Below are 215,308 nucleotides of genomic sequence, written 5' to 3'. Positions count from 1 at the left end.
CCAAAACCCCCTGATAGACGGGAACCCTCCCCCCCCCCCCCCCCCCCCCCCCCCCCCCCCCCCCCTTCCTCCCCCCCCCCCCCCCCCCCCCCCCCCCCCCCCCCCCCCCCCCCCCCCCCCCCCCCCCCCCCCCCCCCCCCCCCCCCCCCCCCCCCCCCGCGGCCGTTCGAAGCCGGGGGAGATCACTCCCACTCGATGGTGCCCGGCGGCTTGCTGGTGCAATCCAGCACGACCCGGTTCACGTCGCGGACCTCGTTGGTGATCCGGGTGGAGATCCGGGCCAGCACCTCGTACGGCAGGCGCGACCAGTCGGCGGTCATGGCGTCCTCGGAGGAGACCGGGCGCAGCACGATCGGGTGGCCGTAGGTGCGGCCGTCGCCCTGGACGCCGACGCTGCGGACGTCCGCGAGCAGCACCACCGGGCACTGCCAGATCTCGCGGTCCAGACCGGCCGCGGTCAGTTCCTCGCGGGCGATGGCGTCGGCCTCGCGGAGCAGGTCCAGGCGCTCCTTGGTGACCTCGCCGACGATCCGGATGCCCAGGCCCGGGCCCGGGAACGGCTGGCGGTGGACGATCTCGTCCGGCAGGCCGAGCTCCTGGCCGACCATCCGGACCTCGTCCTTGAACAGCTTGCGCAGCGGCTCGACCAGCTTGAACTCGAGGTCCTCGGGCAGGCCGCCGACGTTGTGGTGCGACTTGATGTTCGCGGTGCCGGTACCGCCGCCGGACTCCACCACGTCCGGGTAGAGGGTGCCCTGCACCAGGAACTCGACCGGCTGGCCCGAGGCGCCGGCCTCGGCGATGATCTCCGCCTGGGCCTGCTCGAAGACCCGGATGAACTCCCGGCCGATGATCTTGCGCTTCTCCTCGGGGTCGCTGACCCCGGCGAGCGCGGTCAGGAAGCGCTCCTGCGCGTCCACGACCTTCAGTTGGACGCCAGTCGCGGCGACGAAGTCCTTCTCGACCTGCTCGGTCTCGCCCTTGCGCATCAGACCGTGGTCGACGTAGACGCAGGTGAGCTGATCGCCGATGGCCTTCTGCACCAGCGCGGCCGCGACGGCGGAGTCCACACCGCCGGACAGGCCGCAGATGGCACGCTTGGTGCCGACCTGCTCGCGGATCAGCGCGACCTGCTCGTCCACCACGTTGCTGGTGGTCCAGGTCGGGGCGATCCCGGCGCCGCGGTACAGGAAGTGCTCCAGCACCTGCTGGCCGTGGTCGGAGTGCAGCACCTCGGGGTGGTACTGGACGCCGTACAGCTTCCTCTCGTCGTTCTCGAAGGCGGCGACCGGCACCACGTCGGTGGACGCGGTGACGGTGAAGCCCTCGGGGGCGGCGGAGCAGGCGTCGCCGTGCGACATCCAGACCGACTGCCGCTCGGGGGTGCCCTCGAACAGGGTGGAGCCGGGCTTGACGACGGTCAGCGGGGTCCGGCCGTACTCGCGCGCACCGGTGTTGTCCACGGTGCCGCCGAGGGTGATGGCCATCAGCTGGAAGCCGTAGCACATGCCGAAGACCGGGACGCCGGCCTCGAAGATGGCGCGGTCCAGGCGCGGCGCGCCCTCCTCGTAGACCGAGGACGGGCCGCCGGAGAGGATGATCGCCTTGGGGTTCTTGGCGAGCATCTCGGCAACCGGCATGGTGCTCGGCACGATCTCGCTGTAAACCCGGGCCTCACGCACCCGACGGGCGATGAGCTGGGCGTACTGGGCACCGAAGTCGACGACCAGGACGGTGTCGAGCTCGTGTGCGGACTGGTCGGGAATAGCAGAGGACACAGACGGCCTTCCGGCAGCGGTATCGAGAGGTATCGCACGCGGCACGCCCCTGGCAGGGTGGCGGGCGATTGTGGGGGTGTCTGCCCTTGAGTCTACCGGGCGGCCGGAAGACTGTGGCTTCACCCAGTTGCCAAGGCTCCGCACCGTGACCCCGGGGTGCGGCGATTCGTTGCACCCCACGACCGTACGAGCGCTCGCACCCCCCAGGTTCGGGCCGCCCGGTACGGGCACCGAACCACGCGTGGATCTCACCTCAGTCCACCCGTGAGCGTGGCGCTGCCGTCCTCGGGCCAGACCGGGCGCGGCCCGCCGTGGGACCGCGCACGGGTGCAGTGGCCGGATGGCAGGGGACAGCCTCCGGTCACGACTGACCAAGGAAGGTGCGGCGGCCGGTGCCGGGGACGCCCGGTTCCGTCCGCCGCACCATCCGGGGTCGGCACCGCCCGCGCCGACCGCCCCCGGCGCACTCCCGTACGCCGCCGCCCCACCGGCTACTACGGAACGTAGTCGGCCTGCGTCTGCCGTCCGGCACGGCCCGTCGTGCGGCGGGCAGGGTACGGCAGGCCGGGCCCGGAAAATTGGACTGTACCGAACTGCGTCGAATCGGTTGCACAGTAAGGGCTCCGTCCACCACGATGCTGGAGCGGGGGTCGGCCGGGCCCTCGTACTTCACACCTCCCCGGCGCCGGGCGGCCGCCCTGAGCGCCGAAAGAAAACGGTTGTCACCTCACGCTCCGTGAGGGCTGATCCGGCCCGTTCCCCGGTGCCGCGCCTCGGCCCACCCCTGCCGGACGTCCGGCGCGACCCACGACCAACCGTCCGGACGGCGCTCCTCCCCCGGCGCCGTCACCCCAGCACCGGTGCTGCCCTGACACCGTGTGCTGAGCGACAAAGGGCCCCGTTCCCCCGCGGGGCCCTTTGCCCTGCGCCCTCCACGCCGCACGGCAACCGGACGCACGGCTTCCAGCAACCCGACCTAGCCGCGCCGCACCAGCGGCAGCAGCCGCAGCGCGCCGAAGGCCCCCGCCGGCACCGCCGGCCGCACCGGCGCCACCGGTGCCACCTGCCGGTACTCCTCGCCCTGGGTGGGCCTCAAGTCGACCTCACCCCGGTTCGGCCACATCGACATGGCCCGCTCGGCCTGGGCCGTGATGGTCAGCGAGGGGTTGACCCCGAGGTTGGCGGAGATCGCGGAGCCGTCCACCACGCTGATCCCGGGGTAGCCGTGAACGCGGTGGTACGGGTCGATGACCCCCTTCTCCGGTCGGTCGGAGATCGGGCAGCCGCCGATGAAGTGGGCGGTCATCGGGATGTCGAAGATCTCTCCGACGGTGCTGCCGGCGAAACCGTTGATCGACTCGGCCAGTGCCTTGGCGCCCTCCTCCGCCGCCGGGATCCAGGTCGGGTTCGGCGCGCCGTGCCCCTGGCGGGAGGTGAGCCTGCCCTTCCCCAGGCCGGTCTTCTTCAACGACACCGTCAGCGAGTTGTCCAGCGACTGCATCACCAGGCCGATGATGGTCTTCTCCGACCAGCGGTGCTGGTTCCGCGACTGCGCGAAGATCACCGGATGCCTGAGCGCCGTGACGGCGAACCGCAGCCAGCGCGGCCCGCGTCCGGCCCCGGGCACCTGCTGGACGCTCAGCGCCCCCATCGCGTTCGACCCCTTGCCGTACCGCACCGGCTCGATGTGGGTGTTCTCGTTCGGGTGGATCGAGGAGGTGATGGCCACCCCCTTGGTGAAGTCGACGCGCGAGCCGTAGCGCCGGTCGGTGGTCGAAGCACCCACCAGCGCCTCGGAGTTGGTGCGGGTGAGCTCACCGAGGCGGGCGGAGAGCGCGGGCAGGTGGCCCCGGTCGCGCATCCGGTGCAGCAGCGTCTGCGTCCCGTACGTCCCGGCGGCGACCACCACCTGCGCGGCGGTGACAGTCCGCGCCCCGGCCCTGGCCCGGTCCCTGGTGCGCGCGGGCGAGTTGGTGCGCCGCACGTCCACCGCGAAGCCGCCCGCCGCCAGCGGCCGGATCCGCTCCACCGTGGTGAGCGGATGGATCTCGGCGCCGTTCCGTTCGGCGAGGAACAGGTAGTTCTCGGTGAGCGTGTTCTTGGCGCCGTGCCGGCAGCCGGTCATGCACTCGCCGCACTCGACGCACGCCTTCCGGCGCGGGCCCGCGCCCCCGAAGTACGGATCCTCGACCTCCTCGCCGGGCGCGGCCTTCGCGCAGCCGTCCGAGTCCTTGCCGTCGCCGAAGAAGACCCCGACCGGGGCGAGGTGGAAGGTGTGCCCGACGCCCATCTTCTCCGCGGCGTCCTTGAGGTGGACGTCGGACGGGGTCACGGTCGGGTTGGTGCGCACCCCGAGCATCCGCTGCGCCTGGTCGTAGAAGGGGCTGAGCTCCTCCTGCCAGTCGGTGATGTGCCGCCACTGGCGGTCCTCGAAGAACTGCTTCGGCGGGACGTACAGGGTGTTGGCGTAGTTGAGCGAGCCGCCGCCGACGCCCGCGCCGCCGAGCACCAGGACGTTGGCGAGCAGGTGGATCCGCTGGATGCCGTACAGGCCGAGCGCGGGTGCCCACAGGTAGTTCCTGATGTCCCAGGAGTTCCTGGGCAGTTCGTCCGGTCCGAACCTGCGCCCGGCCTCCAGGACGGCGACCTTGTAACCCTTCTCGGTCAGCCGCAGGGCCGCGACCGAGCCGCCGAACCCCGAACCGATCACCACCACGTCGTAGTCGTGCGCACCCTCGACCGCCATACCGCTTTCCCTTCGAAGTGACGTACCGGACAACCGGGTTCGGCTACTTCAGCCGGAAGGCCTTCATGGCCTTCAGCCCGGTGGTGAAGAGCGCGGCGAAGCGCTCGTCGTCCAGTCCGAAGGACGGCGCGAGCGGCACCAGCCGCTGGGTGGCGACGGTCTGCGCCTCGGTGTAGCGCAGGATGCCCTCGGCGCCGTGCCGGCGGCCGAGCCCGGAGTCCCCCATGCCGCCCATCGGCGAGGCGACCGAGCCGTACGCCGCCGCGTACGCCTCGTTGACGTTGACCGTGCCGGTGTGCAGCCGGGCGGCAACGGCCCTGCCACGGCGCGAATCCCTGGTCCAGACACTGGAGTTGAGGCCGTAGGGGGTGGCGTTGGCGGCGGCGACGGCCTCCTCCTCGGTGTCGAAGCGGTAGATCGACACCACCGGGCCGAAGGTCTCCTCGGCGCAGACCGCCATCTCGGGGGTGACCCCGTCCAGGACGGTCGGCTCGTAGAACAGCGGGCCGAGGTCGGGGCGGGCCCGGCCGCCGGTGAGCACGGTGGCCCCGGCCTTGACGGCCTCCTCGACGTGCCGGGTGACGGTCTCCAACTGCCGCTCGGAGACCAGCGAACCCATGTCCGCCCCGTACGTCAGGCCGCCGCCGAGCCGCAGCGCGGCGGTCCGGGCGACGAAGCGGGCGAGGAAGTCGTCGGCCACCGAGCGGTGCACGAAGAGCCGCTCGATCGAGATGCACAGCTGGCCGGCCGAGGAGAAGCAGGCGCGGACGGCCCCCTCGGCCGCGCGGTCAAGATCGGCGTCGGCGAGCACCACCATGGCGTTCTTGCCGCCGAGTTCGAGCGAGGCACCGACCAGCCGGGCAGCGGCCTGCTGGGCGACCTGGCGGCCGGTGCGGGTGGAGCCGGTGAAGGAGACGTAGTCGGCGTGCTCGATCACGGCGGGGCCGATCACCGGTCCGTCGCCGATCACGATCTGCCACAGGTCGGCGGGCAGTCCGGCCTCCACCAGCAGCTCGCGGGCCCACAGGGCGGTCAGCGCGGTCTGCGTGTCGGGCTTGTTGACCACGGCGTTACCGGCCGCGAAGGCGGGCAGGGCGTCGCCGACGGAGAGTTCCAGCGGGTAGTTCCACGGGGAGATCTGGCCGATCACCCCCTTGGCGCGGCGGGACTCCACGGCGTGGGTGAGCACCGGGATCGCCCCGGAGCGGCGCCGGTCGCGCAGATAGCCCTCCGCCCGGCGGCCGTAGTGCCGGGCGGCCATCGCCACCGCCAGCACCTCCTCGAAGGCGTGCAGCCTGGCCTTGCCGGTCTCGGCCTGGATCAGGTCGAGCACCTCGTCCTGCCGCTTGAGCAGCAGGTCGTGGAAGCGCAGCAGCACCGCGGCACGGCGGCGGACGGGCAGCGCGGCCCAGCTGCGCTGCGCCCGCCGCGCCAGCTGGTAGGCCACCTCGACGTCGGCCGGGGTGGACTGCGGCAGCGCGGCGAGCCGCTCCCCGGTGAGCGGGGTGGTGGTGTGCACCAGCTCCGGTTCACCGGCCGCGGTGATGCCCCGGGCCAGCCGGGCCACCAGCGAGGCCGGCACGGCCGCGGCGACCGTACGCGCGCCGCCGCCGGCCGCCGGGTTGCGCCGCTCGCCCCGGACGGGGGCCTGACCGTCTGCCGTGATGTCCGTCATGAGCGCAGCCTAGGCGCTCGGCGCCCACTGCGGTACCCGTCGGTAACAGGCGATCGCGACCGAACGTCCCGTCCCGGTGGGCGGTTTCAGTGCGTGCTGAAGTTGTTGAGCACCGTGGTGAACCGCCGCTGCCCGGTGAGCCAGTCCTTCTCCGGGGTGCACACGTAGATGCCGTACGAGGTGCCCTTGTCGTCCAGGTACTCCACCTCCTTGGCGTGGCGCCGGATCCCGTCCTTGTTGCCGACGAAGGTGAAGTCCCAGGACGCGGCCTCGTGCCCGTTCACCTTGGCGTCGACCAGGCTGACCCGGTGGTAGTCCTTCAGCTTCTTGGTCAGGTCGCGCTCCATGTCGAGGAAGTGCTCGCGCGGCCTGAGCGACTGAGCGACGGTCTTCGAGAACTGCACGAAGTGCATCCCGCCGTCGGGGCTGTAGATGATCTGCTCGACGCCCTGCGTCGAGCGCACCCAGCGCGCGCCGTCGCTCGGAACCGGGAAGCGGAAGCCCGCCGGATCGTCCACCCAGGTGTAGCCGGTGGGGGCCGGGCCGCTGGCGGGCGCCGCGGAGATGGTCACGGTGGGGCCCGGGTCCGGCGCCGTGGGTGCGGGCGAGGGCGGGGGCGTGGGGTTGTCGTCGCGCAGCAGCTCGGGCACCGCGAACGCGGCACCGGCGGCCAGCGCGGCGGCGACGGCCAGCGCCACCGCGATCCACAGGCCCCTGCGGCGCCTGGGCCGGGCCGCGGTGGGCGGCTCGGTGTCCGCGGACGCGGGCATCGCCGTCTGGGTGGGCGCCGACTCGACAGCGGGAGCGGGGGCGACGGCGGGGACGGCCAGGTCGGCCGGCCGGTCCGCCTCCTCGACGGCCGCCTCGGCCAGCTCGGCCTGCTCGGTCGGCTCGGCCCGGTCCACCACCGGGACGGTCTGGGTCGGCATCCGCGGCTCGCTCTTCGGTACCGCCCTGATGCCGATGGTGTGCCCGGCGGTCACCTCGGTGAGCATCCGGGTGGCCTCGTCCGCGCTCGGCCGGTCCGCCGGGTCCTTGGCCATCAGCGCGGCCAGCACCGGACCGAGCGCCCCGGCCCGGCGCGGCTCCGGCAGCGGGTCGCCGACCACCGCCGCCAGGGTGGTGATCGGCGAGGTGCGGCGGAACGGCGACTGGCCCTCCACGGCGGCGTACAGCGTCGCGCCGAGGCCCCACAGGTCCGAGGCCGGGCCGGGGCGCTCACCCTGTGCCCGCTCGGGCGCGAGGTAGTCGGGCGAGCCGACCAGGTCGCCGGGCCGGGTCAGCTCGGTGGAGCCCTCGAAGGTGGCGATGCCGAAGTCCAGCAGCACCACCCGGCCGGTGTTGTGCTCCAGCAGCACGTTGGCGGGCTTCACGTCGCGGTGCAGCACACCCAGCTGGTGGCCCCGGTGCAGCGCCGCCAGCACCTGCAGGCCGACCTCGGCGGCCTCCCTGGGCTGCAGGGTGCCGTCCTGGCTGATCACGTCGGCCAGCGAGCGGCCGTCGATCAGCTCCATCACGATCCACGGCCGGCCGTCCTGCTCCACCACGTCATGGATGGTGATCACACCCGGGTGCTTGATCCGCGCGGCAGCCCTGGCCTCGCGCTTCATCCGGGACTGGAGGATCTCCAGCTCCTCCTCGGGGAGGTGGTTGACGGTGAGCTCCTTGACCGCCACCTCGCGGTCCAGCATCTCGTCCCGCGCCCGCCAGACCGTTCCCATGCCGCCGCGGCCCAGCCGCTCGCCCAGCGTGTATCGCCCGACCAGCACTCGCTGCGCTTCTCTGGCCTGCGCCGACTGGTCCTGCACGCCCATGGCGACCGTTCCCCCTCATCAGCCCACCGTCACCTTGACGGAGGTGGTTCCGGTGCACCGTTGACTCACCGATAGGACAACTTCCATGCACAGGTTAGGCGCCTGACTCCGCGCCCGGAATTCCGACCCGGCCGGCTGACCCGGGTGTGACCTAGACCTCACGTCGTCCCGTACCGCCCCGTCGGGCGGTACGCATGCCCACGAGCCGCTCAGCCCGCCAGCGAAACCACCAGCATCAGTGCCACCACCAGCAACACCAGCACCCCGGCCACCAGCAGCGGCCCGAGCAGCGCGGGCGGCAGGGCCGACGGCCGGCGTGCCACCACCCGCTCCGGTCTGCTCCGCCGGATGGCCGGACCGTTCGGGTGGCGCACCAGCGGCCCGCGCGGACGGCGCACCGGCAGCTCCTGCGCACCCTGCGGCCGCGGCCCGTACGGCTCCGGAGCCGCGCCGATCAGCGCGGCCAGCTCCCGCCGGACCTCCGCGATCCCGGGCCGGGCGGCCGCCTCGGACCGCAGCAGCCGCTCGACCAGCGGCGCCAGCGGCCCGCAGCCGTCCATCGGCCCCGGGTGCCCGGCCCGGATCGCGGCCAGCAGGGTGGGCAGGTCGTCCTCCGGGTACGGGGCGCGGCCGGTCAGCAGCCGGTGCAGCAGGACGCCCAGCGCCCAGCAGTCCGCGGCGGGGCCGGTCTCCAGCGCCCAGCGCTCGGCCCTGGGGCCCAGCAGCAGGGATCTGGCGTCCAGGATCCGTCTGGCCTGCAGCGGGGTCGGCGCGGCGTCGCCGGGGCCTCCCAGGGCCGCGCACAGCTCCTCCTCGGCGGCCCCGAGCAGCAGGCCGCCGAGCAGCGCGGCGCCGTCCTCGCAGACCACCACGCTCTCCGGCGAAACGTTTCCGTGTGCCAGCCCGGCCCGGTGCAGCTCGTGCAGCCCGGCCGCCAGGTCGGCGGCGATCTCCGCGGCCCGGTACGGCGGGAGCGGCCCCGCACCGGCGAGAGCGGCCAGCGAGTGGCCCGGCGGACACTCCTCGGCCACCCAGAGCAGATCCTCCTCCGCCACGGCCTCGACGGGCCGCAGCAGCCTCGGGTGCTCCGGCGCGCACTCGGCCGCGGCCGCCGCCCGCCGGGCGATCCGCTCGCCGTGCGCGGGGTCCGGACCGGCCGCCGCCCGCCCGGGCACCAGCAACCCGGGCAGGTCGAGCGCGTACAGCAGCACCTGGTCACCGGTCTGCTGGTCCTGCGCGAGCATGCCGCGGCCGTCCGGATGGTCCGTCAACCGGTACCGTCCGGCCACCACTTGGCCAAGAGCCGCTCGCATGGGCCTTCCTCGCTGGACTGGGAATCAGGTCGGGCCGCTCGTCCCTCCCGTCGCCGTCAAGGACGGCCGGCCGCCGCCACCGGTTGCAGGACGCCTCAGGACGCGGGCTGGAAGGTGTCGAACCCGACCTGCCTGGCCTGCGCGTTGGCGGTCGAGTTCCAGTCGGCGTCCGGGGTGATCCAGTAGAGCGCGTAGCCGTACTTGCCGGTGACGAGACCCCGGTTGAGCGAGTGCAGCACGGGGTTGCTGCTGCTGGTCCACTCCCAGTCGGCGGCGTTGGTCCACTGCCGGTAGGTGATCTGCTCGACCCGGATGCGGTGGTAGTTGCTCATAGTGCTGCTCTTGTCGCCCTCCTGCCAGTCCGCGAGCGCGCTCTTGCCGGGCGGAGTCTTCCAGTCCACCACCAGCTTCACGCCGTTGCCGGTGAACTTGCGGCTGGTGTCGTGGTAGTCCGGCCCCTGGTCCTTCAGCCAGTCCGGCAGGACGATGGAGAAGCCCGAGCCGTCCTGGTACCGGTAGAACCCCTCCGGGACCTGGGAGCCGCCGGTGGACGGGCCGGGCGAGGACGACGCGGGTGCGCTGCCGGGCGAGTCCGAGGCACTGGCGGAGACACTGGCGGAGGCAGCGGCGGAGGCAGTGGCGGAGCCGCTGAAGCCGGCGGCGGGCGCCGGGGCGGCGGCCCCGGCGGCGGTCGGCGCGGCGGACGCGGACGCGCGCTGGACACCGGCGTTCCCGGAGCTCGCGCTCGCGCTGCCGTGGCCCTTCCCCCGCAGCACCACGAACAGCACCGCGACCACCACCAGGACGACCACCAGCGCGGCCCCCGCGAGCACCGCCGGGCGGCGGATCAGCCCGGGCACCCCGGCCTGCGGCCTCGTCCCCGAGGGCACCATCGTGGTCTCGAATCCGCTGATCGGCGCGGGCGCGGGCGCGGGTATGGGCGCCGCCGCGGGCTGCTCCGCCGCCCGGCTGCCGACCCGGACCGTCCCCAGCAGCCCGCTCACGCCGCGCCTGGGGGCCTCGGCCTCCTCCGGCTGCTCCGCCTTGGCGGCCTGCTCGGACTTCGAGCCGGCCTGCTCCGCCCCGGCCGCGGCCTGCTCCGCCTTCGCGGCGGCCTTGGCCGACTTCTTCGGCGCGGCCGCCGACACGTCGGCGGCGGGGGCGGGCACGGCCCGCTGGGTGGTGGACTCCGCCTCGGCGGTCGCGTCGGCGACGATCCGCTTGAGCATCGAGCGGGTGGTGGAGGCGTCCAGCCGCTTGGCCGGGTCCTTCTCCAGCAGGCCCTCGATGACGGGCTGCAGCGGCCCGGCCTTCTCCGACTTCGGCAGCGACTCGGTCATCACCGCGGTGAGGGTGGCCAGTGCCGCCCCCCGGTCGTACGGCGGCTTGCCCTCGATCATCGCGTACAGCGTGCCGCCGAGCGACCAGAGATCGGCGGGCGGTCCGGGCTTCTGCCCGCGCGCCCGCTCGGGCGAGATGTACGAGGGCGCGCCCACCAGCATGCCGGTGGAGGTGATCGAGACGTCGCCCTCGACGCTGGCTATGCCGAAGTCGGTGAGCACGACCCGGCCGTCCTCGCCGATCAGGACGTTCGACGGCTTGACGTCACGGTGCAGGATGCCCTGGCTGTGCGCCGCGCCGAGCACGCCCAGCACCTCGAGCGCGATCTCGGCGGCGCGGGCCGGGCTCAGCGTGCCGTCCTCCTTGATGACCTCGGCCAGTGAGCGCGACTCGACCAGTTCCATCACGATCCACGGCCGCTCGTCCTCCTCGACCACGTCGAAGACGGTGACGGCGGCGGTGTGCCTGATCCGCGCGGTCGCCTTGGCCTCGCGCAGCGTACGGACGATCAGACGGTGCTTCTCCTCCTCATCCGTACCGCCCTGCATGCGCAGTTCCTTGACGGCGACGATCCGGCCGAGCAGTTCGTCCTCGGCCCGCCACACGGTGCCCATCCCGCCCCGGCCGAGCACCTCGTTCAGCCGGTAGCGGCCGGCGAGGAGACGTCCGGTGGAACCCTGCGGCTGGGTCATTGGTGCCTCTTCCCCCTTGTGCGGCGGCGTTCGGGATGACGGCGCGTCGGCAGGAGCCGTGGGCAGACCGGCCGGGGCCGTGGACTGCGCCCGGCGGCGGGGCTCCGAACGCCAAGCCTCCATCATCCCCTGTCCCGGGCGCGCCTCACCACCCGCCCCGGGTCTGATCGTCGGGTTCCGGCCGGTAGGACGATGCTACGTGCTCGACCGGCCATCAGAAATGGCCGCGGACCCGCTCATTGCTTTCGCCGCCGGCCGCAGCCTTCACCGAATCTCCCGGCGAGTACACCGGGATCACCACACACCGGAACGCGGCAGGGCCCCCGCCGAAGCGGGGGCCCTGCCGCGTTCCTACGGTCCGTCAGCGCCGCGGCGCCGGCGCTTACCGGTGGTTGAGCGCCGGGTTGACGGTGACCTCGACCCGCTGGAACTCCTTGAGCTCCGAGTAGCCGGTGGTGGCCATCGCACGGCGCAGCGCGCCGAAGAGGTTCATGGTGCCGTCGGAGGTGTGCGACGGGCCGGTGAGGATCTCCTGGGTGGTGCCGACCGTGCCCAGGTCCACCCGCTTGCCGCGCGGCAGCTCGGCGTGGACGGCCTCCATGCCCCAGTGGAATCCCTTGCCCGGGGCGTCGGTGGCGCGGGCCAGCGCGGCACCGATCATCACCGCGTCAGCGCCGCAGGCGACGGCCTTGGCGATGTCGCCGCTGTAGCCGACGCCGCCGTCCGCGATGACGTGCACGTAGCGGCCGCCGGACTCGTCCATGTAGTCGCGGCGGGCGGCGGCCACGTCGGCCACGGCGGTCGCCATCGGGACCTGGATGCCCAGGACGCCGCGGGTGGTGTGCGCGGCACCGCCGCCGAAGCCGACCAGCACACCGGCCGCGCCGGTCCGCATCAGGTGCAGCGCGGCGGTGTAGGTGGCGCAGCCGCCGACGATCACCGGGACGTCCAGCTCGTAGATGAACTGCTTCAGGTTCAGCGGCTCGGCGGCGCCCGAGACGTGCTCGGCCGAGACCGTGGTGCCGCGGATCACGAAGACGTCCACACCGGCGTCCACGACGGCCTTGGAGAACTCGGCGGTGCGCTGCGGCGAGAGCGCGGCAGCGGTCACCACACCGGACTCGCGCACCTCCTTGATCCGCTTGCCGATCAGGTCGGCCTGGATCGGGGCCGCGTAGACCTCCTGCAGGCGCCGGGTCGCGGCGGCCTCGTCCTCGATCGCGGCGATCTCGTCCAGCAGCGGCTGCGGGTCCTCGTACCGGGTCCACAGGCCTTCGAGGTTCAGCACTCCGAGACCGCCGAGCTGGCCGATCGCGATGGCCTGCGCGGGCGAGACCACGCTGTCCATCGGGGCTGCCAGGAACGGCAGCTCGAAGCGGTAGGCGTCGATCTGCCAGGCGATCGAGACCTCCTTCGGGTCCCGGGTGCGACGGCTGGGGACGACGGCGATGTCGTCGAAGGAGTACGCCCGGCGCCCGCGCTTGCCTCGCCCGATCTCGATCTCAGTCACTTCGAGCCCTTCTGCTGCTTGCTTAACTCGCGCCGGGTCACCCCGACCGCACCCCAGTATCCCGCACCGGCATCCCTGGGCGCTCGGTGCAGGCCCCGGTGGCGGCGGACCGCCCGTCCGGGGACGCCGGGCCCGCTCGACCGGCTTCCCGGCCGCAAACCGAAGGCCCGCCGCCGTCCCTCACGGACGGCAGCGGGCCTTCGGCGTCGACTCAGTGCCGGGCCACCGCTCAGCGGCTGTTGTAGTTGGGCGCCTCGACGGTCATCTGGATGTCGTGCGGGTGGCTCTCCTTGAGACCAGCCGAGGTGATCCGGACGAAGCGGCCCTTGGTCTGCATCTCCTGGATGGTGGCCGCACCCACGTAGCCCATGGTCTGCCGCAGCCCGCCGACCAGCTGGTGCAGCACCGCGCCCAGCGGCCCGCGGTAGGGCACCTGGCCCTCGATGCCCTCGGGCACGAGCTTGTCGTCCGAGGCCACCTCGGCCTGGAAGTACCGGTCCTTGGAGTACGAGCGGCCCTGGCCGCGCGACTGCATGGCGCCCAGCGAGCCCATGCCGCGGTACGACTTGAACTGCTTGCCGTTGATGAACAGCAGCTCACCCGGCGACTCCTCGCAGCCGGCCAGCAGCGAGCCGAGCATCACGGTGTCGGCACCGGCGCAGAGCGCCTTGCCGATGTCGCCCGAGTACTGCAGGCCACCGTCGCCGATGATCGGCACGCCGGCGTCCTGGCAGGCCTGCGCGGCCTCGTAGATCGCGGTCACCTGCGGCACGCCGACGCCGGCCACCACCCGGGTGGTGCAGATCGAGCCCGGGCCCACGCCGACCTTCACACCGTCCACGCCGGCGTCGATCAGCGCCTGGGCACCGTCCCGGGTGGCGACGTTGCCGCCGATGACGTCCACGTTCACGGCCGCCTTGATCTTGGCGATCCAGGCCAGCGCGTTGTGGCTGTGGCCGTGCGAGGTGTCCACGACCAGGAAGTCGACACCGGCGCCGACCAGGGCCTGGGCGCGGTCGAACGCCTCTGCGGAAGCGCCGACGGCGGCACCGACCAGCAGCCGGCCCTCGGCGTCCTTGGCGGCGTTGGGGTACTGCTCGGCCTTGACGAAGTCCTTGACGGTGATCAGGCCCTTGATCCGGCCCTCGTCGTCGACCAGCGGCAGCTTCTCGATCTTGTGGCGACGGAGCAGGCCGATGGCCTCCTCGCCGGAGATGCCGACCTTGCCGGTGATCAGCGGCATCGGGGTCATGATCTCGCGGACCTGCCGGCTGCGGTCCGTCTCGAAGGCCATGTCGCGGTTGGTGACGATGCCGAGCAGCTTGCCCTCGGGGTCGGCGACCGGCACACCGCTGATCCGGAACTTGGCGCAGAGCGCGTCCGCCTCGGCCAGGGTGGCCTCCGGGCCGACCGTGATCGGGTCGGCGACCATGCCGGACTCGGAACGCTTCACCAGGTCGACCTGGCTGACCTGGTCCTCCACGGACAGGTTGCGGTGCAGCACGCCGACGCCGCCCTGGCGGGCCATCGCGATGGCCATCCGGGACTCGGTGACCTTGTCCATGGCCGCCGAGAGCAGCGGGATGTTCAGCCTGACGTTGCGGGAGACCCGCGAGGAGGTGTCGACCTGGTTCGGCAGCACCTCGGAGGCCCCGGGCAGCAGCAGGACGTCGTCGTACGTGAGCCCGAGCATGGCGAACTTCTCGGGTACGCCTGCGGCGTTGTAAGACATGTGAGGGGACCTTCCGTGGCGGGGCCGTCGATCTGAATCACGTCCGGTGAGGGGTTCCGGGCGCGTCGCTCTCAGCTGGGCGGAGGAGCGGCCGAGAGAACCGGCCTCATCCACCCGCGCGCACCAGCGCAGGGCCCAGGCCACCAGAACGCTTCGGCGTTTGGAGGATCCTCCGAGAGGACCCCGCGCACACCCACGAAACTTTGGGCAACCCGACCAGGCGCCGATACCCCATGGTACTGGTGTCCGGGGTAATGGAACGCGCCCCTTGACAGCACCCGAACTACGAGGACTCTTCCGCCAGCGCCCGCAGCCGGCTCAGCGCCCGGTGCTGGGCGACCCGGACGGCGCCCGGGGACATCCCGAGCACCTCGCCGGTCTCCTCCGCCGACAGCCCGGCGGCCACCCGCAGCAACACGAGTTCGCGCTGCCTGGCGGGCAGGTTGGAGAGCAGTTCCTTGGCCCAGGCGGCGTCGCTGCTGAGCAGCGCCCGCTCCTCCGGGCCGAGCGCCTCGTCCGGGAGCTCGGGCAGGTCGTCGGGCGGGATCACGGTGGAGCCGGGGCCGCGCATGGCAGCCCGCTGCAGGTCCGCGATCTTGTGCGCGGCGATCCCGTACACGAACGCCTCGAAGGGACGGCCCTCGTCCTTGTAGCGCGGCAGCGCGCAGAGCACCGCGACGCAGACCTCCTGGGCCACGTCGTCCACATGGTGCCGGGCACCGCCGGGCAGCCGGACCAGCCGGCCCCGGCAGTAGCGCAGGGCGAGCGGATGGACGTAGGCGAGCAGCGCGTCGATCGCGGGACCCTCGCCGCGCACGGCGGCCGCCACCAGCCCGGCGAGCTGCGCCGAGCCCCCGGCACCGAGCACCGGGGGACGCACCTCGCCCTCCTCCGGGTACGACCGATCCGCCTGATCCGCGATGGGAGCACCGCGCGGGTGCTCGTCGGACCGAGCCTCGTCGTCGTACATCGGTCCATGGTGCCTGGTCGAACCGGAAAACGCGGCACCGCGTCCGGAGTTGTGCATCGGAACGTTATGCACCGCACCACCGTGCGTCGCCGCCGTGCGCACCGCGCCGCCTCCCGCCCCGCCCTCCGAAGCCACTGCCGGCCCGGAGATGCCTTGTCCCGTTCCGATCGCCGAGCCTCCTGCGGCCGCACTCTTCGCCGCAGTTTCTGTCCGCCGGTCCCCGAGGTGCTCCACAACTCCATGGTGCAGCCTCGGGACCACAACGTCATACGTCTGAGCGATCGAAACGGCCGGGCAGCCCTCTCTCAGCGGACCAGACCCCAGCGGAAACCGAGGGCCACCGCGTGCGCGCGGTCCGACGCGCCCAGCTTCTTGAACAGGCGCCTGGCATGGGTTTTGACGGTGTCCTCGGACAGGAACAGCTCCCGGCCGATCTCCGCGTTGCTGCGCCCGTGGCTCATGCCTTCGAGCACCTGGATCTCACGTGCCGTCAGGGTGGGCGCCGCACCCATGTCGGGACTGCGCAGCCGGCGCGGGGCGAGCCGCCAGGTCGGGTCGGCCAGCGCCTGGGTGACGGTGGCCCGCAGTTCGGCGCGCGAGGCGTCCTTGTGCAGATAGCCCCGGGCGCCGGCGGCCACCGCGAGGGCGACGCCGTCCAGGTCCTCGGCGACGGTGAGCATGATGATGCGGGCGCCCGGGTCCGCCGACAGCAGCCGCCGGACGGTCTCCACACCGCCCAGGCCCGGCATCCGGACGTCCATCAGAACGAGATCGGAGCGGTCGGCCACCCAGCGGCGGAGTACCTCCTCACCATTGGTCGCAGTGGTCACCCGGTCGACGCCGGGCACCGTCGCCACCGCGCGGCGAAGCGCCTCCCGGGCGAGGGGGGAATCGTCGCAGACGAGTACGGATGTCATGACCGTCCTCCGCAGCTGATCCGCGTCACGTTGAGCCTCCTGGCTGGTTCGAACTCTCTCCGACACGGCCGATCGGCGACGGACTTCGTCTGGATCGTGGATGTCCCGCGACCGTTCCCGACGCCCGGCGCCCGCTAACCGCCTCCGCACAACCAACGACCGTCACTCGAATGAGTTACGGCCTTCGGAGCCTTCTCCACCACTGTACGTGGCCAACCCATTACGGATCAGCCACCTCGCGGTGCACACGCCGCACTTTTGTGCTGCTTGCGCGCGGTCCGCGCACCACGCGCGCACCGTGCGGCCCGCCCACGCCCCCCGATGCCACCCGGTTGCCGCAGTGGCACTGCCAAACACCATGCCCGAATTTGTCCGTTTTTATAGCTTCCGTACGGTCATTGACTGTTACGTAACTCTGTGGGTGACTTGTCCCAGTAGCTGCCGTAAGTCATATTTCCAGGTGTCCATACCGGTCCTGTCGCGACCTCGCCGAGCCGACGAGTCTCCCGGCGTCGAACCCTCGAAGGGAATGAGCCATGGCAGATTTCTCCCGCCTCCCCGGCCCCAACGCAGACCTCTGGGACTGGCAGCTCTCCGCCGCCTGCCGCGGCGTGGACAGTTCGCTCTTCTTTCACCCGGAGGGTGAGCGCGGGGCCGCGCGAAGCTCGCGTGAGGCGAGCGCCAAGGAGGTCTGCATGCGGTGCCCGGTGAGGGCAGAGTGCGCGGCACACGCACTGGCCGTACGCGAGCCCTACGGCGTCTGGGGCGGCCTGACCGAGGACGAGCGCGAGGAGCTGATGGGCCGCTCCCGCAACCGGCTGGCCGAGGTCCAGGTACCGCTCAGCATGCCCACGGCGGCAGGTCACTGACATTCCGATACCTCGTGAAGAAACGTTTCTTCACGAGGCTTCCGTGTGCCCCGGCCCTGCCCTACTCACCCGTACGGAGCAACGGTCAGCCGGCGAGCCCGGCACCCGAGAGCTGGTACAGGGAGGCCGAGAGCTGGTCCAGCATCAGCGCGACGGCCGGCACCTCGGCGAGGTCCGGCAGGGTCAGCGCCACCACCTGGCGGGCCGCCGCCTCACCACCCGCCGCCCGTACCGGCACCGCCGCGACGCCCGCCTGCCGCACCGAGCGCAGCGCGAGACCCGGCAGTACCGCCACCCCGAGACCGGCCGCGACCAGGCCGACCACCGCCGGGTAGTCGTCGGTGGCGAAGTCGATCCGGGGCTCAAAGCCTGCGGCGGCGCAGAGCTCCACCAGATGCCCCCGGCACTGCGGGCAGCCCGCGATCCACTGCTCGGCCGCCAGCTCGGCCAGGTCCACCGGCTTGCCCTCGTCCCGCCCGGCCAACGGGTGCCCCTCCGGAAGCAGCCCGACCAGCGGATCGTCCAGCAGCCGCCGGACCACCAGATCGGACCAGTCGTTGGCGGCCAGCGCGGCGGCCGCCTCCAGGGCCGCCTCGGCGCGGGCCTCGCGCGGCGTGGCGTGCGCACCGGCCGGGAAGATCCCGCCCTGGGACTCCGGGTAGCGGAAGGCCAGCGCGATCTCGCACTCGCCGCCGCGCAGCATCGCCAGCGCCTCCGGCGGCTCGGCCTCGACCAGGGACACCCGCACCCCCGGGTGCGTGCCCCGCAGCCGGGCCACCGCCGGCGGGACCAGGGTGGAGGAGGCCGTCGGGAAGGAGACCAGCCGCACCCGGCCGGCCCTCAGGCCGGCGATCGCCGCCACCTCTTCCTCGGCCGCGCAGAGGCCCGCCAGGATGCCGGTGGCGTGTTTGAGCAGCACCTGCCCCGCCTCGCTCAGCTGCATGCCCCGGCCCGAGCGGACCACCAGCGGGGTGGCGACGGACTTCTCCAGTGCCTTCATCTGCTGGCTCACGGCGGGCTGGGTGCAGCCTAGTTCGCGGGCTGCGGCGGAGAAGGAGCCGGTCTTGGCGACAGCGCGCAGGACACGCAGATGGCGGGCCTCGATCATGCCTTAGTTATAAGGCAGACTTTGGCTATTTCAAAATTCTACTGATAGCCAGCGGGGTTTCGGCGCTCCCAGGCCCTCAGCGTGCGGGCATGCGCGGCGCACCTCGGCCGGCGTAGCGCACCGGCATCCGCGGTGCGACGGGCCCGGCCTGCGAAGCGCCGCTCGCACGGGCCGGGAGGCCGTCCCCCGCACCGGCCGGGAAACGCCGGAGGTCCGGCTCGCACCCCACAGGGTACGGGCCGGACCTCCGGTCACCGGCAGCGAGTGTCAGTGGGCGTGACCGTGGCCGCCGTGCGAGTGACCGGCAGCCTCCTCCTCGACCTTCTTCTCCACCACGAGGGTCTCGGTGGTGAGCAGCAGGGAGGCGATGGAGGCGGCGTTCTCCAGGGCGGAGCGGGTGACCTTGACCGGGTCGATGACGCCGGCCTTGACCAGGTCGCCGTACTCACCGGTGGCGGCGTTGTAGCCCTGGCCGGCCTCCAGCTCGGCAACCTTGGAGGTGATGACGTAGCCCTCCAGGCCGGCGTTCTGGGCGATCCAGCGCAGCGGCTCGACCAGCGCGCGGCGGACGACGGCGACACCGGTCGCCTCGTCGCCGGTCAGGCCCAGGCCGTCCTCGAGCACCTTGGCGGCGTGGACCAGGGAGGCGCCACCACCGGCGACGATGCCCTCCTCGACCGCGGCGCGGGTCGCCGAGATGGCGTCCTCCAGGCGGTGCTTGCGCTCCTTGAGCTCCACCTCGGTGGCAGCGCCGACCTTGATGACGCAGACGCCGCCGGCCAGCTTGGCCAGGCGCTCCTGCAGCTTCTCGCGGTCCCAGTCCGAGTCGGTGACGGCGATCTCGGCCTTGATCTGGGCGACCCGGCCCGCGACGGCCTCGGCGTCGCCGGCACCGTCGACGACGGTGGTCTCGTCCTTGGTGATGGTCACGCGGCGGGCGCTGCCCAGCACGTCCAGACCGGCCTGCTCGAGCTTGAGGCCGACCTCCTCGGAGATGACGGTGGCGCCGGTCAGGACGGCCAGGTCGCCGAGGATCGCCTTGCGGCGGTCACCGAAGCCCGGGGCCTTGACGGCCACGGCGTTGAAGGTGCCACGGATCTTGTTCACCACGAGGGTGGAGAGCGCCTCGCCGTCCACGTCCTCGGCGATGATCAGCAGCGGCTTGGAGGCACCGCCCTGCAGGATCTTCTCGAGCAGCGGGAGCAGCTCCTGGATGGAGGAGATCTTGCTCTGGTTGATCAGGATGTACGGGTCCTCCAGGACCGCCTCCTGACGCTCTGCGTCGGTGACGAAGTACGGCGAGAGGTAGCCCTTGTCGAACTGCATGCCCTCGGTGAAGTCCAGCTCCACGCCGAAGGTGTTCGACTCCTCGACGGTGATGACACCGTCCTTGCCGACCTTGTCGATCGCCTCGGCGATCAGCTCGCCGACCTGGGTGTCCTGGGCGGAGAGCGAGGCGACGGCGGCGACGTCGTCCTTGCCCTCGATCTCGCGGGCGACGGAGAGCAGGTGCTCGGAAACGGCGGCGACGGCCTTGTCGATGCCCTTCTTCAGGGCGGCCGGGCCGGCACCGGCGGCGACGTTGCGCAGACCCTCGTTGACCAGGGCCTGGGCCAGCACGGTGGCGGTGGTGGTGCCGTCACCGGCGACGTCGTTGGTCTTGGTGGCGACCTCCTTCACCAGCTGGGCGCCGAGGTTCTCGTACGGGTCGTCCAGCTCGACCTCGCGGGCGATGGTCACACCGTCGTTGGTGATGGTCGGAGCGCCGAACTTCTTGTCGATGACGACGTTGCGGCCCTTGGGGCCGATGGTCACCTTGACGGTGTCGGCCAGCTTGTTGACACCGCGCTCCAGCGAGCGGCGGGCGTCCTCGTCGAACTGCAGGATCTTCGCCATGGTTCCGTTCCCTCGGGGTTTCTGCGTACGTGAGCCAACAACCGCGCCCCGGGCTCCTGTGTCTGTTCCGACACGGATCCGGGGCGGGTCGCTACGACTTACTTCTCGACGATCGCGAGGACGTCGCGGGCCGACAGGACGAGGTACTCCTCGTTGTTGTACTTGACCTCGGTGCCGCCGTACTTCGAGTACAGGACGACGTCACCGACCTTCACGTCGAGCGGGAGACGCTGGCCGTCCTCGAAGCGGCCCGGACCGACGGCCAGGACGACGCCCTCCTGGGGCTTCTCCTTGGCGGTGTCCGGGATAACCAGGCCGGAGGCCGTGGTGGTCTCGGCCTCGAGCGGCTGGACCACGATGCGGTCCTCGAGCGGCTTGATGGCAACCTTGCTGCTGACGGTGGTCACGTCCGAGCTCCCCTTCGGAGATTACGGGGTAGTCCTACAGGTTGGTGGCGATGCCTGCGGGCCTGCCGTCGCGGGGGTCAGACACGCTCGATCGCGTTAGCACTCTCCTGGTGGGGAGTGCCAGGAACGACCATAGGGGGCCGTTAGCACTCAGTCAACCAGAGTGCCAACGGCGTGGCTCGGTGTTCCGTGGAACCCGTTCGAAGCGGCCGATCAGTCGCACTCGTGCTCGAATCACCGGCCGCCGGAGCACCGTGAGCCGCGCCGGCGCCCGACGCGATCCGCCCCCGGGGAGCGGCGCGGCCCCGCCCCGGGTCGGCGGGACGACCGGCCGGTCCGTGCCGAGCGGGGAGAATGGCCCCGTGGAGATCGAATCGTTCCAGGCCCTGCTGACCGACGAGGGCCAGGCGCTGCTGGCCGAGCTGCGTGACTTCAAGGCCGGCGAGGAACTCGCGGTGGCCACCCGGCTGCGCCGCGGGCACCCGGCCGAGCTGGTGTCGGCAGCGCTCGCCCAGGCGCAGCTGCGGCAGCGGGCCAGGGCGAAGTTCGGCGATCTGGCGGACCGGCTGTACTTCACGCCCGACGGGGTCGAGCAGGCGACCCGCCGCAGCGTGGCCGAGTGGCGCGCGCGGCGCTTCGCCGAGCTGGGGGTGCGCCGGCTGGCCGACCTGTGCTGCGGGATCGGCGGCGACGCCATCGCGCTGGCCCGGCTGGGGATCTCCGTGCTGGCGGTCGACCGCTCCCCGCTGACCTGCGCGGTCGCCGAGGCGAACGCCGCCGCGCTGGGCCTGGCCGAGCTGATCGAGGTGCGCTGCGCGGACGTCACCGAGGTGGACGTGACCGGGTACGACGCGGTCTTCACCGACCCGGCGCGGCGCACCTCGCGCGGCCGGGTGTTCGACCCCGAGGCGTACTCACCGCCGCTCTCCTGGGCGATCGAGGCCGCCCGCCGTACGCCGTTCGGAGCGCTCAAGGTCGCGCCGGGCATCCCGCACGAGCTGGTCCCCGACGACGCCGAGGCCGAGTGGGTCTCCGACCACGGCGAGGTGAAGGAGGCCGCGCTCTGGTTCGGCACCCGGGCCGGACAGCCGCACCGCGCGACCCTGCTGCCCGGCCCCCACACGCTGACCGGCGGCCACCTGCCCGACCCCGGGGCCGGTCCGGTGGGCCGCTACCTGTACGAGCCGGACGGCGCGGTGATCCGGTCCCACCTGGTCGCCGAGGTGGCCGGGCAGGTGGACGGGCGGCTGATCGACCCGATGATCGCGTACGTGACCTCGGACCGGCTGGTGCCGACCCCCTACGCGCACGCCTACGAGATCAGCGACGTGCTGCCGTTCAACGTGAAGAAGCTGAAGGCGCTGCTGCGCGAGCGTGGGGTCGGCACCGTGGTGATCAAGAAGCGCGGCATCGGCATCACCCCGGAGGAGCTGCGCCGCCAGCTCAAGCCCAGTGGCCCGAACGAGCTGACGGTGATCCTCAGCCGCACCGACCACGGTCCGCTGATGATGCTGGCCAGGCCGGTGACGGCGGCCCGGCCGGTGGGTGCCTGAACTCAGCCGGCGGGCGCCTGGATGTAGTCCTCAAGCCGGGCGGCGGCGAAGCCCTGCTCCTGGATCCGGCTGAGCAGCTCGCCGAACATCTCGGTCATGGTCTCGCCGTGCAGCTCGGAGGGGCCGCGGAAGTGCGCCAGGATGATGTCGCCGGGCTTCAGCTTCTTGTCGCCGGTCTGGTACTGCATGTCGTGGACCTGCATCGACTCCTGCCAGAGCACCACCGCGCGCGGGCCGCACTCCTGGACCGCGGTGTTCAGCGCCGCGGTGTGCGCGCCGTCCCCGAACGGCGGGCGGAAGAGCAGCGGGGCCTTGCCGTACTGCTCGGTGAGCGTCGCCTGGTCCTCGCAGACCTCGGACTTCTGCCTGGCCGGCGAGATCTTGCTCATCTGCGGGTGGTCCACGGTGTGGTTCTGGATGTGGTTGCCAAGGGCCTGCAGCGGCTTGAAGTAGCCGTAGTCGTTCTTGATGATGTCCTTGGTCAGGAACATCGTGACCGGGACCTTGAGGTCGGTCAGCATCTCGACGAACTTGGGGTCCTTCTCGGCGCCGTCGTCGATGGTGATGAAGACGATCTTGTCCTTGGTCGGGACCTCGCTGAAGACCGGGACCTGACCCTTGGCGGTCAGCTTGATCGGCTTGTCGGCCGGGGCGGCGGGCGCCTCGGGCAGCGGCTTGAGCTTCCACTTCGCCCAGGCCGCGGCATCCGCCTGCGGCGCTGCCGAGGAGGCCGCGGCCTGCGGGGAGGCGGAGGCCTGCACCGAGGGGGCCGCCGGGGCCTGGGACGCCGCGCTCGTGCCGCCCCCGCTGCTGCCGCAGGCGGTCAGCGTCGATATGAGCACCGCCGCCCCGGCCGCGTACATCCTGTAGTTCTTCACCGCGCCGCGCTTCCCGTCGTCGTTCTTCGAACACTTGACGGGACGCCACGCTATTCCACGTGGTTGCTGGTGAAACTCCAGCGGTGGGCCGGACGGGCCAACAGCTCGGCCGGCGGGTCGGGGACCGGGACGGGTTCGGCCGTCCACCAGGTGATCAGCAGCACCCGGTCCCCGGCGGCGGTGAACACCTCGGTACGGACGAGCCCGGCGCTGCCGCGCAGCGCGGGCAGGGCGGCCTCGTGCACCCAGCGGTGCAGTTCGCCGCCCCGGCCCCCGGCCGCGCGGGCCTCCCACATCTGCGCGAGGGTCATCCCTTCAGCGCCTCGTGCGCGGCGGAGTGCAGGTCGCCGTGCCCGACCGCCGGTACGGAGACCTCGGTGACCGGCAGCGAGGAGTCCGCCGACAGGTCGAAGGCGGACGGCTCCCGGTTCCGCCAGACCATCTCGGCGCCGAGCGCGGCGACCATCGCGCCGTTGTCGGTGCACAGGCCCGGGCGCGGCACCCGCAGCACGATGCCCGCCTCGTCGCAGCGCTGCTGGGCCATCTCGCGCAACCGGGAGTTGGCCGCCACGCCGCCGCCGATCATCAGATGGTCGACGCCGTTGGCCTTGCACGCCTTGATCGCCTTGCGGGTGAGCACATCCGTGACGGCCTCCTGGAAGGACGCGGCGACATCGGCGACCGGCACCTCCTCCCCCGCCCGGCGCTTGGCTTCCACCCAGCGGGCCACGGCGGTCTTCAGGCCGGAGAAGGAGAAGTCGTACTCCGGGTCCTTGGCGCCGCTGAGGCCACGCGGGAAGGCGATCGCCTTCGGGTCGCCCTCGCGGGCCCTGCGGTCCACCACCGGGCCGCCGGGGAAGCCCAGGCCCAGCACCCGTGCGACCTTGTCGAAGGCCTCGCCCGCCGCGTCGTCGATGGTCGCGCCGAGCGGGCGGACGTCGGTGGTGATGTCCTCGCTGAGCAGCAGCGAGGAGTGCCCGCCGGAGACCAGCAGCGCCATCGTGGGCTGCGGCAGCCGACCGTGCTCCAGCTGGTCCACGCAGATGTGCGAGGCGAGGTGGTTGACCCCGTACAGCGGCTTGTCCAGCGCCCAGGCGTACGCCTTCGCGGCGCTCACCCCGACCAGCAGCGCGCCGGCCAGGCCGGGACCCGCGGTGACGGCGATGCCGTCCAGGTCGGACGCCTTGATCCCGGCGGTGTCCAGGGCGCGCTGGATGGTCGGGATCATCGCCTCCAGGTGCGCGCGGCTGGCGATCTCAGGCACCACACCGCCGAACCGGGCGTGGTCGTTGACGCTGGAGGCGACCGCGTCGGCCAGCAGGGTGGTGCCCCGGACGATGCCGACGCCGGTCTCGTCGCAGGAGGTCTCGATACCGAGGACGAGCGGTTCGTCAGCCATGATCGGGTTCCTTCACGTCGTACTGCTTCACGTCGTACTGGGCTTCTTGTCGTACCGGGGGACGTCCCGCTGCGGGGCGTCCTCCCTCGGGTGGTCGAGCCGCATGACCAGCGCGTCCACGTTGGCGGGCTGGTAGTAGCCGCGCCGGACGCCGACCGGTTCGAAACCGAAGCGCTCGTAGAGGTGCTGGGCGCGCAGGTTGTCCACCCGCACCTCCAGGAGCAGCTCGGCGCAGCCGCGCCGGGCGGCCTCGGCGACCAGGTCGGTCAGCAGCGCGGCACCGAGGCCCGCGCCCTGGTGACCCGGCTCGACCGCGATGGTCTGGACGTCGCCCTCGCCGGCCACCGTCATCAGCCCCGCGTAGCCGACCACGGCACCGTCCGGGGTGGTGGCGACGGTGTAGTGGCGGCTGCCGCCGGGGCGGGCCTCGGCCAGCTCGGACCAGAACATGCCGTGCGACCAGGCGTCGTCGGGGAAGAGCCGGAGTTCGAGCTCCATCACCGGCCCGATGTCCCACCAGCGCATCGGCCTCAGGGCCACCGCACCGCGGTGTCCCGCCGCGAGCTCGGTGCGCTCACTCATCACGCGGGGAGCACCGCCTTGTAGCCCGCGGGCACCTGGGCGTCCGGGCGACGCAGGTAGAGCGGGGCGTTCGGCAGCAGCTCGCGTCCGGCGGCCAGCTCGGTGACGGCGAAGTCGGCGAGCGCACCGGCCGAGACGTGCTCGGGCCCGTGCGCGCCGGGGAATGCCTCGGGGTAGAGCAGCGCACCGGCGCCGACCGAACGGGCCTCGGGGGTCAGCTCGGCCGGGCGGTCCACGGCCGGGCCCTGGGTACGGGCGCCGGAGGCGTCGTAGGAGGCCCAGTAGACCTCCTTGCGCCGCGCGTCGGTGGCGACCGTGAACGGCCCGGTAAGCCCCTCGGCGCGGGCCTGGTGGGCGACGGCGTCCAGGGTGCAGACGCCGTACACGGGCAGGCCGAGCGCGTGGCCCAGCGCGGCGGCGGTGACCAGGCCGACCCGCAGGCCGGTGTACGGGCCCGGGCCGACGCCCACCGCGATGGCGGTCAGCTGGTGCTTGTCGACGCCTGCGGCGCCCAGCACCTCGTCCACGGCGGGAAGCAGCAGCTCACCGTGCCGTCTGGCATCGACCTGGAAGGTCTCGGCGAGGACGGCCGTGCCGTCGTGGACGGCGGCGGTGACGGCGGGGGTTGCGGTGTCGAACGCGAGCAGCAGCACGGAGTCAAGGTTAGAGGGTCGCCCGGGTCGACATTTCGTACTGGTTCGGAACACACGTCCGGATCGAGCCTGCCCGGCCCGGCGGACCTGGCACGATGGGCTCGGACAGCACAAGGCGGCGATCGGAGCGCACGTGGCGAGCACGCGTCCTGGAGTGGTGGTCACCGGCCTGACCGTCGGCGCCCTGGCGGTGGTCGGACTGCTGGCCTTCCAGGCGGACGGCGCCCAGAGCCGGGCGCTCGCGGCGAAGCCCTCGACGAGCGCCGGCACCCCCACCGGTACCACGGCCGCCCCCTCCCCCGGCGAGAGCCAGGCCCCGCCCCTGCTGCCCGTCGCCTCCGGAACCGGCCGGCGGGTGGTCTACTCGCTCGGCAGCCGCGCGGTCTGGCTGGTGGACCCGAAGAAGACCCCGCCGGTACAGGCCACCTTCAAGGTCACCCCGGGCAGCGCCGACCCGACCGTCGGCAACTACGTCGTCTACAGCCGCACGGTGGCCACCACCGGCACCGACGGGCGCCGCGTCGAACACGTCGTCCGGTTCGCCCAGCAGAACGGGACGGTCTTCGGCTTCAGCGCCCTTGTCGACGCCCCGAGCGCCTCCCCGGCCCCGGCGCCCTCCGAGGCCGACCCGGCCAGGCCCAGGACCGGCGGCATCCGCTCCGCCCGGGCCGACGGGCAGATCCTGTGGGACTTCGCCCCGAGCGGCACCCGGGTCGTCGTCGTCCCGTGAGCCCCGGTTGGCGGGACCCGGGCTTCCTGGCCGCGGTCGTCTTCCGGGCAGTCGTCTTCCGGGCAGCGGCAGCAACGTGCCGGGAGTGACACGACCCCCGGCGTGGCGAAGCAGGCGGAGAAGCCGCGGCTCAGGCGGCCCGCGGTGGCGCGGCAGACGGCCGGCCACCGGGCTTGGGCGGGGTCGACACGGCGGCGGCAGCCGCGCAGGCGGCGAGCAGGGCACGCATCGGAACCGCCCGCTCTCCCTCGGCGGGTCGGGGCGCCTCGTCCCGCGGGCGCGGGGCGGGCTCGGCGGCGGGGGTGGTGCTCTGCATGGCGCCTCCCTAGTTAGGCAGACCTAACCGCGAGACCATCCCACCATGCCGGACCACCCGGCCGCAACATTTTGCCGACACCTTGTCGGAAAGCTCCCCCGGACGTGCGATGGGCTTCACTCGTTCCGGTGGTTGACCCGGGCGGATTACGCCGAACGGCCCAGTCCCAGGACGATTCGACGCGGACCGCCCGGCCCGCCGGCGCCGCCGGAGCAGCGGCCGGCAGGTCGGACCGCGAGCGCCCTCAGGCCACCAGCGCCGAGAGGTCGACCTCGGCCCAGCGCGCACCGATGCCGGTGAGCGTCACCTGGCGCGGGTCCGTGTCGTCCTCGGCCGCGGCCGCGCCGCCGATCGCCCGCTCGATCCGGACTTCGAGCCGGTCCTCCGTCAGCTGCTCGACCTTGCCCTCGCCCCACTCGACCACGACCACCGACTCGGGCAGCGAGACGTCCAGGTCGAGGTCCTCCATCTCCTCCAGACCACCGCCCAACCGGTAGGCGTCCACGTGCACCAGCGCGGGGCCACCGGTCAGCGAGGGGTGCACCCGGGCGATCACGAAGGTCGGCGAGGTGACCGCCCCCCGCACCCCCAGGCCCTCGCCGAGCCCCCGGGTCAGGGTGGTCTTCCCGGCACCCAGCTCGCCGGAGAGCAGCACCAGGTCACCCGCCCTGAGCAGGGAGGCGAGGTCCCGGCCGAGCCGGTTCATCCGCTCGGGCGAGGCAACGGTGATGGCGGTCTGCGGGCCCATCAAGGTCACGGTTTCCTTCCGGGGAGTGGGTCGTGCGTCAAGCCGGCCGCGTTCGGCCGGCCGGGTCGGAGCCGTCCGGACGGGGTCGAGCCGGTAGGGGCCGGCCGGCTCCGTCGGCTCCGGCCGCGGTCAGGCTTCGGGGCTGCCGTCCAGCGCGGCGAGGTCGTGGACGGACTGCGGCAGTGCCGCCGCGCCGACGTGCTCGACGGCCTGCCCGAGCAGCGCGGCGAGCCGCCGGCCCACCAGCTCGGGCCGTTCCAGCATCACCAGGTGACCGGCGTCCTGGACCAGCACCAGCTCCGCCCCGGGCAGCTCGCGGGCGATCGCCTCGCTGTGCTCGGGCGGCGTGAGCAGATCCTTGGTACCGGCCAGCACCAGGGTCGGGATGCCGCGCAGGGTGGCCAGCGCGGCGGTCTTCTCGTGGGCGCTGAAGGCCGGGTAGAACTCGGCGACCACGTCGATCGGGGTGGCGTCCAGCAGCTGCTCGGAGAACCGGACCACGGCCGGGTCCACGTCCTTGGTCCCGAAGGAGAACCTGCGGTACACCACGCTGGTCAGGTCCGCGCCGAGGCGGCGGGTGGCCTCCACCAGTTCGACCTGTCGGCCGAGCAGGCGCACCACTCCGGGGGCCAGGCGGCGCAGCAGCTTGGCCCCGGCCGCTGGCAGACCGAGCGTGACGGAGTCCCAGTCGCCGGCCAGGGTACCGATCAGGGCGACCGCGGCCACCCGCTCGCGGAACAGTTCGGGGTGCTGGTCGGCGAGGGCCATCACGGTCATGCCGCCCATCGAGTGGCCGACCAGGACGATCGGGCCCTCGGGGGCGACCGCGTCGATGACGGCCTTGAGGTCACCGCCCAGCTGGTCGATCGAGGCGTTCTCCCCGGCCAGGTAGGACCGGGAGCGCTCGGAGCGGCCGTGGCTGCGCTGGTCCCAGAAGACCAGCCGCATGCCCTCGCGCAGCGCGGCGCGCTGGAAGTGCCAGCTGTCCTGCGCGAGGCAGTAGCCGTGGCAGAAGACCACGGTCAGCGGGGGCCGCGGCTCATGGGTGGCCCCGAAGCTGCGGCGGCCCGCCGCCCCGGCCAGCGTGCCCGACCCCGCCAGCACGCCGGGCAGGCCCGTCCGGTCGACCTGGCCGTCGCCGCGCCTGCGGGTGAACCAGCCGCGCCCGGTCCGGCCGTCCTCGGGGGGCACCTGGACGGGGGCCGGCCAGCCCGTGCCGTCCAGCTCCACGTACAGCTCGGTGCCGTCCGGGGCGGGCACCGTGCGCGGGCGGCCGCGCAGCGAACCGTACGGCGCGGCGGCGTCCAACTCCTGGCGTGCCCGGCGACGCATGGTGCGGCCGACCGTCAGCCGCTCTATCGCCACTCCGGCGGCGGCACCGGCGGCGACCACACCGACCGAGATGCCGATCAGCCCGGCCCGGCTCACCCCGGCCGAGGCCGACTCGGCGGCCTTCGCGACCTTCGCCACGGCGGTCACCGGGTTGCTGCCGGTCGGCTCGCTCACGGCTGCCGCCCCCACGAGGCGCCCAGGTAGCGGCGGGGCACCCGGGAACCGATCCGGGTGACGATCTCGTACGCGATGGTGCCGGCGGCCAGCGCCCAGTCCTCGGCGGTCGGCTCGCCGCGCTCGCCGTTCCCGAACAGCAGCACCTCCTCGCCGGTCTCGGGCGTGTCACCGCCCAGGTCGACGACGAACTGGTCCATCGCGACCCGGCCGGCGACGGTCCGCCACTTGCCGCCCACCAGCACCGGTCCTGCGCTGCTCGCGTGGCGTGGGATCCCGTCGGCGTACCCGACCGGGACCAGGCCCAGGGTGGTCTCACCGGGGGTCGTGTAGTGGTGCCCGTAGCTGACCCCGTGGCCGCCGGGCACCGACTTCACCAGCGCCAGCCGGGTGGTCAGCGCCATCACCGGACGCAGCCCGAAGTCGGCGGGCGAGCCGACCTCGGGGACCGGCGAGACGCCGTACATGGCCAGGCCGGTACGGACCAGGTCGTAGTGCGACTGCGGGAGCAGCAGGGTCGCCGGGGAGTTGGCGATGTGCCGTACCTCCGGACGCAGCCCGCCGCCCTCCGCCTGTGCCAGGGCGGCGGCGAAGCCGTCCAGCTGCGCCTGGATGGACGGGTGGCCCGGCTCGTCCGCCGCCGCGAAGTGCGACCAGATGCCGACCACCTTCAGCAGGCCCTCGGTCTCGGCCCGCCGCGCCCGGGCGACCAGTTCCGGCCAGTCGTGCGGCTGGCAGCCGTTGCGGCCCAGGCCGGTGTCGGCCTTCAGGTGCACCCTGGCGCTGATGCCGGTCGCCCGGACCGCCGCCAGCAGCTCGTCCATCGCCCACTGGCCGCTCACCGAGACGTCCAGCTCGGCGCGGAGCGCCTGCTCCCAGGGGCCGCCCGGCGTCCACAGCCAGCACAGCACCCGGGCCTGGTCCGGGCCGATCCCGGCCGCGCGCAGCGCCAGCGCCTCCTCTGGCGTGGCGGTGCCCAGCCAGGTCACTCCTGCGGCGACCGCCTCGCGGGCGCACTGAACCGCGCCGTGGCCGTAGGCATCCGCCTTGACCACCGCCATCAGCGCAGGCCCTCCGGTGCGCTCCCGCAGCGAGGCCAGGTTCCCGCGCAGGGCGGCCAGATCGATGGTCGCCTCGACCCGGAACCCGTCGGTGAGAAGGGCCGGACCGGTCGTGTTCGCAGTTGTCATCGCACAACAGTCTCCCAGACCCGCTCGACGCCCCCGGCCATCCCCTGGATCGACGCGGCGGCAGGAACCACTCAAGACGCCTCGGGGACGCTTGGAGGTTCCCTCCCCGGGACCGTACGGGCGTCCCTCGGGGCAGCGCCCCCGGACGGCGCACCTTACGCGGTCCCCTCCGGCACGGCACCGCCGCCCCTCGCCGCGCGCCTGCCCGCGCCGCCGGGACGGTCAGTGGCGGACCGTACGGTCCGCCAGGCGGCCGGCAGCGCCGCGGCGACGTCCAGCGCGGTGACCGGGGCGCCGCCCCGGGCGGCCTCGCGACCTGCCAGGCCGTGCAGGTAGGCGGCGGCCGAGGCGGCGTCGAGCGGGCCGAGACCGGCGGCGAGGAGCGAGCCGGCCAGACCGGAGAGGACGTCGCCGCTGCCCGCCGTGGCCAGCCACGAGGTGCCGGTCGGGTTCACCCGGACGTCTCCACCGGGCGTGGCGATCACCGTCGTGGAGCCCTTGAGCAGCACCGTCGCCCCGTACGCCTCGGCCAGCCGCCGCACAGTGGCCAGCCGGGCCTCGGCCGGCTCCCTCGAGCCGCCGTCGCCGTCCCGCTGCCCCGCACCGGTCCCGGCAGGCTCGCCGGTGCCGTCTCCGGCGCCCAGCCCGGCCAGGAGGCGGGCGGCCTCACCGGTGTGCGGGGTGAGCACGGTGGGCGCGGTGCGTCCGGCCAGCGCGGTCGGGCCGAGGCGGGCCAGTTCGGTGAGGCCGTCGGCGTCGACCAGCACCGGGACCTGGCCCGCCAGGGCCTCCTGCAGGGCGCGGGCGGCGCCGTCCCCGGAGCCGGGCCCCACCACCCAGGCCTGCACCCGGCCGGCCCCGGCCGGGGACCCCTCGGTGACCAGGGTCTCGGGGAAGCGCCGGACCACCTCCTCGGCCGCCGTGCCCACGTACCGCACCGCCCCGGCCCCGCCCCGCAGCGCGCCCGCCACCGCCAGCAGCGCCGCCCCCGGGTACCGCGCCGACCCCGCCGCGACCCCGACCACGCCCCGCCGGTACTTGTCGCTCTCCGCCGACGGCACCGGGAGCAGTGCCGCCAGATCCGGGTGCTGCAGCACCGTCACCGCGGGCCGGGGCGGCTCCAGGCCGATGTCCACCAGCTGGAGCGCGCCCGCGTACGAGGCGCCGGGGTCGATCAGCAGCCCGGGCTTGTACGTGCCGAAGCAGACCGTCACGTCCGCCCGCAGCGCGACGCCCGCGACCTCGCCGGTGTCCGGGTCGACCCCGCTCGGTACGTCCACCGCGACGACCACGCCGCGCCGCTCGGCCCGGGCGAACGGCTGGGCCTCGGGCCGCAGCCCGCCCCGGGCGCCGATGCCGACGATCCCGTCGAGGACCAGGTCCGCCCGCTCGAAGGCGCCCAGGTCGGACGTCACGCGGCCGCCCGCCGCCCGCAGCGCGGCCAGGCCGCCCGCATGCGCCCTCTCGGGCGCGAGCAGGATCGCGCTGACCGCCGCGCCGCGGCCGGCCAGCCGGGCGGCCGCGTACAGGGCGTCACCGCCGTTGTCCCCGCTGCCCGCGAGCACCAGCACCCGGCTGCCGTACACCCGCCCGAGGAGCCGGGCGCAGGTCGCGGCCAATCCGGCGGCGGCCCGCTGCATCAGGGTGCCTCCGGGCAGCCGGGCCATCAGCTCGGCCTCCGCGGCGCGTACTTGTCCGACCGTGTGTGCGTGGCGCACGGCGCCCTCCCCGTACTCAGCCTTCGGCGATCACTACCGCCGACGCTACGCCCGCGTCATGGCTGAGCGACACGTGCCACGACGCCACACCCAGTTCCGCCGCCCGGGCCGCGACCGTACCGGTCACCCGCAGCACCGGCCGGCCGGAGGCCTCGGTGTGCACCTCGGCGTCGGTCCAGCGCAGTCCCGGCGGTGCGCCGAGTGCCTTGGCCAGCGCCTCCTTGGCGGCGAACCGCGCCGCCAGCGAGGCCGTCCCGCGCCGCTGCCCGGACGGCAGCCGCAGCTCAGCTGCGGTGAACAGGCGTTCGGCCAGGCCCGGTGTCCGGGCCAGCGAGGCCTCGAAGCGCTCGATCTCCGCGACGTCGATCCCGACTCCGATGATCATCTGTGCACCTCCCGGTGCGATCTGCCACATGGAACGCGGGCCACGGACAAGGACTGCAGTCACATCGGTACCAGGAGGAACACGGCGACGGCGAAGACCAAGGCCGGGTCACGTGGTTCGACGACGGTCCGGCTCCGTCACCCCACCGACGGCAGGGGCCCGTGGGCCGTCGACGTGGTCGCGCTCCGGAACGCGCGGCCCCCCCCCTCCCGGAGCGACGGGGGGGCCCGGGCCCATGGGGCGAGGACCGGTTACTCGACCGTGACCGACTTCGCCAGGTTGCGCGGCTGGTCCACCTCGTGGCCCTTGGCGGTCGCCAGCTCGCAGGCGAAAACCTGCAGCGGGACGGTCGACACCAGCGGCTGCAGCAGGGTCTGGGTGGCCGGGATGCGGATCAGGTGGTCGGCGTACGGGACGACGGCCTCGTCGCCCTCCTCGGCGATCACGATCGTGCGGGCACCACGGGCCCGGATCTCCTGGATGTTGGAGACGATCTTGTCGTGCAGGACCGAGCGGCCGCGCGGGGACGGCACGACCACGACGACCGGCAGGCCCTCCTCGATCAGCGCGATCGGGCCGTGCTTGAGCTCGCCCGCGGCGAAGCCCTCGGCGTGCATGTACGCCAGCTCCTTGAGCTTGAGCGCACCCTCCAGGGCCACCGGGAAGCCGACGTGGCGGCCGAGGAACAGCACCGAGCGGGCGTCGGCCAGCGAGCGGGCCAGCTCGCGCACCGGCTCCATGGTCTCCAGCACCTGCTCCACCTGCTTCGGCGCGTCGCCGAGCTCGCGGATGATGTCGAAGATCTCGTCGCCCCACTTGGTGCCGCGGACCTGACCGAGGTACAGCGCGACCAGGTAGCAGGCCACCAGCTGGGTCAGGAACGCCTTGGTGGACGCGACCGCGACCTCCGGGCCGGCGTGGGTGTACAGCACCGCGTCCGACTCGCGCGGGATGGTCGAGCCGTTGGTGTTGCAGATCGCCAGCACCTTGGCGCCCTGCTCGCGCGCGTGCCGCAGCGCCATCAGGGTGTCCATGGTCTCGCCGGACTGCGAGATGGCGATCACCAGGGTGCGGTCGTCCATGATCGGGTCGCGGTAGCGGAACTCCGAGGCGACCTCGACCTCGCAGGGGATGCGGGTCCAGTGCTCGATCGCGTACTTGGCGATCATGCCCGCGTGGTACGCGGTGCCGCAGGCGACGATCACGACCTTGTCGACCTCGCGCAGCACCGAGTCGGAGATGCGCAGCTCGTCCAGGGTCAGCCGGCCGTCGGTGCCGATCCGGCCGAGCAGGGTGTCGGCGACGGCCTTCGGCTGCTCGGCGATCTCCTTGAGCATGAAGTAGTCGTAGCCGCCCTTCTCGGCGGCGGAGGCGTCCCAGTCGACGTGGTACTCGCGCACCTCGGCCGGGGTGCCGTCGAAGTTGGTGATCGTGACACCCTCGCGGCGCAGCTCGACGACCTGGTCCTGGCCCAGCTCGATCGCCTCGCGGGTGTGCGCGATGAAGGCGGCGACGTCGGAGGCGAGGAAGTTCTCGCCCTCGCCGCGGCCGACCACCAGCGGCGAGTTGCGGCGGGCGCCGACCACCACGTCCGGGGCGTCCGCGTGCACCGCGACCAGGGTGAACGCGCCGTCCAGCTGGCGGCAGACCGCCCGCATGGCCTCGGCCAGGTCACCGTCGTACGCCTCGGCCAGCAGGTGGGCGACCACCTCGGTGTCGGTCTCCGAGCGCAGGGTGTGGCCGCGCTCGGCGATCTCCGCACGCAGCTGGGCGAAGTTCTCGATGATGCCGTTGTGGACGACGGCGACCTTGCGGTCGTCGTCCAGGTGAGGGTGGGCGTTGGCATCGGTCGGACCGCCGTGGGTGGCCCAGCGGGTGTGGCCGATACCGGTCGTGCCCGCGGGCAGCGGCGTCTCGGCGAGGGACTTCTCCAGGTTGGCGAGCTTCCCGGCCCGCTTGTCGGTGGCGAGGCTCCACTGCCCGTCGGCGCCCCGGGTCTGCACGGCCACACCGGCGGAGTCGTACCCTCGGTACTCCAGCCGCTGCAGGCCTGCGATCACTACGTCGAGGGCCGTCTGAGAGCCCACATATCCAACAATTCCGCACATGTGAGCCAGCATAAGCGTGCCAGGACCCGCCTTGTTCCAGCCAACCGGCCACAGCCCGTGACCGACACCACACCACCCAGGTGGTCCACGACGGCTCACAATGGAGCATGTGCTGACCGAACTCTGTACCCGGGGCGCCTCCACGCCGTCCCCTTCCCCGTACGTGGATCTGGACCGGGCCGAGTGGAGCGCCCTGCGCGAGCGCACGCCGCTGCCGCTGACCGCCGACGAGGTCGAACAGCTCCGGGGTCTCGGCACAGCACTCGACCTGGACGAGGTCAGGGACGTCTACCTGCCGCTCTCCCGGCTGCTCAACCTCTACATCCACGCCACCCACGAACTGCGCGGCACCCTGGGCACCTTCCTGGACACCCCGGACACCGAGCGCACCCGCACCCCCTTCGTGATCGGGGTGGCCGGCTCGGTCGCGGTCGGCAAGTCCACCACCGCCCGCCTGCTGCAGGCGCTGCTGGCCCGCTGGCCGGAACACCCCCGGGTCGAACTGGTCACCACCGACGGCTTCCTGCTCCCCAACGCCGAGCTGCGCCGCCGCGGTCTGATGGCCCGCAAGGGCTTCCCCGAGTCGTACGACCGCCGGGCGCTGATGCGTTTCGTGGCCGACGTGAAGGCGGGCAAGGAACGGGTCTCCGCGCCGGTGTACTCGCACCTGGTGTACGACATCGTGCCGGACGAGAAGCTCACCGTGGAGCGCCCGGACATCCTGATCGTCGAGGGCCTGAACGTGCTCCAGCCCGCCCTGCCGGGCACCGACGGCCGCACCCGCCTGGCGGTGGCCGACTACTTCGACTTCTCGATCTACGTGGACGCCCGCACCGACGACATCGAGACCTGGTACCTGGACCGCTTCAAGAAGCTGCGCGAGACCGCCTTCCAGGACCCCAACTCCTACTTCCGGCGCTTCACCGAAGTGCCGGAGGAGGAGGCGATGGAGTACGGCCGGCAGGTCTGGCGCACCATCAACAAGCCGAACCTGCTGGAGAACGTACTGCCCACCCGCGGCCGGGCCACCCTGGTGCTGCAGAAGGGCCCGGACCACAAGGTCCGCCGCGCACTGCTGCGCAAGCTCTGACGCACGCTCAGCAGCCCCCGGCCCAGTGGGCCGCGGGCTGCTGAGCGCTTGTCAGCGGGCGCTGGCGCCGGATCAGCCCAGGTGGGTGCGGACGGCCTCGGCCAGCCGCTCGGCGACCGCCTTGGCCTGCGCCGGGTCGGCCGCCTCGACCATCACCCGGACCAGCGGCTCGGTGCCCGAGGGGCGCAGCAGCACCCGGCCGCTGTCGCCGAGTTCGGCCTCCGCCTCCTTGACCGCCTGGGCGAGGTCCTCCGAGGTCTTCACCCGGGTCCGGTCCACGCCCTTGACGTTGATCAGGACCTGCGGCAGCCGGGTCATCACGGCGGCCAGGTCGGCCAGCGACTTCTTGGTGGCGGCCAGGCGGGCGCCCAGCATCAGGCCGGTCAGGGTGCCGTCACCGGTGGTGGCGTGGTCCAGCAGGATGACGTGGCCGGACTGCTCGCCTCCCAGCGCGTAGCCCTCGGCCTTCATCGCCTCCAGCACGTACCGGTCGCCGACCGCGGTCTCGGCCAGGTCGATGCCCTCGCGCTGCATCGCCTGCTTGAAGCCCAGGTTGGACATCACGGTGGCGACGGCGGTGTTGCGGCGCAGCGTACCGGCCTCCTTCATGGCCAGCGCGAGGATGGCGATGATCTGGTCGCCGTCGACCTCGTTGCCGTCGGAGTCGGCGGCCAGGCAGCGGTCGGCGTCGCCGTCCAGGGCGATACCGAGGTCGGCCCGGTGCTCCTTCATCGCGGCGCGCAGCTTGTCCAGGTGCGTGGAGCCGACGCCGTCGTTGATGTTGAGGCCGGTCGGCTCGGTGCCCAGGGTGTGCACGACCTCGGCGCCCGCGCGGGCGAAGGCCTCGGGGGCGACCCGGGCGGCCGCGCCGTGGGCACCGTCGATGACGACCCTGATCCCGTCAAGCCGGTTGGGCAGCACGCCGATCAGGTGGGCGACGTACCGGTCGAAGCCCTCGTTGTACGAGCGGACCCGGCCGACGGCCTCGCCCGTGGGGCGGGTCCAGTTCTCGTCGCCGACGCCGTAACGGGCGTAGTGCGCCTCGATGGCGTCCTCGATGGCGTCGTCCAGCTTGTGGCCGCCGCGGGCGAGGAACTTGATGCCGTTGTCGGGCATCGCGTTGTGGCTGGCGGAGAGCATCACGCCGAAGTCGGCGCCGAGCGCGCCGGTCAGGTAGGCCACGGCGGGCGTCGGCAGCACGCCGACCCGCAGCACGTCCACACCGGCGCTGGCCAGGCCGGCGATCACCGCGGCCTCCAGGAACTCACCGGACGCGCGCGGGTCGCGGCCCACCACCGCGACCGGGCGATGCCCCTCAAAAGCCCCCGCGTCGCCGAGCACGTGCGCCGCGGCCACCGACAGGCCGAGCGCCAGTTCGGCGGTCAGGCCCTCGTTGGCCACACCGCGCACACCATCCGTACCGAAGAGTCGTCCCACGTTCCTGGTCCTCCGTCGCCAAAGTCACTGGCCAATTTCTCGCGGCTCCCCAGCCTCCGCACAGGCGTGAAGGGGAGAAAAGCACGACGCCCCGGAGCACACGGGGTGCTCCAGGGCGTACGACTGCACCCAAGGGTGCGAACCATCGCAGATGGTACGCCCCCCGGCGGAGGTGCTTAGCGCTTGCTGTACTGCGGCGCCTTGCGGGCCTTCTTCAGACCGGCCTTCTTGCGCTCGACGGCGCGGGCGTCGCGGGTCAGGAAGCCGGCCTTCTTCAGCGGACCACGGTTGTTGTCCACGTCGGCCTCGTTCAGGGCACGGGCGACGCCGAGGCGCAGCGCGTAGGCCTGACCGGAGACGCCACCACCCGAGATGCGGGCGACGACGTCGTAACGGCCATCCAGCTCAAGCAGCTTGAAGGGCTCGTTGACGGTCTGCTGGTGCACCTTGTTGGGGAAGTAGTTCTCCAGGGTGCGACCGTTGATCTTCCACTGGCCGGTGCCCGGGACGATGCGCACGCGGGCGATCGCCTCCTTGCGGCGGCCGAGGCCGGCGCCCGGGGTGGCCTCGCCGAAACGGCCGGCCAGCGACTCAGAGGTGTACTCGGTCTCCGAGGTGTACTCCTCGACGTTCTCGTCGAAGTCGACCTCGAGGGTGTTCTCGATGGCAGTCTCGGCCACGGTGTTCCTCAGCTCCTGCTATTCAGTGATGGGGTTGGGTGGCCGGAATTACTGCGCGACCTGGGTGATCTCGAACGGCACCGGCTGCTGGGCAGCGTGCGGGTGCATCGGGCCCGAGTAGACCTTGAGCTTCGAGAGCATCTGGCGGCCCAGGCTGTTCTTGGGGATCATGCCCTTGATGGCCTTCTCGACGGCCTTCTCCGGGTTCTTGTCCAGGAGGTCGTCGTAGCGGACCGAACGGAGACCGCCCGGGAAGCCGCTGTGGCGGTAGGCCAGCTTCTGGGTCTTCTTGTTACCCGACAGGTGCACCTTGTCCGCGTTGATGATGATGACGAAGTCACCAGTGTCAACGTGCGGCGCGTAGATCGCCTTGTGCTTGCCCCGGAGGAGGTTGGCGGCCTGGGAGGCCAGGCGGCCGAGCACGACGTCGGTCGCGTCGATGACGTGCCACTGACGCTGGACGTCGCCGGGCTTGGGGCTGTACGTACGCACGGTCGTAGCCTTCGCTTTTCAGTGAGTGGGTCCTGACAGGAGCACCCGGACGAAGAGATCAGCCTGGTCCCGCTTGGACGCAATCAAGGGGAGCCGCTGGTCGTCGGCCTGGTTGTCTCCGGCGTACCGACCTCTCACGTGAGATGGAGCGAGCCAATACGCACAACAAGAACCCACGATACCGCCATTGGCCCGCGAGCCAAAATCAGCGCTCGCGCGTCACCCGGGTCTCGTCCCAGACCGGCTCCGGCGACTCGTACACCCGGCCGTCCGACCCGAAGACCAGGAAGCGGTCGAAGGTGCGGGCGAACCAGCGGTCGTGGGTGACGCAGAGCACCGTGCCGTCGAAGGCCTCCAGGCCCTCCTGCAGCGCCTCGGCGCTCTCCAGGTCGAGGTTGTCGGTCGGCTCGTCCAGCAGCAGGGCCGTCACACCGGACAGCTCCAGCTTGAGGATCATCAGCCTGGCCTGCTGGCCGCCGGAGAGCGACTCGAACTTCTGCTCCTCCTGGCGGTCCAGCTCGTAGCGGCGCAGCGCGCTCATCGCCGCCTTGCGGTCCAGCGCGTGCTCCTCCTCGATGATCGAGCGGACGGTGCGACCGAACAACTCCGGGTGGGCATGGGTCTGCCGGAAGTGACCGGGCACCACGCGGGCGCCGAGCTTCCAGCTGCCGGTGTGCGCCACCGACTCGTCGCCGGCCAGCAGGCGCAGGAAGTGCGACTTGCCCGAGCCGTTGGAGCCCAGCACCGCGACCCGCTCGCCGTAGTAGACCTCCAGGTCGAACGGCCGCATGAGGCCGGCGAGTTCGAGCTTCTCCAGGGTGACCGCGCGCACGCCCGTCCGACCGCCCTTGAGCCGCATGCTGATCTTCTGCTCGCGCGGCGGTGCCTCCGGGCGGCCCGCCTCCTCGAACTTCTTCAGCCTGGTCTGCGCGGCGGCGTACCGGGAGGCCATGTCATGGCTGACCGCGGCCGCCTGGCGCAGGGTGACCACCAGCTTCTTCAGCTTGGCGTGCTCCTCGTCCCAGCGCCGGCCGAGCTCCTCGATCCGCTCGAAGCGCTCCTTGCGGGCCTCGTGGAAGGAGTCGAAGCCGGACCCGTGAACCCAGACGCTGCTGCCCGCCGCACCCGCCTCGACGCTGACGATCTTGTCGGCGCTGCGCGAGAGCAGCTCGCGGTCGTGCGAGATGAACAGGACGGTCTTCGGGGTGGCCTTGAGCGCCTCCTCCAGCCAGCGCTTGCCCGGCACGTCCAGGTAGTTGTCCGGCTCGTCCAGCAGCAGCACCTCCTCGGGGCCGCGCAGCAGCGCCTCCAGGACCAGCCGCTTCTGCTCGCCGCCCGAGAGGGTGTTCAGACCGCGCCACTGGGCCTTGTCGAAGGGCATGCCGAGGGCCGCCATGGTGCAGACGTCCCAGTCGGTCTCGTAGTCGTAGCCGCCGACGTCCGCCCAGTCGGAGAGCGCCTGGGCGTAGGCCATCTGGGTCTTCTCGTCGTCCTGGGCCATCATCGCCAGCTCGGCGGCGTCCACGGCGCGGGCGGCGGTGGCGATCCGCCCGGGGGCGACGGACACCAGCAGGTCGCGCACGGAGGCGTCCGGGGGAAGCGCACCGGGCGTCGCCCGCTGGTCCTCGCGGCCGGTGGTCCCGATGAACTGGCGCATCACACCGAGGCCGCCGCTGACCGTGACCGAACCGCCGTGCGGCTGGATGTCCCCGGCGATCATGCGCAGCAGGGTGGTCTTGCCGGCGCCGTTCGCGCCCACCAGCGCGACGTTGGCCCCCTCCCCCACCCGGAAGGACGCGTCGTCGAACAGCACCCGCCCGTCCGGCAGGTAGTACTCAAGGTGCGAAATCTCGACGTGTCCCATAGGTCGGATTTTGCTATGCCACCCCGCCCCCACCCAAACGGATTTCGGTACCGATTCGGCACGCCCTCCGGGCGGCGACGGTGCCATGCCCTAAAATTCGCCCTTATGAGCGATGGGGCGGGAACCACAGCAGGACCGGGCGGGCAGTCGGGCGAACAGCAGCCGCCGAACCCTGCCGTGCCCGGGCAGGCGGCACCGCCGGCCTCGCCGTTCCCCGCCCATGTGCAGCCCCAGCAACAGCCGGCCGGGCAGCAGCCGGCGCCTCCGCAGCAGCCCGGCGGCTTCCCGCCGCAGGCCGCCCAGCAGCCGCCCGGCTACGGCTACCCCTCGGGGCAGCCCAGCTACGGCTACCCGCCCCAGGGCGGCGGCTACGGCTACCCCCCGCAGGGCGGTTACGGCTACCCCCCGCTCGCGCAACCGGGCGAGCCGGACTGGGCGGAGCTGGCCGAGCAGAACGAGACGGCCACCCGCCGCCGCAAGCGGCTGCTGATGATCAGCGGTGGCGTGCTGGCGGCCGCCGCGGTGGTCGGCATCGTGGTCACCACCCTGCTCATCTCCGGCAAGGACAAGAACGACAAGCCGGTCGCCGGCCCGACCGCCAGCACGAGCGCGACCGCCGCCCCCGACGACGACGCGCCGGGCCCCGCGCCGACCTCGCCCGAGGGCTTCCTGAACCGGCTCAAGACCGACAAGGCGCCGCTGACCCCGCAGACCCTGTTCGCCGACACCAAGGTCAGCGAGGGCAACCGCCAGTACGCCCTGGTCGCGACCGACGTCACCACCACGGCCAACGACTGCTCCGCCGGCCTCGACCCCGACCTCGCCAAGATCGCGAAGGTCTTCGGCTGCCTGCACGTCTTCCGGGCCACCTACCTCAACGGCGCGACCGCCGTGACACTGGCCATCGCCGACTTCCCGGACAGCGACAGCGCCGACAAGACCGCCAAGGCCGCCGCCTCGATGACGGTCGACGCGCTGGTGGACGGCGGGAACGCCCCGAAGTTCTGCCAGGGCGACACCGCCTGCCGCAGCAGCCGGACGTCCGTCGGCCGCTACTACATCGGCACGGTGGCCGGCCGGGCGGACGGCAAGTCGGCCACCGCCGCCGACAAGCTCGTCCCGGTGGCCGCCCGCGACCTGGCCAACTACGGGTCCAAGGTCCTCATCGCCCGCGGCAAGGCCGCGATGGCCGCAGCCGGCGGCGGCCAGGCTCCCGCGGCCGGCTCCCCGTCGCCGACGGCCTCGCCGACCGGCTGAGACAGCAGACGCCCGAGGGGTGAGGGGCCCGCGCGGGCGGAGCTCTCCTCACCCCGGGCCGGTGCACCGCCGGTCAGGCGCCGGCCGGCGTCCCCGGCAGGGTCCGCATCCGGCGGGCGGCCCGGTTGCGTTCGGCCAGCTGGTCGTCGGCGGGGTAGCCCACCTCCTCCAGGGTCAGCCCGTACGGCCGGACCACGTTCACGGCGCTGTTGCGCACCCGGCCCGCCAGCACCTCGCCGGGGAACTCCACCGGCCGGTGCCCGTCGCCGACCAGCAGCATCGCGCCGACCAGCGACCGCACCATGTTGTGGCAGAACGCGTCCGCCCGCACCGTGGCCACCGCCAGCGACCCCTCCTGCGCCGCGTAGGTGTCCACCGGCACCCGGTCCCAGTGCAGTTCGAGCAGCGTGCGGATCGTGGTCGCGCCCTCGCGCTTCTTGCAGTACGCCGCGAAGTCGTGCTCGCCGAGCAGCAGCCTCGCCGCCTCGTTCATCTTCTCGATGTCCAACGGCCGGTCGTGCCAGAGCACATGGCCGCGCAGCAGCGGATCCACCCCGCCCGGGTGGTCGGCGACCCGGTAGGCGTACCGCCGCCAGACCGCGGCGAACCGGGCGTCGAAGCCGCGCGGCGCCTCGCTCACCCGGTAGATCCGGATGTCCCCGGGCAGCCGCCCGGCCAGCCTGCGGAGCAGCTTCTCCCCGTGTTCGGCCCACAGCTCCACCGGCAGGTCGACGTGCGCCACCTGCCCGCGGGCGTGCACCCCGGCGTCGGTCCGCCCGGCCACCGTCAGCGGGTACGGCTCCTGGCTCCGGGTGACGACCTGCAGCGCGCTCTCGATCTCCTCCTGCACGGTGCGGCGCCCCCGCTGCCGTGCCCAGCCGGAGAACTCCGCCCCCTGGTACGCCAGATCGAGCCTGATCCGCACGCGCCCCTCGGCCGGACCGTCCTGCTGCGGCGCCGTCTGCTCGCAATCCTTCAGCACTGCTGCTCTCTCCAGATCAGAAAAGGAACGGGCCCGCTCCCCCATTCCTGGGAAAGCGGGCCCGTCACAACACCGGAAGGTGTCAGGCGTTCTCGCCCTCGGCAGCCTCGGTGGTCTCGGCGGCCACGACCTCGTCGGCCTCCTTGACGGCACGCTTGGTGGCGGCCTCGGCCTCGCCGACAGCGGTCTGCGCGACGGTCAGCGCCTCGACCAGCTCGATCACGGCCATCGGGGCGTTGTCGCCACGACGGGGACCGATCTTGGTGATGCGGGTGTAGCCACCCGGGCGGTTCTCGTAGCGCGGCGCGATCTCGGTGAAGAGGGTGTGCAGCACGGCGACGTCGGTGATGGTCTTGCGGACCAGACGACGGTTGTGCAGGTCACCCTTCTTGGCCTTGGTGATCAGCTTCTCCGCCAGCGGGCGCAGGCGACGGGCCTTGGCCTCGGTGGTGGTGATGCGGCCGTACTGGAACAGCTCACGGGCCAGACCGGCGAGCAGCAGCGGCTCGTGGTGCGGGCCGCCGCCGAGGCGGGCACCCTTGGTGGGACGCGGCATGGAATTTCTCCTCGAATCTCCGACTGCGGCCGTACCAGGTACCGCAGCGGGCGTACGGGCACCGTGCCCGTACGACTTCCATGAAGCAGGGGCGACTCACGGGGAGCCGCCCCCACGACAAACTCTTAGTACTGCTCGGTCTCCGCGTAGCCCTGGTCGTCCAGGTCGTCGGCGCCGAAGGCGTCGGCGGCAGCGGTCGGGTCGAACCCGGGCGGGCTGTCCTTGAGGGCCAGGCCCATGCCGGCCAGCTTCGCCTTGACCTCGTCGATCGACTTCGCACCGAAGTTGCGGATGTCGAGCAGGTCGGCCTCGGAGCGGGCGACGAGCTCACCCACGGTGTGGATGCCCTCACGCTTGAGGCAGTTGTAGGAGCGGACGGTGAGCTCCAGCTCCTCGATCGGCAGCGCCAGGTCGGCGGCCAGGGCGGCGTCCGTCGGGGACGGGCCCATGTCGATGCCCTCGGCGTCGATGTTCAGCTCGCGGGCGAGACCGAACAGCTCGACCAGGGTCTTACCGGCCGAGGCCATGGCGTCACGCGGGCGCATGGCGGGCTTGGTCTCGACGTCGACGATCAGCTTGTCGAAGTCGGTCCGCTGCTCGACACGGGTGGCCTCGACCTTGTAGGTGACCTTCAGCACCGGGCTGTAGATCGAGTCGACCGGGATGCGGCCGATCTCCTGGCCGGAAGCCTTGTTCTGCACGGCGGAGACGTAGCCGCGACCGCGCTCGACGGTCAGCTCCATCTCCAGCTTGCCCTTGCCGTTCAGGGTGGCGAGGACCAGCTCGGGGTTGTGCACCTCGACACCGGCCGGCGGCGCGATGTCGGCGGCGGTGACCACACCCGGACCCTGCTTGCGCAGGTACATCACGACCGGCTCGTCGTGCTCCGAGGAGACGACCAGCTGCTTGATGTTGAGGATGAGGTCGGTGACGTCCTCCTTGACACCCGGCACGGTGGTGAACTCGTGCAGGACACCGTCGATCCGGATGCTGGTGACGGCGGCACCGGGGATCGAGGAGAGGAGCGTGCGGCGGAGCGAGTTGCCGAGGGTGTAGCCGAAGCCCGGCTCCAGCGGCTCGATCACGAACCGCGAGCGGAATTCGTCGACGACCTCTTCGGTCAGCGAGGGACGCTGAGCGATCAGCATGAGAGGTGTTCCTCCAGTTGTCTTCGGCACCCACTATTTGATGCCGACAGGACCAAGAGTACGGGGTCCTGCGCGAGACAGGACCCCGTACCGGGTTCAGCGCGTGCCCGAAGGCGCTGCGTCAGACGCGGCGGCGCTTCGGCGGACGGCAGCCGTTGTGCGGGGTGGGGGTGACGTCCTGGATGGAGCCGACCTCCAGGCCGGTGGCCTGGAGCGAACGGATCGCGGTCTCGCGGCCGGAGCCCGGACCCTTGACGAAGACGTCAACCTTGCGCATGCCGTGCTCCTGCGCCCGACGGGCAGCGGCCTCGGCGGCCATCTGCGCGGCAAACGGGGTGGACTTGCGCGAGCCCTTGAAGCCGACGTGGCCGGCGGAGGCCCAGGAGATCACGTTGCCCGACGGGTCGGTGATCGAAACGATGGTGTTGTTGAACGTGCTCTTGATGTGCGCGTGGCCGTGAGCGACGTTCTTCTTTTCCTTGCGGCGGATCTTCTTCGCGCCGGCAGCCTGACGACCCTTGGGGGGCATAAGTCTGTTCTCCTACTGAGGTGGTCGGTCCGCTAACCCGCGGGCCGGAGGGATGTCCGGTTGACGGGCGGACTACTTCTTGCCCGGCTTCTTCTTGCCGGCAATCGCGCGACGCGGGCCCTTGCGGGTACGCGCGTTGGTGTGGGTGCGCTGACCGCGGACCGGCAGGCCGCGGCGGTGACGCAGACCCTCGTAGCAGCCGATCTCGACCTTGCGGCGGATGTCGGCGGCCACCGCACGGCGGAGGTCACCCTCGACCTCGAAGTTCGCGTCGATGAACTTCTGCAGCTTGACGAGGTCTTCCTCGGTGATGTCACGGACGCGGACGTCCGGGTTCACACCGGTCTCGACCAGCGTCTGCTGGGCGCGGGTGCGGCCGATGCCGTAGACGTAGGTGAGGGCGATCTCGATCCGCTTCTCGCGGGGGAGATCAACGCCGGAAAGGCGTGCCATTGATGGCTCCTGTGGTTCTTCAGAGGTCTGACGTGCCGCCTACTCCGACACCTCACGGTGAGGGAGCCCCGGCCTCTGACCGAGGGTGGCAGTCCAGCCTGCGACTGGATCGGACGGCCCGCTTATGACGTTTTCGCGTCGCGCGAAGTACTACGAGAAATGCTGGGGAGAGATCAGCCCTGGCGCTGCTTGTGGCGCAGGTTGTCGCAGATCACCATGACCCGACCGTGACGGCGGATCACCTTGCACTTGTCGCAGATCTTCTTGACGCTCGGCTTGACCTTCATGGTTCAGGTTCTCCGGGTCTAGATCTGACAGTTGCTTACTTGTACCGGTAGACGATCCGGCCGCGAGTCAGGTCGTAAGGGCTGAGCTCCACCACGACCCGGTCGTCCGGGAGGATGCGGATGTAGTGCATACGCATCTTGCCGCTGATGTGCGCGAGGACCTTGTGACCGTTCTGCAGCTCAACCTTGAACATGGCGTTCGGAAGAGACTCGATCACGGTGCCCTCGATCTCAATGGCGCCTTGCTTCTTTGCCATGAACTGCGAGATCCACCTTCCGGGGCCGACTACCGCATGCGGCACGCTCGTGCGAGCCTGGGTCCACCCCACCCCTGCCAGAGACTAGCCCTGAGGGAAGAGGGCGTGCCGAAGCACGCTACGAGTGAGCCGACGCACCATCGTAAACCAAGCACCGCACCAAGGCGAAATCAGCCCTGCCGGACGTAGGCCGGCGGCGCCACGGGCGCCGTACAGGCCGAGCAGCGGCGGGCCGCCTCGGGGATCTCGGTCAGGCACTCCGGGCAGGGACGCACGGCGGGCTTCGGCTTCTTGGGCAGGTAGCGGGCGGTCGCCTTGCTCACCGGGAGCACCACGAAGAAGTACAGCACCGCGGCCGTCATCAAGAAGGCGATCAGCACATTGAGGAACTGGCCGTACGGGAAGGTGACACCCGCCACGGTGAACCGGTAGCTGCTGAAGTCACCGGCCGCACCGACCACCACACCGACCAGCGGGGTGAGGAAGGCCGAGACGAAGCCGTTCACCACCGCGGTGAAGGCCGCACCGATCACGACACCGACCGCCATGTCGATCACGTTGCCGCGCATCATGAAGTCGCGGAAGCCCTTGAACACCGATCTCCCCTTCGTTCTGTTGTCCAGACCAAGCCTGGGAGCTTATCAGTGCCAAATAGGACAAAGGGCCCGGCGGTCGAAACCGCCGGGCCCTGACCGGGTCTCAGCTCAGCCGAGCGGGTCCGGAGCGGCGGTGACGCCGAGCTTCGCCAGGGCGGCCTTGCCGCCGTCGAAGGCGGTGAGGACCAGCGGCCCCTGCTCGGTGATCGCCACCGAGTGCTCCCAGTGCGCGGCCCAGGTGCCGTCGTTGGTGACGACCGTCCAGTCGTCCTCCAGCACCGAGGTGTGCGGGGTGCCGAGCGAGACCATCGGCTCGATCGCCAGCACCGTGCCCGGGACCAGCTTGACGCCCTTGCCCCGGCGGCCCTCGACGTAGTTCAGCACGTGCGGCTCCATGTGCATCGCGGAACCGATGCCGTGCCCGCCGTACCCCTCGGTGATGCCCCACTTGCCCTTCGGGGGCAGCGGCTGACGGCGGATGAAGCCCTCGATCGCCTTGGAGACGTCGACCAGGCGGTTGCCCTTCCTCATCTGGGCCACACCGGCCCACATCGAGCCCTCGGTGACCTGGCTGAGCATCGCGACCTCGGGACGGACCTCGCCGACCGGCACCGTGATCGCCGCGTCGCCGTGCCAGCCGTCCACGATCGCACCACAGTCGATCGAGATCAGGTCGCCCTCCATCAGCACCCGGTCACCGGGGATGCCGTGGACCACCTCGTCGTTGACCGAGGCGCAGATCACACCGGGGAACCAGAGACCGCCGTGGTGGGCGCGGAAGTTGGAGGTCGCACCGTGCGAGGTGATGACCTTGTCCGCGATGTCGTTGAGCTCGCCCGTGGTGATGCCGGGGGCGACCGCCTCCCGGCAGGCCTTGAGCGCCTCGGCGACGACCAGCCCGGCCGTCCGCATCTTCGCGATCTGCTCGGGGGTCTTGATCTCCACCATCTGGTCACGCCTTCCACTGTTCGTCGCGCGCCCGGTCCTTGCCGGGCGGCCGTGCACTCATACCACCGTACGACGCCGTACGGCCGCGGTTCCCCGCCAGGGGCTCCGCGGCCGTACGGACCGTTGCGAACGGTCAGCCGTTCTTCTTCTGCTCCAGGGCGGCGACCGCGCGCTCGGTCACCTCGTCGACCTTGCCCAGCGCCGAGATGGTCACCAGGAGGCCCTGGTCCGCGTAGTAGCCGATGATCGGCTCGGTCTTGGAGTGGTACTCCTCCAGGCGGACCCGGACGGCCTCCTCGGTGTCGTCCGAGCGCTGGTAGAGCTCGCCACCGCACTCGTCGCACACGCCCTCGACGGCCGGCGCGTTGTAGGCCACGTGGAACACGTGGGCGCCGTCCTTGCGGCACAGCCGGCGACCGGCGATCCGCTTGACGACCTCGTCCTCGGGGACCTCCAGGTCGAGCACGCCGTCCAGCCCGATGCCCTGCTCGGTCAGGAACTCGTCCAGCGCCTTGGCCTGGCCCAGGTTCCGCGGGAAGCCGTCCAGCAGGAAGCCGTCGGCGGCGTCCGGCTGCAGCATCCGGTCCTTGGCCATGCCGATGGTGACCTCGTCCGGCACGAGGCGGCCCTCGTCCATGTACGCCTTGGCCTCGAGCCCCAGCGGGGTGCCCTGGCTGATGTTGGCGCGGAACAGGTCACCAGTGGAGATGTGGGGGATGGACAGGGTCTTGGCGAGCACGTGCGCCTGAGTACCCTTCCCGGCCCCGGGAGGTCCGACGAGGACGATACGCATCAGCGGAGGAACCCTTCGTAATTACGCTGCTGGAGCTGGCTCTCGATCTGCTTGACAGTTTCGAGTCCGACGCCGACGACGATGAGGACGCTGGTGCCGCCGAACGGGAAGTTGGTCTGCTGTCCGAAGGCGACCAGGGCGATCATCGGGATCAACGCGATCAGGCCCAGGTAGAGCGCACCCGGCCACGTGATACGGGTCAGCACGTAGTTAAGGTACTCGGCCGTCGGACGGCCGGCCCGGATACCCGGGATGAACCCACCATACTTCTTCATGTTGTCGGCAACTTCTTCGGGGTTGAAGGAGATGGCGACGTAGAAGAAGGCGAAGAACACGATCAGTACGAAGTACGTGACCATGTAGATCGGGTGGTCACCCTTGACGAAGTTCGTCCGGATCCAGGTCGCCCAACTCGCCTGGCTGTTGGTCAGCTGGACCACCAGCGCCGGAATGTAGAGCAGCGACGAGGCGAAGATGACCGGGATGACACCAGCCTGGTTCACCTTCAACGGGATGTAGGTCGAGGTGCCGCCGAAAGCCCGGCGGCCGATCATGCGCTTGGCGTACTGAACCGGAATCCGGCGCTGGGCCTGCTCGACGAAGATCACCAGGACCACCACGACGATGCCCACGGCGATGACGCTGAAGAACTCGCCCCAGCCGCCGAACAGCTTGCCCGACTGCTTGATCGCCCACATCGAGCCCGGGAAACCGGCCGCGATGGAGGTGAAGATCAGGATGGACATGCCGTTGCCGATACCACGGTCGGTGATCAGCTCACCCAGCCACATGATCACGGTGGTGCCGGCGGCCATGGTGATGACCATGACGGCGATCCGGAAGACCGACTGGTCCGGCACGATCTGGTTGGCGAGCGGGCAGCCCGGGAAAAGCGCGCCGCTGGAGGCCGTCGCCACGATGCCGGTGCCCTGCAGCACGGCCAGCGCGATGGTCAGGTAGCGGGTGTACTGGGTGATCTTCGCGGTACCGGCCTGGCCCTCCTTCTTCAGCGCCTCGAGCCGCGGGATCACCACGGTGAGGAGCTGGAGGATGATGCTGGCCGTGATGTACGGCATGATGCCGAGCGCGAAGATCGTCAGCTGGAGCAGAGCTCCACCGCTGAAGAGGTTGACCAGGCCGAACAGACCCGAGGTGGTCTGCTTGTAGCACTGATTGACCGCGACGAAGTTGACGCCTGGTACGGGAATGTGTGCGCCCAGCCGGAACAGCACCATGATGCCCAGCGTGAACAGCAGCTTTTTGCGCAGGTCGGGCGTCTGGAACGCCCGCGCGAACGCACTGAGCACGGTGCCTCCTGCGCCTCCCGCGCGCTGTCGGCGGGAGGGTCGGTCCTGATTGGGGGAGATGAACAATCCCCTCGGCGGCTGGCGCAGGCAAACCTCGCTCCAGCGTACAAGGGAACTCCACGGACTCTACAGTGTGTGGCCACTCGGAAAAAGCAGATGCGGCCGCTCCCCTACTTATGGGGTACGGGATGCCCGGATTTGACACACAAAGAGAACGGGCCCGGCACCTCCCTTTCGGGAGGTACCGGGCCCGTGAGTCACCGCTCTCAGATGAGCTCGGTCACGGTGCCGCCCGCGGCGGCGATCTTCTCGGCGGCCGAGGCGGAGACGGCGTCGACCGTCACCTGCAGCGCCACGGAGACCTCGCCCTGGCCCAGGATCTTGACGAGCTCGTTCTTGCGAACGGCGCCCTTCTCGACCAGGCCGGCGATGGTGACCTCGCCACCCTGCGGGTAGAGCTCGGCCAGCTTGTCCAGGTTCACGACCTGGAACTGCTTGTGGGCCGGGTTCTTGAAGCCCTTCAGCTTCGGCAGGCGCATGTGGAGCGGCATCTGGCCACCCTCGAAGCGCTGCGGAACCTGGTAGCGGGCCTTGGTGCCCTTGGTACCACGACCGGCGGTCTTACCCTTGGAGCCCTCACCACGACCCACGCGGATCTTGTCGGTCTTGGCACCCGGGGCGGGACGCAGGTTGTGGATCTTGATCGGCTGGTCGGCCATGATCAGTCCACCTCCTCAACCGTCACCAGGTGACGGACCGTGTGGGCCATCCCGCGGATCTCGGGACGGTCCTCCTTCACCACGACGTCGTGCATCCGCTTGAGGCCAAGCGAGCGCAGGGTGTCACGGTGGTTCTGCTTGCTACCGATGTAGGACTTGGTCTGCGTGATCTTCAGGCGAGCCATCAGGCGCTCACCCCGGCAGCACGAGCCCGCAGCAGAGCGGCGGGAGCGACGTCCTCCAGCGGCAGGCCACGACGGGCGGCGATCTCCTCGGGGCGGACGAGGCCCTTCAGAGCAGCCACGGTGGCGTGCACGATGTTGATCGCGTTGTCCGAGCCGAGCGACTTCGACAGGATGTCGTGAACGCCGGCGCACTCCAGGACGGCACGCACCGGACCACCGGCGATAACACCGGTACCGGGCGACGCCGGCTTCAGCAGCACGACGCCGGCGGCCTTCTCGCCCTGGATGGGGTGCGGGATGGTGCCCTGGATGCGGGGAACCTTGAAGAAGTTCTTCTTGGCCTCCTCAACGCCCTTGGCGATGGCGGCCGGAACCTCCTTCGCCTTCCCGTAACCGACACCCACGGTGCCGTCACCGTCGCCCACCACGACCAGCGCGGTGAAGCTGAAGCGACGACCACCCTTGACAACCTTGGCGACACGGTTGATCGCGACGACGCGCTCGACGTAAGCGGTCTTCTCGACAACCTGGGCAGCGCCCCGGTCGTCACGCTTACGGTCACGCCGCTCGCCGCCGGTGCCGCCGCCGGCGCCGCTGCCGCGGCGCTGGGGTCCAGCCATTGGAATTACCTCTCTCGTTTACGTCCGTCGACAGAGCCGACGAGCGGCTTAGAAGTCGAGCCCGGCCTCACGGGCCGCGTCCGCCAGGGCGGCGATGCGGCCGGCGTACCGGTTGCCCGCGCGGTCGAAGACGACCGCCTCGATGCCGGCGGCCTTGGCGCGCTCGGCGACCAGGCTCCCGACCTTCTTGGCCAGCTCGGTCTTGTCGCCCTCGGTGCCCTTGATGGACACGTCGAGGGTGGACGCCGACGCCAGGGTGTGACCCTTGGCGTCGTCGATGACCTGGGCGACCATGTGGCGGTTCGAGCGCGTCACAACGAGGCGCGGACGCACCTCGGTGCCGACGACGCGCTTGCGAACGCGGATCGCGCGGCGCTTGCGAGCGGCGCTCTTGTAGGCGTTACCCTTGCCGATCTTGACAGAGACGCTCATCGCTTACTTACCACTCTTTCCGACCTTGCGGCGGATGACCTCGCCCGCGTACTTGACGCCCTTGGCCTTGTACGGGTCGGGCTTGCGCAGCTTGCGGATCTTGGCAGCGACCTCGCCGACCTTCTGCTTGTCGATACCGTCCACGTGGAACTTGGTGGGCGACTCGACGACGAAGGAGATGCCCTCCGGGGCCTCGACCAGGATCGGGTGGCTGTAGCCGAGCGAGAACTCCATGTTGGAGCCCTTCGCCGCGACACGGTAACCAACACCGCTGATCTCCAGCGACTTGCGGTAGCCCGCGGTCACGCCGGTGATCATGTTCGCCACCAGCGTGCGGGTCAGGCCGTGCAGGGCCTTCGACATACGCTCGTCGTTCGGGCGGGTGACGAGCAGAGTGCCGTCCTCGCCCTTGCCGATCTCGATCGGCGCGGCGACGACGTGGGTGAGGGAGCCCTTGGGGCCCTTCACCGAAACCGTCTGGCCATCGATGGTGACGTCCACGCCGGCGGGAACCGAGATGGGCAGCCGTCCAATGCGCGACATTGCTGTACCTCCGTTTCCCGAATTACCAGACGTAGGCGAGAACTTCTCCGCCTACGCCCTTCTTGGCAGCCTGCTTGTCGGTCAGGAGGCCGGACGACGTGGAGATGATCGCCACGCCCAGGCCGCCGAGAACCTTCGGCAGGTTGGTGGACTTTGCGTAAACACGCAGACCCGGCTTGCTGATGCGCTTGATGCCGGCGATGGAGCGCTCACGGTTGGGGCCGAACTTGAGCTCGATGGTCAGCTTCTTGCCGACCTCGCCCTCCGCGGGCTCCTCAACCTTGTAGGAGGAGATGTAACCCTCCTGCTGCAGGATCTCGGCGACGTGCGCCTTGATCTTGCTCGACGGCATCACGACCGAGTCGTGGTACGCCGAGTTCGCGTTACGCAGACGCGTGAGCATGTCTGCGATCGGGTCGGTCATGGTCATGGTGGCCTCAGGCCTCTCTCGCCGTGGTTTCTCCGCACCAGGTCCCCCTCCCGCACTCGGTGGGAGTGCGGGAGGGGCACAAGCGCAGGGGACCTGCGACGTAGTAAGACTGGGTTGCGAGCCCTCACAAGAGAGCCGCGAGCATCCATGGGGAATGCCGCGGCAGGGGGCCCGACCCCACCACCTTACGGGATCCCGAGGCGGGAGCCCAAACTCCCCCGGAAGGGAGAAGGGATGGGGCCGGGCACCTCTGCTTCGCCTAATGCCCAGAGCTAACGGCAGTTGATTACCAGGAGCTCTTGGTCACGCCCGGCAGCTCGCCGCGGTGGGCCATCTCACGGAGGCACACACGGCACAGGCCGAACTTGCGGTACACCGAGTGCGGGCGGCCGCAGCGCTGGCAGCGGGTGTAGGCCCGGACAGCGAACTTCGGCTTGCGCTCGGACTTAGCGATCAGGGACTTCTTCGCCATTGGCTCACGCCTCCTTGAACGGGAAGCCCAGAGCGCGCAGCAGCGCCCGGCCCTCGTCGTCGGTCTGAGCGGTGGTCACGACGGTGATGTCCATACCGCGCTGACGGTCGACCTTGTCCTGGTCGATCTCGTGGAACATAACCTGCTCGGTCAGACCGAAGGTGTAGTTGCCACGGCCGTCGAACTGCTTGGGGGAGAGACCACGGAAGTCACGGATACGCGGCAGAGCCAGCGAAACCAGACGGTCCAGGAACTCCCACATGCGGTCACCACGGAGGGTGACGTGGGTGCCGATCGGCTGGCCCTCGCGCAGCTTGAACTGCGCGATGGACTTGCGAGCCTTGGTCACGGCCGGCTTCTGACCGGTGATCGCGGTCAGGTCGCGGATCGCGCCCTCGATCAGCTTGCTGTCACGGGCAGCCTCGCCGACACCCATGTTGACCACGACCTTGACCAGGCCGGGGGTCAGCATGACGTTCTCGTACGAGAACTGCTCCTGCAGCTGACCCTTGATCTCGGAGTTGTAACGCTCCTTGAGACGCGGGGTCACCTTCTCAACAGTCGTCTCAGACATCAGATGTCCTCACCGGTTCGCTTGGCAACACGGATCTTGTTGCCCTCGTCGTCGAAGCGGTACCCAACACGGGTGACGACCTTCTTGCCGTCCTTCTCCACGACCAGCTGGACGTTGGAGACGTGCACCGGGGCCTCGACGGTGACGATGCCACCCTGAGTGCCCGGGCCCGGCTTGGTGTGCTTCTTGACCCGGTTCACACCCTCGACCAGGACCTTCTGCTCAGCCGGCATGGCCTTGATGACCTTGCCCTGCTTGCCCTTGTCCTTGCCGGTGATGACCTGAACCAGGTCACCCTTCTTGATCTTCATGCTGTTCGCCATGGGTTAGAGCACCTCCGGCGCCAGCGAGATGATCTTCATGAACTTCTTGTCACGCAGCTCGCGGCCCACGGGGCCGAAGATGCGGGTACCACGGGGGTCACCCTCGGTGTTCTTGAGGACGACGGCGGCGTTCTCGTCGAACCGGATGTAGGAACCGTCCGGACGACGGCGCTCCTTCACGGTGCGGACGACGACGCACTTGACGACGTCACCCTTCTTCACCGAACCACCGGGGATCGCGTCCTTGACGGTCGCGACGATGACGTCCCCGATACCGGCGTAGCGGCGACCGGAGCCACCGAGAACGCGGATGCAGAGGATCTCCTTGGCACCCGTGTTGTCGGCGACACGCAGTCGCGACTCCTGCTGGATCACAGTTACTCCTGATCGTCAACGAGAGTTGACGGGCCGGCCGCTGCTCACACCGGCGTCCCTGGGGACCCGTTGCACATACGGCCGTACCGCATCGACTTCGTTACTTGGCCTTCTCGAGGATCTCGACGACGCGCCAGCGCTTCGTCGCGGACAGCGGGCGGGTCTCCATCAGGAGGACCCGGTCGCCCACGCCGCACGCGTTCTGCTCGTCGTGCGCCTTCAGCTTGTTCGTACGGCGGATGACCTTGCCGTACAGAGCGTGCTTGACGCGGTCCTCGACGGCGACGACGACGGTCTTGTCCATCTTGTCGCTGACGACGAGACCCTCACGGGTCTTGCGGAAACCGCGCGTCTCGTTGGTGTTCTCAGTCATCAGGCGTTCTCCACCGTCTCGATGCCCAGCTCGCGCTCGCGCATCAGGGTGTAGATCCGCGCGATGTCCTTACGGACGAGCTTGAGCCGTCCGTGGTTGTCGAGCTGCCCGGTCGCCGCCTGGAAGCGGAGGTTGAACAGCTCCTCCTTGGCCTCGCGCAGCTTGGCAACGAGGGCCTCGTTGTCCAGCTCGCGCAGCTCAGCAGCCTTGGTGCCGGCCGACATCAGCTCTCACCGTCCTCGCGCCGGACGATCCGGCACTTCATCGGCAGCTTGTGCGCGGCGCGGGTGAGCGCCTCGCGAGCCACCTTCTCGTTCGGGTACGACAGCTCGAACATGACCCGACCCGGGTGCACGTTCGCGATCCACCACTCCGGCGAACCCTTACCGGAACCCATGCGGGTCTCGGCCGGCTTCTTGGTGAGCGGGCGGTCCGGGTAGATGTTGATCCAGACCTTGCCACCACGACGGATGTGACGGGTGATCGCGATACGAGCGGACTCGATCTGACGGTTCGTCACGTACGCCGGGGTCACGGCCTGGATGCCGTACTGGCCGAACGCCAGCTCGGTGCCACCCTTGGCGGCGCCACCACGCTTGGGGTGGTGCTGCTTGCGGTGCTTGACCCTACGAGGGATCAGCATGGGGTCAGGCCTCCGTTCCGGTGTTCTCGGCAGCCGGCGCCTCGGTCACCTGGGCCGGAGCCTCGGTGGCGGCGGGACGACGACCGCGGCCACCGCGCTCGCCACCACGGCGCTCGCCACCGCGGGCGGGACGACCACCCTCGGGACGGGCCGGGCGGTTGCCCGAGCGGGCAGCGGCGTTCTCAGCGCGGACCTCGGCGATGTTCTTGACGTCGCCCTTGTAGATCCAGACCTTCACGCCGATACGGCCGAAGGTGGTCTTGGCCTCGAAGAAGCCGTAGTCGACGTTCGCACGCAGGGTGTGCAGCGGCACGCGACCCTCGCGGTAGAACTCCGAACGGCTCATCTCGGCGCCGCCGAGACGACCGGAGCACTGGACCTTGATGCCCTTGGCGCCGGACTTCATGGTGCCCTGCATCGACTTGCGCATGGCACGACGGAAGGAGACGCGGGAGGACAGCTGCTCCGCGACGCCCTGAGCCACGAGCTGGGCGTCCAGCTCGGGGTTCTTGACCTCGAGGATGTTCAGCTGGACCTGCTTGCCGGTCAGCTTCTCGAGGTCGCCGCGGATGCGGTCGGCCTCGGTGCCACGGCGACCGATGACGATGCCGGGGCGGGCGGTGTGGATGTCAACGCGGACGCGGTCGCGGGTGCGCTCGATCTCGACCTTGGAGATGCCGGCGCGCTCCATGCCCTTCGTCATCATGCGACGAATGGCGACGTCTTCCTTGACGTAGTCCTTGTACAGCTTGTCGGCGTACCAGCGGGACTTGAAGTCCGTGCTGATGCCGAGGCGGAACCCGTGCGGGTTAACCTTCTGGCCCATTACCGGGTCCCTTCCTTGCTGCTGACGACCACGGTGATGTGGCTGGTCCGCTTGCGGATCCGGTAGGCACGGCCCTGGGCGCGCGGACGGAACCGCTTCAGGGTCGGGCCCTCGTCAACGTACGCCTCAGAGATGTAGAGGTCGTCCACGTTGGAGTGGTTGTAGTTGTGCGCGGCGTTGGCGATGGCGCTGTCCAGCACCTTGCCGACCGGCACGGTGGCGGCCTGCGGAGCGAAACGCAGGACGGCCTGGGCCTCCGTGGCGTTCAGGCCACGGATGAGGTCCACCACGCGGCGGGCCTTCATGGGCGTGACGCGGATGTACCGCGCCTGGGCCCTGGCTTCCATGGTTGTCCCCTTAATGGAGTAAGTCACTTAGTCGTTCTGGCGCTCAAGCTCGAAGCTTGAAGTGTCGGACTAGCGACGCTTCGACTTGCGGTCTTCCTTCACGTGCCCCTTGAAGGTGCGCGTGGGAGCGAACTCGCCGAGCTTGTGGCCGACCATCGACTCGGTGACGAACACCGGGACGTGCTTGCGGCCATCGTGAACCGCGATCGTGTGACCGAGCATGCTCGGGGAGATCACGGAACGACGGGACCAGGTCTTGATGACGTTCTGGGTACCGGCTTCGTTCTGAGCGTCCACCTTCTTGATGAGGTGGCCGTCGATGAAGGGGCCCTTCTTAAGACTGCGCGGCATCTGACCTGCTCCTAGCGCTTCTTGTTGGTCTTGCGGCGGCGCACGATGAGAGCGTCCGACGCCTTCTTCGGGCGACGGGTACGACCCTCCTTCTGGCCCCACGGCGAGACCGGGTGGCGACCACCAGAGGTCTTACCCTCACCACCACCGTGCGGGTGGTCGATCGGGTTCATGGCGACACCACGCACGGTCGGGCGGACGCCCTTCCAGCGCATACGGCCGGCCTTGCCCCAGTTGATGTTCGACTGCTCGGCGTTGCCGACCTCGCCGACGGTGGCGCGGCAGCGCGCGTCGACCAGGCGGATCTCACCGGAGGGCATGCGCAGGTGCGCCATGCGACCCTCACGGGCGAGCAGCTGGATGCCGGAACCGGCGGAGCGGGCCATCTTGGCACCGCCACCGGGACGCAGCTCCACCGCGTGGATGGTGGTACCGACCGGGATGTTGCGCAGCGGCAGGTTGTTGCCGGGCTTGATGTCGGCAGCCGGACCGTTCTCGATCCGGTCGCCCTGAGCAACACCGCGCGGGGCGATGATGTAGCGCTTCTCGCCGTCCGCGTAGTGCAGGAGCGCGATGCGCGCGGTGCGGTTCGGGTCGTACTCGATGTGAGCGACCTTCGCCGGCACGCCGTCCTTGTCGTGACGACGGAAGTCGATCACGCGGTAGGCGCGCTTGTGACCGCCACCCTGGTGGCGAACGGTGACACGACCGGTGTTGTTACGGCCGCCCTTGCTGTGCAGCGGGCGAACCAGCGACTTCTCCGGAGTGGACCGCGTGATTTCGACAAAGTCGGCCACGCTGGAGCCACGACGGCCCGGCGTAGTCGGCTTGTACTTGCGGATGCCCATTGGCTTCTCTCGTCCTCGTCCTTATCGACGATCACGTTCTCCGTCAGGCGGAGACCGGACCACCGAAGATGTCGATGCGGTTGCCCTCGGCCAGGGTCACGATGGCGCGCTTGGTGTCCTTGCGCTTGCCGAAACCGGTGCGCGAGCGCTTGCGCTTGCCCTGCCGGTTGATCGTGTTGACCGCCTCGACCTTGACCGAGAAGACCGCCTCGACGGCCTGCTTGATCTGGGTCTTGTTGGCGCCCGGCGACACGATGAACGTGTACTTGTTCTCGTCGAGGAGCGCGTAGCTCTTCTCGGAGATGACCGGCTTCACCAGGACGTCACGGGGGTCCGTGAACGTCTTGCTCGTAACGTCGCTCATCAGGCGGCGCTCCCTTCGAGCTCGCCCTCAGCGGCAACGGCCTTGGCGGACGCGGCCGGACCGGCCACGAAGCGCTCGAAGGCGGCCTGGGTGAAGACCACATCGTCGGAGACGAGCACGTCGTAGGTGTTCAGCTGACCGGCGTCCAGGATGTGGACGTTCGGCAGGTTGCGAGCGGACTTGAGGCCCAGCTCGTCCTCGCGCTCGACGACCAGGAGGACGTTCTTGCGCTCGGTGATCTTGCCGAACAGGCCCTTGGCGGCCTTGGTCGACGGCGCCTCGGTCGCGGTCACGGCGGTGATCACGTGGATGCGCTCGTGGCGGGCCCGGTCGGTGAGCGCACCGCGCAGAGCGGCGGCGATCATCTTCTTCGGGGTCCGCTGCGAGTAGTCACGCGGCACGGGACCGTGCACGACGCCACCACCGGCGAACTGCGGCGCGCGGGTCGAGCCCTGACGGGCGCGGCCGGTGCCCTTCTGGCGGTACGGCTTCTTGCCGCCACCACGGACCTCGCCACGGTTCTTGACCTTGTGAGTGCCCTGACGGGCCGCAGCGAGCTGCGCCACGACGACCTGGTGCATCAGCGGAACGCTGACCTTGGCGTCGAAGATCTCGGCGGGCAGCTCGATGCTGCCGGCCTTGTCGCCGTTCGGCGACAGGATGTCAATGGTGCTCATTTCCTCACAGCCCCTTCGCCGCGGTGCGGACGAGGACGAGGCCGCCGTTCGGACCCGGGATTGCGCCCTTGATGAGCAGCAGGCCCTTCTCCGCGTCGACCGCGTGCACGGTCAGGTTCTGGGTGGTCACACGCTCGTGGCCCATCCGACCAGCCATGCGCAGGCCCTTGAACACGCGGCCCGGGGTGGCGCAGCCACCGATGGAACCGGGCGAGCGGTGCTTGCGCTGGGTGCCGTGACCGGCGCCGAGGCCCTTGAAGTTGTGACGCTTCATGACACCGGCGAAGCCCTTGCCCTTGGAGGTGCCGGTCACGTCGACCTTGACACCCGCCTCGAACAGCTCAGCGGTGATCTCCTGGCCCAGGGTGTACTCGGAGGCGTCCGAGGTACGCAGCTCGACCAGGTGGCGGCGCGGGGTGACACCGGCCTTGGCGAAGTGGCCCGCGAGGGGCTTGTTCACCTTGCGGGGGTCGATCTCGCCGAAGCCGATCTGGACGGCGTCGTAGCCGGCCGGGCTGTCGGCGGTGTGGACCTGGGTCACGACATTCGGCCCGGCCTTGACGACGGTCACCGGGACAACCCGGTTGTTCTCGTCCCAGACCTGGGTCATGCCGAGCTTCTCGCCCAGGATGCCCTTAATCTGCTTAGCCATCTTCGGTGCGCCTCTCAGAGCTTGATCTCGATGTCGACGCCGGCCGGCAGGTCGAGACGCATCAGCGAGTCAACCGTCTTCGGCGTGGGGTCGAGGATGTCGATCAGACGCTTGTGAGTACGCATCTCGAAGTGCTCGCGCGAGTCCTTGTACTTGTGCGGCGAGCGGATGACGCAGTACACGTTCTTCTCAGTGGGCAGCGGCACCGGGCCCGCGACCTGCGCACCAGTACGGATCACCGTCTCGACGATCTTCTTCGCCGAGGAGTCGATGACCTCGTGGTCGTAGGCCTTGAGCCGGATGCGGATCTTCTGTCCCGCCATGGCTACTCAGTAGTCCTTCTGTCGTCTGCTGCTTCCACGACCGGATTCGTCCAGGTGGACTGGTCCGGCGACGCCTCTGGATGGTTACTCTCTCCGACCCACGCGGTCGGGCGTGTCGCCCCTCCGCTTGCAAAAAACCGGACAAGATGCTCTCTCGTTCGGATTTTCGCTCTCGATCGGTGAGGTCTTGCACCCACCAGGCGCCGGGTCGAGGCCCCGCCCACGCTTCCCGGAAGATTCCCGTACTTTCGCCCCGCAGCTGCCGCGGTGTCGCTTACACACCACTGCATTCACATACCGCACGTGAACACATGAACGGCCATCACGGGAACGACGAGTACATGGGACTCGCTTCCAGTCCTCCCGGCGGGAGGCGCGCAGCATCGGCACTCAACCGAGCAACTTGGACATACTGCCACAGGAGTGCACCGGAACGCCAATCGGGCCCGGAAGAGTACCCAGGCGGCACCGGCTGTCAAACCGCGTCGAGCGTCCGGGGGGCCTCACCGGCCCGCTCCGACGCCCCGGGCCGGCGCAGCAGGCCCAGCAGCATCCCGGCGACGGTGGCGGCCGTCCCGGCGGCGTACGCCAGGCAGACCAGGGTGGCCAGCCCGCCCGGGAGCACGGTGACGGCGACCAGGACGGCGGTGCCCAGGGTCCAGCAGGCGAGCTGGACGCGGTGCCGGTGCAGCACGATCAGGCCCTGGCCGAGCACCATCGCCAGCAGGTAGCAGAACGTGCCCAGCACCAGCCAGAGGAAATCCGCCCTGGTCAGCACGGGCGGGGCGGCGAACAGCAGCCGGATCAGCCAGGGGCCGAGCGCGAGCGCGGGCAGGCCCAGGGCGAGCGAGAGCAGGGCGACCGCCAGGGCGGCCCGGCGCAGCAGCGCGGTGAAGGCGGCGTGCCGCCCCTGCGCGGCGCAGGAGGCCAGCCCGGAGAGCAGGGAGGCCTGCAGCGCACCGAAGACGAAGATCGGGACCCGGGCCAGCACCAGGGCGCTGAGCAGGGCGGCGATCAGGTCGACGTCGGCCGCGTCCAGCAGCTGCACGCTGACCACCGCGGCGCTGACCATCCACTGCGCGAGCAGCGTCGAGCAGATCAACAGGCCGAGGCCGCCCAGGAGTCGGGACCAGTCGATCGGCGGCCCCGGCCGGGCCGCGCGGACGGTGACCGGCAGGGTCGCGAGCAGGGCGAGCAGCGGCGCGGCAGTCAGGACCAGGCTGAACGCGAGCGCGGAGTGCGGCCCGGCGAGGGCGAGGCCGAGGGCGAGCAGCACTCTCAGCGCCCCGTCGAGGCCGAGCTGGGTCCCGTACGCACCGAAGCGGCCGAGGCCGGCCAGGACGCCCCTGGTCAGGTAGCAGCAGGCCATCGCGGCGAAGGCGGCGCCGAGGGCGGCGAGCAGGGCACGGTCGCCGTGGAAGAGCAGGCCGGCCAGCGGCCGGGCGGCGGCGGCCATCAGACCGAGCACGGGGACGAGTACACCGGTGGTGAGCAGCGCGGCGCGGCGCAGCACCGGCCCCGCGCCCTGCCCGCGCACCGCGCGGGCGGCGACGATCCGGGTGAGCTCCTGCTCGATCGGGAAGAACAGGCCGATGCCGACCGTCATGAGAATGGTCCAGAGCACCGAGACGCCTGCCATGTCCCGGGTGGGCAGGCTGTGCCCGGCGAGGGCGAGGTGCAGGTAGGAAGCCCCGCCGAGCACCACCGTGCCGACGGCCACGGCCTGGGTTCCCGGCGGCAGCGCGCCGCGCAGCGCGACAGCCCGACTCATCCGCAACTCCACCGCAACTCCCTTGCTGTCAGCGGCTGTCGAGCAGATCCCGAACCGTCACCGGAAGGCGTGTCGGAGCAGCGCCGCCGCCCCCGGAGCGCCGGCGTGGCGGGTGGCGGCGGGAAGCAGGGTGAGGGCGTGCAGGCGGGAGGAGAGGTGGCGGCGGGAGACCCGGGCGGCGTGCGGCCAGCCGAAGGCGGTGAGCCGGTCGGCGGTCTCCCGGAAGAAGCGCTTGGCCTCCTCGAAGCGGCACCCGGTGTAGGCGGTGGCCGAGGACTCGCTGGCCGCGTGCCGCCGGTACTTGAAGCAGACCTCCGGGGTGACGGCCAGGCCCTCCCCCGCCACCAACAGGTCGATCACCAGCGCGAGGTCCTGGATCACCCCGAGGTCGGGGCGGAAGCCGAAGCGCCGCACGGCCTCGGTCCGCCAGCAGACGGACGGGAAGTAGAGCCAGTTGCCGCGCAGCAGGCTGACGGCCAGCCGCTCACCTGCGAGCAGGGCGCACTCGGGCCCCCTGGGGGCGTACAGCAGGCGCTTGGTGCGGTCGGCGAGGGTGTCGTACGGGAGTCCGTCGCCGCCGATCACCTGGACGCCCGGCTGGATCATCGCGGCCCCGGGCTGCCGCTCGGCGGCCCGGCGGATGACGGAGAGGTAGTCGGCGTGCATCAGGTCGTCGCTGCCCATCAGCACCAGGTACTCGTACTCGGCCAGCTCGACGCAGCGGTTGAAGTTGCCGGTGACGCCGAGGTTCCGCTCGTTCCGGTAGTACCGGACCCGGGGGTCGGCGAGGCGTTCGAACCACCCGGGGACATCCGGCTCCCGGCCGTCGTCCACCACGGTGAGCCGCCAGTCGTCGCCGTCCTGGGCGAGCACGCTGCGGACGGCGTCCTGCATCAGGGCGACGTCGCCGTAGTAGGGCAGGGTGATCTCGAAGCGCGGCACTCAGCCCTCCGTGGCCAGCGAACGGCGGGCCGACTGTTCCGCCAGGTAGGCCTCGTAGGCCGGGGAGCCGGGCGCCAGCTCCCTGAGCTCGGCGGGCATCCGCCGGATCACCGCGAGCAGCAGCACCAGACCCGCGCGGACCAGGTAGATCATCGCCTTCACCGGCGAAGCGCTCGGCCGTCCGGCGGTACGGGCCCGCATGGCCACCGGCACCTGGCAGACCGCGAAGCCGCAGCGGGCCGCGCCGACCAGGCTCTCCACGGTGTCGCCGAGGTACTCCACGGGGTACCAGCGCGCGAAGAACTCGATCATCGGTCGGTTGCAGGCGCGGAATCCGGAGGTGGTGTCGGTGAGACGGGTGCGGGTGAGCCTGGAGAGGATCAGCGAGAGCAGTGCCATCGCCCACCGCCTCGGGCCGTGCACCCGGTACTCGCCCTCGCCGCAGAACCGGGCGCCGATCACCAGGTCGGCCTCGTCGAGCCGGGCCAGCAGGGCGGGGACGTAGGACGGGTCGTGCTGGCCGTCCGCGTCCACCTGGACCGCGACGTCGTAGCCGTGCTCGCGGGCGTACCGGTAGCCGAGCCGCATCGCGCCGCCGACGCCGAGGTTGAACGGCAGCCGGGCGACCGCCGAGCCGGCCGCGGCGGCGACCTCGGCGGTCCGGTCGGTGGAGCCGTCGTCCACCACCAGGGTTTCCGCGTAGGGCAGTTGCTGCTTGATCTCGCCCAGCACGGCCAAGAGCGCGTCGGCCTCGTTCCAGGCCGGGAGGATGACCAGGACGCGCCGGCCGTCGGGGGTGGTCATCGGGTGTCCCCCTCACCGGAGGGCCCGGGGAGCCCGGGGAGCCCGGGGAGCCCGGGGATCTCGGGGATCTCGGTGAGCCCGGGGATCTCGGTGAGCCGGGAGCGGATCAGCGCGATGTCCTCGGCCAGCGTGCGGGTCCTGGCCTCCAACCGGCTGGCCTCCCAGCTGAGGTGGAGACTGACCAACAGCACCAGGACGAACCCGGCGAACAGCACCAGGCTCACCCCCGAGGCCACCCCGACACTGCGGGCGGTGGAGTCCAGCAGCGACGGGAAGAAGCCGAGCGGGGCCACCACCAGGCCGATGCAGAGCCAGATCGCCGCGTACTTCTCGCGCAGCTGCTGCCTGCGGAGGAGCTCCAGGATGTAGGCCAGCACCACGATGCCGGTGATCGAGGTGAGGGTCGAGAGTTGCACAGCCGTTGACGCCTTCCGTGGCCAGGGTGGTCCCTGCCAGGAGAACGGCGGCCGTCCCCGCGGGGTGACGCGGCGAACGGGTGAAACCGCCGGGAGCCCCGCGGAGGCACCCCGGTCCTTCGCAGTGGGCTCCCCGGGCCCCGGAGCCAACCCCTGAGCCAGCCCCCGGGCTAGCCCCTGAACGCCCCGAAGGCCGACCGCTCCATCGCCTCGGCCAGCGAGTCGCGCCAGTGCGGCAGCGGGGGCAGGCCGGCCCCGGACCAGCGGGCGTGACCGAGGACGCTGTAGCCCGGCCGGGCGGCCGGGCGGCGGAACGCGGCCGAGTCCGTCGGACGCACTCGCCCGGGATCCAGCCCGGCCAGTTCGAACGCGGCGCGCGCCAGCTCGAACCAGCTGGCCCGCCCCGAGGCGGTGCCGTGGTAAATCCCGGGCGGAGCGCTCCGTGAGCGCCCCAACTCGGCCAGCCGAAGTGCGAGTTGGTAGGACCAGGTGGGCTGCCCGTACTGGTCGTCGACCACCTGGACGGTCTCCTGCCGGGCGGCCAGCGAGAGCATCGTGGCGACGAAGTTCCGCCCGTGCTCCCCGTACAGCCAGGCGGTCCGCACGATGTACCCGGCCTCGGGCAGCAGTCGGGCGACCGCGTGCTCCCCCGCCAGCTTGCTGCGCCCGTACGCGTTGAGCGGCCCGGTCGCCGCGTCCTCGGCGTACGGCTGCGAGGCGTCACCCGGCAGCACGTAGTCCGTCGACACCTGCAGCAGCCTCGCCCCGGTCTCCGCGCAAGCCCGGGCCAGATGCCCGACCGCCGTACCGTTCACGGCGGTTGCCGCGTCCTCCGCGCCCTCGGCGCCGTCCACGTCCGTCCACGCGGCGCAGTTGACCACCACGTCGTGCTCGGCCACCGCGGCCCGGACCGCCTCGGCGTCGGTGATGTCGAGCGCGGCCCGGTCGGCCGCGGTGACCTGCTCCCCGGACAGCACGTCCAGCAGATCCCGGCCGAGCATCCCGCCCGCGCCGGTCACCAACCAGCGGGTCACGCCGTCACCGCGGGCCCCAGGCCCGCCTTGAGCGGCTCCCACCAGGCCCGGTTCTCCCGGTACCAGTCGATGGTCGCGGCCAGCCCGTCGGCGAAGGAGACCTGCGGCTCGTACCCCAGCTCAGCACGGATCTTGCTGATGTCCAGTGAGTAGCGCAGGTCGTGCCCCTTGCGGTCGGGCACCCGCTCGACCATGTCCCAGCCGCAGCCGACCGCCTCCAGCAGCAGGCCGGTCAGCTCCTTGTTGGTGACCTCGGTGCCGCCACCGATGTTGTAGACCTCGCCCGCCCGACCGCCGCGCAGGACCAGGTCGATGCCCCGGCAGTGGTCCGAAACGTGCAGCCAGTCACGGATGTTGGCGCCGTCGCCGTACAGCGGCACCTTCTGACCGTCGATCAGATTGGTGGTGAACAGCGGGATGACCTTCTCCGGGAACTGGTAGTGCCCGTAGTTGTTGGAGCAGCGGGTGACCACCACGTCCATGCCGTGGGTGCGGTGGTAGGCCAGCGCCAGCAGGTCACTGCCCGCCTTCGAGGCGGAATAGGGGGAGTTGGGGGCCAGCGGCCACTCCTCCGTCCAGGAGCCTTGGAGGATCGAGCCGTAGACCTCGTCGGTGGAGACGTGCACGAAACGGGCCACGCCGTGCTTGTGGGCGGCGTCCAGCAGTACTTGAGTTCCCGTCACATTGGTCCGCACGAACGGGCCGGCACCGGCGATCGACCGGTCCACATGGGACTCGGCGGCGAAGTGCACCACCGCGTCATGACCCGGCATCACCGAATCGACCAGCTCGGGGTCGCAGATGTCGCCCCTGACGAAGGTGTAGCCCGGGTGGCCGGCGACCGGGGCCAGATTGGCCTCCACGCCCGAGTAGGTGAGCTTGTCCAGGACGGTGATCCTGGCCCCGCCGTCCGCGCCGAGCTGCGACCGGACGAACTCCGAACCGATGAACCCGGCACCGCCGGTTACGAGGATGCGCATAGTGCGTGCAGCTTACCTCCCGGTACTGAGCGGCCCGAGGAAGATCGGCGAAATCAAGCCGGGACTCTTCGGCCCCGAACGCATAACCTGCCTCACATGCGAGGAATTCTCCTGGCGGGGGGCACCGGCTCACGGCTGTGGCCGCTCACCCGCGCGGTTTCGAAACAACTCCTGCCGGTGTTCGACAAGCCGATGATCTACTACCCGCTCTCCACCCTGGTGATGGCGGGGATCACCGAGATACTGATCGTCACCACCCCGCAGGACCAGGCCCAGTTCCGCCGACTGCTCGGCGACGGCTCCCAGTTCGGACTGAGACTGGAGTACGCAGTCCAGGAGCGCCCGGAGGGGATCGCCCAGGCCTTCGTCCTGGGTGCGGAGTTCATCGGCGACGAGTCGGTGGCCCTGATCCTGGGCGACAACATCTTTCACGGCACCGGGCTCGGCACCCGGCTGGCCGACCACACCGACCTCACCGGCGGGCTGGTCTTCGCCTACCCGGTCGCCGACCCGCGCGCCTACGGCGTGATCGAGTTCGACCAGGACGGGCAGGCGATCTCCATCGAGGAGAAGCCCGAGTTCCCCAAGTCCCGCTACGCCGTGCCAGGACTGTACTTCTACGACAACCGGGTGGTGGAGATCGCCCGGGGCCTGCACCCCAGCGCCCGCGGCGAGTTGGAGATCACCGCGGTCAACGAGGCCTATCTCAAGGCCGGCGAACTGCACGTCACCAAGCTCGACCGGGGCACCGCCTGGCTGGACACCGGCACCTTCGTCTCGCTGATGCAGGCCTCCGACTTCGTCCAGGTGATCGAGGAACGCCAGGGCATGAAGGTCGGCTGCCTGGAGGAGACCGCCTGGCGCGCCGGACTGATCGACGACGACCAGCTCCGCGCGCTGGCCGAGCCACTGCTCAAGAGCGGGTACGGCCAGTACCTGCTCGATCTGCTCGACGAGGAGAACTCCCAGTGAAATTCCGCGAGTTGGCCATCGAAGGCGCCTTCGAGGTCACTCCGCAGCTGCACGGCGACCCACGCGGCCTGTTCACCGAGTGGTACCGCTTCGACCGGCTGGCCGAGGTGGTCGGGCACCCGCTGCGGCTCGCCCAGGCCAACCTCTCGGTCTCGGCCCGCGGGGTGGTGCGCGGCGTCCACTTCGCCGACGTGCCGCCGGGGCAGGCCAAGTACGTGACCTGCGTCCGGGGCGCGGTGCTGGACGTGGTGGTGGACCTGCGGGTCGGCTCCCCCACCTTCGGCCGGTGGGAGGGGGTGCGGCTGGACGACGTGGACCGCCGCGCCGTCTACCTCTCCGAGGGACTCGGCCACGGCTTCTGTGCGCTGACCGACGACGCCACGCTCAGCTACCTCTGCTCCGAGACCTACAACCCGACCGGCGAGCACGGCGTCCATCCGCTCGACCCCGAGCTGGCGATCGAGTGGCCGGCCGAGGCGCCGCAGCTCTCCGCCAAGGACGAGACCGCGCCCGGCCTCGCCGAGGCGCTGGCGAGCGGGCTGCTCCCCTCGTACGAGCAGTGCAGGGCCTACACCCGAAGCCTCTAGAGCAGGCCCCGGGGGAAAGCGAGAGGGCCCTCCCCGTCCTGACGGACGGGGAGGGCCCTCTCGTGTGAGCCTGCGGTGCAGAGCTCAGGTCAGAGCATCAATTACTTGATGATCTTGGTGACCTGGCCGGCGCCGACGGTGCGGCCACCCTCGCGGATGGCGAACTTGAGGCCCTCCTCCATGGCGATCGGCTGGATCAGCTGAACCGTCATGGCGGTGTTGTCGCCCGGCATGACCATCTCGGTGCCCTCGGGGAGGGTCACAACGCCGGTCACGTCCGTGGTACGGAAGTAGAACTGCGGGCGGTAGTTGTTGAAGAACGGGGTGTGGCGGCCACCCTCGTCCTTCGACAGGATGTAGGCCTGGGCCTCGAACTCGGTGTGCGGGGTGACCGAACCCGGCTTGATGATGACCTGGCCGCGCTCGACGTCCTCGCGCTTGATGCCACGGAGCAGCAGACCGACGTTCTCACCGGCCTGGCCCTCGTCGAGCAGCTTGCGGAACATCTCGATGCCGGTGACCGTGGTGGTGGTCTTGGCTTCCTTGATGCCGATGATGTCGACGGTCTCGTTGACCTTCAGGACACCACGCTCGATGCGGCCGGTGACGACGGTGCCACGACCGGTGATCGTGAAGACGTCCTCGATCGGCATCAGGAAGGGCTGGTCGACGGCGCGCTCCGGCTCCGGGATGTTCTCGTCGACAGCCTTCATCAGGCCGAGGAGCTTCTCGCCCCACTCCTTGTCGCCCTCCAGCGCCTTCAGCGCGGAGACGCGGACGACCGGCAGGTCGTCGCCCGGGAACTCGTACTCGGAGAGCAGCTCGCGGACCTCGAGCTCGACGAGCTCCAGGATCTCCTCGTCGTCGACCATGTCGGCCTTGTTCAGGGCGACGACGATGTAGGGGACGCCGACCTGGCGGGCCAGGAGGACGTGCTCCTTGGTCTGCGGCATCGGGCCGTCGGTGGCGGCGACGACGAGGATCGCACCGTCCATCTGGGCCGCACCGGTGATCATGTTCTTGATGTAGTCCGCGTGACCCGGGCAGTCAACGTGGGCGTAGTGACGCGCCTCGGTCTGGTACTCGACGTGCGCGATCGAGATGGTGATACCGCGCTGACGCTCCTCCGGCGCCTTGTCGATCTGGTCGAACGGCGTGAAGGGGTTGATCTCCGGGTACGCGTCGTGCAGCACCTTGGTGATGGCCGCGGTCAGCGTGGTCTTGCCGTGGTCGATGTGACCGATGGTGCCGATGTTGACGTGCGGCTTCGTCCGCTCGAACTTCGCCTTCGCCACTTCAGTCCTCCTGAGGACAGTTCTGTACGCCGTACGACGTCAGTTGGTCTGGATTGGGTTTGGGAACGGGGCGCTGGTCGCGCCCCATGCCGTCCCGCGGGTGGGGTGCCGGAGGGCCTGGAGGGATCCGGGTAGATCCCTCCAGGTTTGCCTCCTAATAGCCTAAGGGGTCTGATTCATCCCGAAAGACGGGACCAGTCGGACCTTTGGCAGGGACTCGGCTCGTGCCGGTCCTTACTCGCCCTTGGCCTTGGCGATGATGTCGTCCGCCACGTTCCGCGGAACCTCGGCGTACGAGTCGAACTGCATCGAGTAGCTTGCGCGACCAGAGGTCTTGCTGCGCAGGTCACCGACGTAGCCGAACATCTCGGACAGCGGAACCAGCGCCGAAACGACGCGGGCACCGTGACGCTCGTCCATGGACCGGATCTGGCCACGACGAGAGTTGATGTCGCCGATCACGTCGCCCATGGACTCTTCGGGGGTGGTGACCTCGACGGCCATCATCGGCTCGAGCAGAACCGGGCTGGCCTTCTTGGCACCTTCCTTGAACGCCATGGAACCGGCGATCTTGAACGCGAGCTCGGAGGAGTCGACGTCGTGCGAGGCACCGTCGAGCAGGATCACGCGGACACCCTGGAGCGGGTAGCCGGCGAGAACACCGAACTCCATGGCCTCCTGGCAGCCGGCGTCGACCGAGGGGATGTACTCCTTCGGCACGCGGCCACCGGTGACCTTGTTCACGAACTCGTAGCCGTCAGCGGCCTCCAGCGGCTCGATCGCGATCTGGATCTTCGCGAACTGGCCGGAACCACCGGTCTGCTTCTTGTGCGTGTAGTCGATCCGCTCGACGGCCTTGCGGATCGTCTCGCGGTACGCGACCTGCGGCTTGCCGACGTTGGCCTCGACCTTGAACTCACGCTTCATACGGTCGACCAGCACCTCGAGGTGCAGCTCGCCCATACCCGCGATGATGGTCTGGCCGGTCTCCTCGTCCGTGTTGACCTGGAAGGACGGGTCCTCCTCGGCGAGACGCTGGATGGCGACACCCAGCTTCTCCTGGTCACCCTTGGACTTGGGCTCGATGGCGACGCGGATGACCGGGGCCGGGAAGTCCATGGACTCCAGGATGACCGGCTGCTTCTCGTCGGACAGCGTCTCACCGGTGGTGGTCTGCTTCAGGCCCATCACGGCGATGATGTCGCCGGCGCCCACCGAGTCGATCTCCTCACGCTTGTTCGCGTGCATGCGGTAGATCTTGCCGATGCGCTCCTTCTTGCCCTTGACCGAGTTCAGCACCGAGGTGCCGGACTCCAGGCGGCCCGAGTACACCCGGACGAAGGTGAGCTTGCCCAGGTGCGGGTCGGACATGATCTTGAACGCGAGCGCGGAGAGCGGCTCGTCGTCAGAGGCCTGACGGACGATCTTCTCGTCGGGGTTGCCCGGCTTGCTGCCCTCGATGCCCTCGATGTCGAGCGGCGACGGCAGGAACTTCACGACCGCGTCGAGCAGGGGCTGGACGCCCTTGTTCTTGAACGCGGAGCCGCAGAAGACCGGGGTGAAGTCCGAGTTCAGCGTGCCCTTGCGGATCGCGGCGATCAGCAGCTCCTCGGGGATGTCCTCGCCCTCGAGGGCGAGCTCCATCACCTCGTCGCTGATGTTCGACACGGTGTCGATCAGCGCCTCGCGGTACTCGGCGGCCTGCTCGGCCAGCTCGGCCGGGATGTCGACGACGTCGTACATCTCGCCCTTGGTGGCCTCGGGCGACCAGACCAGAGCCTTCATCTTCACCAGGTCGACGACACCGATGAAGTCGGACTCGGCACCGATCGGCAGCTGCATGACCAGCGGGGTCGCGCCGAGGCGGTCCTTGATGGTCTGCACGCAGAAGAAGAAGTTCGCGCCCGTGCGGTCCAGCTTGTTGACGAAGCAGATACGCGGGACGCCGTAGCGGTCAGCCTGCCGCCACACGGTCTCGGACTGGGGCTCGACACCGGCGACACCGTCGAAAACCGTCACGCCACCGTCGAGAACGCGCAGCGAACGCTCCACCTCGACGGTGAAGTCGACGTGGCCCGGGGTGTCGATGATGTTGATGGTGTGGTCGCTGTCGTCCAGCGTCCAGTGGCAGGTCGTCGCGGCCGACGTGATCGTGATGCCGCGCTCCTGCTCCTGCTCCATCCAGTCCATGGTGGCAGCGCCATCGTGGACCTCACCGATCTTGTACGAGACGCCGGTGTAGAACAGGATCCGCTCGGTGGTGGTGGTCTTGCCCGCGTCGATGTGCGCCATGATCCCGATGTTGCGGACCTTGGCGAGGTCAAGGGAGGTTGCAGCCATGGTGGCTCGTTCTCTCTCTGTCTAGTGACGGGGTACGGACTACCAGCGGTAGTGCGCGAAGGCCTTGTTGGACTCGGCCATCTTGTGGGTGTCCTCGCGACGCTTGACCGAGGCGCCCAGACCGTTGCTGGCGTCCAGGATCTCGTTCAGCAGACGCTCGGTCATGGTCTTCTCGCGACGGGCGCGCGAGTAGCCGACCAGCCAGCGCAGCGCCAGGGTGTTGGCGCGGCCCGGGCGGACCTCGACCGGCACCTGGTAGGTGGCGCCACCGACACGGCGGGACTTGACCTCGAGGGTCGGCTTGACGTTCTCCAGAGCGCGCTTCAGCGCGACCACCGGGTCGGCACCGGTCTTCTCGCGGACGCCCTCGAGGGCGCCGTACACGATCCGCTCGGCGGTGGAGCGCTTGCCGTGCAGCAGGATCTTGTTGACCAGCGAGGTCACCAGCGGGGAGCCGTAAACCGGGTCGACGATGACCGGGCGCTTCGGGGCGGGGCCCTTACGAGGCATTCTTACTTCTCCTTCTTGGCGCCGTAGCGGCTGCGGGCCTGCTTGCGGTTCTTGACACCCTGGGTGTCGAGGGAACCGCGGATGATCTTGTAGCGGACACCAGGAAGGTCCTTCACACGTCCACCGCGGACCAGCACGATGGAGTGCTCCTGCAGGTTGTGGCCCTCGCCCGGGATGTAAGCGGTGACCTCGATCCCGCTGGTGAGGCGCACACGGGCGACCTTACGGAGAGCCGAGTTCGGCTTCTTCGGGGTGGTCGTGTACACACGCGTGCAGACACCGCGGCGCTGAGGGGAGCCCTTCAGTGCGGGAGTCTTGTTCTTCTCGACCTTGTCCTGCCGGCCCTTTCGGACCAGCTGCTGGATCGTAGGCACCGTTTCTCCGTTTTCTGTGTGCCAAGGCTGCGTCAAACTAACCTGCGGTGATCCCAACCCGCCGACCCACGCGGTCGGGCGTGTTGAGCCTCTTTGATGGAGGAATCGCGGAATCCCATGATGCTGATGTGCAGCGACGGCGCTCGCGCGAACAGAGCGTGTTGCGACGCTCCCGTGTCGGCGCGGCGGCCGGTGTGCATGCACGCACAAGGACCCGGGGACACCCCAGGCACAGGGTCAGAGCGTACCTAGCGCATCGGCGCCGGTCAAAACAAATGCAACGCCGCAGCTCAGCCCTGAACGGGCCGATACGCCCGCTCGGCGTAACCTGGCTCTGCCGTCATACCACAGATGGGCGAAAGCCGCGAGCCGCCGCGCACGGCGACCTCTCGGACCTAGTGAGGGCCGCTCGAGCCGCTGCTCGCGGCGACCAGGATCGCGAGGATCATCGCCAGCCAGCCGGCCGTCACCAACCAGCCGAGCACCAGGCCGACCGTGGCCATCCCGTCGCCCTGCTCACCGCGGCGGCGCAGCTGCGCCCGGGCGACATGGCCGGTCACCACGGCCGGGACCGCGGTCGTCCCGATGGTCGGGATGGCGAGCAGCCCGAGCACCATCGAGGTGACCGCCAGCGGGTTGGCGCGCGGCTTGGGCGGTACCAGGTTCGGCGGTGCCAGGAAGGTGGGCGGCACGGCGGGGCCGGAGACCTGCGCCGGGGCCACGAACGGCCCGGACGGCAGGTCGGCCACCAGTCGGCTCAGCTCCCCGTACGTCTTCGCCCGGTTCGCCCCCTCGAAGCGCTGCGCGTACTCCTCGGCGTCCAGCCGCCCCTCCGCGTAGGCCGCCTTCAGCACGTCCACCGTGCGCTCGCGGTCGGTGTGCGCGGCACGCATCGCGGCCTGCGCGGTGCGCGCGGCCTGCGGTGCGTCCGGATACCCGGCGGGTGCGGGCGGTACGGCGGGCTGCCAGCCGTGGGAGAGCCCGGACGGGGGCCCGGCCGGCAAGGGCCGCTGCCCGGCGAAGGGCCCGTCGGCCGACTGCTCCATCTGCCACGGCTCCCCGGCCATCCGGCCACCTCCCGACACCCGGCGCGCTGTCACCGCGCGCTGCTCCGTCACTGAGCCAGACGAACCAGAGCGCGTACTAGTTGCCGATCTGTGGGCCCAATGTGGAGGAGGGTCGCGGAATGCCACTCATTCGGCCTAGAAACGCCCGATTCGCAGGCTCTCTGGGCCAGTTGCCCCGAAAGTGAGGGGCTGAACGGCACCCACCGGCATGCGCAAGGAGACCGTCGCCGGCCTCCGTCTGGCCGGGCCCCAGCTGCTCGCCCGCCTCCCGGAGATCCTCGCCACCGCCATCGAGCGCTGAGCACCCGCCGGAGTCCCGGGGCACGTGGCCCGCTCCGCCCCGCCGGCGGTCCGGCATCATGGGTCGGAGGTTCGGACTAGACGGAGGCAGGGACACCGTGGGCAGGCGCAAGGGCGAGCGGGGTCCCGGCATGGACGGCCTGGTGGAGCAGGCGGCCCACCAGGTGATCGGCGCCCCCGAGGAGGGGCTCGATCTGGCGCTGGACACCGGGGCCTCGCTGCTGGCGGCTTCGGCCGAGCACTGGCCCGAGGTCAGCCGGGCGGTACTGGTGTTCGCGGAGCGTACGGTCGCACGGGCCTGGGCCGGCGGCTGGCGTCCGGCGGATCTGGCCCGGGTGGTGCGGCGCCGGCTCGGCCCGGTGCACCAGGCGCTGGCGGTGGACCTGATCTCCGCCGAGGGGCGCCGGCACCCGGCCGCCACCCTGGACCGCCGTTGGCAGGAGCAGCTGCGCGAGCTGTCCACCGAAGTCTGGTGGGAGGAGGACGACCGCTTCCTGGCCGACTTCGCCCAGCACCACCGGCTGGACCGGTTCGCCCTGGCCACGGCCGTGCTGGAGCTGCTGCGGACCTGGAGCCACCTGCCGCCGATCGCGCCGGTCGGGCCCGTCCCGGGTGCCGAGCCGCAGCGAGGGGTCGGGGCGGGGCGGGATGAGCCGAGGATGCTCTCGCGGATCCGGGCGCTGCTGGCGAAGGCGGAGTCCACGGACTACCCCGAGGAGGCCGAGGCGCTGACCGCCAAGGCGCAGCAGCTGATGGCCCAGCACAGCATCGACGAGGCCCTGCTGGCGGCCGCGCGCCCGGCCGAGCACGCCCCGGCGGCGCTGCGGATCGGGGTGGACAACCCCTACGAGGGCCCCAAGACGATGCTGCTGGACGCCGTCGCGGCGGCGAACCGGTGCCGGGTGGTGTGGGCCAAGGAGTTCGGCTTCTGCACCGTCGTCGGCTTCGATCCGGACCTGGACTCGGTCGAGCTGCTGTACACCTCGCTCCTGGTGCAAGCGACCTCCGCCATGCAGCCCCGCCAGACCGGCCGCTCCCGCCACCCGGGCACGGCAGACGGCGGCCGGCGCCCGGAGAGCGCCTCCCGTACGAAGTCCTTCCGGCAGTCGTTCCTGGTCGCGTACGCCGCCCGGATCCGGGAGCGGCTGACGGCCGCGACCGAGCGGACCACCAACGACGCGGCCGCCGGCCGGCACCTGCGCGAGGACGGCAGCTGCGAGCAGCTGGTGCCGGACGAGCGGCTGCTGCCCGCACTCGCAGCTCGCGAGGAGGCGGTGGACGACACGGTGGGCCGGATGTTCCCCAAGCTGACCTCCCAGCGGGTACGGGTCAGCGACGGCGAGGGCTGGGCGGCCGGCCGCGCCGCCGCCGACCGCGCCTCGCTGCACGGCCGCGCGGGTGCCATCCCGCGCTGAGCCGCCACCTGGGCGCGGCCGGCCCGGCGGCTGCCGACCGGAGGCCCGTGCCCCGGCCCGCCTCGGCCGGGGCGGGCCAGGAGCGGGTCAGCAGCGGTCCCAGAGCGCCCCGAGGGCGAGCAGCTCGTCGCGGTACTCGATGCGCTCGGTCCACTCCGACGGCCAGGCCGGATCACCGTGGCGGGCACCGGCGAAGGCGCCGGTGAGACAGGCGATGGAGTCCGAGTCACCGGAGCTGTAGGCGGCCCGGCGGACTGCGACCACCGGGTCGTCGGGGAGGAGCAGGAAGCACAACAGGCCGGTGGCGAAGGCCTCTTCGGCGATCCAGCCCTCACCCGTGATCTCGCACGGATCGGTGTCGTACGACGGCCGGGCCAGCGCGGCGTCGAGGCGGTCGAGGACGAACAGGCACTCGTCCCAGCCGCGCGCCGTGAAGTGCTCCGGCGTGGGGTCATGGGCCAGCGCGGCGAGGTCGCCGAGCCCGATCGCGAGACCCAGCAGTGCTCCCGTCGCCCGGCCCGTGCCCGTCACCCCTCACACCTCGACGATCAGTTCCCGCAGCCCCCGGATGACGTACCCGGGGCGCCACTCGGGCTCGTGGACCAGCCGCAGCCCGGGCGCCCGGCGCAGCAGCGCACCGTAGGACTCGGTGAGCTCCAGTCTGGCGAGCGGGGCGCCGAGACAGAAATGAATTCCCGCGCCGAAGGTGATGTGCGGGTTGTCGGTGCGGCCCAGGTCGAGGCGGTCGGGGTCGGTGAAGCGGGCCGGGTCGCGGTTGGCCGAGCCGAACAGCAGGGCTACCTCGGCACCGCGCGGAACCCTCACCCCGGCGACCTCGATGTCCTCCAGCACCCAGCGTTCGAACATCTGTAGCGGGGTGTCGTAGCGCATCAACTCCTCGACGGCGGTGGGCAGCAGTTCGTCCACCGCGCCGCGCAGCCGGGCGAGTTCACCGGGGTTGCGCAGCAGTGCCAACCAGCCGTTCCCGGTGGTGTTGACGGTGGCCTCGTGCCCGGCGTTCAGCAGCAGGACGCAGGTCGAGACCATCTCCTGCTCGCTCAGCGCATCGGAGCCGTCGGCGACCCGGGCCAGTGCGCTGATCAGGTCCTCACCCGGTGCGGCCCGCCGCTCGGCGATCAGCTTGCGCAGGTACTCGGAGAACTCGACGCTCGCCCGCACCGCCCGCTCGGCCGCCTCGGCCGAGGGGTTGAGCTCGAACATCCCGGTGATGTCGGCCGACCAGGGCCGCAGCAGGTGCCGGTCGCTCCCGGGTACGCCCAGCATCTCGGCGATCACCGCGACCGGCAGCGGTTCGGCGACCTTGGCGATCAGGTCGCCGCCGCCGTCCGCCAGCAGCCCGCAGACCAGTTCGTCCGCGAGGCGGGCCACGGTGGGCCGCAGCGACTCCACCATCCGCGGGGTGAAGGCCTTGGAGACCAGCCGCCGGATCCGGGTGTGGTCCGGCGGCTCCAGGTCGAGCAGTCCGTGGTCGTTGAGGGTGTGGAAGGGTTCCAGCGCGGGGTCGGGCGCCGGGCGGCCGAACTCCTCGTGGCTGTAGCGGTGGGTGTAGGTGCGGCCCAGGCGGCGGTCCCGCAGCAGCGTGCTGACGTCCTGGTACCGGGAGACCAGCCACTGGCCGCTGGGCTCGTAGTAGCTGACCGGAGCCTGCTCGCGCAGCACTGCGTACGCCTCGTAGGGCTGCGCCACGAACTCGGCGGACCAGGGGTCGAACTGAGCAGTCATGATCACTCCTGCTGGTCGGGGGGCCATCGTAGTCAGGCCCGGGCCGGCCGCGGGAGGGCGGCTCCTCGCGCGGCCCGTCCCGTCGGCAGGCCGGACAGTCCCTACGCCTCCCCCGCCACCACCGCCCCCGCCTCGTAGGCGAAGACCACCGCGTGCACCCGGTCGCGGAGCCGGAGCTTGCTCAGCACATTGCTGACGTGCGTCTTCACCGTGTGCTCGCTGACCACCAGTTCGGCCGCGATCTCGGCGTTGGACAGGCCCCGGGCGAGCAGCCGCAGCGTCTCCTGCTCGCGGACGGTCAGCTGGTCGAGCAGCTTGGAGGGCTCGCGCACCGCGGCCGCCGGCCCGGCCGGCCTGCGTGCGGTGAACTCACCGATCAGCCGGCGCGTCACGGAGGGCGCCAGCAGCGCCTCGCCGGAGGCCACCATCCGGACCCCGTGCGCGAGGTCGTCCCGGCGGACGTCCTTGAGCAGGAAGCCGCTGGCCCCCGCGTAGAGGGCGTCGTAGACGTAGTCGTCGATGTCGAAGGTGGTCAGCATGATCACCTTGGTGCCGGGGAACTCGGCGCAGACCCGGCGGGCGGCCTCCAGCCCGTCCATGACGGGCATCCGGACGTCCAGCAGCAGCACGTCGGGACGGTGCTCCCGGACCGCCTCGACGGCCTGGGCGCCGTCCGCGGCCTCGGCGACCACCTCGATGTCCGGCTGGGCGTCCAGGATCATGCCGAACCCCGCCCGCACCAGCTCCTGGTCGTCGGCGACCACCACTCGTATCGCGTCCATGCTCACGACTCCCCTCTCCCGGCCGGGCCGTACGGTACCCCGGCCGGCCCTCACCGTACGGCCCCGCCCAGCGGCAGTTCCGCGCTGACCAGGAACCCCCGGCCCGCCGGCCCCGGGCCGGCCGTCGCACTGCCGCCGCAGGCCGCGGCGCGCTCGCGGATGCCGAGCAGCCCGCGCCCGCCCGACCAGCCGTCCGCCGCCCTGCCCGGGCCGGTCCGCTCTCCGGCGGCCGCGCCGTTCCCGTTGTCGGACACCTCGATCTCCAGCATCCGGGCGACCTGGGCGACCCGGATCACCGCGCGGTCCGCCCCGGAGTGCTTGACCACGTTGGTCAGCGCCTCCTGGACGATCCGGTACGCCGCCGCCTCGACGTCGGCCGGCACCGGACGCTGCGGCGCGACCAGCTCCAGCTCCACCTGGATGCCCGACTGCCGCACCCGCTCGACCACGGCCGGCAGCTCGGCCAGCCTGGGCTGCGGGGCGAGTTCGGGGCCCGCGCCCTCCTCCTTGAGCACCCCGAGCACCCGGCGCAGTTGGACCATCGCGTCGCGCCCGGAGTCGGCGATGGTGTCGAAGGTCCGGATCGCCCGCTCCGGGTCCCGGTGCACCATCAGCGGACCCGCCTCCGCCTGGATGACCATCAGCGAGACCGCGTGCGCCAGGATGTCGTGCATCTCGCGGGCGATCCTGGCGCGCTCCTCGGCCACCGCGCGGGCCGCCTCGCTCGCGGTCTGCAGGCCCAGCTGGTGGGCGCGTTCGGCCTCCGCCCTGGCCAGCGCGCGCCAGTCGCGGACCAACGCGCCGAAGACGAAGCTGCCGACCGACAGGATCAGGCTGAACAGCATGCCGTTCGGCGAGTGGGTGCCGATGATGTTGGCGGCCACGGTGACCACCAGCAGCGGCCAGCGCTGCCAGTCCCGGCCCCGGTCGGCCAGGCTGTACATCGCGAGCACGGCGGAGATCGAGACCTGTGGCGTCGCCGAGTGCGCGACGATGGACAGCACCAGCGCCGGCAGCCCGGTGAGCAGGTAGACACTGCCCGGATGGCTGCGCCGCCAGGGCAGGGCGAGGCAGTTGGAGACCGCCAGCAGATAGACCCACCAGGGCCAGCCCTTGTTGTCGTAGACCACCGCCCAGGCCGAGACCAGGGCCGAGAACACCGTCAGTGCGATGTCCAGCGCGACCGGGTTGATCCGGCCGAAGCGGCCGCCGTGCCAGCGCTGCCCGAGCGCGATGATCCGCGCCTGCGCCCGCGTGATCCGCTCCACGTCCGCTCCTCCCCCGAAGCTCTCCGGAGGATGATCTTGCCGTAACCGCAGGAGGAACGCGCCACCCGGGAGCCGCCCTCGGCCCCCACCGGCGTGTTCACGCATTGCCGATCCGGACATCGCCGGTGTTGGTGGTGGCGACGATGCTGTGGGCGGCGCCCGGCTGCTGGGCGACCTGCTGGTCGACCGTGCCGGTGTCGCTCGTGGCGGTGACGGCGTACGGGTCCCCGCCGGGCACCTTCACGGTCACGTTGCCGGTGCTGGTGGTGGCCTTGAGCGTGTGCGGCTGGGTGGTGAAGACGGTCGAGACGTCGCCGGTGCTGGTGCTCAGGCTGACCCGGTCGCTGCTCATCCGCTTGGCGTCGATGCCGCCCGTACCGGTCCGTGCCTCGACCTCACCGCTCAGCCCGGAGAGGTGGACGTCGCCGGTGCCGTCCTTCACCCGCACCCGGGTGCCGGCCGGGACCTCCACCTCGTACCCGATGCCGCAGTCGCCGTCCGGGCACTTGTAGTTCAGGGTGAGCGTGCCGGCGGAGGTGCCGTGCTCGGCGGCGGGCGGGGTGGAGCGGTAGGTCTGGTGCTCCGTCACCCGGACCCCGGTGCCGCCGCCGACCACCCGGATGTCCCCGGTACCGCCCTCGATCACCAGGGAGTTCACGGCCTGGGGGACCTCGTAGCTCACGGTCTTGGTCCGGTCGTCCTGGAAGCAGCCGGACATCCCGCCCACGATCGCGACGGTGATGGCGGTGTAGGCCAGCACTCGAAAGGACACCCGGTTCATCGCAGTTCTCCCCGTTCAGCTGTTCGGACCGGCCTCCCCGATCCGACAACCAGAAGACTGCCCGAGCACCCCCGCACTCCGGATCGCCCGGCAGAGCGGTCTGTCCGGCTCCCCCGCGAGGGGGAGTGCCTCCCCCTCGCAGGCGGCCAGGACCCATCCCTGTGCGGAATCGCCCGCGAGCTCCCCCGCGCGAGGGAGCACCGCACCTCCCCTGGCGAGCGGGCCCGGACTCACCCCTCCCCGGAATCCCCCGTGAACTCCCCCGCAATGATCCGCCGCACCAGCGCCGGCAGTGCGAGCGAGATCGGCTCCCGGGCGCCACCTCACAGCAGGCGCTTGATCTCGCCCCTGGCCCGGTAGAACCCGCCCGACGCCGACTCCAGCACCTCGGCCACCAGGTACCGTGCCCCCGGCACCCGGACGTCCTTGGGGAACTGCACCCGCCAGGACGGGTCGAAGCCCGCCGAGAGCACCCGGACCCTCGTCCGGCCGCCCTCCTGCACGCACTCGACCTCGACACCCGCGCCTGCCGCCACCGTGCTCACCGTCTCCAGCGCCGCGCCGGCCCGGACCGGCTCCCAGCCCGTCGCCTTGATGTCCGCCGTCTTGGGCAGCTGCCCGTCCTCGGCGGCACGCACGGCGCTCTCACTCGCGTCGATGCAGGCCAGCGAGCCGTCCGTGGTCACGATGTAGAGCCGCCCGGCCCGGTACTGCATGCTGTACGCCGAGCCGCAGCCGGTGCCCAGCTTCCACAGCCGGGTGCCGTCCGCCGCGAAGCAGTACACCGAGGAGTGGTTGTCGCCGGCGAAGACGTACCGCCCGTCGGGCGAGGTGGCGCAGGAGAACACCGCCGCGTCGCAGCGGTACCGGGCGACCTCCGCCCCGTCCGCCTTGGCGAGCCGGTGGACCCAGCCCTTCCCGGTGCCGGCGAAGACCTCGTCCCGTTCCTGCCAGCCGAAGAGCACCGCGCCCTCCGTCCGCACGTGCCAGACCCGCTCGCCGCCGCGGGCCGCGTAGCGCGACACGCCGGCCGTGTGGCCGTGGAAGACGCCGTCCTGGTCGCAGCGCACCATCCAGCCGGAACTCCCGGGGGCGGAGCGCCGCCACTGGAACTCGTCCTCGTGGTCCACGGTGGTGATCCCGCCCTGGGCGTCGGAGACACCGAGCACGCCGTCGTGGATGTCCATCCAGTAGATGTCGACGTCGGCGGCGATCTCGTACGCCACCCGGGGCACCTTCCCGCCCAGGTCGTAGACCCGGCCGTCGTCGCAGCCCGCGTAGATCCAGTAGTCGTCGGCGACGATGCACTTCACCCCGTCCGGCAGGCCGTAGCGGCCGGTCACCTCGCCGTCGTGGGTGAGGGTGAAGACGTCGCCGGCCTGGTTGCCCACCCAGGCGTGCTCCTCGCCGACGAAGATCCCGAACGCGGCGGCACCCGACCTGAACCGCCACAGCACCGGTGCCTGACGAGCCGTCGACCGGCTGCTGACGATCTCCCGCCGGGTCACCGCCCGGCGCTGCCGCACCCCGCGCACCGCCGGCGCGTACCCCTTGCGGACCTTCTCCCCCACCTTCTTGGCAGCGGCCGCCGCGGCCTTCTCCGCCGACGGGTACGTGGTCGTCTTCGCCTGCCCGCCGTCCCCGATCCGGCCGTACGTGACCGTCACCGCGGCCCCGGCCAGCCGCACCTCGTAGAACTTGTGCGCACCGCTCCCTTCCTCGGAGAGCTCCAGGTAGGTGACCTGCTCGTCAACGGCGGCAGTGGACATGGAACGGCCCTTCGGACGGTCGAAAACCTGTTGGCACCAAGCTAGTTGCCACCACTGACAACCGATCAGGCCCGCCACCGGACCGGAAACGCCGCAGGGCGGCCACCCTCACGGGGTGGCCGCCCTGCGGCGTTGCGAACGACCGTCAGCCGGTGTACGGGCCGTAGTCGTAGTCGTCCAGCGGAACCGCCTGGCCGGAGCCGGCGCCGAAGGGCGACATGTCGTAGTCGTCGTAGCCGACGGCCGAGTACATGGCGGCCTTGGCCTCCTCGGTCGGCTCGACCCGGATGTTGCGGTAGCGGGGCAGACCCGTACCGGCCGGGATGAGCTTACCGAGGATGACATTCTCCTTGAGGCCCAGCAGCGGGTCCGACTTGGCGTGGATCGCCGCGTCGGTGAGGACCCGGGTCGTCTCCTGGAAGGAGGCGGCCGACAGCCAGGACTCGGTGGCCAGCGAGGCCTTGGTGATACCCATCAGCTGCGGACGACCGGAGGCGGGGTGGCCGCCTTCGGAGACCACGCGGCGGTTCTCCTGCTCGAAGCGGCCGCGCTCGACGAGCTCGCCCGGAAGCAGCTCGGCGTCGCCCGACTCGATGATCGTCACGCGGCGGAGCATCTGCCGGATGATGATCTCGATGTGCTTGTCGTGGATCGACACACCCTGCGAGTTGTAGACCTTCTGGACCTCGGCGACCAGGTGGACCTGGACGGCACGCTGGCCCATGATGCGCAGGACGTCGTGCGGGTTGGTCGCACCGACGGTCAGCTTCTGGCCGACCTCGACCGCCTCGCCCTCGCTCACCAGGAGCTTGACACGCTTGGAGACCGGGTAGGCGATCTCGTCGGTGCCGTCGTCCGGGGTGATGACGATCTTGCGGGTCTTCTCGGTGTCCTCGATGCGGACCCGGCCCTGCGCCTCCGAGATCGGGGCCACACCCTTGGGGGTACGGGCCTCGAAGAGCTCGACGACACGCGGCAGACCCTGGGTGATGTCGTCACCGGCCACACCACCGGTGTGGAAGGTACGCATGGTCAGCTGGGTACCGGGCTCACCGATGGACTGGGCGGCGATGATGCCGACCGCCTCACCGATGTCGACCAGCTTGCCGGTGGCCAGCGAGCGGCCGTAGCAGTGGGCACAGGTACCCACGGCCGACTCACAGGTCAGGATCGAGCGGACCTTGACCTCGCCGACACCGTGGCGGATCAGCTCGTCGATCAGCACGTCACCGAGGTCGGTGTTGGCGGTCGCGAGCAGCTTGCCGTCCACCGAGATGTCCTCGGCCAGCATGCGGGCGTAGACGCTGGTCTCGACGTCGTCGGCCTTGCGCAGCACGCCGTCCGCGCCGACCGAGCCGATCGACAGCTTCAGGCCGCGCTCGGTACCGCAGTCCTCCTCGCGGATGATGACGTCCTGGGAGACGTCGACCAGACGACGGGTGAGGTAACCGGAGTCGGCGGTACGCAGCGCGGTGTCCGCGAGACCCTTACGGGCACCGTGGGTGGAGATGAAGTACTCCAGCACGGACAGACCCTCACGGAACGACGCCTTAATCGGCCGCGGGATGGTCTCGTTCTTCGCGTTCGACACCAGACCACGCATACCGGCGATCTGGCGCATCTGCATCATGTTTCCTCGAGCGCCCGAGTCCACCATCATGAAGATGGGGTTGGTCTTCGGGAAGTTCGCGGCCATGGCCTCGGCGACCTCGTTGGTCGCCCGGGTCCAGATGCCGATGAGCTCGCTCTTGCGCTCGTCGTTGGTGATCAGACCGCGCTCGTACTGACGCTGGACCTTCTCCGCCTGCGCCTCGTAGCCCTCGAGGATCTGGGGCTTGCTCGGCGGGACGATGACGTCCGAGATCGAGACGGTGACACCGGAACGGGTCGACCAGTAGAAGCCGGCCGCCTTCAGGTTGTCGAGCGTCGCGGCGACGACGACCTTCGGGTAGCGCTCGGCCAGGTCGTTGACGATGGCCGACAGCTGCTTCTTGCCGACCTCGTAGTCGACGAACGGGTAGTCCTCGGGCAGCAGCTCGTTGAAGAGCGCGCGGCCCAGGGTCGTGGAGAGCCGGAAGGACTCGCCCTCGGTCCAGCTCGCCGGCTGACCCTCGGTCCAGTCGGGGTCGACCGGAGCCGTCCAGCCGCGCGGCGGCACGGTGCCGACCGGCAGACGCAGGTCGATCGTGGCCTGGACGTCCAGCTCGCGGGCGTCGAAGGCCATGATCGCCTCGGCGGTGGACGAGAAGGAGCGGCCGGCGCCCTTCACGTTCTCGCGGTCCGAGGTGAGGAAGAACAGGCCCAGCACCATGTCCTGGGTCGGCATGGTGACGGGACGACCGTCGGCCGGCTTCAGGATGTTGTTCGAGGACAGCATCAGGATGCGGGCCTCGGCCTGCGCCTCCGCGGAGAGCGGCAGGTGGACGGCCATCTGGTCACCGTCGAAGTCCGCGTTGAACGCGGTGCAGACGAGCGGGTGGATCTGGATGGCCTTGCCCTCGACCAGCTGCGGCTCGAAGGCCTGGATGCCGAGGCGGTGCAGGGTGGGCGCACGGTTCAGCAGGACCGGGTGCTCGGCGATGACCTCTTCGAGGACGTCCCACACGACCGGACGGGCACGCTCGACCATGCGCTTGGCCGACTTGATGTTCTGCGCGTGGTTCAGGTCGACCAGGCGCTTCATCACGAACGGCTTGAAGAGCTCCAGCGCCATGGCCTTGGGCAGACCGCACTGGTGCAGCTTGAGCTGCGGGCCGACGACGATGACCGAACGGGCCGAGTAGTCGACTCGCTTGCCGAGCAGGTTCTGGCGGAAGCGACCCTGCTTGCCCTTCAGCATGTCGGACAGCGACTTCAGCGGACGGTTGCCGGGACCCGTGACCGGGCGGCCGCGGCGGCCGTTGTCGAAGAGCGCGTCGACGGCCTCCTGGAGCATGCGCTTCTCGTTGTTCACGATGATCTCGGGCGCGCCGAGGTCGAGAAGCCGCTTCAGGCGGTTGTTGCGGTTGATCACACGGCGGTACAGGTCGTTCAGGTCGGAGGTCGCGAAGCGGCCACCGTCCAGCTGCACCATCGGACGCAGGTCCGGCGGGATCACCGGGACGCAGTCCAGCACCATGCCGTTGGGCTTGTTGCTGGTCTGCAGGAAGGCGGAGACGACCTTGAGGCGCTTGAGCGCACGGGTCTTCTTCTGGCCCTTGCCGGTACGGATGATCTCGCGGAGGCGCTCGGCCTCCTCCGACAGGTCGAAGGTCTCCAGGCGGTCCTTGAGGGCCGCCGCACCCATCGAGCCGGAGAAGTAGGTGCCGAAGCGGTCGCGCAGCTCGCGGTAGAGCAGCTCGTCGCCCTCGAGGTCCTGGACCTTGAGGTTCTTGAAGCGGGCCCAGACCTCGTCGAGGCGGTCGATCTCGCGCTGCGCACGGTCGCGCAGCTGCTTCATCTCGCGCTCGGCGCCCTCGCGCACCTTGCGGCGGACGTCGGCCTTGGCGCCCTCGGCCTCCAGCTCGGCCAGGTCGGTCTCGGCCTTCTTGGCGCGGGCCTCCAGGTCGGCGTCGCGGCGGTTCTCGATCTGCTGGCGCTCGACGGAGACGTGCGCCTCCAGCGACGGCAGGTCGCGCTGACGGCGCTCGTCGTCGACCCAGGTGATCATGTAGGCAGCGAAGTAGATGACCTTCTCGAGGTCCTTCGGCGCCAGGTCCAGCAGGTAGCCCAGACGGGACGGGACACCCTTGAAGTACCAGATGTGGGTGACCGGGGCGGCCAGCTCGATGTGGCCCATCCGCTCACGGCGCACCTTGGCGCGGGTGACCTCGACGCCACAGCGCTCGCAGATGATGCCCTTGAAGCGGACGCGCTTGTACTTACCGCAGTAGCACTCCCAGTCCCGGGTGGGGCCGAAGATCTTCTCGCAGAAGAGGCCGTCCTTTTCGGGCTTCAGGGTGCGGTAGTTGATGGTCTCCGGCTTCTTGACCTCGCCGTGCGACCACTGGCGGATGTCGTCGGCCGTGGCCAGGCCAATGCGGAGCTCGTCGAAGAAGTTGACGTCAAGCACTGGTCGTCAAGCCCTCTTTCGTAAGTCGAGGTTGATCTGTGGTCTGAGGGGGCCTGGGGGCGGGCCGGCCCGGGCAGCTTCTAGATGTTGCTGGCCGGGCCGGCCCAACCTCCGTCAGACCTCTTCGACGCTGCTCGGCTCGCGCCGGGACAGGTCGATGCCGAGCTCCTCGGCAGCGCGGAACACGTCTTCGTCGGAGTCCCGCATCTCGATGGACTGGCCGTCCGAGGACAGCACCTCCACGTTGAGGCAGAGCGACTGCATTTCCTTGATGAGGACCTTGAAGGACTCGGGAATGCCGGGCTCGGGGATGTTCTCGCCCTTGACGATGGCCTCGTAGACCTTCACTCGGCCGAGGACGTCGTCGGACTTGATGGTGAGCAGCTCCTGCAGCGCGTACGCGGCACCGTACGCCTCCAGGGCCCACACCTCCATCTCACCGAAGCGCTGACCACCGAACTGCGCCTTACCACCCAGCGGCTGCTGGGTGATCATCGAGTACGGACCGGTCGAACGGGCGTGCAGCTTGTCGTCGACCAGGTGGTGCAGCTTGAGGATGTACATGTAGCCGACCGAGATCGGCATCGGGAACGGCTCGCCGGAGCGGCCGTCGAACAGCTGGGCCTTGCCGGTGGAGTTCACCAGGCGCTCACCGTCACGGGTGAGGGTGGTGTTGTCCAGCAGACCGGTGATCTCGTCCTCGCGGGCACCGTCGAAGACCGGGGTGGCGAGGTTGGTGCCACCGTCGACCTGGTCGGCGCCGATCGCCTGCAGGCGCTTGGCCCACTCGTCGGCGAGGCCGGAGACGTCCCAGCCCTGCTTGGCGAGCCACCCGAGGTGGATCTCCAGGACCTGTCCCGGGTTCATTCGGGACGGGACACCCAGCGGGTTGAGGATGATGTCGACCGGGGTGCCGTCGGCGAGGAACGGCATGTCCTCGACCGGGAGGATCTTGGAGATGACACCCTTGTTGCCGTGGCGGCCGGCGAGCTTGTCACCGTTGGTGATCTTGCGCTTCTGGGCCACGTAGACGCGGACCAGCTGGTTCACGCCCGGGGGCAGCTCGTCGCCCTCTTCGCGGTCGAACACCCGGACGCCGATGACCTTGCCGGACTCACCGTGCGGCACCTTCAGCGAGGTGTCGCGGACCTCACGGGCCTTCTCACCGAAGATCGCGCGGAGCAGGCGCTCCTCCGGGGTCAGCTCGGTCTCACCCTTCGGGGTGACCTTGCCGACCAGGATGTCGCCGGTGACGACATCGGCGCCGATCCGGATGATGCCGCGCTCGTCGAGGTCGGCGAGGACCTCCTCGGAGACGTTCGGGATGTCCCGGGTGATCTCCTCGGGGCCCAGCTTGGTGTCACGGGCGTCGACCTCGTGCTCCTCGATGTGGATCGAGGAGAGGACGTCGTCCTGCACGAGGCGCTGCGACAGGATGATCGCGTCCTCGTAGTTGTGGCCCTCCCACGACATGAACGCCACGAGCAGGTTCTTGCCGAGCGCCATCTCACCCTCGTCGGTGCAGGGGCCGTCGGCCAGCACCTGGCCGGCCTCGACCCGGGCACCCTCGTCCACGAGCACCTTCTGGTTGAAGGAGGTGCCCTGGTTGGAGCGGGTGAACTTGGCGGCGCGGTACGTGGTGTAGGTGCCGTCGTCGTTGGCCACCGTGACGTAGTCGGCGGAGACCTCCTGGACCACACCGGCCTTCTCGGCGGTGATCACGTCGGCGGCGTCGACCGCGCAGCGGTACTCCATGCCGGTACCGACCAGCGGAGCCTCGCTCTTCAGCAGCGGCACCGCCTGGCGCATCATGTTCGAGCCCATGAGCGCGCGGTTGGCGTCGTCGTGCTCGAGGAACGGGATCATGGCGGTCGCGACCGACACCATCTGGCGCGGCGAGACGTCCATGTAGTCGATCTCGGAGCCCGGGATGTAGTCGATCTCACCGCCACGGCGGCGGACCAGGACACGCGGCTCGGCGAAGTGCAGGTCGGCCGTCAGCGGGGCGTTGGCCTGCGCGATGACGAACCGGTCCTCCTCGTCGGCCGTCAGGTAGTCGACCTGCTCGGTGACGACACCGTCGACGACCTTGCGGTACGGGGTCTCGATGAAGCCGAAGGCGTTCACCCGGCCGTACGACGCCAGCGAGCCGATCAGACCGATGTTCGGGCCTTCAGGGGTCTCGATGGGGCACATGCGGCCGTAGTGCGAGGGGTGCACGTCACGGACCTCGAAGCCGGCGCGCTCACGGGAGAGACCACCGGGACCGAGGGCGGACAGACGGCGCTTGTGGGTCAGGCCCGACAGCGGGTTCGTCTGGTCCATGAACTGCGACAGCTGGCTGGTGCCGAAGAACTCCTTGATGGAGGCGACGACCGGCCGGATGTTGATCAGCGTCTGCGGCGTGATCGCCTCGACGTCCTGGGTGGTCATGCGCTCGCGCACGACGCGCTCCATACGGGCGAGACCCGTACGGACCTGGTTCTGGATCAGCTCGCCGACGTTGCGCAGGCGACGGTTGCCGAAGTGGTCGATGTCGTCGACCTCGACCACGATGTCGCGGCCCTCGTCGTCACGCCAGTCGACCTCGCCGGCGTGCAGCTTGACCAGGTACTTGATGGTGTTGATGATGTCCGGCTCGGTGAGCACGCCCGAGTTCAGCGACTCGGCGTTGCCCAGCTTCCGGTTGACCTTGTAGCGGCCGACCTTGGCGAGGTCGTAGCGCTTCGGGTTGAAGTACAGGTTCTCCAGCAGCGTCTGCGCGGCCTCACGCGTGGGCGGCTCGCCCGGGCGCAGCTTGCGGTAGATGTCGAGGAGTGCGTCGTCCTGGCCCTGGGTGTGGTCCTTCTCCAGGGTGGCGCGCATCGACTCGTACTCGCCGAACTCCTCGAGGATCATCTCGTTGGTCCAGCCGAGCGCCTTGAGCAGGACGGTGACCGACTGCTTGCGCTTGCGGTCGATGCGGACACCGACCATGTCGCGCTTGTCGATCTCCATCTCCAGCCAGGCACCGCGGGAGGGGATGATCTTGGCGGAGTAGATGTCCTTGTCGGACACCTTGTCCAGCGTCGAGTCGAAGTACACGCCGGGGGAACGGACCAGCTGCGACACGACGACGCGCTCGGTGCCGTTGATCACGAACGTGCCCTTGTGGGTCATGAGCGGGAAGTCGCCCATGAAGACCGTCTGAGACTTGATCTCACCGGTCTCGTTGTTGGTGAACTCGGCGGTGACGAAGAGCGGAGCCGCGTAGGTGAAGTCGCGGTCCTTGCACTCGTCAATGGAGTTCTTCGGCGGCTCGAAACGGTGGTCGCGGAAGGTCAGCGACATCGACCCACTGAAGTCCTCGATCGGGGAGATCTCCTCGAAGATCTCCTCCAGACCGGACTTGGTGGGGACGTCCTGACCACTCTCCAGGGCCGCCTCGACCCGGGCCTTCCAGGCCGCGTTGCCGAGCAGCCAGTCAAAGCTCTCGGTCTGCAGGGCCAGGAGGTTCGGGACCTCAAGGGGCTCCTTGATCTTCGCGAACGAGACGCGGAGCGGGGCGGTGGATGCGGCGGAATTGTTCGAGGCGTTGCGCGAGGCGGCCAAGAGGGGGGTCCTTCCGAGGGCTCGGAGCTCACTACGCGCGTACCAGCCGGGCCTGGAAAGGCTTGGAGCCACCTCCGACGCCGAGGGTCCCAGCCGGGAATAAATCCCAGGTCAGAGCCGCTTTGCGGAGGCGGTGCCAGACCCCTTCAGGGGAACGCAGACTCCGGGCGACGAGTCACGGAGCAGCTAACAGGCAGCGCAAAGGGACAGTGTAGCCAAAAGGCACACTGCTGACAAGCCCTGATTCGGAGACCGAATCGGACGCTCCCTCCGGTAGCCGTCCGTCGGCCCGACCCCCCGCCGGGGAGCCGTGCCGCAGGGCGGCGCCTGCCTCGCACAACCTTGGCCCGGACTACGCCGGGCCACCGCACCTCACATGCAGTCACTTCCCGTCGGGGCCACTGAATATGCATTCAGGGCCACTCCGACTTGGAGCGTGCTCTCCATGCTGGGCGCGCGCCTTGAGAATCGCGCGCCCGGTGCCGTTCGTCAAGGCCCGCGCCGGAGCGTGGACCTCGCACCACCCATCGTCCGACACCGCCGGGACGTTACAGAACCCGTGGTGGCAGCCGTCTGCGATGACAGCGATCACCATACCGGTCCGCACCGACAGTAGCCGAGTGCGTGCCGTCCCGGGGTCTCCGACGCCCGCCTGGAGGCCGGAACGAAACAGACCGGGCCGATCACCCACAAGGGTGATCGGCCCGGCCCGTGAGCCCCCTCAGAGGGGGCGCGGGGTCACTTGACGACGACCTTGGCGCCGGCGCCCTCGAGGGCAGCCTTGGCCTTCTCGGCAACGTCCTTGGCAACCTTCTCCAGGACGACCGCGTTGGCGGTGTCAACGAGGTCCTTGGCCTCCTTCAGGCCGAGGGAGGTCAGGGTGCGCACCTCCTTGATGACCTGGATCTTCTTGTCGCCAGCGCCCTCGAGGATGACGTCGAACTCGTCCTTCTCCTCGACGGCCTCGACCGGGGCGCCCGGAACCGCGGCGGCCATGGCGACCGGAGCGGCGGCGGTGACGTCGAACTTGTCCTCGAAGGCCTTCACGAACTCGGAGAGCTCGATGAGGGTCATCTCCTCGAACTGCGCGAGCAGCTCGTCCTGGGTCAGCTTCGCCATGATGGCGTCCTTCCACTAAATCGGCAGGTGGTGCCGGATGTACGGGATTGGCGGGCGCGGGCCCGCTGCGAGGGCGTAGACCGCCCCACGCCCCAGCGGGGCGTGGTGCGCCTTACTCGGCGGCGGCGTCCTCGGCGGCGGGAGCCGGCGTACCGGCACCGCCCTGCTCGACCTTGTCGCGCAGCGCGTCCACGGTGCGGACGAGCTTCGACGGCAGGGCCTGGAAGACCGCGGCAGCCTGGGACGGCTTGGCCTTCAAGGCACCCGCCAGCTTGGCGAGCAGCACCTCGCGGGACTCGAGGTCCGCGAGCTTCTTGATCTCATCGGCGGACAGCGCCTTGCCATCAAGGACACCGCCCTTGATGATCAGAGCGGGGTTCTCCTTGGCGAAGTCACGCAGAGCCTTCGCCGACTCCACCGGGTCACCGGTGATGAAGGCGACAGCCGTCGGACCAGCGAACTGGTCGTCGAGCTCGGTGATCCCGGCCTCGTTGGCAGCGATCTTGGTCAGCGTGTTCTTCACCACGGCGTACTGGGCGTTCTCACCCAGCGAGCGACGCAGAGTCTTCATCTGCTTCACCGTGAGACCGCGGTACTCGGTCAGCACGGCCGCGTTGGACGCACGGAACTTGTCCGTGATCACCGCGACATCAGCCGCCTTGTCAGGCCTTGCCATGGGCTTACGCCTCCTTCCGTGATGTCGAAGTCGGGCCGACCGTGAAGTCGACCATTCAACGCCGCGGACCGGCCGGCCAGGAAGGAAGCCCTGCAGAAACAGTGAGAGCCCCAGTGCGCAGTCGCACGGGGCTCAGTACAGACCTCGACGACCGCACGGCAAAGCATGCGGACGGAAGTCCAAGCTCCAGACACTCCTGCGCGGGCCGTCCGCGAAAACGCGGATCCTTCGGTTGCGCCGCCTCCTCGCGGAAACAGTGCAACAACCAGCGGTCTTTGGCAGGGACTACCGTACTCGACCGCCCGAAAACCACCAAATCGATGGTGGTGCCGCCGCGCCCCGGGCGCTGCCGTCCGACTACGGCGCCAGCGGCGGCAGGCTCTTCGTCCCGGCGTCCGCGGTGTCGCCGTCCGCCGGGGCCTGCACCGAGAGAGCGCCGCCGAACTCGGCGTACCGGACGGTGTCGTCGACCGGGCCGGCGGGACCGGTCCCGGTGCGGTGCACCTCGGCCAGCTGGTCCTTGTCGTTCAGCAGCAGGTCGAGCACCACCGGGCCGGGCCCGAGCGCCGCCCCGAGCGCCGCCCGCCGGTCGGCGCTCAGCTGGGTCTGGGCCGCGGTGTACGCGTCCGCGCTCAGGCTCACCCGGTAGTGCTGGAACGTTCCGTCGGCGGTCTGCTGCTCGCCCACCAGGACCGGGTCCGGGGCCGCCACCGCCGCGGTGAGCGCCACCATCGGGTTGAGCCGGTCCACCATGGCGGAGTACGGGACCTCGCGCCGGCCGGCCGGACCTGGGGCGGTGGCGAACTTCTCCCAGTGCCGGCCGCCCAGTCGGGCCGCGGTGGCCTGGTCGCCGCCCAGATAGGCGGTGGTGTCCAGCACTATCACCCGGTCCGGGACACCGGGGCGGTCGAGCACCAGGACGGTCTTCGGCGCCCAGAACAGCATCCCGGTCGCGCTCTGCGTCCCCAGCCGGTAGCTGAACTTCGCCCGGCGGGCGGTGTCCATCTGCAGTTTCGCGGAGAGCAGCACCCCGTGCGGCGAGCGGTCGGTGGGCGTGGCCGGGGCGGACGGGCTTCCGGCCGTGGCCGGCGGCGAGGACTTCCCGTTCCCGCTGCCGCTGCCGCACCCGGCCAGCAGGCAGGCGGCCAGCACCGCGATCGCCGCCCGCCGCGCCACGCTCATCCCCGTACTCCTCCGCTCCCCGGCGTTCCGGTCAGTTCTTCAGCATGTCCGCGAAGTCCATGACCTCGCTGTCGGCGGGCGCCTTGGCCTGCGGGGCGCTGCCGATCTCGGTGTACTTGAAGGTCTGCGGGCCGTCGAGGCCGATGCCCGTGTTGGTGGTGGTCTGCTGGAGCAGCTCGCCCTTGCCGTTGATCCAGAAATCGACCGTGGAGTTGTCGCCGTCCTTCTTCAACTGGTCGGTCACCACCTGCCGCTGGCCGTCCGGGATCGGCAGCAGCTTGGCCAGCTGCTCGATCGGGACCTCGCTGCGGTAGTGGACGGTGTCCACCCCGTCCACCTTCTCCTCGCCGACCCGGCTCAGCTTGCCCGCGCCGGCGTTGGCGGACAGCTGGGCGGCGGGTTGGAGGGCCACCAGCACGGCCGCGATCGAACCGTAGTCCTCGGCGCCGCCGGCCTTGCCGCCGCCCGCTGACCCGGGGGTCAGCTTCAGCCACTTCTTGCCGTCCATCAGCGCGGCCGTCTCGGCGTCCAGGCTGGTGTAGAGCCCGCTGCCGACCGCGAGCATCCGCCTCTCCTGGCCCTTGTCCTTCAGCGACAGCTCCAGGGCGGGGGCGTCCCGGTCCCACGAGTACGAGCCGGAGCCGCCGTCCCCGGTGGCCCGGGTCAGCCTGGCGCCGTGGGCCTTCTCCATGACTGCGGCCGAGGCCAGCAGGGCCGCCTTCGGATCCGCCTTCGCGTCGGGCTTCGGCGCCCCCGCCGCGCTGCCGCCGCCCGGGGCGGCCCCGCCTCCGCCCGGGGCGGCGGTGGAGGGCGTGGCTCCGGCGGACGCGGCGGCGTCCTTGGTGGTGTCGCCGCTGCCGCCGCTGCCGCAGGCGGTCAGCCCGCCGAGCAGGAGCGCGGTCGCGGCAACGGCTGAGGCAAGGCGCGGGGTGCGCACAGGAGTCCCCCCTCATATGTCGTGCTCATCGGATTTTCTCGGACTCTAATCGATCGCCCCGAGGGCGGGACAAGGGGTACGACGACGGGCCCGCACCCCCGAGGGGGTACGGGCCCGTCGTACGGACTTCAGTCGCGCCCAGGACGCGGTCGCAGTGCGAGCTCAGGCTCAGACGGCGGCCGGGTCCTCCTCGACCATGAGGTTGCGGGTGCGGTTCGGGTCCACCTGGACACCGGGGCCCATGGTGGTCGAGAACGCGATCTTCTTGATGTAGCGGCCCTTGGCGGCGGCCGGCTTGGCCCGGAGGACCTCGTCCAGCGCGGCGGCGTAGTTCTCGACCAGCTGCTCGTCGGTGAAGGAGGCCTTACCGATGATCAGGTGCAGGTTCGAGTGCTTGTCGACGCGGAACTCGATCTTGCCGCCCTTGATCTCGTTCACGGCCTTGGCCACGTCCGGGGTCACGGTGCCGGTCTTCGGGTTCGGCATCAGGCCGCGGGGGCCGAGCACGCGGCCCAGGCGGCCGACCTTGCCCATCAGGTCCGGGGTGGCGACGACGGCGTCGAAGTCCAGGCGGCCCTTGGCAACCTCGTCGATCAGCTCGTCGGAACCGACGATGTCGGCACCCGCAGCACGCGCGGCCTCGGCACGCTCGCCGGTCGCGAAGACCAGGACCCGAGCGGTCTTACCGGTGCCGTGCGGAAGGATCACGGTGCTGCGGACCATCTGGTCGGCCTTGCGCGGGTCGACACCCAGACGCATGGCGACCTCGACGGTCGCGTCGAACTTGGTGGTGGAGGTCTCCCGGGCGAGGCGGACGGCCTCGAGCGGGGCGTAGATGCGGCTGCGGTCGACCTTGGCGTCCGCGGCCTTGAGAGCCTTGCTGCGCTTCACTGCTTCTCCTGAAGGTTGGTGCCCCTCGCCCCCAGCCTTCGGCCGGCGAGGAGGGTGGAGGAGTCGTGGTGTCAACGGGCCGCGCTGGCCCTACCACGGGGGAACGACTGGGACTTTCAGCCCTCGACGGTGATGCCCATCGACCGGGCGGTGCCGGCGATGATCTTCTCCGCCGCGTCCAGGTCGTTGGCGTTCAGGTCGGGCATCTTGGTGGTGGCGATCTCGCGGACCTGGGCGCTGGTGAGCTTGGCGACCTTGGTCTTGTGCGGCTCGCTGGAGCCCTTGTCGATGCCCGCGGCCTTCAGGATGAGGCGGGCGGCCGGCGGCGTCTTCGTGATGAAGGTGAAGGAGCGGTCCTCGTAGACCGTGATCTCCACCGGCACGATCATGCCGCGCTGCGACTCGGTCGCGGCGTTGTAGGCCTTGCAGAACTCCATGATGTTGACGCCGTGCTGACCCAGCGCCGGGCCGACCGGCGGGGCCGGGTTGGCCGCACCAGCGTTGATCTGGAGCTTGATAAGCCCCGTGACCTTCTTCTTCTTGGGAGGCATGTCTCTCCGGGTCCTTCCGAGAGGTGGTTGCTGGTGTGTACGGACCGGGGCGACACCCGGCCGGGAGTACACACATCGGACCAGGCTAACGCGGATGCGCCGCCTGGCCAAAACGGGTCCGGGGCGGAGCCGAAGCCCCGCCCCGAACCCGAAGACCTGTTAGTTCTTCTGGATCTGGTCGAAGGACAGCTCGACCGGGGTCTCCCGGCCGAAGATCTCGACCAGGCCCTTGACCTTCTTCGAGTCGGGGTTGATCTCGTTGATGGTCGCCTGCAGGGTCGCGAACGGGCCGTCGGTGACGGTGACCGAGTCGCCGACCTCGAAGTCCAGCACCTGGACCTCGACCGGGCGGACCGGCGAGGCCTTGCCGGCCTCCTTGGCCGCCTTGCGCTCCACGTCGGGGGCGAGCATCTTGACGACCTCGTCCAGGGTCAGCGGGTACGGGTCGTACGCGTTGCCGACGAAGCCGGTGACACCCGGGGTGTTGCGGACGACGCCCCAGGACTCGGGGGTCAGGTCCATGCGCACCAGGACGTAGCCGGGGAGCTTGTTCTGGCGGATGGTCTTGCGGTCGCCGTTCTTGATCTGGACGACCTCCTCCTGCGGCACCTCGGCCTGGAAGATGTACTCCTCGACGTTGAGCGAGACCGCGCGCTGCTCCAGGTTCTGCTTGACCCGGTTCTCGTAGCCCGCGTAGGTGTGGATGACGTACCACTCGCCCGGCATGAACCGCAGCTCCTCGCGGAACTTGGCGACCGGGTCGACCTCGGCGGTCTCGACCTCGGCAACGGCCTCGGCGAACGCCTCCTCCGCCGCAGCCTCGTCCGCGGACACCTCGTGCATCGCGGCGCTCTCGGCCGGCACGCCCGCCTCGGACTCGTCCGCAGCCTCGACCTCGTCCGCATCGGCGTCCGCCGCGTCGAGGATCTGCTCGGCAGCCTCGTCAGCCTCGGCGGCGGCGGCCGCGTCCAGCTCGGCGGCGTCGTACAGGGGGGACTCAGACACGGTGGCTGCTTCTTTCCTGGGATGTGGAGATGGAACGGCTCCGGAGCCACCCGGCGCCCTCGCGGGCCCGTGTGGATGAAGTCTCGGATACCTCAACAGTACCGAGTCAACGGTAGCGGGCTCCTCCGGTCCGCGCCGACAGCTCGACCCGGGCACCCAGCGCGATGGCGGGTGACCCGGGTCGTAGGTGGTTCGGGGAGGTGCGGATCAGCCGAAGATCCAGAAGGAGAGCTTTCCGAAGCCGGTGTCGAGGCCGTACACCAGGCCCATGATCACGACCACGAAGGTCACCACGACGCTGGTGTACTGGATCAGGTCGTTCCGGCTGGGCCAGACGACCTTGCGCAGCTCGGCGATGATCTGCCGGTAGAACAGCCCCATCCGGGCGAAGAGGCCCTTCTTGGCCCGCTTGCCGGACTTCTGCTCGCCGCCGGCCGCCTTGTTGGCCCGCTTGCGCTCACGCCGCGAGAGCGCCTTGTCGTCGGCGGCCGCGGTCTCGTTCGCGGGGTTGCCGCTCTCAGGCGTTGCGGTGGAGCCCGTGGTCTCGGTCACTCGTCCTCACCTGAATTCGGGTCCTGCCGAACATCGCTTGCGTGCCTGCAACACGGGCGATCCGGCGAAAGCAGTGCTGTTCGGGGCCCTCTCCGCATCAAGCCCGCTCGCTCTGCGGAGCGAACGGGCTTAAGTCGGATCAAGCAGCAGGGCAAGAGGGACTCGAACCCCCAACCGCCGGTTTTGGAGACCGGTGCTCTACCAATTGAGCTATTGCCCTACGGTGCCTTGCGGCTCCGGAGATGCCCCCCAACCTACCGCATCCGGACCGCTGCGTGCTGTACGCCTCGGCGGATCCGCAGTGCGGGAGCCATCGAGCGATGAGTGTACGGGATTCCTCGGCGATTGGTCGAACCCCTTCCCCGCCGCCCCCTCCGAAGCCCCGTCCGGAGCCCTCTCCGAAGCCCCGTCGGAGGGCTCAGCCACGGCGCACGCATCGTGGACGCGGCGGTACGCATGCCGGAACCGCCGTGCCCGGCCCCCGCCGACTCTGCCACGATGCAGGTATGAGCGCTTCCACCCCCGCCACCATTCGTCCCGCAGACCGCCGCGTCTCCGCCCGCATCGGCGCCATCGCCGAGTCCGCGACCCTCGCGGTGGACGCCAAGGCCAAGGCCCTCAAGGCGGCCGGCCGCCCCGTGATCGGCTTCGGTGCCGGCGAGCCCGACTTCCCGACCCCCGACTACATCGTCGAGGCCGCCGTCGCCGCCTGCCAGGACCCGAAGAACCACCGCTACACCCCGGCCGGCGGCCTGCCCGAGCTGAAGGCCGCGATCGCCGCCAAGACGCTGCGCGACTCCGGCTACCAGGTGGAGGCCTCGCAGGTCCTGGTCACCAACGGCGGCAAGCAGGCGATCTACAACGCCTTCGCCGCCATCCTGGACCCGGGCGACGAGGTGATCGTCCCGGCGCCGTACTGGACCACCTACCCGGAGTCGATCCGGCTCGCCGGCGGTGTCCCGGTCGAGGTCGTCGCGGACGAGACCACCGGCTACAAGGTCTCGGTCGAGCAGTTGGAGGCCGCCCGCACCGAGAACACCAAGGTGGTGCTGTTCGTCTCGCCGTCCAACCCGACCGGCGCGGTCTACACCGAGGCCGAGGCCCGGGCGATCGGCGAGTGGGCGCTGGAGCACGGCCTTTGGGTGCTCACCGACGAGATCTACGAGCACCTGGTCTACGGCGGCGCGGAGTTCACCTCGCTGCCCGCGCTGCTGCCCGCCCTGCGCGACAAGTGCATCGTGGTCAACGGCGTGGCCAAGACCTACGCCATGACCGGCTGGCGGGTGGGCTGGCTGATCGGCCCCCAGGACGTGGTGAACGCCGCCGCCAACCTGCAGTCGCACGCCACCTCCAACGTCTCCAACGTGGCCCAGCGCGCCGCCCTGGCCGCCGTCTCCGGCGACCTGGACGCCGTCGCCGAGATGCGCACCGCCTTCGACCGCCGCCGCCAGACCATCGTCCGGATGCTCAACGAGATCGACGGTGTGATCTGCCCCGAGCCGCAGGGCGCCTTCTACGCCTACCCGTCCGTCAAGGGCCTGCTGGGCAAGGAGATCCGCGGCAAGCGCCCGCAGACCTCCGCCGAGCTGGCCGCGCTGATCCTGGACGAGGCCGAGGTCGCGGTCGTCCCCGGCGAGGCCTTCGGGACCCCGGGCTACCTGCGGCTGTCCTACGCACTCGGCGACGCCGACCTGGTCGAGGGCGTCAGCCGGATGCAGAAGCTGCTGGGCGAGGCCCGCGACTGACGCTCCCTCGCGCGTGGCGCCCCCTTCATCCCTTCGAGGGACCTGAAGGGGGCGCTTCCCGTTCCCGCCCCCGATGCGGCAGGATTCGTGAATGGATCCCCTGCGTGACGTACGGGCGCTTCCCAAGGCCCACCTGCACCTGCACTTCACCGGCTCGATGCGGCCCGCGACCCTGCTGGAGCTGGCCGCCAAACACCGCGTCCGCCTGCCCGAAGCGCTGAGCTCGGGCCGGCCGCCGAAGCTGCGGGCCACCGACGAGCGCGGCTGGTTCCGCTTCCAGCGGCTGTACGACACCGCCCGCTCGGTGCTCCGCGACGAGGAGGACATCCGGCGGCTGGTCCTGGAGACCGCGGAGGACGAGCGCCGGGACGGCTCCCACTGGCTGGAGATCCAGGTCGACCCGACCTCGTACGCCCCGCGCCTCGGCGGCCTGATCCCGGCCCTGGAACTGATCCTGGACGCCGTCAAGGACGCCTCCGAGCGGACCGGGGTGGGCATCCGGGTGCTGGTCGCCGCGAACCGGATGAAGTCACCGATGGACGCCCGTACCCTCGCCCGGCTGGCCGTCCGCCACGCCGACCGGGGCGTGGTCGGATTCGGCCTCTCCAACGACGAACGGCGCGGTCTGGCAAGGGACTTCGACCGGGCCTTCGCGATCGCCCGCAAGGCCGGGCTGCTGGCCGCCCCGCACGGCGGCGAGCTCGCCGGACCCGAGTCCGTCCGGGACTGCCTGGACGACCTGGGCGCCAGCCGGATCGGCCACGGCGTCCGGTCGGCCGAGGACCCCCGGCTGGTGCAGCGCCTGGCCGACCGCCAGATCACCTGCGAGGTCTGCCCCGCCTCCAACGTCGCGCTCGGCGTCTACGAGCACGCCGAGCAGGTCCCGCTGCGACGGCTCTTCGACGCCGGCGTCCCACTCGCCCTCGGTGCCGACGACCCCCTGCTGTTCGGCTCCCGCCTGGCCGACCAGTACGAACTGGCCCGCACCGCCCACGGTTTCACCGACCAGGAACTCGCCGAGCTGGCCCGCCAGTCCGTCCGCGGCTCGCGCGCTCCCGACGACGTCCAGAAGGTGCTGCTGGCCGACATCGACGCCTGGCTGACCCAGTAGCGGCCGGCGGCTTCGCCGGCCGCCGGAGCGCCTGCTACAGGCTCACGCCCACCATCACCGGCTCGTTGACCAGCTCCACGCCGAAGGCGTCTCGCACGCCGTCCCGGATCGCCCGCGCCAGCGCCAGCAGGTCCTCGGTGGTCGCGCCGCCCCGGTTGGTCAGCGCCAGGGTGTGCTTGGTGGACAGGGTGGCCGGCCCGCGGCCCCAGCCCTTGCCGAAGCCGGCCTGGTCGATCAGCCAGGCGGCGGAGGTCTTGGTGCAGCCGTCCGGCGCGGGGTAGGCGGGGGCGGTGCGCCCGTCGAGCCTGGCCCGGAACGCGGCGAACTGGTCGGCCGTCAGGATCGGGTTGGTGAAGAAGGAGCCCGCCGACCAGGTGTCGTGGTCCGCCGGGTCCAGCACCATGCCCTTGCCCGCCCGCAGCCGCAGCACCGTCTCGTACGCCGTCCGCAGGTCGACCCGCTGCTCGGCCTCGACCCCCAGGGTCTTCGCCACCTCGGCGTACTTCACCGGCGAGGACTGCCCGGCGGCGTCCTCCAGGGCGAACCGCACCCGGAGCACCACGTAGCGGTCGGGCTGCGCCTTGAAACGGCTGTGCCGGTAGGAGAACGCGCACTCGGCGCCGCTCAGCGTGACCGTCTCACCGGCCGCGCGGTCGTACGCGACGACCTCGGTGACGCTGTTCGCCACCTCCTGGCCGTACGCGCCGACGTTCTGCACCGGGGTGGCCCCGGCCGAGCCGGGGATGCCGGCCAGGAACTCGATGCCCGCCAGCCCCTTGTCGACCGTACGGGCCACGGCGTCCGCCCAGACCTCGCCGGCGGCGAGTTCCAGGGTGGCGCCGTCCAGCTCGAAGCCGCCGGTGGCGATCCGCAGCACGGTGCCGTCGAACCCGGCGTCCCCGATCACCAGGTTGGAGCCGCCGCCGATGACCAGCAGCGGCTCACCGGCTCCGTCGGCCTCCCGGACGGTGGCGATGACCTCGGCGTCGGTGGTGGCGGTGACCAGACGGCGGGCCGGGCCGCCGAGCCGGAGGGTGGTCAGCGGGGCGAGCGGGGCGTCGTGTTCTACAAGCACGCGCTCCAGACTAAGGGGTGCCCCCGGGCTGCTCGCCCGACCTCCGCCCGCCTCGACCCGGAACCCGGACGGTGGCGCGGCCGCCCGGCGCGGCCGCGGCTCGGTAGCGGCGGGCAGGTCGGACGGCACCGGGGCCCGGGGAGGCGGTGCAGCGCCCCCGGGCCCCGGCCTGCGCCCCGATCAGGCGAGCTGGACCACGGCCCGGGACATCCCGAGCACCTTCTGGCCGCCGCTGGTCGCCACCAGGTCGACCCGCACCCGCCGGTCCTCCAGCAGGGCCGCGACCTTGCCGGTGACCTCGATCACCGCGCCGACGCCGTCATTGGGCACCGGCACCGGCCGGGTGAACCGCACGCCGTACTCGACCACCGCGCCCGGGTCGCCGACCCAGTCGGTGATCACCCGGGCGGCCTCGGCCATGGTGAACATGCCGTGCGCGATGACGTCGGGCAGGCCGACCTCCAGCGCGAACTTCTCGTTCCAGTGGATCGGGTTGAAGTCGCCCGAGGCGCCCGCGTAGCGGACCAGGGTGGCCCGGGTGACCGGGAAGGACCGGGCCGGCAGCTCGGTGCCGACCGCGACCTCGTCGAAGCTGATCGCCATGGCTGCTACTCCCCCGCCTCGTCCGCGGCCCGCGCCACCAGCGTCATGAACGCGGTGACCACGTGCTCGCCACTGTCGTCGTGCACCTCGCCGCGGACCGACAGGACGTCGTTGCCCGCCAGCGACTTGATCGAGTCGATGGTCACGGTGACCGCCAGCCGGTCACCGGCCCGCACCGGGCGGGTGTAGGCGAACTTCTGGTCGCCGTGCACCACCCGGGAGAAGTCCAGACCCAGCTCCGGATCGTTGACCACCTGCGCCGCGGCCTGGTACGTGATCACGAACGGGAAGGTCGGCGGGGCGATCACGTCCGGGTAGCCGAGCGCCTTGGCCGCCTCGGGGTCGGTGTAAGCCGGGTTGGCGTCGCCGATCGCGACGGCGAACTCGCGGATCTTCTCCCGGCCGACCTCGTACGGCGGGGTGGGCGGGTACGTCCGCCCGATGAACGAGGGGTCGAGCGCCATGGGCAACTCCTCCGACTACTGATCAGAACTTTTCACGACCTGTGGGGGCCGTGCGGGAGCAACGCAAAAAGCCCCAGGCCGCGCCCCTTGCGGGATGCGGCCTGGAGCCAAGAGCCTTTGTCACACAGGCCCGACGACGCCCTGCTGGGTCAGCGGGTCTCGCGGTGCGCGGTGTGCGAGTTGCAGCGGGGGCAGTGCTTCTTCATCTCAAGACGGTCCGGGTCGTTGCGCCGGTTCTTCTTGGTGATGTAGTTCCGCTCCTTGCACTCCACGCAGGCCAGCGTGATCTTCGGGCGGACGTCGGTGGCAGCCACGGGAGTGCCTTCCTTGGACAACGAATAAGAACACAACAAGAGTAGCCGATCGGGAGTTCGATCTCCCGATCGACTACGCGGGTAGCGGTGACCGGACTTGAACCGGTGACACAGCGATTATGAGCCGCTTGCTCTACCAACTGAGCTACACCGCTTAGATGATCAGATCTCACACCGAGGCGTGAGCCCTCTCACCAGAGCCCCCAAACGGAATCGAACCGTTGACCTTCTCCTTACCATGGAGACGCTCTACCGACTGAGCTATAGGGGCGAACGAGGAAGACATTACACGGTTCCGGGCCAGAGGTGAAATCCGCATCCGACGCAGAAGATCCCAGGTCGGCACTCCGGACGGACGCTTCGATCCCAGACTCGCGTTCGAGTGCCGCCTGGGAACCCACGGCCCGACCCGATACGACTTTTGCCCGCCTCCGAGCGCCCCGGCGCCACTCCCCATAGGCTCGACCCTCAGTGATCTTGCGGCTCGCGGGGCGCCCCTGGGCCGCCGGACAGCGAGGAGCCGGCCGATGAGCGCTGACAGCACACCCGCCGACGGCCCCGGGGCCGGGCGGGCCGGTCAGCCGCCCTCCTCCCCCCGCCCCGGGCCCGAGGGGCCGCTCAGCCACGGCCCGGTCCTGCTGCTCACCGGCGCCAAGCTGGCCGACGGCCGGATCGTGGACGTGCGGATCAGCGGCGACCGGATCCAGGCCGTCGGCACCAGCGGCAGCCTCGGCCCGCTCCCCGCCCTCCCGGGCACCCCGACCGCCACCACCGGCGCCCGGATCGACCTGGGCGGCTACGTGCTCCTGCCCGCCCCGGCCGAGGCGCACGCCCACCACGACGCCGCCTTCTCCGCCACGCCGGCCGCCCCGCCCCCGGAGGGCTCGGCGGCCCTGGTCCGCCGGGTCACCGAGGCCGCCCTCACCTCGCTCGGCTACGGCGCGACCGCGCAGCGCACCCACGTCCGGATCGGCGACGTCCACGGCCTGCGTCGACTGGAGGCCGTCCTCGCCGCCCGGCAGGCCCTGCGCGGGCTCGCCGAACTCCAGACGGTCGCCATGCCCCGACTGCTCACCGGCCTCGCCGGGGCCGACGGGCGCGCCCAGCTGCGCGAGGCCCTCAGACTCGGTGCGACCGCCGCCGGGGGCTGCCCCGACCTCGATCCCGACCCGGTCGGCTACGTCCAGGTGCTGCTGGAGGCCGCCCGCGAGGCCGACTGCGCGGTCGACCTGCACACCGACGCCGCCGACACCGCCCAACTCGCCCGGATCACCGGCCTGTTGGCCCCACTGCGACCACGGGTCGCGCTCGGTCCGTGCAGCGCGCTGACGCCCGGCTCGGCCACCGTACTGGCCGCCGGCGGCATCCGGCTGGTCTGCCTGCCGCAGAACGGCTGCTGCACCGGGCTCGAAGGCCCGCCGACCGGCCTGCGCCCTTCACTGGTGCGGGAGTTGACCGATGCCCGGATCCCGCTCACAGCCGGCAGCGGCGCCCTGCGCGACCTCAGCAATCCGGTCGGCCGGGCCGACCCGCTGGAGTCCGCGTACCTGCTCGCGGCGGGTGGCGCGCTCGATGCCCAGGCCGCGTACGAGGCGGTCAGCAACCAGGCCAGGATCACCCTCGGGCTGCCTCCGGTGCGGGTGGACGCGGGCTTCCCCGCCGAGCTGCTCGCGGTACGCGGCGACAGCGTCGCCGGGGCGCTGGCGGGTGGGCACAGCCGCCTCGTCGTGCACTGCGGACGGATCGTCAGCCGCACCAGCGCGGTCCGCGAGTTCGCGGACACCGTGGCCCTCACACTGCCCCGCCAGTGCGGCCCCGACTGACCGCCGGCGCCGGGAGCCGTCCCGGACTCCACCGCTTCGTGAGCCCCGGCGCGCGAACCGACTCCTCGCGCCGCCGGAATGCGCCGTGGAGGCGCCGGCCCGGGCAGCCGCCGTACGCGTGACTCGTCTCCCCGGTACGGCGGCGCCCCCAACTGCCCGAACGGGCATCGCGGCCGGTGGGCCCCCACGCCCACCGCGCGGCCGGCTGCGGCACCCCCACGGAGCAGCGCCGGCTCTCGGCCACGAGGCTATCCGCCGACAGGGCCAGCCACCGGCCGCGCTTACGCGCTCTTGGCGGGCGACTGCCCGCTCTTGACGCATCGTTGACGAACGAAGCCCCGACCGCTCACCTCGGGTTCTAGCGGTCGGGGCTTCGCGGGCCCTGCGCCGTGCCTCAGGCGTTCTCGGGGGCCGGGAGCTTCTCGTGCTCGGACCGCACCGTCGGCTCACCGCGGCGGACCGCGCCGGGGGCGCGGCGGGTCGGGTGGTAGGCCCGCCCGGCCGAGGTGAGCTGCCACGGGACGCTGATCACCATCACACCGGGGGTGAACAGCAGCCGGCTCTTCAGCCACAGCGCCGACTGGTTGTGCAGCACGTGCTCCCACCAGTGGCCGACCACGTACTCGGGGATGAAGACCGCGACGGCGTCCCTGGGGGTGGTGCGGCGGATCGAGCGGACGTACGCGACGACCGGCTTGGTGACCTCGCGGTACGGGGAGTCCAGCGCCTTCAGCGGGACCTCGATCCCGTACTCCGCCCACTTGGCCTCCAACGTCTCGGTGTCGTCCTTGTCGACGGCCACCGTCACGGCCTCCAGCACGTCCGGGCGGAACGCCTCGGCGTAGCCGAGGGCGCGCAGCGTGGGCCGGTGCAGCTTGGAGACCAGGACGATGCCGTGGACCTTGGACGGGCGGACCGCCTCCTCGCGGGGGTCGTCCACGGCCAGCTCCTCGGCGACCGAGTCGTAGTGCTTGCGGATGCCGCGCATCATCGCGAACAGCACGAGCGCCGCCACCACGGCGAGCCAGGCGCCCTCGGTGAACTTGGTGGCCATCACGATCACCAGCACCAGGCCGGTGGTGAACGCGCCGAAGGCGTTGATCACCCGGGAGCGCTGGGCCGAGCCGCGCACCGAGGGGTCGGTCTCCCCGTCCAGGACCTTGTTCCAGTGCCGGACCATGCCGATCTGGGACAGCGTGAAGGAGGTGAACACGCCCAGGATGTACAGGTGGATCAGGTTGTTGACGTTCGCCTTGTAGGCCCACAGCAGCGCGATGTTGACCACGGCCAGTGCGATGATGCCGTTCGAGAAGGCCAGCCGGTCGCCCCGGGTGTGCATCTGCCGGGGCAGGTAGCTGTGCTGGGCGAGGATCGAGCCGAGCAGCGGGAAGCCGTTGAAGGCGGTGTTCGCGGCCAGGACCAGGACCAGCGCGGTGGCCGCCTGGATCACGTAGAACAGGATGCTGTGGTCGCCGCCGAAGACCGCGGCGGCCAGCTGGGCGATCACGGTCGGCTGGGAGTAGCTGTGGCAGTCGCCGACGTACCCGACCAGCTGGCAGCTGTCGTCGGTCTTGTGCACCTTGGCGACCAGTGCCAGCACGGTGACGCCGACGAACATCACCACGGCGATCAGGCCCATCGCGCTCATGGTCCGGGCGGCGTTCCTGGCCTTCGGCTCGCGGAAGGCCGGCACGCCGTTGGAGATCGCCTCGACCCCGGTCAGCGCGGTGCAGCCGGAGGCGAAGGCGCGCAGACCGAGCATCAGCAGACCGATGCCCTTGAGGGTGTCGTTGTGGTCGATCGGCGCGATGCCGTAGTGGGCGCTGGCGGCCACCGGTGCGTGCCCGAAGGCCATCTTGATCACGCCGGTCACGATCATCAGCAGGATTCCGCCGATGAACAGGTACGTCGGCGCGGCGAAGGCCTTGCCCGACTCCCGCACTCCGCGCAGGTTCATCGCGGCGAGCAGCGCCACGAAGGCGATGGCCATCGGGACCCGGTAGTCGTCGATGCCCGGGAACGCCGAGATGATGTTGTCCACACCGGAGGCCACCGACACCGCGACCGTCATCACGTAGTCGACCAGCAGTGCCGCCGCCACCACCAGGCCCGGCTTGGCCCCGAGGTTCCTGGTCACCACCTCGTACGAGCCGCCGCCGCCCGGATAGGCGTGCACCACCTGGCGGTAGGACATCACCACGACCGCCATCAGCGCGACCACGGCCGCCGCGATCCACGGGGTCAGGTACAGGAACGCGGTGCCACCGACGGTGAGCACCAGCAGGATCTCCTCGGTGGCGTAGGCCACCGAGGAGAGCGGGTCGGAAGCGAAGATCGGCAGGGCGAGGCGCTTGGGCAGCAGCGTCTCGCCCAGCTCCTCGCTGCGCATGGCCTTACCGATCACAAGGCGCTTCAGCGCCTGGGGCACGTTGAACACAGCAGCGAGCGTAGGCCGCTCTAACGAGGTCTTAATGGGCCCGTACGGCCCCCGACACGCCGCCCACTCACCCGACTGGAGCAGTGTTTGCCCAGGTCGGAGTAGTTGGCGCGAGCGTCTCGAGCCGGGCCCGCAGTGGTCTGCGGGCCCGGCGTTAAGGGTCCGTCAAGATGTCGAGCTGTAATCGGGATATGGGGCAACGGTTATCTTCCAGCCGGTTTCCAGCCCGTTCACAGCCCGCTTCCAGCTACGTCGCCCCCGCGCTACATCCGCAGCCGCAGCCGGCAGACCGCGGCGTCGGTCCGGCGGCGCAGCGCCCGGTCGATCACCGCGCCGCGCTGGTTCTGCAGCGCGCGCTGCCAGAACTTGGCGGGCTCGACCTCGGGGATCAACACGGTGATCCGCTCATAGGAGCGTTCCACGCTGAGCTCGTTGACGTACGCCGCCAGCGGAGCGCCGAGCCTGCGGTGCGCGTCCGGCACCTCGACCAGCGGGACGCCCGGCTCCCACAGCTCCCAGTCGCGGCGCAGCGCCTCGGCGGCCTGCCGGTCCTCGGCGTCCGGGCTGGTGTGCACCACGGTGACGGCCATGACCTCGTCGCCGAGCGAGACCGCGGCCGTCAGGGCGTCCCTGGTCAGCCGGGAGATCGCGGTGACCGGGACCAGGACCAGCGAGCGCTGCCGGGTCACCGGGCCCGGCAGGCGGCCCAGCTCCAGCCGCTCGCCGATCCGGTCGTAGCTGCGGTGCACCAGCTCGAACAGCGCGACCAGCAGCGGCAGCGCGAGGCAGATGCCCCAGGCGCCCTCGGTGAACTTGGTGCCGGTGACCACGACGGTGGCGGTGCCGGTGAGCACCGCGCCGAAGCCGTTGAGCAGGGCCTTGCCGCGCCAGCCGGGCCCGCGCTCGCCCTTCCAGTGCCTGACCATGCCCACCTGGCAGATGGTGAAGCCGACGAAGACGCCGATGGAGAAGAGCGGCACCAGGCTGTTGACGTCACCGCCGGAGCCGACCAGCAGCACCGCCGAGACCAGCGAGAGGAAGAGCACGCCGTGCCGGTGCACCTGGTGGTCGGAGCGCAGCGCGAAGACGTGCGGCAGGTTGTTGTCCCGGGCCAGCAGGTGCATCAGCACGGGCAGTCCGCCGAAGGAGGTGTTGGCGGCCAGTCCCAGCAGGATCACGGTGGAGAACTGCACCAGGTAGAAGCCGAAGCCGTGGCCGAGCGAGGCGTCCGCCAACTGGGCGAGCACGGTGACGCCCTCGACCGGCTGGAGGTGGAACCGGCCGATCAGCACGGCCAGGCCGATCAGCATCACGCCGAGCAGCGCGCCGAGCGCGACCTCGGTGCGCTGGGCGCGTCTGACCCCGGGCGTGCGGAACGACGGGACGGCGTTGGCCACCGCCTCGACGCCGGTCAGCGCCGAGCAGCCGGCCGCGAAGGCCTTGAGCAGCAGCAGCGCGCCGACCGTGGTGGCGTCGTCCGCCAGGGAGGAGGCGTGTCCGGCGGCGGCCGCGGTGCTGGCGGGCGCGGACCGGAACAGTCCGACCACGATGATCGCCAGGATGGAGAGCACGAAGACGGCCGTCGGGGCCATGAACCACCGGGCGGCCTCGGCAACCCCGCGCAGGTTCACCACGGTGACCAGGGCCAGCACGCCCAGGCAGAGCCAGACCCGCTGGTCGTACAGCTCGGGCACGGCGGAGGTCAGCGCGGCGACGCCGGCGGTGACGGAGACCGCCACGTTCAGGATGTAGTCGATGACCAGCGAGGCGGCCGCGGTCAGCGCGGCCCGGCGGCCGAGGTGCGCCTTGGCGACCGCGTACGAGCCACCGCCGTCCGGGAAGGCGGCGATCACCTGCCGGTAGGAGGCCACCAGCACGGCCAGCAGCACGGCGATGGCGACGGTGACCGGAAGCGTGAACCCGAGGCCGTACGCCCCCGCGGCGGCCAGCACCAGCACGATCGACTCTGGGCCGTACGCCACCGAGGCCATCGCGTCCAGCGACAGGGCTGCCAGGCCGCCGAGGACGGTCAGCTTGTCGCGGGAGTGCGCGTCCTCGTGCGGGGCGCCGGTATCAGGCGGCTCCTCGTCCTCGGCGAGGAAACCCGCCGGGCGCGCCATGTCGGTGCCGGGCATCGGCCTGACCTCCATTGTTCGGTGTGCTCCGATCGTGGCCGGGGCCGGGGCGCGGACAGCTTCTCCTGACGCCTTCTTGACGCTCCGACCGGGCGAACTGACGCGGTGTTGACGGCGTGTCCGCTCGCGCGCCGGCGGCGCGCCTCGACGCGCGAGCGGACGTGCCGTCACGGGCGCGGGGAGCAGGGGGCGGGCGGGGCACAGCGCCGGAGAGCCGGTCGGGGGCAGGGCGGACGGGCGCCCGCTCCGGGCCGGGCCGGACCGGACCGGACCGGAGCGCGCGGACCGGACCGGACCGGAGCGCGCGGACCGGACCGGAGCGCGCGGGTCGCGCGTCGGGGTTCGAGGAGGCGGGTGGGAGGCCCCGCGCTGGCGCACCCCCGAGGGTTCGCTCGCCCCGCCGGACCTACCCGGGCAGGGCGAGCCGGGTGACGCGTATCCGGCGGCGCGGGAGGGCGGCCGGGAGCGAGCCGACCAGGGCGGCGGCGGCGAGGAACGCGAAGCGGGCCGGTTCGGTCCCCAGGCCCGCCCAGCCGAGCTCGGCGAAGCGGTGGACGACGAAGCCGTCGTAGAACAGCCAGCCGGCTCCGGCGATCATCGGTGCTGCCAGCGGGCGCGAGACCGTACCCAGTACGCCGCAGAGCACGGCGTACGCGCCCAGCGCGAACCAGCTCGGCCGCAACTCCCCCACCCCGGCGAGCGCCCCGGCCAGTGCGGCACCGCCGACGAGCCCGAGCGCCATCGACATGTCCAGCGCCAGCCGGAAGGTGACCGGACGGTACCAGTGGCTACCGGGCCTGGCCCGGTACAGCCGCACGGCACACCCCTCAGCGCCGGAAGGCGAGTTCGAAGTCCTCGACCGTTTCGGGCGTCCGCGGGTGCCAGAGCGCACGGAGGTCGCCGAGGCCGCGGAGCGGCCAGTACCGGCGGTGCTCCAGCTCGCGCTGGAGCTCGGGCCTGGGCACCGCGAGCACCGGGCAGGTGGCGTGCCGCAGGCAGTACCGGGCGACCGAGGGGCGCAGTCGGCTGCCGCCTCCGGCGCCGATCACCAGGACGTCGCCCGGCCGGTCCGCCAACCGCACCAGGGCGAAACCGGGTTCACTGCGGACCACCTCGGACCGGAAGCGCGCCCCGAGGTCGGCCGGCGCACCGCCGAAGGCCTCGTCCAGCGCGGTGCGCAGCCGGCCGACCGCGGCGGCCCGGACGGCCGAGATCAGCGGCGGGCAGGGCGAGCGCCGGTATCCGTGCTCCCCGCCCGGCGGCTCCCAGACCAGGACGGCGAGCACCTCGGCATCGGTACGGCGGGCTTCGGCGACGGCCTGGTGCAGCGCGGCCAGGCTGCCCAGGGATCCGCTGACGCCGACCACCAGACGGCGCTGCGCGCCGTACTCCCGGCTGTGCTCCATCTCCGCCCTCCACTCGCTCCGGCCCGGCCCTCCGGCTCGGTCCCTCCCAGCGAAGCAGCGGCGACGGGCGGCGCGATCGCCCTTGACGAAGCCCTGACGGGGCGGCGGGGGATCCCTACGCGGCCCTGACGGCGCGTGGACGGATCGGCCGTCGACGGCGGACCCCGAGGAGCACGCACCGGGTGCGGGGGCGAGCGGCCGGGTGTCCCGGCGGGCGCCGGTTGGGAAGACGATCAGCTCAGGCGAAGGCCCCCCGACAGTACGCCGGAACGATCTTCAGCGGGGAGGCTGACTGGCCGCCCACCCCCGGGGCAACACTCTCCTGCCATTCAGATGTAATTGCAAGCTATACGCAATAGTGTTGGCCGGGCACGGCGAACATCTGTGCAGCACAGCTGAACCACAGCGACTAGGAGCTCTCTCAACCATGGCTCAGTACACGCTCCCCGACCTTCCGTACGACTACTCCGCGCTGGAGCGCGCGATGTCGGCGGAGATCCTCGAACTGCACCACTCCAAGCACCACGCCGCATACGTCAAGGGCGCCAACGACACCGTCGAGCAGCTCGCCGAGGCCCGCGACAAGGAGCAGTTCGGCGGCCTGGTCGGCCTGCAGAAGACGCTCGCCTTCCACCTCTCCGGCCACGTCCTGCACTCGCTCTTCTGGCAGAACCTCTCCCCCGAAGGCGGCGACCGCCCCGAGGGCGCCCTCGCCGACGCCGTCACCGAGCACTTCGGCAGCTTCGAGGCCTTCCAGAAGCAACTCACCACCGCCACCGTCGGCGTCCAGGGATCCGGCTGGGGCATCCTCTCCTGGGAGCCGCTGGGCAAGCGCCTGATCGTCGAGCAGGTCTACGACCACCACGGCAACGTCGGCCAGGGCACCACCCCGCTGCTCGCCTTCGACGCCTGGGAGCACGCGTACTACCTGCAGTACCGGAACGTCCGCCCGGACTACGTCACCCGCCTCTGGGACGTCGTCAACTGGCAGGACGTCTCGGCCCGCTTCGCCGCGACCCAGGCCTGACCCTCCCCGGCCGGGAGCCGCCACCCCGGTGCGGCCCCGGCCCCGAGCACCTGCCGTGACGGCCTTCGCGGCGGTACGACGCCGCACGACGCCGCACGACGAGAAACGGCCCCTGATCCGCGTTTCCGCAGATCAGGGGCCGTTTCTCTATCCTGTGGCTGGTGCAGGGTTCGAACCTGCGTAGCTTGCGCGACAGATTTACAGTCTGCTCCCTTTGGCCGCTCGGGCAACCAGCCAGGATTTTCGCCTCCCGGGGTTCGCCCCGTTCGACTTGGTAAACCATACCTGATGGATGGGGGTGGTTCGCCACTCGGTGGGCGGCCGTCGGGAACCCGGCGGGCCCGGAAGCGATCCCGGCACCGCGTGGCTGTCGCCGGCACCGCGTGGCTGTCGCGGGCGGGCGGGTGCGGCGCTGGATAGGCTGGGGCGGCACCTGCTCCGCGCGGGCGGGGGCGGACCGTGAAGCCAGAGCATCAAGGAGACCAACACACATGGCCGACTCCAGTTTCGACATCGTCTCGAAGGTCGAGTGGCAGGAGGTCGACAACGCGATCAACCAGACCTCCCGCGAGATCGCCACCCGCTTCGACTTCAAGAACGTCGGCGCCGAGATCAGCCGGTCGGGCGAGAAGATCGAGATGAAGGCCAACGGCGAGGAGCGGGTCAAGGCCATCCTGGACGTGCTCCAGAGCAAGTTCATCAAGCGTGGGCTCTCGCTCAAGGCGCTGGACGCGGGCGACCCGCAGCTCTCCGGCAAGGAGTACAAGATCTTCGCGAACGTGAAGGAGGGCATCTCCCAGGACGATGCCAAGAAGGTCGCGAAGATCATCCGCGATGAGGGCCCCAAGGGGGTCAAGGCCCAGGTCCAGGGCGACGAGCTGCGGGTCACCTCGAAGAGCCGGGACGACCTGCAGACGGTCCAGGCGCTGCTCAAGGGCAAGGACCTCGACTTCGCGATCCAGTTCGTGAACTACCGCTAAGCAGGGCCTGGGCCTGCGAAAACGCTGGTTTTCGCCCGGCCGGGGCACACCGAGGGCGCAGTGCTGACCACAGCCTGCGCCCTCGGTGTGCCCACCCCCTTCCGGCCGGATGCCGGGCACGGCACGCTCCTGGACCCCCTGGGGCTCCGGCCGGCACCGGCGCGTCAGACCGGCCCCCGCCGATCCGCCCGTAGCACAGGCCGCCCCGCCGCCCGGGTCAGCGCTCCAGCCAGCCCTCCGTGTGCCGGTGCCTGCCGAGGCCGACCGCCTCGAACTCGTCCGCCCCGCACGAGCGGTGGGCGCCGAGGCGGCGCAGCACCTGGGACATCGGACTGCCTTCGGCCGGGAAGGGCTCACCGACCGCTATGCCGACCGGGCCGAGTTCGATCTTCCCGTCCAGCCAGACCGCGCCCTGCTGGCTGCCCCGGCCGCCGAAGTAGTCGGCCTCGACACAGGCGATCGGGCCGGCCTTGGACCACGCGTTCAGCCTGCGCTCGAACCCCCGGGGGAAGAAGGTGAAGCCCGCCACCACCGCGCCCTCGGGCTGGTCTAGGGAGTCGAGGAGTTCGGCGGTCAGCGGGATCAGGGCCAGCTCCTGCTGCAGCTGCACAGCCCGCGCGAGCCGGACCTCCGCGGCCACTACATTGGCCAGTTCGACCGAGGCGATCAGCGCTCTGAGTTCGTATGACACTCAGTCATTCTGCGCTACTTACGGCATAACGGGCCACAGGAATATTCGAACTGACTATTTATTAGATCTTCTGCCAAGTTCCGGCCGAGTCAGGACATCCGGAACCAAGTCCCGGGAATGCGGGGCCGCTCGGCGGTGCCGGGTCCCGGCCCGGCAGACTGACCCGGTGACCAAGCCGATCCGCCCCACCCCCGAGCAGCTCGCCGCCGCCCAGGACACCACCATCCCGGACGTCACCGCCCCCGGACTGCGGGTGCTGTTCTGCGGGATCAACCCCGGTCTCTGGTCGGGCGCCACCGGTCACCACTTCGCCCGTCCCGGCAACCGGTTCTGGCCCGCGCTGCACCGCTCGGGATTCACCCCGCGCCAGTTCCGGCCGGACGAGCAGCGGGAGTTGCTCGCACTCGGCCTGGGCATCACCAACGTCGTCGCGCGCACCACGGCCAAGGCGGACGAACTGACCACCGAGGAGTACCGGCAGGGCGGCGCGGCGCTGGTGGAGCGGGTGGAGCACCTGCGGCCCCGGGTACTGGCCGTGCTGGGGATCGGCGCGTACCGGACCGCCTTCGGCAGGCCGCGCACCCGGATCGGCCGGCAGCCGGAGCGGATCGGCGACACCGAGGTGTGGGTGCTGCCCAACCCCAGTGGCCTGAACGCCCACTACACGCTGGACGGGCTGGCGGCGGAGTTCCGCGCGCTGCGCGAGGCACTGCCGCCCACCGACTGACGTCCCGCCCCGGGGAGTTCGGCCGACCGGAGTTCCCGGGGCGGGACAGGGACGGGCGGGTGCGGGCGAATGCAGGGTGCCGACGCTCACCTGGAGGTTCGCCGCGCCCGCGCCAGCACCCGCAGCGGCGCCACCACCCCGTACCCCACGTCCCGCCGGAGCGCCCCCGCCCCCGCGCGTTCGACCGCACGCAACTGGCACTCCATCAACTCGATCATCGCTCGCCCCACCGGCCGCAGTCCGGGCGCGCTCAGCCCGACCACGTCCCGGGCCGCGTCCAGCGCCGTTCCCGCCTGCCCGCGCAGTTCGGCCAGCAGCGCCCGCACCGCGCCGCTGTCCACGCCCTGCTCCAGCTCGGCCCGGGTGACCCCGTGCCGGTCCAGCTGATCGCGCGGGATGCAGAGCCGGCCCTCCCGCAGGTCCCCGGCGAGGTCGGCCAGGAAGTCCACCCGCTGCGCCGCGTCCACGAACCGCCGCCAGCCGGCCGCCTCCTGCGCGTCCGGCCCGCCCCGGTACTGCAGCCCGGCGAAGACCAGCAGACCGGGGCAGGCGTAGTCGTCCAGGTACGCCCGGTAGTCGTCCTCGGTGCCGAAGCCGGTGAAGGACGCCTCGACGGCGGCCGCCCCGTCCAGGAAGGCCGACACCCAGGAGGTCGGCAGCCCCCGCTCGGCCACCGCGTGCGCGTACGCCGCCAGCACCGGCTCCGTACTGCGCCCGCGGGACAGCGCCCGCATCGTGCGCTCGCCCAACTCCCGGAGGTTTCCGGCCCGTTGTTCGACCGGGCCGCTCTCGGCCACGTCGTCCACCAGGTTCATGAACGCCAACCCGGCGACCAGGTGCGGCACCAGCGCGGGTTCCGCCAGCAACCGCAGTGCCAGGTAAGGGGCCTGTTCCCGCCGCACCACCCGTCGGGCGGCGGCGGTGTAGACCGCGCGCACCGGCGCCTCGGTGATGCCGGCGGCGGTCAGCGTACGGCGCCAGGTGGGCACGGCGGCGTCTTCTTCCTTCGGTGGAACGGGGCGCCCCACCGTACCGAACCTGCTCCGGGAGGCCCCGGCGCGCCCGGCCCGTCGCCTCAGCGCCCGCCGAAGCGCTCGTCGGTGGAGACCACCTCGCGCCCGAGCGGCATCAGCGAGATCGGGATCAGCTTCAGGTTGGCCCAGCCGAACGGGATCCCGATGATCGACAGGAACAGCGGGATGCTGGTCACCAGGTGCCCGATCGCCAGCCACCAGCCCGCGAAGACGAACCAGATCACATTGCCGATGAACGACCCCGCCCCGGCGTCGGGCCGCTCCACCGTCGTCCGCCCGAACGGCCACAGCACGTACCCGGCTATCCGGAAGCTGGCGATGCCGAACGGGATGGTCACGACGAGCACGAAGCAGACGATCCCGGCGACGGCATAGCCGATGGCCATCCAGATCCCGCAGAAGACCAGCCAGAGCACGTTGAGCACGAAGTCGATGAGCTTCACACCGTCCAGCTTCCCACGTGGCGCCCCGCCGAAGCGCCGGCCCTGCCGCGCACACCACGGGCCCGCGACGCCCGCCGAGCACCCCACGTGCCCGAACAAGCCGTCAACGGCCGCGCGACGCGGAGGAATGCGGGCGGTTCGCCCCGCTCAGCCGGTGCCGTCCTCCGCGGCGCTGTCGAGCAGGGCCCTCAGCAGGTCCTCGTCGTGCGGGAGGAGGGCGCTGACGAAGCTGGCCAGCACTGCGTCGCGATCGTCCTCGCCGTCGAGCACCCTGCGCATCCGCAGTGCGGCGAGTCCGGCGGCGTCGGCGGCGGCGAGCCAGCGATAGGAGCGCCCGGACCTGGTGCGGGAGACGGCGTTCTTGGCGTGCAGCCGGGAGAGGATGGTCATCACCGTGGTGTAGGCGAGGTCCCCGTCGAGGCGTTCCTGGACCCAGCTCGCGGTCGCGGGGGCCGGCGCCTCGCGCAGGACGGCGAGCACCTGGGCCTCCAGTTCACCCTGCCCGCGACGGCGCACCCTGGGGTCCCTCGCCGGTGCGTTCAGCTCCTCGTCCATGGCGATGACCTCATCCCTCCGCCGCCGCGGCGCCGCCGGGCGGGGCGCGGCCTCCATCCTACTGAGCGGGTTCGGACCACGGGCCGACCCGGAGCCCAGGCGGGCGCCCCCGGAGCCCGGCGCACGGTGGGGCCAGGGCTGCCCGCCACGGCGCCCGACGCCGCGTCACACCCCTTGGTGGAACCGGCCGGGGTGACTTCACCGTGTCGGCTTTGTATGCTTCGCTCGTCTTCTACACCACTGTAGAAGAAAATCGGGGGGCCCATCGTCGAGCCTGCCCGCCGCCCTCGCCCGTCCGCACCGCGCCGGCCACGCCTGCGCGCCGCCCGCGCGGCGATTCACTCCGCACCCCGCCGCGAAAGGTTGCGCGCATGACCGGCTCGGATTCGCGTACGCCTCCACGCAGCCGACCCGCCCCCGAGGGCCGCCCCGGGATACCCGACGGCCCGGCCCCGAAGCCACGGCGCGGCAAGAGGAAGATCGCCCTGTGGGCCGGCGCCGCGACGCTCTCGCTGGTGATCCTCGGCACCGCCGGGGTCTACTACCGGCTGAACGCCAACATCAACACCTTCGACGGCGGCGGCCTCAGCGCGGACCGCCCGCCGGCGGCCGCCCCGGACGCCAACGGCAACACCCCGGTGAACGTGCTGCTGATCGGTTCGGACTCGCGCGACGGCAGCAACAAGGACCTCGGCGGCGGCGGGGACATCGGAGCCCGCTCGGACACCACGATCCTGTTGCACGTCTACGCCGACCACAAGCACGCGGTGGGCGTCTCGATCCCGCGCGACTCGCTGGTGGACATCCCCCCGTGCAAGGCGGACGGGAAGTGGACGGCACCGCAGACCAACGCCATGTTCAACAGCGCCTTCGCGGTGGGCGACACCGCGCAGGGCAACCCGGCCTGCACCCAGAACACCATCGAGAAGCTGACCGGCCTGCGGATGGACCACACGGTGGTGGTGAACTTCACCGGGTTCGCGGCGATGACCAGCGCGGTCGGCGGGGTGAACGTCTGCGTCCCGAACGACGTCCACGAGGGCGACCTCAACCCCAACCTGGGCCACAAGGGCAAGCAGATCTTCGCCAAGGGTCCGCAGAAGGTGTCGGGCCAGCAGGCGCTGGACTACGTACGGGTGCGGCACGGCATCGGCGACGGCTCGGACATCGGCCGGATGCAGCGTCAGCAGGCCTTCCTCTCCTCGCTGGCCAAGACCGTGAAGAGCCAGGGGATGAACCCGACCACCCTGCTCCCGCTCGCCGACGCGGCCACCAAGTCGCTGACCGTGGACCCGGGGCTCGGCTCGGCGGACAAGCTGCTCGCCTTCGCGATGTCGCTGAAGGACATCGACCTGAAGAACATCAAGTTCCTCACCGCACCGTGGAGGTACAACGGCGCCCGGGTCTCGTTGATACACCCCGACATCGACCAGCTCTGGGCGGCGCTGAAGGCCGACCGCACGCTCGACGGCCAGGACGCCGGCGGCGGCGCGTCGAGCTCTCCCGGCCCCGGGGGCACCCCCACCGCACCGCCCGCGGCCGCCGCGCCCGCCGCGAAGGGCACGGGGATCGCGGTCACGGTCTACAACGGCACCACCGCACCGGGTCTGAGCACCAAGGCCGCGAGCCTGCTGGAAGGGGCCGACTTCACGGTCACCGGCAAGGCCAACGCCGCCGACCGGGACCACGCCACCACCACGGTCGAGTACGGCAGCGGCGAGAAGGACGGGGCGCAGACGGTGGCCCAGCTCTTCCCCGGCTCCCGGCTGGAGGCGGTCAACCACCCGGGTATCAGCCTGATCCTCGGCCGGGACTTCGCCTCCTCGGACGGCGGGGGCACGAGCGCCGCCGCCGTTCCGCCCGGACCGTTGCCGACCAGCGTCAGCGACGCGGCCCGCTCCGCCGCCGACGACCCGTGCAGCAAGCTGTCGTACGGCTGATGCCCACCGCCCGGCCGAGGCCCGCCGCGCTGCCTGCCGGGCACCGCCGACCAGGGCCGACACCGCCCCAAGGCCCGGCAAAACAATTCTCCCGTCGTTGCATTCTCGCTATCTCTACACTGATGTAGATTCATTGACCGGGCCGGCCGTTCCAGATGCGGCCGCACCGCCGAGGTCCGCACCTGCCGGACCGGCACCAGGAACTCCAGGAGGGGCATCATGGGAGTCACGCTCTCCAAGGGCGGCAACGTCTCGCTGACCAAGGAGGCCCCGGGCCTGACGGCCGTCATCGTCGGCCTCGGCTGGGAGGTCCGCTCCACCACCGGCGCCGACTTCGACCTCGACGCCAGCGCGCTGCTCTGCACCGAGGCCGGCCGGGTGCTCAGCGACCAGCACTTCGTCTTCTTCAACAACCTGCGCAGCCCCGAGGGTTCGGTCGAGCACAGCGGCGACAACCTCACCGGCGGCGGCGGTGGCGACGACGAGCAGATCAAGGTCGACCTGACGGCCATTCCGGCCGGGGTCGCCAAGGTGGTCTTCCCGGTCTCCATCTACGACGCCGACACCCGCGGGCAGAACTTCGGCCAGGTCCGCAACGCCTTCATCCGCGTGGTCGACCAGGCCACCGGCAGCGAGATCGCCCGCTACGACCTGACCGAGGACGCCTCCACCGAGACCGCGATGGTCTTCGGCGAGCTGTACCGCCTCGGCGCCGACTGGAAGTTCCGTGCCATCGGCCAGGGTTACGCCTCCGGCCTGCGCGGCATCGCCCTGGACTACGGCGTCAACGTCTGAGCGGACCGGCGGGCCAGGACAGGCCGACGGTCACTCCCTTCACCTCCATGACTTCGGGGGAACGCATGGACCGACTCAACCGCCCGCCACAGCTGAGCAACCTGTCCCAGCAGGACCGGGCCGACTTCGAACTGGCCCTCCGCCAGGCCCTGGCCCGACCGGAGATCCGGGACGCGCTGCGACGGAACCCGGACCTCTGCCCCGAGCGGCTCCAGGCCCTCGCCCGGACGGCGACCGGCGAGATCGCGGCCGCCGCCGCCGACGAGTACCTGGAGTACCTGCGGGTGCGCGGCGCGGCCGGGAGCGCCGCCCCGGACGCCCCGCGCAGCATCGACCAGGACTGGGCGGGCGGTCTGATGGGCGTACTCGCCGTCCTGGTCCCGCTGCTCACCGGCACCGCCGCGGCGATCCTGCTGCTCCTCGGGTACGCGCTGGGACTGGCCCAGTCCCAGCGCCACCTGGCCGACTCACTGCTCACCGCGGGCTGGGCGGCCGTCGTGGTCGCCGGGATCTGCGTCATCGCCGGTGTCGTCGGGCTGCTCACCACCGCGGCCCGCCGCCGGGCCGCCCAGTCGGACACCCCGGCGTCGGGCCAGTCCGAAGAGCTCAAGCGGGCCCGCGAGGCCTGGCGGACCGCTCTGCTGGAGCGTGGACTGCTGCCCTACCTCCACCTCCGTCTCCAGTAGCCTCGGGCCGGACCGGCCGGGGAGCCGGATCCACCGACGCTTACGAAGGACCCGAGGAAGAGATCGTGAACATACGCCGCATCGCAGGGGCCGTGCCCGCTCTGCTGCTGGCCGCTCTGCTGCTGGGCCAGCAGACCGCGGCCCAGGCCGCCCCCGTGACGGTCCGTACGGTGGCCGCCGCGCCCGCCGCGGCCGCTGGCGGGGACACCGTCGGGACCCAGGCCCCGGCCCAGGCCCAGGCCCAGCAGCGGACCCAGCAGCTCGCCGCGGGCAAGGACGCCAAGACCGCCAAGAAGAAGGGCGGCTTCTTCAAGAAGCTCGGGATCGCGGTGATCGTGGTGATCCTGCTGATCGTCCTCTTCGCGATCGGCCTGATCGTCGCGATCGTGTTCGCGCTCAAGCGGATCTTCCGTCGACGGTAGCCGTCGCCGGCCGGCCCGGCCACTCCGGCCGCCCGGGCCGCTCCGGCCCGACGAGTTGCGAGGTCGTGGACGCCTCCTACGCTGCAACTGACGGACGCCTCACCGATGTCGGGGCGTCCCCACAGCAGCAAGGAGGCAGCCATGTCCCAGGCTTCTGGTCCGCTCCACAACCCGTCGGGCCCCGCCCCGGCCGGACACCAGCCCCGGCTGGACAGCCCGGAGGCCGTCGTCAGCGTGGTGCTGTTCGCCGGCGTGTTGATGCTGGTCAACGGGGTGCTGGGGATCCTCCAGGGCATCGTGGCGCTGTCCAGGGACAGCATCTACGTGACCAGCCCGCACTACACCTTCGAGTTCAACCTCACCGCGTGGGGCTGGATCCACATCGTGTGGGGCCTGGCCATCGCCGCGATCGGCTACGGCGTGGTCAAGGGTGCAGCCTGGGCCCGGGTGCTCGCCATCCTGGTGGTCGCCGTCGGCCTGGCACTGAACTTCATCTTCCTGCCGTACTACCCGATCTGGTCCCTGGTGATCATCGCGATCGACGGCTTCATCCTCTGGGCGCTGTGCACGTACCACTCGCAGAGCGTCGACTGATCCGCGGGGCGCGGTGCCCCCGCGACCGCACGCCGGCGGTGGCCGGTCAGCGGTGGTAGCCGGCCATCTGCTCCAGCCGGGCGATCCGCTCGGCCATCGGCGGGTGGGTGGAGAACAGCCGGGTACCCGCCTCGCCCGTGCGGAACGGGCTGGCGATCATCATGTGGCTGGCCGTCTGGAGCTGCGGCTCCGGCGGCAGCGGCGCCCGCTGGGTGCCGATTTCCAGCTTGCGCAGGGCGCTGGCCAGGGCGAGCGGGTCGCCCGTGACCCTGGCGCCGTCCGCATCGGCCTGGTACTCGCGGGAGCGACTGACGGCCAGCTGGATCAGGGTGGCGGCGAGCGGGCCGAGGATCATGATGAGCAGCAGCCCGATCAGCCCGGGCCCCTCGTCGTCCTCGTCCCGCCCGAACGGGATCAGCCAGGCGAAGTTCACCAGGAACATGATCACGGAGGCCAGTGCCCCGGCCACCGAGGAGATCAGGATGTCCCGGTTGTAGACATGGCTGAGCTCATGGCCGAGCACCCCGCGCAGTTCCCGCTCGTCCAGCAGCTGCAGAATGCCGTCGGTGCAGCAGACCGCCGCGTTGCGCGGGTTGCGGCCGGTGGCGAAGGCGTTCGGCGCCGGAGTCGGCGAGATGTACAGCCGGGGCATCGGCTGGCGGGCCGAGGTGGAGAGCTCGCGGACGATCCGGTACAGCTGCGGCGCCTCGATCTCGCTCACCGGGCGGGCCCGCATCGCGCGCAGGGCCAGCTTGTCGCTGTTCCAGTAGGCGTACGCATTGGTGCCGAGGGCGACCAGCAGGGCGACCACGAAACCGGTACGCCCGAAGAAGCTGCCGATCACCAGGATCAGCGCGGACAGGCCGCCGAGCAGCGCGGCCGTTCTCAATCCGTTGTGCCGGCGGTGCACGGCAGGCCCTCCAAATGGTGCGGTGGGAAGCCTTCGGTTCACATCCCTCTGCTGGATCAACGGCGGAACGCGCCGACTTCGTTCCCTTGTGCACTCCGCCCCACCAGGGCCGGGGCAGGGGTCCGGCACCGCGAACCGGTACGGCGGAGGGCGCGGGCACCCGTGCGGTGCCTCGCGCCCCCTCCGGTGGGCCTCCCGGTCGGTCCGGGTGCGGCTCAGAACAGGCTGCCGCCCGCGACCTGGAGGACCAGCTGCGGCGCCACCGAGAGCACGACCGCCACGACCGCGGTCACGCCCAGGGTGGCCGCCAGCGGGGCCGGCAGGCGGCGATCGGTGACCGCCGCGTCCGCCGGGGCGAACAGCTTCGCGGTCCACACCAGGTAGTAGTACAGCGCGATGACGACGTTGACCGCCATCACCACGGCCAGCCAGCCGAGGCCGGCGTCCACGGCCGCCCGGAAGACCACCACCTTGCCGAACAGGCCGACGACGCCCGGGGGCAGACCGGCCAGGCAGAGCAGGAAGAAGGCCAGCGCGAGCGCCGTCCAGCGGCGCCGGGCGAACAGACCCGCGTAGTCGTCCAGCCGGCTGCCGGCGCTGCGGCTGACGGCGGCGACCGCGGCGAAGGCACCGAGGTTCACCACGCCGTAGATCAGCGCGTACGCGGCGGTGGCCCCGATCGGCTGGGCCGTGCCCGCGTAGCCGGCGGCGGCCAGCGGGACCAGCAGGTAGCCGGCCTGGCCGATCGAGGACCAGGCGAGCAGCCGCACGGCGCTGTGCGCGGTGTTCCCGCGCTGGCGCAGCGCGGCCACGTTGCCCGCCGTCATGGTCAGCGCGGCGAGCACGGCCAGCGCCAGGCCCCAGGTGTGGCCGTACGGGCGGAAGGCGACGGTGGTGACCAGGACCAGGCCGGAGAGGCCGGCCGCCTTGCCGACCACCGAGAGGTACCCGGCGACCGGGACCGGGGCGCCGGTGTAGGTGTCGGGCAGCCAGAAGTGGAACGGGACGGCGGCCACCTTGAAGGCGAAGCCGACCAGGGTGAGCGCGGCGCCCGCCTCGGCGAGCGGCTTCAGCTGCGCCGGGGCGTGCTCCAGGCCGTCGGCGACGGCGGACAGGTGCAGGCTGCCGGTGGCGGCGTAGACGAAGCTGACGCCGAGCAGCATCACGGCCGTCGCGGTGACCGAGGAGAGGAAGAACTTCAGCGCGGCCTCGGCGCCCCGGCCGTCCCGGCGCAGGGCGACCAGTGCGAAGGCCGGCAGCGAGGCCACCTCAAGCGCGATGACCAGCGTCGCCAGGTCGCGGGAGGCGGGCAGCAGGGCGGCGCCGGCGGCGCTGCTGAGCAGCAGGAACCAGTACTCGCCGCCCGGGAGCCGCTCCTCGTCCACGGTGTGGACGGAGAGCAGGGCCGCGATCAGCGCACCGCCGAGTGCCAGCAGCTGGAAGACCAGCGCGAAGTGGTCCGCGACGTAGGAGCACAACGGATTGTCGGTGGCGCCTGCTACGTTCCGCAGGCAGAAGGTAGACCGAGTGTTACCGCGCGCCAGTGGGAGGAGTGCGATGAGGGCGAGGGCGAGTCCGCCGGCGGTGAGCCGGCCGAGGGCCTTCTTCTTCCTCGCCGGGAGGAAGAGGTCCGCGAGCAACACGCCGATTGCGGCCAGGGCGGCGATCAACGGGGGCGCGATCGCGAGCCAGTCGATCGACTGCACGAGCGTGCCCGGGTTGGCGACGGCCAGCGAGGTCGCATCAGGCGCGGACAGGGTCATGGCGGGCTGCCCCAGGAGGAGGTGAGAGCCGAGCGGGGTACCGGGCATCGGTCAGCCACCCCCGAGGAGGTGCTTGACGGCGGGGTCGGACAGGCTCAGCAGGAGGGCCGGCCAGAGCCCGGCCACCACGGTGAGCGCGGCGAGCGGGATCCAGCTGACGGCCTCGTACGGGCGGATGTCGGGGATCTCGGCGACCACGGCGGGCTGCTCGGGGTCTCCCATGCAGACGCGTTTGACCACGACCAGCAGATACGCGGCGGTGAGGAGGGTGCCGAGTCCGGCGATCACCATGTAGGTCACGAAGGCGGGGCGCGAGAGCCCGGCGGCCGGGTCGAAGGCGCCGAACATCGCGAGCAGCTCGCCCCAGAAGCCCGCTAGCCCGGGGAGGCCGAGGCTGGCGACGGCGGCGAAGGCGAGCAGCGCGCCGATGCGCGGTGCCCGGCCGTAGAGGGCGGCGCCGGTGGCACCCGAGAGGGTGTCCAGGTCAGCGGTGCCGTAACGGTCCTTGACGGCGCCGACCAGGAAGAACAGCAGGCCGGTGATCAGGCCGTGAGCGATGTTGGCGAACAGCGCGCCGTTGACGCCCGCCGGGGTGAGGGAGGCGATGCCCAGCAGCACGAAGCCCATGTGGCCGACGGAGGAGTAGGCGATCAGGCGCTTCAGGTCGCCCTTGGCGCCCGAATCAGAAGTCGCGTAGCGATTCCTCAGAAGGGTGGCGGTGGGGGAGGGGAGGGCAAGCGCCAGGCAGGCCAGCGAGCCGTAGACGATGCCGACGGCCGCCAGCGCGCCCAGGTAGGGGGCGAAGGTGGCGGTGCCGTCCGGCACGATCGGGAGGAGGACGCGGACCAGGCCGTACGTACCCATCTTCAGCAGCACACCGGCGAGCAGCACCGAGCCGACGGTGGGGGCCGAGGTGTGCGCGTCCGGGAGCCAGCTGTGCAGCGGCCAGGCGGGGGCCTTCACCGCCAGGCCGGCCAGGATGGCCAGCGCGGCGATCACCTGGGTGGTGTGGCTGAGCCCCTTGCCGTGGGCGGCGGCGAGCTCGGTCATGTCGAAGGTGCCCGCCTGGGTGCCGACCACCAGGAAGCCGAGCAGCATCACGGCCGAGCCGAGCAGCGTGTAGAGGATGAACCGGTTGGCGGCCATCACCCGCTGCCCGTTCCCCCACCGGGCGATCAGGAAGTACATCGGGATCAGCACGATCTCGAAGGCCAGGAAGAACAGCACCAGGTCGAGCACCGCGAAGGTGGCCAGCATGCCGACTTCGAGGAGCAGCAGCAGCCCGATGAAGGAGCGGGCGCTCGGGGTGCCCTCCCCGCCCGGCAGATGCTTGGTCGAGTACACCGCGCACAGGAAGGTGAGCAGGGCGGTGAGCACGATCAGCGGCAGCGAGATGCCGTCCACGCCGAGGTGGAAGCGGACGCCGATGGCCGGGATCCAGCGCAGGTCGGTGACGGCCTGCATCCGGCTCGGTGTGCCGTGGTCGAAGCCGGTCGCGAGCACGACGGTGAGCAGCAGGACGACGGCGGTGACGGCCGTACCGAGCCGGAGTGCGCGCCGGTCGGCGGCCTCGGGGTCCGCGCCGAGCGGCGCGAGGGTGGCGGCGGCACCGAGCAGGGGCAGCAGCAGGAGGGCGATGAGGACTGCGTTCATCGGGGGCTCCAAGGACGTGCTGCGGCGGACGGGCGGGAGGGGGGTGTACGGGTCATGTGCCGACCGCCACCAGGACGGCGAGCAGGACGACGCCGGCGAGCAGGACGCTCACATAGGCCTGCGCGTTGCCGTTCTGCGCCCGCCGGACCAGCCAGCCGAGCAGATTGGCGCCGCCGCCCGTGCCGCGTACGTAGGTCTCGATGACCTCGCGGTCCAGGAAGCGGACCAGTTGCGCGGCGGCGGTCGTCGGGCGGACGAACAGCGCACTGTAGAGCCGGTCCACGTGGAAGCCGTGCTGCGCGGGGCCGAAGAGCGGGCCGAGCAGGGTCCGTCCGGGATCGGCGGCGGGAGCCGCCGGCTGGCCGGCCGGTACCGTCCGGGCGGCCGCGGCGGCGCGTGCGGCGCCCGAGCGCCAGGCCGCGTACGCGACCAGGATCCCGGCCAGGGCGAGCGCGGTACCGATCACCGCGGTGCTGGTGGAGGGCCGCAGCGAGCCGCCGTCCAGCAGGCTGGGCAGCCAGTTGGAGCGCAGTCCGGCGACACCGAATCCTATGGTGGGGACGGCGAGCACCCACAGCGGCCAGCGCATGGCGTGCGGTTCGAGCTGCGTCCCGGCCTCGTCGATCTCGGGCGAGTACGGCGCGCCCTCGACGTGCCCGTTCGCCTGCCCCGGCTCCGGGGCGGCCGGCGCCGGCGCGTGGAAGGCGACCAGCCAGAGCCTCGTCGCGTACGCCGCGGTGAGCAGTGCGGTGAGTGCACCGGACACCAGCACGATCCAGCCGCCGGCGGCGGGCACCGCCGAGGCGGGGCCGAGTCCGTTGGTGATCGCCTCGCCGGTCGCGGCGTGCTCGGCGGCGGTGAGCACCGCCTCCTTGCTGAAGAAGCCGCTGAAGGGCGGCAGTCCGACAAGGGCGACCAGGGCGATGCCCATCGTCCAGTAGGCGTCGGGGACGCGCCTGCGCAGGTCCGGCATCCGGGACATTGCGGAGATGGAGTTGGTGTGCGCGGCGTGGATCACCACACCGGCGGTGAGGAACAGCAGGGCCTTGAAGGCGCCGTGGCTGACCAGGTGGAACACCGCTGCGTCGCGGTCGCCGCTGGCCAGCGCACCGGCCATGTAGCCGAGCTGGCCGACGGTCGAGTAGGCGAGCACCCGCTTGAGGTCGTCCTGGGCGAGCGCGCACAGGGCGGACCCGACCATGGTGACGGCCGCCATCACCGAGAGCACCAGCAGTGCGGCGCCGGAGAGCAGGAAGACCGGCAGCAGCCGGGCGACCAGGTAGATGCCGGCGGCGACCATGGTGGCGGCGTGGATCAGCGCGGAGACCGGCGTCGGACCGGCCATCGCGTCGGGGAGCCAGGTGTGCAGCGGGAACTGCGCGCTCTTGCCGGCGACCCCGGCGAGCAGCAACAGCGCGATCAGGGTCGGGTGGCCGAGCCTGCCGCCGGCCGCCGCTTCCAACACCCCGCCGATGCGGAACGTACCGGCGTCCGCGCCCAGCAGGAAGATCCCGAACAGGAAGGGGACGTCACCGAGCTTGGTGACCAGGAACGCCTTGAGCGAGGCCGAGCGGGCGTCGGCGGTCTCCCAGTGGTGGCCGATCAGGAAGTACGAGCAGATGCCCATGATCTCCCAGCCGACCAGCAGCACCACCAGGTCGCCGGAGTACACGACCAGGAACATCGCGGCGGTGAAGAGTGAGACCAGCGCCGCGTACGAGGGGTAGCGCGGGTCGTCCTTCAGGTAGGCCGTGGAGTAGACCTGCACACAGGTCGCGACCAGGCCGACCAGCAGGGAGATCAGCGAGCTGAAGCCGTCCAGGTGGATGGCGAGCAAGATGTCGGGGCCGCCGGTCGGGGTGAGCCGGGTGGCGGCGTCCAGGCTCTGGCCGCTGCCCAGCTGGAGGGCGACGACCAGGGCGAGCACCGCCGAGGCGGCCACCGGGAGGATGGCCAGCGGCCGGGCGAAGCCGGGGGCGCGGCGGCCGGCGGCCAGGGTCGCGGCGGCGCCGAGCGCGGGCAGCGCGGGGACCAGGGCGGGAAGGGCGAGGTTCATGCGGTGGCCCTGTCGTTCGGCGCGGCGGCCTCCGCAGCGGCCTCGGGGGCGTCCTCGTTCGGGTCACCGAGGGCGGTGAGCCGGTCGATGTCCGCCGTACCCCGGTTCCGGAAGACCAGCAGGACGATGGCGAGGCCGAGCCCGATCTCGGCGGCGGCGACGGTGATGATGAAGAGCGTGAGCGCCTGCCCGGCGTGCAGCGAGTCGCGCAGCCAGGCGTCGAAGGCGACCAGGTTCAGGTTGACGGCGTTGAGCATCAGCTCGACGGACATCAGCACCAGGATGGCGTTCCGCCGGGCGAGCACGCCGTAGACGCCGACGCTGAACAGCAGCGCGGCGAGGACGGCTGGGTACACGAGGTGCATCGGCGGTCAGTTCTCCTGCGCAGGGGTCGTCGGGGCGGCGGCACCCGCACTGCCGGCCCGGGCGGCGGTCGCGCTCGCGCGGCCGTTGGTACCGGCCGGCTTGCCCGCGCGCAGCTTCCCGGCGCGCGGCTTCGGCAGCCGTCCGCCGCCGTTGCGGGAGAGCACGATAGCGCCGATCAGCGCGGCCAGCAGCAGCACGGACAGTGCCTCGAAGGGCAGCACCCAGTGCCGGAACAGGTAGGCGCCGGTCACCCCGGCGCTGCCGCCGCCGGCCCCGAGGTCCAGCCAGGAGGTCCGGAAGGCGTCCACGACCAGGGTGACCAGGGTGCCTGCGGCGGCCAGGGCCACGCCGAGCGCCACCCAGCGGTTGCCGGAGTCCGCGTCTGGCGAGCGGCCGATCGGCGCCTTGGTGAGCATCAGTCCGAAGAGCACCAGCACGATCACCGAGCCGAGGTAGATCAGCACCTGGACCCAGGCGATGAACTCGGCCGTCAGCAGCAGGAACTCGATCGCCAGGCCGCCGAGCGCGACGACCAGCCAGAGCGCGGCGTGCACCAGCTGCCTGGTGGTCACCGAGATGACGGCGGAGCCGAGCACGGCGATGCCGACCAGCAGGAAGACGACCTCCACACCGGTCGGGGAGAGGAAGGAGCGGGTGGCCGGGTCCAGCGGACCCGCCGCGGCGAGCAGGGCGGTCATGCGGCCCCACCCCCGGCGGCCTCGGCCTGGGCGGCGGCCGCGGCCGCCAGTTTGTCGGCGGCCTTGCGGGCCATGGCGATCTCCTTGGGCTCCTCGGCCCCCGGGTCGAGCGCGGGCGGCGGCGGCACCGTCCACATCCACTCCCGCAGCCGGTCCCGCTCGTGGGTCAGCTCCAGGATGTCGGTCTCCGCGTACTCGAACTCCGGCGACCAGAAGAGCGCGTCGAACGGGCAGACCTCGATGCAGATACCGCAGTACATGCAGAGCGAGAAATCGATCGCGAAGCGGTCCAGCACGTTGCGGGTGCGGGCGCGGGCGTTCGGGTCGGCCGCGGGCAGCGTCTCCTTGTGGGAGTCGATGTAGATGCACCAGTCGGGGCACTCACGGGCGCAGAGCATGCAGACCGTGCAGTTCTCCTCCAGCAGCGCGATCACGCCGCGGGTACGCGGGGGCAGCTCGGGCTGCACGTCCGGGTACTGCGCGGTGACCGACCGCTTGGTCATCGTCCGCAGGGTGACGGCCAGGCCCTTGGCCAGGCCACTGCCGGGAATGTTCATCAGGAGATCGCCACCTTGACGACGCCGGTGATGGCCAGCTGGAGCAGCGCGAGCGGGATCAGGCAGGTCCAGGCGAAACGCATCAGCTGGTCCTCGCGCAGCCGGGGGTAGGTGACCCGGAGCCAGATCACCACGAAGGCCAGTGCGAAGGTCTTGAGCAGGGTCCACAGCCAGCCGAGGCTCTCCGGCAGCGGGCCGTGCCAGCCGCCGAGGAAGAGCACCGTGGTCAGCGCGCAGATCACCAGGATGCCCGCGAACTCGGAGAGCAGGAAGAGCGCGAAGCGCAGCCCGGTGTACTCGGTGTACGCGCCGAAGATGATCTCCGAGTCGGCCACCGGCATGTCGAACGGCGGACGCTGCAGCTCGGCCAGCCCGGCCGTGAAGAAGACGAACGCGCCGATCAGTTGCCACGGCACCCACCACCAGTGGAAGGCGTCCACGATCCCCGGCAGCGAGAGCGTGCCGGCCGCCATCGCCACCGAGGCGGCGGCGAGCAGCATCGGCAGCTCGTACGACATCAGCTGGGCGGCCGTCCGCAGACCGCCGAGCAGCGAGAACTTGTTGGCGGACGCCCAGCCGGCCATCAGCGAGCCGAGCACGCCGATGCCCATCACGGCCAGGACGAAGAACAGGCCGGCGTCCACCGCCTGGCCGACGAAGCCGTTCGGTCCGACCGGGACCAGCAGCAGCACGATCAGGTACGGCAGCAGGGCGACGGCCGGCGCCGCCTGGAAGACCCGGCGGTCCGCGTCGAGCGGGACCACGTCCTCCTTCTGCGCGAACTTGACGCCGTCGGCGACCAGCTGCGCCCAGCCGTGGAAGCCGCCCGCGTACATCGGGCCGAGCCGCCCCTGCATGTGGGCCATCACCTTGTGCTCGGTCTGGCCGATGATCAGTGGGAAGACCAGGAAGACGACCAGGACCGCGACACAGCGCAGCAGCGTGTCGAGCAGGTTCACGTGCTGTCTCCGTTCTGGGCGGGCTTCCCGGTGGGGTTCTCGGCGGGCTGCTCGCCGGGGGTCTCGGCAGGGCTCTGGGCGGGGGCCTGGGCGGGGTTCTCGGCGGGCGTGCCCGCTCCGTCGCCGGCCGGCGTCCCGTCGCCGGCCGGCGACGCCTTCGGCGGAGCCTCCCCGGCGGGCTCGGGTCCGGCGGCGGGCACCGGGGAGTGCCAGGGCGCGTCCGAGGACCGGGTACGGGCCACAGCCGACCGTGCGGGCGCCTCCTGCTTCGGTGCCGACGCGCTCTCGGCGGCCTCGGCGCTCTCGGCACCGCCGGCCGCCTGGCTCACCGAACCCCCGCTCACGCTGCGCGTCCGGCGCACCCGAACCGGCGGCGCCGTGCTCTCGGCGGCCTCGGCACCCTCCGCCGCCTGGCTCACCGAACCGTCGCTGATGCTGCGGGTCCGTCGCGGCCGGTCGGCCCGCGCGGCGGGTCCGCCCTCGGCACCGGCTCCGGCCGCCGCGCGCGGCCCCCGGGCGGCGCGAGCCGGACGCTCGGCGGCGGGCGGCAGGGTGCCCTTGAGCGGGCCCCACTCGTTGGGGTCGGGCACACCGGCGGGCTGCATCTTGCGCCGGGCCGGACCACCGCCGTGGTCGCCCTCCCCCGGTTCCTTGGCACCGGGCCAGTCCTTGGCGACCCGGGCCGCCAGCACGAACTCCTTGCGCAGCGGGTGGCCCTCGAAGCCCTCCGGCAGCAGCAGGGTGGCCAGGTGCGGGTGGCCGGTGAAGTCGATGCCGAACATCTCGTGGGTCTCCCGCTCGTGCCAGGCGGCACCGGCGTAGACGCCGACGGCGCTCGGCAGCACGGCGGCGGCGCGCGGGATTCGGGTCCGCAGCACCAGGTGCCGCACCCCGGGCTCACCGGGCGCGGCGAGGTGGGCGGCCACCGAGAAGCCCTCGGACAGCTCGTCCACCGCGCTCAGCCAGTCGAAGAAGCCGAGCCCGAGCACGTCCCGGGCGCTGGTGAGCGCCTCGATCCAGTGCTCGGCCGGGACGTCCACGGTCAGCAGCTCGTACGCCTCGGCGGCGGTGGCCCACTCGCCGAGCGCGACCGCGACCTCTTCGGCGCTGCGCGGGATCACTGCTCGCCCCCCGGGGTCTGCGCGGGAGCGGGGACCAGCGGACGGCGCAGCGCGGAGGCGGGCGCCGCGTACCGCGCGGGCAGCGACTCGGCCGCGATCTTCTCCTGCAGCTTGAGGATGCCCTGGAGCAGCGCCTCGGGCCGCGGCGGGCAGCCGGGCACGTAGACGTCTACCGGGATGATCTGGTCCACGCCCTTGGTGACGGAGTACGAGTCCCAGTACGGGCCGCCCGAGTTGGAACAGGCACCGAAGGAGATCACGTACTTGGGCTCGGGCATCTGCTCGTACAGGCGCTTGACGGCCGGGGCCATCTTGTCGGTCACCGTGCCCGAGACGATCATCAGATCGGCCTGGCGCGGGCCCGGCGCGAACGGAATGACACCCATCCGGATGAAGTCGTGTTTGGCCATCGACGCCGCGATGAACTCGATCGCGCAGCAGGCGAGACCGAAGTTGAAGCACCAGAGGCTGTAGCGGCGCCCCCAGTTGAGCACCACCTTGACCGGGTCCGGGGCGAGCCGGGCGAGCGGGCCGAGCCGGCGCGGCTCGACCGCGCCCGGACGCGCCGGGTCGGGCATGCCGAGCACGACCGGCCCGTCGGCGGATCCGTGCGAGTGGCTGTGCGTCACGTTGCGGGTCACGTCCATTCCAGAACGCCCTTCCTCCAGGCGTAGAGCAGCCCGACTGCGAGGAAACCGATGAAGACGAACATCTCCACCAGGGTCGTCATACCGAACCCGGCGGCGGCGAAGACCGTCGCCCAGGGGAAGAGGTAGATCGCATCGACTGCGAAGATCACGTACAGGAAGGCGTAGATGTAGTACCGGACCTGGGTGTGCGCCCAGTCCGCGCCGACCGGATCGACGCCGCACTCGTAGGTGAGCAGCTTCTCCGGCGAGTGCACCACCGGCCGCAGCAGCCGGTTGGCGGTGAAGGCCACCGTGACGAAGAGCACGCCGACGACGGCCAGCAGGCCCACCGCGGCATACGCGTCGAAGTAGCCGCCGCCCACGGCGGGGTCGGCAGCGGCCAGCGGCCCCTCCATACTTCTTCGCCTCCAGATCGGCCGAGGCCCCACCGTTCCCGGCGGGCTCTCCCGGCCTCATTTTTACGCGCACATAACCATCGCTACGGCGCGAGTCTAAGCGCAGCGGTGTACTCTCCCCACACCCTGCCCGACCTTCAAGACGTCCGGTGGACAAGTAGCGGGAGAACGCCTCCTCCCGGCCCGGCCGCGTCAGGCCTGCCCAGGGGTGGGGATAACCCCCTGCCGCGGACGCCGATCACCCCCATGGCCCGGGGCTGCGCCGACCCGGAATGCTGGAGCCCGACAGTCCACCGGGAGGGCCAAGACCATGAACGACGCACCGCCGGGCCGACGGCCGGCCGCTCCGCCGCTGTACGGGGCGAGGATGTGGCGCCAGGTGCAGCACCTGCTGCTCAACCTGCCGCTCGGCGTCGGCGCCTTCGTCTTCACCGTAGTGACGCTGGCCGCCGGCCTGGGGCTCTCGATCACCGTGATCGGAATGCCGCTGCTGGCCGGCGGGCTGGCCGGCTGCCGGGCACTCGGCTCGCTGGCCCGCCGCCGGGCGCGGACCGGGCTCGGCCTCGATCTGCCCGATCCGGGGCCGGTGGTGGTCTCCCGGCCGGGCCGGGCGGGCTGGGTGATCGCCGTCCTGACCGACTGGCTGAACTGGCGCTGTGCGCTCTACGCGTTCCTGCTGCTGCCCTGGGGCGTGCTCAGCTTCGCCCTGACCCTGGTCCTGCTGATCGTCGGCTGGCCGGTGCTGCCCTGGGCGATGCGCTTCCTCGGCACGGTGGACGGGATGCTGATCGGCAGCCTGCTCGCCCCCGGCGCGCTCACCGAGCGGGTGAAGGAGCTGGAGGAGGACCGGGGTGCGGTGGTCGACACCGCCGCCGCCGACCTGCGCCGGATCGAGCGGGACCTGCACGACGGCGCGCAGGCCCGGCTGGTCGCCCTCGCCATGGACCTGGGCCTGGCCAAGGAGAAGCTGGCCGACTCGGTCGAGGGCTCGGACGCCGAGGGTGTCCAGGCCGCCGCGAAGATGGTGGGCGCCGCGCACGGCGAGGTGAAGCTGGCCCTCCAGGAGCTGCGCGACCTCGCCCGGGGGATCCACCCGGCCGTGCTGACCGACCGCGGCCTGGACGCCGCGCTCTCCGCGGTCGCCGCCCGCTGCACCGTCCCCGGCGGGGTCAGGGTGCACGTGGACCTGTCCCGACCGGACGGCACCGTGCAGCGGCCGGACTCGGCGGTGGAGGGGATCGCGTACTTCACGGTCAGCGAACTGCTGACCAACATCTCCAAGCACTCCGGCGCCCGCACCGCCTCGGTGGAGGCCTGGCGGGCCGGCGACCGGCTGATGGTGGTGGTCCAGGACGACGGCACGGGCGGTGCGGCCGCCTACCCGGGCAGCGGCCTGGCCGGTCTGGGCGAGCGGGTCGGCGCGGTGGACGGGGTCTTCGTGGTGGACAGCCCGCCGGGCGGACCGACCGAGATCACGGTCGAACTCCCGTGGCGGACCAGGTCCCGCTGACCCGGTGCGGACACGACCGGGCCCGACGGCCGCCACCCTTGCACGGTGCGGCCGCCGGGCCCGGGGCCGTGGCGGGGGCTCGGCTCCCGACGGCCCTGCGGCCCGTCGGGCTCAGGACTCCAGGGTGCCGAGGGTGACGTCGGCGGTCTTGCCCTGGCCGTCCCGGACGAAGGTGACGGTGACCTTGCCGCCCGGCTGGAGCGAGGCGAGCGCGGTGGTCAGCGCGCTGAGCGAGTTGACGTCGGTGTCGCCCAGCTTGGTGATCACGTCGCCCGCCTGCAGCCCCGCCGCGGCGGCCGGGCCGCCCGGGGTGGTGCTGACCACCACCGCGCCGGCCGGATGGAACTTGGAGTCGAAGTACGTCCGGGCGGTGATGCCGAGGGCGGCCCGGCCCGAGTTGGTGACCTTGCCCTGCTTGATCAGCTGGTCGGCGATGCTGGTGACGGTGGCGGCCGGGATGGCGAAGCCGATCCCCTGGGCGGCGCCACCGTTGGTCTCCTGGTCCACCGCGGCCAGGGTGTTGATCCCGATCACCTGGCTGTTCAGGTTGACCAGCGGTCCACCGCTGTTGCCCGGGTTGATGGCGGCCGAGGTCTGCACCATGTTCCCGATGGTGGCCCCCGGGGCCCCCGGACTCCTCGGCTCGGTGACGGTCCGGCCGGTGGCCGAGACGATCCCCTGGGTGACGCTGGAGGAGAGCCCGAGCGGGCTGCCCATGGCCAGGGTGATCTGGCCGACCTCGACCTTGCTGCTGTCCCCGAAGGCGGCAGGCTTGAGGCCGTCCGGCGGGCTGGCCAGCCTGATCACCGCGAGATCGGAGTCCGGGTAGCTGGCGACCAGCGTGGCGTCCAACGTCTTGGTGCTGTTGGCCAGACTGACGGCGAAGGTCTGGGCGGCGCCGACCACATGGGCGTTGGTGACGATGTTGCCCTTGGTGTCGTACACGATCCCGGAGCCCAGACCGTTCGGGGTGGTGATCTGCACCACCGAGGGCAGCACGTTGGAGATGACCCGCTGGTAGTCCTCCTGCAGCTGCAACCCGCCGTTGCCGGCGGGGATGGCGGAGCCCGAGGGGCTGGGCGAGGCGGTGGAGGCGGTCGAGGAGGACGAGGGACCGCTGGTGCAGCCGCTCACCAGCAGGCCGGCCAGCGTGAGGGCGGCCCCGGGGAGCAGCAGCCTCGGACCGTTGGGCCGGGGACCTGCCGGGATCGGGCGGGTGGGTTCCTTCTTGGGGTGCACCTTGAGCTGCCTCCGGTTCCGGACACGGTGAGACCTCGGCAAACAGCCGACACTTTGTCAGGATTCCACCGGTATGTCCGTTTACCTGTGCGACGCGCCAACACCCCGGAGCCGATGGAAGCACCCCGGAGCCGATGGAAGCAGGGAGAGCCCCGGGGGCGCGGGGAAGCGGCACTGCCGCACGGCTCCCCGCACCCGCGCGGCCCTATGCGTCCAGGAGGTCGAAGAGCTGCTCCCAGCGCGCCGTCACCTGCTCCGGCGAGTAGCGGACGATCGCCTCGCGCGCCTTCTTCGCCATGGTGTCGCGCAGCTCCTGGTCATCCATCAGACGACCGAGTTGCCTGGCCAGGGCGGTGGTGTTGCCGGTCGGCGCGAGCAGGCCGTCCTCGCCGTCCCGGATGATCTCGCGGACGCCCGGCGCGCAGTCGAACGACACGCACGGCACGCCGCAGGCCATCGCCTCCATCAGCGAGATCGGGAAACCCTCGCCGCGCGAGGACATGGCGAACACCGCGGCCCCGGCCAGCGCGCCCGGCACGTCGTCGGTCCGCCCGGGGAGCTCCACCGAGCCGTCCAGGCCGAGCTCGGTGCACCGGGCCCGCAGCGCCTCCTCCTCCTCGCCCAGGCCGTAGATCTTCAACTGCCAGCCGGGCCGCCGCTCGACCGCCAGGGCCCAGGCCTCCAGCAGCAGGTCGTAGCCCTTCTCCTGAGCCAGTCGCCCGATGCTGACCACGGTCTTCGTGGCCGGCTGCACCGTCTCGGGCAGCGGGAAGGGCAGCGGGTTGGGGATGCCGCAGGTGCTGTTCATGCCGTCGCGGATCCAGGCGTCGGCGTCCTCCTCGGTGAGCGCCACCAGCCGGTCCACGTCCGCGTAGTAGCGCTTGACCCGGCCGTACCGGGAGGTGGCCCGGCAGGTCTCGTACGACTCATGGGTCATGCCGATCACCTGCAGGCCCTTGAGGTCGGCCTGGGCCACCCACTCCATCGCCCAGACCTGGGCGACGATCACCACCGCGCCCGGGCCCGCGTCCTGGAACATCCGGCTCATCCGGGCGGCCGCCTCGCGCACCCCGGCCGCCCGCTTCGCCTCCCGGCGGCGGGCCCCGGCGTCCAGCTGCTGCCAGGGGTAGCGCGGGGTCCAGGCGGACGCCGGGCGCTCCTGGTACAGGGTGGTCATGCCGTACGGCAGGTCGTCGCCGAAGTCCTTGTGCAGGACGGCGGGCGCGATGCCGACCAGCTGCACCCGGTGGCCCCTGGCGCTGAGCAGCTCGGCCATCCGGTGCGACCAGCTGGAGACGCCGCCCAGCTCGTCCACGCTGTTGCTGACGATGAAGATGTCGCGGCTCATCGACCGGCCTCCTGCTCAGTCCCGTCGGCTGCGCCGAACATCAGATCGGCGATCCTCGCCGCCGCGTCGCCCTGGTCGTACTCGCCGTACTCCGCCACGAACCGCTGCCTGGCCTCGGTGTACTCCTTGCCGACCAGGTCCAGGTCGCCGAGCGCCTCGTAGAGCTCCCCGGCGTCGCGCAGCACCGGGCCAGGCGCCTCCCGCAGCAGGTCGAAGTACGTGCCGCGGAGGTCGTCGGCGTACTCCTCCCAGTCGTAGGCGAAGAACAGCATCGGCCGGTCCAGCAGCGCGTAGTCGAACATCAGCGAGGAGTAGTCGGTGATCAGCGCGTCCGCCATCAGGTAGAGCGGGGTGACCTCCTGGATGCCGGAGACATCGATCACCTTGCCGGCCACCGAGGGCGGCAGCACCACCCGGTTGAGGTAGTGGCAGCGCACCAGCAGGGTCATCCGGTCGCCGAAGCGCTCGGCGAACTCCTCCACGTCAAAGGGGAGTTCGAAGGTCCGCACCCGGCCGGAGGCATCCGCGCGGAAGGTCGGCGCGTACAGCACCACCGGCTTGGTCAGGTCGATCCCGAGCTCGCTGGCCAGCTGACGGTCCTTGGCCGCCCCCTCGTCGCGCAGGACATCGTTGCGCGGGTAGCCGGCCCGCAGCAGCCGGTCCTCGCCGATCCGGTACGCGGGCGCCAGGGTCCGCACGTCGTGCTCGGAGCGGACCACGAAGTGGTCGAAGCGGTTCAGCCCGGCCAGGTACAGGGCCTGCTGCTCGGGGGTCTGCCGCTTGAGCGAGGCCAGGTCGAAGCCCATCTTCTTGAGCGCCGAGCCGTGCCAGGTCTGGATGTAGGTGGTCTCGGGCCGCTTGCGCAGCCGGTACGGGAAGCCCTGGTTGTCCACCCAGTACTCGGCCTGGGCGAGCGCCCGCAGGTACTGCCAGGACCAGCGCTTGACCAGGGTGGCACCGGACGGGAAGCCCGCCGCACTGCCCGCGTACGACCAGACGGCCTTCATCGGCGCGCCGCGCCGCACCAGCTCCTCGTAGATCGCCCGCGGGTTGTCGCTGTACTGCTTGCCCTGGTGGCTCTCGAACACCACCTGGCCCTTGACCACCGGCAGCCGGTGCAGCAGCTGGTGGTAGACCTTCAGCTTGGTGTCGCCGTTGTTCAGCTGCCGCTTGAGCCTGAGCGCACCGCGCAGGGTGCGTCGGGCGCGGTCCATCGCGGTGTTGGCGACCGGCCCCGCCTCGCCGCGCATGGCGCGCTCGATCAGGTCGGTGCCGCGGCGGGCCAGGCCGCCCTCGGCGGCCAGCTCGAAGGCCAGGTGGCCGCGGACCGAGCGGTGCGGCTCCAGGCGGTCGCCGGTCAGGCGGGTGAGCCGGGGCCGGACCGCCGGGGTGGGCGACGCCGCCAGGTCGAGGTCCCCGACGGTGAGCCGGGTGGCGGTGCGCTCACCGTTCACGGTGAACACGCAGCGGACGTCCCAGACGCCGTCCAGCACACCGAGCGGCCGCAGCGCCTTGGCCAGGTCGGCGGTCGCGGACCAGACGATGCCGTCGCCGTCGTGCCGGACCTCGCGGACCGGGAAGGCGAACTTGGACTTGATCGTCTTGCGGCGGGCGGTGAACTCCAGCTTGGCGGAGATCTTCGCGTCGGCCGCGATCCGGCCGAGCGGGTTGACGACCCGGCCGGCCAGCTCGACGCCGCCCGGGCCGACGGCGTAGCGGGTGAGCCGGTTGCGCAGGAAGAGCTGGCCGAGCGCCTTGGAGTGGTAGCCGTGGGCGGTGACCTCCAGCACCCGGCGGCCCTCGGGGTCGTCCAGGTGCTCGCCGCACCAGAAGATCCGCCCGTCCCGCTCCACCAGCGGGCTGGAGAGCTTGTCCCGGTTGAGCAGGGTGTCGATGGCCGGGAGCAGGTTCTCCCAGTCGTCCCGGGAGAGCAGGTAGGCGCAGATCCGCTGGATGAAGGGGCTCTCCGCGACCGCCTCCGGGTCCAGACCGGCCAGGTAGCCGCGGGCGTGCCCGGCGAACTCCCGGCGGAAGTCCTCCGGCAGGAACGGCAGGTCACGCAGGTGCAGCACCAGGTCGTGCTTGAGGAACTTCAGGTCCTTGCGGTACCTGAGTTCGGCCATGTCGCGGTCGGCGAGCATCGCGTCGATCCGGCGGTGGATCTCCAGCCGGTCGGTGAAGTTGCGGATCTCGTGGCGCCGGTTGGAGAGCGAGGCAGCGCCCTTGTCCTTGGCCTGCGGCCACTGGTCCCAGTAGTAGACCCGGTTGGGGATCAGGGTGATCCGCTCGGCGGCCAGGTACGCCTGCGCCGAGAAGAGCAGGTCCTCGTAGAGGATGCCGAGCGGGAACTGCAGCCCGGTGCGGGTCAGGAAGCTCCGCCGGTAGGCCTTGTTGGTCGAGAGGGTGTCCCACACCAGCAGGTCGGGCAGCTCGGACACGGAGTCCAGGGTCCGGGTGCGCGAGTAGATCCAGGGGTACCAGCGGTCGGTCTTGCCGTTCCGGTTGCCCACGAAGCGGCGCACGCTCAGGCCCGAGACCAGCTCCGCACCGGTCCGCTCCCCCGCCTCGTAGAGGTTGCGGCAGGCGTGGTCGTCCAGCTCGTCGTCGCTGTCCAGGAACATCACGTACTCGCCCCGGACCTCGGTCATGCCGAGGTTGCGCGGGCCGCCGCAGCCGCCGCTGTTCTCCGGCAGGCGCAGCGCCCGGACCTGCCCGGGGTGCTCGGCCGCGAGCCGCTGGGCGACCGAGAAGCTGTCGTCGGTGGAGCAGTCGTCCACGATCAGTGCCTCGACACCGCGCAGCGACTGGCGCAGTACGGAGGCGACCGCCCGCGGCAGCCGGTCCGCGTCGTTGTAGACGATCACGATGACGCTGACCAGCGGCTTCGCCTGGCTGGAGGGCATGGAGCGAGGGTCCTTGTCGTCGGTGAGCACAGCTCCCGGCAGCGCCGGGACCTCGGGCGTTTGTCGCCCCGGCGGCGGACCACCGGGCGATGTCCGCTTGGCAGGACATAGCGGATCGCGGTAACGGAATCCCATAAATTCTGCCATCCGCCGGAGCCACCCCCGGCCACCGGCCGCCTGGCTCGACCTCGCCCGGCGGCCCCCTCGCGAGCCGCGGGGGTCCCCCCGGCCGGAGGCTGGGGGCGGGTCCCCCCGGCCGGAGGCTGGGGGCGGGTCCCCCCGGCCGGAGGCTGGGGGCGGCGCGCCACCCGCGGCGGAGCCGCTGATGCACGACGTGAAAAGGCGGGTGACGACCGTCGGCGCCGACCCCGCTGATCGGCGGCTCCGCCGCGGGGAGCGCCCGGAGGCGAGCAGGAGCAGCTCTCAGCCCCGGCGGGCCAGCGCCCGGCGCAGCCGGCTGCGGACGACCTCCCAGCCGCCGCGGACGCCGTCGGCGACCCGCAGGCCCAGCTCGCCGTTCCCGGTCTCGTACACCTGCACCAGGGCGATCCTCAGCGGCGGCCGGAACACCACGTGCCGCTTGGCCGGCGTCGCCGAGCGGACGGCGGTGACGGCGCCGCTGCCGTCGGCGTAGCGCACCTTGACCCGCATCGCCCAGGCGGTCATCTCGCCGACGTCCCGCAGCTCGAAGGCGTCCACCGAGGTGGTGGCGATCCAGCCGTCCTCGGGGTGCTCGGTCAGCTGCAGCGGGTGGCGCAGGGTCAGCGGCGGCCCGACCCGGGTGCGCAGTTCCAGGGTGGCGCCGACCGGCTTGGCGGCGGAGACCAGCCCGTACGCGTCGTGCACCCGCAGCCGTACGACGCACGAGGAGGCGAGCCTGACGACGCCGTCCACGGCCAGCGGGAGCTGGGCCGGCGGCAGCTCGGTGAGACCGGTCAGCGGCACCCCGGCGGCCAGCTCCGGGCGGCCCTCGGCGTCGACCGGGTACGGCGGGGCGAGCCTGGGCGGGTTGGCGGCGAGCTCACCCATCCGGCGCAGCTCGGCGCCGGTCACCGGCTCGGGACGGGCCAGCAGCAGTTCGGCGACCCAGCGGCCCGCCGGGGTGGCGGCGGCCAGCGCGGCGGGCTCGAAGGAGCTCAGGTGGGCCCGGGCGATCTGCCACCACTCGGCCCGGTAGGAGGGTGGCTTGTGGCGGAGCTCACGGACGTACATCCGCAAGTCGTGGTCGACGAACTTGGTCCGGGCCGCCCGGGCCAGTTCGGGCTGGTCGGAGTCGAGCAGGATCCGGACCACCTCGGTGTGCGCGTCCACCCGGTCCTGCCAGTTGCGGACCTCGTCCCGGCGGAGCGAGATCGACTGCCGCCCGGCGGCCCGGCGGACGTGCCAGAGGTACACGGTGTCGGGGATCGCGACCAGCCTGGGCCGGGCGGCGTAGAGCAGGGCGGTGAAGACGAAGTCCTCGTAGTGCACCGCGCCCTCGGCGAAGCGCACCTGGTGGCGGTCGAGGAAGTCGCGCTCGTAGAGCTTGTTGACGCAGAGCGTGTCACGCAGGAACTCGGGCCGGCCGCCGATGCCGTCGTAGCGCTCGGGCGGGGCGCCGTCGGCCGGGAACAGGTCGCGCTGCCAGGGCGAGTCGGTGCCCGCGGGCAACTCGCGGCGGACGCAGACGCCGGCGACCACCTCGGCCTGCTCGGCGACGGCGGTGTCCAGCAGGGTGCGGGCGGTGTCCGGGGGCAGCACGTCGTCGCTGTCCAGCAGCATCACGTACCGCTCGCGCGCGGCGTTCAGGCCCTGGTTGCGCGGGGTGCCGCAACCGCCGCTGTTCTCGGTCCTGGTGATCACCCGCACCCGGTCGTCCGCGGCCGCCAGCCGGGCCAGCCGTTCCGGAGTGGCGTCGGTGGAGGCGTCGTCGACCACGACGACCTCGCCGACCGCGTCACCCTGGGAGAGCGCGGACCGGACGGCGGTGGCAATCCGCTCGGCGTCGTTGAAGACGATCACCACAACGCTGACCCGAGGAGGTTCGCCGAAATTGCTACTGGCCATTCGGGCCCCTACCCCCTCCATCACAGCCATTATCCGCGTCACTCAGGGGAAGGGACGGGCCGCCCGGTGATCCCAGTAATCGCTTGCGATCGTACCGGACCGTCCATGTCAGCCGTCCGATTCCCCCGAGGTGCCCGACGCACCGGGTCCGCCGCCCGGTTCGCTCGGGCCCGGTCCGGCCGCCGCCACCTGGCATAGGATTCCCGCCATGACATGGTTGATCACCGGCGGAGCCGGCTACATCGGCGGACATGTGGTGCACCAACTGGTCGCAGCTGGCGAGCGGGTCGTGGTGCTGGACGACCTGAGCAGCGGCTCCCGTGACCGGCTGCCCGAAGGCGTACCCCTGGTGGTCGGCTCGGTCCTGGACCGGGCGGTCCTCGACGAGGCGCTCCGCGCCCACCAGGTCACCGGTGTGCTGCACATCGCCGCGAAGAAGCAGGTCGGCGAGTCGGTGGCCGAGCCGCTCCACTACTACCACGAGAACGTGGAGGGCCTGCGCACCGTCCTGGCCGCCGCGGTCGCCGCCGGTGTGGAGAAGGTGCTGTTCTCCTCCTCCGCCGCCGTGTACGGCATGCCGGACGTGGACCTGGTCACCGAGGACACGCCCTGCGCCCCGATCAACCCGTACGGCGAGACCAAGCTGGTCGGCGAGTGGCTGCTGAACGCCTCCGCCCAGGCCTACGGCCTCTCCACGGTGTCGCTGCGCTACTTCAACGTCGCGGGCGCGGCCTCGCCGGTGCTGGCCGACGACGGGGTCACCAACCTGGTCCCGATGGTCTTCCAGCGGCTCACGGACGGGCTGCCGCCGCTGATCTTCGGCGCCGACTACCCGACTCCGGACGGCACCTGCATCCGCGACTTCATCCACGTCTCGGACATCGCCTCCGCCCACGTCGCGGCCGTGAAGCGGCTCGACGCGGCCGACGGGCCGGTCTCGCTGACCCTCAACATCGGGCGCGGTGAGGGTGTGTCCGTCAGCGAGATGCTCGCCGTGATCGCCCGCGTCACCGGGCGGGACATCGCCCCCGAGGTCACCCCGCGCCGTCCGGGCGACCCGGCCCGGGTGGTCGCCGCCGCCGACCTGATCCGCAAGGAGCTCGGCTGGAGCGCCGAGCACGACGTCGAGGCCATGGTCGCCTCCGCCTGGGAGGGCTGGCTCACCCGCCACCCGGAGGCCCGCCGGGGCTGAGCCCGGCAACCGACCGGCCCGGCCGGGGCGCGGGACCGCGCCCCGGCCGGCTCATCCCTGTGGGACGGCGGTGCCGTAGAAGGCGTCCAGGGCGTAGACGCAGCGGTCCTTGCTGCCGACGAAGACCCTGCCGCCGACGGCCACCGGGGAGCCGGTCAGTTCGCCCTTGGTGCCAAGCTGCCAGCGCAGGCGTCCGGAGGCCAGGTCCAGGGTGTGCAGCGAGTGGTCCCGGCTGCCGAGGTGGACCAGGCCGTCCGCCGCGGCCGGAGAACCGACGATCTCGCCCCTGGCGGTGTAGCGCCAGCGCTCCCGCCCGGAGGCGGTGTCGAAGGCGTACAGCGTGTCCCCGGCCCCGACCAGGGCGGTGCCGTCGGCGACCACCACCGGCTCGGCCCCCTGCCGGCTGCCGGTCCGGCCGCGCCAGCGCTCCCGCCCGGTGGTGGCGTCCAGCGCGTACACGGTGCCCAGGTAGTCGGCGACGTACACCGAGCCGCCGTCCAGCGCGGGCGGGGTGAAGAGCACCACGGCCGCGTCGAACCGCCAGTGCTCGCGGCCGCTGGCGGCGTCCAGCGCGTGCACCCGGTGCCCGGCCGTGACGAACAGCACCCCGCCGCGCTCCACCGGCCTGGACGGCACGTCCTCGCCGACCGGCACCGACCAGCGCTCCCCGCCGCGCGGGTCGGCGCAGTGCAGTCGCCCGCCGCCGTGGTAGTACACGGCACCGGCCACCAGCGCGGGGCCGGACTGCGGGCTCTCGTAGTCCTGCTGGGCGTCGTCGGCGCGCCACAGCTCGGCGCCGGTGGCCGCCGAGCGCAGCTGCACCCCACCGCCCCTGATGCCGCAGCAGAGCACCCCGTCGGCGGCGTCCAGCGAGTAGACCCAGCCGTCCAGCGCGTGGCGCCAGCGCTCGGTGCCGTCGGCGACGTCCACGGTGTACAGGTGGGGGCCGTCGGCCGCGTGGACCCGGCCGGAGTCCACGGTGAGCGCCCAGGCCACGTCACGGGTCTTGTAGCGGCGCTGCCCGGAGCCGATGTCCAGGGCGTGCACCTCGAAGCTGGAGACGAACAGGGTGCCGTCGGCGACCAGCGGGGTGCCCCAGACGTCGTTGGACATCCGGAACCGCCAGGGCCGCCAGCGGGCGGCCTGCGGCGGGACGGCGCGGCGCACCCAGTCCGTACCGGCCACCGCCCCCTCGGCCGGAGGCGTCTGGTCGGCCCGCGGGCCCGGCCCTATCCGTACGGCCGCGCCGGAGAGCTGCACCTCGGCCGAGCCCTGGCCGGCCGGCGGGCGGCGGCGGGCGGTCAGCTTCTCGGTGGCCACCTCCTCGTCGAGGACGCCGCTGCGGGCTGGCGGCACCACGGGCGCGGCCGGCGGGGCGGCCGGCGGCACGGCCGGCCGCGGCGGCACCACGGGGGCCGGCGGCGCCGGCGGCGGGGTCGGTGCGGCCGGGCGGCGGCCGCGCTTGTGTTCGATCAGCGCGATGGCGCTGGCCGGCAGCCAGTCCCCCGCCTCGCCGGAGGCGTCGTCCCGGGAGAACAGGTGCGGAGCCAGCTCGGACTGGATCTGAGCGGGCGTCGGCCGGTGCTCGGGCGCGGGCCGCATGCAGGCCCGGACCAGGTCCATCAGCTCGACCGGCAACCCGGAGAGGTCCGGCTGGTCGCGCAGCAGCTGGAACACCGTCTCGACCGGGTTGCCGCCCCGGTAGGGCGGGTGGCCGGTGGCGCAGAAGACCAGCAGCGAGCCGAGCGAGAAGACGTCGCTGGCGCCGGTCACGCTGCGGCTGTCCCTGGCCTGCTCGGGGGACATGTAGGCGGGGGTGCCGACGGCCACGTTGGTCATGGTGAGCCGGGCGCTGGAGACCCCGGCGGCGATCCCGAAGTCGATCACGCGCGGGCCGTCCTCGACCACCAGCACGTTGGACGGCTTGAGGTCGCGGTGCACCAGGCCGGCGGTGTGGATCGACTGCAGCGCCTCGGCGATCCCGGCGATCAGCCAGCGGACGGCGTCCACCGGCAGCGGCCCGCACTCGGTGACCAGGTCCTCCAGCGAGGGCGCGGGCACGTACGCGGTGGCCAGCCACGGCACCGGAGCGTCCGCGTCCGCGTCCACCACGGCCGCCGTGTAGAAGCCGCCGACCGTCTTGGCCGCGGCGATCTCGCGGGCGAAGCGGACCCGGAACAGCTCGTCCTCGGCCAGTTCGCCCCGGACGGTCTTGATGGCCACCCGCCGCCCGGACGCCGACCGCGCCAGGTAGACCAGGCCCATTCCGCCCGCACCGAGCCGCCCCAGCACCTCGAAGGGCCCGATCCGCCTCGGATCGTGCGCCGTCAGCTGGTCCACTCCGCTGCCTCCTCCCCGTCTGCGGCGACCCTGGCCGGGTCGCCGCCCCGATTCTCCAATGCCCGCGCCGCCGGATCCAATCTCCCCCGCCAGGGACACGCCCGGGCCACCGTGAGCCGGCCACCGCCCGGAGCCCACGCTGACGATCACTCTGCGCAACCCGATCACCCTTCAGCCAACCTTCCGTCACGCTGTGGGGTCATCAGCACACGGGGGGGCTTCAGATGCGCTCGGAATATCGCTCCGAGCGCCCCGATGAACGCTGCGAACCACCCCCGGGCGGAGTAATAGTCGCATCACCGAATCGCGACAAGATCGTGCCACGGTAAGCTGACGGCATGACAGGACAAGTTCGCACCGTCGACGGTCGCGTCGCCGGGCGACGTGGACAGGAGACGCGGCAGAAGCTGCTCGACTGCCTCCGCGAGATGCTCAGCACGTCGCCTTACCGGGACGTCAAGGTCATCGACGTCGCCCGTATGGCGGGTACCTCCCCCGCGACCTTCTACCAGTACTTCCCGGATGTCGAGGGCGCAGTCCTCGAGATCGCCGAGGAAATGGCCGAGGACAGCGCCGGGCTCAAAGAGCTCGTCGACGTAAAGTCCTGGGCGGGAAAGCCCGGTTACACCGCTTCGGAAGAACTGGTGGACGGATTCCTCGCCTTCTGGCGCAAGAACGACGCCATTCTCCGAGTCGTTACTCTCGGTGCAGCCGAGGGGGACAAGCGGTTCTTCAAGATCCGCATGAAGGTCCTCAACTCGGTGGCGTCGGCCCTGACCGAGGCAGTGAAGGTGAACCAGGCCAAGACCGACAAAACGGTCGATCCGGCAGCCATCGCCGGCGCCCTGGTCTCGCTGCTTGCCTCGGCAGCGGAGCATTCCAAGGCATTCACCTCTTGGGGCGTCAAGGTCAAGGACCTCAAGCCGAATCTGGCTCTGCAGGTCTACCTGGGCGTCACCGGTAAGAAGCCGCCCAAGTAGTAACAAGCATCTGTCCCACCATCCACTCAGCGCGCAGCTCCGGCCTCCTGTCCGGGGTGCGTCGGACGGCGGTTGTGTCCTCGGGGGAGGTTCGCCGACGTGCCGCGACGCGCTGGAGACCACTGTGGGGCGGCTGGAATCGACTGATTCCGGCCGCCCCACAGCCGTGTCCGGGGCCCGCTACGGGCAGCGCACGACCTGCCCCGCGTAGGCGAGACCGCCGCCGAAGCCGAAGAGCAGTACCGGGTCGCCCGAGTGCAGCTCACCGCGCTCCACCAGCTTGCTCAGCGCCAGCGGGATGGAGGCCGCCGAGGTGTTGCCGGAGTCCACCACGTCGCGGGCGATCACCGCGTCGTGCGCCCCCAGCTTGTTCGCGATGGCGTCGATGATCCGCAGGTTGGCCTGGTGCGCGACGAAGCCCTTCAGCTCGGACGGGTCCAGACCGGCCTTCAGGCAGGTCTCCCGGGCCAGCGGAGCGATCTTCGTGGTGGCCCAGCGGAAGACCGCCTGGCCCTGCTGGCTGATGGTCGGGTCCCAGCCGGTGATCACCACCGCGTCGGTCTTCTCCGGCTCGGTGCCCCAGACCACCGGGCCGATCCCGGCCCGCTCGTCGGGGACCGCCTCGACCAGGGCCGCGCCCGCGCCGTCGCCGAAGATCACGCAGGTGGTGCGGTCGGTCCAGTCGATGGTGTCCGACATCCGCTCGGCCCCGATCACCAGCGCCCGCCGCGCCGCGCCGGCCCGGATCGCGTGGTCGGCGGTCGCCAGCGCGTACGAGAAGCCCGAGCAGACCGTGTTGATGTCGTACGCGGCCGGCGCGGTCATCCCCAGCCGGGCGGCGACCGAGGCCGCCGTGTACGGGCTGCGCTCCACGGCGGTGCAGGTGGCCACCACCACCAGGTCCACCTCGGCGGCCCGCCGGCCGCCGTTCGCCAGCGCCTTCTGGGCCGCCTCGGTGGCGAGGTCGACCAGGGTCTCCTCGACCGCGATGTGCCGGGTGCGGATGCCCACCCGGCTGCGGATCCACTCGTCGTCGGTATCGACCAGCTTCGACAGGTCCTCGTTGGTGAGGACCTTCGGCGGCTGGTAGTGGCCGAGCGAAACGATTCGAGAACTGGTCATATTGCCACTCAACCCGGTTACCGTCCGGTCAGGTGCTCACGCCCGGGTACAACGTCCCAGGCCGGAACCTGTAGGGGCCGTACAACGGCCCTTGCGGCACAAGGGTCAGGTGGCCAGGGTAGCGGCGTCCGCCATGGCGATCATCGGATGTGCCGCCGGGTCCAGGGTCTTGAGCAGCTCGACCATCTGGTCCTCGGGCAGCGAGACGCAGCCGTGGGTGGGACCGCCGTGGTCCACGTGCAGCCAGATGCCGCCGCCCTTGGACTTGCCGTCGGGGAAGCGGTTGTCGAGCGGCGAGACGCCCTGCACCCGGTTGTAGTTGATCGCCACCACGTAGTCGAAGGACCCGGCCAGCTGCTCGCCCTTGAAGCCGGTGCCGCCGACCACGAAGTGCGAGTCCTGGTCGTACGGGAGCTTGCTGCCCGGGTCGGGCATCCGGCCGCCGGCATCGGACAGCGAGAAGACCCCGATCGGGCTGTGCAGGTCGTCCGCGTGCTTGTCGGTGGTCCAGCCCTTGTACGCGTTGTGGCCCTGCCAGGCGGCGCCGGGCTTCCAGCGGTTGTCGGGCGTGCGGGTCCACAGGGTGACCGTGGTGTCGGAGGAGTTGCGGTCCTTGCCGGATGCCACCACCAGCTGGCGGGTCTGTGCCGGGATCTTCGCACTGAAGCTCGGGCCCAGGCCCGGTATGGCCGCGTAGGTGCCGTCGGTGCGGTCCGAGCGGTTGGCCGCGGCCGAGTCGCTGCGGATCGCCTGCGCCGCGTTGACACCGGCCGACCCCGCGTCAGCCTCCGGCTTCTCGGGGGCCGCCGCGGACGGGTGCGCGGAGCTCCCGGCGCTCTGGCCCACCGTGAACCAGCCCGCGGTGGCCGCCAGCAGCATCGCCGTACCCCCCATCAGCGCCTTGCCCCGGCGCTTGCGCGGCTTGCGCCGGTGCCCTCTCGGGCGGAGCGCCTCACCTCCGTCGCCGTGGACTGCCGGGGGCTGGACCTCGGCATAGGGCTGGACGGTGACACGATGGGAACCGGACATGCTGACGATCCTTCCAAAGCCAGCGGGATGATCGGAACCCGTGGCGTGTGGTGAGCCTGTGAGCATCCGCACACCGCGAGTGCGCCGGATGCCGTGGCTGAGGACGCCGCGCCCCCCGGGACGGTTGGGGGGTGCGCGGCGCTGTGATCAGAGTCGCATCGCCTGCGGCGTCTCCCGACGCTGCAGGTCAGGGCCGTCGTACTCGCGGATGACCTCGTAGCGGGTGTTGCGCTCGACGGGGCGGAAACCGGCGTCCCGGATCAGGCCGAGCAGGTCCTCGCGGCCGAGCTTGTTCGGGGTGCCGAAGTTGTCCGCATCGTGGGTGATCTTGTACTCGACCACCGAGCCGTCCATGTCGTCCGCGCCGTGGCTGAGCGCCAGCTGGGCGGTGGCGATGCCGTGCATCACCCAGAAGACCTTGACGTGCGGGACGTTGTCGAACAGCAGCCGGGAGACCGCGAAGGTCTTCAGCGCCTCGGCGCCGGTGGCCATCTCGGTCCGCTCCATCAGCCGGTTGCGGACCACGCCGTCCTTGGAGTCGTGGAAGTCGTGCTGGTAGCGCAGCGGGATGAAGACCTGGAAGCCGCCGGTCTCGTCCTGCAGCTCACGCAGCCGCAGCACGTGGTCGACCCGGTGGCGCGGCTCCTCGATGTGCCCGTACAGCATGGTGCACGGGGTCTTCAGGCCCTTGGAGTGCGCCAGGCGGTGGATCCGCGACCAGTCCTCCCAGTGGGTGTCGTGGTCGACGATGTGCTGACGGACCTCCCAGTCGAAGATCTCGGCGCCGCCGCCGGTCAGCGACTCCAGGCCGGCGTCGATCAGTTCGTCCAGGATCTCAGCCGCCGACAGACCGCTGATCTTCTCGAACCAGTGGATCTCGGTGGCGGTGAACGCCTTCAGCGAGACGTTCGGCAGCGCCGCCTTCAGCTCGCGCAGGCTGCGGGGGTAGTACCGCCAGGGCAGCGTCGGGTGCAGGCCGTTGACGATGTGCAGCTCGGTGAGGGAGTCCACCTCCATGGCCTTGGCCAGGCGGACGGCCTCCTCGATCCGCATGGTGTACGCGTCCTTCTCGCCCGGCTTGCGCTGGAACGAGCAGTACGCGCAGGAGGCGGAGCACACGTTCGTCATGTTGAGGTGGCGGTTGACGTTGAAGTGGACGACGTCGCCGTTCTTCTCCATCCGCACGTGGTGGGCGAGACCGCCGAGCCAGGCCAGATCGTCGCTCTCGTAGAGCGCGATGCCGTCCTCGCGGGTCAGCCGCTCACCCGCGTAGACCTTCGCCTCCAGCTCGCGCTTGAGCCCTGCGTCCATGCGGTGACCCGCCTCCTCGATCCGGCTGACCGCAACACACGGTCTGTTTACCGGAACGAGACTACGCCTGGAGCAGCTCGGCCAGGAGCTTGGGTTCGACGTTGCCGCCGCTCACCACCGCCGCGAACACCCGGCCGGCCAGCTCATCGGCCCGGTGGAAGTACCCGGCCGCCGCCACCGCGCCCGAGGGCTCGGCGACCAGCCTGCCCCGGCGCGCCAGCAGGGCCACCGTGTCGCGGATCTCCTGCTCGGAGACCGTCACGATGTCGTCCACGTACGCCTGGAGGTGTAGGTACGGCAGCTCGCCGACCGAGGGCGTGCGCAGCCCGTCCGCGATCGTCCGGTAGGTGTCGGCCACCGGCCAGGCCGTCAGCTGACCGCTTCGCAGGCTCGCCTGAGCGTCCGCCGCCAGCTCCGGCTCGACGCCGATCACCCTGACTCCCGGGCAGGTCAGCTTGATCGCAGCCGCCGTACCGGAGATCAGGCCGCCGCCGCTGACCGGGACCAGCACGGTGTCCAGCTGGTCCGGGGCGTCCTCCGCGATCTCCAGGCCGACCGTGCCCTGACCGGCGATGATGTGGGGATCGTCGTACGGCGGCACCCAGACGTAGCCGTGCTCGTCCGCCAGCTCACCGGCGAAGGTGTCCCGCTCGCCCGGGGCGACCAGGATCACCTCGGCGCCGAACGACCGGGTGTTCTCGACCTTCACCGCGGGCGAGGTGTCCGGCATCACGATCACGGCCTTGAGGCCGAGCAGCCGCGCCGCGTAGGCCACCGCCTGGGCGTGGTTCCCACTCGACTGGGCGACCACGCCGCGGGCCCGCTCGGCGTCGCTCAGCGCGGCCAGCCGGTTGTAGGCGCCACGGATCTTGAACGCCCCGGTGGGCTGCAGGTTCTCCGGCTTGAGCCAGAGGGTGCGGGCACCGTCGGCGGCCCATGGGCACGGGATCAACGGAGTCCGTACCGCCACCGCGGCGATCCGCTGCTGCGCGGCGCGCAGCTCCTCCAGGCCGACCAGTGCCATGGGCCCCTCCCCGTCCCTAGTCCAAGGCGTCCAGCGGGAGTTCGCTCACCCGGTTCTCCCACTTGGTGGAGAGTACAACCGTGGTCCTGGTACGGGCTACGCCTTTCGTGCTGGAGAGCCGCTTGACCACCGACTCCAGGCCCTCCACGTCCGGCACCCGGACCTTGAGCATGTACGAGTCGTCACCCGCGATGAACCAACAGTCCTCGACCTCGGCGAGGTCCTTCAGCCGGTGCGCGACGTCCTCGTGGTCCGCCGCGTCGGTGAGTTGAAGGCCGATCAGCGCGGTGACCCCGAAACCCAGCGATGCCGGGTTGACCGTCGCCCGGTAGCCGGTGATCACACCGGCCTGCTCCAGCCGGTTGATGCGGTCCGTCACGCTCGGGCCCGACAGGCCCACCAGGCGTCCCAGCTCGGCGTACGAAGCCCGGCCGTTCTCCCTCAGCGCCTGGATGAGCTGTCTGTCAACCGTGTCCATATATCCGCCCGCGTCCTTCCGAACCGCTACAGACCCACAGATCATTATCCGGAATCAAAGGCGCCATGCGCGGATCAACCCGGATATCGCAAAGAACATACTCTCCCGGGCTGCGCGGCTTTACCCGCCCTTGCCGCTGAGGCCGGAAGGCCCCCGGATCAAGCCGTCTTGCCGCCGGAACCGAGCTCGCCCTCCCAGCGCCGGTACAGCCCGTGCCGCACCCCGACCGCGTCCAGCACCCGGCCCGCCACGAAGTCCACCAACTCACGGGCGGTCGAACCACCCGCGTAGAAGCCCGGCGAGGCGGGGAGCACCACGGCGCCCTGGGCGTCCAGCTCCACCAGGTGCTTCAGCGTCACCCCATCGAGTGGCGTCTCGCGGACGCAGACGACCAGCGGGCGGCGCTCCTTCAGGGTCACCGCGGCGGCCCGCTGCAGCAGGTCCTTGCTCAGCCCGAGCGCGATCCCGGCCACCGCACCGGTGGTCGCCGGCACCACCAACATCCCCTTCGCCGGGTAGGAGCCGCTGGACGGGCCGGCCGCGAAGTCGCCCGCCGACCAGTAGCGGACGTCGCTGAGGTCCTCGACGCCGGTCCACGCCGCCAGGTCCTCCTGCCAGTGCGCGTCGCGGAAGGACACCCCGGTCTCGTCCAGGATGGTCAGCCGGGCCGCCCGGCTCACCACCAGGTCCACCGCCTCGCCCGCCGCCAGCAACGCCCGGATCACCGAGGCCGCGTACGGCGTCCCCGACGCGCCCGAGACTCCGACCACCCACGGCTGACGTGCGCTCTGCTGCTCCATGACTCCGCACCATAGCCCCGCTCCCTCGGGACGGAGGGGCGGCCCCGGGAACCCGGGAAGCCCCGCGCCGCCCGGGCCTTGCCCGGCTGCGCGAAGATGGGTGCATGGCGCCGACGTTGATCGACCTCACGCATCCGGTCACCACGGGCATGCCCGTCTACCCCGGGGATCCGGAGGTCGAGCTGCGGCCCGCGCTCACCACGGCCACCTCCGGGGTCAACGTGCTTGGCCTGCACCTGGGTTCGCAGTCGGGCACGCATGTGGACGCCCCGTACCACGTGGACGTCACCTGGCCCACCCTGGACGGGCTGCCGCTGGAGCTGTTCACCGGGCCGGCCGTGCTCGCCGACCTTCGCGGGCTCGCTCCGCGCACCGGCGTGACACCCCGACTGCTCGCACCGGCACTGGAGTTGGCCGCCCCGGGGACGATCCTGCTGCTCGTCACCGGCTGGCCGAGGCACTGGGGCACCGACAGCTACCTCGCCCACCCCTGGCTCACGCCCGAAGCGGCGGAGGCGATCGTCGCGGCAGGCGTCCGCACCGTCGGCGTGGACGCCCTGAGCATCGACCCCACCCCCGACCCGGGCCCGGGCGACCCCACCGTCGCCGCGCTGCTCGCCGACCTCTCCGACGAGCACGACCCCGCCGCCGGGCCCGCCACGCTGGCCGCGCACCGGATCCTGCTCGGCTCCCCCGGCGGAGCGGTGATCGCCGAGAACCTCACCGACTTGACCCCGCTGCTCGACGCGCAGGCGGCGGGCCGCCCGGTCGAGCTCTCGCTGTTCCCGCTCCGCCTGGTCGCCGCCGACGGTGCTCCGATCCGCGCGGTCGCCCGGCTGGGCTGATCCACCCGCCCCGACTCGGTCTCCGGGCCGTGCTCCCCGTGGTCGTGGACGAGCGGCGGCTCCGCCCCGACGTCCTGCTGCGCACCCGCCGGGGGCCCGCGCCGTTCGTCGAGGACGAGTGGTTCGGCCGGGAGGGACGGGTGAAGGGCGGGCCCCGGCCGGCCTTCGTCCGCTCCAGCGAGCGCTGCGTGATGGCCGGCACGGCGCAGCCGGGTCTGCCGCGCGTCCCCGAGATCCCGGGGGCACGCGCCCGGGCCCACGACACCCGCCTCGACGCACTGGCCGAAGTCACCCGCCCGGGACGCCTCCGGGTCGGGGACGCCATCGCGCTGGTGCGGGCCCCGAAGGGCCCGCAGCGGTGCCGGCCTAGCTAGGAGGCGGCGCGCTGGAGGAGGCAGAAGGGGTGCCCGGCCGGGTCCAGGTAGACCCGCCAGCCCGTCTCGACGTCCTTGAGTTCCGCGCCGAGGGCCAGTACCCGCTCCTCGGCCGCGGCCAGGTCCTCCACCTCGATGTCCAGGTGGAGCTGCTGCGGGTGGGCCGGGTCCGGCCACATCGGCGGGCGGTAGTCCTCCACGTGCTGGAAGCCCAGCACCATCCCGTCGGGCAGGTGCACGGTCGACCACTCCGCGTCCAGCGACCACCTCGGGTCGGGGCGGTCGATCTCGCCGCCCAGCAGGGTGCCGTAGAAGTGCGCCAGCCCGGCCGGGTAGTGGCAGTCGAGCACCACGCACTGCAACTTGCCGATCATCGTTCCTCCTCGCCGACCGCACCTGCCCCTCTGCTCGGCAGCATAGGCACTGCCTGCGACAGGTGCGGCCGGAGCGGAGTCAGACGCCCAGGCCCCGGATGACCAGGTCGAGCAGCGCGAACGCGAAGAGCGAGATGCCGACGAAGCCGTTGGTGCTGAAGAAGGCCCGGTTGAGCCGGGAGAGGTCGCCGGGCCTGACGATGGTGTGCTCGTACACGAAGGCGCCTGCCACCACCGCCAGGCCGGCCCACATGGCCGGGCCGGCATGGGTGCGGAGGGCGAACCAGACCAGCAGACCGGTGGTGACCAGGTGGCAGACCCGGGCGCCCCACACCGCGGCGGCGACGCCGAAGCGGGCGGGCACCGAGCGGACCCCGTCGGCGCGGTCGGAGTCGACGTCCTGGCAGGCGTAGATCAGGTCGAAACCGCCGATCCAGATGCCGACGGCGAGGCCGAGCACGACCGCGTCCCAGGACCAGGTACCGGTGACGGCCAGCCAGGCGCCGACCGGGCCCATGGCCTGGGCGAGGCCGAGGATCGCCTGCGGGAAGTCGGTGAACCGCTTACCGTACGGATAGACCACCATCGGGATGACGGCGATCGGCGCGAGCACCAGGCAGAGCGTGTTGAGCGCGGCGGCGGCGCCCAGGAATACCAGCAGGGCGACCGCCGAGCCGGTGTACGCGGTGCGCACCGAGACCGCGCCGGTGACCAGCTCGCGGCCCGAGGTGCGGGGGTTGCGGGCGTCGATCTCCCGGTCGATGATCCGGTTGGCGGCCATCGCGAAGGTGCGCAGGCCGACCATGCAGATGGTCACCAGCACCAGCTCGGCCCAGTGCATCCGGCCGTCGTCCAGGAACATCGCGGTGAGCGCGGCGATGTACGCGAAGGGCAGGGCGAAGACCGAGTGCTCGATCATCACCAGCCTGAGGAAGGCCCGGGTCTTGCTCTGCGGAACGGCGGCCGTGGTCACAGTCCGCACTCCGGATCGACCCCGCGAGCGCGAGGACAGACCCCGGGCCCTTCCGGCACCATCGCGACAGGCTTCATCACAGTCCATACTCCTTCCAGCGTCGGGTCACTCGTTCGGCGGTGGCCGGGTCCGAGCTGACCATCTCGGGCCAGCCGCCGTCGCGCGTGTAGCCCTCCTCGGGGAGCTTGCGGGTGGCGTCGATGCCCGCCTTGCCGCCCCAGAACTGCTGGTAGGAGGCGTGGTCCAGATGGTCGACCGGCCCCTCGACCACGGTGAGGTCGCGGCTGTAGTCGACGTTGCCGAAGGCGCGCCAGGCGACCTCGTGGTAGTCGTGCACGTCGCAGTCGGAGTCCACCACGATGATCAGCTTGGTCAGCGACATCATGTGGGCGCCCCAGATGGCGTGCATGACCTTCTGGGCGTGCTTGGGGTACTTCTTGTCGATCGAGACGATCACGCAGTTGTGGAAGCCGCCGGCCTCGGGCAGGTCGTAGTCGACGATGTCCGGAATGATCACCTTCAGCAGCGGCAGGAAGAAGCGCTCGGTGAACTTGCCGAGCGGCCCGTCCTCGGTCGGCGGGCGGCCGACCACGATCGACTGCAGCAGTGGCCGGCGGCGCATCGTGACGCAGTCGATCTTCAGCGCCGGGAACGGCTCCTGCGGCGTGTAGAAGCCGGTGTGGTCGCCGAACGGGCCCTCCGGCAGCATCTCGCCGGGCTCCAGCCAGCCCTCCAGGACCACCTCGGCGTCGGCCGGGACCTGGAGCGGGACGGTCTTGCAGTCCACCATCCGCACCCGCTCGCCGGCCACGAAGCCCGCGAACAGGTACTCGTCGATGTCGCCGGGCAGCGGGGCGGTCGCCGCGTAGGTGACGGCGGGCGGGCAGCCGAAGGCGATCGCGACCGGGAGCTTCTCGCCCCGCCCGGCGGCGACGGCAGCGTGGTTGCGGCTGTCCTTGTGGATCTGCCAGTGCATGCCGATGGTCCGCTTGTCGTGCCGCTGCAGGCGGTACAGGCCGAGGTTGCGGATGCCGGTGTCCGGGTCCTTGGTGTGGGTCAGGCCCAGGTTGAAGAAGGAGCCGCCGTCCATCGGCCAGGTGAACAGCGCGGGCAGCCGGTCCAGGTCGACGTCGTCGCCGGTGAGCACGGTCTCCTGGACCGGGGCGTCCTTGACGTTGCGCGGCGGCACGTGGGCCATCGAGGCGAGCTTGCCGAAGGCGTCCCGGAAGCCGGTGAAGCCCTGCGGGAGCTCGGGCCTCAGCAGTCCGGCGATCTTCTCCGAGATGTCGTCGGGCGACTTCAGGCCGAGCGCCTTGGCCAGCCGGCGCTCGGTGCCGAAGACGTTCATCGCCAGCGGCATCGAGGAGCCCTTGACGTTCTCGAAGAGCAGTGCCGGGCCCTTGGCCTTCTGCACGCGGTCGACGATCTCTCCGATCTCCAGATAGGGGTCGACCTCGACCTTGATGCGCTTGAGGTCGCCCTCTCGCTCCAGCGCCCGGAGAAACGAACGGAGATCGTCGTATGCCATACGTGTCAGTATCCGACACCGACTAGCCTGGGCCCGCAAAGAGGGGCCCACCTGTCATCACCCGGGGGAGATCGCCGCTGTGCTGAGGATTCTGCCGCCCCTGCTCGTGCTCGCGCTGTGGATCTGGGCCTTCATCGACTGCCTGACCACTCCCGAGGAGGAGGTCCGCCACCTGCCGAAGGTGGCCTGGGTGATCATCGTGCTGCTCTTCCCGCTGGTCGGCTCGGTCGCCTGGCTGGCGGCGGGCAGGGGGCGCGGCCGGGCGACGGCCCGGACGGCGAGCGGCCCGGACGGTGCCGGGCGGACCCGCCCGGTGGCACCGGACGACGACCCCGAGTTCCTGGCCTCCCTCGACAAGGAGACTCCCCACAAAGACGACCTACGGCACGAGGACGTGCTCAGGCGGTGGGAGGCCGACCTGCGCCGCCGCGAGGAGGAGCTGCGGCGCAAGGGCCATCCGGAGGACGGCGGCCCCGCCTGACCAGTCCCGGCCCCGGTGATCCCGCCCCGCGAGGGGTCGGCCAAGGGCCGTGAGCAGGGCGTGCCGACACGCGGACGGCCCATGGGAACCACCCGTTCGGACCTCCGGGCCTGGCACTCGGGCGTGGGGCACCGCTTTGGTGCATCCCTACCATCCGCTGACGTCGCCAGGGCGTTCCCGGGCACCGCCCCCGCTGCCCGGGCCGCCTCGCCGGACAACCGTCCGAACCTCCGTCACGCGCCCGACCTGCCGCTCTGACCTGCGGAATCGGCGTATCACACCGACCATCCGCCACTTCCCCCGGTAGCCGGCCCCGAGCTGTGGGTGAGCGGTACGCCGTTCATGCTTTCTGTACGGCTTTCACATGTTCTCGGGCCCGACCTTGTACGGAATCGACGCCGAAACCCGGGCCCGAACCCTCGTAGTGTCGTAGGTGAAGAAGTGTTCGCAGCAGCAGCCGCCGCCACCGCAGGCCGGCTGTCGGACAGTTCCCTCACACTTGGAGTGGTTCGAGATGACGGTTCTGCACGAGGCGCCGGTCGGCGACGAGATCCCCGAGATCCCGGCCGATGCGCGCGGGCGGGTGGCCGAGCTGCACGACCTCCGGGAGAAGGTCCGCCGGGGCCCGAGCGAGAAGGCCACCGAGGCGCAGCACGCCAAGGGCAAGCTGACGGCGCGCGAGCGGATCGATCTGCTGCTGGACGAGGGCTCGTTCCGCGAGGTCGAGCCGCTGCGCCGGCACCGGGCCACCGGGTTCGGCCTGGAGGCGAAGAAGCCGCACACCGACGGTGTGATCACCGGCTGGGGCACCGTGCACGGCCGGACGGTCTTCACCTACGCCCATGACTTCCGGATCTTCGGCGGCGCGCTGGGCGAGGCCCACGCGCAGAAGATCCACAAGATCATGGACATGGCCATCGCGGCCGGTGCGCCGCTGGTCTCGCTGAACGACGGCGCCGGCGCCCGGATCCAGGAGGGCGTCACCGCGCTGGCCGGCTACGGCGGCATCTTCCAGCGCAACACCAAGGCCTCCGGTGTCATCCCGCAGATCTCGGTGATGCTCGGCCCGTGCGCGGGCGGTGCGGCGTACTCGCCGGCGCTGACGGACTTCGTGTTCATGGTCCGCGAGACCTCGCAGATGTTCATCACCGGCCCGGACGTGGTCCAGGCGGTGACCGGCGAGAAGATCAGCCAGAACGGGCTCGGCGGCGCCGACGTCCACTCGGGCGTCTCCGGCGTGTCGCACTTCGCGTACGACGACGAGCAGTCGTGCATCGAGGAGGTGCGCTACCTGCTGTCGCTGCTGCCGCAGAACAACCGGGAGATGCCGCCGGCCGCGGTGAACGACGACCCGGTCGAGCGCCGCTGCGAGGCACTGCTCGACCTGGTGCCGGTGGACGGCAACCGCCCGTACGACATGCGCAAGGTCATCGAGGAGATCGTCGACCACGGCGAGTACCTGGAGGTCCACGAGCGGTGGGCGACCAACGTGCTGTGCGTGCTGGCGCGGATCGACGGCCACGTCACCGGGATCATCGCCAACCAGCCGCAGTCGCTGGCCGGCGTGCTCGACATCAACTCCAGCGAGAAGGCCGCGCGCTTCGTGCAGATGTGCGACGCGTTCAACATCCCGCTGGTCACCCTGCTGGACGTGCCGGGCTTCCTGCCCGGTGTGGACCAGGAGCACGGCGGCATCATCCGGCACGGCGCCAAGCTGCTCTACGCGTACTGCAACGCCACCGTGCCGCGGATCTCGCTGATCCTGCGCAAGGCGTACGGCGGCGCCTACATCGTGATGGACTCCCGCTCGATCGGCGCGGACCTGTCCTACGCCTGGCCGACCAACGAGATCGCGGTGATGGGTGCCGAGGGCGCGGCGAACGTGATCTTCCGTCGGGACATCAACGGGGCGGAGGACCCCGAGGCGATGCGCGCACAGAAGATCAAGGAGTACAAGGACGAGCTGATGCACCCGTACTACGCGGCCGAGCGCGGCCTCGTGGACGACGTCATCGACCCCGCCGAGACCCGCACCGTGCTGGCCTCCGCCCTCGCCATGCTCCGCACGAAGCACGCCGACCTGCCCAGCCGCAAGCACGGCAACCCGCCGATGTAACGGGCCGCCCAGGCCCGTCGGTCCCACACCAGACTTCTTGATCCGGGGGAGAAACCACAACCATGAGCGCTTCTGCCGAACCCCTCGTACGCATCGTCCGCGGCTCCCTCACCGACGAGGAACTGGCCGCCCTCACCGCCGTCCTGATGGCCCGTGCGGCCGCCGCCCAGGCCGCCGCCGTCCAGACCGCCGTGGTCGAGCCGATCGCCAACTGGCAGCGCCTGGAGCGCCGCCCGGCGTACTTCTCCCCGGTCAGCTGGCAGCAGGCCGCCTGACGGTCCTGCGGGCCGCCTGTGACGAGCGCCCGCCCTGCGGCCGTACTCCTCGGAGTGCGGCCGCAGGGCGGGCGCTGTCGTCGTCCGGCCCGGGGCTCGGCCGGGTGCGTTCAGGCGGCGGCCAATGCCGCCGGGCGCCCGGCGTGCATGACGGCGAGGTTGGTGGCCAGGCGCTGCGGGTCCTGGGAGAGCCAGAGGCGGACGGCGGCACCGAGCATGGCGCTGGCGGAGTCGAGCCGGACACCGGTGGACTGGGCGACCCGGCCGGCGGCCAGCACGAGCAGGTCGGCCAGCGGGGCGGGGAGCCAGACGGTCTGGGCACAGGGGGCCGGCTGGGTGAGTGCGCCGAGCAGGCGGCAGGCGTCGGCGGCGCAGTGCAGGATCGGCAGGACGTCCAGCAGCCCGTCGGCGACGACCTCGGAGACGTCGCTGCGGTGGCCCTGCGCGAGCCGGCGGAGCAAGGCTCTCTCCGTAGCGGTGATTCGGACGGTCAGCATGACCTCATCGCACTCCATCGTGCGGCCCTCCTCGCGGCCTTGGGACGGGTAAGAACGGCTGGGAAAGGAAAGTAGCGGTACGAACCTCCCTGCCGCCGAGCGAGCGGCAGGGCGCGTGGGACGGACGGTCAGCCGACACCGGCGTAGGAGTGCTTGCCGGTGATGAAGATGTTGACGCCGTAGAAGTTGAACAGATAGAAGCTGAAGGCCAACAGGGCCAGATAGGCCGCCTTCCGGCCCTTCCATCCGACCGTGGCCCGGGCGTGCAGGTACGCGGCGTAGGCCACCCAGGTGATGAACGACCAGGTCTCCTTCGGGTCCCACTCCCAGTACTTGCCCCAGGCCGCCTCGGCCCAGATCGCGCCCGCGATGATGGTGAAGGTCCACAGCGGGAAGACCATCGCGTTGATCCGGTACGAGAGCTTGTCCAGCGAGGAGGCGGCGGGCAGCCGCTGCCAGACCGAGGCCGGGGTGCCCAGCGGGCCGGTGGTCAGGCCCTGGGCGGCGCGCTGGTCGTAGCGGTCCTTGCCCAGGTAGAGCAGGGTGGAGACGAAAGCCGCGTACAGGAAGCCGCCGCAGATGATCGCGGTGGAGACGTGGATGGCCAGCCAGTAGGAGTGCAGCGCCGGGACGAGCTGCTCGGAGTCGGTGTACAGCACGCTCACCGCGAGGCCGAGGGTGAGCAGCACGGACAGCATCACCGGCAGGCCGAGCCAGCGGGCCTTCTTCCTGGCGACCAGCAGGCCGAGGTAGGCGAGCACCATGGTGAGGCCGAAGGCGCAGGAGAACTCGTACATGTTGCCCCACGGCCAGCGCATCACCGAGAGGCCGCGGCTGACCACGGCACCGGCGTGCAGCAGGGCACCCAGGACGGTCAGCGAGACCGCCATCCGACCGGCCAGGTCGCCCTTCTCGCTGGTGCCGGCGGCGCCCGGGCCGTCGACCGCATCGGCCTCGCCACGGCCGCTGGTCACCACGGTGGCGCCGGCGTCGGCCAGTGCGGTGCGGGTCAGGGTGGTGGTCCCGCCGTTCGCCGAGGCGACCGTGACGGTGACCCGCTTGGCCGCCTTGGCGGGCTCGTTCGCGGCCGCCAAGGTCTCGGCCAAACTGGCCTGCTCGACCGAGCGGACGGCGACCGCACCCTTGCTGCCGAACGTCCACTCGAACATGTGGGCGAACATCGCGATCAGGTACACGGCCATCGCCGAGTAGATCAACTTGTTGGAGAGGTCGGCCAGCTGGAGGTCGACTCCCGAGGCGAGATGCACCGTCTACTCCTTGGAGCTCGGGTCGGCGGGGGATGTGGGGCCTGACGGTTCGTCCGACACGGCTGCTTCGTCCGAGGCGGGGGTGGACTCGGAGGTGGGGGCTTCCTCGGCGTCGGACGCGTCCTCGGCCCGCGCTTCGGGCTTCACGGCGGGCTCGGCCCCGGACTCGGTCGCCGACTCGGGCTCGGCCCCGGACTCGGTCGCCGGGGCGTCGTCCTGGAGGTCGACGGCGAGTTCGGCGAGCTCCTCCGCGATCTTGGCGGACTCGCTCCTGGCCAGTCCGGCGGCCTCGACCAGGGTGCGGCCGTCGGGGGTGGTGACCGCCCGGACCCAGATCCGGCGACGCTGCACGAACAGCGAGCCGATCAGACCGAGGATCGCGCAGACCGCACCGGTCAGGGCGATCGCGTTGCCCGGCCGGTGGGAGACGGTGAAGCTGGCCCACTCCTGGACGCCGTCGAAGGTGACGGTGCCGTAGCCGTCCGGGAGGTTCCAGCCCTGACCGGGCTTCAGCCGGGCCCTGGCGATGTCGCCGTCCTGCTTCAGCTGGGTCAGGTGCTGGGTGTTCAGCTGGTACACGTTCTGCGGCAGGCCGGAGTCGGTGCCCAGGTCGCCCGCGTACGCGGTGAGCACCAGCATCGGCTCGGCGGCGGCCGGGAAGAGCGAGACCGGCCCGGTCTGCTCGAAGTTCACCGGCGCGGTCGGCAGGAAGTAGCCCTGGAAACCGAGCTGGGTCTTCTTGCCGTCCTTCTCACCGTAGTCGTTGACCTTGATGACACCGGTGGAGGTGAGGTTGCCGTCCTGCGGGAGGAAGGCGGTCGGGCCCGCGTACACGGTCTCGCCCTTGGCGTTCTTGACCGTGACCACCGGGGCGTAGCCGTGACCGATCAGGAAGACCTTGCTGCCGCCGATCTCCAGCGGGTGGTTGACCTGGACGTCTGCCTTGGTCAGCTTGGTGTCGTCGGAGCCGGTCCAGTACCGGATGTGCGCGGCGTACTCGCGCGGGGTGCCCATCTGGTCGCCGCTGGTCTGGTACTCGGCGGTGAAGCCGTCCAGCTTGAACCCGAAGGGGTCCAGGTCGTCGCTGGTGTAGAAGGCCGAACCGGTGAAGTCGTCCAGCTGGGTGGTGGTGTTGGAGTAGCCCTGGCCCACGATCACCAGCTTGCCGCCCTGGCCGCTGGCCAGGCTGGCCCAGGCGAAGCCGGCGAGCAGCGCGAACAGCGAGAAGTGGAAGAGCAGGTTGCCGACCTCGCGCAGATAGCCCTTCTCGGCGGCGACCGCTCCTCCGTCCAGATGCGCCCGGAAGCCGCGCTTCCGCAGGCGCTGGTACGCGGCCCGGTTGACCGCCCCGGGGTCGGCGTCGGTGTGCCAGGCCGCGTAGACCGGCATCCGGGTGAGGTTGCGCGGCGCGGCCGGCGGCTTGGCGCGCAGCACTCCGACGAACTGCCAGGTACGCGGGATGATGCAGCCCGCCAGCGAGACGAACAGCAGGATGTAGATCGCCGAGAACCAGACCGAGCTGTAGACGTCGAACAGCTGGAGCTTCTCGTAGATCGGCGTGAGCGACTTGTGCGCGGCCTTCCAGGTCTCGACCTTGAAGGAGTTCTGGCTGGTCTGCGGGATCAGCGAGCCGGGGATGGCGGCCAGCGAGAGCAGGAACAGCAGGATCAGCGCGACCCGCATCGAGGTCAGCTGACGCCACATCCAGCGGAACCAGCCGAGCACTCCTATGCCGGTCGGCGAGTCCGTCTCGGCGGGCGCGCTGCTGAGCCGCTCGGCCTCCGCTTCGGTGACGTCCTCGGGGCCCTTGGGTGCGCGGGTTCGGGTGTCGCTCACGGGTCAGATTCCGATCGAGAAGTTCTGGGTGGCGTACTGGAGCTGGTTCACCAGCGCGTCCCAGGCGCCGGTGACCAGCAGCAGGCCGACCGTGACGAGCATGCCGCCGCCGATCCGCATCACCCACCGGTAGTGCTTTTTGATCCAGCCGAAGGCGCCGAGCGCCTTGCGGAAGGCGAGCGCGGCCACGATGAACGGTACGCCGAGGCCGAGGCAGTACATGGACATCAGCAGCGCACCGCGCCCGGCATCGGCCTGGCTGAGCGACAGCGTCTGGATCGAGGCCATGGTCGGACCGATGCAGGGCGTCCAACCGACCCCGAAGACGATGCCGAGCAGAGGTGCGCCCACCAGTCCGACGGCGGGGCGGCGATGCGAGCGCAGTTCGCGCATCGAGAAGCCGGGCAGCAGGCCCATGAAGGCCAGGCCCATCACGATGGTCACCACGCCCATCACGGTGTTGATGGTGTGCCGGTGGTCGAGCAGGGTGCGGCCGAAGAAGCCGAAGAGCGCACCCCCGGAGACGAACACCGCGCTGAACCCGAGCACGAACAGCAGCGAGCCGAGCAGCATCCGGCCGCGCCGCGAGCCCCTGGCGTCCGCCAGGTCGGCGGCGGAGAAGCCGGTGACGTAGGAGAGGTAGCCCGGGACCAGCGGCAGCACGCAGGGCGAGAAGAAGGACACCAGCCCGGCGGCGAGCGCGATCGGGACGGCGAGCAGGATGGCCCCGCCGGCAACCGTCGCGTTGGTCTCCCCCAGCGCGAGCGGTACCTGCGGCACCTGGGTGAGGAGGGCCGCGCTCACTGGGACTTCTCGTCGACGACCGGCTGCAGCAGCGACTCCAGGTCGTCCGAGGAGATCGCGTGCAGCGACCGGGCGGCGAGCCGGCCCTCGCGGTCCACGACGATCGTGGTCGGGATCGACTGCGGGTTCAGGCTGCCCTTGGGGAACTTCAGGATCTGGGTGCCCTCGGGGTCGTAGATGCTCGGGTACGTCACGCCGAAGTTCTGCTCGAAGCGCACCGCGAGGGACGGGTCGGTGTCACGGGTGTTGATGCCCAGGAACTGGACGCCCTTGTCCTTGTACTTCTGCGAGACCGCCTGGAGGCCTGCGGCCTCGGCCCGGCAGGGGCCGCACCAGGAGCCCCAGATGTTGAGGACCACGACCTTGCCTTTGAAGTCGGCGAGCGACGCGTCGCCGCCGTCCAGGGTCTTGCCCGAGATCGCCGGGGCCGTCCCCCGGTCGGCGACCGGGGCGGTGTCCAGACCGCCCTTGCCGGTGACGAAACCGGTCTGTCCTCCGCTGCTGGACGTGCCAGAGCTGCAGCCGGTGAGGGCGAGTGCGGCGACGGCGCCGAGGGCGGCGGCGAGGCGGATACGGCGGCGGGGCGTCCCAGACATGTGAAAAGTTTCGCATGGGACTTCAGGTGGTTTCAGGGGGGTCCGACCTTGCCTGCCGGACCCCCTCTGACCTGCTGTTCCTGCACTTATGATCCGCTTATTTCGGGCAATGTCCGATTGGATCTTCCGAACAGCGGGCCGGCCCTCAGGCGCCGAAGCTCTTGCCCACCGGCTTGCCCTTGCCGCCCTTGCCGACCAGGTGGGCCGGCAGCAGGTCGCGGGCCGGCTCCCGGTAGCCGATCGAGACGATCCGGTCGCCCTCGTAGGTGAAGCTGGTGAGCGAGGCCAGCGAGCACTGCCGGCGGCGCGGGTCGTGCCAGAGCCGGCGGCGCTCGGCGAACGAGCGGACGATCCAGATCGGCAGCTGGTGGCTGACGCAGACCGCCTCGCGCCCGCGCGCGGCGTCCCGGGCCGCGGCGAGCGCGCCCATCATCCGGACCACCTGCTCCAGGTACGGCTCGCCCCAGGACGGCTTGAACGGGTTGGTCAGGTACTTCCAGTACGCGGGGTTGCGCAGCGAGCCGTCGCCCACTCCGAAGGTCTTGCCCTCGAAGACGTTCTCCGCCTCGATCAGCCGCTCGTCCACGGCCACCTCCAGGCCGTGCACCTTGCCGATCGGCTCGGCGGTCTCCTGCGCGCGGGTCAGCGGCGAGGCCACCACGTGGGTGATGTCGCGGTCGGCCAGGTGGTCGGCGACCCGGTCGGCCATCTGCCGGCCCAGCTCCGAGAGGTGGTAGCCGGGGAGGCGCCCGTACAGGATGCCCTCCGGGTTGTGCACCTCGCCGTGCCGCATCAGGTGGACGACGGTGGTCTCCTTGCTCACTTGCTTCCCTCCGTGGGCTGGGCCTGGGCCGCCGCACGGGCGGCGGCGGGCAGGGCGGCGGCGATCCGCTCGATCGCCCGCTCGTCGTGCGCGGCCGAGACGAACCAGGACTCGAACGCCGACGGCGGCAGGTAGACGCCCTGGCTGAGCATCGAGTGGAAGAAGCCGTTGAACCGGTACGCCTGCTGGCGCCTGGCCTCGTCGTAGTTGGTGACCTGCTCGTCGGTGAAGAACACCGAGAACATGTTCCCGGCCTTCTGCAGGCGGTGGACCACGCCCTCCTTGGCCAGCGCCTCCGTCACCAGCCCGGAGACCTCGGCGGCCACCCGGTCGACGGTGGCGTACACCTCGTCGGTGCAGCCGCGCAGCTGGGCGAGGCCGGCCGCGGTGGCGACCGGGTTGCCGGAGAGGGTGCCGGCCTGGTAGACCGGGCCGGCCGGGGCCAGCTGGGCCATCACGTCGGCGCGGCCGCCGAAGGCCGCCGCCGGGAAGCCGCCGCCCATCACCTTGCCGAAGGTGAGCAGGTCGGGGGCCCAGCCCTCGTGGGCCGCCTCCAGGCCGTACCAGCCCGCCTTGGAGACGCGGAAGCCGGTCATCACCTCGTCCGAGATGAACAGCGCGCCGGCCGCCCGGCAGAGCTCGGCCAGCCCCTTGTTGAAGCCGGGCAGCGGCGGGACCACGCCCATGTTGCCCGGGGACGCCTCGGTGATCAGACAGGCGATCTCACCCGGGTGCGCGGCGAAGGCCGCCCGGACCGCGTCCAGGTCGTTGTAGGGCAGGACGATGGTGTCGCCCGCCTGGGCGCCGGTGACACCCGGGGTGTCCGGCAGACCGAAGGTCGCGACGCCGGAACCGGCGGCGGCCAGCAGCGCGTCCACGTGACCGTGGTAGCAGCCGGCGAACTTGATCACCTTGGCGCGGCCGGTGAAGCCGCGGGCCAGCCGGATCGCCGACATGGTCGCCTCGGTGCCGCTCGACACCAGCCGGACCTGCTCGACCGGGGCCACCCGGGCCACGATCTCCTCGGCCAGCTCGACCTCGCCCTGGCCGGGCGTGCCGAAGGAGGTGCCGCGGGACACCGCCCGCTGGACGGCGTCGATCACCGCCGGGTGCGCGTGCCCCAGGATCATCGGCCCCCAGGAGCACACCAGGTCGACGTACTCGCGGCCGTCGGCGTCGGTCAGGTAGGGGCCGGTGCCGGACACCATGAAGCGCGGGGTGCCGCCGACGGCGCGGAAGGCGCGCACCGGGGAGTTGACGCCGCCGGGGGTCACGACCGAGGCGCGGTCGAACAGCGACTGGGACTGAGGGGCCTCGTACGGGTAGCTCATCGGGTTGGTCACCCGGACATGGTCTCAAATCGTGTCCTTTACCTCCGCATGTCGGGCCCGATCATCTGGAACGATGATCCGTGTACTGCGACCGCTCCGGCGGACGGCCCCTCCTTCCCCTCGGCGGGCGGGAAGGGACGGCGTCCCGCTCGGGACGCCGATCTGACGGGAGATCCCGTCCGGATGGGCCGAACAGCCTGTACGGTCTGTAGGGTTTGTAGGGTTTGTGCGGTTATCCGTACTACCACCGCGCCGTGCAGGCGGCACGGGGCGCGGGACACTGTCGCGGACGACGGCCGCGGCGGGTGCGGGCAGCGCAGGTGCGCGCGGGGCAGCTGACGCGTGTACGGCGACGCAGGACGGGTAAGGGGCACGTTCGGAGGACGCCGAGCGTGCGGGGGTCTGTCGATTCCGGCGAATTCCGGTGAGGATGGTCCGAGTGTCCGAGACGCAGGACGGTTTCGATGAGGCCGCGGGTGCATCCCGCCGGTCCACCGGGGCCGCGGGCGGGGGAACGGGTGCGGGCAGGGAAAGGCGGGGCGAGGGCAGAGTGGGGGTCACCTACAAGTACTTCGGGGCACCCGACCGAGCCACCGCCGCCAGGGTCCCGACCGCGCTCGGCCCGGGCGGTCTCGGCCTCGACGCCGGGGAGCTCGGCTCCCTCGGCCGCCTCGGCGACCTGATGGAGACCAGCGGCTCCCCCAACGGCCACCTCTCCACCAAGATCAAGCCGGAGACCATGAGCGCCATGGTGCTCACCGGCATCAAGGGCGTCCCGCTCCACCGGGTCCCGCCGCTCGAACTGGTCGTGCTCCACCCCGACTACGCCGTGGTCCAGCTCCCGCACAACGTGGTCGAACCGCTGCGGACGGCCGACGAGACCGAGCTCGGCGCCGCCGCCTTCATCTGGTCCACCGTTCCCGACCGGCGGGGCCCGCGCGACGCGTTCGTGATCTACACGATGCTGCACGAGTGGCAGGACTTCGCCAACCGGCTGCACGAGGCGGGGCACCAGCTGTACTGCCTGGTCTGGCCCTGACCTGCGGGTTCGTCGCCTACGGGGAGCCCGCCGGAGCCCATCTGGCGGGCCTTCAGGAAGCAGCCGTCAGACCGCCAGGGCACATTGGGGGCACATCGCTTCGGAAGTGCCCCAGGCCTCGCCCCGCTTGGCCGTGCCGTACAGGAAGTCGTCGGCGGCCGATCGGCTGCGGCCCTCACTGCTGGGCATGAGGTGAGTGCACGTCCGGAGCGTGAAGCCGGGGTCGGAGTGGCCGAGGTAGACGGCGAGGGCCTTGATGCTGGTACCACCTTCGAGATGCGCCGAGGCGTAGGCGTGGCGGAGGGCGTGCATCCCGTCCTCCGGCGCCGCCTCGAAGTACTGGGAGCCGCTCGTGCGCGGGGGAATCACGCTGGCGTGTACCAGCGCCCGCTTCCAGATGCCCTGGTTGAAGACACTTCGGTTGTGCGGCTTCCCCTTGGCGTCCACGAACAGCAGACGAAGGGTCTTCGGCTTGCCGTCCGGAGTGTGCCAGGGCAGCGTGACGGGCGTCGTCCCGAACCGCTCCAGGTGAGCGCGGAGCGCCGTGGCCGTGCCCGGCGACAGTGGGACCGAGCGAATCTTCTCGCCCTTCGGTAGCGCGAACACCATGGTCTTGCCGACGAAGCGGATCTGCTGGTTCACCACGACGCCACCGACGTGGAGATGATGAGCGAAGCCGCGCCGGCACGAGCACCGGGAAGCGGCCGACTCACCTGGCGTCACAGGGACACGAGTTCGCCAGCTCTCTGCGCGAGTTCGGATGCGCCAGGGATCCCTCGCCTGCTGTAGACGGCCATAGTCGAGCGCACCGTCTTCAGCTCCTTCCTGTTCCGGTCGGACGCCACGCCGTCCATGAGGTCCAGGCACTGATCCCAGAGGATCACAGCCTTCTCGTGGCGGTGCTGGGCGGCCACAGACTTGGCGAGGTTCGCGAGTGTCAGACCACGAACCCGCTGGTACGTCCCCTGGACGCGGCCCTCCAGCGCCGCGCGGTAGTGCCGTTCGGCGGCCCGGTGGTCCTTCATCTCGGTCAAGGTCTTACCCGTGTGCGATGCCACGGTGGCCGCAACCCGGTTCGAGGAAGTCGTGAAGACCGCACTCGGAGCCGAGCGGCCACCATGGCCAGGACGGCCGGGAAGTCCCCGCACTCGGCGACGACGCGGGGGACGAAGCCCGCGGTCATGCACCGGCTCGTGAGCCCGGACCGCGTCGCGGTGCTGCGCGCGCAGGGCGCGCGCAGTCTCGTCGCGGGCCTCCACCAGGAGGCGCAGCAGCCCGCCGGACGGGCGCTCCCGCTCCAGGTAGGCATCGGTCAGCGCGATTGCGCGCGTCGGGTCCGAGGCGGCCGGGTGTGCGGCACTGACGAAGCGTTGGGCCATGTCGCTCGACCAGGTCCGCCATACCTCGCCGATCCGACCGAAGTACGCCGTCGCGTACGGGGCGAGCAGATCGGCGTGCTCCGGCTCGGCGAAACCGGCGAGGATCGCGCGGAACTCCGCGTTGCCCAACCCGCCGCCCAGCATCAGCTGCCAGGCCTCGGGCCTTGGCCTCGGCGGTGGGGAGCGCCGCCCGGCAGCCGGCCGCGCTGCGCCGGCCGGTCGCGGACGAGTCCTCGACGAGCAGGGCATCGATCTCAGCGCGCCGAGGCCCGGTCGGGCGCGCCGGCTGTCCGTCAGGGGCGGTCGGCGCGTCGCCCGGCGCGGTACTCGGTGCGGTCGAGGACGTGCACGGTGAGGGAGCGGCCGGCGAGTTCGTCCTCGCGGAGCGGGGTGAACCCGAGGCGGCGGGCCACTGCGGTCGAGCCGTGGTTGCCATGGTGGATCATCGCGGTGATCCGGGGCAGGCCGAGTCGCTCGAAACCCCAGTCGAGCACGGCGCGGGCGGCCTCCGTCGCGTAGCCGTGGCCCCAGTGGGCGCGGGCGAGGGTCCAGCCGGCCTCGGTCTCGTCGAACTGCTCCCACCAGAACAGGCCAGCCCGGCCGATCGTCTCACCGGTCGCCGCCAGTTCGATCGCGCACAGGCCGTGACCGCGCCGCTCCCACTGCTCCTCGATGCCGCGCAGCCGGGTTCCGGCCTGCTCCCGGGTGTAGCTGCCGACGAAGCGGCCCACCTCGGGGTCTGCGTGCAGCCGCACCCACCAGTCGGTGTCGGCCGTGGAGAGCGGGCGCAGCCGCAGGCGGTCGGTGGTGACGACGTACATTCGGTCCTCGTCTCGGGTCGTGGGGATACCGGTGGGTGGAGGCCCGGACGGACACTCCGTGATCTTGCAACGCCCGGGTCGCGCGGTTCGCGCCGGGCTGGCACGGGCCTTTCGGCGCACCGTGCGGGGGAATCCGGGCGGTGCCATGCTGGAGCGCGGGGGCAGCAGGAGCACAGAGGCCCATGGAGAGCTCACCCCCTGGTCGAAGTCCCGGAGGCGGGGCGGTGCGGTCGCTGCTCGGCGTCCTCTCCGGTGCCCCGGCGGCTCCCGTCGCGCGGAACGCCGCACGGGTGACGCTCGCCGCCTGCGCCGGTTTCTACCCCTGCCTGTACCTGCTGGAGACGCCGGTGACGGCGACCTACGCCCTGTTCGCCGCGGTGGCGATGGGCTCACTGTCCCGGATCCCCGGTACCGGGCGGCAGCGGGCGGCGGTGATCGCCCGCGCTCTGCCGGTCGGGTGGGCACTGGTGACCGCGGGCACCCTCCTGGCCGTCAGCACCTGGGCGGCCGTCGCGGGCACCCTGGCGGTCAGCTTCGTGCTGGCCTTCGCGGCGGCGGCCGGACCGCGGCCCGCCGGGGCGGCTCCCGGGCTGCATCTGCTCTACATCCTGCCGTGCTTCCCGCCGTTCGCACCGCAGACCCTGTCGCAGCGGCTCGCCGGGGTGACGCTCGGGGTGGTGCTGCTGGTGGCCGCCGACGTGCTGCTGTTCCGCGACCCGCCGCCGGTCGGGTACCGGATGCTGCTGGCCGACGCGACGGCGGTCGCGGCCGGCTGCGCCGAGGAGCTGGCCCGCGGGGTGGACGCCCGGCCGGGACTGCGGCCGGACACGCGGGAGCGGGCGCGCCGGGCGGGCCAAGCGCTGAGTCCCGGCACGGTGCCGCCGGCGGAGCGGCCGGCCGGCCCCTCGCGGCACGTCCGGGCGCTGGCCTACGCCGGTGGTTCGGTACGGCAGCTGCTGGCCCGGCTGTCGGCCCTGCCGTCACCGCAGCCCGGTTGGGAGCAGGAGGCGGCCGAGCGGCGGTTGCTGGCGGGGATCGGTGCGGTCGTGGGACAGGCCGCCGAGGCGCTGCGGGCGGCCGGGCCGGTGACCGCGGCACCGCCCGCGTCCGCGCTGGACGGTGCCCTTCGGGACTTCCGGCGCGAGCGGGTCTGCTGCGGCTCGGATCACGCCGACCGGGCCGCCCAGCGGGCGGCGATGCTCCGCCAGGCCGCGCTGACGGAGGCCGGAGAGGCGGCCAGGACCCTGCTGGGTGCGATCACCGTGGCGACCGGCGGGAGGCAGCTGCCCGCGGACCTCGCGGCCGGTCCGCTCTGGTTCGCCCACCTGCCCGGCTGGCGGCTGTGGGGGCTGCGGCTGACCGCGAACTTCAGCCGGCGGTCCGTCTTCTTCCAGAACGCCACCCGGACCAGCCTGGGCCTGGCGGCGGCGCGGGCGGTCACCGGAGTGATCGCGATCCCGCACGGCTTCTGGGCCCTGCTCGCCGCGCTGACCCTGACCCGTACCAGTAGCGCCCAGACCGGTGCGACGGTGCGCCGGGCGCTCGTCGGCAGCCTGGTCGGTGCGCTGGCCGCGGCGTTCCTGCTGCTCGCCATCGGGCAGCACCGGAACGCGTACGCCGCCGGCCTGCCCGTGGTGATGCTGGCGGCCTTCCTGCTCGGGCCGCTGCTGGGAGTCGGCTGGGCGCAGGGGCTGTTCACCGTGGTGGTGTCCCTGGTGTTCGCCCAGCTGGCGCCGGCGAGCTGGCAGCTGGCCGAGAGCCGGTTCGTGGCCGTCCTCACCGGCAGTCTCATCGGTCTGCTGTGCGGGCTGTTCGCCTGGCCGCACGGGGTGCGCGGCGAGCTGCGGCGCGATGTCGCCACCGTGCTGCGGATCATCGCCTCGACGGTCACCGACACCGTCCAGGTGGTGACCGGCCACCGGCCGGAACCCGGGCTCTCCCAAACCCGGGTGGTCCACACCCTGACCCTGGCCGAGGCCTCGTACGCCCAGTGCCTGAGCGAACCGGGCGATCTGCGGACGGAGGGGGTCGACTGGCAGGCCGCGATCGTCGCGGGCCACCACGCGGTGCGCGGCTCGAACCGGCTGCTCGGTGCCCGGACGGCCGGGGAGGAGTCCGTCGGTGAGCGGCACGGCGAGGGTCTGCGCGAGGCGGCGGCCCGGCTGGCCGGCGAGTACCTGGCCCTCGCCGAGCGGCTCGCCCCGTTGGGAGAGTGCGCCGTGCACAAGGAGCGGCTGCGCACCGACCCGCGCGGCCTGGCGGGGGTCGGCCCGCGGCCGGTACCGGCGGGCCGGTCGGACGACGGGACGGACGACGTACCGGCCGGGCGCCTGCTGCTGTTCGACACCGGAGTCTGGCTCCAGGGGCTGGCACTGGATCTGGACCGGATCCGGGCCGGAGCACCTGGCTGACCCGGGGCGGCGTGAACGGCCGGGGTTGCGGGACGCGGCGGGTGGGGGCAGAACGGGAGCATGCAGGTGCTGCTGCCCGTCCTGTTCGCGCTGTGCGCCGCCCTGAGCAATGCCGTGGCCGTGGTGCTGCAGCGGGTGGCCGCGCTCTCGGTGCCGCGCTCGGACCGGTTGCGGCTGGGGCTGATGTGGGACCTGCTGCGGCGTCCGGTCTGGCTGGGCGGCATCCTGGCGGTGATCGCCGCGGCCGTGTTCCAGGCCTCGGCGCTGGCCACCGGGGCGATGACGGTGGTCCAGCCGCTGTTCGTGATCGAGCTGCCGCTGGCGTTGATCATCGCCTCCCGGGTCCTGCACCGCCGGATGCCGCCGCGTGGCTGGATGGCGGTGGGGTCCGTGGTGGTCGGTCTGGCGGTGGCGATGGTCGCGCTGTCACCGAGCGCCGGGGTCCCGCGTGCGCCGTCGATGGTCCGCTGGGTGCCCGCGCTGGCCGGTTGCGGCGGGGCGGTGGCCCTGCTGTCGCTGGTCGCGCTGCGGCGTCCGGTGGGCCGGGTCAGGGCGGGGTGCCTGGGTGCGGCGGCGGCGATCGGTTACGCGCTCACCGCGGCCCTGATGAAGTCGGCGATGTACGTCCTGGGCCAGGACGGCGTCGCGGCGTTCTTCCTGGCCTGGCAGACCTACGCCTTCGTGCTGGCGGGCGTGTCGGCGCTGTTCCTGTTCGAGAACGCGATGCAGGCCGGGCCGCTGGTGGCCTCGCAGCCCGCGCTGACCCTCGGGGACGCGCTGGTGAGCCTGGCCCTCGGGGTGACGCTGTACGACGAACGGGTGCGCGGCGGCTGGTGGTTGGCGCCCGCGCTGCTGGGGGCCGCGCTGGTGGCGGTGGCGGCCGTCACCCTGGCACGGATCCCGCTGACCGGACTGGTCGTCGCGGCGGAGCCGGCGAAGGCCGGGCACCGCTGAGGCGGGGGTTCTCGAGGGAGCGGGGAGCCGCGCACCGCTACCAGGGGGTCGGGTGGATCTCGAAGGCGGTGAGGCCCTCCGGGGCCTCCTCGTGCCGGCGGACTCCGTCGACGGCCGCCGCCTCGGGGCCGTGCCGGGCCCACCTGAGGAGTTCGGCGACGGCCGCGGGCGGGCCCTCGAAGACGGCCTCGACGGTGCCGTCCGGCAGGTTGCGCACCCAGCCGGCCACGCCGTGCCGCTGCGCGACCTGGCGGCAGGTGTCGCGGAAGAACACGCCCTGGACCTGGCCCGAGACGATCACCCGGCTGCGGATCATGCGTACCTCGCTGGAACGGTGGCCGGGGTACGGCTGACCGTACGGCCCGCCGAGGCCGCGGCGGCGGCGAACACGGTCGCGTCGAGGACGGCCGCACCGCCGAGGTCGTTGTTGAAGTACACGTAGACGTCGTCGTAGTCGTCCGGCCAGGACTCGGTCAGCCGGGCCAGCCAATGGGTGAGGCACTGCTTGCCGTACCTGGGGAAGGGCTGCGCGAGACCGGCGTGGAAGCGCAGGTAGCCCCAGTCGGCGGTGCGCCACAGCGGGGTCACCGGGCGGGCCCGGCGGTCGGCCCAGCAGAGGGCGGCGCCGTGCCGGGTGAGGACGTGACGGATCTCGGGCGTCCACCAGGACTCGTGGCGCATCTCGACCGCCACCCGGGTGCCGGGCGGGAAGCAGCCGAGGCAGGTGTCGAGGAGTGCGGGGTCGGCCCGCAGGGTGGGCGGGAGCTGGAGCAGGATCGGGCCGAGCCGCGGGCCGAGTCCGGTGGTGGCCGTGCAGAGCCGCTGGACCGGCTCCTGCGGGTCGTGCAGGCGCTTGATGTGGGTGAGGTAGCGGCTCGCCTTGACCGCCATCACGAAGTCGTCGGGGACGCGGGAGCGCCACTCGGCGAAGGTCTCGGGCGGTGGCAGGCGGTAGAACGCGTTGTTGTTCTCCACCGTGCCGAACCACCGGGCGTACTCCTCCAGCCAGAGCCGCCGCGGCGTCTCCTTCGGGTAGAGGCGGCCGCGCCAGTCGTCGTACTGCCAGCCCGAGGTGCCGACGAACAGGGCCATACCTCCATGGAAGCACGCCCTATCCGGGAAGGTCCGCCTCCAGCGCGAGGAGGTCGGCGACGTTCTGGCGGCGGCGGATCAGCCGGGTGTCGGCGCCGTCGGTGAGGATCTCCGGGATCAGCGGCCGGGAGTTGTAGGTGGAGGACATGCTGGCGCCGTACGCGCCGGTGTCGTGGAACACCACCAGGTCGCCGATCTCGGCGGCGGGCATCGGGATCGGCTCGACGTCGCCGTCCGGGGCCTGGGTGAAGACGTCACCGGACTCGCACAGCGGCCCGGCCAGCACGGTGTCGCGGCCCTGGGCGAGCCGGGGCTCACCGGACGGGTCGAGCACGGTGACCCGGTGGCTGCTGCCGTACATCGCGGGCCGCATCAGGTCGTTGAAGCCCGCGTCGACCAGGACGAAGTGGTTGCCGCCGACCGGCTTCTGCGCCCGCACCTCGCTCAGCAGCACACCGGAGGAGGCCACCAGGAAGCGGCCGGGCTCGATCTCCAGCCGTACCGGGTGGCCGAGTTCGGCAGCGAGCTCGCCGCGGGCACGGTCCCAGAGCCGGAAGTAGCGGTCGGTGTCGACCTCGGGCTGGCCGGGCGCGTACGGAACGGAGAGGCCGCCGCCCGCCGAGATCGCGCGGATGTCGTGGCCGGACAGCCGGACCTGCTTGACCATGGTCTCGCATACCGCCTCCAGGTGGCCGTAGTCCACCCCGGAGCCGATGTGCATGTGGAAGCCGATCAGGTCCAGGCCGTACCGGTCGACCAGGGCGAGGCTCTCGGCGAGGTGCTCGTGCCAGATGCCGTGCTTGCTCTGCTCGCCGCCGGTGTTGGTCTTGCGGCTGTGTCCGTGGCCGAAGCCGGGGTTGATCCGGATCCAGACCGGGTGGCCGGGGGAGGTGCGGCCGAGTTGGTCGAGCATCTGCGGCGAGCCCGCGTTGACCGGGACGCCGAGTTCGGTCACCCGGCGCAGGGTCGGCCGGTCGAGCAGGTCGGCGGTGAAGACGATGGGCTCATCGGGGCCGTCGGGCTCGAACCCGGCGGCCAGGGCGCGCTCCAGCTCACCGAGCGAGACGGCGTCCACGGCGACGCCCTGCTCGCGCATCAGCCGCAGGATGTGGATGTTGGAGCAGGCCTTCTGCGCGAACCGGATCTGGTCGAAGACGCGCAGCCTGGCGATCTGGGCGCGGATCGGCTCGGCGTCGTAGACCCAGGACGGCGTGCCGTACTGCTCGGCGATCCGGGCGATCCGGGGGCCGTCGAGGGCGCCGGGGAAGGCAGGGGCAGAGGTCGTCATGGTCCGGTCCGTCTCTCACGCCGGTAGGAGTCGTTGCACCGCAATCCTGCTTGAGGAGGGCCGTTGATCGCAGGGCTGTCCACGCCTCGGAAGCCCCGCGCCCGGGACTCGGGATGGGCGAAATTCCCTGCTCAGAAGGGGTGCTGGAAACCTTCCGGCGACGTCTCGGTGGCGGCGCAGGGTTTCTCGCCCAGCCGGTGGCAGCCCTGAAAAACCGGGGCCGTACGCGCGGCCGGCGGCTGTCCGAAGGCGGACCGCGGAAGGCGCCGTCCGACCGGCGAGGAGAGCACGCCGACGGTGGGACGCCCGGTCGGCGGTGCGCTCCCGGCGGTGACACGGGGCCGGACAGCGGCTGAAGACCGTGCGGCCGGGCGGGCGGGTGGGGAAGGATCGCCCCATGCGTACGCCGAGCCGTCAGATCCGCGCCGCCTACACCGACGAGACGATCACGGTCTACCAGGCGTTCTCCCCCGAGATCGCCGAGCCGGCCGCCGCGAGAGGGTGCTTCCCCGAGACTTTCAGCATGGAGCGGATGACCTGGATCAAGCCGTCCCTCCTGTGGCTGATGCACCGCAGCGACTGGGCCCGCAGCGCCGGGCAGGAGCGGGTCCTGGCGATCGACATCCGGCGGGACGGCTTCGAGTGGGCACTGGCCAACTCCGCGCTCAGCTCGTACGACTCCCGGGTGCACCGCTCGCGCGACCAGTGGCGGCGCGAGGTGCGCAGGAATCCGGTGCGGGTGCAGTGGGATCCGGAGCGGGGTCTCGGTCTGCAGCCGCTGCCTTGGCGCGCGCTCCAGGTCGGACTGCGGGGCGAGGCGGTGCGGCGCTACGTCGGCGGGTGGATCACCTCGATCACGGACGTGACGCCGCTCGCCGAACGGCTGCGGCGCGAACGGGACGCCACGCTGCTGCCGGCCGAGCGCCCGTACCCGCTACCGGACCACCTGGCCGCACGAGTCGGGGCCGGCTGACCACCCGCCATACGGGCCGGCAACTCATCGGCGGCACGGGGAACTTGACGGCCGTACGTCCCGCAGGAGCGCTGCGCCCCCGGACCGCACGGCGTCCGGGACGCCCCACGGACGCACCTGGCGGTCGCGCAACTCCTCACACCCCTCGAGGAATTGCACGACCGCCCGGCCGGTCTCAGCCGTGCACGTAGACGATGCCGAGCTTGGTGAGCTGCCAGGACTGGGCGGCCGCGCCGGTGTCCTCGGCCAGCACGACCTGCGGGTTGCCCTGGGCGTCGAGCTGGTTCGAGGCGGTGGCGACCACACCCGGGGCCTGCGAGTCGGCCAGCCGGTAGCTGCCGTCGGCGCCGGGCTTGAAGATCCAGTGCTGGTTGCCGCCGCCGTTGCAGCCCCACTGCTGCAGCCGGGTACCGGGCGCGGTGGAGGCCGCGTTGGCGTCCAGGCACATGTTGCGGTTGCCGCTGAAGTCCAGCTCGAAGCTGCCGCCCGGCTTGGCCTCCAGCACGAAGGACTGGTTCAGCCCGCCGGTCGCCGGATAGGTGATCGCGCCGCGCCCGTTGGTGCTGTCACCGTAGGTCCCGCCGCCCGAGAGGTCGAGCACCTGGCCGGTGGCGGTGTTGGTGAGCTGGTACCAGGCGCCGTCCTCGGGCTTGTCGGGGAAGGGCCGGCCGGGGGTCAGCGGTTCGATCGAGGTGGTGTTCTGCTGGTTCAGGGTGCAGAACGCCTCCTGCTGGCCAGGCAGTTGGTAGAACTGGGCCAGGCAGCGCGCCTCGGCCGCATAGCCGGCCACCCGCAGGTGGTACGACTGGCGCACCATGTTCATGCAGACGCCCGGGATGCTGATCTGCGAGTCGCAGCCGTTGCGGGTCTTCTCCGAGAGGTCGATGACGTCGCCGTTGGCGTACTCGTACGGTGAACTCGTCCACTCCGCGCAGACCTCGTGGCCGTAACTGACCCGCCGCTGGTCCAGGTAGCGCACGCCGGGCACCCGGGAGGCCGCCTGCCGCAGGGCGTCGCTGAAGGTGGGCACCACCCAGTCGTGGCCCCAGGCGAGGTCCTCGGGGAAGGCCGGGCAGCCATCGGCGATCTTGCCGATGGGGTCGTTGCGCCGGATGTCCGGGGTGATCGGGGTGAAGTAGGACTGGTAGACCAACTGGTACGAGGCGTCCGGATAGCCCGCGCCCCGCATGGCGCCCCGGACGCTGGTCAGCGCGGCCACCACCTTGGGGATGACCTTCACCGCGCGCTGCCGGATCGCGTCGCTGCCGATGGTGTCGCGGCAGCCCTGAGACTTGGGGATCGGGAAGTACTGGGCCAGGCAGCTGAGCATGATGCCACTGAAGTCGAAGTCGTCGTTGGCGCCGATCGTGACGACCACCATCTTGACGTTGTACCTGCTTGCCACGTCGGCGAGTTGGACGTCCTGCTTGGGCTCGCCGAAGTCGCCGCTGCCGGGGCCGGTCACCTTCGCGAGGTCCGGGTCGCTGACCAGGTCGCCGGTCTGGGCGCCGGAGCAGGCCAGGTCGATCGGGGTGACGTCGGGCAGGCCGGTGACGAAGATCTCCGACTTGTCGTGCCGGTGGCAGTAGTCGGTGGGGGTGTCGGTGCCCGGGACATAGGCGTCGTTGGTGTCAGTACCCGCACCCTCGCCGGAGATGGCGCTGTCGCCGAGGGCGACGATGGCGGCCGGCTTGTCGGCGTGCGGGGCCGCGGGCGCGGCGGCGAGGGCCCCCGGGGCGCCCGCGAGGGTGAAGGTCGCGATCAGCCCGGCGGCGGCCAGCAGGGCCGCCGGCCGGCATCTGCGCGCACCTGACAGGTGTGACCTGGTCACGCATGACTCCTTGGAGGGTGGGGGACCGTCCGGCGTGCGCCGGACGGCGCGGAGCATGGAGCGTGTTCCGCCGTCCGGGACCTGGGGGCGTACGGGAGTCCGGACGACAAAAGGTGAGTCGGCCTCACATGTTAGGTACTGACAAGTAGCTCAACAAGGGTCAGAACGGACTTCGCGGCAGTCCGTCCGTGCGACGGGACATGGCAGAGCCGCCGCCGCGCCTCAGGAGGCGGAGGGCGGCGGCTCAGGTGACGAACCGACCGGAGGAAGTACCGAGTTCCAGAAGGTCAGGCGCCGTGGTACCGGACGCCGACGGGTGCGGAGGTCAGCCGACGTTCGGGCAGGTGCTGCCGGAGGCCGGGTTCAGAAGACCGATGACGCTGAGGGCGTTGCCACACGCGTTGACCGGGACGTGGACCGGCACCTGGACGCTGTTGCCGGAGCCGACGCCTCCGGAGTTCATCGTGGCGCCGCTGACGCCGGCGCTCGCCATGGCGGTGCCGGCTCCGGCCGCGACCATGCCGACCACGGCAGCGCCGACGGCGGCGGCCTTCTTGATGCTCATATGAGTCTCCTCGTTCCGTTGAAATCAGATCTTCCGAGCGCCACCGCGGAATTGGGCCAGCTGGCTCAGAAGAGCATGGGCATGCGTCTGTCCCAACGAGGCCCCCGTGATCCGGTTGCGTGCTCCCGTTCGCATTCACCCGTCAGCACTAATACCGGCCGGCCGTGACACTCGCACCCGACGCGCCGGCGGCTTGTGTCCGCATGCGTACCGACCGGCCTCGCCCTCCTTGCCCGCCTCCGACCGGGCGACACGCCCCCTTCACGCGTGCTCTCCTCCCTATTGCCGGCCGGTCCGGTACACGGCGTTCGGGTGATCGCGGAATCCGCCCGTTTCCCACCGCCCGCCCCGTCGTTTTCACAGGCGAAACACGCTCCACCCGACAGGACCCGCAGGACAAAACCTGCGCCAAGACCCACAAGAAATGAGACATATCATGCGCAAGCTCGCCCACGGCGCGTTCGGCACCGCTGCTGCCACGGCCCTGCTGCTCGGCGGCGCGGCCTCCGCCCACGGCGCGTCGGCAGACGGCGCGACCGCCAACTCGCCCGGCGTGCTCTCCGGCCTCGCGGCGCAGGCCCCGGCGCACGTCCCGGCAAACGTGTGCGACAACACCGCCACCGCTGTCGGGCTTCTGAACCCGGTCTTCAGCGGCGCCTGCGGCAACGGGTGACCACGGACGGCTCCCCGCCCCGACAAGCCCGCCGCCCGATCGGCGGTCGGCTCCGCCCATGAGCTCCCGGGAGAGGGACGGCCCGCCAGTGGACTTCCGTCCGCCGCGCGGTCTTCCCCGGACGCCCCGCGGAACGACTGTTCCCGATCGTGCGGGACCAGTCAACGGGTGATGGAAGAACGGGCAGGCCCCGCCCGAGCCACGGGCGACCACCCGTCTTCGGCCGCGTGAACGAAGGCTACAGCCCATCCGACGGCATCGGGCGACTGTTCCGACTCCCATGCCCGACCGTCAGTCGTCGGGCACAGAAACGAAGGAAATTCCATGCGCAACGTCAAGAAGGTTGCCATTCTCTCGATCACCGCCGCCGGCCTGGCTCTGGGCTCCGCCGGCACCGCCAGCGCCGGCGCGGGCGCGGCCGGCACGACCACCGACTCGCCCGGCGTGGCCTCCGGCAACTCGGTCCAGGTCCCGGTGCACGTCCCGGTCAACGTGTGCGGCAACACCATCAGCGCTGTCGGCCTGCTCAACCCGGTCATGGACAACGCCTGCTCCAACACCGACACCCCGGCCAGCACCAACGACTGCTGACGCACGTCCCCAGCCGTGCCCGGTCCCGATCGGGTGCGGCGCATCCCTCCCGTTTGCGATCCAGGAGATCGACTCCCATGCAGAACGTGAAGAAGGCTGCTTTCCTGACCTCCGCCGCCGTCGGCCTGGTGCTGGCCGGCGCCGGCGCCGCCAGCGCCGGCGCGGGCGCGGCCGGCACGACCACCGACTCGCCCGGCGTGGCCTCCGGCAACTCGGTCCAGGTCCCGGTGCACGTCCCGGTCAACGTGTGCGGCAACACCATCAGCGCTGTCGGCCTGCTCAACCCGGTCATGGGCAACGCCTGCTCCAACACGTCCAACGGCTGAGACGTCCCCGGCCGTTCACAACTGCCCTTCGGCCCTCCGGCCGAGGGGCAGTCGGTTTCGGTGGTCCCACCCTGCGGGTTGGACCACCGAAACGCCCGACCCCACCGACCCGAAGGATCCTTCGCCCATGCCTCGAATCACCGGCGGCACCGGCCTGTTGACCGTGATCAGCGCGGCGCTGCTGATCGGTGCCGCGGCACCGGCGGCCTCCGCCGAGCCCGCGACCACCGGCGGCACCCTGCCGGAACCCGCCACCAAACTGCAGGACGCCGAAGTCGCCCCCGCGCTGCCCGGCGCCCCCGGGGCGCTCGGGGCGCTCGGACACGCGCTGAAGCCTGCCAAGGAGCTGCGGCTCGATCCCTGGGCGAACTCCGGGGCCGATGTGTTCGACAACACCGTCTCGGTGGAGCCCGACCAGGGCCTGAAACCCGTCCGGAGCTCCGCGCTGACCGGCCCGCTGAGCGCCGGCGGCGGCCCGAAGGATCTTCCGGGGGCCGGCCCGCTGCTGGCCGCCCTTCCCGGCTGAGGCCCCGGACACGCGGCGGAGCCCGGCACCTCGTGGCAGGTGCCGGGCTCTTGAGCTGCGCCGGGTGGCGACCGTCAGGGGCCGGCCCGGCTCGGTGGCCGGACGACGGTGGCCGTGGCACTCGCGGGGGCCGGATGGAGCGGCCGCACCGGAAGTCGGGATCCGCTACCCGCCGAGGGACGCCTTGGCGCCCGGGTCGGCCTGCACCGGCTTGATGATCAACTGTGGCTTGATCTCGCCGAACTCCGCCCGGCCGACGGCCGGTTCACCGCTGGCGCCCTCGGTCCAGGTGACCGGCTGGCCGAGCCCCAGGGCCGGCCCGGCGGTCCTGACCGGGATCGCGGGGACGTCCGCCGTCAGATCGCCGAGTTCGGTGGACCGGCCGACGGCGGGCAACGGCAGGTCGGCGTTCAGGGCGGGGCCGACCCGGCTGACGGGCAGCGATGGGACGACCTCGTCCGGGAGCACGTGGTTGCGCGGCTGCTCCCTGGGAACCGGCGGCATCACCGGCGAGCTCGGGATGCGGCCGCTGACCTTGCCGCCCTCGGGAAGCAGCGGAAGGCGGCCGGTTGCCGCGCCGAGCGGGATCTCGAAGGGCACCTCCTGATTGCGCAGCTGATCCTCCGGAGCGGACGACCGACCGGGCGCCACCGATCCGGCAGCGGCGGCCGCACCCTGCGCCGAGAGGACACCGGCACCGACCGCCAACAGGAGCGCACCGGCCCGCTTCGAGAGCTTCATGCTGATTCACCGTTCTCTGAGACGACTCGCTGTCGTCTTCCCAAACGAGCCACCCCGGTCCGGGTAATGCGCGAGTCAACCGGCTTGGCCCAGTAGTCCGACCGGCGGATCCGACCTCGTGCCCCCTGAACAGCCCCGCGAAAGGCGGAAGGCCGGGGCGAGGAGTCCCCGCCCCGGCCTTCCGCCGCTTCGCGCCGGCTACTTGAGCATCCGGGCGGCCTCGACGGCCCAGTACGTGAGGATCGACTCGGCGCCCGCGCGGCGGATCGAGGTCAGCGTCTCCATGATCAGGCGCTCGCGGTCCACCCAGCCGTTGGCGGCGGCGGCCTCGACCATCGCGTACTCGCCGGACACCTGGTACGCGGAGACCGGAACCGGGGAGGCGTCGGCTACCTGCCGCAGGATGTCCAGATAGGCCATGGCGGGCTTGACCATCACCATGTCTGCGCCCTCGGCGAGGTCCAGCTCCAGCTCGCGCAGCGCCTCGCGGGCGTTGGCCGAGTCCTGCTGGTAGGACTTGCGGTCGCCCTGGAGCGAGGAGCCGACCGCCTCGCGGAACGGGCCGAAGAAGCCGGAGGCGTACTTGGCGGTGTAGGCGAGGATGCCGACGTCCTGGTGGCCCGCCTCGTCCAGCGCCCGGCGGACCACACCGACCTGGCCGTCCATCATGCCGGACGGGCCGACCAGGTGGACCCCCGCCTCGGCCTGGACCAGGGCCATCTCCCGGTAGCGCTCCAGGGTGGCGTCGTTGTCGACGCTGCCGTCCTCCGCGAGCACTCCGCAGTGGCCGTGGTCGGTGTACTCGTCCAGGCACAGGTCGGACATCACCACCAGGGCGTCACCGACCTCCGAGACCACGTCCCGGATCGCCTGCTGCAGGATGCCGTCCGGGTTGGTGCCCTCGCTGCCGACGGCGTCCTGCACCTCGGGCACCCCGAACAGCATGATGCCGCCGAGGCCCGCCTCCGCCGCCTCGACGGCGGCCTTCCGCAGGGTGTCCCTGGTGTGCTGGACCACGCCGGGCATCGAGGTGATCGGCCTCGGCTCGGCGATGCCCTCGCGGACGAAGGCGGGCAGGATCAGCTCGGCCGGGTGCAGACGGGTCTCGGCGACCAGTCGGCGCATCGCCGGGGTCGAACGCAGCCGGCGCGGGCGTACGTACGGGAATTCAGCGGACACGGGGCATCTCCGAACGGGTGCGGAAGCCCGGGAGGGCGACGACGACCTCCCGGGCGGGGTTTGGGCCGCCCGGCAGTCCTAGCGGGCGGCCTTGCGGCGCGAGCCGGGACGGCGCTCGCTGGGACGGTACACCGGTTCACCGGCCGCGAGGGCGGTGTCCCGGCGGGCGGCGCCGAAGTCGGCCAGGGCCTGGGCCAGCGCGGAGGCGGACGGCGCGGGCGCCATCACGTCGACCCGTAGACCGTGCTCCTCGGCGGTCTTGGCGGTGGCCGGACCGATACAGGCGATGATCGTGACGTTGTGCGGCTTGCCCGCGATGCCGACCAGGTTGCGCACGGTCGAGGACGAGGTGAAGAGCACCGCGTCGAACCCGCCACCCTTGATCGCCTCGCGGGTCTCGGCCGGCGGCGGCGAGGCGCGCACGGTCCGGTACGCCGTCACGTCGTCCACCTCCCAGCCGAGCTCGACCAGGCCGGCCACCAGGGTCTCGGTGGCGATGTCGGCCCGCGGCAGCAGCACCCGGTCGATCGGGTCGAAGACCGGGTCGTAGGGCGGCCAGTCCTCCAGCAGGCCGGCGGCGGACTGCTCGCCGGACGGCACCAGGTCGGGCTTCACCCCGAAGTCCACCAGCGCCTGGGCGGTGGTCTCGCCGACCGCGGCGACCTTGATCCCGGCGAAGGCGCGGGCGTCCAGGCCGTACTCCTCGAACTTCTCCCGGACCGCCTTGACGGCGTTGACCGAGGTGAAGGCGATCCACTCGTAGCGGCCCGTCACCAGGCCCTTGATCGCACGCTCCATCTGCTGCGGGGTGCGCGGCGGCTCCACCGCGATGGTGGGCACCTCCTGCGGCACCGCGCCGTACGAGCGCAGCTGCTCGGAAAGGCCGTGCGCCTGCTCCTTGGTACGCGGGACCAGGACGTTCCAGCCGAACAGCGGCTTGGTCTCGAACCAGGAGTGCGAGGAGCGGTGCGCGACCTGCTCGCCCACCACGGCTATGACCGAGGTCGCCGGGTCGACCGGGGCCGACACCGGGGAGGGCAGCACCCGGGCCGCCTTCAGCTCGGCCGCGATGGTGGCCAGGGTGGAGGTGAAGGTGCGCTGGCGGGTGGTGGTGCCGGACAGCGTCGCGGAGAGCGCCGCGTCGGGCTTGCGGCCGCCTGCCACCAGGGCGCTGGCGGTGGCGGGCAGCTGGCCCAGGGTGGTGCGGACCACCAGCGTGGTCTCGGGGGCGCCGAGGTCCACCGGGCCACCGGCCAGCAGGGACGCGCCGTCCACGAAGCGGACGTCCGCCCCCTGACGGCCGCGCAGCGGGACACCCGCGTACGCCGGGACGCCGACCGACTGGGCGACGCCCGGGATCACCTCGAACGGGACCTCCGACTTGGCGCAGCGCAGCATCTCCTCGGCGGCGCAGCCGTCCAGGCCGGGGTCACCGTCGACGGTACGGACCACGTGCTTGCCCGCCCGGACGGCCTCGGCGACCAACTTGGCCACGTCGAGGTCGCTCTCCTCCGCCGGGTTGTGCACCTGGACGCCCTGCGGGCAGTGGGTGCGCACGGCGGCCGCGGTGAGCGGGTCGGCGATCAGGATGTCGGCGGAGGACAGCTCGTCGACCGCGCGCAGGGTGAGCAGCCCGGGGTCGCCGGGGCCCGCGCCCAGGAAGGTGCAGCGCCCGATCGGGGCGGCCGGGACGGCAGCGGCGGACGGACTAGCGGCGGGGCTCATCAGGCTCGCTCCCCCATCAGGTTGGCCGCTCCCGCGTCGAGCAGCCGGGCGGCGAGGGCGCGACCGAGGGCCGTCGTCTGCTGCTCGGCGGTCTCGTCGAGGACGAGCGGACCGTTGGCGGTCATTCTCAGCAGGGTGGCGCCGTCGACGGTGCCGACCACGCCTTCCAGCGTCAGTTCCTGGCCGTCCCAGGTCGCGAGTGCCGCGACCGGGGCGGAGCAGCCGGCCTCCAGGGTGGCCAGCAGCGCGCGCTCGGCGACCACGGCGGCCCGGGTGGGGGCGTGGTCCAGGGCGCGCAGCTCGGCGGCGAGGCCGGCGTCCACACACTCGACGGCGAGGGCTCCCTGCCCGGGGGCCGGGAGCATCAGCTCGGGGTCGAGGTGCTCGGTGATCTCGTCGGCGCGGCCGAGGCGGTTGAGTCCGGCGGTGGCCAGGACCACGGCGTCCAGCTCGCCCTTCTCGACGTAGCCGATCCGGGTGTCCACGTTGCCGCGGATGGCGACGGTCTCCAGGGCGGCGCCGCGCGCCGCGGCCCAGGCGTTCAGCTGGGCCATCCGGCGCGGGGAGCCGGTGCCGATCCGGGCCGGGCGCCCGCTGCCGGCGAGCTTCTCGACCAGCTCGGACAGGGCGAGGCCGTCGCGGGCGACCAGCGCGTCGCGGACGTCCTCGCGCTCGGGGACGGCCGCCAGCAGCAGGCCCTCGGGGGCTGCGGTGGGCAGGTCCTTGAGCGAGTGCACGGCGAGGTCGATCCGGCCTTCCAGGAGCGCGTCGCGCAGGGCGGAGACGAAGACGCCGGTGCCGCCGATCTGGGCCAGCGACTCGCGCGACACGTCGCCGTAGGTGGTGATCTCGACCAGCTCCACGGGGCGCCCGGTGACCCGGGTCACCTCGCGGGCCACCATGCCGGACTGGGCCATGGCGAGCGCGCTGCGGCGGGTGCCGAGGCGCAGGGGCTGCGCCGACTCGTCCTGAGTGGTGCTCAGTTGACCATTCATGAGGTGATCGTCCCGGTCGTGCTGATGGGATGGTGGGGGTTCATCGAGCCGCTCCGGTGGTCGGAGCGGCACCGGCCTGTGCCGCGGGGATGCCTCCGGCGGGAACGCTGGCACCGGCCTGCGTCCCGATCGGGGTGCCGGAGACAGCGTGCACCGCCGCCGGGTCCAGGTCGAACAGTTCGCGCAGGGCGTCGGCGTAGCCGGCTCCGCCGGGCTCGGCGGCGAGCTGCTTGACCCGGACGGTCGGCGCGTGCAGCAGCTTGTCGACCACGCGGCGGACGGTCTGCGTGATCTCCGCCCGGGACCGGTCGTCCAGGTCGGGCAGCCTGGCCTCCAGGCGGGCGAGTTCGCTGCTCACCACGTCGGAGGCCATGGCCCGCAGGGCGACCACGGTCGGGGCGATCCGGGCGGCGCGCTGGGCGGCACCGAAGGCGGCCACCTCGTCGGAGACGATACCGGTGACGGCGTCCACGTCCCCGGCGCCGGGAGTGGCGGCGTGGGCGTGGGAGAGGCTCTCCAGGTCGACCAGCAGGGCGCCGGGCAGCTCGTGCACCGCGTGGTCCACGTCGCGCGGCATGGCCAGGTCGAGGAAGGCGAGCGGGGACCTCCTGTTCAGGGCTCGGCTCGCCTCCGGGCGCTCGTACCCGGTGTCGACGTTCCTCGCTCCGGCGCTCGCTCCGCTCGCTTGTCGCTCGTCGCTTTCGACACCGGCGCGCCGCCCCCGGCCTCCGGCCGGGGGGACCCCCTCGGCTCGGTCGCCAGCGCTCTCGCGGGCGGCGACGGCGGCCTCCACCACGGCGGCCGGGATGACCACCCCGGCGGCGCCGGTGCAGGAGATCACCAGGTCGACGTCGGCCAGCGCCTCGGGCACCTTGGCGAAGTCCACCGTACGGGCGCCCAGGTTGGCGGCCAGTCGCTCGGCGCGCTCGGGCGTGCGGTTGGCGATCAGGAGGTCGGTGACACCGGCGCGGACCAGGGTGGCGGCGGCCAGCGAGCTCATCGAACCCGCGCCGACCACCAGCGCCCGCTTGCCCGCGATCTCCCCGGTCACCGCGGCGACCTGCTCCAGGCCGAAGGTGACCAGCGACTGCCCGGCCCGGTCGATCCCGGTCTCGCTGTGGGCGCGCTTGCCGACTCGCAGGGCCTGCTGGAACAGCTCGTTGAGCCCGCGTCCGGCGGTGTGCTCCTCCTGCGCCTTGGCCAGCGCGTCGCGCAGCTGGCCGAGGATCTGGCCCTCGCCGACCACCATCGAGTCCAGGCCGCAGGCCACCGAGAAGAGGTGGTGGACGGCGCGGTCCTCGTAGTGGACGTACAGGTGGGCGGTCAGCTCCTCCAGGTCCACCCCGCTGTGCTGGGCGAGCAGCTGGGAGAGTTCGGCCACGCCGGCGTGGAACTTGTCCACGTCCGCGTAGAGCTCGATCCGGTTGCAGGTGTTGACCAGGGCGGCCTCACCGACCGTCGCCGACGCGGCGGCGTCGTGCAGCAGACGGGTGGGGACGTCACCGGTGAGCGCGGCGCGCTCCAGCACCTGCACCGGCGCCGTCCGATGGCTCAGCCCAACGACGAGAAGACTCATGCCCGCCCCTTGCGCGTCCGGATGCCACAGCTGCTGGTACCGCTGCCGCGGGTGTCGATGCCGCTCATGCCGGCATCACCGCGGAGAGATCGCCGTCGGCGCCCTTGGGCGCGGGCTTGCCGCCCTTCGCCGCCTCCACCCGGTCCGCGCGCTCGGCCTTGCCGGAACCACCCGCGGCGCGGCGGAGCTTGGCGGCGGCGGCACGCACCGGACCGGGCGCCCGGTCCAGCATCGAGTCGCCCGGCGAGGGTTCGTCACCGGCCTTGCGCTGCTCGTGGAAGGCCAGGATCTGCAGCTCTATGGAGAGGTCCACCTTGCGCACGTCCACACCGTCCGGAACGGTCAGCACGGTCGGCGCGAAGTTCAGGATGCTGGTGACGCCCGCCTCGACCAGCCGGTCGCAGACCTGCTGCGCGGCGCCCGGCGGGGTGGTGATCACACCGATGGAGACCTGCTGGCTCTCCACGATGGATTCGAGTTCGTCCATGTGCCGCACCGGCAGTCCGGCGGCGGTGCTTCCCACCACGGCGGGGTCGGCGTCCAGCAGGGCCGCCACCCTGAAGCCACGGGAGGCGAAGCCGCCGTAGTTGGCCAGCGCGTGCCCCAGGTTTCCGATGCCGACGATGACGACCGGCCAGTCCTGGGTGAGGCCCAGCTCACGGGAGATCTGGTAGACGAGGTACTCGACGTCGTAGCCGACCCCGCGGGTGCCGTAGGAGCCGAGGTAGGAGAAGTCCTTGCGCAGCTTCGCGGAGTTGACCCCGGCCGCGGCGGCGAGCTCCTCGGATGAGACGGTAGGAACCGAACGCTCGGAGAGGGCGGTCAGCGCACGCAGGTACAGCGGGAGTCGGGCGACCGTCGCCTCCGGGATGCCCCGGGCGCGCGAGGGTCGTCGCGCGGCGCCCTGGTCGGGCGTCTGCGAACTGCTCTGGTTGGATCGGCCGATTGCCACGGTGCTCCTGTAGGTGAAGCTGGGCTTTGGCAGCCAGGCTATGCGTTTGTGAACGTGTGCACAAAGATGGTGTCCGATTTGTCCCCACACAGTGATGCGCATCACGTCATGCGCGGTGGCCTGCGTCACTCGCCGCCCGGCCCGGTGCGGACCGGCTCCGGCCACGGCGCGCCCGGCGATCACGGCCCGGACCGGACTTTCCCGGGCGCCGGCGGCGACTGCTCCGAACGGCGGCGCGGCGGCACCCGTTTCCGCCCCGGACGCGGCATCGCGACCGGCTCCCGCAGCGGGCCCGCACGAGGGCACCCGGACCCGGCATCGCGGCAGGCCGGCACGGGCCGGTTCACGCTCCGGACGCCGCCGGCCCGCGCCCGGGCCGACCGGACGGACCGCAGCCGGGGAAGGTGGCGGCGGCTCGGGCTCAGGCGCCGAGCGCGGTGCGCAGGCGGCGTTCGTCCACGTGCCAGAAGTCGTGCTGGCGGCCGTCGATCAGGGTGACCGGGATCTGCTCGGCGTACTTGCGGTAGAGCTCGGCGTCCTGGGTGATGTCCTGCTCCTCGAAGGACGCCCCCAGCTCGCCGGTCACCCGCAGGATCGTCTCGCGGGCGTCGTCACACAGATGGCAGCCCGGCTTGCCGATCAAGGTGACGGTACGGTCGGCCGGATTCTTCGGGGCGCGTCGCAGCAGTGGGCTCACCCGGCCCATTGTGCTCCCCCGCCGCACCGGCAGGGCGACGGGGCGGACGAGCGGCGTTAACCCGCCCTGCACATCACCGTCACGGGAAGAGACGGCCCGGCTGACTATGCTCGGTGCCATGGCCGCGCTACGAAGGCTCCACCAGGCAGGGCGTACCCCCACCGAGCGGACCGCCCTGGCGGGCGAGGCCGCCGCCGACGCCGCCGCCGCCGACCTCGACCGGGCCACCAAGCCCGCCGAGCCGAAGCGCGCCAAGCCCCCGAAGGCCCCCGTCGAGGACCACACCCCGACCCCGGGCGACTCGCAGGCCGCCGCCTTCTTCGACTGTGACAACACCATCCTGCGCGGCGCGGCGATCTTCTACCTGGGCCTGGGCCTGTACCGGCGCAGGTTCTTCACCCGCCGCGACGTGGCCCGCTTCGCCTGGCAGCAGGCGTGGTTCCGGCTGTACGGCGCCGAGGACCCGGGCCACATCTCGGACGCCCAGGACACCGCCCTCGCCCTGGTCGCCGGGATGCGCACGGCCGACCTGGAGCAGATCTGCGAGGAGATCTTCGAACCGGTCATCGCGGAGAAGATCTGGCCGGGCACCCGGGCGCTGGTGCGGCTGCACCAGGACGCCGGCCAGCAGGTCTGGCTGGTGACCGCCGCTCCGCAGGAGGTGGCCCGGATCATCGCCCGCCGGCTCGGGATGACCGGCGCGCTGGGCACCGTCGCCGAGACGGTGGACGGCGTCTACACCGGCCGCCTGGTGGGCGGACTGCTGCACGGCCCGGCCAAGGCCGCGGCGGTCGGCGCGCTGGCCCGTCGCGAGGGGCTCGACCTGGCCCGCTGCGCGGCGTTCAGCGACTCGGCCAACGACATCCCGATGCTGACCCTGGTCGGCCATCCGTACGTGGTGAACCCGGACACCGCGCTGCTGCGGCACGCCCGCGCGAACGGCTGGCGGGTCCGGGACTTCAGGACCGGACGCAAGGCCGCCAGGGTCGGCCTGCCGGCCGCGATCGCACTGGGCGTACTGGCGGGAGCGGCGGCGGGCGCCGTCGCGGCCCGCCGCAGGCAGCACGCCTGACCCGCGCCGCCGCCCCGCGCCGCCCGGCCCCGCGGCCGACACACCCCGCAGTCCCCGCCGAACGCCGCCTCCCGTACGCGTCGGCCGACGCGTCGGCCGATGCTGCCCGCCGCCCCCGCCGAGCACCACCTCCCGCACGCGCGGCTGACACCGCGTCATCTGGCCGGTGCGCACACCACCGTCGGGGTGTCACCCGCAGGCGTCATCCCGAGAGTTGGCGCGGCGAGCCGATCACGCTCCCGGGTTAACCGCGGTCACCGTACGCAGCCTCCGAACCGGTTCGACCGTGACCGGATCCGATCGTTCGGCATCTCGGAGAAGTCTGGGGTTGCCGCGGCCCAGCCCCGGGAAACCCCGTCCCCCGCCCATGAATTGGTCACTTCGCGTGCACGGTCGGTCACATTGAGCCGGGCGGCTGACGGGACGTTCGGTCAGTTCCAGCTGAATATGCGTGCGAAGCGGATCCCAAACGACCACTTCAGCCACAGGGTGTAGCTGTCATTGCACAAAGCGTTATTCTCTCCTGGATGCACACCACCCATGCGTCCCGTGTGACGGGTGCCCTGGGAGATGTGCGCTCCGCGCAGGCGGAGGTGATCCGTCCACAGTTCTGCCTCTGGGAGTCCCGTGTACCCACCCGTCCGGAACGACGCGCCTGCCACCTCCCGCCCGTCGTCCGCCAACCTGCGCCCCGGTTCCGACTCCAGTACACACGGCTGGCCCAGCAGGCAGCTCGACCGACTCTGGGGCGCGATCCGCGAGTTCGAGCTCCACCTGCCCGGGCCTGCGCTCGCCGGCGCCGCGTCGGCACCCCATCCCGCCCCGGTCTTCGCCGGGGCCGCCGCCCGTCGGCCCGGCGCACTGCTCCGCTCCACCGCCACCAGCGGGCCCGGCACCCGCAGCCGCACCGCCCTCGGCGGCACCGGCCGCAGCCGCGCGAGGACCGCGCCCAGCACCGGCGTCGAGACCGAGCACAACCCGATCATGGACCTGGTCGAACGGGCCCAGAATGGCGAGAGCGAGGCGTTCGGCCGGCTTTACGACCACTACGCGGACACCGTCTACCGGTACATCTACTACCGGGTCGGCAGCCGGGCCACCGCCGAGGACCTCACCAGCGAGACCTTCCTGCGCGCGCTGCGCCGGATCGGCACCTTCACGTGGCAGGGCCGGGACTTCGGCGCCTGGCTGGTGACCATCGCCCGCAACCTGGTGGCCGACCACTTCAAGTCCAGCCGGTTCCGGCTGGAGGTCACCACGGGCGAGATGCTCGACTCCAACGAGTGCGAGCGCAGCCCCGAGGACTCGGTGCTGGAGTCGCTCTCCAACGCCGCACTGCTGGACGCCGTCCGGCGGCTCAACCCGCAGCAGCAGGAGTGCGTGACGCTCCGCTTCCTGCAGGGGCTCTCGGTCGCGGAGACGGCCCGCATCATGGGCAAGAACGAGGGCGCGATCAAGACCCTCCAGTACCGCGCCGTACGCACCCTCGCCAGGCTGCTTCCCCCCGACGCACGGTGAGCCCGTCCGCCGCCCCGGGCGGACCGTCAGCAATCGCGTGGCACCCCGGACACGTCCGGGTGAATGGGTCGTCACATGATCAGCCGCGCGTAACCGACCCCCGGCACTGCTCGTTGGCCAGCGTGCAAACCCCCACCGGGCCCACGGTCAAGCAAGTTCAGGCCTCGTCACCCGATGGAGTGCTATTGGCTCGCCGTGGCAACCGTCCGGCAGGCCGGGGTGTCGACAACGACGAAGGGAGGTGTGGCCCGTGACGGCAAACGTGCTGGAGCACCGACGGGCGAGGGCCTTCGCCGAGGCGCTGGAGGCCCACCGAGCGGAGACCAGACCCAGCAGCGGCGTGGCCGGTGGCCCGCTGAGCGGTGGTGCGCCGGACAGCAGCCCCGAACGCGGTTCCACCGCGATGGCAGAGCTGCTCGACCTGGCGGGGGCGCTCGGCTCGCTGCCCGCGCCCGAGCTGAGCGGCGAGGCCAGATCGCTCCAACGCGCCCAGCTGATGGCCGCGTTCGAGCGGGAGTGGGCCGGTGGCGCGGCGCAGGGCGGGCTCTCGGCCCGGGTGCCGCAGCAGCGGCGGCACCGGGCGGTCAGGGCACTGCGGGGCGGCCGCTGGGGACGGCGACTGGTGATCGGCGGACTGGTCGCGGGAGTTGCGGTCGGCAGCCTCGCCGGCGCCGCCGCCGCGAGTTCCAACGCCCTTCCGGGAGACGCGCTGTACGGGATGAAGCGCGGCCTGGAGGGCATCCGGCTGGACTGGGCCGACTCGGACACCGAGCGCGGCTCGCTGCTGCTGGACCAGGCGTCGACCCGCCTGGCGGAGGCGCAGGGCCTGCTCGGTCGGGCGGGTTCGACGTCCGGGCTGAGCGCCGGCACGGTCGAACAGCTCCGCCGGGCGCTGGACGACATGCACGCCGAGGCCATCCGCGGGAGGGAGTTGCTGCGCGCGGTGTACCGCACCAACGGTTCGCTGACCCCGATGCGCACGCTGGCCTCCTTCGCGGACGGCGAGGACGAGCGCTGGGCCGCCCTGCAGAGCCGGCTGCCGCAGCAGCTCACCGGCCAGGCGAGCAAGGTGGATTCGCTCTTCGACGAGATGAGCGAGGACATCGCCCCGCTCCACCTGGAGCCACCGGCCGGCAGCCGCTCCACCGGTACCGGCGCCACCACCAGCGGCACAGGGCTGCACTCCCCCGGCGGTTCGCCCGCCGACCCGGCCCAGGGCGGCGTCGGACAGGGTTCGGCCGGCCGGCCGGGCGCTCCCGGTACCGGTTCGGGCACGGGGGCGGCCGCGTCGAAGCCGAGCCCGGCTCCCGGCACGGTCGGCGGTCTGGTCGACAACCTGACCAGCGGCCTCACCGGGCACGGCTCCTCGCCCACCGCCCCGGCCGCCGGTCAGCCCGCCAGGCCGGCCGGTACGCCCACGCCGTCGCAGTCGACGACGGGCGGCGGTTCCGACGGTCAGGGCCTCGACATCCCTCCGCTCCTGCCCAACCTCCTGCCGGGCCTGAAGCTGGGCTGAGGCCGGAACCCTCGGCGGGGGGGGGGGGGGGGGGGGGGGGGAGGGGAGGGGGGGGGGGGGGGGGGGGTTCCCCCCCCCCCCCCCCCGCCGCCGTTTCAGAACCGCCGGGCCGTCCGAGCCTCGGCGTCGGCCCTTCCCCCGGCCGGGGTCAGAAGAAGACCGAACGCCGCTGGACGAGGAGCTTGTACAGGGTGTGCTGGATGGTCTCGCGGACCTGGTCGGTCAGGTTGAAGACCAGCATCGGGTCGTCCGCCGCCTCCGGCGGGTGGCTGTCGGTCGGGATCGGTTCGCCGAACTGGATGGTCCACTTGGTGGGCAGCGGCACCGCCCCCAGCGGCCCGAGCCAGGGGAAGGTCGGCGTGATCGGCAGGTACGGCAGCCCCAGCAGCCGGGCCAGCGTCTTGGCGTTGCCGATCATCGGGTAGGTCTCCTCGGCCCCGACGATCGAGCACGGCACGATCGGCACCTGCGCCCGCAGCGCCGAGGCCACGAACCCGCCGCGCCCGAACCGCTGCAGCTTGTACCGGTCCGCGAACGGCTTGCCGATCCCCTTGAAGCCCTCGGGCCAGACGCCGACCACCTCGCCGCGCTCCAGCAGCGCCTGGGCGTCCTCGTTGCAGGCGAGGGTGTGCCCGGCCTTCCGGGCGAGTTCGTTCACCACGGGGAGCACGAAGACCAGGTCGGCGGCGAGCATCCGCAGGTGCCGCTGCCTGGGGTGGTGGTCGTGGATGGCGACCTGGGTCATCAGGGCGTCCAGCGGGATGGTGCCCGAGTGGTTGGCGACGATCAGTACGCCACCCTCGCTCGGGATGTTCTCGATGCCCCGCACCTCGACCCGGAAGTACTTCTCGGCGAGCGGGCGCAGCGCCGAGAGGAAGACCTCCTCGGTGAGTTCGCGGTCGAAGCCGAACTCGTCCACCTCGTAGTCGCCGGTGACCCGGCGGCGCAGGAAGGCGAGGCCGCCCGCGGCGCGCTGCTCCCAGCCCTTGCCGAGGACCCGGGTGGCGGCGGTGCCGAGCTTTCCGGCGAGGGCGCCGCCGACGGCCTCGGCGACGCGGTCGGCGAACCGTTCCGTCGCCGCGCTGCTGCGGTCGCCGTGCCAGCTGGGCGCGGACTCGATCGGGATGACCTTGGCCTCGGTGCCGGCGTACTCTCTCGCGGCGGTCATGGTGGCCTCAGCTCCTCGGGGCGTCGGGGTGGTCGGTGCCGAGCAGCCCGGCCAGCCGGTCGGTGACGGCGGCGAGCCGTTCGGGCGGCAGCAGTCCGGGCGACTGCGCGGCAGCGAAGTCGGCGAAGGCCTCCGGAGTGGTGAACTTCGGTACGTACCCGAAGGTTTCGCGCAGCTGCGTGGTGTCCACCACCCGGCCGTGGGTGAGCAGTCGGATCTGCTCGGGCGAGATGTCGGCTAGCCGGGTCTGCCGGACGATGCCCGCGACCAGGCCGAGGGCGGGCAGCAGCAGCGGCACGGTCGGCCGGCCGAGGCGGCGGGCGCACTGGGAGAGCAGCAGCACGCCCTCGCCGGCCACGTTGAAGGTGCCGGTGTTGGTGGTCCCGGGCCGGGCCGGGCCCGCGGCCAGCCGCAGCACCTCGACGGCGTCGTCCTCGTGGATGAACTGCAGCCGGGGGTCGTGCCCGAGCGCGGTCGGCAGGACGGGCAGTGCGAAGTACTCGGTGAGCGGGGTGTCCCCGGCCGGGCCGACGATGTTGGCGAAGCGCAGCACGGTGACCGCGACGTCGGGGCGGCGGCGGGCGAATCCGCGCACGTAGCCCTCGACTTCGGCGGCGTCCTTGGCGAAGCCGCCGCGCGGCAGGTCCTTGGGCTGCATCCGCTCGCCGAAGACGGCGGGGTCGCGGGGTGCGGAGCCGTACACGCCGGTGGTGGACTTCACCACCAGGCGCTGCAGGCCCGGGGCCTTCTGGCAGGCACCGAGCAGCTGCATGGTGCCGATGACGTTGGTCTCCTTGACCACCGCGCGGCCGCCCGGGCCGGTGGCGCTGACGGTGAGGTGGACCACGGTGTCGACGTCGTGTTCCGCCATCACCCGCGCGACGGACGGGCGGCGCAGGTCGACCTGGACGAACCGGCAGTCGTCCGGCAGTTCGCGCTGCGGCGGGCGGACGTCCACGCCCACCACCAGGTCCACATCGGGATCGCGGCTGACCTCCGCCGCGAAGCGGGCACCGAGATGGCGTGCCACGCCGGTGACGAGCACGACCCTGCCCACAGCCTCGTGTCCTCCTCGCCGTCGCACGCGGGGCTCGAACCCCTGACTGCACCGTACCGTGCGGCTGTTTCCGCGCCGAAAACGCCACCGCCCGCCCGGACGGAAATTCGTCTGGGCGGGCGGTGGGCACACCTGGTGCGCGGGGCGTCCCGGAGGTCGGCTGACCCTCGCCGAGGCGAGGAAAGCGCGCAGCCGTGTGGTGTTACTTCTTGTTGCGACGCTGAACGCGAGTCCTCTTCAGAAGCTTGCGGTGCTTCTTCTTGGCCATACGCTTGCGACGCTTCTTGATGACAGAGCCCACGGAACAACCCTCGCTCACTCAGACTCTCGCCCGTGAGAGACGGAGTCCATACGACTGACGGACGGCCTAGCCTACCGTCCGCACGCCCAGCACCGTAATCGGCGTCCGTCGGTGTCGTGCCTACGCGCTCTCAAGGCGCACGTAGGACTCCTTCAAGTACTCGTGGACCGCCTGTTCGGGCACCCGGAAGGAGCGGCCGACCCGGATGGCCGGAAGCTCTCCGCTGTGCACGAGGCGGTAGACCGTCATCTTCGACACCCGCATCACCGCGGCGACTTCCGCCACGGTCAGGAAGACGACCTCCTGCAGGGGGCGTTCGCCAGCATTCATGACCTCACCCGACCCTTACCCGTGTGCTAGGCACCGGCTTCCCCTCCGGTGACTCCACCGGCACACGTGTATCCCCAGAGTAGTTATGCGTGGTACCAGTGGGAAGAGGGGGAAGCCCAGTCTCTCTACGGTGCGAGATCCGACCGTTGCATTACGTAGTCACTCCGCGCTCTGTAGCAGTCCGGGTGCGCACCGCCGTCCGCCGGCACGCCGCCGCGACCACTCCCCGGGCCTCCCCGGCGAACGGTGCCCGGTCCTCAAGGTCCGCGAGCCCGTCGGCCGCGATGCCCGGCCGGCCCGGCCCGCAGAGCCGGCCGTGGTCGCCGAACCCCAGGTCGGGCGGTGCCTGACCGGCTGCGGCAAGGGCGCTCGGCGCCGGCCGCACCGGCTTCGTGCAGTGGGTGCACGGCAGGCCGCCGCCGGTACTGGCAGTGATTCTTCCGCTTCGGCCGGGTGCACCGTCAAGAGATCCGACCACGGCCACCGGTCCGGGGCGGTCGAGTTCGCAGGTACGGCTCCGGTCGGGAGCGGGCTCACGGAAGCGCGTGCCCCGCGCTGGGGTGAGCACGGGCGCACCCGGATGCCTCCAGTGCCCCGGCGCGCGCCCCCATGGCGGCCGGCCTGCGGTGGCACGGCAGGCAGGCCTCGAACCTCGCCCCGGCGTCGGTCACGGCAGCAGGCCGTGGTGCGGGTAGACCGCCCGCCTGGCCACCAGGATCGCCTGGTCGAGGCGGTCGGCGGGGTCGTAGCCGCTCTCCTGGAAGTCCCGCCAGCGCGGCTCGGCGCCGTCGGTCATCCGCAGCGGGGCCTGTCGCCCGGTACGGCGGTACACCTCCGCGCGCCAGCTCTCCGGGGTTTCGGCGGCGGGGTCGATCGGGTGCCCCGCGGCGGTGGCGACCAGGTGGGTCCAGGCGCGCGGGACCACGTCCACCACCGCGTAGCCGCCCCCGCCGGTGGCGATCCAGCAGCCTCCCGCGTACCGGTGGGCGAGTTCGTGCATCGACTCGGCGATCATGCGCTGGGCGTCCACCGTCACGGCCAGATGCGCGAGCGGGTCCTCGACGTGGGTGTCGGCGCCGTGCTGGCTGACCAGAACCTGGGGGCGGAAGGCGGCGAGCAGTTCGGGGACCAGGGCGTGGAAGGCACGCAGCCAGCCGCTGTCGCCGGTGCCCGCGTGCAGCGGGAGGTTGACCGCCGATCCCGGCGCGTCGGGGCCGCCGGTCTCGGTGGACCAGCCGGTCTCCGGGAAGAGCGTGGACGGGTGCTCGTGGATCGAGACGGTCAGCACCCTGGGGTCGTCCCAGAACGCCTGCTGCACACCGTCCCCGTGGTGCACGTCCACGTCCACGTACGCGACGCGTTCGGCGCCCAGCTCCAGCAGGCGGGCGATGGCCAGCGCCGGGTCGTTGTAGACGCAGAAGCCCGAGGCACCGGCCGGCATCGCGTGGTGCAGCCCGCCGGCGAAGTTGACGGCGTGCGGGGTCTCGCCGCTCCACACCGCCTCGGCGGCGGCCACCGACTGACCGGCGATCAGCGCCGAGGCGGTGTGCTGGGCGGCGAACGCCCAGTTGTCCGCGGTGCCCAGGCCGTGCCGGGGATCGGTGGTGGTCGGGTCCGCGGCAACGCGTCTGACCGCCTCGATGTACTCGGCGCTGTGCACCAGGCCCAGGGTGGAGTCACCGGCGGGCGGGGCGGACCGCACGGTCACGCCGGGCGCGGTGGTCAGGCCGAAGGCCTCGACCAGTCGCATGGTCAGCGCCAGCCGGGTCGGGTCCATCGGGTGGCCGGGACCGAAGTCGTAGGCGGTGACGGCCTCGTCCCAGTAGAGGTGCAGGCCACAGGAGGTGTCACGCTCGGCTTCGGGCATGATCCCAAGGTAGTGCACCGGCTCGGCCCGCCCCGAGCCGAGCCGAAGGGCGCACCGGTGCCGGGAGCGACGGACGACGAGCGGCCGACGAAGGAGGGAGCGCAGGCGGGCGGGGCAGCTCCCAGCCGCCGGGGCTGGGGGGAAGTGTCGGCACCGACCCTGCTGATCGGCGGCTCTGCCGCGGGGAGCCCCCGGAGCCGAGCGGGCGAAATCGGCGCGCCCATCGGGGCCGCGGGGCGCGGTGGCGCCAGTGGCCGGCGGCTCAGTGCCCCGGCGCGGTGGGCTGTACGCGCCGCTCCCCGTGCTCCCGGTCGCCGGGGCGGCCGGGGGCGAAGTGGCCGGCCAGCGGGGCGATCAAGAGGATCAGGACGAGCGGGGCGAGCAGGGCGATGCGGTAGGAGGCGGCGTCCGCGAGGGCGCCGACCAGGGGCGAACCCAGCAGGAAACCCACGTAGTTGAAGAGGTTGAGCCGGGCGACCGCGGCATCGGAGTCCTCCGGGAAGAGCCGTCCGCCCGCCGCGAAGACCTGCGGGATGATCGCGCAGATGCCGAAGCCGAGCAGGGTGAACCCGGCGATGGCGACCGCCGGGCCGGGCGCCGCCGCCGCGAGGGCGAACCCGAGTGCGGCCAGCGCGGCCCCCGTCCGCACCACGGCCACCGCGCCCCACCGCTGCACCGCCCGGTCGCCGAGGGCGCGGCCCAGCAGCATGGCGACCATGTAGCCGAGGTAGGAGAACTTGGCCACGTCACCGGCGCTGTGCAGCCCGTCGGTGAGGTACTTGACGCTGTAGTTGGAGACCGAGGCGTCCGCGATGTAGGCGGCGGCCATCGCCGTGCAGAGCGGCAGCAGCGGCCGCCAGGGGATGGACCTGGCCGCCGCCTCGGCCGCTTCCCTCACCGCGTCGCCGAGTTCGGCCCGCCCTGGGAAGCGGGTGCCGGCCAGCAGCGCCAGCGGTGTGAGCACCGCCGCGGTGACCCCGAACAGGGTGGGCAGTCCCGAGTCGTCGTGCGCACCGAGCCAGGCGACCGAGCCGCCGAGGATGCCGCCCAGGCTGAACGCGGCGTGGAAGCCGAGCATGATGCTGCGCCCGTAGCGGCGCTGGAGGCCCACCCCGAGCATGTTCATACTCGCGTCCAGCGCACCGACCAGCAGGCCGAACAGACCCAGCGCGACGGCCAGTTGCCAGAGCCGGTCGCCCAGCCCGGCCGCGGCGAGGGTGAGGCAGACGGCGGGCTGGACGACCCGCAGCACACCGCGTGCGCTGCTGCGCTTCACCAGTTGCTCGGAGCCGATCGACCCGACGCCGGCCAGGACCGGCACCGCCGCCAGGAACACCGGCAGCATCGCGTCGCTCAGCCCGTACCGGTGCTGGATCTCGGGTATGCAGGTCACCAGCAGCGCGAAGGCGGTGCCCTGCAGCAGGAAGCCGACCGCCAGCGCCGCCCGCGACCGGCGCAGTCCCGCGTCCACGGCTCGCCGCATGGCCGCCCCCGATTCCCCCGGCACTACCGGCCGGTACGAAAGATGTTGGCCGCGAGCGTAGGTGCTGCGGGGCGGTTGCGGGAGGGGTTGGACCGGACTCTCTTCCGCTCGGCCGCTCCGGGCGCCGGGTACGGGTCAGGGCCGCTCGGCAGCGGTCAGGCAGCGGCCACCAGGTCGAGCAGCTGAGGGAGTTCGGTGATCAGGCCGGTCGCCCCGGCGCCGGTGAGCTTGGCCGGGTCGGTGAGGGCCGCGTAGCCGTACACGTCCATTCCGGCGGCGCGGGCGGCCAGCACGCCGTTGCGGCTGTCCTCGACCACCAGGCAGCGCGCGGGGTCCACCCCGAGGGTGCGGGCCGCGTGCAGGAAGAGGTCGGGCGCGGGCTTGCCGATGCCGACGTCCTGCGCGCTGAAGATCCGTTCCTCCGCGTGGTAGCCGCGCAGGCCGGCGAGGTCGAGCGCGGTGCGGATCCACTCGTGGTGCGCGGAGGACGCCAGGCAGTACGGGACCCGGGACCGCCGGAGGGTCTCCAGCACCTGCCCGGCGCCGCGCACGGCGGTGAGCTCGGCCCGGAAGGCGGCGAACACCCGGTCGTGGAAGAGCCGGTCGAAGCCCTCGGGCAGCCGCGCCCCGTACCGCTCGCCGATGACGTCGTGCACGGTGTGCGCGGCGCAGCCCATGAAGTCCCGGTAGGAGTCCTCGACGGCGGTGGGGTAGCCGAGTTCGGTCAGGTACTCGGCCAGCACCCGGTTGGATATCGGCTCGCTGTCCACGAGCACACCGTCATTGTCGAAGATCACCAGGTCGTAGCTCACCGGCCCCAGGTTACTGTCCGCCCATCGGGCGGCGGCCGCTCACCTGCCCCGGCCCGCCCACCGGCCGCCCACCGGCCGCTCACCTGCCGCCGCCCGCCAGCTCGCGGGACCGGTCACGGGCCGCCTCCAGCGCGCCCAGCAGCGCGGCCCGGACCCCGTGGTTCTCCAGCTCGCGGATGGCCGCGATGGTGGTCCCGGCCGGCGAGGTGACCGCCTCGCGCAGCTTGACCGGGTGCTCTCCGGAGTCGCGCAGCATCACCGAGGCGCCGACCGCCGACTGCACGATCAGGTCGTGCGCCACCTGCCGGGGCAGGCCGAGCAGGATGCCCGCGTCGGTCATCGCCTCCACCAGGAAGTAGAAGTACGCCGGACCCGAACCGGACAGCGCGGTGGCCGCGTCCTGCTGGGACTCCGGCAGCCGCAGCACCTTGCCGACCGAGCGGAAGATCTCCTCCGCCCACTCCAGGTGCTCCTCCTGGGCGTGCGAGCCGCCGGAGATCACGCTCATGCCCTCGTCCACCAGCACGGGCGTGTTGGGCATCACCCGGACCACCGGCGTGCCCGCCGCCAGCCGCGCCTCGAACCAGGCGGTCGGAATGCCGGCGGCGGCCGAGACCACCAGCCTGTCGGCGGCGATGTGCGGGGCGAGTTCGTCCAGCAGGGTGCCCATGTCCTGCGGCTTCACCGCCAGGATCAGGGTGTCGGCGAGCTTGGCCGCCTCGGTGTTGGAGACCGCGGTGACGCCGTAGCGGGCGGCGAGTTCGGCCGCGCGCTCCGGGCGGCGGGCGGTGATCAGGACGTCCGCCGGGTCCTTGCCCGCCCGCAGCAGACCGGAGAGCAGGGCCTCCCCGATCTTGCCGGTGCCGAGGAAGGCGATCTTCTGTCCGTGTGCGCTGCTCATGGCCGCTCCTTACGTACCGTGTCCGGCCATCCTCGCACTTCGGGCGGCCCCGACGGGGCCCTGTCCGGCTTTCGGGACCGGCTCCGCCTCACAGGTCGACCGGAGCGCCTACCATCGGCAGCCGTGCGGCTTCTGATGATCCGTCACGGCGAGTCCGTCCACTCCGGGCTCGGCCTGGTCGCGGGTGAGCGCGGCTGCCCCGGGCTGACCCCGCGCGGCCGGGACCAGGCGTACGCGCTGCGCCGGCACCTGGCCGGGCAGCGGTTCCATGCGGACGTCCTGCTCTCCAGCACCGTTCCCAGGGCGCGCGAGACCGCGCTGATCCTCGCCCCGGCGCTGCCGGCCTCGGGCGGGGTCCGCTACGAGCGCGGCCTGTGCGAACCGCACCCGGGCGAGGGCGACGGGCTCACCGCGGCGGAGTTCGCGGCCCGGTACGGCTCGGTCGACCCCGGGCGGCACCCGGACCGGCCGCTCTCTCCCGGTGGCGAGAGCTGGCACGACTTCCTCGGCCGCCTGCACGCGACGCTCGACGACCTGCCCAGGCGCCATCCGGGCCGTACGGTGGTCGCCGTCACCCACGCCGGGTTCATCGTCTGGGCGTTCCTGACCCTGTTCGGCGTCCCCCGGCCCGGCACCGGCGCCCGGCTCGACCCGGACTTCACCTCCGTCACCGGCTGGGACTTCGACGAGAGCGACGGCGTCTGGCGGCTGCTCTCCTTCAACGACCGCGCCCACCTGACGGATGGCCCGGCGGATCAAAGCCCTCGACGGTGAGCGGCGGGGCTGCTTGGACCGACCGGCGATAGGGCCCGCGACGTCGCGTGCCGGTCGGTCTTAGGATCGCCAGTGCGGCATCGCGTGTCGGTCACCGGTCGGGTGAGGCATGGAGGTGCCCGCAGATGCCTTCTGGAGGCATTCGATCATGTCAGTCGAGCTGAACCACACCATCATCCACTCCCGGGACAACCGGAGTTCCGCCGAATTCCTGGCGGGCATCCTGGGCCTCGAAGTCGGAGCGGAGTGGGGCCCGTTCATACCGGTCGCCACCGGCAACGGGGTCACCCTGGACTTCGCCACCATGCCCGCCGAGTCGATCACCCCGCAGCACTACGCCTTCCTGATCTCCGAGCAGGAGTTCGACGCCGCCTTCGAGCGGATCGAGCAGGCGGGGATCACCTACTACGCCGATCCGCACCAGAAGCGGCCGGGCGAGATCAACCACAACGACGGCGGGCGCGGCCTGTACTTCATGGATCCGGCCGGCCACGGCATGGAGATCCTCACGGTTCCGTACGGGGGCTTCCGGTAACCCCAAGTCACCCGTGATCCCGGGCAGTTGGTCCGTGCTGCCCGGCTTCCACCTGCGCCGGGGCGCCCGACCCCGAGGAGCCGCCTCCCTTACGGGAAAACTCAGGGTCGGCCGCTCTGGCGTCCCGGGCCGGCGCAGCGCACCGTTGAGTCATGGGACACGCAGATTTGTCGCGAAGTGAGACCAGACAGCTCGCCGTCGCGTCGGCGACGCTCGGGCCCTGGCGGACGGCCGCGGCCGTCGGTGCGCTGGCCGGCGGGGCGGCGCTGGGGATCGACGTCGTCACCGGTCACTGGTCCATGGACATCCTGGCCGGACCGGTCGGCCTGGCCCTGTTCTTCTTCTTCCTGGTCGGCACGGTGGGCGGCAAGCTCCGCCGGGACACCGCCGACCGGCGGCTGGCCCGTTGGGCCGACGAGCACCCGTGGCGGTCGGCGCTGCCCGCGGCGGGCGCGCTGCTGGTGCTGAACACGCTGGCGCTCACCCTGCTGGGCAGCTGGGGGCTGTTCGGCGCGCTCTTCACCTCGCTGCTGCCGGCAGGCATCCTGCTGGTGGTCGCCGGGGTGGTCGGCTCGGTGAAGCGCGCCAGGCGCGGCGCCTGAGGCCTGTCTGACGATTCCCGCCGGGCGCGCTGATCCGCCGCGAATCGTCAGACGGGCCTCAGCGCGACGGCGTTGCGCGCGGGCGGCGGGCCATCGCACGACAAGTACGACGGGTACGACGGGCACCGGCTTGCCGGGGCGGTCACGGTTCCTGCACAACTGGCCGCCCCGGCCGCATGTCCACCCTCCCGGGCCGACATACTGACCGTGTGCCGACAGCCGAAGACCCCCAACCGCGCCCCGGGGACCAGCCGCAGCGCGATCCCTTCGAAAACCTTGTCCTGGACGAGGAGTTCATCCGCGCCGCGCCCGTGCAGGAGCAGTCCGGACGGGCCCGGATGCTCGCCGCCAGGTGGAAGCGCGAACCGCCGGAGCCCGACCTGTCCACGGCCCCGGACAGGCGGCCGCCGGGCCGACGCGGCCGGCTGCGGGCCCGGATCGGCACGCGGTGGCAGTCCTGGCTGATCGTCGCTGTGGTGATCGGCCTGGCCGTGCTCAGCTTCCGGCTCGCCACGGGCGACCGGCCCGCGCCGCCCCCTCCGGTCATCGAGCAGACCCGTGCCCCGGCCCCGCCGACCGCGAGCCCGGCCCCGAGCAGCCCGGTGGCCCACCCGGTCCTCTGGACGGGGTGACCCTCCGGCACCCTCGGCGGCGGGGGCCTTCGGGGTGCGGGAACCCCGCGGCTTCGCGGTGGACCGACCGCGCACGCCGCCGGTCGGACGCGCCCCGGTGTTCACCGGTTGCGCTTGGCGGTCCCACGGTGCTCGTACCGCGCCCGCGCCTGGTCGTAACCGGCGCGCTTGACGCCTTCGCCGGGCGCCTCGACCAAGCTGCGGACGAAGTACGCGACGAGCGCGCCCACCGCCCCGATCAGCCAGACCGTTCCGAGCGACCTGTCCTCGGCCATCCAGCCGGCGAGCGACTCCCGGCCCTCGGTCAGCAGCTTCCAGTTGCGAACGGCGGCGAGGCAGGAGCAGACGGCGATGGCCGCGATCAGCAGACCGTCGACGAACCCGCCGGAGTCGGAGAGCCGGACGCCCGCGACGGCGAAGCGCAGCACCAGCGCACCGGCGGCGGCGCAGAGCAGCGCACCGATCGGGACCACGACCCGGCGCGCCCAGTAGCCGGCGCCACGGTCGACCCAGCTGGTGCCGAAGAAGCGGATGGGCTCCGGCTCGGGGGCTCGGGACCGGGGCGTACTGGGGGAGGTGTGCTGCTGCTTGGTCACGAGACCGATTTTGACTCCTCCCTCCGGGGAAGTGCGACGGGCCTCTCCGGCCGGCGTCCCATGCCGCCCGGAGGGGACCGCCCGGGCCCGGAGCCGCGAGGCGGAACGGCGGAGGGGGCCGCCCGTGCACCGGAAGCGGTCCCCTCGCCCGGAACCTGCCCGAAGGCGTCAGCCGAGCTTGCTCACGTCCCGGACCGCGCCCTTGTCGGCCGAGGTGGCCATCGCCGCGTACGCCCGCAGTGCGGCGCTGACCTGCCGCTGGCGGGACTTGGGCCGGTAGCCGCCGTCGGCCTCCAGCCTGCGGCGCCGCTCCTGCAGCTCCTCGGTGGAGAGCTCCAGGTCGATCCTCCGGTTCGGGATGTCGATCGAGACGATGTCGCCGTCCTCGATCAGCGCGATGGCGCCGCCGGAGGCCGCCTCGGGCGAGATGTGGCCGATCGACAGGCCCGAGGTGCCGCCGGAGAACCGGCCGTCGGTGATCAGGGCGCAGGCCTTGCCGAGGCCGCGGCCCTTGAGGAAGGAGGTCGGGTAGAGCATCTCCTGCATGCCCGGGCCGCCCTTGGGGCCCTCGTAGCGGATGACGACGACGTCACCCTCCTTCACCCGCTTGGCGAGGATCGCCTCGACCGCGTCGTCCTGGGACTCCACGACCACAGCCGGGCCCTTGAAGGTCCAGATGGACTCGTCCACGCCCGCGGTCTTCACCACGCAGCCGTCCTCGGCGATGTTGCCGTACAGGACCGCCAGGCCGCCCTCGACGGAGTAGGCGTGCTCGAGGTCGCGGATGCAGCCGCGCGCCGCGTCGGTGTCCAGCGTCTCCCAGCGCTCGGACTGCGAGAAGGCGGTGGCGGAGCGGACGCAGCCGGGGGCGGCGTGCCACAGCTCGACGGCCTCGGCGGAGGGCGAACCGCCGCGCACGTCCCAGGTCTTGAGCCACTCGGCGAGCGAATCGGAGTGGACGGTGTGGACGTCCTCGTTGAGGAGCCCGGCGCGGTAGAGCTCGCCCAGGATGGCCGGGATGCCGCCGGCCCGGTGGACGTCCTCCATGTAGTAGCTGCCGTTGGGAGCGACCTTGGAGAGGCAGGGCACCTTGCGCGAGACGGCGTCGATGTCGCGCATCTCGAAGTCCAGCTCGGCCTCCTGGGCGGCGGCGAGCAGATGGAGGATGGTGTTGGTGGAGCCGCCCATGGCGATGTCCAGGGCCATGGCGTTCTCGAAGGCGGCCCGGGTGGCGATGTTGCGCGGCAGGACGGAGGCGTCGTCCCCGCCGTAGTACCGCTGGGCCAGCTCGACCACGGTGCGGCCGGCCCGCTCGTACAGGGCCCTGCGGGCGGTGTGGGTGGCCAGCACCGAGCCGTTGCCGGGCAGCGAGAGGCCGATCGCCTCGGTGAGGCAGTTCATCGAGTTGGCGGTGAACATGCCCGAACAGGACCCGCAGGTCGGGCAGGCGTTCTCCTCGATGATCGCGATGTCCTCGTCGGAGACGTTCTCGTTCACCGCCTGCGAGATCGCGTCGACCAGGTCGAGCTTGCGGACCGTGCCGTCGACCAGGGTGGCCTTGCCGGCCTCCATCGGGCCGCCGGAGACGAAGACGGTCGGGATGTCGAGGCGCAGCGCGGCCATCAGCATGCCCGGGGTGATCTTGTCACAGTTGGAGATGCAGATCAGCGCGTCCGCGCAGTGCGCGTTGACCATGTACTCGACCGAGTCGGCGATCAGGTCGCGGGAGGGCAGCGAGTAGAGCATGCCGCTGTGGCCCATGGCGATGCCGTCGTCCACCGCGATGGTGTTGAACTCGCGCGGGATGCCGCCCGCCTCCTTGATCGCCTCGGAGACGATCCGGCCGACCGGCTGGAGGTGGGTGTGGCCCGGCACGAACTCGGTGAAGGAGTTGGCCACCGCGATGATCGGCTTGCCGAAGTCCTCGCGGGCTACGCCGGCGGCCCGCAGAAGCGCCCGGGCGCCCGCCATGTTGCGACCGTTGGTGACCGTACGGGACCTCAGCTCGGGCATTCGCTCCACTCCTCCAGCGGCTGCGCGCGGCCCGCTGCTTCGGTTGAGAGGGTGCGGGGCCGCTTTAGTTACCGAGCGTACGCCGTCGGTCCGGGCGGCCGCACGGCTCGTCCGGAATGCGGTCAGGAGGTCCGCATCCCGAGGTGGCGACGGCCGTCGCACAGATCCACTCCGCCGGAACCGGCTCCGGCCGCCCGCCGATCGGGCCGAACGTGAACGAGCCGGTCAACACCCCTGTAAGGGGGCGTCCGGGGCAGGTCACGTGTCGGGAGGTCCGAGGGGCTGCGCGAGGTGGCCCGGTCCGCCCCGGGTGGATCCAGGTCCTGGGCGACTGCACTTCCTCGCGTTCGCCTCCACTGTCAGCGGCCCCCGATGATCTGCACGTCGAAGCACCACCGACGGCCGAAGTCCCGCCGCAACGCCACCGGATGACGCGGGCGGACCGGCCGCCGCTTCACCGCTCCGCCGCCGGGCGAAGGTAGATCATGTGAGCATCCGTCCCGACGAACGCGAGCGCCCGCACCTCGCCGGCGTTCGCCAACTGGTGGGCGATGCGGTCAAGCGCCTCCGGGGCGAACTGCTCGGCGAGGTAGCCGGCATGGGCGTTGTCCAGCGGAAGCCTGGCGAGGGTGGTCCGCACCGCCTTGACCGCGTCGGCGAGTCTGGTGAACGTCGCTGTCTGCGTCACGCCCTTGATCTCCACCATGACCGGGTGCGGGTAGTCCGCGCCCACCTCCGGCCTCGTGTCGGCGCTCTCCGCTCCGGTCATGACTCACCCCTCCTCGGGTGGACGAGCGCCCACACCGCCTTACCGACCCCGCCCGCACGCGGACAGCAGCCCCACCGGGCCGACAGCTGATCGACCAGCCACAACCCCCGGCCACACTCCTCGTCCACGCCCGCCGTCCGGGCCGTCGGCCGGTCGCCGTTCGCGTCGTGCACCTCGACCCGAAGCACCCCCGGCGACAACTCGAACCGCACGAAGATCAACCGGCCGGGAGAGGTACGCCCGTGCTGCACCGCGTTGTTGACCAGCTCGGTCAACACCAACTCGCCGACGTCGGCGTACAGTTCACCGTCCACCAGATCGGCGAGGAACCCGCGCAGCAGCCCCCGGGCCACGCCTCCCGACTTCCGATGCCGCGGCAACCAATACGAGTACTCACCCGCCACATCCGGCGGTCTCTCCAACGTTCCGCGCATGCGCGCTCCCTTGGATTCGCGCGCCACCCCGCCTGGCGTGGCGCGACCTGGGTGCCGCCCAGGGGCAGCCTGCCGGCTGACCGCGAACTGGGCGTGACATATCGACAGATCAGCTGACTGTGACACTTCCGTCACAGTCAGCGATCGGCGGTACCAGAATGCACCTGGCGACCAGTCTGATGCAAGGCGTGCGAATGCATACCTTGCATATGCGAACTGGACTTGCTGCTACGGCGATTGCTGGACAGAATCACCGATAGCTCCTGTGCAGATGAGAGGGCGGAGAGCATGCCGACGAAGCGACAGACTCCGACGGTCCGCCTGCGCCGTTTGGCCGCAGAGCTGCGCCGCCTACGCGCAGGCGCAGACATGACCAGGGAAGACGTCACAGACCGGACCGGCATCAACGCGGCTACGCTCTACCGGATCGAGACGGCACGGGTTCGGCCGCAGCAGCGAACCTTGATCACGCTGCTCAGTCTGTACGACGTCGTCGAGCCGCAGCGTGGCGAGATCCTTACGCTCTCGCAGGGAGCGGGCGTGCAGGGGTGGCTTCGGCCGTATCACAGCGAACTGCCCGAGGAATACACTGCGTACATCAGCTTTGAGGCTGAGGCTCGGGCGGTTCGCAACTACGAATCCCTGTTCATCCCCGGCCTGTTGCAGACGGAGGACTACGCACGCGCCGTGATCAGGGGCGTGTTGCCAATGGCCAGCACCAGGGAGATAGAGCAGCGAGTCCAAGCACGGGTTGAGCGCCAAGTCGTACTCACCAAGGACGAGCCGCTGCATCTGTGGGTGATCATGGATGAGGCTGCCATTCGTCGCATGGTGGGTGGGCCACGGATCATGCGTGAACAGCTGCAACGGCTGATGGAGGCGGCTGCCGAACCGCACATGACACTTCAGGTGATCCCCTTCGACGCGGGAGCTCACCCCGGCATGCCGGGCTCGTTCGTACTGATGAGCTTTCCCGACGTGGAAGAGCCTGAGATCGTCTACATCGACAGCATGGCCGGTGACCTCTTCCTCGAAGCTGACGTAGACGTACGCCGGTACGGCGCGATCTTCGACAACCTCCGGGCGGTGGCTCTCAGCCCCGACGGGACGTCGGACTTGATCGTCAAACTGGCTGAGGAGATGCACTAGAGAGGAGGTATCAGCATGAACAAGGTGGATTTGTCCGACGTCGCCTGGCGGAAGAGCTCACACAGCAGCGGCAACGGCCAGTGCATCGAAACGGCGTTTCTGAGTGAGGCAGTAGCGACACGTGACAGCAAGGACCCGAACGGGCCTGCGCTCGTCTTCCCCACCGCCTCGTGGGCCGCCTTCGTCCACGCAGTCAAGGCAGGAGAGTTCCCCACCTGATCCATCGCACCACCCGACAGCCCCGGTGCAAACCCTCAGCCGGGGCTGTGGCGTACCGTGGGACGCAAGCCGGGACACTCCACCGACAGCTCAAGGTCACCGACCCGCATGTTCGCCAGGAGTCGGCGGATGCCGTGCCGTCAGGCGGCCCTGACGCCCACCGCCAGCCGGACCGTGAAGGGCTCGGGCAGCAGCCCGGCCGGGAACTCGGCCAGCAGCGCGGCCCGCTCGGCGGCCAGCACGGCCTCCCGTTCCCGCTCGGACAGCACCGCGATGAAGGACTTGGAGCGCAGGTCGTCGAGCGCCGTCTCCACAGGCACCTCGCGCTGCCAGGCGATCTCCGCACTGCCCACCCGCAGGCCGTACTCGGCCAGCAGCACGCCGACCTCGGCGATGTCGACCCGCTCGGCGCCCGTGGGCAGCACGCTCAGTGAGGAGACCCCGGCCAGCAGCCGCTCCAGCTGGGCGGCGATCCAGGGGGTCCGGTGGTCCCGGTCGTTGCGCCACACCGCCAGCGCGCCGCCGGGGCGCAGGACGCGGATCGCCTCCGGGATGGAGCGGTGCGGGTCGGTCCAGTGGAACGCCTGCGCATAGGTGACCAGGTCCGCCGTCGAGTCGTGGAACGGCAGCTCGTCACCGACCGCCTTCACCAGCGGGATCTCCGGGCTCACAGCGTGCAGCCGCTCCGCCATCCCCGCACTCGGCTCCACCGCCGTCACCCGCGCACCCCGACTCGCCAGCAGCCGGGTGGCGATACCCGTACCCGCACCCACGTCCAGCACCACCGCATCCCGCAACCCCCGCCCGGACAGCCGCTCCACCTCATCGAACAGCGCCTCCGGATACGACGGCCGAGCCGCGTCGTAGTGCGCCGCCACCGGACCGAAGGAGGCGGCCCGCTGCTGCCAGTCCGGGGCCGTCATGCCGGGGTCACCGCGACGACGAGCTCCAGGACGTGGGGCTCGGTGACCGTGCCGTCCGGGAACTCGGCCAGCAGCGCGGCCCGCTCGGCGGCCAGCACCGGCTCCCGGCCCGCACCCACGTCCAGCACCACCGCACCCCGCAACCCCCGCCCGGACAGCCGCTCGATCTCGTCGAACAGCGCCTCCGGGTACGAGGGCCGGGCCGCGTCATAGTGCGCGGCGACAGCACCGAAGGACTCCGCGTGCTGGCGATGCTGAAGATCCGTCATGTCCCGCCCCCCGGTCTCGCGGTGTGCCTGCGGTCAGCGTACGCGCGCCGGGGTGGCCAGGTGCAGCCGGGTGAAGGCGAGCGCCTCGGCGAGGTCGGCCTCGCGTTCGGCAGGGGACGTGGCGCGGCGGGTGTTGACCTCCAGCACCACGTGGCCGCCGAAGCCGGTCCGGGCGAGGCGCTCCAGCAGTTCGGCGCAGGGCTGCTTGCCGCGGCCCGGGATCAGGTGCTCGTCCTTGCCCGACCCGGAACCGTCGGCCAGGTGGACGTGGGCCAGCCGGTCACCCATCCGGTCGACCAACCCGAAGGTGTCGATCCGCGAGGTGGCGGCGTGCGAGAGGTCGATGGTGAAGTGCCGGTACTCCTCGTCGGTGACGTCCCAGCCGGGCGAGTACGCCAGCACCTCGCGGTCCCGGTAGCGCCACGGGTACATGTTCTCCACGGCGAACCGGACGTCGGTCTCGCCCGCCATCCGGCCGATGCCCTCGACGAACTCCCGAGCGTACTGGCGCTGCCAGCGGAACGGCGGGTGCACCACCACGGTGTCCGCGCCCAGCTTCTCGGCGGCGGCGCGGGCCCGGACCAGCTTGGTCCACGGGTCGGTCGTCCACACCCGCTGGGTGATCAGCAGGCAGGGGGCGTGCACCGCCAGGATCGGCATCCGGTGCTGGTCGGAGAGCCTGCGCAGGGCCTCGATGTCCTGGCTGACCGGGTCGTTCCAGACCATCACCTCGATGCCGTCGTAGCCGAGCTTGGCGGCCAGCTCGAAGGCGGTGGCGGTGGTCGCGGGGTAGACCGAGGCGGTGGAGAGCACCACCTTGGTGTCCGGGACGTGCAGCTCGGGGTGCGGCGGGAGCACCAGGCGGTCGGTGGTGCGCAGCAGGGGGGCGGGCTCGGGCGCCTTGCGGCGGGAGGGCTTCACGGTCTTGGCCCGTTTGGCGGTCGTGGCGGGCGCGCCGGTCCTGGCGGCCGCGCCGGACTTGGCGGCTGCGGGGGGCTTGGCGGCTGCGCCGGGCTTGGCGACCGTACCGCGTTTGGCGGCTGTGGCAGGCTCGGCGGCCTTGCCGGACTCGATGGCCTTGCCGGGCTCGGCGGTCGCGGCCTTCCGCTGCCGGGTGGATTTGGCGGCCTTCACGGCGGTCGCCGACTTCACCGCTTTGACCGCCTGGGCGACCTTGGCAACTTTGGCGGCCTTCGCAGCCTTGACGGCCTTCGCGCTCCTCGACTCCGGGCTCCCGGCCGCCTCCGCGGGCCGGTCCGCCCGGGAGCCGCTGTCCGGTTCGCCCTGCCCGGGCGCCGTTGTCCGCTTGGGCGCGGCGCTCGCCCTGGCCCGGCGCGGCCTGCCCGGCCGCGGCTGCCCGGCGTCCTCACCAGCAGCGCGGCCCGCCTGCGTACCGTCCTCGTCCGCTGGTTCCGCCACGGGAGACAGCGTAAGCGGCCCGGCAGCCGAATGGGGCCCGGTCCCGCCCGGGTGTGGGCGTGCTCACCCCGCACCGCTCCGCCCGAAGGCGGCACGAGGCAGGGCGGCGCCGGGAAACTCCGCCGGGCTGCCGGGCACGTCCCGCTCCGCTCCGCCTTGCGCCGAAGGGTTCACTGCGTGAGGGCGGGGCGGCGGTCGACCGGGCTGTCCATGGCGTCCAGGCGGCGCAGGATGATGCCCTCGCGCAGCGCCCAGGGGCAGATGTCGAGCCCGTCGAGGCCGAAGAGGTCCATGGCCGCGTCGGCGACCAGCGCACCGGCCAGCAGCTGCCGCGCCCGCCCCTCCGAGACGCCGGGGATCCGGGCGCGCTCGGCGACGGTCATCCCGGCCAGCCGCGGCACCCAGGTGGACAGACCGGACCTGGTGAGTCTTCGCTGCACCAGCGGCCCGTTGTCGGCGGGGGCGGCACCGGTCATCCGGGCCAGCTGCTTGAAGGTCTTGGAGGTGGCGACCGCGTGGTCCGGGGTGCCCAGCCGGGCGAACTCGCCGACCACCTGGGCGATCTCGGCCCGGATCTGGCGCCGCAGCTCCCGCACGTCGTCCGGGTCGGCGATGTCCCCGGGGAGCTGGGCGGTCAGCCGGCCGGCGCCGAGCGGGAGGGAGCAGGCGACGTCGGGCTGCTCGTCCAGGCCGCAGGCGATCTCCAACGAACCGCCGCCGATGTCGAAGTTGAGCAGGCGCCCCGACGACCAGCCGAACCAGCGGCGGACCGCGAGGAAGGTGAGCCGGGCCTCGTCCTGGCCGGACAGGACCCGCAGTTCCACCCCGGTCTCCTCGGCGACCCGGCGCAGCACGTCCTCGCCGTTGGCGGCCTCCCGGACGGCGGAGGTGGCGAAGGGCAGCATGTCCACCACGCCCTTGTCCTCTGCCACCCTTATCGAGGAGGCGACCATGCCGACCAACTTGTCCACGCCGGACTTGGTGATCGCGCCCTCCGTGTCGAGCAGTTCGGCGAGGCGGAGCTCGGCCTTGTGGGAGTACGCGGGCAGCGGGGCAGCACCGGGGTGGGCGTCCACCACGAGGAAGTGGACGGTGTTGGAACCTACGTCGAGCACACCGAGTCGCATAGCCCTCAACGCTACGCGATGCCCGTCCGAGACCCGGCACGTCATACCCGGCCGCCGACCGGGAGCAGAATCCGACCGACAGTCAGGGTGGCGTCCGGCGGGAGCGGCGTGACCGACGAGCCCGAGTCGGCCTTCCGCAACTGCCAATCCAGCAAGGACAGTTCAGCACTCCGAAGGGGCACCCTCAGGGCTCCCCACTCCCGCGACCGGACAGCCTCGCCGCCGATCCCGGCCAATCCCGGCCGATCCGGTCCGGTCCGGAGAGATGATCCCCTCCACCCGTGCCCCGGCCGCCTGGCTCGACCGGATGACCGCCCGGTCCCTCGCCGACTCCCGCCGCGACGCCTTCGCCGCCTACCTCGCCGACTGGACCGGCCTCGACTTCGCGGCCAAGATCACCGGCAGCCGGCTTCCGGTCCGGATCTTCGCCGGCGAACACGACCTCGCCCTCACCCCCGAGGTCATGCAGGGCACCTGGCTCGCCCACTACCCGGACGCCACCCTCGAAGTCCTCCGGAGCTCCGGTCACTACCCGATGTACGAGATCCCGGTGGCCTTCGCGGCCGCGCTGGAGGCGTTCCTCAAGGCCTGACCGGAGCGGAGAACGCCACCGTGCTCGGCGGCGGGTCGCACCACGGCGGTCAGGCTCTGACCGCCGACCGGCGACCACCGACCGCCGACCGGCGACCGCCGCCACCGCGTCAAAGGACTCCGTGCCAGAGCTGTTCCACCACCACCGACCACCAGTTCTCCGGGTCGGTGAACACCGTGCGGTCCAAGGCGGCCAGGCCCCACTGGAGTTCGGCGACCACCGGGCCCGCCGCGTAGGGCGGGAGGCCGCTCAGCCGGGGCAGGAAGTCGGCGAGGACGGCGAGGGAGCGGATGAAGGCGGTGAGGTCGGTGTTGCAGTGGCGAGCGCTCGCACTGTCGGGGTCGATCGCGCGGACCCGGCCCTGGGCGGAGTCCACGGTGATCAGCGCCCAGCCGTCGGTGCCGACGACGCGCTGTCCGAGCAGGTTCCGCCGGGCGGCCTCGGTGGCCCGCAGACCGCGTCCGAGCTCGGCCAGGTGGTCGGCCGCATCGGGCAGCGCCGTCTGGGTCCGGGTGCCGTCCAGGACGCCGTCGGCCACCGGGCGGAGCAGGGTGAAGAAGCCCTCGACCGCCACCGGCAGGCCGATGTCGATCAGCGGCACGGCCGCCGAGTCCGGTAGATCGGCCGCCAGCACCTCCTCGGCATCGAAGCGCTGGACCCCCTCGACTCCGAACCGTTCCACGAGCCCGGCGGCCAGCGCCTGCGCGGTCTCCGGGAGCGCGGGCGGCACGGCGGCCGGGAAGGGCATCCGGTTGGGCCTGGGCGCGGCCGGCCGCCCGTCGGGCCCGTCGGCCGGGATCCGGGCGGCCGACTCCCGTACCGCCTCCGCCCGGTGGTCGAAGTACGGCCCGTAGCGCAGCTCGTGGCTGAACCGCGCGGACGGCAGCTCCTCGGCGAGCGCCTGCGCGACGTACCCGCCGGGCAGCATGGCGAGACTCAGATCGGTGTGGACCGACACCACGTCCTCCGCGCGGACGCCCTGCTGCTCAAGCTGCCGCCAAGCGTGCAGCGCGGGGTGCGGACGGCCCGCGACCGAGTGCATGACCAGGGTCTGCGACTCGCCGTGCTCGTCGCGCCAGGTCACCTCGGCGCGCACCCCGGGGCCGGTGACGGGCGGCAGCGCGGGCTCGTACTGGCCGGCGCCCAGCTTGTCGCGGTAGAGCCGGATCACCTCCGCGACCGGGACGGACGGCCAGACGCTCAGCTCGCCCGTCGCACGGTCCACCACCGCGCAGGCCGCGCCGATCTCCTCGGGTGCCCGGCGCGCACCGGTCAGCGGATCCACCTGCACGGGGGCGGGCGCGGGCCAGAGCACCCAGCCGAGGTCGAACTCGAAGGACTGGACCGGGCGGGCCGCCTCCTGCGGCAGATCGCCGTTGATCCAGCGGTGGGCGGTGTCGATCGCCTGTTCGCGGGTGGTCATCGCTTGGCGCTCCTCGCGCTGGTGCCTGCGGGGGCTCGGTGGATGGTCAGCCGCGAGCGCGGCGGCGCGGGCTGCTCCGGGACGGCGGGCTCCTGCTCGGCCTGCCGGGCGGGCGCGGGCTCCGGTGCGGTCTCGGCTTCCGGCTTCGGTTCCGGGACCGCGAGCTGGATGTCCGACAGGTCGAGCGGGCGGCAGTCGGCATCCACCGCGATCGCCCACAGGCCGTGCTCCGCGTCGTAGAGCGGGGCGGCCGACCGGCGGCCGGTCTGGTGGTCCAGGTAACTGAGCGTGCCCTCGCACACGGCGGCGTTCCAGGTGTGCGACCGACCGAACCCGTCCATGGTGAGCAGCACCGCCTGCGCGCCGTGCCCGGTGCGCAGCAGCACCTCGGCCAGCCGCCGGTGCGCCTGCTCGCCGTCGCCCAGGTCGCGGAACTGGGTGCCGAGTTCGCGTTCGGCCCGGTCGCGGCCACCGCGCTCCCCGGCCGGGCCGTCCGGCAGCCGCGGGGCGCCGCAGGTGGGGTGCCCCGCGTAGCTGTCCAGGCCGGAGAGCGAGAGCTCGACGCAGTTGTTGGCCCGGCCCTGCTCGCGGTAGCCGCCGCCGTTGAGCACCTCGGCCCAGGTCCCGCGGCGCGGGTCGGAGTGCGGCACCGCGAAGCCCTCCGGCGTTACGGGGAAGCGGAGTTCGGCCTCGGCCTGGTGTGCGGGGTCGACCGGGCCGAGACCGCCGGGGACGCCGTACGGGCGGCTGTCGGCGATGGTGCGCGCCTGCTCGAGCTCGCCCTGCGGCGGCACGCCCTGGCGGCGTCCGGCCCGGACCAGCAGGAAGGCGGCGCCGAGCTCGCCGGCGGGTACGGCGCTCCAGGCGGACGTCCCGTGTGCGTCGGTGGGCAGCAGCTGGTCGGGGCGGACGCGGAAGTCGGCGACCGGGCCGAGGGACGACCGCAGCGGCCCGGGTACGCCCGCGCCCGGGTTCGCGCCGAGGCCCGCGCCCGGCAGGGGGGTGCCGACGGGCATCCGGGGCACCGCCGCGCCGGATCGGCCGTCCTGCGGCGTGATGCCCACGCCGACGCCGATCGCACCGCCGACCGGCTGGCCGGCCGCACCCGGCACGCCAGCGCCGATAGGACCGCCCACCGGACCGCCCACCGGACCGCCGGACACACCGGGGGTGCCGGACACACCGGGGGTGCCGCCGACCGGGCCGGTGACGACAGGGCCTCCGCCGACCGGGCCGCCGACCGGGCCACCCACCGGACCGCCACCCACCGGACCGCCGCCCACCGGTACGCCGCCCACCGGTACGCCGCCCACCGGTACGCCGCCCGCCGGTACGCCGGTCGAGCCGCCGACCGGAGCTCCGCCGACCGGCCCGTAACCGCCGGTGGCCGGCATCGACGGCACGGATCCGCCCGACGGGTCCGAACGCCAGCCGCCACCGGAGGAGCCGCTGCCCGCCGACGGCACGTCGCCGCCACCGGAGCCGTAACCCGACCCGGAGCCGGCCCCGGATCCCGCGCCCGGGCCGGATCCGCCCGAGGAGCCGTAGTCCGAGCCCGTCTGCGGCGGCTCGACGAAAACGGAGTCGGTCTGCAGCGAGACCGGCCCGGTCCGCAGCGAAGTGTGGTGCGTGACCGGCAGGTTGCCGTAGTCCGGGTTGCCGTAGTCGGAGTAGTCCGCGGAGTCGTAGCCGCCCTGGCCGCCGCCGTACTCGAACGGATCCTGCCGGTGCCGGTACCCTCCGCCGCCCGAACCGGAGTGCCCCGACGAGCCCGCGTAGGAGGAACCGCCACCGTAGCCGTCGGAGCCGTCACCCGCTCCCGAGCCGTAGCCGTCCCCGTCGCCGAGCCCGGCCTGAACTCCCGTACCGGCCGGTGCGGTTCGCAGTCCGATGCCGGTCGCCGTCGACCGCTCGCTCAGGTCGGCGTCGGCACCGGCCGGGGGATCGGTCGGCAGCCCCGCCGTCTGCACGCCGGCCCGCAGCCCGAGCTTCTGGTCCGGCTCCGGCAGCTGCTGCCCGTCCGGGCCCAGCACCACCGGACGGCCGTCCCTGCCGACCAGCGGCGCGCCGTTCTCGTCGAGCGCCACCGACAACTTGCTGTCGCCGAGCCGGCCGTCGGCGCCGACTGTGACGGGGTTGCCCCGGGCATCGGTGAGCGCCTTGCCGTCCACCCCGACGGCCACGCCGACCAGCGGCTTGCCGTCCGTCCCGAGGACCTCGACCTTGCCGTCGGCGTCGACCACCGGCTTGCCGTCCGGGCCGACCGGGACGGTGACGCCGTCGACCCCGGCCACCAGCTTGCCGTTCTGGTCGCGGAGCAGCGGGTGACCCTCGTCGTCCGTGATCAGCCGGCCGTGCGAGTCCACCGCGGCACTCAGCGCACGGACGCCGCCGACCGCCGCCGCCCCGGCGGCCGCGCCCGCCAACGGGCCGGTCGACTGCCCGCCGACCCCGCCCCTGGCGCTCAACGCGATCGCATCGTCCGAGCCGCCGCGCGCCTTGCCGTCCGAGCCGGCCAGGCGCTCCAGCGCGATCACCGCGGGCTCCTGCAACGCGGTCTGCAGGCCGTGCTTCATGGCGCGGCCCAGTTCCTCCAGCAGCTCGCCGATCTTGATCTTGGCGGCCACGAGCTCGACCGCCTCGCCGGCCTCGGCGACGACGGTGTCGACCGCCTTGGTGACCGCGCCGGCCAGTCCGCCGCCGTGCTCCGCCTTCGCCTTGGCCTCGGCGGCCTCGGCCGCCTTGAGCTTCTCGGCCAGTTCGGTGAGTTCGGCGACCATCGCCGACTTGCAGGTGTCGGTGGCCTCGGCGGCGCCGTCGAAGGCCTTGGCGACCAGTTCGGCGGCGCCGGTCGCGTCGTCCAGATAACCGCGGCCACCGCCCGAGAAGTCGTTCCAGTGCCGGCCGAAGGCCTCCACCGCGGACCCCGAGTTCTCCTCGGTGACCCGCTGCGCGGACTCCCGGCCCCGGCGGCTCAGCTGCTCGGCCTCGGTGCCGAACTCCCGCCACAGCGAGGCGGCGCGGCGCAGGCCGTCCTCGTCGGCCTCGGGCCAGTGGTGGCCGACCTTGGCCAGCACCGGGACCAGTTCCTCGGGCAACTTCCGGGACACGCGGTCCCCCCTTCGCGCTCTACGGATTGAACGCCGTCGCGGCTGCGACGCCGCGGGCGGTCCGCCCGCCCGGGACGGGGCCGCGCCCGGCGTCCGGTACGGCATGAAGCTCGGTCCGCCCACCGGCGGATGCCCCCTCGGGGACTCAGACCACCTGCCGCCCCGCAGCGGTTCCGCCGGGGTGCTGCCGGTTGAAGTCGGCCGCGATGTCCTGCTCGGTCTGGCTCGCCTGGTCCGCCATGGTGTGCAGTCCGGCGCCGATCCCGGCCAGCCGGTCGGCCAGGCCGTTCAGACCGGCCAGCAGTCCGTGCTGCGCCTCGTCGTACTCCTGGCCGAAGCCAGAGCCGGGGTCGTCCTTGCCCCAAGGACCGCCGAGCCCGGCCATGCCCTGCTCCAGCGCCAGCGCGGCCCGGGCGAAATCGTTGGAGAGCTGCTCGAACTCCCGCCCCTCGCCGTGCACTTCCCACGGTTTGATCCGGAACTGGTCCGATCCACCCGCTGCCATCGCCGTTCCCCCGTCCTGCCAGGTCCACCGAAACCGCCGTGCCGACCGCCCCCTGTACATGCCCAGCGGCGCCGCCATCCTAGGGCCCGGATCGGAGCCCTCCGCAGCGCCTCTGGACGTTTCTCACCTCAACTTCACACCCTCGCACGGGTCACGCCCCTTGCCGGGCGGAGGCCATACCCTTGCTGAGTGGCAGCAGAGACTCCCAAGAGCACCAAGAAGACCAAGCACCCCGCCAGCGGCGGCAAGGCCAAGGCCGCCGAGCTCGCCAGGTCCGCGACGCCGGTCGACCTCCCGATGCCGACCGTGGGCCCGGCGCCCGAGGTCGGGCTCGACTTCCCGCGCGCCTGGGTCGAGTTCGCCGACCCGGCCGACGACGAGCAGGTCTTCCGCTGCGACCTGACCTGGCTGACCTCCCGCTGGACCTGCATCTTCGGCAAGGGCTGCCAGGGCATCCGCGAGGGCCGGGGCGAGTCCGACGGCTGCTGCACGCTCGGCGCCCACTACTCGGACGAGGACGACGAGAAGCGGATCGCCGAACACGCGGCCCGGCTCACGCCCGAGACCTGGCAGCTGTACGAGCACGGCACCGACGCAAAGGGCCGGATCAAGCTCGACGGCGGCATCACCATGCTCGACGAGGACGGCGACCGCCAGACCCGCCGGGTGGACGGCGCCTGCATCTTCCTCAACCGCCCGGGCTTCCCCGGCGGCCACGGCTGCGCCCTGCACACCCTCGCCCTGCAGGAGGGCAAGGAGCCGCTGGAGACCAAGCCGGACGTCTGCTGGCAGCTGCCCGTCCGCCGCACCTACGACTGGATCGACCGCCCGGACGACACCCGCTACCTCCAGGTCACCATCGGCGAGTACGACCGCCGTGGCTGGGGCCCGGGCGGCCACGACCTGCACTGGTGGTGCACCAGTAGCCCCGACGCCCACACCGGCGCCGACCCGGTCTACATCAGCTACCGCCCCGAGCTCACCGAGCTGATGGGCCCGGCCGGCTACGCGGTCCTCGCCGACCTCTGCGAACAGCGCATCGCCGCCAAGGGCCACCGGAAGTTCGCGCCCCACCCGGCGGACCCGCAGCCCAAGGGCAAGCGGGGGTAGCTCCTCGAGGGACTTCCGCATGCGTCGGACCGCGAACGGCGGCGACGCGGGGTGAACTCCGGCCGCCCACGGCACGGCCCCGGGGGGGGGGGGGGGGGGGGGGGGGGGGGGGGGGGGGGGGGGGGGGGGGGGGGGGGGGGGGGTGGGGTGGGGTGTAACGAAAAGAAAAAAAAAAAAA

General features: G+C 71.6%; 211 protein-coding genes, 4 tRNA genes and 2 pseudogenes. 46 read left to right on the top strand and 171 right to left on the bottom strand.

Going from position 1 to position 215,308, the window contains the following annotated elements:
* Positions 1-182 precede the first annotated feature (182 nt).
* From guaA to ACZ5ON_RS07305, 10 genes are all read right to left on the bottom strand, one after another.
* Positions 183-1,778 carry a glutamine-hydrolyzing GMP synthase gene (gene guaA / locus ACZ5ON_RS07350; protein ID WP_465586660.1) on the bottom strand — a complete coding sequence of 532 codons (1,596 nt, stop codon included), beginning with the start codon at positions 1,776-1,778 and terminating at the stop codon, positions 183-185.
* 976 nt (positions 1,779-2,754) lie between these two features.
* Positions 2,755-4,524, bottom strand: a complete 1,770-nt coding sequence (locus ACZ5ON_RS07345; protein WP_465586657.1) for a GMC oxidoreductase — start codon at positions 4,522-4,524, stop codon at positions 2,755-2,757.
* Positions 4,525-4,567: 43 nt separating this feature from the next.
* Positions 4,568-6,199: a succinic semialdehyde dehydrogenase gene (locus tag ACZ5ON_RS07340; RefSeq protein ID WP_465586654.1), complete on the bottom strand. Its 1,632-nt coding sequence runs from the start codon at positions 6,197-6,199 to the stop codon at positions 4,568-4,570.
* An 86-nt stretch (positions 6,200-6,285) separates the two neighbouring features.
* Positions 6,286-8,013 (bottom strand): serine/threonine-protein kinase, encoded by a 1,728-nt coding sequence (locus ACZ5ON_RS07335; protein ID WP_465586651.1) that lies wholly within the window; start codon positions 8,011-8,013, stop codon positions 6,286-6,288.
* A 209-nt stretch (positions 8,014-8,222) separates the two neighbouring features.
* Complete coding sequence (locus tag ACZ5ON_RS07330) at positions 8,223-9,326, bottom strand: protein kinase family protein (protein ID WP_465586646.1); 1,104 nt, start codon at positions 9,324-9,326, stop codon at positions 8,223-8,225.
* 95 nt (positions 9,327-9,421) lie between these two features.
* Positions 9,422-11,359, bottom strand: a complete 1,938-nt coding sequence (locus tag ACZ5ON_RS07325; protein ID WP_465586641.1) for a serine/threonine-protein kinase — start codon at positions 11,357-11,359, stop codon at positions 9,422-9,424.
* 382 nt (positions 11,360-11,741) lie between these two features.
* Entirely contained in the window at positions 11,742-12,869 is a 1,128-nt protein-coding gene (locus ACZ5ON_RS07320; RefSeq protein ID WP_344634775.1) for a GuaB3 family IMP dehydrogenase-related protein, read from the bottom strand.
* A gap of 229 nt (positions 12,870-13,098) precedes the next feature.
* The gene (gene guaB, locus ACZ5ON_RS07315; protein WP_465586638.1) at positions 13,099-14,601 is read right to left on the bottom strand and encodes an IMP dehydrogenase; all 1,503 of its coding nucleotides are present in this window, start codon (positions 14,599-14,601) and stop codon (positions 13,099-13,101) included.
* 283 nt (positions 14,602-14,884) lie between these two features.
* Positions 14,885-15,571: an RNA polymerase sigma factor ShbA gene (gene shbA / locus ACZ5ON_RS07310; protein ID WP_465586635.1), complete on the bottom strand. Its 687-nt coding sequence runs from the start codon at positions 15,569-15,571 to the stop codon at positions 14,885-14,887.
* 305 nt (positions 15,572-15,876) lie between these two features.
* Positions 15,877-16,488 carry a response regulator transcription factor gene (locus ACZ5ON_RS07305; protein ID WP_014136228.1) on the bottom strand — a complete coding sequence of 204 codons (612 nt, stop codon included), beginning with the start codon at positions 16,486-16,488 and terminating at the stop codon, positions 15,877-15,879.
* A 536-nt stretch (positions 16,489-17,024) separates the two neighbouring features.
* On the opposite strand from ACZ5ON_RS07305, the gene ACZ5ON_RS07300 reads away from it, so the two are divergent.
* The gene (locus tag ACZ5ON_RS07300; protein ID WP_465586632.1) at positions 17,025-17,357 is read left to right on the top strand and encodes a WhiB family transcriptional regulator; all 333 of its coding nucleotides are present in this window, start codon (positions 17,025-17,027) and stop codon (positions 17,355-17,357) included.
* A gap of 85 nt (positions 17,358-17,442) precedes the next feature.
* On the opposite strand, the gene ACZ5ON_RS07295 is transcribed toward ACZ5ON_RS07300, so the two are convergent.
* From ACZ5ON_RS07295 to groES, 3 genes are all read right to left on the bottom strand, one after another.
* The gene (locus ACZ5ON_RS07295) at positions 17,443-18,465 is read right to left on the bottom strand and encodes a LysR family transcriptional regulator (RefSeq protein ID WP_465586629.1); all 1,023 of its coding nucleotides are present in this window, start codon (positions 18,463-18,465) and stop codon (positions 17,443-17,445) included.
* A gap of 267 nt (positions 18,466-18,732) precedes the next feature.
* Positions 18,733-20,361, bottom strand: a complete 1,629-nt coding sequence (gene groL / locus ACZ5ON_RS07290) for a chaperonin GroEL (RefSeq protein ID WP_465586623.1) — start codon at positions 20,359-20,361, stop codon at positions 18,733-18,735.
* A 98-nt stretch (positions 20,362-20,459) separates the two neighbouring features.
* Positions 20,460-20,768 carry a co-chaperone GroES gene (gene groES / locus ACZ5ON_RS07285; protein WP_344634781.1) on the bottom strand — a complete coding sequence of 103 codons (309 nt, stop codon included), beginning with the start codon at positions 20,766-20,768 and terminating at the stop codon, positions 20,460-20,462.
* A gap of 362 nt (positions 20,769-21,130) precedes the next feature.
* On the opposite strand from groES, the gene ACZ5ON_RS07280 reads away from it, so the two are divergent.
* The gene (locus ACZ5ON_RS07280; RefSeq protein ID WP_465586619.1) at positions 21,131-22,321 is read left to right on the top strand and encodes a class I SAM-dependent methyltransferase; all 1,191 of its coding nucleotides are present in this window, start codon (positions 21,131-21,133) and stop codon (positions 22,319-22,321) included.
* A 2-nt stretch (positions 22,322-22,323) separates the two neighbouring features.
* Here the strand turns inward: ACZ5ON_RS07280 and ACZ5ON_RS07275 are convergent, their stop codons facing one another.
* Genes ACZ5ON_RS07275 through tsaB form a run of 5 tightly spaced genes read right to left on the bottom strand, consistent with a single transcriptional unit; the run spans position 22,324 to position 25,833 of the window.
* On the bottom strand, positions 22,324-23,199 hold the full coding sequence (locus tag ACZ5ON_RS07275) for a polysaccharide deacetylase family protein (protein WP_465586616.1): 876 nt from the start codon (positions 23,197-23,199) through the stop codon (positions 22,324-22,326).
* 50 nt (positions 23,200-23,249) lie between these two features.
* Entirely contained in the window at positions 23,250-23,510 is a 261-nt protein-coding gene (locus ACZ5ON_RS07270) for a hypothetical protein (RefSeq protein WP_465586613.1), read from the bottom strand.
* Positions 23,507-24,598 carry a tRNA (adenosine(37)-N6)-threonylcarbamoyltransferase complex transferase subunit TsaD gene (gene tsaD / locus ACZ5ON_RS07265; RefSeq protein ID WP_465586610.1) on the bottom strand — a complete coding sequence of 364 codons (1,092 nt, stop codon included), beginning with the start codon at positions 24,596-24,598 and terminating at the stop codon, positions 23,507-23,509. The genes ACZ5ON_RS07270 and tsaD overlap by 4 nt, the downstream gene beginning before the upstream one ends.
* Before the next feature lie 27 nt (positions 24,599-24,625).
* On the bottom strand, positions 24,626-25,180 hold the full coding sequence (gene rimI, locus ACZ5ON_RS07260; RefSeq protein ID WP_465586607.1) for a ribosomal protein S18-alanine N-acetyltransferase: 555 nt from the start codon (positions 25,178-25,180) through the stop codon (positions 24,626-24,628).
* On the bottom strand, positions 25,180-25,833 hold the full coding sequence (gene tsaB / locus ACZ5ON_RS07255) for a tRNA (adenosine(37)-N6)-threonylcarbamoyltransferase complex dimerization subunit type 1 TsaB (RefSeq protein WP_465586602.1): 654 nt from the start codon (positions 25,831-25,833) through the stop codon (positions 25,180-25,182). Before tsaB ends, rimI begins: the two co-directional genes overlap by 1 nt.
* Before the next feature lie 133 nt (positions 25,834-25,966).
* Between tsaB and ACZ5ON_RS07250 the strand changes: the two genes are divergently transcribed.
* On the top strand, positions 25,967-26,563 hold the full coding sequence (locus ACZ5ON_RS07250; RefSeq protein WP_465586599.1) for a hypothetical protein: 597 nt from the start codon (positions 25,967-25,969) through the stop codon (positions 26,561-26,563).
* A 130-nt stretch (positions 26,564-26,693) separates the two neighbouring features.
* Here ACZ5ON_RS07250 and ACZ5ON_RS07245 read toward each other — a convergent pair whose 3' ends face one another.
* From ACZ5ON_RS07245 to glmS, 7 genes are all read right to left on the bottom strand, one after another.
* Positions 26,694-26,879, bottom strand: coding sequence for a hypothetical protein (locus ACZ5ON_RS07245; RefSeq protein ID WP_465586596.1), 186 nt, complete (start codon positions 26,877-26,879; stop codon positions 26,694-26,696).
* Positions 26,880-27,123: 244 nt separating this feature from the next.
* Complete coding sequence (tsaE, locus tag ACZ5ON_RS07240) at positions 27,124-27,627, bottom strand: tRNA (adenosine(37)-N6)-threonylcarbamoyltransferase complex ATPase subunit type 1 TsaE (RefSeq protein ID WP_465586592.1); 504 nt, start codon at positions 27,625-27,627, stop codon at positions 27,124-27,126.
* Between the two features lie 129 nt (positions 27,628-27,756).
* Positions 27,757-29,133: an alpha/beta fold hydrolase gene (locus tag ACZ5ON_RS07235; protein WP_465586589.1), complete on the bottom strand. Its 1,377-nt coding sequence runs from the start codon at positions 29,131-29,133 to the stop codon at positions 27,757-27,759.
* The gene (alr, locus tag ACZ5ON_RS07230) at positions 29,130-30,323 is read right to left on the bottom strand and encodes an alanine racemase (protein WP_465586587.1); all 1,194 of its coding nucleotides are present in this window, start codon (positions 30,321-30,323) and stop codon (positions 29,130-29,132) included. The genes ACZ5ON_RS07235 and alr overlap by 4 nt, the downstream gene beginning before the upstream one ends.
* A 155-nt stretch (positions 30,324-30,478) precedes the next feature.
* Positions 30,479-32,041: an NAD(P)H-hydrate dehydratase gene (locus ACZ5ON_RS07225; protein WP_465586583.1), complete on the bottom strand. Its 1,563-nt coding sequence runs from the start codon at positions 32,039-32,041 to the stop codon at positions 30,479-30,481.
* Positions 32,042-32,057: 16 nt separating this feature from the next.
* Complete coding sequence (locus ACZ5ON_RS07220; RefSeq protein WP_465586580.1) at positions 32,058-32,426, bottom strand: holo-ACP synthase; 369 nt, start codon at positions 32,424-32,426, stop codon at positions 32,058-32,060.
* 251 nt (positions 32,427-32,677) lie between these two features.
* Positions 32,678-34,534 carry a glutamine--fructose-6-phosphate transaminase (isomerizing) gene (gene glmS / locus ACZ5ON_RS07215; RefSeq protein ID WP_465586576.1) on the bottom strand — a complete coding sequence of 619 codons (1,857 nt, stop codon included), beginning with the start codon at positions 34,532-34,534 and terminating at the stop codon, positions 32,678-32,680.
* Between the two features lie 100 nt (positions 34,535-34,634).
* Here glmS and coaA point away from each other — a divergent pair, with 100 nt between their 5' ends.
* Entirely contained in the window at positions 34,635-35,624 is a 990-nt protein-coding gene (gene coaA / locus ACZ5ON_RS07210) for a type I pantothenate kinase (RefSeq protein WP_465586573.1), read from the top strand.
* 72 nt (positions 35,625-35,696) lie between these two features.
* Here the strand turns inward: coaA and glmM are convergent, their stop codons facing one another.
* The 4 genes from glmM to ACZ5ON_RS07190 form a co-directional block, all read right to left on the bottom strand.
* On the bottom strand, positions 35,697-37,061 hold the full coding sequence (glmM, locus tag ACZ5ON_RS07205) for a phosphoglucosamine mutase (protein ID WP_465586570.1): 1,365 nt from the start codon (positions 37,059-37,061) through the stop codon (positions 35,697-35,699).
* Positions 37,062-37,237: 176 nt separating this feature from the next.
* Complete coding sequence (gene rpsI, locus ACZ5ON_RS07200; RefSeq protein WP_344634796.1) at positions 37,238-37,741, bottom strand: 30S ribosomal protein S9; 504 nt, start codon at positions 37,739-37,741, stop codon at positions 37,238-37,240.
* Between the two features lie 48 nt (positions 37,742-37,789).
* The gene (gene rplM, locus ACZ5ON_RS07195; RefSeq protein ID WP_344634797.1) at positions 37,790-38,233 is read right to left on the bottom strand and encodes a 50S ribosomal protein L13; all 444 of its coding nucleotides are present in this window, start codon (positions 38,231-38,233) and stop codon (positions 37,790-37,792) included.
* Positions 38,234-38,438: 205 nt separating this feature from the next.
* The gene (locus tag ACZ5ON_RS07190) at positions 38,439-40,097 is read right to left on the bottom strand and encodes an ABC-F family ATP-binding cassette domain-containing protein (RefSeq protein ID WP_465586564.1); all 1,659 of its coding nucleotides are present in this window, start codon (positions 40,095-40,097) and stop codon (positions 38,439-38,441) included.
* 105 nt (positions 40,098-40,202) lie between these two features.
* Here ACZ5ON_RS07190 and ACZ5ON_RS07185 point away from each other — a divergent pair, with 105 nt between their 5' ends.
* A complete protein-coding gene (locus ACZ5ON_RS07185) occupies positions 40,203-41,354 on the top strand; it encodes a hypothetical protein (RefSeq protein WP_465586559.1) in 1,152 nt (383 codons plus the stop codon).
* A 73-nt stretch (positions 41,355-41,427) separates the two neighbouring features.
* Here the strand turns inward: ACZ5ON_RS07185 and truA are convergent, their stop codons facing one another.
* The 38 genes from truA to rfbB form a co-directional block, all read right to left on the bottom strand.
* Entirely contained in the window at positions 41,428-42,333 is a 906-nt protein-coding gene (truA, locus tag ACZ5ON_RS07180; protein WP_465587147.1) for a tRNA pseudouridine(38-40) synthase TruA, read from the bottom strand.
* A gap of 85 nt (positions 42,334-42,418) precedes the next feature.
* Complete coding sequence (gene rplQ, locus ACZ5ON_RS07175; RefSeq protein WP_465586554.1) at positions 42,419-42,892, bottom strand: 50S ribosomal protein L17; 474 nt, start codon at positions 42,890-42,892, stop codon at positions 42,419-42,421.
* Positions 42,893-43,017: 125 nt separating this feature from the next.
* On the bottom strand, positions 43,018-44,040 hold the full coding sequence (locus ACZ5ON_RS07170; protein WP_030263446.1) for a DNA-directed RNA polymerase subunit alpha: 1,023 nt from the start codon (positions 44,038-44,040) through the stop codon (positions 43,018-43,020).
* Between the two features lie 121 nt (positions 44,041-44,161).
* Positions 44,162-44,569 carry a 30S ribosomal protein S11 gene (gene rpsK, locus ACZ5ON_RS07165; protein ID WP_014136257.1) on the bottom strand — a complete coding sequence of 136 codons (408 nt, stop codon included), beginning with the start codon at positions 44,567-44,569 and terminating at the stop codon, positions 44,162-44,164.
* Positions 44,570-44,641: 72 nt separating this feature from the next.
* Positions 44,642-45,022 carry a 30S ribosomal protein S13 gene (gene rpsM, locus ACZ5ON_RS07160; protein WP_344634802.1) on the bottom strand — a complete coding sequence of 127 codons (381 nt, stop codon included), beginning with the start codon at positions 45,020-45,022 and terminating at the stop codon, positions 44,642-44,644.
* A 173-nt stretch (positions 45,023-45,195) separates the two neighbouring features.
* Positions 45,196-45,309 carry a 50S ribosomal protein L36 gene (gene rpmJ, locus ACZ5ON_RS07155; protein ID WP_003956441.1) on the bottom strand — a complete coding sequence of 38 codons (114 nt, stop codon included), beginning with the start codon at positions 45,307-45,309 and terminating at the stop codon, positions 45,196-45,198.
* Between the two features lie 35 nt (positions 45,310-45,344).
* Positions 45,345-45,566 carry a translation initiation factor IF-1 gene (gene infA / locus ACZ5ON_RS07150; RefSeq protein WP_003956442.1) on the bottom strand — a complete coding sequence of 74 codons (222 nt, stop codon included), beginning with the start codon at positions 45,564-45,566 and terminating at the stop codon, positions 45,345-45,347.
* Positions 45,567-45,736: 170 nt separating this feature from the next.
* Positions 45,737-46,162, bottom strand: coding sequence for a large conductance mechanosensitive channel protein MscL (gene mscL, locus ACZ5ON_RS07145; protein ID WP_465586545.1), 426 nt, complete (start codon positions 46,160-46,162; stop codon positions 45,737-45,739).
* A gap of 108 nt (positions 46,163-46,270) precedes the next feature.
* Complete coding sequence (gene map, locus ACZ5ON_RS07140; RefSeq protein WP_465586542.1) at positions 46,271-47,110, bottom strand: type I methionyl aminopeptidase; 840 nt, start codon at positions 47,108-47,110, stop codon at positions 46,271-46,273.
* 133 nt (positions 47,111-47,243) lie between these two features.
* Positions 47,244-47,903, bottom strand: coding sequence for an adenylate kinase (locus ACZ5ON_RS07135; RefSeq protein WP_465586539.1), 660 nt, complete (start codon positions 47,901-47,903; stop codon positions 47,244-47,246).
* A complete protein-coding gene (gene secY / locus ACZ5ON_RS07130; protein ID WP_465586536.1) occupies positions 47,903-49,210 on the bottom strand; it encodes a preprotein translocase subunit SecY in 1,308 nt (435 codons plus the stop codon). The genes ACZ5ON_RS07135 and secY overlap by 1 nt, the downstream gene beginning before the upstream one ends.
* A gap of 266 nt (positions 49,211-49,476) precedes the next feature.
* Positions 49,477-49,929 (bottom strand): 50S ribosomal protein L15, encoded by a 453-nt coding sequence (rplO, locus tag ACZ5ON_RS07125; protein WP_465586533.1) that lies wholly within the window; start codon positions 49,927-49,929, stop codon positions 49,477-49,479.
* Between the two features lie 2 nt (positions 49,930-49,931).
* On the bottom strand, positions 49,932-50,114 hold the full coding sequence (gene rpmD, locus ACZ5ON_RS07120) for a 50S ribosomal protein L30 (protein ID WP_030055835.1): 183 nt from the start codon (positions 50,112-50,114) through the stop codon (positions 49,932-49,934).
* Positions 50,114-50,734, bottom strand: a complete 621-nt coding sequence (gene rpsE / locus ACZ5ON_RS07115; protein WP_045305885.1) for a 30S ribosomal protein S5 — start codon at positions 50,732-50,734, stop codon at positions 50,114-50,116. Before rpsE ends, rpmD begins: the two co-directional genes overlap by 1 nt.
* A 48-nt stretch (positions 50,735-50,782) precedes the next feature.
* Positions 50,783-51,166 carry a 50S ribosomal protein L18 gene (gene rplR, locus ACZ5ON_RS07110; protein WP_344634808.1) on the bottom strand — a complete coding sequence of 128 codons (384 nt, stop codon included), beginning with the start codon at positions 51,164-51,166 and terminating at the stop codon, positions 50,783-50,785.
* 3 nt (positions 51,167-51,169) lie between these two features.
* Complete coding sequence (gene rplF / locus ACZ5ON_RS07105; protein ID WP_465586527.1) at positions 51,170-51,709, bottom strand: 50S ribosomal protein L6; 540 nt, start codon at positions 51,707-51,709, stop codon at positions 51,170-51,172.
* A 22-nt stretch (positions 51,710-51,731) separates the two neighbouring features.
* A complete protein-coding gene (rpsH, locus tag ACZ5ON_RS07100) occupies positions 51,732-52,139 on the bottom strand; it encodes a 30S ribosomal protein S8 (protein ID WP_465586524.1) in 408 nt (135 codons plus the stop codon).
* A 286-nt stretch (positions 52,140-52,425) separates the two neighbouring features.
* Positions 52,426-52,611, bottom strand: coding sequence for a type Z 30S ribosomal protein S14 (locus tag ACZ5ON_RS07095; protein ID WP_344634811.1), 186 nt, complete (start codon positions 52,609-52,611; stop codon positions 52,426-52,428).
* A gap of 4 nt (positions 52,612-52,615) precedes the next feature.
* A complete protein-coding gene (gene rplE, locus ACZ5ON_RS07090) occupies positions 52,616-53,185 on the bottom strand; it encodes a 50S ribosomal protein L5 (RefSeq protein ID WP_030393302.1) in 570 nt (189 codons plus the stop codon).
* Positions 53,185-53,496 carry a 50S ribosomal protein L24 gene (gene rplX / locus ACZ5ON_RS07085; protein ID WP_344635089.1) on the bottom strand — a complete coding sequence of 104 codons (312 nt, stop codon included), beginning with the start codon at positions 53,494-53,496 and terminating at the stop codon, positions 53,185-53,187. The genes rplE and rplX overlap by 1 nt, the downstream gene beginning before the upstream one ends.
* Positions 53,497-53,511: 15 nt before the next feature.
* A complete protein-coding gene (gene rplN, locus ACZ5ON_RS07080; protein ID WP_030232481.1) occupies positions 53,512-53,883 on the bottom strand; it encodes a 50S ribosomal protein L14 in 372 nt (123 codons plus the stop codon).
* A 100-nt stretch (positions 53,884-53,983) separates the two neighbouring features.
* Positions 53,984-54,256: a 30S ribosomal protein S17 gene (gene rpsQ / locus ACZ5ON_RS07075; RefSeq protein ID WP_014136278.1), complete on the bottom strand. Its 273-nt coding sequence runs from the start codon at positions 54,254-54,256 to the stop codon at positions 53,984-53,986.
* Positions 54,256-54,480, bottom strand: coding sequence for a 50S ribosomal protein L29 (rpmC, locus tag ACZ5ON_RS07070; protein WP_045305889.1), 225 nt, complete (start codon positions 54,478-54,480; stop codon positions 54,256-54,258). The genes rpsQ and rpmC overlap by 1 nt, the downstream gene beginning before the upstream one ends.
* A complete protein-coding gene (gene rplP / locus ACZ5ON_RS07065) occupies positions 54,480-54,899 on the bottom strand; it encodes a 50S ribosomal protein L16 (RefSeq protein WP_344634813.1) in 420 nt (139 codons plus the stop codon). The genes rpmC and rplP overlap by 1 nt, the downstream gene beginning before the upstream one ends.
* Positions 54,900-54,903: 4 nt before the next feature.
* A complete protein-coding gene (gene rpsC / locus ACZ5ON_RS07060; protein WP_344634814.1) occupies positions 54,904-55,725 on the bottom strand; it encodes a 30S ribosomal protein S3 in 822 nt (273 codons plus the stop codon).
* On the bottom strand, positions 55,725-56,072 hold the full coding sequence (gene rplV, locus ACZ5ON_RS07055; RefSeq protein WP_030232471.1) for a 50S ribosomal protein L22: 348 nt from the start codon (positions 56,070-56,072) through the stop codon (positions 55,725-55,727). Before rplV ends, rpsC begins: the two co-directional genes overlap by 1 nt.
* A 69-nt stretch (positions 56,073-56,141) precedes the next feature.
* A complete protein-coding gene (gene rpsS / locus ACZ5ON_RS07050; RefSeq protein WP_110670521.1) occupies positions 56,142-56,423 on the bottom strand; it encodes a 30S ribosomal protein S19 in 282 nt (93 codons plus the stop codon).
* A gap of 11 nt (positions 56,424-56,434) precedes the next feature.
* Complete coding sequence (gene rplB, locus ACZ5ON_RS07045; protein WP_344634815.1) at positions 56,435-57,271, bottom strand: 50S ribosomal protein L2; 837 nt, start codon at positions 57,269-57,271, stop codon at positions 56,435-56,437.
* A gap of 43 nt (positions 57,272-57,314) precedes the next feature.
* Positions 57,315-57,635: a 50S ribosomal protein L23 gene (gene rplW / locus ACZ5ON_RS07040; protein WP_436560209.1), complete on the bottom strand. Its 321-nt coding sequence runs from the start codon at positions 57,633-57,635 to the stop codon at positions 57,315-57,317.
* A complete protein-coding gene (gene rplD / locus ACZ5ON_RS07035) occupies positions 57,635-58,312 on the bottom strand; it encodes a 50S ribosomal protein L4 (protein ID WP_344634817.1) in 678 nt (225 codons plus the stop codon). The genes rplW and rplD overlap by 1 nt, the downstream gene beginning before the upstream one ends.
* A 4-nt stretch (positions 58,313-58,316) precedes the next feature.
* The gene (rplC, locus tag ACZ5ON_RS07030) at positions 58,317-58,964 is read right to left on the bottom strand and encodes a 50S ribosomal protein L3 (protein WP_344634818.1); all 648 of its coding nucleotides are present in this window, start codon (positions 58,962-58,964) and stop codon (positions 58,317-58,319) included.
* Positions 58,965-58,978: 14 nt separating this feature from the next.
* A complete protein-coding gene (gene rpsJ, locus ACZ5ON_RS07025) occupies positions 58,979-59,287 on the bottom strand; it encodes a 30S ribosomal protein S10 (RefSeq protein WP_012785157.1) in 309 nt (102 codons plus the stop codon).
* A 475-nt stretch (positions 59,288-59,762) separates the two neighbouring features.
* On the bottom strand, positions 59,763-61,058 hold the full coding sequence (locus ACZ5ON_RS07020; protein WP_465586509.1) for a hypothetical protein: 1,296 nt from the start codon (positions 61,056-61,058) through the stop codon (positions 59,763-59,765).
* A 57-nt stretch (positions 61,059-61,115) separates the two neighbouring features.
* Entirely contained in the window at positions 61,116-62,000 is an 885-nt protein-coding gene (locus ACZ5ON_RS07015) for a glycosyltransferase family 2 protein (RefSeq protein WP_465586505.1), read from the bottom strand.
* Positions 62,001-62,804 (bottom strand): glycosyltransferase family 2 protein, encoded by an 804-nt coding sequence (locus ACZ5ON_RS07010; protein ID WP_465586502.1) that lies wholly within the window; start codon positions 62,802-62,804, stop codon positions 62,001-62,003.
* On the bottom strand, positions 62,801-63,220 hold the full coding sequence (locus ACZ5ON_RS07005) for a DUF2304 family protein (RefSeq protein WP_465586498.1): 420 nt from the start codon (positions 63,218-63,220) through the stop codon (positions 62,801-62,803). Before ACZ5ON_RS07005 ends, ACZ5ON_RS07010 begins: the two co-directional genes overlap by 4 nt.
* A 170-nt stretch (positions 63,221-63,390) precedes the next feature.
* Positions 63,391-64,254, bottom strand: a complete 864-nt coding sequence (gene rfbD, locus ACZ5ON_RS07000; RefSeq protein WP_465586495.1) for a dTDP-4-dehydrorhamnose reductase — start codon at positions 64,252-64,254, stop codon at positions 63,391-63,393.
* The gene (gene rfbB / locus ACZ5ON_RS06995; RefSeq protein ID WP_465586492.1) at positions 64,251-65,234 is read right to left on the bottom strand and encodes a dTDP-glucose 4,6-dehydratase; all 984 of its coding nucleotides are present in this window, start codon (positions 65,232-65,234) and stop codon (positions 64,251-64,253) included. The genes rfbD and rfbB overlap by 4 nt, the downstream gene beginning before the upstream one ends.
* A gap of 96 nt (positions 65,235-65,330) precedes the next feature.
* On the opposite strand from rfbB, the gene rfbA reads away from it, so the two are divergent.
* Both rfbA and rfbC read left to right on the top strand, forming a co-directional pair.
* Positions 65,331-66,206, top strand: a complete 876-nt coding sequence (gene rfbA / locus ACZ5ON_RS06990) for a glucose-1-phosphate thymidylyltransferase RfbA (RefSeq protein WP_465586489.1) — start codon at positions 65,331-65,333, stop codon at positions 66,204-66,206.
* Positions 66,203-66,793, top strand: coding sequence for a dTDP-4-dehydrorhamnose 3,5-epimerase (gene rfbC, locus ACZ5ON_RS06985; RefSeq protein ID WP_465586483.1), 591 nt, complete (start codon positions 66,203-66,205; stop codon positions 66,791-66,793). The genes rfbA and rfbC overlap by 4 nt, the downstream gene beginning before the upstream one ends.
* A gap of 101 nt (positions 66,794-66,894) precedes the next feature.
* Here the strand turns inward: rfbC and tuf are convergent, their stop codons facing one another.
* From tuf to ACZ5ON_RS06960, 5 genes are all read right to left on the bottom strand, one after another.
* Positions 66,895-68,088, bottom strand: a complete 1,194-nt coding sequence (tuf, locus tag ACZ5ON_RS06980) for an elongation factor Tu (protein WP_344634827.1) — start codon at positions 68,086-68,088, stop codon at positions 66,895-66,897.
* A 234-nt stretch (positions 68,089-68,322) separates the two neighbouring features.
* On the bottom strand, positions 68,323-70,428 hold the full coding sequence (fusA, locus tag ACZ5ON_RS06975; RefSeq protein ID WP_465586479.1) for an elongation factor G: 2,106 nt from the start codon (positions 70,426-70,428) through the stop codon (positions 68,323-68,325).
* Positions 70,429-70,467: 39 nt separating this feature from the next.
* Positions 70,468-70,938, bottom strand: a complete 471-nt coding sequence (rpsG, locus tag ACZ5ON_RS06970) for a 30S ribosomal protein S7 (RefSeq protein WP_344634829.1) — start codon at positions 70,936-70,938, stop codon at positions 70,468-70,470.
* Positions 70,939-70,940: 2 nt separating this feature from the next.
* A complete protein-coding gene (gene rpsL / locus ACZ5ON_RS06965) occupies positions 70,941-71,312 on the bottom strand; it encodes a 30S ribosomal protein S12 (RefSeq protein WP_014144289.1) in 372 nt (123 codons plus the stop codon).
* Positions 71,313-71,707: 395 nt separating this feature from the next.
* Positions 71,708-72,379: a DUF1707 and DUF4190 domain-containing protein gene (locus ACZ5ON_RS06960; protein WP_465586473.1), complete on the bottom strand. Its 672-nt coding sequence runs from the start codon at positions 72,377-72,379 to the stop codon at positions 71,708-71,710.
* Between the two features lie 431 nt (positions 72,380-72,810).
* On the opposite strand from ACZ5ON_RS06960, the gene ACZ5ON_RS06955 reads away from it, so the two are divergent.
* The gene (locus ACZ5ON_RS06955) at positions 72,811-74,094 is read left to right on the top strand and encodes a DUF2786 domain-containing protein (RefSeq protein ID WP_465587142.1); all 1,284 of its coding nucleotides are present in this window, start codon (positions 72,811-72,813) and stop codon (positions 74,092-74,094) included.
* A gap of 87 nt (positions 74,095-74,181) precedes the next feature.
* Here ACZ5ON_RS06955 and ACZ5ON_RS06950 read toward each other — a convergent pair.
* The 17 genes and pseudogenes from ACZ5ON_RS06950 to ACZ5ON_RS06870 all read right to left on the bottom strand — a co-directional run.
* A pseudogene (locus ACZ5ON_RS06950) lies at positions 74,182-74,574 on the bottom strand (ADP-ribosylglycohydrolase family protein); the annotation flags it as partial.
* A gap of 54 nt (positions 74,575-74,628) precedes the next feature.
* On the bottom strand, positions 74,629-75,837 hold the full coding sequence (locus ACZ5ON_RS06945; protein ID WP_465586470.1) for a cytochrome P450: 1,209 nt from the start codon (positions 75,835-75,837) through the stop codon (positions 74,629-74,631).
* A gap of 101 nt (positions 75,838-75,938) precedes the next feature.
* Positions 75,939-76,619: a response regulator gene (locus ACZ5ON_RS06940; RefSeq protein WP_465586466.1), complete on the bottom strand. Its 681-nt coding sequence runs from the start codon at positions 76,617-76,619 to the stop codon at positions 75,939-75,941.
* A 50-nt stretch (positions 76,620-76,669) separates the two neighbouring features.
* Complete coding sequence (locus tag ACZ5ON_RS06935) at positions 76,670-77,887, bottom strand: sensor histidine kinase (protein WP_465586464.1); 1,218 nt, start codon at positions 77,885-77,887, stop codon at positions 76,670-76,672.
* Between the two features lie 97 nt (positions 77,888-77,984).
* Positions 77,985-78,668 carry a DUF4097 family beta strand repeat-containing protein gene (locus tag ACZ5ON_RS06930; RefSeq protein ID WP_465586461.1) on the bottom strand — a complete coding sequence of 228 codons (684 nt, stop codon included), beginning with the start codon at positions 78,666-78,668 and terminating at the stop codon, positions 77,985-77,987.
* Positions 78,669-78,991: 323 nt separating this feature from the next.
* The gene (locus ACZ5ON_RS06925; RefSeq protein ID WP_465586458.1) at positions 78,992-80,437 is read right to left on the bottom strand and encodes a WGR domain-containing protein; all 1,446 of its coding nucleotides are present in this window, start codon (positions 80,435-80,437) and stop codon (positions 78,992-78,994) included.
* 145 nt (positions 80,438-80,582) lie between these two features.
* Positions 80,583-84,488: a DNA-directed RNA polymerase subunit beta' gene (locus tag ACZ5ON_RS06920; protein WP_465586455.1), complete on the bottom strand. Its 3,906-nt coding sequence runs from the start codon at positions 84,486-84,488 to the stop codon at positions 80,583-80,585.
* Between the two features lie 114 nt (positions 84,489-84,602).
* Positions 84,603-88,079: a DNA-directed RNA polymerase subunit beta gene (rpoB, locus tag ACZ5ON_RS06915; RefSeq protein WP_465586452.1), complete on the bottom strand. Its 3,477-nt coding sequence runs from the start codon at positions 88,077-88,079 to the stop codon at positions 84,603-84,605.
* A 738-nt stretch (positions 88,080-88,817) separates the two neighbouring features.
* Complete coding sequence (gene rplL / locus ACZ5ON_RS06910; RefSeq protein WP_465586447.1) at positions 88,818-89,198, bottom strand: 50S ribosomal protein L7/L12; 381 nt, start codon at positions 89,196-89,198, stop codon at positions 88,818-88,820.
* A gap of 112 nt (positions 89,199-89,310) precedes the next feature.
* Positions 89,311-89,874 (bottom strand): 50S ribosomal protein L10, encoded by a 564-nt coding sequence (rplJ, locus tag ACZ5ON_RS06905; RefSeq protein WP_344634841.1) that lies wholly within the window; start codon positions 89,872-89,874, stop codon positions 89,311-89,313.
* Between the two features lie 357 nt (positions 89,875-90,231).
* Complete coding sequence (locus tag ACZ5ON_RS06900; protein ID WP_465586444.1) at positions 90,232-91,056, bottom strand: SCO4651 family lipoprotein; 825 nt, start codon at positions 91,054-91,056, stop codon at positions 90,232-90,234.
* A gap of 31 nt (positions 91,057-91,087) precedes the next feature.
* A complete protein-coding gene (locus ACZ5ON_RS06895; protein WP_465586441.1) occupies positions 91,088-91,993 on the bottom strand; it encodes an SCO4651 family lipoprotein in 906 nt (301 codons plus the stop codon).
* Between the two features lie 168 nt (positions 91,994-92,161).
* Positions 92,162-92,884, bottom strand: a complete 723-nt coding sequence (gene rplA / locus ACZ5ON_RS06890; protein WP_465586438.1) for a 50S ribosomal protein L1 — start codon at positions 92,882-92,884, stop codon at positions 92,162-92,164.
* Between the two features lie 116 nt (positions 92,885-93,000).
* A complete protein-coding gene (gene rplK / locus ACZ5ON_RS06885; protein WP_207809812.1) occupies positions 93,001-93,435 on the bottom strand; it encodes a 50S ribosomal protein L11 in 435 nt (144 codons plus the stop codon).
* Between the two features lie 159 nt (positions 93,436-93,594).
* Entirely contained in the window at positions 93,595-94,440 is an 846-nt protein-coding gene (gene nusG, locus ACZ5ON_RS06880; protein WP_465586435.1) for a transcription termination/antitermination protein NusG, read from the bottom strand.
* Positions 94,441-94,647: 207 nt separating this feature from the next.
* A complete protein-coding gene (gene secE / locus ACZ5ON_RS06875) occupies positions 94,648-94,992 on the bottom strand; it encodes a preprotein translocase subunit SecE (RefSeq protein WP_465586432.1) in 345 nt (114 codons plus the stop codon).
* 147 nt (positions 94,993-95,139) lie between these two features.
* A tRNA-Trp gene (locus ACZ5ON_RS06870) sits at positions 95,140-95,212 on the bottom strand.
* A 286-nt stretch (positions 95,213-95,498) separates the two neighbouring features.
* On the opposite strand from ACZ5ON_RS06870, the gene ACZ5ON_RS06865 reads away from it, so the two are divergent.
* Positions 95,499-96,737 (top strand): pyridoxal phosphate-dependent aminotransferase, encoded by a 1,239-nt coding sequence (locus ACZ5ON_RS06865; RefSeq protein ID WP_465586429.1) that lies wholly within the window; start codon positions 95,499-95,501, stop codon positions 96,735-96,737.
* Between the two features lie 91 nt (positions 96,738-96,828).
* Positions 96,829-97,848 (top strand): adenosine deaminase, encoded by a 1,020-nt coding sequence (locus ACZ5ON_RS06860; RefSeq protein ID WP_465586426.1) that lies wholly within the window; start codon positions 96,829-96,831, stop codon positions 97,846-97,848.
* Between the two features lie 34 nt (positions 97,849-97,882).
* Here ACZ5ON_RS06860 and ACZ5ON_RS06855 read toward each other — a convergent pair whose 3' ends face one another.
* The 6 genes from ACZ5ON_RS06855 to ACZ5ON_RS06830 all read right to left on the bottom strand — a co-directional run bounded on the left by ACZ5ON_RS06855 (position 97,883) and on the right by ACZ5ON_RS06830 (position 100,575).
* Positions 97,883-98,923 (bottom strand): UDP-N-acetylmuramate dehydrogenase, encoded by a 1,041-nt coding sequence (locus ACZ5ON_RS06855; RefSeq protein WP_465586423.1) that lies wholly within the window; start codon positions 98,921-98,923, stop codon positions 97,883-97,885.
* A gap of 180 nt (positions 98,924-99,103) precedes the next feature.
* Positions 99,104-99,526 (bottom strand): MaoC family dehydratase, encoded by a 423-nt coding sequence (locus tag ACZ5ON_RS06850; RefSeq protein ID WP_465586420.1) that lies wholly within the window; start codon positions 99,524-99,526, stop codon positions 99,104-99,106.
* A gap of 5 nt (positions 99,527-99,531) precedes the next feature.
* Entirely contained in the window at positions 99,532-99,990 is a 459-nt protein-coding gene (locus ACZ5ON_RS06845; RefSeq protein WP_344634851.1) for a MaoC family dehydratase N-terminal domain-containing protein, read from the bottom strand.
* A gap of 149 nt (positions 99,991-100,139) precedes the next feature.
* Positions 100,140-100,304: a 50S ribosomal protein L33 gene (gene rpmG, locus ACZ5ON_RS06840; RefSeq protein ID WP_006604855.1), complete on the bottom strand. Its 165-nt coding sequence runs from the start codon at positions 100,302-100,304 to the stop codon at positions 100,140-100,142.
* Positions 100,305-100,386: 82 nt separating this feature from the next.
* A tRNA-Met gene (locus ACZ5ON_RS06835) sits at positions 100,387-100,459 on the bottom strand.
* Positions 100,460-100,502: 43 nt separating this feature from the next.
* Positions 100,503-100,575, bottom strand: a tRNA-Thr gene (locus ACZ5ON_RS06830).
* A 256-nt stretch (positions 100,576-100,831) separates the two neighbouring features.
* Here ACZ5ON_RS06830 and ACZ5ON_RS06825 point away from each other — a divergent pair.
* Complete coding sequence (locus ACZ5ON_RS06825) at positions 100,832-102,127, top strand: amidohydrolase family protein (RefSeq protein ID WP_465586414.1); 1,296 nt, start codon at positions 100,832-100,834, stop codon at positions 102,125-102,127.
* A 394-nt stretch (positions 102,128-102,521) separates the two neighbouring features.
* Here ACZ5ON_RS06825 and ACZ5ON_RS06820 read toward each other — a convergent pair whose 3' ends face one another.
* The 4 genes from ACZ5ON_RS06820 to ACZ5ON_RS06805 form a co-directional block, all read right to left on the bottom strand.
* Positions 102,522-104,516, bottom strand: a complete 1,995-nt coding sequence (locus ACZ5ON_RS06820) for an APC family permease (RefSeq protein WP_465587139.1) — start codon at positions 104,514-104,516, stop codon at positions 102,522-102,524.
* Between the two features lie 311 nt (positions 104,517-104,827).
* Positions 104,828-106,699 (bottom strand): APC family permease, encoded by a 1,872-nt coding sequence (locus tag ACZ5ON_RS06815; protein WP_465586411.1) that lies wholly within the window; start codon positions 106,697-106,699, stop codon positions 104,828-104,830.
* A 406-nt stretch (positions 106,700-107,105) separates the two neighbouring features.
* Positions 107,106-107,516, bottom strand: a complete 411-nt coding sequence (locus ACZ5ON_RS06810) for a hypothetical protein (RefSeq protein ID WP_465586408.1) — start codon at positions 107,514-107,516, stop codon at positions 107,106-107,108.
* Positions 107,517-107,526: 10 nt separating this feature from the next.
* Positions 107,527-108,105, bottom strand: a complete 579-nt coding sequence (locus tag ACZ5ON_RS06805; protein WP_465586405.1) for a universal stress protein — start codon at positions 108,103-108,105, stop codon at positions 107,527-107,529.
* 427 nt (positions 108,106-108,532) lie between these two features.
* On the opposite strand from ACZ5ON_RS06805, the gene ACZ5ON_RS06800 reads away from it, so the two are divergent.
* Positions 108,533-109,132 (top strand): superoxide dismutase, encoded by a 600-nt coding sequence (locus ACZ5ON_RS06800; protein WP_465586402.1) that lies wholly within the window; start codon positions 108,533-108,535, stop codon positions 109,130-109,132.
* Between the two features lie 155 nt (positions 109,133-109,287).
* Here the strand turns inward: ACZ5ON_RS06800 and ACZ5ON_RS06795 are convergent.
* Positions 109,288-109,368, bottom strand: a tRNA-Tyr gene (locus ACZ5ON_RS06795).
* 255 nt (positions 109,369-109,623) lie between these two features.
* Here ACZ5ON_RS06795 and ACZ5ON_RS06790 point away from each other — a divergent pair.
* Positions 109,624-110,112 carry a YajQ family cyclic di-GMP-binding protein gene (locus tag ACZ5ON_RS06790; RefSeq protein WP_465586399.1) on the top strand — a complete coding sequence of 163 codons (489 nt, stop codon included), beginning with the start codon at positions 109,624-109,626 and terminating at the stop codon, positions 110,110-110,112.
* Between the two features lie 217 nt (positions 110,113-110,329).
* Here the strand turns inward: ACZ5ON_RS06790 and ACZ5ON_RS06785 are convergent, their stop codons facing one another.
* Positions 110,330-110,803: a hypothetical protein gene (locus tag ACZ5ON_RS06785; RefSeq protein WP_465586396.1), complete on the bottom strand. Its 474-nt coding sequence runs from the start codon at positions 110,801-110,803 to the stop codon at positions 110,330-110,332.
* 166 nt (positions 110,804-110,969) lie between these two features.
* Here ACZ5ON_RS06785 and mug point away from each other — a divergent pair, with 166 nt between their 5' ends.
* Positions 110,970-111,530, top strand: a complete 561-nt coding sequence (gene mug / locus ACZ5ON_RS06780; RefSeq protein ID WP_465586393.1) for a G/U mismatch-specific DNA glycosylase — start codon at positions 110,970-110,972, stop codon at positions 111,528-111,530.
* Positions 111,531-111,616: 86 nt separating this feature from the next.
* On the opposite strand, the gene ACZ5ON_RS06775 is transcribed toward mug, so the two are convergent.
* The 3 genes from ACZ5ON_RS06775 to ACZ5ON_RS06765 all read right to left on the bottom strand — a co-directional run bounded on the left by ACZ5ON_RS06775 (position 111,617) and on the right by ACZ5ON_RS06765 (position 113,562).
* Entirely contained in the window at positions 111,617-112,519 is a 903-nt protein-coding gene (locus ACZ5ON_RS06775; RefSeq protein ID WP_465586390.1) for a phytoene/squalene synthase family protein, read from the bottom strand.
* 86 nt (positions 112,520-112,605) lie between these two features.
* Positions 112,606-113,007, bottom strand: a complete 402-nt coding sequence (locus ACZ5ON_RS06770) for a YccF domain-containing protein (protein WP_344634860.1) — start codon at positions 113,005-113,007, stop codon at positions 112,606-112,608.
* A 147-nt stretch (positions 113,008-113,154) separates the two neighbouring features.
* The gene (locus ACZ5ON_RS06765) at positions 113,155-113,562 is read right to left on the bottom strand and encodes a BlaI/MecI/CopY family transcriptional regulator (protein ID WP_465586387.1); all 408 of its coding nucleotides are present in this window, start codon (positions 113,560-113,562) and stop codon (positions 113,155-113,157) included.
* 371 nt (positions 113,563-113,933) lie between these two features.
* On the opposite strand from ACZ5ON_RS06765, the gene ACZ5ON_RS06760 reads away from it, so the two are divergent.
* The 5 genes from ACZ5ON_RS06760 (at position 113,934) to ACZ5ON_RS06740 (ending at position 117,999) form a co-directional block, all read left to right on the top strand.
* The gene (locus tag ACZ5ON_RS06760; protein ID WP_465586384.1) at positions 113,934-115,502 is read left to right on the top strand and encodes an LCP family protein; all 1,569 of its coding nucleotides are present in this window, start codon (positions 113,934-113,936) and stop codon (positions 115,500-115,502) included.
* 219 nt (positions 115,503-115,721) lie between these two features.
* Positions 115,722-116,297, top strand: a complete 576-nt coding sequence (locus ACZ5ON_RS06755) for a TerD family protein (protein ID WP_465586381.1) — start codon at positions 115,722-115,724, stop codon at positions 116,295-116,297.
* A 65-nt stretch (positions 116,298-116,362) separates the two neighbouring features.
* Positions 116,363-116,983 (top strand): hypothetical protein, encoded by a 621-nt coding sequence (locus ACZ5ON_RS06750; RefSeq protein ID WP_465586378.1) that lies wholly within the window; start codon positions 116,363-116,365, stop codon positions 116,981-116,983.
* A 65-nt stretch (positions 116,984-117,048) separates the two neighbouring features.
* Positions 117,049-117,405, top strand: a complete 357-nt coding sequence (locus tag ACZ5ON_RS06745) for a hypothetical protein (RefSeq protein WP_465586375.1) — start codon at positions 117,049-117,051, stop codon at positions 117,403-117,405.
* 141 nt (positions 117,406-117,546) lie between these two features.
* Positions 117,547-117,999 (top strand): DUF7144 family membrane protein, encoded by a 453-nt coding sequence (locus ACZ5ON_RS06740; RefSeq protein ID WP_465586373.1) that lies wholly within the window; start codon positions 117,547-117,549, stop codon positions 117,997-117,999.
* 46 nt (positions 118,000-118,045) lie between these two features.
* Here ACZ5ON_RS06740 and htpX read toward each other — a convergent pair whose 3' ends face one another.
* From htpX to ACZ5ON_RS06685, 11 genes are all read right to left on the bottom strand, one after another.
* Positions 118,046-118,909, bottom strand: a complete 864-nt coding sequence (htpX, locus tag ACZ5ON_RS06735; protein WP_465586370.1) for a zinc metalloprotease HtpX — start codon at positions 118,907-118,909, stop codon at positions 118,046-118,048.
* A gap of 215 nt (positions 118,910-119,124) precedes the next feature.
* A complete protein-coding gene (locus ACZ5ON_RS06730) occupies positions 119,125-120,672 on the bottom strand; it encodes an NADH-quinone oxidoreductase subunit N (RefSeq protein ID WP_465586367.1) in 1,548 nt (515 codons plus the stop codon).
* A gap of 51 nt (positions 120,673-120,723) precedes the next feature.
* The gene (locus tag ACZ5ON_RS06725) at positions 120,724-122,325 is read right to left on the bottom strand and encodes a complex I subunit 4 family protein (protein ID WP_465586364.1); all 1,602 of its coding nucleotides are present in this window, start codon (positions 122,323-122,325) and stop codon (positions 120,724-120,726) included.
* Positions 122,326-122,377: 52 nt separating this feature from the next.
* On the bottom strand, positions 122,378-124,381 hold the full coding sequence (locus ACZ5ON_RS06720; protein ID WP_465586359.1) for an NADH-quinone oxidoreductase subunit 5 family protein: 2,004 nt from the start codon (positions 124,379-124,381) through the stop codon (positions 122,378-122,380).
* Positions 124,378-124,746, bottom strand: a complete 369-nt coding sequence (nuoK, locus tag ACZ5ON_RS06715) for an NADH-quinone oxidoreductase subunit NuoK (RefSeq protein WP_465586356.1) — start codon at positions 124,744-124,746, stop codon at positions 124,378-124,380. Before nuoK ends, ACZ5ON_RS06720 begins: the two co-directional genes overlap by 4 nt.
* A 6-nt stretch (positions 124,747-124,752) precedes the next feature.
* On the bottom strand, positions 124,753-125,445 hold the full coding sequence (locus tag ACZ5ON_RS06710) for an NADH-quinone oxidoreductase subunit J family protein (protein ID WP_465586353.1): 693 nt from the start codon (positions 125,443-125,445) through the stop codon (positions 124,753-124,755).
* Positions 125,442-126,002, bottom strand: a complete 561-nt coding sequence (locus tag ACZ5ON_RS06705) for a NuoI/complex I 23 kDa subunit family protein (RefSeq protein WP_465586350.1) — start codon at positions 126,000-126,002, stop codon at positions 125,442-125,444. Before ACZ5ON_RS06705 ends, ACZ5ON_RS06710 begins: the two co-directional genes overlap by 4 nt.
* Positions 126,002-126,955, bottom strand: a complete 954-nt coding sequence (locus ACZ5ON_RS06700; protein WP_465587136.1) for a complex I subunit 1/NuoH family protein — start codon at positions 126,953-126,955, stop codon at positions 126,002-126,004. Before ACZ5ON_RS06700 ends, ACZ5ON_RS06705 begins: the two co-directional genes overlap by 1 nt.
* Positions 126,956-126,957: 2 nt before the next feature.
* Entirely contained in the window at positions 126,958-128,082 is a 1,125-nt protein-coding gene (locus tag ACZ5ON_RS06695) for an NADH-quinone oxidoreductase subunit C (protein WP_465586347.1), read from the bottom strand.
* Positions 128,079-128,729: an NADH-quinone oxidoreductase subunit B gene (locus ACZ5ON_RS06690; RefSeq protein ID WP_465586344.1), complete on the bottom strand. Its 651-nt coding sequence runs from the start codon at positions 128,727-128,729 to the stop codon at positions 128,079-128,081. Before ACZ5ON_RS06690 ends, ACZ5ON_RS06695 begins: the two co-directional genes overlap by 4 nt.
* Positions 128,720-129,127 carry an NADH-quinone oxidoreductase subunit A gene (locus ACZ5ON_RS06685; protein ID WP_465586342.1) on the bottom strand — a complete coding sequence of 136 codons (408 nt, stop codon included), beginning with the start codon at positions 129,125-129,127 and terminating at the stop codon, positions 128,720-128,722. The genes ACZ5ON_RS06690 and ACZ5ON_RS06685 overlap by 10 nt, the downstream gene beginning before the upstream one ends.
* A 310-nt stretch (positions 129,128-129,437) precedes the next feature.
* Between ACZ5ON_RS06685 and ACZ5ON_RS06680 the strand changes: the two genes are divergently transcribed.
* Positions 129,438-130,637, top strand: coding sequence for a sensor histidine kinase (locus ACZ5ON_RS06680; RefSeq protein ID WP_465586339.1), 1,200 nt, complete (start codon positions 129,438-129,440; stop codon positions 130,635-130,637).
* Between the two features lie 111 nt (positions 130,638-130,748).
* Here the strand turns inward: ACZ5ON_RS06680 and ACZ5ON_RS06675 are convergent, their stop codons facing one another.
* From ACZ5ON_RS06675 to ACZ5ON_RS06660, 4 genes are all read right to left on the bottom strand, one after another.
* Positions 130,749-131,876, bottom strand: a complete 1,128-nt coding sequence (locus ACZ5ON_RS06675; protein ID WP_465586336.1) for a S1C family serine protease — start codon at positions 131,874-131,876, stop codon at positions 130,749-130,751.
* A gap of 205 nt (positions 131,877-132,081) precedes the next feature.
* Positions 132,082-133,224: a glycosyltransferase gene (locus ACZ5ON_RS06670; RefSeq protein ID WP_465586333.1), complete on the bottom strand. Its 1,143-nt coding sequence runs from the start codon at positions 133,222-133,224 to the stop codon at positions 132,082-132,084.
* Complete coding sequence (locus tag ACZ5ON_RS06665; protein WP_465586329.1) at positions 133,221-136,127, bottom strand: bifunctional glycosyltransferase/CDP-glycerol:glycerophosphate glycerophosphotransferase; 2,907 nt, start codon at positions 136,125-136,127, stop codon at positions 133,221-133,223. Before ACZ5ON_RS06665 ends, ACZ5ON_RS06670 begins: the two co-directional genes overlap by 4 nt.
* 423 nt (positions 136,128-136,550) lie before the next feature.
* Complete coding sequence (locus ACZ5ON_RS06660; protein WP_465586326.1) at positions 136,551-138,173, bottom strand: glycosyltransferase family 2 protein; 1,623 nt, start codon at positions 138,171-138,173, stop codon at positions 136,551-136,553.
* 208 nt (positions 138,174-138,381) lie between these two features.
* Between ACZ5ON_RS06660 and galE the strand changes: the two genes are divergently transcribed.
* Positions 138,382-139,365 carry a UDP-glucose 4-epimerase GalE gene (gene galE, locus ACZ5ON_RS06655; protein ID WP_465586324.1) on the top strand — a complete coding sequence of 328 codons (984 nt, stop codon included), beginning with the start codon at positions 138,382-138,384 and terminating at the stop codon, positions 139,363-139,365.
* A gap of 51 nt (positions 139,366-139,416) precedes the next feature.
* Here the strand turns inward: galE and ACZ5ON_RS06650 are convergent, their stop codons facing one another.
* On the bottom strand, positions 139,417-141,705 hold the full coding sequence (locus tag ACZ5ON_RS06650) for an outer membrane protein assembly factor BamB family protein (protein WP_465586321.1): 2,289 nt from the start codon (positions 141,703-141,705) through the stop codon (positions 139,417-139,419).
* Positions 141,706-142,043: 338 nt separating this feature from the next.
* Between ACZ5ON_RS06650 and ACZ5ON_RS06645 the strand changes: the two genes are divergently transcribed.
* Positions 142,044-142,685 (top strand): TetR family transcriptional regulator, encoded by a 642-nt coding sequence (locus tag ACZ5ON_RS06645; protein ID WP_344634882.1) that lies wholly within the window; start codon positions 142,044-142,046, stop codon positions 142,683-142,685.
* 180 nt (positions 142,686-142,865) lie between these two features.
* Here the strand turns inward: ACZ5ON_RS06645 and ACZ5ON_RS06640 are convergent, their stop codons facing one another.
* The 6 genes from ACZ5ON_RS06640 to ACZ5ON_RS06615 form a co-directional block, all read right to left on the bottom strand.
* Complete coding sequence (locus tag ACZ5ON_RS06640) at positions 142,866-143,807, bottom strand: beta-ketoacyl-ACP synthase III (RefSeq protein ID WP_465586319.1); 942 nt, start codon at positions 143,805-143,807, stop codon at positions 142,866-142,868.
* Positions 143,808-143,912: 105 nt separating this feature from the next.
* Positions 143,913-144,836, bottom strand: coding sequence for a L,D-transpeptidase family protein (locus ACZ5ON_RS06635; RefSeq protein ID WP_465586317.1), 924 nt, complete (start codon positions 144,834-144,836; stop codon positions 143,913-143,915).
* A gap of 147 nt (positions 144,837-144,983) precedes the next feature.
* Positions 144,984-146,147: an aminofutalosine synthase MqnE gene (gene mqnE / locus ACZ5ON_RS06630; RefSeq protein ID WP_465586315.1), complete on the bottom strand. Its 1,164-nt coding sequence runs from the start codon at positions 146,145-146,147 to the stop codon at positions 144,984-144,986.
* Between the two features lie 61 nt (positions 146,148-146,208).
* A complete protein-coding gene (locus ACZ5ON_RS06625) occupies positions 146,209-147,171 on the bottom strand; it encodes a threonine ammonia-lyase (RefSeq protein WP_465586313.1) in 963 nt (320 codons plus the stop codon).
* Positions 147,172-147,187: 16 nt separating this feature from the next.
* Positions 147,188-147,649, bottom strand: coding sequence for an Lrp/AsnC family transcriptional regulator (locus tag ACZ5ON_RS06620; RefSeq protein ID WP_465586311.1), 462 nt, complete (start codon positions 147,647-147,649; stop codon positions 147,188-147,190).
* 158 nt (positions 147,650-147,807) lie between these two features.
* Positions 147,808-148,449, bottom strand: coding sequence for a UbiX family flavin prenyltransferase (locus ACZ5ON_RS06615; RefSeq protein ID WP_344634888.1), 642 nt, complete (start codon positions 148,447-148,449; stop codon positions 147,808-147,810).
* A gap of 104 nt (positions 148,450-148,553) precedes the next feature.
* On the opposite strand from ACZ5ON_RS06615, the gene ACZ5ON_RS06610 reads away from it, so the two are divergent.
* On the top strand, positions 148,554-149,294 hold the full coding sequence (locus ACZ5ON_RS06610) for a cyclase family protein (RefSeq protein ID WP_465586309.1): 741 nt from the start codon (positions 148,554-148,556) through the stop codon (positions 149,292-149,294).
* 29 nt (positions 149,295-149,323) lie between these two features.
* A complete protein-coding gene (locus ACZ5ON_RS06605; RefSeq protein WP_465586307.1) occupies positions 149,324-149,668 on the top strand; it encodes a hypothetical protein in 345 nt (114 codons plus the stop codon).
* Here the strand turns inward: ACZ5ON_RS06605 and ACZ5ON_RS06600 are convergent.
* The 3 genes from ACZ5ON_RS06600 to ACZ5ON_RS06590 form a co-directional block, all read right to left on the bottom strand.
* Positions 149,665-150,042 (bottom strand): VOC family protein, encoded by a 378-nt coding sequence (locus ACZ5ON_RS06600; RefSeq protein ID WP_465586305.1) that lies wholly within the window; start codon positions 150,040-150,042, stop codon positions 149,665-149,667. The genes ACZ5ON_RS06605 and ACZ5ON_RS06600 overlap by 4 nt on opposite strands.
* A 79-nt stretch (positions 150,043-150,121) precedes the next feature.
* Entirely contained in the window at positions 150,122-151,024 is a 903-nt protein-coding gene (gene mqnP / locus ACZ5ON_RS06595; protein ID WP_465586303.1) for a menaquinone biosynthesis prenyltransferase MqnP, read from the bottom strand.
* A gap of 67 nt (positions 151,025-151,091) precedes the next feature.
* Entirely contained in the window at positions 151,092-152,543 is a 1,452-nt protein-coding gene (locus ACZ5ON_RS06590; RefSeq protein WP_465586301.1) for a menaquinone biosynthesis decarboxylase, read from the bottom strand.
* Between the two features lie 79 nt (positions 152,544-152,622).
* Between ACZ5ON_RS06590 and ACZ5ON_RS06585 the strand changes: the two genes are divergently transcribed.
* The 3 genes from ACZ5ON_RS06585 to ACZ5ON_RS06575 all read left to right on the top strand — a co-directional run bounded on the left by ACZ5ON_RS06585 (position 152,623) and on the right by ACZ5ON_RS06575 (position 155,415).
* Entirely contained in the window at positions 152,623-153,024 is a 402-nt protein-coding gene (locus tag ACZ5ON_RS06585; RefSeq protein ID WP_465586299.1) for a PLD nuclease N-terminal domain-containing protein, read from the top strand.
* A 514-nt stretch (positions 153,025-153,538) separates the two neighbouring features.
* Positions 153,539-155,140 (top strand): acyl-CoA carboxylase subunit beta, encoded by a 1,602-nt coding sequence (locus ACZ5ON_RS06580; RefSeq protein ID WP_465586297.1) that lies wholly within the window; start codon positions 153,539-153,541, stop codon positions 155,138-155,140.
* A 62-nt stretch (positions 155,141-155,202) separates the two neighbouring features.
* The gene (locus tag ACZ5ON_RS06575) at positions 155,203-155,415 is read left to right on the top strand and encodes an acyl-CoA carboxylase subunit epsilon (RefSeq protein WP_344634895.1); all 213 of its coding nucleotides are present in this window, start codon (positions 155,203-155,205) and stop codon (positions 155,413-155,415) included.
* A gap of 110 nt (positions 155,416-155,525) precedes the next feature.
* On the opposite strand, the gene ACZ5ON_RS06570 is transcribed toward ACZ5ON_RS06575, so the two are convergent.
* From ACZ5ON_RS06570 to hemL, 7 genes are all read right to left on the bottom strand, one after another.
* On the bottom strand, positions 155,526-155,876 hold the full coding sequence (locus ACZ5ON_RS06570; protein ID WP_465586294.1) for a hypothetical protein: 351 nt from the start codon (positions 155,874-155,876) through the stop codon (positions 155,526-155,528).
* A 164-nt stretch (positions 155,877-156,040) separates the two neighbouring features.
* Positions 156,041-157,180 (bottom strand): c-type cytochrome biogenesis protein CcsB, encoded by a 1,140-nt coding sequence (gene ccsB / locus ACZ5ON_RS06565; protein WP_465586292.1) that lies wholly within the window; start codon positions 157,178-157,180, stop codon positions 156,041-156,043.
* 3 nt (positions 157,181-157,183) lie between these two features.
* The gene (gene resB, locus ACZ5ON_RS06560) at positions 157,184-159,016 is read right to left on the bottom strand and encodes a cytochrome c biogenesis protein ResB (protein WP_465586290.1); all 1,833 of its coding nucleotides are present in this window, start codon (positions 159,014-159,016) and stop codon (positions 157,184-157,186) included.
* A 3-nt stretch (positions 159,017-159,019) separates the two neighbouring features.
* Positions 159,020-159,820 (bottom strand): cytochrome c biogenesis CcdA family protein, encoded by an 801-nt coding sequence (locus ACZ5ON_RS06555; protein ID WP_465586288.1) that lies wholly within the window; start codon positions 159,818-159,820, stop codon positions 159,020-159,022.
* The gene (locus ACZ5ON_RS06550; protein WP_465586286.1) at positions 159,817-160,416 is read right to left on the bottom strand and encodes a TlpA family protein disulfide reductase; all 600 of its coding nucleotides are present in this window, start codon (positions 160,414-160,416) and stop codon (positions 159,817-159,819) included. The genes ACZ5ON_RS06555 and ACZ5ON_RS06550 overlap by 4 nt, the downstream gene beginning before the upstream one ends.
* A 145-nt stretch (positions 160,417-160,561) precedes the next feature.
* Complete coding sequence (locus ACZ5ON_RS06545) at positions 160,562-161,209, bottom strand: histidine phosphatase family protein (protein WP_465587129.1); 648 nt, start codon at positions 161,207-161,209, stop codon at positions 160,562-160,564.
* 26 nt (positions 161,210-161,235) lie between these two features.
* A complete protein-coding gene (gene hemL, locus ACZ5ON_RS06540; protein ID WP_465587127.1) occupies positions 161,236-162,570 on the bottom strand; it encodes a glutamate-1-semialdehyde 2,1-aminomutase in 1,335 nt (444 codons plus the stop codon).
* 430 nt (positions 162,571-163,000) lie between these two features.
* Between hemL and ACZ5ON_RS06535 the strand changes: the two genes are divergently transcribed.
* Complete coding sequence (locus ACZ5ON_RS06535; protein ID WP_465586284.1) at positions 163,001-163,609, top strand: hypothetical protein; 609 nt, start codon at positions 163,001-163,003, stop codon at positions 163,607-163,609.
* 66 nt (positions 163,610-163,675) lie between these two features.
* On the opposite strand, the gene ACZ5ON_RS06530 is transcribed toward ACZ5ON_RS06535, so the two are convergent.
* From ACZ5ON_RS06530 to ACZ5ON_RS06520, 3 genes are all read right to left on the bottom strand, one after another.
* Positions 163,676-164,254 (bottom strand): tyrosine-type recombinase/integrase, encoded by a 579-nt coding sequence (locus ACZ5ON_RS06530; protein WP_465586282.1) that lies wholly within the window; start codon positions 164,252-164,254, stop codon positions 163,676-163,678.
* Positions 164,255-164,328: 74 nt separating this feature from the next.
* Positions 164,329-165,117 (bottom strand): tetratricopeptide repeat protein, encoded by a 789-nt coding sequence (locus tag ACZ5ON_RS06525; RefSeq protein ID WP_465586280.1) that lies wholly within the window; start codon positions 165,115-165,117, stop codon positions 164,329-164,331.
* Positions 165,118-165,281: 164 nt separating this feature from the next.
* Positions 165,282-165,809, bottom strand: a complete 528-nt coding sequence (locus tag ACZ5ON_RS06520) for a GNAT family N-acetyltransferase (RefSeq protein WP_465586278.1) — start codon at positions 165,807-165,809, stop codon at positions 165,282-165,284.
* 182 nt (positions 165,810-165,991) lie between these two features.
* On the opposite strand from ACZ5ON_RS06520, the gene ACZ5ON_RS06515 reads away from it, so the two are divergent.
* Both ACZ5ON_RS06515 and ACZ5ON_RS06510 read left to right on the top strand, forming a co-directional pair.
* Positions 165,992-168,220, top strand: a complete 2,229-nt coding sequence (locus tag ACZ5ON_RS06515; RefSeq protein WP_465586276.1) for an FUSC family protein — start codon at positions 165,992-165,994, stop codon at positions 168,218-168,220.
* A 60-nt stretch (positions 168,221-168,280) separates the two neighbouring features.
* On the top strand, positions 168,281-169,174 hold the full coding sequence (locus ACZ5ON_RS06510) for a DMT family transporter (protein WP_465586274.1): 894 nt from the start codon (positions 168,281-168,283) through the stop codon (positions 169,172-169,174).
* A gap of 37 nt (positions 169,175-169,211) precedes the next feature.
* Here ACZ5ON_RS06510 and ACZ5ON_RS06505 read toward each other — a convergent pair whose 3' ends face one another.
* From ACZ5ON_RS06505 to lysA, 3 genes are read right to left on the bottom strand one after another with little or no spacing between them, the layout of a single operon-like run.
* The gene (locus tag ACZ5ON_RS06505; RefSeq protein ID WP_465586272.1) at positions 169,212-169,490 is read right to left on the bottom strand and encodes an acylphosphatase; all 279 of its coding nucleotides are present in this window, start codon (positions 169,488-169,490) and stop codon (positions 169,212-169,214) included.
* Positions 169,487-170,266: a DUF72 domain-containing protein gene (locus ACZ5ON_RS06500; RefSeq protein WP_465586270.1), complete on the bottom strand. Its 780-nt coding sequence runs from the start codon at positions 170,264-170,266 to the stop codon at positions 169,487-169,489. Before ACZ5ON_RS06500 ends, ACZ5ON_RS06505 begins: the two co-directional genes overlap by 4 nt.
* Positions 170,267-170,285: 19 nt before the next feature.
* Positions 170,286-171,554 (bottom strand): diaminopimelate decarboxylase, encoded by a 1,269-nt coding sequence (gene lysA / locus ACZ5ON_RS06495; protein ID WP_465586268.1) that lies wholly within the window; start codon positions 171,552-171,554, stop codon positions 170,286-170,288.
* A 397-nt stretch (positions 171,555-171,951) separates the two neighbouring features.
* Here lysA and ACZ5ON_RS06490 point away from each other — a divergent pair, with 397 nt between their 5' ends.
* The gene (locus ACZ5ON_RS06490; protein WP_465586266.1) at positions 171,952-172,527 is read left to right on the top strand and encodes a DUF4291 domain-containing protein; all 576 of its coding nucleotides are present in this window, start codon (positions 171,952-171,954) and stop codon (positions 172,525-172,527) included.
* A 175-nt stretch (positions 172,528-172,702) separates the two neighbouring features.
* Here ACZ5ON_RS06490 and ACZ5ON_RS06485 read toward each other — a convergent pair whose 3' ends face one another.
* Positions 172,703-174,358, bottom strand: a complete 1,656-nt coding sequence (locus tag ACZ5ON_RS06485; protein WP_465586264.1) for an RICIN domain-containing protein — start codon at positions 174,356-174,358, stop codon at positions 172,703-172,705.
* A 325-nt stretch (positions 174,359-174,683) separates the two neighbouring features.
* Positions 174,684-174,923: a chaplin gene (locus ACZ5ON_RS06480; protein WP_465586262.1), complete on the bottom strand. Its 240-nt coding sequence runs from the start codon at positions 174,921-174,923 to the stop codon at positions 174,684-174,686.
* A 436-nt stretch (positions 174,924-175,359) separates the two neighbouring features.
* Here ACZ5ON_RS06480 and ACZ5ON_RS06475 point away from each other — a divergent pair, with 436 nt between their 5' ends.
* From ACZ5ON_RS06475 to ACZ5ON_RS06460, 4 genes are all read left to right on the top strand, one after another.
* A complete protein-coding gene (locus tag ACZ5ON_RS06475) occupies positions 175,360-175,596 on the top strand; it encodes a chaplin (protein WP_465586259.1) in 237 nt (78 codons plus the stop codon).
* Positions 175,597-175,920: 324 nt separating this feature from the next.
* On the top strand, positions 175,921-176,187 hold the full coding sequence (locus ACZ5ON_RS06470) for a chaplin (protein ID WP_465586257.1): 267 nt from the start codon (positions 175,921-175,923) through the stop codon (positions 176,185-176,187).
* 77 nt (positions 176,188-176,264) lie between these two features.
* Positions 176,265-176,513: a chaplin gene (locus tag ACZ5ON_RS06465; RefSeq protein WP_465586253.1), complete on the top strand. Its 249-nt coding sequence runs from the start codon at positions 176,265-176,267 to the stop codon at positions 176,511-176,513.
* A 127-nt stretch (positions 176,514-176,640) separates the two neighbouring features.
* Entirely contained in the window at positions 176,641-177,039 is a 399-nt protein-coding gene (locus ACZ5ON_RS06460; protein WP_465586250.1) for a hypothetical protein, read from the top strand.
* A gap of 165 nt (positions 177,040-177,204) precedes the next feature.
* On the opposite strand, the gene ACZ5ON_RS06455 is transcribed toward ACZ5ON_RS06460, so the two are convergent.
* From ACZ5ON_RS06455 to ACZ5ON_RS06425, 7 genes are all read right to left on the bottom strand, one after another.
* A complete protein-coding gene (locus ACZ5ON_RS06455; protein ID WP_465586247.1) occupies positions 177,205-177,780 on the bottom strand; it encodes a hypothetical protein in 576 nt (191 codons plus the stop codon).
* Between the two features lie 198 nt (positions 177,781-177,978).
* Entirely contained in the window at positions 177,979-178,959 is a 981-nt protein-coding gene (gene hemB / locus ACZ5ON_RS06450; RefSeq protein WP_465586245.1) for a porphobilinogen synthase, read from the bottom strand.
* A gap of 78 nt (positions 178,960-179,037) precedes the next feature.
* Entirely contained in the window at positions 179,038-180,684 is a 1,647-nt protein-coding gene (locus ACZ5ON_RS06445; protein ID WP_465586242.1) for a bifunctional uroporphyrinogen-III C-methyltransferase/uroporphyrinogen-III synthase, read from the bottom strand.
* Positions 180,684-181,679 (bottom strand): hydroxymethylbilane synthase, encoded by a 996-nt coding sequence (gene hemC / locus ACZ5ON_RS06440; RefSeq protein WP_465586240.1) that lies wholly within the window; start codon positions 181,677-181,679, stop codon positions 180,684-180,686. The genes ACZ5ON_RS06445 and hemC overlap by 1 nt, the downstream gene beginning before the upstream one ends.
* Before the next feature lie 40 nt (positions 181,680-181,719).
* The gene (locus ACZ5ON_RS06435) at positions 181,720-183,255 is read right to left on the bottom strand and encodes a glutamyl-tRNA reductase (protein ID WP_465586238.1); all 1,536 of its coding nucleotides are present in this window, start codon (positions 183,253-183,255) and stop codon (positions 181,720-181,722) included.
* 64 nt (positions 183,256-183,319) lie between these two features.
* The gene (locus ACZ5ON_RS06430) at positions 183,320-184,207 is read right to left on the bottom strand and encodes a redox-sensing transcriptional repressor Rex (RefSeq protein ID WP_465586236.1); all 888 of its coding nucleotides are present in this window, start codon (positions 184,205-184,207) and stop codon (positions 183,320-183,322) included.
* 421 nt (positions 184,208-184,628) lie between these two features.
* Positions 184,629-184,913: a glutaredoxin family protein gene (locus tag ACZ5ON_RS06425; protein ID WP_465586234.1), complete on the bottom strand. Its 285-nt coding sequence runs from the start codon at positions 184,911-184,913 to the stop codon at positions 184,629-184,631.
* A gap of 109 nt (positions 184,914-185,022) precedes the next feature.
* On the opposite strand from ACZ5ON_RS06425, the gene ACZ5ON_RS06420 reads away from it, so the two are divergent.
* The 3 genes from ACZ5ON_RS06420 (at position 185,023) to ACZ5ON_RS06410 (ending at position 189,010) form a co-directional block, all read left to right on the top strand.
* Positions 185,023-185,976 carry an HAD family hydrolase gene (locus tag ACZ5ON_RS06420; RefSeq protein WP_465586232.1) on the top strand — a complete coding sequence of 318 codons (954 nt, stop codon included), beginning with the start codon at positions 185,023-185,025 and terminating at the stop codon, positions 185,974-185,976.
* 753 nt (positions 185,977-186,729) lie between these two features.
* Entirely contained in the window at positions 186,730-187,494 is a 765-nt protein-coding gene (locus ACZ5ON_RS06415; RefSeq protein WP_465587123.1) for an ECF subfamily RNA polymerase sigma factor, BldN family, read from the top strand.
* A 250-nt stretch (positions 187,495-187,744) separates the two neighbouring features.
* Entirely contained in the window at positions 187,745-189,010 is a 1,266-nt protein-coding gene (locus ACZ5ON_RS06410; protein ID WP_465586229.1) for a DUF5667 domain-containing protein, read from the top strand.
* Positions 189,011-189,158: 148 nt separating this feature from the next.
* Here ACZ5ON_RS06410 and ACZ5ON_RS06405 read toward each other — a convergent pair whose 3' ends face one another.
* The 9 genes and pseudogenes from ACZ5ON_RS06405 to proC form a co-directional block, all read right to left on the bottom strand.
* Complete coding sequence (locus ACZ5ON_RS06405; protein WP_465586227.1) at positions 189,159-190,178, bottom strand: lysophospholipid acyltransferase family protein; 1,020 nt, start codon at positions 190,176-190,178, stop codon at positions 189,159-189,161.
* A gap of 7 nt (positions 190,179-190,185) precedes the next feature.
* On the bottom strand, positions 190,186-191,235 hold the full coding sequence (locus tag ACZ5ON_RS06400; RefSeq protein ID WP_344634925.1) for an NAD-dependent epimerase/dehydratase family protein: 1,050 nt from the start codon (positions 191,233-191,235) through the stop codon (positions 190,186-190,188).
* A gap of 202 nt (positions 191,236-191,437) precedes the next feature.
* Positions 191,438-191,536: a 30S ribosomal protein bS22 gene (locus tag ACZ5ON_RS06395; protein WP_003948845.1), complete on the bottom strand. Its 99-nt coding sequence runs from the start codon at positions 191,534-191,536 to the stop codon at positions 191,438-191,440.
* A 120-nt stretch (positions 191,537-191,656) separates the two neighbouring features.
* Positions 191,657-191,866, bottom strand: coding sequence for a helix-turn-helix domain-containing protein (locus ACZ5ON_RS06390; RefSeq protein ID WP_465586224.1), 210 nt, complete (start codon positions 191,864-191,866; stop codon positions 191,657-191,659).
* Positions 191,867-192,017: 151 nt separating this feature from the next.
* Positions 192,018-192,440, bottom strand: a pseudogene (locus tag ACZ5ON_RS06385) (phosphatase); the annotation flags it as partial.
* Between the two features lie 93 nt (positions 192,441-192,533).
* Positions 192,534-193,733 carry an acetoin utilization protein AcuC gene (locus ACZ5ON_RS06380; RefSeq protein ID WP_465586223.1) on the bottom strand — a complete coding sequence of 400 codons (1,200 nt, stop codon included), beginning with the start codon at positions 193,731-193,733 and terminating at the stop codon, positions 192,534-192,536.
* 262 nt (positions 193,734-193,995) lie between these two features.
* On the bottom strand, positions 193,996-195,216 hold the full coding sequence (locus ACZ5ON_RS06375) for an MFS transporter (protein ID WP_465586221.1): 1,221 nt from the start codon (positions 195,214-195,216) through the stop codon (positions 193,996-193,998).
* A 155-nt stretch (positions 195,217-195,371) separates the two neighbouring features.
* Complete coding sequence (locus ACZ5ON_RS06370; RefSeq protein ID WP_344634929.1) at positions 195,372-196,028, bottom strand: HAD family hydrolase; 657 nt, start codon at positions 196,026-196,028, stop codon at positions 195,372-195,374.
* Positions 196,029-196,107: 79 nt separating this feature from the next.
* Complete coding sequence (gene proC / locus ACZ5ON_RS06365; RefSeq protein ID WP_465586215.1) at positions 196,108-196,929, bottom strand: pyrroline-5-carboxylate reductase; 822 nt, start codon at positions 196,927-196,929, stop codon at positions 196,108-196,110.
* Between the two features lie 123 nt (positions 196,930-197,052).
* Between proC and ACZ5ON_RS06360 the strand changes: the two genes are divergently transcribed.
* From ACZ5ON_RS06360 to ACZ5ON_RS06345, 4 genes are all read left to right on the top strand, one after another.
* Positions 197,053-197,703 (top strand): histidine phosphatase family protein, encoded by a 651-nt coding sequence (locus ACZ5ON_RS06360; protein ID WP_465586213.1) that lies wholly within the window; start codon positions 197,053-197,055, stop codon positions 197,701-197,703.
* 148 nt (positions 197,704-197,851) lie between these two features.
* On the top strand, positions 197,852-198,238 hold the full coding sequence (locus ACZ5ON_RS06355) for a VOC family protein (RefSeq protein WP_465586210.1): 387 nt from the start codon (positions 197,852-197,854) through the stop codon (positions 198,236-198,238).
* A 152-nt stretch (positions 198,239-198,390) separates the two neighbouring features.
* Entirely contained in the window at positions 198,391-198,840 is a 450-nt protein-coding gene (locus ACZ5ON_RS06350) for a hypothetical protein (RefSeq protein WP_344634933.1), read from the top strand.
* A 209-nt stretch (positions 198,841-199,049) separates the two neighbouring features.
* The gene (locus tag ACZ5ON_RS06345; RefSeq protein WP_465586207.1) at positions 199,050-199,472 is read left to right on the top strand and encodes an SCO2583/SCO2584 N-terminal domain-containing protein; all 423 of its coding nucleotides are present in this window, start codon (positions 199,050-199,052) and stop codon (positions 199,470-199,472) included.
* Positions 199,473-199,573: 101 nt separating this feature from the next.
* Here the strand turns inward: ACZ5ON_RS06345 and ACZ5ON_RS06340 are convergent, their stop codons facing one another.
* The 4 genes from ACZ5ON_RS06340 to ACZ5ON_RS06325 all read right to left on the bottom strand — a co-directional run bounded on the left by ACZ5ON_RS06340 (position 199,574) and on the right by ACZ5ON_RS06325 (position 203,203).
* Positions 199,574-200,068 (bottom strand): hypothetical protein, encoded by a 495-nt coding sequence (locus ACZ5ON_RS06340; RefSeq protein WP_465586204.1) that lies wholly within the window; start codon positions 200,066-200,068, stop codon positions 199,574-199,576.
* Positions 200,069-200,236: 168 nt separating this feature from the next.
* Complete coding sequence (ilvD, locus tag ACZ5ON_RS06335) at positions 200,237-202,081, bottom strand: dihydroxy-acid dehydratase (protein WP_465586202.1); 1,845 nt, start codon at positions 202,079-202,081, stop codon at positions 200,237-200,239.
* A gap of 454 nt (positions 202,082-202,535) precedes the next feature.
* A complete protein-coding gene (locus ACZ5ON_RS06330) occupies positions 202,536-202,850 on the bottom strand; it encodes a hypothetical protein (protein ID WP_465586200.1) in 315 nt (104 codons plus the stop codon).
* Positions 202,847-203,203, bottom strand: a complete 357-nt coding sequence (locus tag ACZ5ON_RS06325) for an ATP-binding protein (protein ID WP_465586198.1) — start codon at positions 203,201-203,203, stop codon at positions 202,847-202,849. The genes ACZ5ON_RS06330 and ACZ5ON_RS06325 overlap by 4 nt, the downstream gene beginning before the upstream one ends.
* A gap of 369 nt (positions 203,204-203,572) precedes the next feature.
* Here ACZ5ON_RS06325 and ACZ5ON_RS06320 point away from each other — a divergent pair, with 369 nt between their 5' ends.
* The gene (locus ACZ5ON_RS06320; RefSeq protein ID WP_465586196.1) at positions 203,573-204,433 is read left to right on the top strand and encodes a helix-turn-helix domain-containing protein; all 861 of its coding nucleotides are present in this window, start codon (positions 203,573-203,575) and stop codon (positions 204,431-204,433) included.
* A 15-nt stretch (positions 204,434-204,448) separates the two neighbouring features.
* The gene (locus ACZ5ON_RS06315; protein WP_465586194.1) at positions 204,449-204,652 is read left to right on the top strand and encodes a DUF397 domain-containing protein; all 204 of its coding nucleotides are present in this window, start codon (positions 204,449-204,451) and stop codon (positions 204,650-204,652) included.
* 140 nt (positions 204,653-204,792) lie between these two features.
* Here ACZ5ON_RS06315 and ACZ5ON_RS06310 read toward each other — a convergent pair whose 3' ends face one another.
* From ACZ5ON_RS06310 to ACZ5ON_RS06295, 4 genes are all read right to left on the bottom strand, one after another.
* A complete protein-coding gene (locus tag ACZ5ON_RS06310) occupies positions 204,793-205,575 on the bottom strand; it encodes a class I SAM-dependent methyltransferase (RefSeq protein WP_465586192.1) in 783 nt (260 codons plus the stop codon).
* Complete coding sequence (locus ACZ5ON_RS06305) at positions 205,572-205,844, bottom strand: hypothetical protein (RefSeq protein ID WP_465586190.1); 273 nt, start codon at positions 205,842-205,844, stop codon at positions 205,572-205,574. The genes ACZ5ON_RS06310 and ACZ5ON_RS06305 overlap by 4 nt, the downstream gene beginning before the upstream one ends.
* Positions 205,845-205,877: 33 nt before the next feature.
* Positions 205,878-206,681 (bottom strand): sugar phosphate isomerase/epimerase family protein, encoded by an 804-nt coding sequence (locus tag ACZ5ON_RS06300; protein WP_465587119.1) that lies wholly within the window; start codon positions 206,679-206,681, stop codon positions 205,878-205,880.
* Between the two features lie 752 nt (positions 206,682-207,433).
* Positions 207,434-208,390, bottom strand: coding sequence for a Ppx/GppA family phosphatase (locus ACZ5ON_RS06295; protein ID WP_465586188.1), 957 nt, complete (start codon positions 208,388-208,390; stop codon positions 207,434-207,436).
* Positions 208,391-208,655: 265 nt separating this feature from the next.
* Here ACZ5ON_RS06295 and ACZ5ON_RS06290 point away from each other — a divergent pair, with 265 nt between their 5' ends.
* Positions 208,656-208,982 carry an alpha/beta fold hydrolase gene (locus ACZ5ON_RS06290; protein ID WP_465586186.1) on the top strand — a complete coding sequence of 109 codons (327 nt, stop codon included), beginning with the start codon at positions 208,656-208,658 and terminating at the stop codon, positions 208,980-208,982.
* 109 nt (positions 208,983-209,091) lie between these two features.
* Here the strand turns inward: ACZ5ON_RS06290 and ACZ5ON_RS06285 are convergent, their stop codons facing one another.
* The 3 genes from ACZ5ON_RS06285 to ACZ5ON_RS06275 form a co-directional block, all read right to left on the bottom strand.
* Positions 209,092-210,405, bottom strand: coding sequence for an SUKH-4 family immunity protein (locus tag ACZ5ON_RS06285; RefSeq protein ID WP_465586184.1), 1,314 nt, complete (start codon positions 210,403-210,405; stop codon positions 209,092-209,094).
* The gene (locus ACZ5ON_RS06280; RefSeq protein ID WP_465586182.1) at positions 210,402-213,515 is read right to left on the bottom strand and encodes a toxin glutamine deamidase domain-containing protein; all 3,114 of its coding nucleotides are present in this window, start codon (positions 213,513-213,515) and stop codon (positions 210,402-210,404) included. The genes ACZ5ON_RS06285 and ACZ5ON_RS06280 overlap by 4 nt, the downstream gene beginning before the upstream one ends.
* Positions 213,516-213,660: 145 nt before the next feature.
* Positions 213,661-214,020 (bottom strand): WXG100 family type VII secretion target, encoded by a 360-nt coding sequence (locus ACZ5ON_RS06275; protein WP_465586178.1) that lies wholly within the window; start codon positions 214,018-214,020, stop codon positions 213,661-213,663.
* Positions 214,021-214,209: 189 nt separating this feature from the next.
* On the opposite strand from ACZ5ON_RS06275, the gene ACZ5ON_RS06270 reads away from it, so the two are divergent.
* Positions 214,210-215,130 carry a DUF3109 family protein gene (locus tag ACZ5ON_RS06270; RefSeq protein WP_465586175.1) on the top strand — a complete coding sequence of 307 codons (921 nt, stop codon included), beginning with the start codon at positions 214,210-214,212 and terminating at the stop codon, positions 215,128-215,130.
* The last annotated feature ends 178 nt before the right edge of the window (positions 215,131-215,308 follow it).

This window comes from Kitasatospora sp. NPDC032150 (assembly GCF_055579945.1).
Note: the sequence above shows the minus strand (reverse complement) of the source record. Positions and strands in the feature narration are given on the sequence as shown.

Coding starts and splice junctions, on each gene's coding strand:
- ACZ5ON_RS07345 (WP_465586657.1), bottom strand. CDS start 4,524: ATGGCGGTCGAGGGTGCGCACGACTACGACGTGGTGGTGATCGGTTCG.
- ACZ5ON_RS07340 (WP_465586654.1), bottom strand. CDS start 6,199: ATGACGGACATCACGGCAGACGGTCAGGCCCCCGTCCGGGGCGAGCGG.
- ACZ5ON_RS07335 (WP_465586651.1), bottom strand. CDS start 8,013: ATGGGCGTGCAGGACCAGTCGGCGCAGGCCAGAGAAGCGCAGCGAGTG.
- ACZ5ON_RS07330 (WP_465586646.1), bottom strand. CDS start 9,326: ATGCGAGCGGCTCTTGGCCAAGTGGTGGCCGGACGGTACCGGTTGACG.
- ACZ5ON_RS07325 (WP_465586641.1), bottom strand. CDS start 11,359: ATGACCCAGCCGCAGGGTTCCACCGGACGTCTCCTCGCCGGCCGCTAC.
- guaB (WP_465586638.1), bottom strand. CDS start 14,601: ATGTCTTACAACGCCGCAGGCGTACCCGAGAAGTTCGCCATGCTCGGG.
- shbA (WP_465586635.1), bottom strand. CDS start 15,571: ATGTACGACGACGAGGCTCGGTCCGACGAGCACCCGCGCGGTGCTCCC.
- ACZ5ON_RS07305 (WP_014136228.1), bottom strand. CDS start 16,488: ATGACATCCGTACTCGTCTGCGACGATTCCCCCCTCGCCCGGGAGGCG.
- ACZ5ON_RS07300 (WP_465586632.1), top strand. CDS start 17,025: ATGGCAGATTTCTCCCGCCTCCCCGGCCCCAACGCAGACCTCTGGGAC.
- ACZ5ON_RS07295 (WP_465586629.1), bottom strand. CDS start 18,465: ATGATCGAGGCCCGCCATCTGCGTGTCCTGCGCGCTGTCGCCAAGACC.
- groL (WP_465586623.1), bottom strand. CDS start 20,361: ATGGCGAAGATCCTGCAGTTCGACGAGGACGCCCGCCGCTCGCTGGAG.
- ACZ5ON_RS07270 (WP_465586613.1), bottom strand. CDS start 23,510: ATGACCCTCGCGCAGATGTGGGAGGCCCGCGCGGCCGGGGGCCGGGGC.
- tsaD (WP_465586610.1), bottom strand. CDS start 24,598: ATGGCTGACGAACCGCTCGTCCTCGGTATCGAGACCTCCTGCGACGAG.
- rimI (WP_465586607.1), bottom strand. CDS start 25,180: ATGAGTGAGCGCACCGAGCTCGCGGCGGGACACCGCGGTGCGGTGGCC.
- ACZ5ON_RS07245 (WP_465586596.1), bottom strand. CDS start 26,879: ATGCAGAGCACCACCCCCGCCGCCGAGCCCGCCCCGCGCCCGCGGGAC.
- tsaE (WP_465586592.1), bottom strand. CDS start 27,627: ATGGGCCCGCAGACCGCCATCACCGTTGCCTCGCCCGAGCGGATGAAC.
- alr (WP_465586587.1), bottom strand. CDS start 30,323: ATGACAACTGCGAACACGACCGGTCCGGCCCTTCTCACCGACGGGTTC.
- ACZ5ON_RS07220 (WP_465586580.1), bottom strand. CDS start 32,426: ATGATCATCGGAGTCGGGATCGACGTCGCGGAGATCGAGCGCTTCGAG.
- glmS (WP_465586576.1), bottom strand. CDS start 34,534: ATGTGCGGAATTGTTGGATATGTGGGCTCTCAGACGGCCCTCGACGTA.
- coaA (WP_465586573.1), top strand. CDS start 34,635: ATGGAGCATGTGCTGACCGAACTCTGTACCCGGGGCGCCTCCACGCCG.
- ACZ5ON_RS07190 (WP_465586564.1), bottom strand. CDS start 40,097: ATGGGACACGTCGAGATTTCGCACCTTGAGTACTACCTGCCGGACGGG.
- ACZ5ON_RS07185 (WP_465586559.1), top strand. CDS start 40,203: ATGAGCGATGGGGCGGGAACCACAGCAGGACCGGGCGGGCAGTCGGGC.
- rplQ (WP_465586554.1), bottom strand. CDS start 42,892: ATGCCGCGTCCCACCAAGGGTGCCCGCCTCGGCGGCGGCCCGCACCAC.
- ACZ5ON_RS07170 (WP_030263446.1), bottom strand. CDS start 44,040: ATGCTGATCGCTCAGCGTCCCTCGCTGACCGAAGAGGTCGTCGACGAA.
- rpsK (WP_014136257.1), bottom strand. CDS start 44,569: ATGCCCCCCAAGGGTCGTCAGGCTGCCGGCGCGAAGAAGATCCGCCGC.
- rpsM (WP_344634802.1), bottom strand. CDS start 45,022: ATGGCACGCCTTTCCGGCGTTGATCTCCCCCGCGAGAAGCGGATCGAG.
- rpmJ (WP_003956441.1), bottom strand. CDS start 45,309: ATGAAGGTCAAGCCGAGCGTCAAGAAGATCTGCGACAAGTGCAAGGTG.
- infA (WP_003956442.1), bottom strand. CDS start 45,566: ATGGCAAAGAAGCAAGGCGCCATTGAGATCGAGGGCACCGTGATCGAG.
- map (WP_465586542.1), bottom strand. CDS start 47,110: ATGGTGGAGATCAAGACCCCCGAGCAGATCGCGAAGATGCGGACGGCC.
- ACZ5ON_RS07135 (WP_465586539.1), bottom strand. CDS start 47,903: ATGCGTATCGTCCTCGTCGGACCTCCCGGGGCCGGGAAGGGTACTCAG.
- rplO (WP_465586533.1), bottom strand. CDS start 49,929: ATGGCCGACCAGCCGATCAAGATCCACAACCTGCGTCCCGCCCCGGGT.
- rpmD (WP_030055835.1), bottom strand. CDS start 50,114: ATGGCTCGCCTGAAGATCACGCAGACCAAGTCCTACATCGGTAGCAAG.
- rpsE (WP_045305885.1), bottom strand. CDS start 50,734: ATGGCTGGACCCCAGCGCCGCGGCAGCGGCGCCGGCGGCGGCACCGGC.
- rplR (WP_344634808.1), bottom strand. CDS start 51,166: ATGAGCGTCTCTGTCAAGATCGGCAAGGGTAACGCCTACAAGAGCGCC.
- rplF (WP_465586527.1), bottom strand. CDS start 51,709: ATGTCGCGCATTGGACGGCTGCCCATCTCGGTTCCCGCCGGCGTGGAC.
- rpsH (WP_465586524.1), bottom strand. CDS start 52,139: ATGACCATGACCGACCCGATCGCAGACATGCTCACGCGTCTGCGTAAC.
- ACZ5ON_RS07095 (WP_344634811.1), bottom strand. CDS start 52,611: ATGGCGAAGAAGTCCCTGATCGCTAAGTCCGAGCGCAAGCCGAAGTTC.
- rplE (WP_030393302.1), bottom strand. CDS start 53,185: ATGTCTGAGACGACTGTTGAGAAGGTGACCCCGCGTCTCAAGGAGCGT.
- rplX (WP_344635089.1), bottom strand. CDS start 53,496: ATGAAGATCAAGAAGGGTGACCTGGTTCAGGTCATCACCGGCAAGGAC.
- rpsQ (WP_014136278.1), bottom strand. CDS start 54,256: ATGACTGAGAACACCAACGAGACGCGCGGTTTCCGCAAGACCCGTGAG.
- rpmC (WP_045305889.1), bottom strand. CDS start 54,480: ATGTCGGCCGGCACCAAGGCTGCTGAGCTGCGCGAGCTGGACAACGAG.
- rplP (WP_344634813.1), bottom strand. CDS start 54,899: ATGCTGATCCCTCGTAGGGTCAAGCACCGCAAGCAGCACCACCCCAAG.
- rpsC (WP_344634814.1), bottom strand. CDS start 55,725: ATGGGCCAGAAGGTTAACCCGCACGGGTTCCGCCTCGGCATCAGCACG.
- rplV (WP_030232471.1), bottom strand. CDS start 56,072: ATGGAAGCCAGGGCCCAGGCGCGGTACATCCGCGTCACGCCCATGAAG.
- rpsS (WP_110670521.1), bottom strand. CDS start 56,423: ATGCCGCGCAGTCTTAAGAAGGGCCCCTTCATCGACGGCCACCTCATC.
- rplB (WP_344634815.1), bottom strand. CDS start 57,271: ATGGGCATCCGCAAGTACAAGCCGACTACGCCGGGCCGTCGTGGCTCC.
- rplW (WP_436560209.1), bottom strand. CDS start 57,635: ATGAGCGACGTTACGAGCAAGACGTTCACGGACCCCCGTGACGTCCTG.
- rplD (WP_344634817.1), bottom strand. CDS start 58,312: ATGAGCACCATTGACATCCTGTCGCCGAACGGCGACAAGGCCGGCAGC.
- rplC (WP_344634818.1), bottom strand. CDS start 58,964: ATGGCTAAGCAGATTAAGGGCATCCTGGGCGAGAAGCTCGGCATGACC.
- rpsJ (WP_012785157.1), bottom strand. CDS start 59,287: ATGGCGGGACAGAAGATCCGCATCCGGCTCAAGGCCTACGACCACGAG.
- ACZ5ON_RS07020 (WP_465586509.1), bottom strand. CDS start 61,058: ATGAGTCGGGCTGTCGCGCTGCGCGGCGCGCTGCCGCCGGGAACCCAG.
- ACZ5ON_RS07010 (WP_465586502.1), bottom strand. CDS start 62,804: ATGACCACCCCCGACGGCCGGCGCGTCCTGGTCATCCTCCCGGCCTGG.
- rfbB (WP_465586492.1), bottom strand. CDS start 65,234: ATGCGCATCCTCGTAACCGGCGGTGCCGGGTTCATCGGTTCGGAGTTC.
- rfbA (WP_465586489.1), top strand. CDS start 65,331: ATGCGAGGAATTCTCCTGGCGGGGGGCACCGGCTCACGGCTGTGGCCG.
- fusA (WP_465586479.1), bottom strand. CDS start 70,428: ATGGCTGCAACCTCCCTTGACCTCGCCAAGGTCCGCAACATCGGGATC.
- rpsG (WP_344634829.1), bottom strand. CDS start 70,938: ATGCCTCGTAAGGGCCCCGCCCCGAAGCGCCCGGTCATCGTCGACCCG.
- ACZ5ON_RS06960 (WP_465586473.1), bottom strand. CDS start 72,379: ATGGCCGGGGAGCCGTGGCAGATGGAGCAGTCGGCCGACGGGCCCTTC.
- ACZ5ON_RS06955 (WP_465587142.1), top strand. CDS start 72,811: ATGGACGGCCTGGTGGAGCAGGCGGCCCACCAGGTGATCGGCGCCCCC.
- ACZ5ON_RS06945 (WP_465586470.1), bottom strand. CDS start 75,837: ATGACTGCTCAGTTCGACCCCTGGTCCGCCGAGTTCGTGGCGCAGCCC.
- ACZ5ON_RS06940 (WP_465586466.1), bottom strand. CDS start 76,619: ATGGACGCGATACGAGTGGTGGTCGCCGACGACCAGGAGCTGGTGCGG.
- ACZ5ON_RS06930 (WP_465586461.1), bottom strand. CDS start 78,668: ATGAACCGGGTGTCCTTTCGAGTGCTGGCCTACACCGCCATCACCGTC.
- ACZ5ON_RS06925 (WP_465586458.1), bottom strand. CDS start 80,437: ATGTCCACTGCCGCCGTTGACGAGCAGGTCACCTACCTGGAGCTCTCC.
- rplL (WP_465586447.1), bottom strand. CDS start 89,198: ATGGCGAAGCTGACCCAGGACGAGCTGCTCGCGCAGTTCGAGGAGATG.
- rplJ (WP_344634841.1), bottom strand. CDS start 89,874: ATGGCAAGGCCTGACAAGGCGGCTGATGTCGCGGTGATCACGGACAAG.
- ACZ5ON_RS06900 (WP_465586444.1), bottom strand. CDS start 91,056: ATGAGCGTGGCGCGGCGGGCGGCGATCGCGGTGCTGGCCGCCTGCCTG.
- rplK (WP_207809812.1), bottom strand. CDS start 93,435: ATGCCTCCCAAGAAGAAGAAGGTCACGGGGCTTATCAAGCTCCAGATC.
- ACZ5ON_RS06865 (WP_465586429.1), top strand. CDS start 95,499: ATGAGCGCTTCCACCCCCGCCACCATTCGTCCCGCAGACCGCCGCGTC.
- ACZ5ON_RS06860 (WP_465586426.1), top strand. CDS start 96,829: ATGGATCCCCTGCGTGACGTACGGGCGCTTCCCAAGGCCCACCTGCAC.
- ACZ5ON_RS06850 (WP_465586420.1), bottom strand. CDS start 99,526: ATGGCGATCAGCTTCGACGAGGTCGCGGTCGGCACCGAGCTGCCGGCC.
- ACZ5ON_RS06845 (WP_344634851.1), bottom strand. CDS start 99,990: ATGGCGCTCGACCCCTCGTTCATCGGGCGGACGTACCCGCCCACCCCG.
- ACZ5ON_RS06825 (WP_465586414.1), top strand. CDS start 100,832: ATGAGCGCTGACAGCACACCCGCCGACGGCCCCGGGGCCGGGCGGGCC.
- ACZ5ON_RS06820 (WP_465587139.1), bottom strand. CDS start 104,516: ATGCGCAGCGAGGAGCTGGGCGAGACGCTGCTGCCCAAGCGCCTCGCC.
- ACZ5ON_RS06815 (WP_465586411.1), bottom strand. CDS start 106,699: ATGCCCGGCACCGACATGGCGCGCCCGGCGGGTTTCCTCGCCGAGGAC.
- ACZ5ON_RS06805 (WP_465586405.1), bottom strand. CDS start 108,105: ATGGAGCACAGCCGGGAGTACGGCGCGCAGCGCCGTCTGGTGGTCGGC.
- ACZ5ON_RS06800 (WP_465586402.1), top strand. CDS start 108,533: ATGGCTCAGTACACGCTCCCCGACCTTCCGTACGACTACTCCGCGCTG.
- ACZ5ON_RS06790 (WP_465586399.1), top strand. CDS start 109,624: ATGGCCGACTCCAGTTTCGACATCGTCTCGAAGGTCGAGTGGCAGGAG.
- ACZ5ON_RS06765 (WP_465586387.1), bottom strand. CDS start 113,562: ATGGACGAGGAGCTGAACGCACCGGCGAGGGACCCCAGGGTGCGCCGT.
- ACZ5ON_RS06760 (WP_465586384.1), top strand. CDS start 113,934: ATGACCGGCTCGGATTCGCGTACGCCTCCACGCAGCCGACCCGCCCCC.
- ACZ5ON_RS06755 (WP_465586381.1), top strand. CDS start 115,722: ATGGGAGTCACGCTCTCCAAGGGCGGCAACGTCTCGCTGACCAAGGAG.
- ACZ5ON_RS06750 (WP_465586378.1), top strand. CDS start 116,363: ATGGACCGACTCAACCGCCCGCCACAGCTGAGCAACCTGTCCCAGCAG.
- ACZ5ON_RS06740 (WP_465586373.1), top strand. CDS start 117,547: ATGTCCCAGGCTTCTGGTCCGCTCCACAACCCGTCGGGCCCCGCCCCG.
- ACZ5ON_RS06730 (WP_465586367.1), bottom strand. CDS start 120,672: ATGACCCTGTCCGCGCCTGATGCGACCTCGCTGGCCGTCGCCAACCCG.
- ACZ5ON_RS06725 (WP_465586364.1), bottom strand. CDS start 122,325: ATGAACGCAGTCCTCATCGCCCTCCTGCTGCTGCCCCTGCTCGGTGCC.
- ACZ5ON_RS06720 (WP_465586359.1), bottom strand. CDS start 124,381: ATGAACCTCGCCCTTCCCGCCCTGGTCCCCGCGCTGCCCGCGCTCGGC.
- nuoK (WP_465586356.1), bottom strand. CDS start 124,746: ATGCACCTCGTGTACCCAGCCGTCCTCGCCGCGCTGCTGTTCAGCGTC.
- ACZ5ON_RS06710 (WP_465586353.1), bottom strand. CDS start 125,445: ATGACCGCCCTGCTCGCCGCGGCGGGTCCGCTGGACCCGGCCACCCGC.
- ACZ5ON_RS06705 (WP_465586350.1), bottom strand. CDS start 126,002: ATGAACATTCCCGGCAGTGGCCTGGCCAAGGGCCTGGCCGTCACCCTG.
- ACZ5ON_RS06690 (WP_465586344.1), bottom strand. CDS start 128,729: ATGGACGTGACCCGCAACGTGACGCACAGCCACTCGCACGGATCCGCC.
- ACZ5ON_RS06685 (WP_465586342.1), bottom strand. CDS start 129,127: ATGGAGGGGCCGCTGGCCGCTGCCGACCCCGCCGTGGGCGGCGGCTAC.
- ACZ5ON_RS06680 (WP_465586339.1), top strand. CDS start 129,438: ATGAACGACGCACCGCCGGGCCGACGGCCGGCCGCTCCGCCGCTGTAC.
- ACZ5ON_RS06670 (WP_465586333.1), bottom strand. CDS start 133,224: ATGAGCCGCGACATCTTCATCGTCAGCAACAGCGTGGACGAGCTGGGC.
- ACZ5ON_RS06665 (WP_465586329.1), bottom strand. CDS start 136,127: ATGCCCTCCAGCCAGGCGAAGCCGCTGGTCAGCGTCATCGTGATCGTC.
- ACZ5ON_RS06660 (WP_465586326.1), bottom strand. CDS start 138,173: ATGGCCAGTAGCAATTTCGGCGAACCTCCTCGGGTCAGCGTTGTGGTG.
- galE (WP_465586324.1), top strand. CDS start 138,382: ATGACATGGTTGATCACCGGCGGAGCCGGCTACATCGGCGGACATGTG.
- ACZ5ON_RS06645 (WP_344634882.1), top strand. CDS start 142,044: ATGACAGGACAAGTTCGCACCGTCGACGGTCGCGTCGCCGGGCGACGT.
- ACZ5ON_RS06640 (WP_465586319.1), bottom strand. CDS start 143,807: ATGACCAGTTCTCGAATCGTTTCGCTCGGCCACTACCAGCCGCCGAAG.
- ACZ5ON_RS06635 (WP_465586317.1), bottom strand. CDS start 144,836: ATGTCCGGTTCCCATCGTGTCACCGTCCAGCCCTATGCCGAGGTCCAG.
- mqnE (WP_465586315.1), bottom strand. CDS start 146,147: ATGGACGCAGGGCTCAAGCGCGAGCTGGAGGCGAAGGTCTACGCGGGT.
- ACZ5ON_RS06625 (WP_465586313.1), bottom strand. CDS start 147,171: ATGGCACTGGTCGGCCTGGAGGAGCTGCGCGCCGCGCAGCAGCGGATC.
- ACZ5ON_RS06620 (WP_465586311.1), bottom strand. CDS start 147,649: ATGGACACGGTTGACAGACAGCTCATCCAGGCGCTGAGGGAGAACGGC.
- ACZ5ON_RS06615 (WP_344634888.1), bottom strand. CDS start 148,449: ATGGAGCAGCAGAGCGCACGTCAGCCGTGGGTGGTCGGAGTCTCGGGC.
- ACZ5ON_RS06610 (WP_465586309.1), top strand. CDS start 148,554: ATGGCGCCGACGTTGATCGACCTCACGCATCCGGTCACCACGGGCATG.
- ACZ5ON_RS06600 (WP_465586305.1), bottom strand. CDS start 150,042: ATGATCGGCAAGTTGCAGTGCGTGGTGCTCGACTGCCACTACCCGGCC.
- ACZ5ON_RS06590 (WP_465586301.1), bottom strand. CDS start 152,543: ATGGCATACGACGATCTCCGTTCGTTTCTCCGGGCGCTGGAGCGAGAG.
- ACZ5ON_RS06580 (WP_465586297.1), top strand. CDS start 153,539: ATGACGGTTCTGCACGAGGCGCCGGTCGGCGACGAGATCCCCGAGATC.
- ACZ5ON_RS06575 (WP_344634895.1), top strand. CDS start 155,203: ATGAGCGCTTCTGCCGAACCCCTCGTACGCATCGTCCGCGGCTCCCTC.
- ACZ5ON_RS06550 (WP_465586286.1), bottom strand. CDS start 160,416: ATGTCTGGGACGCCCCGCCGCCGTATCCGCCTCGCCGCCGCCCTCGGC.
- ACZ5ON_RS06545 (WP_465587129.1), bottom strand. CDS start 161,209: ATGCGGCACGGCGAGGTGCACAACCCGGAGGGCATCCTGTACGGGCGC.
- hemL (WP_465587127.1), bottom strand. CDS start 162,570: ATGAGCTACCCGTACGAGGCCCCTCAGTCCCAGTCGCTGTTCGACCGC.
- ACZ5ON_RS06535 (WP_465586284.1), top strand. CDS start 163,001: ATGGTCCGAGTGTCCGAGACGCAGGACGGTTTCGATGAGGCCGCGGGT.
- ACZ5ON_RS06520 (WP_465586278.1), bottom strand. CDS start 165,809: ATGTACGTCGTCACCACCGACCGCCTGCGGCTGCGCCCGCTCTCCACG.
- ACZ5ON_RS06515 (WP_465586276.1), top strand. CDS start 165,992: ATGGAGAGCTCACCCCCTGGTCGAAGTCCCGGAGGCGGGGCGGTGCGG.
- ACZ5ON_RS06510 (WP_465586274.1), top strand. CDS start 168,281: ATGCAGGTGCTGCTGCCCGTCCTGTTCGCGCTGTGCGCCGCCCTGAGC.
- ACZ5ON_RS06505 (WP_465586272.1), bottom strand. CDS start 169,490: ATGATCCGCAGCCGGGTGATCGTCTCGGGCCAGGTCCAGGGCGTGTTC.
- ACZ5ON_RS06500 (WP_465586270.1), bottom strand. CDS start 170,266: ATGGCCCTGTTCGTCGGCACCTCGGGCTGGCAGTACGACGACTGGCGC.
- lysA (WP_465586268.1), bottom strand. CDS start 171,554: ATGACGACCTCTGCCCCTGCCTTCCCCGGCGCCCTCGACGGCCCCCGG.
- ACZ5ON_RS06490 (WP_465586266.1), top strand. CDS start 171,952: ATGCGTACGCCGAGCCGTCAGATCCGCGCCGCCTACACCGACGAGACG.
- ACZ5ON_RS06480 (WP_465586262.1), bottom strand. CDS start 174,923: ATGAGCATCAAGAAGGCCGCCGCCGTCGGCGCTGCCGTGGTCGGCATG.
- ACZ5ON_RS06475 (WP_465586259.1), top strand. CDS start 175,360: ATGCGCAAGCTCGCCCACGGCGCGTTCGGCACCGCTGCTGCCACGGCC.
- ACZ5ON_RS06470 (WP_465586257.1), top strand. CDS start 175,921: ATGCGCAACGTCAAGAAGGTTGCCATTCTCTCGATCACCGCCGCCGGC.
- ACZ5ON_RS06465 (WP_465586253.1), top strand. CDS start 176,265: ATGCAGAACGTGAAGAAGGCTGCTTTCCTGACCTCCGCCGCCGTCGGC.
- ACZ5ON_RS06460 (WP_465586250.1), top strand. CDS start 176,641: ATGCCTCGAATCACCGGCGGCACCGGCCTGTTGACCGTGATCAGCGCG.
- ACZ5ON_RS06455 (WP_465586247.1), bottom strand. CDS start 177,780: ATGAAGCTCTCGAAGCGGGCCGGTGCGCTCCTGTTGGCGGTCGGTGCC.
- ACZ5ON_RS06445 (WP_465586242.1), bottom strand. CDS start 180,684: ATGAGCCCCGCCGCTAGTCCGTCCGCCGCTGCCGTCCCGGCCGCCCCG.
- hemC (WP_465586240.1), bottom strand. CDS start 181,679: ATGAATGGTCAACTGAGCACCACTCAGGACGAGTCGGCGCAGCCCCTG.
- ACZ5ON_RS06435 (WP_465586238.1), bottom strand. CDS start 183,255: ATGAGTCTTCTCGTCGTTGGGCTGAGCCATCGGACGGCGCCGGTGCAG.
- ACZ5ON_RS06425 (WP_465586234.1), bottom strand. CDS start 184,913: ATGGGCCGGGTGAGCCCACTGCTGCGACGCGCCCCGAAGAATCCGGCC.
- ACZ5ON_RS06420 (WP_465586232.1), top strand. CDS start 185,023: ATGGCCGCGCTACGAAGGCTCCACCAGGCAGGGCGTACCCCCACCGAG.
- ACZ5ON_RS06405 (WP_465586227.1), bottom strand. CDS start 190,178: ATGACCGCCGCGAGAGAGTACGCCGGCACCGAGGCCAAGGTCATCCCG.
- ACZ5ON_RS06390 (WP_465586224.1), bottom strand. CDS start 191,866: ATGAATGCTGGCGAACGCCCCCTGCAGGAGGTCGTCTTCCTGACCGTG.
- ACZ5ON_RS06380 (WP_465586223.1), bottom strand. CDS start 193,733: ATGCCCGAAGCCGAGCGTGACACCTCCTGTGGCCTGCACCTCTACTGG.
- ACZ5ON_RS06375 (WP_465586221.1), bottom strand. CDS start 195,216: ATGCGGCGAGCCGTGGACGCGGGACTGCGCCGGTCGCGGGCGGCGCTG.
- proC (WP_465586215.1), bottom strand. CDS start 196,929: ATGAGCAGCGCACACGGACAGAAGATCGCCTTCCTCGGCACCGGCAAG.
- ACZ5ON_RS06355 (WP_465586210.1), top strand. CDS start 197,852: ATGTCAGTCGAGCTGAACCACACCATCATCCACTCCCGGGACAACCGG.
- ACZ5ON_RS06350 (WP_344634933.1), top strand. CDS start 198,391: ATGGGACACGCAGATTTGTCGCGAAGTGAGACCAGACAGCTCGCCGTC.
- ilvD (WP_465586202.1), bottom strand. CDS start 202,081: ATGCCCGAGCTGAGGTCCCGTACGGTCACCAACGGTCGCAACATGGCG.
- ACZ5ON_RS06330 (WP_465586200.1), bottom strand. CDS start 202,850: ATGACCGGAGCGGAGAGCGCCGACACGAGGCCGGAGGTGGGCGCGGAC.
- ACZ5ON_RS06320 (WP_465586196.1), top strand. CDS start 203,573: ATGCCGACGAAGCGACAGACTCCGACGGTCCGCCTGCGCCGTTTGGCC.
- ACZ5ON_RS06315 (WP_465586194.1), top strand. CDS start 204,449: ATGAACAAGGTGGATTTGTCCGACGTCGCCTGGCGGAAGAGCTCACAC.
- ACZ5ON_RS06310 (WP_465586192.1), bottom strand. CDS start 205,575: ATGACGGCCCCGGACTGGCAGCAGCGGGCCGCCTCCTTCGGTCCGGTG.
- ACZ5ON_RS06305 (WP_465586190.1), bottom strand. CDS start 205,844: ATGACGGATCTTCAGCATCGCCAGCACGCGGAGTCCTTCGGTGCTGTC.
- ACZ5ON_RS06295 (WP_465586188.1), bottom strand. CDS start 208,390: ATGCGACTCGGTGTGCTCGACGTAGGTTCCAACACCGTCCACTTCCTC.
- ACZ5ON_RS06290 (WP_465586186.1), top strand. CDS start 208,656: ATGATCCCCTCCACCCGTGCCCCGGCCGCCTGGCTCGACCGGATGACC.
- ACZ5ON_RS06285 (WP_465586184.1), bottom strand. CDS start 210,405: ATGACCACCCGCGAACAGGCGATCGACACCGCCCACCGCTGGATCAAC.
- ACZ5ON_RS06275 (WP_465586178.1), bottom strand. CDS start 214,020: ATGGCAGCGGGTGGATCGGACCAGTTCCGGATCAAACCGTGGGAAGTG.